This is a genomic window from Parabacteroides vesiculifaciens (genome assembly GCF_049860805.1).
Lineage (GTDB): Bacteria > Bacteroidota > Bacteroidia > Bacteroidales > Tannerellaceae > Parabacteroides.
In genome coordinates, this window is the sequence record NZ_CP187555.1 from 4,094,676 (window position 1) to 4,325,361 (window position 230,686).

Genomic DNA, 230,686 nt, shown 5'->3' on the forward strand with positions numbered 1-230,686 from the left:
CCAATGCCCCTGCATATAAACTTACTAATATGAACAGTATGCGTTTCATGTGGGACTACTTCACCAGGTCGGTCAGTTTGACAGCCTGGAAAGTCATATGAGCGACGCTCGATTCGTAGAAGATACCGACCGTTTCCTTGTCGATCATGGACAGGCAGGAATAGCCCCAGCCTTCGTCTTCATCCAATGTTACCTGGTTGGAGAGCGGCCAGGTCATGCCTCCGTCCGTACTTACCTTGATGGTGATATGGTTACGTCCCTTCGTCGTGTTCGGGTTGGAGAAGATCAGCAGGTCTTTTCCGGTGATGTTGTCTTTGGCATCCACGTGGATGAGGCTTGCCATACAGACCGGTTCTTGCAGGGCACTGCGGTTAGACGGATGTTCGTACCAGGTCTTGCCCAGGTCGCGGGTGGTGGCTACGGCACGGCTTCCGCCCCGGTTGTCACGCATGTTCAACATCAGGACGCCCGGTTCGACTTCGGCAACCTGCGCCTCGGTCGTGTTGGTGCGTGCCAGGTTATGCAGATGCCAGGTGGTTCCCCGGTCTTTGCTGTACATGATACCGGCGTTCGGTACGCGGGTGGAATCGATGAACTGGATCGGGAAAACCAGTGTCCCGTCTTTCATCGTGATCCCCCGGCCCGGTCCCTGCAACAGGAAGTACCAGGAAGGATCTTTCACTTGCGGAGTGATATTGATCGGCTGGCTCCAGGTCTTGCCGTCGTCTTCGCTTTTGACAAGCATCAACTGGGCGGTACTGTCGGCCGACATGCCCGGCATGGAATTCCACCAGGCACGCCCGTTCCCCATGCCGTGCGTCCAGGCGGCAACGATCCAGATCGTATTTGTCTTTTCGTCCACTAATATAGACGGGTCGCCCACGCCATTCTGTGAGTGAGGCAGGCCGCCCGTTTCGCCGAACGTCATCGCAACGCGCATCGGTTCCCAGGTCTGCCCTTTGTCAGTGCTGCGGCTTACCCCTATATCGACCATTTCCTGCAGGTCCACGCTGCTGTTATAGCGGATATCGTACACACCCAAGAGTGTTCCGTTATTGGTCGTTACCAGCCCCGGAATACGGAAAGCCGAAACCCCGTCGTCACCGGCATGGCGGACACCGATTCCCATACGGCGCACATCCGATTTGCCGTCCCACACGATTGTCGCCGGCATATTGTTGATCTCCGCCACCGGCATCTGAACGGTAAAGGTGGTCAACAGGGAAGCCTCCGGCTTCATCTCGATGCTGACCCAGTAATAGTTGACTCCTTCCACCATCGGCTGGTTACTGGTGAAGGTCACGACATTGGTGATATCCGTCACTTCGCTCTGTTTAACGGAGTAGGAGGGATTGGCTGCCTTTGTCTTGCCTTCCGCATGGCTGGAAATATAGGAAACCGGGCGGTAGTGCTTTCCCTGCCGGGAAGTCGCTTCCGTTCCGCTATAGAAAAAGCGTAAAGCCTTTATGTCGTTTAGGTTGATCCCCTCTTTGAATTGCAGGGACAGTTTGTTGAGTACATCCCCTTTGTGTGCCTGTATACGCATTTCCACTAAGATATTGTCCGTCCGGTCGATCAGTATCGGGATCTGTGGCTTTCTGACAAACAAGCTGTCGGCGGCAAAGGCAGTTTGCATGAAGAGAAGGAGGCTGAAGTAAAGAAAGATTTTTCTCATGATGTTTTTTGTTGATAGGTTGTTTATAAAATAGGATTTACTTATCGGTCATGTTGACCGTTTTCGGGCGTAAGAAGATGACTTCCACCACTAAGGCGACGAATACCAAGCCGGCCATCATCGCGAAATCATGTCCTAAGTTACCGGCATCCGTCGATTCGCCCAACAGTTTGGTGATGATCGCTCCGGCAAAGACCCCGGTCATATTCATGATGCCGTAGGCGGTTGCCCGGTAGCGTGGCGATACGAACTGGCAGAGGATCGGCATATTGTTGGCATCAAAGATACCGAAACCGATACCGAAACAAAGCCCGCCGCCGACAATCATGGCGAAACTGTTGCCGAACCCTAACAGCAGCAGTGCCGGAATGGTCAGGGCAAGCCCGATGGAACCGGTGTAAATGCGTCCCCGTACATTCCGCTGAATCCATTTGTCGGACAAGATACCGCCTGCAATCACCCCGATAAAGGAAGAGATCGCGATCGTGAAGGTAGACAAGGGTCCGGCCTCCGACATATCGATCGACAAATTCTCCGAGAACAAAGTCGGCAACCAGTTCTTAGTCGCCCAGCCCGGCAAGCTCGAAGTGGCGAAATAGAGCAGGATGATCCAGAATGAAATATTGACGAACAGCATTCCCATTCCCTTTATCGCCGCTTTCACCGGACTCTCTTTCGGTCCGGGTTCCGAATCCAGTTTGGCGACCGTATGGTCTTTTTTCTCTTTCAGGAAAAGGATCAGGACGAGACTGTAAGCAATCCCGATTATCCCGAACCAGTGGAAAGTCGTTTCCCAGCTGTATGCCCCCGCGATGGTGGCCCCGAAACCACCCAATGCCTGTCCGGTGTAGAGCCCGGTCATGTGGATTCCGACGGCTAATGACCGCGTTTTCTCCTGGTGGTAATCGGTGATCAGCGAAAGTCCGGCAGGGATGTACAAGGCCTCGCTGACTCCCATAATGGCACGGAGAGTATAGATCTGGTCGAAATCGGTCGAATATCCCATCATCAGCGTTACGAACGACCAGACGAAGAGACTGCCCACGATCAGCCATTTCCGGTTGATCCGGTCGGCGATCATGCCGGCAACCGGGCTCATCAGGCCGTATATCCATAAGAACACCGCCATCAGGCGCCCGAAGTTCGTGGCAGATTCCAGTTCGGTAATATCGATCATCATGGCAGACTTCATGGTCGAAAGCATCTGTCTGTCCATGTAGTTTAACAAAGCCACACCCCAAAGCAGGGCGACAACGATCCAAGGATAGTATTTCTTGTTGTTTATCATAGCCCTGAAAGAATTTCCTCACATAAAAGATTACATTTCAAAAGCATCCGGGGAATGTGGAACGGACCTTTGTACATATTCCCTTTTGCCGGTTGCGAGAGTGTCCCGTCGTAGTGGAAATAGCCGAACCATTCGCCGTACTCTTTATCCGGGAAACGGGCATACGTGTATTCGTTTATCAGTTTGTGCATTTCCAAGTATTTGGGATCGCTTGTGGCTTCGTAAGCATAGAGCGTGGCGATAATAGCCTCGCATTGCGGCCACCAGAACTTCATGTCGTGCCAGTATTCCTGCTGCGGACGGTTCTTGCAGTCCCTGAAATAGCTGATTCCGCCGTGTGTTTTGTCCCAGCCCCATTCCCAGGACCAGTCTAAGATTGTGAGTCCCATCTGCTTCAGCTGCGGGTCCCAGTTCCGGTGCTTGGCCTCTTCGAGGATGAACCAGGCCGTCTCGATGGAATGGCCCGGATTGATGGTGCGGCCCGGAATCGAATCGATAAATTCGCCGTCCGGTCCGACCGTTTCCAGCACGGCTTTAAACTCCGGCTTCATGAAGTCACGATGCAGTTCGGCTATCGACTCGTCGATTTGGCGTGTCAGCACAGGATCGTCTATCGCCTCCCGGATGCGGGCGGCGGTGTCGATCAGGATCATGCAAAAGGAATGTCCTTTTGCAACGAATCCTTCTCTGAATTTGGGCTCTAATGCCCCCGGTGTGTTTTTGTAATAGAGGATTTGGTTGAACAGCTTGACCGCCTTTTCCGCATAGCTCTTGTCGCCCGAAGCGATCGAATACTGAGCCATGGCGATTGCGGCAAACGTTTCAGAAAATACATATCGGCGTTTCCGTACGGGAGTTCCTGTTTTAGTTACCTCGTAAAACATACGGCCGTCCGTATCGAAACAATATGTCTCGATAAAGTCGATTCCGTTCTTGCAGGCTTCCAGCCATTCGGCCCGTTTTTCAAGGTTGTTATAAGCATAAGCGAGGATAAAGGCGAACCGTCCCTGGAACCAGACCGATTTGTTCGTGTCTAACAGCGAACCGTCCCGGTCCAGACAGGTAAAGTAGCCTCCGTTCTCATGATCGATACCGTATTTCAGCCAGAAAGGCAGAATGTCGGTCAGTAAATCGTTTTTGTATTTTTCGCCCCAATATCCGAGGTATTCGGACGGTTTTGTAATGTCGTTCATGGCGTTTATGTTTTTAGAACTTGTTGCATCTGTCGAAAAAATGAATGGCTTCCAGTTCCGCTTTCATGGCGGTCTCTTCCGCATCCGTCATATTCTGGAACGGCGTCCGGTTTTTACCCAGGTCGAGCCCGATCAGTTTCATGATCCGTTTTCCGCCCACGATATTACCGCGGTAATGGCAGATTACGTTGATGACTTCCTGTGAGAAGTTCTGGCGTTCGCGGGCCGTTTCGAGGTCTCCGGCAGCCCAGGCTTCGAGTATTCCGGTCAGCTCTTTACCGTTGTAATTGGTTGTCCCGCCGATGCCGCCTTGTGCGCCGCCCATTGCCAGGCACGGAAGGATCGTCTCGTCCTGGCCGTGAAGCATATCGAATTTGCCGTCTTTGTACAAGCGGCACTGGTTATATTCGTAAAGGCTTTCATACGTGTATTTGATGCCGGCGAAGTTCGGGATGCGCCCGTCCACCGCTTTCAGCAGTTCGACCATCGGCAGGAAAGCGCCGTTGAAAGCCGGGATATGATAGTAATAGAAAGGAAGTTCCGGCGCGCCGCTTGCGATTTCTTCGCAATATTTCACTAATTCTTCTATCCGGTTCACTTTCGGGAAAGGAGAGGCCATCGCCCCGATTCCCCAGGCTCCGATCTCTGCGGCATGTGCAGCCAGCTTATGGCTCGATTTTACACACGTGCTACCCACATGTACAATGACTTTGAATCCGGCAGGAGCCACTTCTACCCATCTTTCAGCCAGTTTCATGCGTTCCTCGTCGGTCAGCATATAGCCTTCTCCCGAAGATCCGTTGATAAACACTCCCTTTAAACCGTTTTTGACCAGAAGCCCGGCATACGCTTCTATCGGTTCGTAATTTACTTCCCCGTTTTCGTAGAACGGTGTGAAAGGTGCATCAATTAAGCCTTTAATCTTTTCCATTGTGTTTTTTATTAGTTTGATTCTATTATATTTTTTTTAATTCGTTTTCGATTTCTTCTATCGAAGGCAGAGAGCTTTCAAAATCTTTTGGAAAAAGGTTAATTCCTTTAAATTCAGATATACCAAGTGGTTGGTTATATCCTTCAAGAGAATATTGAGCAAATACGTTATCCTTATTTTTACATATTAACAGACCAATGGTAGGATTATCGGTGTCACTTTTGAGAATGTGGTTAGTAAAAGAGACATAAGCACTGAGCTGTCCCAGGTAGGATGGCTCAAATTCGGTTATCTTAACTTCTATTACCACGTAACAATGCAAACGGGTATTGTAAAAAAGCAAATCCATAAATTGCTCTTTTGTGTTAACCTGTAAACGATATTCACGTCCCATGTATGCAAATCCCGAACCTAATTCGATCAAAAATTTTGTAATATTGCCTATAAGGGCGTCTTTCAATTCTTTCTCCTTGAAGTTTGTCGTTAGCTGTAAAAAGTCGAAATTATATGGATCTTTAAGCAATTCTTTAGCTAATTCGCTTGTTTGCTGTGGTAGTGTACAATTGAAATTTGTTACAGCTTTCCCTTGTCTTTCATATAAATCTGAATTGATGAAGTTAAGTAGCATAGCTCTACTCCAACCCAGTTCGATTGTTTTATATACGAAAAATAACGCTTTTTGCGGGATTTCTCTAAACTTATCAATCAATAGTTTTTGATGTCCCCAGGGAATTTCAAATATACACGATAATTGCGCCTCAACTTGGGGCGTAATTCCAGTCAAAGGTTTGTAAAGGAGGTAAAAATTCTTCATGTATAGAAGATTTCTTGGAGACAAACCTTTGATTTCCGGTAATGCGTTTTGTAAATCTGCACTAAGATTTTGTAGAAGTTTGTTACCCCATTTACTTTCAGCATGCATTTCTACAATGTCACGACCGAGTGACCAATAGAACTGTAATAGTTCATTGTTCACTTTAACAGCAGCTTTTATCTGACTTTGCCTATATCGTTTGCTGAGTGTTTGTATCCATTCTGCGTAATTATCATTTTCTCTTATGAGTTTATTCATTGTAGCTCTGATGGTTTATTTTTTTGTAATGTATTTAATAATGTATCATGCCAAGCAGCTTGCTTCTCGACAGGAGGCATGCCCCGAACGCGCCTGCCCTTTCTCCTAATTTGGATATTTTGATTTCCGTGTCCTGGTTGACTAAATTGAGCGAATATTTGCGGATGGCGCTCTTGATCGGCAGACTGATATATTCGCCTGCCAATGAGAGGGTTCCGCCCAATATGACTAATTCGGGGTTGAAGATGTTCATCAGCCCGGCGATGCCTTTTCCCAAGTTCACACCCATCTTTTCGAGGATGTCGATACAAAGCACATCCTCTTTCCGTACCGCTTCGAGCAGGTCGCCGAGCGAGATTTCTTCTCCGCTGTCTAATTTCCCGGCGAGTATGGTGTTGCTGCCTTCCCGGTAACGTTCTATCAGGATGCGGTGGAAAGCCGATCCGGAAGCCTCTGTTTCGAGGCAACCTTTTTTGCCGCAGTGGCACAGCACTTCGTTTTCGAACATACAGAAGTGCCCGAACTCCCCGGAAAAGCCGGATTTCCCGTAATATAAATTGCCGTCGATGATAATTCCCAATCCCAATCCCCATGCCATATTGACGAACAGGATGTTCTTTTCCCCCTGCACGGCTCCTTTCATATACTCGCCGTAGGTCATGGCCCGGCTGTCGTTCTCAATAAAGACCTTTGCCTGCAACCGTTCTTCGAGAATCTGTGCAAGCGGCCTTTCTTCGAAGTAGAAAATGCTGTAACTATAGCCCGATGCCGGATTCACGCGGCCGGTGATATTGACTCCGACCGCTAATATCTTATCCCGTTCCACCGGCAATGAAACGATGAAATCGTCGATAATCTTGCAAAACTGCTCCAACGAGGCCGGCGAATTTTCAAGCCGGTACGGGATGTTTTCTTCGAGCTGTACTTTGTCGCCTTTGAAATCGATCGCTGCGATATTCAGTTTGTCTTTAAGTATATCGACTCCTACGAAGTAGCCGGATGCCGGATTGAGGCCATAAATATTCGGTTTGCGTCCTCCGCTGGTTTCCTGTTTCCCGAAGTCTAAGATATAACCGTCGTCCTGAAGTTCTGCAACCAGCTTGGTGACGGTCGGAATGCTTAGGTCCATTTCACGGCCCAAGTCGGCAATGGTCGCATCGCCATTGGCAATATAATAGTGGATGATCTTCTTTTTTAGAAGTTCACTGCGGTTGTTATTATCGGAAGACAGTAAAAATTTTGTATTCATGGCCGTTAGAATGTTATAATAATAATATAGCCCTACAAAAGTATATAAAATTTTTTCAAATATGGGACTATGAAAGTAAAATTTAGGGTGAATGTGCCAAAATATGCGATTCCACTCTCTACGTTCTCCATCGCATAGAAAGTGAAGCTCACAACTGCCAAAAGTGAATACTCCTAAACGGTTTCAAAGTACAATAACCCCTCCTAAAAGCGTTATATTGGAATTTCTGCTAATAACCAGAGCTTTGTCGAATATCGAGTTTCTTAAAAAATATTACCCGCAAGGGTAATTTGAAATATATGGGGTATAAAATCAATTTTCATGCGCTATTGTTTCGATTCGGACCAGCAAGTATTTTAGTGAATCGTACAATAAGTAATAGGTGACACTAAGCTTCGTTTTGAAGATGATGTGAACCTATTAAATCATCATCTAAAAGGTTCACATTTCTTCCATTGGCATATTGGCCAAAATCAGACCAGATAAAATGCGTGCCTGAATATGATCCCGATAATCAAATTGTCAAAATTATCAAAATGCCAGATTTGCTATCCTGAGATTGCCCTATTTACAACCTTTTGTCCAAATGATAGTAAATAGGGCAAGGAGACAGGGCTTTGCGATTGTCATTTTGTTTGCATGATCGTTGGAAAGTTGTTTTTTGTCGCCGGAAAACCGGAATGATGCGGAAGAGGAAATAGAAGTGTCGGGAAAAAAGGGAGATTCCTATTAAAACGTCAATCCCAAAAGGTCTTCCTGACAGAGGCTGTGAGGTGTTAAAATAGCTTTTAAAGACCTTTTGGTAGTCTTATACGCCCTCTTTTTTCTTTTGTTCTTCTTCGTCCGGCAAAATCATCTAAATGATTTCCAAGATTCATTTGGATAGTTTGTCTGAATTATCTAAATGATTTCCCCAAAGTATTCAGATCATTTAAAAAATCATTTAGATGATTTTGGAAAAGGACTCCAAAAACAAGTCTCCATTAAACTAACACACCTGAAAACAGAAATGTTGATGTCGGTAGAAATCTCAAAAACGAATTGAATTGACAGCTAAAAGCCTGTTTTTACGATAAACTGAGTAGTCGAAGGTGTTGTCCTGATTATAAAAATGCGTACCTTTCCCGCCTGAAAGCAATCGATCTAACAATATATCCGTATGAAAAACATATTCTTGCTTATCTTATTACCTGTCTGTCTCTTCTTCTCATGCGGAGGGAACCGGACTGCGTCGGAAATGATGGATCGGGCAGAAATACTTTTGGAAACAAATCCGGATAGTGCTTATACATTATTAAATAATATAGAAACCCCTGATAAATTGAACGAAAGGCAGTTTGCACGTTGGTGTATGCTGTATTGCCGGACGGCGGACAAATTGTTCGAAGATATGTTGTACACCGAACAACTCGACCGGGCTTTGTCTTGGTACAAAAATCATGGGACTGCGGAACAGCAGGCTTGGATGGGACTTTACTTAGGGCGTTCGTATGTGAAAGACAAACTCTTTATTCCGGCGACGAAAGCTTATTCGGATGCGTTGTCGTTGGCAAAAGAGAAACATTTATATAATGTAGCAGGGTATATTTGTAGCTATATGGCGGATCTTTACCAATATACGGGTCAGAGAAGTGAGGAGCGGAGGAAAGTCGAAGATGCAATCGGCTTTTTCAAACAGGCTGGTAATGAACGAAGTTATGCCTTTGCCTTGCGAGATGTGGCAAAGACATGGGCATTTGACGATTCCTTGTCGTTGGCGCTTCACTATATGCTAATGGCAGATTCAGTTATTACGAACCTCCGGGATTCGGCTGAAATTGGTGAAATAGCTAATGGTTTGGGGAATATTTATGATTTGATGGGGGATGTGGAGAAATCAAAAGCTTGTTTCTTCAAGTGTTTAAATTTGAATACGATGGATCAAGCTCCGACTTACCTGGCTTTGAGTGATCTCTATTATAATGAAAGCCACCTTGATTCTGCCCGTTATTATCTTGAGAAAGCTTCAACTCCGACATCGAATTCTTATACATTGATAGATTGTTTTTATTTAGGTTATCTTATAGAGAAAGAGGCTGGCGATACGGAAAGGGCACTTTGTCTTTTGGAGCAATACCAAGAAAAGAAGGATTCTTTGTACAATGAACAAATGCAGGTTGATATCGTTGATGCGGAGAAGCGGCATGATGTTGTCACTGTTGTTCAAGAGAATAGAGAATTGGTAGTTGAGAAACGATTTTTGTTAGCTTTTGCTATTATCATTTGTCTTTTGTTAGTTGTAGGCTATCAGATGAGAGATAAGAAAAGGCTTCTTGAGATAAATCAACGACAAAAGTTTTTAGAAGAAGAGAAAAGACGTCATAAGAAACTGAAAACTGAACTCGAAGACCGTCTTCAAGAGCTTACGGCAGAGATGGAAAGGAAAGCTGCAACACATGAGGATACAAGTGAATACAAGAAAGAGATCATTGCCTTGAGATTTGAAAAATTGAAACAGTCTTCTTTGTTTAAAGCAATAAAGGAGCAATGTCGGAAAGTAGAACCAAATATTGAACAAAAATTAAGCGAAGAAGATTGGAAAGACCTTATCCGGCTGATTAATTCTCTTTTTCCGAATACTTCTGCTTTTATGAAAGAAAATACGTTGGGACTGACAAAAACAGAAACCAAAGTCTGTTATCTCAGTTTTTTTAATCTGCGTTTAAGTGAAGAGGCCATTCTTTTAGGAGTCAGTTCAGACTCGGCTAATAAATTCCGGAGTCGTACCCGGCAGAAACTATGCCCAGACCAAAAGGGGGGTGATATAAACGAGTTCATCCTTCAAAAAGGATGGTAAAAGCCCGAATTTTGCATTAAAATATGGACAATTCTTATTGTATGGATTTGTAAGGTATTGATTAATAGTCTCTAAAAAGTGAATAAGTAGGTTTTTAGTTGTTCATATAAATTAATTGTGTAAGATATATATCGTTTATTATCAGATGATTCTAATTTCTATAGGATGGTTTTGTCCATATCGGAATAGATATTGTCCATATCCCGATTTGTCACATCTTATGGCTTCCTCTATGTTTGCACTCGATAATTTTAAAGTGAAAACAAAATTTAATGGGAAAAATAATTATTTCGCTACTTTTACTAATCTCTTCTTTGTCCATAAAAGGGATTGAATTACAGCCTTATTCCGGAATTATATATTCGCATAAATGGGGTTTGCAGACTGGTGCGGACATCAGTTTTCCTCTGAAAAATAATTTTTATTTTCAAACGGGTCTGATGCTTTATTCAAATCCGGAACCAACATATTCTTATGACGATTGGAGGATTGGCGTCAATTTGCCTATTTATATGCAATATCGGTTGCCAATAAATAACAAGTTGAGAATAAATATCAATGTCGGGCCTTATTTGGGAATTGCATCTGTCGGGCAAATAGGTGTTGCATGTAAAATGGGTATTGATATTTCAAGGGTTAATTTAGGTCTCAGCTATTATCAGAATTGTGTGACAGATAAATTTGCGGTATTAGGATTGTCTGTAGGATATAAATTTGTGCTCTGACATATATTGAAAAAGTATTCTCGCTGAATAGGGGTTTTTCTCATTTTTCCAGTCATATCAACGAAGTCAAACCAATAAAAAGAGAGTTGATATGAAAAAGAGAGTGATGTTTTTATTGTTGAGTTTAGTGTGTTTATCTGTTTCCGCACAAATTGGAAAAGTGAGAAGTGGGGTAATAGGTGGTGTTTCGATGGATTGGTATAAGGATGAGGCGATGTCTAAAGGCAACGTTGGGTTTAATATACCGGATATGAAACCTTCTTTTCATGTGGGATATCAGTTTCAATTCGAATTGAAACACCGTTTATCGGTGGACGCAGCCTTATTATATGGGCAGAAGCGGGGAGAAATTGCTTCGGTTGGCTATGAAGTAGCACCGGTTAAAGGCTACAAAAGTAAGTTCGCAAGAAACTACATTGCTTTGAACGGTGTTCTGAATTATAACCTGATAGGAGGACTGAAGGTCGGAACGGGTGTTGAGCCTACTCTCCATTTTAAGGATCATATTATGATTGGGAACACTATCAAATCAGCCTTTGACGTCCCGGTCGTTGTCAAAGCCGCTTATACTTTCAAATACTTCGATCTGGCCCTGACATACAAACATGGCACTTGCAATGTAATGAAAGGAGTCCCTTATATGAAATCGGGACGGACACGTGATCTGCAAGTTTCTATCTTTGTCCCGATATTCCGGTGATTCCTTCAATAAAAGATGGATTATATTCAATACACTGAAAGGCAGAAGAGATATGTGCAAAAGATATTGAATTGGAGCCCAGAATAGGGGTTTCGACATCGCCTTATAATGGTTGGGGGCTTAATTTGTCGGGAATGGTCTCTATCTTCATGTGATAGATTCTGGAAATGGGAATCGTCCAGTTTCTGGAACAAAGATTCAGTCATTTGCTAAAGGGGGTATCCTGGGAAAAGATAGTATGATTAATTTTGATGGTTTTCTCTCTAATAAGGATTTGACAAATTGGCCTATAAAATTTACTTATAACGAATCTTCAACCCAAGTCCTGGATCAATATTTGTTAGGAGAAGGTTATATGGGTGCAATGAAATTTGTAGGCGATAGCTCTTCCGTAAGTATGATTGTCCCATTTTCAGTGGGAAGTTCATATCAACAATCCGTTTTGATGCCAATTTACTTTGAGAGAGTTGATTTTACTTTTGGCTGAATTGTTTGAAAGAGACGCAAAAACAATAAGAAAGCACATCAACAATGTGTTTTCAGAGGAAGAATTGCTTAAAAAAAGGAACACGCATTTTTTGCGTGTTCCTTTTTCTGACAAACCGGTTCCATTCTATTCTCTTGATGTCATCATCTCAGTTGGCTATCGTGTGAAAAGCAAACGTGGCACTCAATTCCGTATTTGGGCAAACCGCATCTTAAAGGAATACCTTGTAAAAGGGTATGGCGTAAACAATCGTATAGCAACCCAAAAGTACGAGGAACTGTGCCAATTAGTACAGGTGCTATGCACTCGACACGCTCGACCGCTACGACTACCAACAGTTGCAAGTGGAGCAAACCACACAAGAAGAAAAGTTTCATGTCACTTACGACAATGCCATGAAAGCGATCAACCAACTGAAAGAGAAATTTGGTGAAAGCCGGTGGTTCGGTAACGAAAAGGACGATTCATTCAAAAGTTCCATCGGTCAGATTTATCAGACTTTTGGCGGAACAGACCTTTATCCTTCCGTAGAAGAAAAAGCGGCAATGCTGCTCTATCTCGTTACAAAGAACCATTCGTTCAGTGATGGTAACAAACGTATTGCCGCCACTCTGTTCCTTTGGTTCATGCAGAACAATGGTATCTTGTATAATGCCTCAGGTCGCAAACGTATCAGTGATGGTACACTCGTTGCTCTTACTCTTATGATAGCGGAAAGTAGGACGGAAGAGAAAGATGTGATGGTAAAAGTTGTTGTAAATCTTATTAATAAAAACAATAACGAATAGGGCAGTATAACAAAAACTAAATAAATATATGGCAAAGAAAAACATTCAATCAATAGAACCTAATATTGCTGATTTAGCTAATAATTGGCTGAAATCATACAAACAATGATTTGTTTGTAGAACACTCTTGGTACTTCCTCAATGCGTTGGTTCGTGCCAATTATCGCAATGTGCGAAAGAGTATTGAACCTGATATGAATTTTTTGATCCTGTTTTTCAGAAACTTAATGATGGGTGAACAGAATGAGTTAAAGAATTGATTTATGGTCGTTAATCCTCCGGTAGATTGGATTGAGGAACAAAACCCGACAAGTACCCGACAAACTCCTTTAGTTGTAATGCTCTACCCGAATAACCCCAAGCATCCAGGGCAAACGTATCGGCTGACAGTGAAAGGATTAGGCATTTACAATTTGCGATAAAAACAACCACAAGTTTAGAACCGGATAATTCTTATTATCTTTGCCTGTCAAAGTAATAAGAATATGGAAGATGAATTTGATATAAGGGATGCACGGGTTCCGGAGAGCGAGCGGGAGTATGAGAATGCGCTTCGTCCGCTTTCGTTTCATGACTTCAGCGGGCAGGCCAAGGTGGTCGAGAACCTGAAGATTTTCGTGATGGCGGCCCGGATGCGTAAGGAGGCGCTCGACCATGTGCTGCTGCACGGGCCTCCCGGATTGGGAAAGACTACATTATCCAATATTATAGCGAATGAATTGGGAGTCGGTTTTAAGGTGACTTCCGGACCGGTACTGGATAAGCCGGGCGATCTGGCGGGGGTATTGACTTCGCTGGAGAAGAATGATGTCCTTTTTATCGACGAGATCCATCGGTTGAGCCCGATTGTGGAGGAATACTTGTATTCGGCGATGGAAGATTACCGGATAGATATCATGATCGATAAAGGACCGAGTGCCCGTTCCATCCAGATCGATCTGGCTCCGTTTACGCTGGTGGGGGCGACGACTCGTAGCGGTTTGCTGACAAGTCCGCTCAGGGCGCGTTTCGGGATCAATATGCACCTCGAATATTACGAGATGGAGACGCTGACGAAGATCGTGCTTCGTAGTGCCGATATCCTGAATGTGAAGTGCGAGCTGAACGCGGCACGCGAGATCGCCTCCCGTAGCCGCGGTACGCCTCGTATTGCGAACGCATTGTTGCGCCGCGTGCGTGATTTTGCACAGGTGAAAGGTTCCGGCGAGATCGATAAGGCGATTGCTTGTTATGCGTTGGAGGCACTGAACATCGACCGTTATGGCCTGGATCAGATCGACAATAAGTTGCTGACGACTATCATCGACAAGTTTAACGGCGGACCGGTAGGATTGACGACTATCGCGACTGCGCTGGGAGAAGATCCCGGAACGCTGGAAGAAGTTTATGAGCCTTTCCTTATCAAAGAAGGCTTTATCAAACGTACGCCCCGCGGCCGTGAGGTGACGGAACTGGCTTATACCCATCTGGGGCGTAACAGGGGGAGCGAACAAGGTTTTTTATTTGACTAAAAAGTATGGCAGGAGGAATGAAGCGGCTCGCAGGAGAGACCGCAATTTATGGCGTCAGCAGCATTGTCGGGAAGTTCCTGAACTGGATGCTGGTGCCGATGTATACGCGTGTGCTGGCTACAGAGAGCGATTTCGGGATTGTGACGAATCTGTATGCCTGGACAGCCTTGTTGATGGTGATATTGACGTATGGGATGGAGACCGGCTTCTTCCGGTTTATGAACAAGAAGGAGATCAAGCTTCCGATGCGGGTATATGCGACGACATTGTTCAGCCTGGCGTTCACTTCCGTTCTGTTTATGGTGTTTGTGTTCAGTGCGTTGACGCCGGTCAGCAATTTCTTAGGATATGGTGCGCACCCAGAATATATCGGGATGATGGCGGGGATCGTGGCGGTGGATGCTTTTTGCTGCATTCCGTTTGCTTTTCTCAGGTATCAGGGGAAGGCGGTTCGCTTTGCGGTGATCAAGCTGCTGAATATATTCCTGAATATCATATTGGTGATATTCTTCCTGATCGCCTGCCCGTGGCTGTATGAGCATGCGCCGGGATTGATCAGCTGGTTTTATGTACCCGGCTATCAGGTGGAGTATATTTTTGTCAGCAATGTGGTTACTTCGGTGGTGACGTTCTTGCTTTTGGTGCCGGATATGGTACCCGGGTTGCGTGAGAAAGCCAGTTTTGTGTTGTTGAAACAGATGTTGAAATACTCGTTTCCGATCCTGATCTTAGGGATTGCCGGGATTTTCAACCAGACGGCGGATAAGATTCTGTTTCCTTTCCTGTTCGAAGATAAGGACTATGCGGCTACCCAGTTGGGTATTTATGGAGCCTGTTTCAAGGTGGCGGTGGTGATGGTGATGTTTATCCAGGCGTTCCGGTATGCTTACGAGCCTTTTATCTTTGCCAAGAATAAGGATGACGATAATACGAAGGCTTATTCGGAGGCAATGAAGTATTTCATTATCTTTTCGTTGATTATCTTCCTGGGCGTGATGTATTATCTGGATATTTTGAAATATTTTGTGGACGCCAAGTATTATCCCGGATTGCGTGTCGTGCCGATCGTGATGCTGGGGGAATTGTTCTTCGGAATCTATTTTAACCTGTCGTTCTGGTATAAGCTGATCGACCAGACGCAGTGGGGGGCCTACTTCTCGACGATCGGTTGCGTGGTGACAGTGCTGATGATCGTGTTGCTGGCTCCTGTTTATGGGTATATGGCTTGTGCGTGGGCCTCTTTTGCCAGCAACCTGTTGATGATGGTTCTCTCTTATGTGATCGGGCAGAAGAAGTTCCCGATCCGGTACGATATAAAGTCGGCGGTGCTTTACGGCATATTGGCGGTCGCTTTCTATTTGGCGGGTATGTTGCCCCGGATCGATTCGGAAATACTTCGCCTGGGTTACCGTACGGTTTTGCTCCTGGTCTTCCTGGCAATCGTCATAAAGCGGGATCTCCCGTTAAGCGAGCTGCCTTATATCGGGAAGCGGTTTGCATCTAAGAAGATTTGAGCGATCGATTTATATCGATACTCCCGTCGATATAAATCGATAGCTCAAATCCGGCAAGAACCGGAATAAAAATCTTTTTGTTATTTGTAGGGATTTACCGGCAACCGCAGCACGAACCGGGCTCCTCCGGTGTAGCCGGTGTCTAATTTGAGGGAACCGTTGAGACGCTGGGTGATGAGGCGGCAAAGGTAGAGGCCGAGACCCGAACCGGGGATGAAGTCGTCGTTTTTGGTGAAACGTTCGAAAATCCATTCGCTCTTATCAGCCGGGATTCCGCATCCCGTGTCGGTGATGCTGATACACATGGTCTTTCCGTCGTCTTCGGACTGGTAAGAAAGCGTGATGCTCCCCCGATCCGTGAACTTGTTCGCGTTGTTCAGCAGATGGGCGATGATAATGCTGAAATGATTCGAGTCCGAATAGATCAGGTCATTGTTCTTGTCGCCTTCGACCAGGTAATGGATATCCGGCTTCTGCTGTGACTTTTTCAACTGGTTCATCTCGTGGTTGCAAAGCAGGTCGATGTGGACCGGTTCCAACGGAAGGACTTCGTTGCTGCTATCCAACTGGGCGATAACCAATACATCGTTCATCATCGAAGTGATATTATTGCAGTTCGTATAGATGATCTTGCTGAATTCCTTTTTTTCCTCCGGGCTTATGCCGTCGCCGGTGATCAGTTCGGCAAAGCCGTTGATCGCATTTAGCGGCGTGCGTACTTCGTGGCACATATTCTTGATAAAGGCGTTCTTCATCCGTTCGCTTTCCTGCGCCTTTTCACTGGCGATGACTACCAGCCGGTTTGATTCCTGCAGCTCCTTGTACAGCGATTTGATCTTTCCTAAGCGGAAGAAGATGAAGATTCCGAAACAGATTGAAAGGATGAGCAACGCAAGGAATAGATATAACTGACTTCGGCTTTTTTGCAGGTCTACTTCCAACGCCTTTTTCTCAACCACCAGCTCGTCTACATGTTTTTTGATCTCCAGGTCTTCGACTTTGTTTTCCATGCTTCGCGTGCGTGCGGAATCCAAGAGCACGGTATATTCCTTGTAGGCTTCGTAGGCATCTTTGTATCTGTGCAGACTGTCGAGACAGTCGATTTTGTCTTTTAGCGTCAGGACGATGTTTTCGGTCAGGTCGAACTGGAAATCGCCGTGGCGGAAATAATAGATGACCGAATCGTTGTAATCTGCTGCTTTCTGGAAGTCCCGTATCGACTTATAATAGTTGAGCGAAGTGAAATAACGGTCATATTCGGCCGAGAATGCGGCATCTTCGGGATATTTCTTGTTCAAGCTGATGAAGTAGTTGAAATAGTAGGTTGACATGTCTCTTCCGACCGTTTCTGTTGCGGTTGCCAAAGTGGAGTAGGCGTTCAGCAGATGTCGTTTGCTTGTGTACGGGCGCTTCTTCATCTCTTTTGTGTCTGCATATTCTTTTTGCATGTTCAGGTAGCGGAGGGAGGCTTTCACCCGATCTTCGGGAGTCGCTTCCATAAGGCTCAGTATGTTGAGCGTATTCAGGCGGAACAGATACGAATAGCGGAGCGGAATATTGTCCGACAGCTTGATCAGGTTGTTCATGTAGTAACATACCTCTTTATAGATAGCATCCTGGTTTTTCGGATCGACCCGGTTGCTGTTTGCCATACCGAGAAGATAATAGTTCGATATTTTGTCGAGAACCGGCATATCTTTTTCCGTTTCGAGGCGGAGTTTGTATTTTTCAATCAGTTTCATCCGGTCTTCGCCTTTGGTGTAATAGACAACACGGACATCCATGATCGTTTTCATATATGTGACGAGGAAATCGCGTGCTTTCCCTTTCAGTTCCCTTTCGGCTTCGGCGATATATACCTTTGCGCTGTCCTTGGCATCGGTATTCACATAAAAGCGTAAGATTTCGGTCAGGGCCGCTTCCTTATAATAGTCTTCGTCTTCTTCAAGGGCGAGCCTATAGAGTTGTTTGGCATATTCCACCTGCTCTTCTTGTCGGGAAATATCCATCAGATTAGTTATGATTTCCAGTTTTTGTAAAGGAGATGAGGCAGATGACAAGGCCACCGACAGCGAATCCTTCACTGCTGTATTCGCCTCCATAGAGAGGGAAAAAGCGAGGAAGTATATCAAGAGAATGTAGTGTTTCATCTTGTTTACCGGGATTAATTGAGAGTGTTCGTTGTTGTTTCTGTATTGTACATTTGCAAAGTTAAGTGAAAATCAATAATTATCAAGATATATGCCTCGCTTATTTTATGTTCACAGCTCTTATTTTTTATTTCGAGATACTATTTCTATCTTTGTGCGGTTTAGGCGATGTGTTAAAACGGTAGTGAGAGAGTGTTGGCCATTGTAAAGATCGTTTAACGGGATGTCCGGATACAAACATTGATTTTAATAGGATGGAAAAAGGATTGTTGCACAAGCAGATTAGGGACTTCTTTGTCCGTAATTTCGATGTCCGCCAGGAAAAGGAAGATGAACTCGAAACGATCGAGTCTATCAAGAAAGGCATAGAGTTTAAGGGGACGAACCTCTGGGTTCTGATCTTTGCAACCTTCGTAGCTTCGCTGGGTTTGAATACGAACTCGACGGCGGTGATTATCGGTGCGATGTTGATCTCCCCGCTGATGGGTCCCATCATGGGGTTCGGCCTGGGATTGGGGATCTCCGATTTCGATCTGATCAAACGCTCCTTCCGCAATTTCGCAACGGCGACGGTATTCAGTGTCATCACTTCGACGCTTTTTTTCCTGATCTCTCCGATCAGCGAGGCGCAGAGCGAGTTGCTGGCCCGTACGCAGCCAACCGTCTATGACGTGCTGATCGCTTTCTTCGGCGGTCTGGCCGGGATTGTGGCCAGTTCGACCAAGAGCAAGGGGAATGTGATTCCCGGCGTGGCGATCGCTACGGCTTTGATGCCGCCGCTTTGTACGGCCGGATTCGGGCTGGCGAGCGGCAACCTGTATTATTTCTTCGGCGCTTTCTACCTCTATTTTATCAATACGGTGTTTATCAGCCTGGCTACCTATGTGGTGGTCCGCCTGCTCAAATATCCGAAGAAAGTCTTCCTGGACAAACAGCGCGAGAAGATCGTGACGCGTTATGTCGGGGTGATCGTCTTTTTTACCATCGTGCCGAGCCTTTTCCTGAGCTACAACCTGATCCGGGCCAGTTATTTCAACGACCGGGTACGGACGTTCGTTGCGGATGAGCTGAGTTTCCCGAACACGCAGATATTGAGTAAGACGGTGACCGACACCAGCGACAAGAAAGAGGTGAAAGTAGTCCTGATCGGCGAGACCGTGCCGGAAACGATGATTACGAACGCCCGTGCCAAGATGCCGAAATACGGTCTGAAGAACGTGGGGCTTATCGTGCAGCAGGGTTTCGGGAAGGAAGCCACCGATATCAACGAGTTGAAAAGCCTGCTGATGCAAGACCTATATAAGAATAGCGAAGAGGTCCTTCGGGCGCAGTCCGTCCAGATCGATTCGCTGAAACGCGACCTGAACAAATATCACAGTTATAATCATCTTACGTCCGAGTTGATGCCGGAAATGAAAGTTCTTTTCCCTTATATCAAGGAAGTCTCCTGTTCGCATACCTATCTGATGGATATGGATAGCATTAAACCCGATACCGTCCTGTTAGTCTACCTGAAAAGCAAAGAAAAGATACGCGAGCCGGAACAGGAAAAGATTAAGAAATGGCTGGCTGCGCGTGTAGAACAAAAGAAAATCAAATTAATTATTGAATAACGAACAAAGAATGAATTTTATGAAGAAGTTGTGGGCAGTGTTACTGCTTCTCGTTGCTTCAGGCCAAGTGTTTGCCGATGAGGGCATGTGGGTGCTGAAAGAGTTGAATAAACAAAACTTAGAGAGGATGAAGGAGTTGGGATTTACTCCGTCTTACGAACAGTTGTACAGTGAAACTGACCCGTGTGTAGCCAATGCCGTGGTGATCTTCGGAGGAGGATGTAGCGGTATCACCGTCTCTAATGAAGGGTTGGTCTTCACCAACCACCATTGTGGTTTCGGTTCGATCCAGCAGTTGAGCAGTGTGGAACACGATTACCTGAAAGACGGTTTCGTTTCGCAGAGTAAGGAAGAAGAGTTGCCGGTTCCGGGCCTGACAGTACGCTACTTGCGTGAGACGGTGGACGTGAGCGACCGTATCAATTCACAGATAGCTTCGATTAAGGAAGAGCACCTGCGTCTGGCCGCTGCCGACTCGATCGGGCAGGCAATGGCCGATTCCGTAGGGAATACGGAATTCCTGGCTGCCGACGTTGTGCCGTTCTACAATAATAACAAGTATTTTTTGATCGTTTACGATGTCTTCAACGATGTCCGCATGGTGTTCGCCCCGCCCAGCTCGGTCGGTAAGTTCGGCGGCGATACGGACAACTGGATGTGGCCGCGCCATACGGGCGACTTCTCCGTGTTCCGCGTATATGCCGGCGCTGACAACAAACCGGCTGCCTACAGCAAGGATAACAAGCCGTACCAGCCTAAATACGTGGCCGAAGTGTCGTTGCAAGGTTATGAGGACAAGGATTACGCGATGACGATCGGTTTCCCCGGCAGCACGGACCGTTACCTCTGCTCATGGGGTGTGCAGCAGCGTATCGAGGATAGCAACAAACCACGTATCGAAGTGCGTGGCATCAAGCAGGCGATCTGGAAAGACGCGATGTTGAAGAGCGACGAGGTGCGTATCAAATATGCCTCCAAATATGCCGGCAGCTCCAACTATTGGAAGAACTCGATCGGTATGAACAAGGGGCTTGCCAACCTGAAAGTGATCGAACGCAAACGCGAAGAGGAAGCCGCTTTTGCCGCCTGGGTGGCACAGGATGCGAAGCGTAAAGAGGTGTACGGCGACGTCCTGAACCTGTTGGAAAAAGGATATACTTCTTCCGGCGAATATAAAAAGATCTCCACTTACTTAGGCGAAGCGTTCCTGAGCGGCGCCGAGATCGTGAAGCTGGCCCGCATGATCCAGAGCGTGGACGTGAAGGGCTCTACCCCGGAAGAGATCGATATTTTCCTCGAAGACAATATCAAACCTTTCTTCAAGGATTATGACGCAAGCCTCGACCAGAAGGTGCTGGCTGCCATGATGAAGATCGTAAAGGAACGGGTTCCGGCAGAGAATCTCCCGGATATTTACAAGAAGGTGGACAAAAAGTATAAAGGCGATTATGCGAAGTATGCCGCCGATGTATTCAAGAAGACCTCTATCCTGTCTTACGACAATATCGCCTCCATGCTGAAGGACCAGAAGAAATATGCGAAACTGAAGAAGGACCCGGCAGCTGAACTGAGCCTGTCCGTCCTGATCTCCCTCTTCGAATTGCAGCAGCTTACGGGTGATTCTTATTACGATATCGCTAAGGGCGAACGCCTCTATTTCGCAGGCTTGAAAGAGATGTACCCGGAAAAGGCGCTTTCTTCGGACGCCAACTTTACGATGCGTGTGAGCTACGGCTCTATCGGCGGCTATCGTCCGTACGATGCTGCCTGGTATGATTATTATACGACCCAAAAGGGCATCTTTGAAAAGGAAAATCCGGAAAGCGACGAGTTCTGGGTTCAGCCTGAAATCCTCGACCTGATCCGCAGCAAGGACTTCGGCCAATATGCCAACAAGGACGGAGAGTTGCAGCTTTGTTTCCTTTCCAACAACGATATAACAGGCGGTAACTCCGGCAGCCCGGTATTCGACAAGAACGCCCGCCTGATCGGCCTCGCTTTCGATGGCAACTGGGAAGCGATGAGCGGCGACATCGCCTTCGAACCGGACTTGCAGCGCACGATCAGCGTCGACATACGCTATGTGCTGTATATGATCGACAAGTGGGGAAAATGCCCGCGGCTCATCGAAGAGTTGAAATTGGTGAAATAGGGAGGAAACGGATTCCTGTGACTGTAAATAGTAAATGCCGCCTCCGGCCTTCGACCGAAAAACTCGAAGGCCGGAGGTGGCATTTATCTTTTCAGTATCTCTTGTACTTTTTTATCTTTGCTGGCTTTGGTGTATTCATGATGTTTGTATTGTTCTTCTAATTCGTCTGTATACCTTTCCATTTCGTCCCAGCTCTTCATGAGGTCTTGTATAAGCTCTTCGTAGTTTTCATCTTTTATACTGTTTGCCGGATTGTTTTTATTCCCGTAAGGTAAAAGAAGATGTATTACGTCTAATTTCGTTACTTTTGCCTATAGAAAACAGAAAATATTGCATGCCATGAAAACATTCAACCAATTGATCATCGGTGCCGGCCTCCTGGCGGCAGCCTCTCCGGCGGCGGTAGCCGAAAAGCCGGTGGCGGACGGCGGACGCCCGAACATCCTCTTTATCCTTTCCGACGACCATACCTCGCAGGCGTGGGGGATATACGGCGGAATCCTGAGCGATTATGTGAAAAACGAGAATATCCGGCGCCTGGCAGCCGAAGGATGCGTGCTCGACAACTGCCTGTGCACGAACTCGATCTCCGCGCCCAGCCGTGCCGCGATCATGACAGGCGCCTACAGCCATCATAACGGAGTCTACACGCTCGAAGACGGGCTCGACCCGATGGCGGACAATATCGCCAAGCAGATGCAGCAAGGCGGCTACCAGACTGCGCTGATCGGCAAGTGGCATCTGAAGAAACAACCTTCCGGCTTCGATTACTTCTCTGTTTTCCACGACCAAGGGGAATACTGGGACCCGTTGTTCAAGACCGCCGAAGGGTGGGTGGACGACGACCAGGGAAAGAGCGGGAAGACGGAGAAAGGTTTCTCGACCGACCTGGTGACCGACAAGACGATCCAGTGGATCCGTTCGCGAGATAAGGACCAGCCCTTTATGATGTGTTGCCATTTCAAGGCGACACACGAACCCTGGGATTTCCCCGAACGGCTCGCGCATCTTTACGACGATGTCACCTTTCCCGAACCTGCCAGCATGATGGAGTTCGGACCCGGGAAGTCCGGGCGCACGTTCCCCGGGCAGCAACTCGAAAATATGGCGTGGCGCTGGGAGACGGCTTCCAAAGATCCGGATTCCTGGTGGTGCAAATACCCCGAACTGCCTTTCTCTATCCAGGGAATGGGGAAGGAGGAGGCCCGGCGTAAGACGTATCAGAAGATGATCAAGGATTACCTGCGTTGCGGGGCGGCCATCGACGACAATATCGGCCGCCTGCTGCATTTCCTCGATGAGGAAGGGCTGTCTGAGAATACGATCGTGGTGTATGTCTCCGACCAGGGTTATTTCCTCGGCGAGCACGGCTTCTTTGATAAGCGCATGATGTTCGAGGAACCGCTCCGGATGCCTTTTGTCATTCGCTACCCGAAGGAGATCCCTGCCGGGACGCGCAACGCCGACATCATCCTCAACACCGACTTTGCCGCCACGCTGGCCGACTATGCCGGGGTGGACGCCCCGTCGTGTAGCGAAGGCCGCAGCTTCCGCGACAACCTGAAAGGCGAGACTCCGCGCGACTGGCGGCAGTCCATGTACTACCGCTACTGGACGCATCACAAAATACGTCCGGCCCACATGGGAATCCGCAACCATCGCTATAAACTGATGTTCCTCTACGGCGACCCGCTGAATGCAACGGGATCGGATAAGGCCCCGGTCACTCCGTCCTGGGAGTTTTATGACCTGCTTGCCGACCCGCACGAAGATCATAACCTCTACAATTCCCCAGCTTATGCCGGAGAAATCGAGACGATGAAACGCGAACTTCTGAAGCTCCGCCGGGAGGTGGGAGACACCGATGCCGCTACGCCGCGGATGCAGGAAATACTGGACGAATATTACTGGTGATCCTTTGTCTTTTATCTTAATTTGTAATGATCATGAAAAAGAACATAATGAAACATCTCTGTAATTGCGCCGCTGTCGCGCTGCTCTCTCTTGCCGCCTGCATGGAAGTTCCCGGCGATCAGACCGGATCCGAATGGAAGGAAGCGGCTTCCGGGGTTTGGCAAATCTCTGTCGGTAAACCCGAAAAGTTGAATCTGCTGAGTGAACTCGACCTGCATCCGAAGTGGGATGCCATCAATGCGATGCCGAAAGCCGATCTGCCTGTCGACCTCGACGAGATCCGTTTCGAAGAGGTGGACGGCAAGACCTATATCCGTTTCCCGCTCGACAAGGGGGAGAAGATCTTCGGACTCGGCCTGAACTTTAAAACGGTCGAACAGCGCGGGCGGATTCTCGAACTGCATGTCGACCATTATGGCGGCAAAGATAACGGACGCACTCATGCGCCGGTTCCTTTCTTCGTCTCCAGCAAAGGCTACGGAGCTTTTATCAACTCAGCCCGTTATATCAAAGCGTATGTCGGAACAGGGGTACGCAAGGACACGAAGAATCCGCCGGAGGTGCAGGATCGTAATACCGATCCCGGTTGGAGCGCGCAGCCCTATTCCGATAACCTTGAATTTCTGGTTCCTGCCGAAGGCGTTGAGGTGGTGCTGTTCGCCGGACAGGATATGCAGGATGTCGTACGCCGTTTCAACCTCTTCAATGGAGGGGGAGTGTTGCCTCCGAAATGGGGGCTGGGTTTCTGGCATCGTGTTCCGACCCTTTTCACCGACCGGCAGGTGCAGGACGAGATAGCCGAGTTCCGGAAGCGGGGTTTCCCGCTTACCGTAATAGGTTTAGAGCCGGGTTGGATGAGCCGTGCCTATCCTTGTACCTACGAATGGGATGCCACCCGTTTTCCCGAACCCGGAAAGTTTGTGAACGACCTTTTGCAGAAACATATCCGCACGAACCTCTGGTTTAATCCGGGTGTCTCTCCGGAATGCGAAATAAGGGATGTTATCGAGCCTTACACGGCTTCCCATACGGAATGGAACGGCCTGGTTCCGGACTACCGGATGCCTGAGGCACGCCGGATCATGCTGGATCATTTCAAAAAGCACCAGTTGGATTTGGGTGTCAGCGGGTATAAGATGGATGAGAACGACGGCTACGACAACTGGCTGTGGCCCGATGTCGCAACTTTTCCTTCCGGTACGCCGGCGGAACAGATGCGGCAGATCTACGGCTCCCTGATGCAGCGCATGACGACGGATTTGTATCACGAGAAAAACCAGCGCACCTACGGGCTTGTGCGTGCCGGAAACGCCGGTACTTCTTCCTTCCCGTATGTGATCTATAACGATTACTATAATCACCGCGACTTTATCACGGCACTGATCAACAGTTCGTTTATCGGCGTGCTGTGGACGCCTGAAGTCCGTGCCTCCAAGACTTCCGAAGAATGGTTGCGCCGCATGCAGACCGTTTGTTTTTCTCCTGTCGCCATGCTGGATGCTTGGGCGGACGGGACGAAGCCGTGGTCTTTCCCTGATGTGGAGAAGCAGGTGAACGAAATCTCTCTGCTCCGTATGCGGCTGATACCGTATCTTTACACTGCATTTGCCGATTATGCTTTCGAGGGGACGCCTCCCATGCGTGCTATGAACCTCGAACCGGGCTACGCCGCTGATGAACAGATCGAGAAGGGCAAGCTCGACGGAACAGATAATCCGTATGCTATGGCGGTCAAACGCGAGGTAAAGGATCAGTTCATGGTCGGCGAAAATCTGCTGGTCGCTCCTCTCTTTGCCGGCGAAACCGAACGGAAAGTCATTCTCCCGCAAGGCAAATGGTATGATTTTTATACCGGGAAGTTGGCAGGTGAAGGCGAAGTCATTACCGTTTCTCCCGGCCTCGACCGCATTCCTGTTTATGTGAAGGACGGTGGGATTGTTCCGCTTTGTCCGCCTGTCACTGAACTGGACGGAACGAAACTTCCGCTCGAGATCCGCCATTACGGTTCCAAGCCCGGCACTTTCCGCCTGTACGACGATGACGGGGAAACTTATAATTACGAGAAAGGGGAATATACTTATCTTACTATTACAATCGATGTTTCTCCGGACGGCGGCAAACAAGGAAAGGTTTCTGTTCCGGACGGTCGTCAAGTCTGGTCGTATAACGGAGAATATACGTTCCGCTATATGACGGAGTAGTTATCCTTTCTTCATCTTCCTATACTCCCGCGGCGGCATCCCCATGATCTTGCTGAAGAGGCGGGAGAAATAGTAGGTGTCTTCGATACCGATCTTATAGCAGACCTGGTTCACCTTCATGTCCGTAAAGTCTAAGAGCTGGCAGGCCTGCTGTATCTTCAGCTGGTTGAAGTAGGTCAGCGGCGCATAGCCTGTCCGCTGGCTGAACAGGACGGAGAAGTGGGAGGAGGAATAGCCCGTGTGGGCGGCGATCTCCTGCAACGTCAGCTTCTTCTCGATGTTCTCTTTCATGAAATGGATGGCAGCCGTCACGATATCGTTCTTCTCCGTTTCGTGGCGGGCGGCATCCCGGTACTGTTGCAAGTAGCGCAAGGTGCCGAGGTAGTGGTAGAAGATGGAGCAGGCATAGAGCAAGTTCTCATGGCTGTAGCCCATTTCCAGTGTCCGGAGTATCTCTTCGAACATATCGATCCGGTTACTGATCCGGGAGTGTATCCCTGGTTTGATCTCTATCGGGCGTGTGCACTGTTTGGCGAAATGGGGAGCCAGCTTTCCTTTAAAATGGATCCAGTAGATCGTCCACGGGTTCTCGTCATTGGCTCCGTAGGCATGCGGTTTTCCGGCAGGGAGAATGAAATATTGGTTGGCGGTCACCTGGTATTCCTGTCCGTCTATGCGGAACCATCCCGACCCTTCCGTGCAATAGATAAAGACGAACTGGGCGATCGGCTCCTGACGTTCCCTGAAATGGTGCCACGCTTTCGGGTAATATCCGATGTCTGTGATGTGCAAAATGGAAGAAACAGGTTCTTCCTCCATCTCATGGATGATGGGTTGTGGCAGGACAAGCGCCCGTTCCCCGCTGAAACCGTCTTTTCTTTTAATCATGGATGACTGACTTAAGTGTGGTACAAACTTACTATTAAAATCGGAAGATTGTCCATCTCCTTCGACTTTTTATCTATTTATTTTCTACGGGAAAGGTGTTTACTTTGCATTGTATCTTAATTATTCAATATCAGCATTTATCGCAGAAAACTTAATTACTAATTATCATGAAGCAAACGACAGCCTATTTATTACTGATCTGCTTAGTTTCGGCAATGGGCGGATTGCTCTTCGGTTACGACTGGGTCGTGATCGGCGGAGCCAAGATATTTTATGAACCCTTTTTCAACCTGGAAAGTTCGGCGGCCCTTCGCGGTTGGGCGATGAGTAGCGCATTGATCGGCTGCCTGGCGGGAGCTTTGCTTTCGGGAGCCTGGAGCGACCGTTACGGGCGCAAGAAGATGCTGATTGCCGCCTCCTTCCTTTTTGTAGCTTCGGCTGTCGGGACCGGGGCGGTCGATAGTTTTTCCTGGTTTATTATCTATCGTATTATAGGCGGATTCGGAATCGGTATCGCTTCGAACGTCTCCCCGGTTTATATAGCGGAAGTTTCCCCGGCATCCGTCCGCGGGAAGTTTGTTTCGCTCAACCAGCTGACTATCGTGCTGGGTATCCTGATGGCGCAGTTGGCAAACTGGCAGATCGGCAATTACTTTTCTGCCGGGGGCGAGACGCTGAGTGCGGAGAGTATCGAATGGGCGTGGCGCTGGATGTTCTGGGCCGAGCTAATCCCGGCGGGGCTGTTCTTCATCCTCTCCTTTGTGATCCCCGAAAGTCCGCGCTGGTTAGCCACGGCCGGGCGTACAGCCGAGGCTGGTAAAATCCTGGTGCGCGTAGGCGGCGAGGAATACGCCGGACAGACGCTTTCCGAACTGGGGCAGTTGAACGGCGGTAAGAAAGAAAAAGCCAATTGGGGCGCGTTGCTGCAACCCGGCGTACGGAATGTGCTGGTGATCGGGATCGTGCTGGCCGTCTTCCAGCAGTGGTGCGGGATCAACGTGATCTTCAACTATGCGCAGGAAATCTTTTCGGCTGCCGGCTATGCCGTGTCCGATGTCCTGATGAATATCGTGGTGACGGGAATAACGAACGTGGTCTTTACATTTGTCGCTATCTATACGGTGGATAAATGGGGGCGGCGCACTCTGATGTTTGTCGGTTCGGCAGGGCTGGCGGTGATCTATACGATCCTCGGAACGTGCTATTTCTTAGGGATCAGTGGTTGGCCGATGTTATTGCTGGTCGTGTTGGCGATCGCCTGCTATGCCATGTCGTTGGCGCCGGTAGTCTGGGTCGTGCTTTCCGAAATATTCCCTGTTCGTATACGTGGTATGGCGATGGCGCTCTCCACCTTCTTCCTTTGGGTGGCCTGCTTCCTGCTGACCTATACCTTCCCGATCCTGAATGAGGCGGTCGGCGCTTCGGGTACGTTCTGGCTGTATGGCGGAATCTGCTTGGCGGGTTTCCTCTTTATACGGGTCAAGCTCCCCGAAACAAAAGGGAAGACACTGGAAGAGCTGGAAAAAGAATTAACGAAATAATATTAGAATATGGCAGAGAATGTAAAAGTATGGGAAGAAGATATCCTCCTTCCCACCTACGGTATCGGTAAACCGGAAAAGAACCCGATGTTCCTCGAAAAACGTGTGTACCAGGGAAGCAGCGGAGTGGTCTATCCCTATCCCGTGATCGAGAAGATAGAAGATACCTGTGAGGACAAGTCCTATCACGCCGTGTATCTGGAAAACGAATATATAAAGGTGATGATCCTGCCGGAATTGGGCGGACGGGTGCAGATGGCGTACGACAAGATCAAGCAGCGTCATTTCATCTACTACAACCATGTGATCAAGCCCGCCCTGGTCGGCCTGACCGGTCCCTGGATCTCCGGCGGTATCGAGTTTAACTGGCCGCAGCACCACCGTCCGAGCACGTTCCTCCCAGTAGACTATTCGATCGAGAAAAAGCCGGATGGCAGTGTGATTGTTTGGGTGAGCGAAAGGGAACGGATGTTCCACCAGAAAGGTATGGCCGGGTTCACGTTACGTCCGGGGCGTGCTGTTCTGGAAATACAGGGCAGGGTGTATAATCCGACTCCGGTCCCGCAGACCTTCCTCTGGTGGGCGAATCCGGCAGTTGCGGTGAACGGGCAGTACCAGTCGGTCTTCCCCGGTGATGTCAATGCCGTGTTCGATCATGGCAAACGGGATGTTTCGCGTTATCCGATCGCTACGGGAACATACTATAAGATGGATTATTCGGCGGGTGTCGATATCTCCCGGTATAAAAATATCCCGGTTCCCACTTCTTATATGGCGATCCGTTCGAAATACAATTTTGTCGGCGGTTACGAAAACGATACCCGTGCCGGTGTCCTGCACGTCGCCAACCACCATATCTCTCCGGGTAAGAAACAATGGACCTGGGGTAACGGCGATTTCGGGCAGGCTTGGGACCGTAACCTGACGGATGCGGACGGCCCCTATATCGAACTGATGACAGGCGTCTATACAGACAACCAACCCGATTTCACCTGGCTACAGCCGTATGAAGAAAAGACCTTCACCCAATACTTCATGCCCTATCGGGAACTGGGAGTCGTCAAGAACGCTTCTTCCGACCTGCTGATGAACATCGAACCGGAAGGCAATGCTGCCCGTCTGAAGATTTTCGCCACTTCGGCGCAGAAGGATTTGCATATCGTGGTGACGAAAGAAGGCGGGCAAGTCCTGGACATAACCCGCGATATCACGCCCGAAACGATCCTGGAAGAGCTGGTTCCGGTCGATACATTTACCGGCATCCGCGTCTCTATCCACAGCGCAAAGGGAAAACTTCTCTTATCCTGGGAACCCGAACCCAATGAGATAAAGGAAGTTCCCGAACCGGCAAAAGCAGCTCTCGACCCGAAGGACATCCGGACGACGGAACAGCTCTACCTGACCGGCCTGCATCTCGAACAGTACCGCCATGCGACCTATTCCGCCACCGATTATTATCAAGAGGCGCTGAGCCGTGATCCCGGCGATGTCCGCAACAACAATGCAATGGGGCTGTGGCTGATCCGTAAGGGGCAGTTTGCCAAAGCCGAACTCTATCTGCGACGGGCTGTCGGGACGCTGACGGAGAAGAACCCGAACCCCTATGACGGCGAACCTCTGTACAACCTCGGATTGGCTCTGAAATACCAGGGCAAGACGGACGAAGCCTACGACTTCTTCTATAAGGCTTGCTGGAACGCCGCCTGGCAGGATGCCGGATATTATTCGCTGGCCCAGTTGTCCGCTTCGAAAGGCAATTGGGAGGATGCCTTGTACGAGATCGACAAGTCCCTGCTCCGTAACTGGCATAACCTGCGCGGCCGCCATCTGAAAGCGGTCGTCCTGCGGCATCTCGGACGTACGGACGAGGCGCTTGCCCTGATCCGCGAATCCCTCGAGATCGACCGTTTCAACTTCGGCTGTAGCTTCGAAGAATATCTGTTGACAGGCGAGAAGTCCGTTTTGGATGACCTGGTTGTACGGATGCGCCGGGAAGGACATAATTACGAGGAGCTGGCGCTCGACTATGCCTCCGCCGGCTGTTGGGAAGAAGCCCTGAAGGTGGTCGAGGCCGCTTGCGACGTTGCCGTCTCGGAACGTACGCTGCTCTACTATTATAAGAGCTGGTTCCTGTTGTCCTTAGGCCGCTTGAAAGAAGCCGAAATGGCCATCTGTGTCGCCGAGCATCAGCCGGCCGACTGCTGTTTCCCGAATGCGCTGGAAGCGATCACGGCGTTGGAGGCGATCATCCGCTTTAAGGACGTCGCACCGAAAGCCCATTACTACCTGGGCAACCTCTGGTACGACAAACGCCAGTACACCGAGGCGATAGCCGAGTGGGAGAAGTCGGTCGAGCAGGACGATACCTTCCCGACAGTCCTCCGCAACCTGTCCCTGGCCTATTTCAATAAGTTAGGCAAGCAGGAGGAAGCGGTCGCATTACTTGAACGGGCGTTTAAGTTGGATATACGGGATGCCCGTATCCTGATGGAACTCGACCAGCTGTACAAGCGCCTGAACCGTCCGCATGCCGACCGCCTGGCCTCGCTGGATAAAATCAAAGAGACAGTCTTCTCCCGTGACGACCTCTATCTGGAGTATGTCACCCTGCTGAACCAACTGGGACGCTACGAAGAGGCGATCCGTATGATCGACGCCCGTCGTTTCCATCCCTGGGAAGGCGGAGAGGGGAAAGTCCCCGCTCAGTATCAGTTGGCACGTGTCGAGTTGGTGAAAGGTTACCTGAAATCCGGTGAGAATGAGAAGGCGTTGAGCCTGATCGAAGCATGTTTCACCTATCCCCATAATTTGGGCGAAGGGAAACTCTACGGAGCGCAGGAGAACGATTTCAATTATTACAAGGCTTGTGCCCTTCAGGCGTTGGGACGTGAGGCCGAAGCGCGCGAACTGTTCCTTGCCGCCAGCACCGGAAACAGCCAGCCGGCAGCAGCCATGTACTACAACGACCAGAAGCCGGACAAGATCTTCTACCAGGGCCTGGCACTCCGCAAGCTGGGACGCGAGGAAGAAGCCCGCGGGCGTTTCAACCGACTGATCGATTTCGGCGAGAAGCATTTGTTTGATACTTTCAAGATGGACTATTTCGCTGTCTCGCTTCCCGATCTTCAGATATGGGAGGACGACATGGACAAGAAGAACCGCATCCATTGCAACTACCTCATGGGGTTGGGGCATCTCGGACTCGGCAACCTCGACAAGGCGGAGCGCTATTTCGATATCGCCGCCGGTATGGACAATAACCACCAGGGAGTACAGATACACCGCCAAATGGTCGGCAACCTCGTATAACATGGCGGACAATCGGACAGATTTATTAATTACTTAAACAGGTAGGATTATGAAGCAGGTGAACATATTGTTATTTTGGGCCTCGATAAGCCTTGTATTATTTCTTTCCTGTAAAGGCGCTTCGTCAGAACTGTCCTTGGCAGGCGAGTGGCAATTCGCTCTGGACCCGGAGGATGCCGGGGTAGGGCAGCAGTGGCAGAACAAAGAGCTGGGCGACGTCGTCCGTCTGCCTGGTTCGTTGCAGGAACAGGGCAAAGGTGAAGATGTCAGCCTGGACACCCGCTGGACGGGGCAGGTTGTCGACAGTTCCTGGTATAGCGCACCCGAATATGCAGCATACCGGCAGCCGGGCAATATCAAAGTCCCCTTCTGGCTGAATCCGGACAAGCACTATGTCGGTGTTGCCTGGTATCAGAAGAAAGTGAACGTACCCGCCGGTTGGGAGGATCGTCCGGTTGTCCTCAGCCTCGAACGGACGCATTGGGCGACTACCCTCTACGTCGACGGTGAGAAAGCCGGCGAACAGAATTCGTTGCAGACGCCCCACCGCTATGTGCTGGAAGGGCTGACTGCCGGCGAACATACGATTACGCTGCGCGTGGACAATCGCCTCTATGTCGATGTCGGCATGAATGCGCACAGCGTCTCCGACCATACGCAGAGCAACTGGAACGGGATCATCGGCGATATCAAGCTCTCGGCAAAGCCGTCTCTCTATATTGGCTCCGTACAGATCTACCCGGATATCAAGACCCGGCAGGCCCGTGTGAAAGTCCGGTTCGAAGGAAGCGCCGGTCAAGCCTCCTCAACCGTCACGTTGCAAGCCGAAACGTTGGCTGGCAAGCCGGTCGGTGAACCTGTCCAGTCCACTTTCAACGGCACTTCCGGTCATGTGGAGGCCACCGTCGATCTCGGCGAAGATGCCGCCCTCTGGTCCGAACACACCCCGAACGTCTATAAGATGAAAGTCTCCCTGCAATCCCCCGGTGGCATCGACGAGGCAAGCTACAACTTCGGCCTCCGCGAGTTCAAGGCGAACGGCACGCGCTTCGAGGTCAACGGGCAGCCTGTCTTCCTCCGCGGTACGCTGGAATGCTGCATCTTTCCCCTGACCGGCTATCCCGCCATGCACAGCGACTATTGGGCGAAGATCTACCGCACCTGCAAGGCGTACGGCCTGAACCATGTCCGTTTCCATTCTTGGTGTCCCCCCGAAGCCGCTTTCCACGTGGCTGACAGTATGGGCGTTTACCTGCAGGTGGAATGCGGCGGCTGGGCGGAAGTAGGCAGCGGTAAGCCGCAAGACCAGTGGTTGAAGGAAGAGAGCGACCGCATCCTCGAAGAATACGGCAATCACCCATCTTTCTGCATGATGGTCTACGGCAATGAGCCGGGCGGAGCTGATCAGGTACGCTACCTCTCCGGCCTGGTCGACCATTGGAAGAGCAAAGACGGACGCCACGTCTATTCGAGTGCCGCCGGTTGGCCCTATGTCGAGAACGCCGACTACTGGAATACCCCCGACCCGCGCATTCAGGCTTGGGGCGCCGGCCTCAACAGCATCATCAACCGGGAGGCTCCCCGGACGGATTACGACTTTGCCGCGAAGCTCCGGCCGGATATGCCGACCGTCAGTCACGAGATCGGGCAGTGGTGCGTCTACCCTAACTTCGACGAGATAAAGAAATATACCGGCGTCCTGAAGGCGAAGAACCTCGAGATCTTCCGGGAGACACTGGCCGCCAAAGGCATGGCGGATATGGGCGCCAAATTTCTCTACGCCTCCGGCCGCCTGCAGACCCTCTGTTATAAGGCGGATATCGAAGCCGCTCTCCGTACCTCCGGCTTTGCCGGCTTCCAGTTGCTCGACCTCCATGACTTTCCCGGGCAGGGGACGGCGCTGGTTGGCGTGCTCGACCCCTTCTGGGACGATAAAGGATATGTGACGGGAGAGGAATACAGCACCTTTTGCAACAGCACCGTGCCGCTCGTCCGCTTCCCGAAGATGGTTTGGCTGAACGACGAAGTGCTGGAGGCTCCCCTCGAGATGGCCCATTTCGGCGAGAAGGCGATCACCCATGCTACGGTCAACTGGCGCATAACCGCCGCAGACAAGCAGGTGTTGGCCGAAGGCGCCTTCACCCGTGACCTGCCTCTCGGCAACTGCATCCCGGCCGGCAACATCCATTGCGACCTTTCCGGTATCAAAGAAGCCTCGCAGCTCACCGTCACCGCTTCGATCGAGGGTACGGATATACAGAACCGGTGGAATATCTGGGTCTATCCAGCTGTAAAGCAGGCGGTAAGCACTCTTCCGCATATCACGACACGCCTGGACCGGACGGCACAGGAGAAGTTGCAGAACGGCGAGTCCGTCCTCCTGCTCACCTACGGCACCGTCCCGCCCGATAAGGGAGGCGACATCGTCACCGGTTTCTCCAGTATCTTCTGGAACACGGCCTGGACCCGAGGGCAGGCACCGCATACCCTCGGCATCTGCTGTGATGCGGGACATCCGGCACTGGCGGCTTTCCCGAACGACGGGGTGAGCGACTACCAGTGGTGGGACCTGATGAGCCGTTGCGACGCAATGGTGATAGACGGCATGCCGGAAGACTTCCGCCCGATCGTCTATATCGTCGACGACTGGTTCACGAACCGCAAGCTCGGAATGCTCTACGAAGCCCGTGTCGGTAAAGGCAAACTGCTCGTGTGCGGTGCAGATCTGCAGAATGACCTCGCTACCCGCCCGGCAGCGGCACAGTTTCGCCAGAGCCTCCTCGAATATATGGCTTCGCTGGATTTCAACCCCTCGCAGGAACTGAAAGTGGAAGACATCGTACACGCTGATTTAAGATGATAATAGTACACACCAAATAAAGAAGATAAAGTACACATGAAAAGAATCTCTATGTTAATGATCGCCCTGTTCGCCTGCATGATCGTGCAGGCCGGACAGCCCGACCGCCTGGACCTCTCCGGCTTGTGGCGCTTCCAACTCGACCCGATGGGGTTCGGCAAGACACCCGGTTCGGAACTCTACCTCAGCAAGTTGACGGAAACCATCATGCTCCCCGGCTCGACCGACGAAGGGGGCAAGGGAGTGCAGAATGTCGTCGCCCATGTCGACCGCCTCAGCCGCAAGTTCGAATACTGCGGGCAGGCGTGGTACCAGCGCGAAGTCGTGATACCGGAAGCATGGCAAGGGAAAGAGGTTATCCTTTCGCTCGAACGTTGCCACTGGGAGACGGCTGTCTTTGTGGACGGCAAACCCGTCGCAACCGACGAACGCCTCTCCACCCCGAACCGTTTCAACCTCACCAAGCAGTTGACACCCGGTCTGCACACGCTGACGCTCTGTGTCGACAACCGCCTGAAATACCCGATGGACCAGTGGGCGCACGGCACGACCGAATACACGCAGACCAACTGGAACGGCGTTGTAGGCCGTATGGAGCTTATCGCCAAGCCGTCTTGCCACATCGCTAAGATGGACATCTATCCCGACACGGATGCGAAGAAGGTGAAAGTGCGCCTTGCCTTCCACACCGCCGGCAATCCGGCAAAGGGAGAGCTGGCGTTCAGCATCCGCAAGAAGGGTGGGAAAGAAGTATGCCGCGTTGCCGTCCCTGTCACCCTCACTGGTAAGGAGGACAAGATCGAACAGGAGCTTGTCTTAGGCAAGGAGATGAAACTCTGGGACGAGTTCTCGCCCGCCCTCTACGACCTGACCGCCACTCTCGCGACGGAAGCCGGCGAAGACACACGCTCGTCTGTCTTCGGTATGCGCCACGTGGAACAAGGCAAGCATCACATCCGTGTGAACGGCCGCAACGTCCACCTGCGCGGGGTCCTTGATTGCTGCGTCTTCCCGCTCACCGGCTATCCGGCTACGGATGTGGAAGAGTGGACACGCATCTTCAATACGGTTAAAGACTACGGGATGAACCACGTCCGCTTCCATTCCTGGTGTCCCCCGGAGGCCGCTTTCGATGCTGCCGACGAACTGGGGCTTTACCTCCAGGTCGAACTCCCGATGTGGATCAAGGATGTCGGGCAGTATCCCGCTCGCCGCGATTTCTTCGAGAAGGAGATGTATGCCATTTTAGATGAATACGGCAACCATCCCTCCTTCATCCTCTACTGCAACGGCAACGAGAACGAAGGCGACTTTGCTGTCCTCGAAGACCTCATCGGGAAGGGTCGGGCCTACGACCCGCGCCACCTCTATTCCGCTTCCACAGCCCGCACGCATGTGAAATCTGACCAGTTCTATGCCTCTCATGTCGCCGCCAACGCGGGTGATACGGACAGGAAGTGGATCACTGTCTACGAGGGCAAGCCCTCGACCGACTGGGATCGCAGCGAAGAGTCGGCTATCGACGTACCGGTCATTGCACACGAGACGGGACAGCGCTGCATGTACCCCGACTTCAAAGAGATAAAGAAATACACCGGCGTTCTCGAACCCCGTAACTTCAAAGTCTACCAGGACCGCCTCGCCCGCAACGGCATGCTGCACCAGGCGGAAGACTTCTTTCGGGCGACAGGCGCGCATACCGTCCTCCAGTATAAGGAGGTGAATGAAGCTCTCTTGCGCACCTCTACCTCCGGCGGTTTCCAGTTGCTCGGCCTTTCGGACTTCCCCGGACAGGGATGCGCATTTGTCGGTCTCCTCGATGCTTTCTGGGAAAGCAAAGGACTGGTGACGCCGGAGAAATACCGCGAGTCATGTGCCCCGGTCGTCCTCCTGGCACGCCTGCCGAAACGCACTTATACGAATGCGGAAATCTTTACCGCCAAGATGGGTATCTACCAGTATGGTCCCGAAGCGATCCGCAAAGGCCAGCTCGCCTGGCAGCTTGTTGGTGAGAACGGCGATGTGGTCGCAAGCGGCAAGATAAGTCACCGGGAGATCGCAATCAGCACGGTCGACTCGCTCGGCGCCGTCAGCATCCCGTTGAATAAGATCGCTGCCTCCGGCAAATACACGCTGAAGGCAAGCATCGCCGGAGGCATCCGCAACGAGTGGAACATCTGGGTCTACCCCGCCGCAGGGCAAGCTGCCTCAGCCGGATACAAATATGTCCGCCGTTGGACCGAGGCGAAAGAACTGTTACAGAAGGGAGAAAACGTCCTTTTAGTCCCCGACAGTTGTGCCGGCCGTAAGGCGCATTTCGCCAGCCACTTCTGGAACCCGATCATGTTCAACTGGAACCCGATGATTGTCGGAACGCGCATCGAGCATACGCACCCCGTCTTCCGCGACTTCCCGACTTCCTACTATGCCGACTGGCAGTGGTGGGACATCCTCAACTACGCGACAGCGGTGGACCTTACCGATATGCCCGCCCTGACCCCCGTCATCCAGAGCATCGACACCTACGAGGTGAACCGCAAGCTCGGCATCTCCTTCGAAGCGCGCGTCGGTGGCGGCAAGCTCTTCGTCCTTGCCGTCGACCCGTCGAAGAACATCGGGAACCGGCCGGCCATGCAACAACTGCTGACCTCGGTCCGTAACTACGTCGCCTCCGATCGCTTCGCCCCGGTCGCCACCTTGCAACCCTACGAACTGGACGCCCTGTTCGACTACGGCAAGATCGGCAATGCCACTACACAGTCCGGCGACGCAATCAAGCAACTATTAAATCAATAAACCCTATCTTTGCAGAAGATAGAATAACATTGATGATTTAATACGCATGAAAAAAGAATGTTTGATAACCTGCATAAGCGTATGCCTACTGGCTGCTTGTAGCGGAAACGAGAATGCGCACCTCGATGTCACACCCTCGGGCAGTGATTTGCAGTTTAAGAACTTGGCGAAGACGTGGGACGAAGGTGTCCCGCTCGGTAATGCCACTGTAGGGGCGCTTGTTTGGCAACGCGATTCGGCACTCCGCCTTTCGCTGGACCGGACAGACCTTTGGGACTTGCGCCCGTCGGACAGCATTGCTGGACCGGACAACCGTTTCGCCTGGGTGTGCGAACAGGTACGCAAAGGTGATTACCGGCCGGTGCAGGAGAAGTTCGATGATCCTTACAACGCCTTGCCCGCTCCCTCGAAGATACCGGGGGCGGCTCTGGAATTCCCTTTGAAGATGGGTAAGGTCGCGTCGGTGCATCTCTTCCTGAACAATGCCTTGTGTGAAGTTAACTGGGAGAACGGGGCGAAGATGAAGACCTTCGTGCACGCTACCGAGCCGGTTGGCTGGTTCGTGTTCGAGAACTTGCCCGACACCGTTTCGCCCGTCATCATAGCACCCCGCTACAACGATCCGGATGATCCTGCGGGTGATAACTCGCACGCCGGCCCCGCCCTGAAACGCCTCGGATATAAACAGGGGACGGTACAAAAGGAAGCCGGCACGACCACTTTCCACCAGGAAGGGTGGGGAGGCTTTTCATACGATGTGGTCGTCCGTTGGCAGCAGAAAGGCGGTATGCTCTGTGGCGTGTGGAGCCTGACCTCGTCCGCCTCGGAAGACCGCGCCGGACAGGAAACGGCGGATGCGATGAAGCGCGGCGTCGAGGCCGACTACCGTTCCCATCTGGACTTCTGGAAAGGCTATTGGGAACAATCGGCTGTCTGGCTGCCGGATAGCATCTTGCAGAAGCAGTATGACAATGAGATGTACAAGTTCGGTTCCGCTGCCCGCGAGGATTCGTACCCCATCTCCCTGCAAGCGGTCTGGACGGCCGATAACGGTATGTTGCCGCCCTGGAAAGGCGACTACCATCACGACCTCAACACGCAGTTGAGCTACTGGCCCGCCTACGCCGGCAACCACCTGAAGGAAGGGATGGGCTACCTGAACACCTTGTGGAGCCAGCGCGAGGTGTATAAGAAATACACCCGGCAGTATTTCGAGACGGACGGGATGAACGTGCCCGGAGTCTGTACGCTGACCGGCGAACCGATGGGTGGCTGGGTGCAGTATTCGATGTCGCCGACGGTCGGCGCGTGGCTGGCGCAGCACTTCTACCTGCACTGGAAATATTCGGCCGACCGTGTCTTCCTCGAAGAGCGTGCCTACCCGTTTGTGAAAGACGTGGCGACCTATCTGGAACAGATCTCCACCGTCGATGCCGACGGGGTGCGCAAGCTGCCGCTGAGTTCCAGCCCGGAGATCTTCGACAACTCGATCGACGCCTGGTTCAAGGATATGACGAACTATGACCTCTCCCTGATGCGCTTCGCTTTCAAAGCCGCCTCCGAGCTGGCTGCCGAACTGGGGCTGCCGGACGAGGCCGCCCGGTGGAAGGCCGATGGCGCGCAACTGCCTGCATTCAGCTTAGATGCGGACGGCGCCCTCGCATTTGCCAAAGGCTTCCCTTACAATCAGTCGCACCGTCATTTCTCCCATGCTATGTCTATCCACCCGCTCGGCCTCGTCGACTGGAGCCAGGGGAAGGAGTCGCAGGAGATCATCAAGGCGACGCTCAAGAAGTTGGAGGACTTCGGCCCCGATTACTGGTGCGGCTATTCCTACAGCTGGTTCGGGAATATGAAAGCCCGTGCCTTCGATGGCGAAGGGGCTGCCGATGCGCTCCGTACCTTCGCCGAATGCTTCTGCCTCTCCAATACGTTCCATGCCAACGGTGACCAGACGAAGAGCGGGAAGTCCCATTTCACCTACCGGCCGTTTACCTTAGAGGGCAATTTTGCCTTTGCCGCCGGCATCCAGGAGATGTTGCTCCAGAGCCATACGGGGGTGATACGGGTGTTCCCGGCTGTCCCGGCTACCTGGCAGGATGTCTCTTTCGACCACCTGCGTGCGATGGGCGCTTTTCTCGTCTCGGCTGAAAAGCAGGGCGGTGCGCTCCGGCTGGTCCGCATCTATCCCGAACAGGGCGGAACGCTCCGGCTGGCTATCCCCGACGGATGCAAGGTCGTTTCCGTATCGGGCCATAAAGGGGAGAAGCAGGAGAAGGACGGCGTCCTGACGCTCGAAACGACGAAAGGTGAGATGGTGACGGTGGAATTCTAAGTCCGGGTTTTAGCATACGGAAAAGGAGCAGTGTCGAAACAAAATTTAGCTTACTAATAGATATAATTTAGGCACGGATTACACGGAAAACACGGAAAGAAAATATATTTGTCCGTGTAAGTCCGTGAAATCCGTGCCTAAAAAGATCGTGATAAAGTTGTTTTGACACACCCCCTTTCTGTTTTGAGGGTATGCCGAAAGCATCTTTGTCATGGCGGACTTGATCTGCCAACTCATCCTATGCGGTTTATCAATGCTTAGTCTGCGGTTCCGGTCAAGTCCGGAATGACACAACGACTACTGCAGATTGTCTTTAGAACAAGTCTATCTCTGCAATGGCCGCTTCTTCCGTACCGGCTGCTATTTCCGCTGCCTCTATTTTTACGTAGCGGGCTTTCACCGCTTTCTTGAAGTGGTGAAAGCGCTTGGACGGGTCGTTGACGAGGTTGCCGAACTCGAAGCTCTCCGCTTCTTTCCAACTCTTGCCGTCGTCGCTGGTCCGGATGGTGCCTCCTACCGTTCCTTTGCCGCCCTCCTTTTTCGGAGTGTAGGCAAAGCCGCTGATCGTCTGTTCGCTGCCGAGGTCGATGGCAATGTAGTCCGAGGTCTTGCCCGCTGGTTTCCATCCTTTCTTGATCAGGCCGAACTGTTCCTGCAGGGTTGCTCCCTTTTCTCCGTTCAGGATGGCTACGGCTTTCAGTTCGCTGTTACCCATTTGGAAAGGTGCCTTATATTCGGTGGCTCCGGCCGATGGTTCCGTCCCGTCTGTCGTATAGTAGATCTTGAAGCCTGCGTTCAGGTTCTCGGCAATGTTCTCGCCGTGCGCTTTCCATCCGAATTCCTGTGCCATCGGCTCGATGGTAACCAGTCCGTCTATGCTTCTTTGTGCGCTCAACCGGGGCGGGCGTGCTTTGTAGTGATGGGCGGAGATGGTGCAGATCGCAGGTGTCAGGCGGGATTCGAGTATGCGGACCCGTATCTTGTCCGTCGTGACATCGGGGAAGCGCAGGATTCGTTTGTAGCCGATATTGGTGGCATGGGCGATCTCTTTCCAGCCTCCTTCGATCCAGGCGTCCACGGCGTGTTTTTCCACTCGTTCTCCGTTGGTGGCAATCGCTTCCTGGATGACGAGGCGGTTGAGGGTGACAGGTTGGGGAGTGGAGATGACGATTCCCGCCTCATCCTTATCGACCGTCACATAGGTGTCAGCATTTTGGTCGAGCAACTCTTTCGGGCCTTTTGCCTGACGGAACAGGTCGGTCCCGTAGGTCTCCCGGATTCGCTGGCCGGTTTCTTTCAATACGGCTACATCTGTTGGAGAGAATTTTCCGTCCCGGTTGGGTGGAATGTTTAACAGGAAGGTGGAGTTGCCTCCTACGGCGCGTTCATAGATGTCGAACACATCGTCGGTGCTTCGTACTTTCTGGTGCGTGTCGTCCCGGTAGAACCAGCCTTCACGGATGGAGGTATTGGTCTCGGCCTGCTGGTAATGCAGGTATTTGGCTTTATAGAGCTGTTCACGGCTTCCGAGGTCTTTGTCCGTCATATCGGCAAAGTTAGACATCGTGTCCGGATTCGCCTGGTAGGGAACTACGTTCCATTCGGTCGACCGTGTGCCGCCGGCTTCGTTGCCGCACCACCGGACATCTTCCCGTCCGAAGATGACGGCATCGGGAGCAAGTGCCTTGATCAGTTTCTTCCAGGCGGGGTAGTTATAGGTCTGTCCGCCTTTTCGCTTGGGGTGTGCCCCGTCGAACCATACTTCGTGGATCGGGCCGTATTCGGTCAGGATCTCGAAAAGTTGGTTGAGGAAGTATTCGTTGTAGTCGTCCACTACGAATTCGAAACGGATCTTGTTGGCAAAAGGCCGTCCGGGCACTTCTCGCGGGATGGTCCTCTTGGTGTACTTGCTGAGGTTGCCGTACAGCCCTTCCGGGTTTTCGATATGGTAGAGGTCTGCCGGCGACAGGTATACGCCTAACTTCAGCCCGTACTTGCGGCAGGAGGCCGACAGGTCTTTCAGGATGTCGCCTTTGCCGTTGCGGAAACCGGTGGACATGATGCCGTGTTTCGTGTAGCGGCTTTGCCATAGGACGAACCCGTCATGGTGCTTGACCGTCAGGATCACCATTTTCATGCCGGCCGCTTTCATGGCTTCGCACCACTGGTCCGTGTCGAGCTCTTTCAGGTCGAAGACTGTCGGGTCTTCCTTTCCGTTTCCCCATTCCAAGCGAGTGAAGCTGTTCGGCCCGAAGTGGATAAAGGCGATAAACTCGTTTTGCAAGGCTGCCAGCTGGTTCGGAGTCGGTACGACATGAGCGGCCTTTTCGATGATTGTCGCATGACTGTCGGTCGCCTCTACCGGGATCGTGTTCTGGAATTGCATTTGCTTGTTCTGGTTTTGGGCCTGTCCCTGTAAGGATAGCAAGGTCCCAAGCAGAAGGATAAAAGTGTGTTTCATGTTTATAAGCGATTAATTGGGAATATTGAAGTTGTTTGTTTCTACTATTTGCCCGTCCCGGAGGAAGGTTATCTGGTAATCGGCCTTATCCGTCCATTCTCCCTTTTTTGGGGTGATGGTAAGGTCTGCCTTTTCATACGGTTGCAGGGACTTGACGGTATGGCTGCCCATCAGCGCCCCGTTCTGTCTGATTTCGATTGTCATCTCTTCCGAGGCCGATAGCCCGAAGTTCCCGACTTCCACCCCGATTTCGTTCCGGCCTTCCCGGTAAACGGGACGCCGGCAGGACAATAGAGCGGGCTTGTAATCGGCATAAGGTAGGCTCGCATATCCGAACAACAGTCTTCCTTTCTTGTCCTTGCCGATCAGCTTCGGAGCAAATTCGTCCGGTGTGATACCGCTTCCCCGGCCGTCGAAGGTCAGGATAAGGTCTTTGCCGGATGTTTCGGTTTTGACCACTTTACATCCTCTGCCGAAGTTCACTTCGTTGTAGGAACCGAACCGTAAAGACGGCAGGTCGATGTCCTGAAGCGGTTCGAAGCCCTCTTCCGCCTCGACTTTGACCCGGATAGCCGGGGTGGATGCCGTCACCGGTTGCTCGTTCAGTACGGATAAAAGCAACCCCTTGTTCATCGGGATGCAGATGTTTTTCGAACTGTGGTTGTCGTTGCCGTGGTCGTCCCATTTGACGGTATCGATTACGGCGAAGTTCATCTGTACGACACGCCCTTGTTTGTCCTGAAAGACTTTGGGACGTTCGTACTTAAACCAGTGTTCGACATGCCCGTCCCGGTGGAAAGAGATTCCGGGCATATAGGCTTCCCCTTGTTCCGTCACCCAGTGGATGCCGTCTTTGGAACGTTGGTAGAAAGCGATCCGTCCCAACCAGTCGTTCACAATTAGGTGGTATTGCAGGGAATCCCGCCAGATGACCGGGTCCTCGAACTCTCCTTTGACAGGCGGGTAAACCCGTTTGTCCGTTATCTGTTCGTAAGGGGCGATGCCGTCCTTGCTGATCCAGATGCCTCCTCCGCGGCAGACCATCAGGTATGATCCGTCCTGTCTTTTGGCAAAGCTGAGGTTACTCAGCCCCTCGATGATCTTCCGGTCGCGGGGGTCGAACTTGAACTTACCGTATTGCCAGGGGCCGTCGACATGATCCGCTATGTAATACCCGTCGATAACATATACGACGATGCGTCCGTCGTTGAGGACGAAAGCCTCCGGGTTATGTCCTTTCCCTATCGTGTCCTGAATGGCGAAAGGTCCGTGCAGCCGGTCGCCGGTCGCGTGGTAAACGGTGGAATTAGGCCATTCCATGTGCCCTTTGGGAGCGCTTTCGGGCCATCCGCACACGAATAGGTGATATTTGCGGTCGGGTGTCTGTATGATATTACCTCCCCAGAATGAGATAGCGGGATGTTCGATGCCGTTGTCGATATAGCGGGGACGTACGCTGTCCGCTCCCCAGGTGTCTCCTGAGAGCATGCCTTCGGGCATTGCCTCGAAGCGGTCCATATAGCGTCCGCCTGTAATGAGATGTTCCCATTCAGCCGGACGTTCCCTTTCCGTGATCTGTGCGGTTAGTGACAGGGGAACCAGGCAGGCTGCTGCCAATAGTAATTTCAGTTTCTGTGTGTTCATATGTTTCTGTATATACTATATTTGCCTTGCAACGATTGTTGCAAGGCAAATATAGCAGTCTTTCTTTACATATTAATAAATGGATTCGGGTTTTTCCCGCGAACTCGATCGTCCGCCGGTCAAAAAACGGCCGATAGCATCAGGCGATGTATGCGGTGCAGGATTGAAAGCATCGGATTTCATATACTCCACGAGGCTGTGGAGCAACTGCCTCTTCTCCGGGTTTCCAGCTTGTTCGCGAAGCAGGTCCATGCTGCACACGACTAACTTTCCGTTCAGGCAGTTCGTCTCGAACAGGTTGGTCAGACGGCGGTTGTTGGCAAAGTTGTCCACACATTCGACGAGGGGAGTGACTTCGGCATGCAGGCTATCGATGCAGAGTGCCTTCGACTCTGTCGCGAGCCGCCACCACTGCCAGTCCGTATGTCCTTCTGTCGGGAAACGGGCGAATGCGGGGTGGGCCGGATCGAGCAGCAATCCCATTGTTCCGGCCTGTTTGGGAAAATGCACCGGGCTCCAGAAGACAGGAACGAACTTCCCTTCCAACCCTTTCAGCGACTCGTAAGGAGGGTTGAACAGAACCTTCTTCCCTTCTTGCAATGCTTTTTCGGCAACGGCGAAACGGTCGGTAACGATGATATCCCCTTTATCGACGGTGAGGTCTGCCGGATATACCCATATCTTCCACTCGTTAGTATAGTCCGTTCCTTTCAGCGTGGCCGACAAGGTCAATTCCTTAGCCTCCGTGATTCCGTCTAACGGGCAGCGGATGGAACCGGTCGTGCTGTTCTCCCCGACAGGCAGCGGGCGTGTCGCAAATTCTCCCTCTGCAACCGCTTTACCGTCCCGGTCGGCTAACTTCCAACCGACAACGGCATTGTCAATTTCTTTGTCACTATAGTTCACCACTTCGATACCGGCTTCGAACGTCTCGCCCGAAGTATATACCGCTTTGGAGAAACGGGCCAGCGGAGTTACCGGGGCGCAGGACTGGCGGAAGATAGCCGCCTCCGTCACCCCCTTGTTTTCCCAAAAGGCGTTCAGCAGGCCGACGAGAGCCGTTCCCTGTCCGGGGAAATCATGGAGGTCGAGCAGTTGGAAACCGCTGATCCCCGGCGTTTTCATCGCCCTTTCGATCTCTTCCTTATAGAGCAGGGCGGCCAGTTTGCCGGAGGCCATCAGGTAGTCGTCCGCCTTGTCAAGCAATCCTTTCTTCCGAAGGTCCTCTTTCACCCCTTTGAAGTTAAGCGGGTCCAGTACGCCCGTATATTTTCCGATCTCTTTCAGGTCGGGATAAACCGCATACTGGCCTATCTCGTGTGTGATCAGCGGGACTTCCATCCCTTCGACCGATGCGGAATAGTCTTTGTCGAAGCGGGGCGGCTCCGAGTTGAATACGCCTTGCCCGCGTACCCATCCTTTCCGGGTCCATTGGGTGATAAAGAAGTCGTCGTTCGTTTCCGGCCAGTCACCATGCCCTTTCTCGAAAGTGAAGGAGGTGGTGGTATAGAGATGGCGCGGGTCCTTTTCTTTGACATGGTTCAGGAGTGAGCCTAAGAACCCGAAGTCATATTGCAGTTCGTTCCCAAGGCTGAACAGGCAGAAAGAGGGGTGGTTGCCGTATTCTTCGAGGATGCGGTCTGCTTCGGCATATAAATAGGGAGCGCGTTTGTCATTACATAGGTTGGTTGACCAGAGCGGAAGTTCGACTTGCAGGTAAAAGCCCAGCGAGTCCGCCACCTCGAATGCAGCCTTCGGCGGACACCAGGAATGGAAGCGGAGATGGTTCAGCCCCCATTCGCGGGCGGTCGAGAATACCTTTTCCCATCCTTCGTGCTCCATAGGAGGATATCCGGTTAGCGGGAATATGCAGCATTCCAGCGTCCCCCTCAGAAATATCTTCCGGTCGTTCAACAGAAGCGCCGGTCCCTTCTTCTCCAGGTCCCGGAAACCGAATTTGACTTCCCGGGTATCTTTATAAGGATCTGTCTGGATAGATGCCCGGAGGGTGTAGAGTGTAGGGGTGAACTCGTTCCATACCTTGACCTCGTCTTTGATCGGGCAGACCAGTTCGATGCGGTTTTCTCCGGGCTGGAGCGTCACGTGTTGCTGTGCTTGTATAACAGGGTCGGTTGCCGTCCGGATGTCGGCTTTCAGGGAGCCGGATGTAGCCTTTCCCGTATTGTTTACGAGGCATTTTACCTTTACCTGCTTGTTTTTATAATCCGGATATGCCTGTAGGTCACGGATCGAGATGGCATCTTTAGCTGTCAGCGAGATTTCGCCGATGATCCCGTTCCACATAATCTGAGTTTCGTTGGTATAGGCATGTGCCATATCGCCCGCCGTAATATCGTATCGCTTCCGGTTGTCGACGCGGACCGTTATTTTGTGCTTGCCGGGAGTCATATATTCCGTCAGGTCGTACAGATGCGGGGCGATCAGGCTCTCCTGCATCCCGTCGACCGGCTTGCCGTCCACCCAGACGGAGGTTTGCCAGATCACCCGTTCCAGCTTGAGTTCGATCGTTTTTCCTTTCCAGCCGGAAGGGATGTCGACCTCTTTGCTGTACCAGGCCGGCCCGACATAGCTGTTCTTGCGGGTGAGGTGCAGGACCTGCGGTTTCTGTATGGAGGGTTCCAGTTGGTTCGGAATCCCTGCTCCGGCATCGTCGGTTGTACCGGGCAATTGAATGGAACCGAAGTCGGTACTGTCTAATGAAAAACTCCATTCTCCGGCCAGGGAAATCCGGGAAGGATTGTCTGTACATGATAATAAGCCTGCTAGGAGGCAAGTGAGCAGCATGTAAATGTTGATTCGTCGCATATATAATTGGTAGTTTGAATTTCCAATGCAAATAAAGGACTTTCTCTTGTAATAAAGAATAGACTAAATATGGATTATAATGGATAATATTTTGATAGCTACACGAACAACTATGTTTTGTCGGTGGAATTTTTATAAGCCCTTGCTATTTGCTTTATGGGTTACTTTTATGCCCAGCCCTGTATTTGCCGGGAGAGACTTTTTTTATTTTGGTAAAAACACGTGAAAAATAGAGGGGATCGGAGTAGCCGAGCAAAGATGCGATCTGGTTGATTTGCATATTAGTGGTAACCAGCAGGCTGCATGCTTTCTCTATTTTCATTAATGTAAAATAAGATAAAGGAGCGATACCGGTTTCTTTTATAAACTTACGGTAAAAGTAGGAAGTCGAGTAGTTTACATAGGACGATATGTCTTTTAATGTCAATGATTTATTTATGTTTTCATGCATATAATAGATAGCCCAGTTAATGATACATCCCTTATATTCGCTCTTGGAAGTGCCGGCTTGGCTTCTGTTGAATTGGTTCAGATAAAGAAGAGAGGATAAGAAGAAGTTCAGGCAGACATTGGCATAATTGATGTTGGCTGTTTCGAACCCATCCTTAAGAGTCGTGTACATCTCTTCAAAAAGATTCAGGCGTTCTTCAATTTTGGAATCCAGTGAAAGATTCAAACATGTCGGCTTATCAAATCCTGTTGCATAGAGGCTTGCCTTTTTTCCTTTAAAATGCAGCCAATAGATACTCCACGGGTCTGTATCGTCCGCCTCATACTGATGCTTGATATTTGGTGGGAGAATAATAAATTGATAAGGGCGCAATACATATTCTCTATCTTCGATCCGGATATGTCCGCAACCTTCCTTGCAATAGATAAACAAGTATTGGTCACATCCGTGAGGACGGTCGAAATAATGATGGGTTGCTCGTGTGAAATAACCCAAGGAATAGATATATAAGTCTCCCGTTAACGGATTTTGATCCATCGCCTCCAATAATGGTAACGGCAGATAAATAAACCTTTCTCCTTTGAAACCGAGTGCTAACTTCATGTACTTTCCAATATGTGAAATACAAATATAGTGAAAAGCAATGATAGTCCATGTTAATAACAAGTTTTATCCATTTCAGACCCCGGTTACATACTGTAAATTTGCAACAATGTCTGAGTAACAGACATTGTTGCAAATTTGAATAATATTATGAAGTACAATTATTTAATTATCTGGACAGTTCTCTTGTCATATTTTTTACCGGGGATTACGACACATGCACAAAAAATGTCTGCTTGCCGGGAGATACATGTAAGTTTCATGGGCTCTGATGTGAATAATGGAACACTCTCATCTCCATTGAAAACGATCCAGGCTGCTGCGGAGCTTGCTAAACCTGGTGATGTCATAACTGTACATGAAGGTGTTTATCGGGAACACGTGAATCCGCCACGTGGCGGAGAATCGCCGGAAAAAATGATCCGGTATCAGGCGGCTACCGGAGAAAGGGTTGAGATTAAAGGCTCGGAGATTATGAAAGGGTGGAGACATATTGACCGGAATACCTGGATGGTGAAGATACCGAATGTCTTTTTTGGCATCTTTAACCCATATGCTGATACGATTCATGGAGACTGGCTGGAACGTGGAAAATGGTGTCATACGGGAGAAGTCTATATTGAAAATGTCGCTCTTACAGAGTCTGAAACATTGGAAAATGTCGTTTTTACTGGTGCGGATCAGGCATTATGGTTTGCAAAGGCAGAAGAAGATACGACTTATATATGGGCCAATTTTATAGACTGTAATCCGAATGAACAAACGGTTGAGATCAATGTACGCCAGTCCGTCTTCTATCCGGAAAAACCGTATATGAATTATATCCATGTGAAAGGATTCATAATGAGTCATGCTGCGACCCCTTGGGCTCCTCCGACTGCCGAACAGATAGGCTTACTTGGCACGCATTGGAGCAAAGGCTGGATTATAGAAGATAATACGATCAGCCATTCCAAATGTGTAGGGGTCACCTTAGGCAAATATGGTGATGAGTGGGATAATAAATCAGAGTCGGCCGAAGCTTTCGTCAAAACAACGGAACGGGCTTTGGAAAATAACTGGAACCGGGAGTCGATAGGTAGCCATATCGTAAGGAATAATCGTATTTCCGATTGTGGTCAGGCTGGTATTGCCGGTAGCTTAGGTGCCATTTACAGTGTGATCGCTGATAATGTGATCTATGATATAGGCTTGAATCAACAATTCTGGGGGTATGAAATAGCCGGTCTGAAACTGCATGCTCCCATAGATGTGACCATCAACCATAATCATATTTATCGTACGGAGGGCGGTATATGGTTGGATTGGATGGCACAGGGTACGAGGATTACCAGAAACCTGTTGCACGATAATAAAGTGCAGGACTTTTCTTTGGAAGTCAATCATGGACCGGTCTTGGTGGATAATAATTTGTTTTTATCGGAAGAACTGGCTCAGGTAAAGCTTTCGCAGGGAATAGCATTTATTAATAATATAATAGCTTGGAAAATATGGCCGACAGGCAAGGAAGACAGTCGGGAAACCCCTTATTTGATCCCTCATGGAACGCAAATAGTCGGCCTTCATACTTGCCCGTGCGGAGATGCTACATATTATAACAATTTGTTTACACGTATAGACTTAACCCCATATGATGAATGTCTGCTACCGGTCAGGATGAAAGGAAACCTGTTTTTACAAGGAGCCGTTCCCGCCAAAATGGAAATCGATCCTCAAGTAGATTCGAACCATAATGTCGGTATCAGCATCGTCGAGGAAGCAGGTAGTTGGTATTTGCAGATGAATGTGTCGGAAGATTGGGCAAGGCAGAGAAGCAGAACACTTGTCTATCCCTCCGAACTTGGAAAAACAGCCATTTCCCATCAGTCTTTTGTTGGAGGATCGGAAACACCGAAAGTCTTGAATAGGGATTATCTGGGTAATAAAAGAAGCCGGAAAAACTCGTATCCGGGGGCTATCGAGTTTAAAAAAGGAGGTATGCAAAAGCTTAAAGTCTACTGATTGGCTGCCGTATCTGGGAGCAGTTCCGTTTTGTGTTAGTTTTCCTGTTTTTTGTTCCTGGCAGGTGTGTATTCAATTAGAATAGAGAGGAGAAAGATGTTGAGATTGTCCGTATTTTTGCATATCAGATAATGTAAATATAAAACGGAAACAAATATGCGTATGGTCAATCTATGTAAAAACAAGCTATTCAATACTGGACTTATGCTCTTTTTGTGCCTTGGCTTGCAGGCCCAGAACAAGGAGATGCAGCGGGTGGCGACAAACGACTGTGGAGTAACAAATACACAAGCTTTCCTGATCAAGGGAGACGACTATACGTTGCCGGATTTTTTCACAGGAAGCAAGGAGGCGAAAACCTGCAATTTCGGCGGGACGGTCATCTATGCGTTCGATCAGATGGATATACAGGCCGATTATAGGATGGAGGTCGTCTATCTCGCTGACAACCGGAGGGAACAGCGCATTGTGGCCGACGGCAACGAAGTGCAGGGCCCCGTCGTGCTTGAAAAAGGAAAGGAGCAACGCTATATGATCGACCTGCCGAAGAAGGCCTATGCTTACGGACAGTTGATCTTGGTCTTCGAAGCTCTGAAAGGAGATAATGCGATTGTCTCGGAACTGAACCTGTATTCATCCAATCCCACCCCGTTGAAACCTTTCGGGGAAGAACGCAGGAAGGAGTTGGTGCATACCCAGGCTTATACGGTGGACACCACTGTCTGTGCAGAAAAAGTCTTACCTATATATACGGTCAAGCCCCACCGGGTAGCAGGCGTATATAATCCGGTTCTCTCGTTAAACGGGACCTGGTTATTTAATGAAAAGCCCGCCGCCCGTTTTTACGAACAGAAACAGGACGGGCGGGACTGGAAACCGATCGTAGTCCCGGGGCAGTGGTCCATGCAAGGCTTTAAAGTCGATTCCGCCGGTTTCGGAGGCTATCAGACTACATTCACGCTGCCGGCGGATTGGCAGGGTAAACAAGTGAAGCTGCGTTTCGACGGTGTTTCCAGCGAGTCAGTCGTCTATTTGAATGGAAAGGAAGCCGGTTCACACATGGGAGGAATGACTGCCTTTGAACTCGATATTACGAAAGGGCTGAAAGCCGGTGAAAACCTGTTGGCCCTGCGGGTTCGTAGCGAGTCGTTGGCAGATATGTTGGGAAGCCTTACTCAATATGCCGCACATCAGTTGGGAGGGATCACCCGTAAAGTGACGCTCTTTGCCGTGCCGGATGTTCATCTGTCCGATCTCCGTATCGTGACGGATCTGGACGAATCCTATAAGGATGCGGATCTGAAAGTCTATGTGTCGGTCACAAATAACTCGGAAGACGTACGGAAAGATGTTTCGGTTCGCCTCTCCCTCTCTGGCTTGCCTGTTGTCCTGAGCCGGCATATTTCCGAAATAGCAGCCGGTTCGACCTGGAACGGTTGGCTGACCGGAAAAGTGGCTTCGCCCGATAAATGGGATAACGAACATCCGTCTTTATATACGATGAAAATCGAAGTCGGAACTTCGGATAAGGTGATCGAACAGGTGGAGAAACGATTCGGTTTCCGTGAGATCGAGATTGAGGGGAACCGTATGTTGGTGAACGGGAAGGCTGTCAAGCTGAGAGGCGTGTGTCGCCATGAAATGCACCCGTTGACCGGACGTGTGATGAATCCGGCCCTGGAACGGAAAGATGTCGAACTGTACCGGGATGCGAACTGCAATTTTATCCGTACCTCCCATTATCCCCCTTGCGAAGAGCTGTTGGAAGTCTGTGACGAACTGGGGATGTTCGTGGAAGTGGAGGCTCCGGTCTGCTGGATCGGCCATCATGCGAATGAAAACTGGAAGGTGCTGAACTACCGCAATCCTGAATATTACCCGTATGTATTGCAGGCGAATATGGAGATGATCCAGTTCTATCGGAATCATCCCTCCATTATCTTCTGGTCGATGGCGAACGAATCATATTGGAATAAGGAATTTGCACAGGTGGAAGTCTATATGGAAAAAGCCGATCCTACCCGTCCGTTCACGTTCCACGACCAGGCCTATGGCGGGTTCAACAACCAAGGCAGCACGGCTCCGATCGCGAACATCCATTATCCGGGTCCTGACGGATATAAGGTCGCTGCGAAGAGCGACCGCCCGATGACCTACGGCGAATATTGCCACCTGAATGTCTATAACCGGAGCGAACTGGTGACGGACCCCGGAATCCGGAGTGACTGGGCGTTGGCGCTGGCTCCTACATGGGATAATATGTATAAGACGCCGGGTGTGCTGGGTGGTTCCATCTGGTCAGGTATCGACGATATTTTCCAGATGCCCGATGGCGGTGCTGTGGGCTATGGCCCCTGGGGACCGATCGACGGTTGGCGCCGCCCGAAACCGGAGTATTGGGACATGAAAAAGATATACAGCCCGGTTTGTGTGGAGACAAAGAACTTGTCCCCGGCGCGTGAATTGGTCATCGACCTTGAAAACCGGTACACCTATACTAATCTGAACGAACTGCGGATCGATTGGTTATATGGAGAAGAAAAGGGAACTGCTTTCGTTGACCTCGAACCTGGTGAAAAGGGACGGTTGCACATTCGGCTTGCCCATCCCGAAAAGGCGAATGAGCTCTATCTGTCTTTTGTCGATCCCCGCGGCTTTACCGCCGATGAATACCTGATCCCTGTCGGCAGACAAATGCAGAACGAATTGCAGGCATTGCCGTCTGTTTCTACCCGCTTGAAAGAGAAGAAAGACCGCTATATCGTTACCGGAAAAGATTTCACCTGTGAAGTCAGCCGTTCTTCCGGGCAGATACTCTCGGTAAAGAAAGGGAAAAAGGAAATCCTGAACGGCGGTCCGTGGCTGATGGCCTTACCCTTGACCGGTGGCGGATGCTATCCGAATCACAATGCCAATACGCCAGTATTCAATGACCTCTGTTCCGGCTGGCAAGTCGAGAAAGTAGAGGCGGTCCAACAGGGTGATGACGTAGTGATAAAGGTGGCAGGCACTTATAAAGAGTTCTCCGGCTCTTATGACCTGAAAATAAATGCAGGTGGTGAATTGTCGGTAACGTATTCCTTCAATGCCCTGGAAGATGTGAACCCGAGGCAGTGGGGATTAGTGTTTGAAGCTCCTGCTTCTTTCGACAAGACCTTTTGGCGCCGGGATGGAATGTGGAGCGTCTATCCTTCCGACCATATCAGCCGTCCGGTAGGTGAAGCCAGCCTCTTTTATGAGGGACTCCCTGCGAATGTCGATCCGCGTACGGAGCCTGCATGGTCTTGGAGCATGGATTATAATGAATTGGGAAGTAATGATTTCCGCTCTACCCGTCGGAACATCTGGTATGCCGGCTTGAAGGACGGAAACAGCAATAAGATAACCGTTCCTTCCGATGGTAAACAGCATTGGCGCTCTTGGTTGGAAAAAGATAAGATCCGCTTTTTGGTTGCCGATTTTGTGACGGCGGGAAACGAGATGTTTCTAAGCAGCTATTATGCTCCCTACCGGAAGCCGCTGAAAAAAGGGGATCGGATCGGGGGAAGGATTGTGGTGAGAGTAGAGTAATTGTAAGATTGTCCATTCTTATCTTGTTGTTGTTTATTTTCAGGTTGACCGGTTCTTCCTTACTTTGCCTAATTTTAAGACACGAAATTAACTCTTTTACTGATGATGTTATGTGAGGTTGCTTTTGGGTAGTTAGAACTCTTTCGACTTATATATTGCTATAAAACGATAAATGCATTTATCCCTGTACCGAAGACTCAAGTCTTCGGTACGCATACCCTATTGCGTAATGATTGTTAGTAATTTAAATAAGAACATGTATGCTGAAAAGAACCCTGGCATCAATTGTGCAGGTTTTGAAATCAATCGGAGTAGTGAGACATTTTATGTATGCGGCGTAGTGCTGTATATCCTGTTAATTATTTAATTCCATTATTATGAACAAAACAAATGGTGTAAATTATTTTAAAATCCTGCTCGCCGGAGCGGGGCTATTATGTGTGGAAAGCACATCTGTTTCAGCTGAAACAGTTATTGAAAAGAATTCAGATATCATGAAAATATCCATGATAAACGATTCTAAGATATCAGGGGTGATAGTCGACCAGGAGGGGCTTCCTGTGATTGGCGCAAATGTTTCAGTGAAGGGGACGACAAACGGTACCATTACGGATATGGATGGAAAATTCGAATTGGATGTCCCGGCGGGAGCCAAATTGCTGATCTCTTATATCGGCTATATCAGCCAGGAGATTCCGGTCGGTAGTAAATCGGATTTCCGGATCGTATTGAAAGAAGATACCCAGAATCTGGAAGAAGTGGTAGTTGTCGGCTATGGCGTGCAGAAGAAGGTCAACATGACGGGATCTGTCGCAGCCATCAACTCCGAGTCGCTGGCAAACAGACCTGTGACGAATGCATCTACCGCTTTGCAGGGGATGCTTCCGGGTGTTACGGTCGTACAGAACAGCGGGCAGCCGGGTAAGGACAACTCTTCCATCCGCATCCGTGGCGTCGGCACGCTGAACAATGCGAATCCGATGTATGTTGTCGACGGCCTGATCGTTTCGACTATCAACGATATCGATCCCAACGACATCGAAAGCCTCTCCGTACTGAAAGATGCGGCATCGGCAGCCATCTACGGTTCACGTGCAGCCAACGGGGTTGTGCTGGTTACGACAAAGAAAGGTAGTAAAAAAGCCGCTACTTTGAAATATGACGGCTATGTGGGGTGGCAGTCTCCGACAGCGATGCCTGAGTATTTACCTTCTCATGAATATGCTGCATTATATAATAAGGCCTTGTATAACCAGGATCCGACAAAACCACCCGCTTATACCGCAGAAGAAATTGAAAAATTCAGAAACGGAAGTGATCCCGATAATTTCCCGAATACGGATTGGCAAAGTCTCTTCTATAAAGATAAAGGTTTCCAGCAAAGTCATAGAGCGGAAGTGAGTGGAGGTAGCGAAACTACTACTTATATGTTTTCTCTTGGCTATCTCGGTCAGGACGGTATAATCGACCAGACTGATTTTAAACGCTATAACTTAAGGGGAAACATTAATACCCAGATCAATAAATTTTCTGCCGGGGTTAATTTCTCTTATACTCATGGGATATCGAATGAGCCTACGACTCCTTATTATGATGATTTATATCAGATCATGAGACAGGTTAACCGTATAGCTCCGTTTGTCCCCTATAAATATTCAAATGGATATTACGGATATATAACGGATGGTAATCCTATTGCTTGGATGGATCTGGGAGGAAACAAAGCCGAGAAATACCACACGACCCGTGCCGTAGGGAATGTGGGGTATGAAATTATAAAAGGCTTGAAAATCCAGGAAGTAATGGGATATGAATATACGGGACGGTCGACAGAACGTTTTATCAAAGATATTCAGTATTATAACTGGAAAACAGGCGATCCTACCATGTATCAGGGACCAAATAGCCAGTACGATGACCGTGAGGATTATACAATGCTAAACTTGCAAACCTTGTTGACCTACAACAATACGTTTGGTAAACATACGGTGGGTGCATTAGCCGGTTTTTCTCAGGAATATAGCCGTCGTGACTGGACAATCGGTAAGCGCATTAATTTTCTGACAAATGACTTGTTGGAACTCAATGCCGGTTCACCGGACGGACAGACAGCTGAAGGTTCGGCCAACGAGTATGCTTTGCGCTCTTTCTTCGGACGTGTGACGTACGATTACGATAATAAATATCTGTTCGAAGCTAATATCCGTCGGGATGGAACTTCTCGTATCCGTAGCGAAAGCCGTTGGGGGACATTCCCTTCATTTTCTGCTGCCTGGCGTATTATCAACGAACCTTTTATGGAACCGGCCCGCGAGGTGTTATCCGACCTGAAAATCAGAGGTGGCTGGGGTAAACTTGGAAACCAGCAGCTGGGGACCGACAACAGAAAGTCGATTGAGTTTTACCCGTATCAATCTGTTCTTGCACAGAAGAACTATGCTTTCGGCGGTAAGGTAAGCCAAGGGATAGCCCCTGTCGACGGAGCAAACAGCGATTTGAAATGGGAGACATCCAAAACGACCAATATTGGTTTGGATGCGGGTTTCCTTGGAAATATGTTCACCCTTTCAGTTGATGCTTATTGGAAAAAGACTTATGATATCTTGATGAAGTTGCCGGTCAGTACCCTTTATGGGATGGAACCCCCTTATCAGAATGCGGGCGAGGTAACGAATAAGGGTATCGAATTCCAATTAGGTTATAAGTTGGCAAAGAAAGACTTTACTTTTAATGCAACAGCCAATATTGCTTACAATAAGAATGAAGTAACGAACTTGCGTAATAATGGAGCTAAAATATGGGATGGATTCAAGTTTAAACAAGAGGGACGGCCTATCAATTCTTATGGCGGCTATGAGGTGTTAGGAATATTTACTGATAAAGATGATTTGGAAAGCAGTGCTGTTATCAATAGAGACAAGGCCGGGTTGGGAGACTTGAAGTACAAGGATCAGAACGGCGATGGTAAGATAGATGGTGAAGACCGCGTATATTTAGGTAGTTGGGATCCGAGCTGGACATTCGGTTTGAATCTGAGCGCGACTTGGAAAGGTTTCGATGCTTCCATGTTCTTCCAGGGTGCTGCTGATGTTAAAGGCTTTTTGCAGAATGAGACGATCGGTAATCTGGAAGGGATGACCGGAAAGCCGACAACCTTGTTCCGGGATTCCTGGGATGCCGAGACGAATCCGAACGGAAAGTTTCCACGTCCTTTAACCGGAACTTCTGGTTTCACCCAGAACTCATCGAGTGCTAACCCGTCTGATTTCTGGATAATCAATTCTTCATATTTAAGAATGAAGAACTTCCAGATCGGTTATACATTGCCGAAGAGTGTATCCGACTTTATTCGTATTCCTCGTATCCGGGTATACTATAGTGGTCAGAACTTGTTGACATTCACAGGCTTTAATGATGGTTTCGATCCTGAAGCTCCTGCTGGTGCTCGTGCTTATTACCCGCAGGTAAAAGTAAATACGTTTGGTTTAAATGTAACCTTTTAAATAGATCAGTTATGAAGAAGTATAGTTTATATGCAATCCTGTTGCTTTTTATTACCTCTTGCAGCAGTGATTTTTTAGATAGGAATCCTCTGGACCAGCCTTCCAATGAAGCCTCTTGGAATACCGAAAAAGATGCTTTGGCTGCAACGACAGGATGTTATGAGGGATGGTTCAGTATGGATGAGGTAGTCTACTTTGATTGTGCATCCGATAATTCTTATAATCCATTCTCGTGGGAAAACTGGCAGGTACAGGCTACCGGTTATGCAACCCCGACTGACTATGGACAGAATTACATGAAGTATGATAAGATTGTCCGTTGTAACAATTTCCTTGCAAATATTGATCGTCCGACGATGGACGAGGAACTCCGTACCCGCTTGATTGCCGAGGTCCGTTTCTTAAGAGCTTGGCATTATTTCCTGAAAGTTACGCTGTATGGAGATGTTCCTTTGGTTAAGGAAGTGTTGGGTGTTAATGATTCGAACTTGCCCCGTACGCCTAAAGAAGAGGTGCAGAAATTCATCCTTGATGAGTTAACGGAGATTGCTCCGCTATTGCCGGAAAAGTATGCAAGCAGTGATGTCGGACGTGTAACAAAAGGCGCAGCCCTGACATTGAAAGCCCGCATGGAAATCTTTAAAAGCGATTATGCTGCCTGTGCTGCCACCTGCGAACAGATTATGAAACTCGGATATCAGCTATTCCCTGATTATAAGGGCTTGTTTAAAATTGCCAATGTCGGTAATTCGGAAGTAATCATGGATGTTCAGTATGTTGAAAATCTGGCAAAGAATGGAATACTCGGTGTGATGCCCCCGGCATCGGTAGGTGGATGGTCTTCTATCAACCCTACGCAGTCGTTGGCGGATGCTTATGAATGTATAGACGGGAAAACGATTGCAGAATCTTCTGTCTATGATAAGAAAGAGCCCTATCAGCACCGTGATCCCCGTCTGGCTGCAACCCTGATCTATCCGGGTTGCTTATATGAAGGGAACTACTTTAACCCGATCGACGTAAAAGACCCGACAGGCGATTATTATGCGCCTTACGGCCGTTCCAAAACGGGATATCATCCGCGTAAATACATCGACAACCTGGGGGATTATGACGATATGTGGAATACAGCCATGAATGCCATCGTGATGCGTTACGCCGAAGTATTGCTGATGTATGCTGAATCCAAAATAGAGCTGAACCAGATCGATGCTTCTGTCTATGAGGCATTGAACTCAATCCGTACACGTGCCGGAATGCCGGAAGTGGATAAGGCTGTTTATAACAATCAGGTGAAGATGCGCGAACTCGTTCGCCGCGAACGCCGTGTCGAAATGGCGCTTGAAGGACTTCGCTGGTTCGATATCTGCCGCTGGAAGATTGGTGAAGAGGTGATGCCGGGTAGAGTATACGGTGCCCTTCTGGGAACTGTAGACCCTGAAACCGGTGCTTTGAATCTGACGGATAATCGTATTGAAGTGGAAACGCGTCTCTTCGACCCGGCTAAACATTACCTGTGGCCGATCCCGCAAAGTGTGATCGATGCGACACCGGCTATTGAACAGAACCCTGGATACTAATTTTGTAAATAATAATAGTACCGGATCTTGACTCACCCTATAGCCTGTACTTTTGCAGGCTATAGGGTATAACCGGACAGGCTATGGGGTATAAGCAAATACCCTGTAGCCTGTCTGATTTGTAATTTTCGGCCCGTCGGGTTCATTTTATGCTCGGATCGTCCTGCTTGGTTTGATCGTTTTTAGTAGATTTGTTCTCTCAATAAGAACAATACGTTATGGGACAATCTGCAGAACAATCATTATGGGGAATGCTGGAGGGCATCACTGAGAATCTGAAGCACAAACGGCTGGCAGATGTGTTCCGTTTTGTCTCGTTTCTACCCTTCGAGACTTTCGGGCCGCACAAGCATCTGCGTATCGAGATCAATTACGTGAAGAAAGGAAACTGCATCCTGCATCTCGAGAACGAGAGCATCAGCTTCAAGGAGAACGAGATGATGGTGATCTGCTCCAACGTCGAACACACGTTTGAGGCCGGTTCCGAAGATACGACCCTGATGCAGTTAGAATTCCTGCCCGAAGTATTCTTCCGCTTTAATCCCCATGGACAGGAAGAAACGGATGACCTGACCCCTGTCACGATCTTTTCGGAAGAGAACCGGTTGATCAAGATTGTGAATAACGTCCGTATCATGCGTGCCGTGCAGCGCATTGTCAATGAGATGAACCAGAAGAGTAAATACTACCAGTATTTAGTCGTCATGTATTACGCCGAGCTGCTGATCTTGATCTACCGCTATCTCGATGAGGCCTACCTGCCGATTTGTGCCAACGATTCGCTGAAGAAGGCGATCTCCTATATCCGTTTGAATTACCAATCCGATATGACGATCAGCGATGTCGCCTCCCGGACAGGAGTAGGGGAGCGCTATCTGCGCAAGTTGTTCTCCCAATACCTGAACCTTTCCCCGTTGGACTACCTGAACCAGATCCGGATCAACAAAGCGATCGAGCTGCTCAGGAATACGGAGATGTCCGTTAAGGAGGTCTGCTTTGCCTGCGGTTTCCAGTCCCCCCAGTACTTCTCCCGGATATTCAAACAGCAAATGGGCATCTCCCCGCGCGAGGTAACGAAATAGGAGTGCCGTTTTCTCTACTTTTTCTCTTTATCTGTTCCTCGTAGCATAAGCAACCGGGTCCTTTCCAGCCGTGCCTTCCCCTCTCCGGGGTTTATCTTTGTAAGCAGAAAGATAAACGATAAAAAGGAATATACAATGAAAGAATGGAAAGATGATAAAGCCCTGTTTGCTTTGATAAAAGAAGAGCTTTACACCGCGGTGGTCGGTGATATTATGGACAAGATGGGATACACCCGGCAGTTTCTGCCCCCTCGTATCCGTCCGCTTCGCGACGATATGCTGGTGGCCGGGCGTGCGATGACGGTGCTCGAAGCCGATGTGCTCGATGCCGGCCGCGAGGCAGGGGTGAACCCCGTGTTGAAACGTTCCTTCGGCCTGATGCTCGAAGCGTTGGACGACCTGAAGGAAGACGAGGTGTATGTTTGTTCCGGATCTTCCCCTATCTATGCCTTATGGGGTGAGTTGATGAGCGCCCGTGCGATCCAGTGCAAGGCGGCCGGGACGGTTGTCAACGGATATTCCCGCGATACGAAGGGGATTCTGGCGCTCGACTTCCCCTGTTTCTCTTATGGGCCTTACGCCCAGGACCAGGCTCCTCGTGGAAAGGTTATCGACTACCGTGTGCCGATCGAGATGGAGGGCGTACGGATCAATGACGGGGATATCCTGGTCGGCGACATCGACGGCGTATGCGTCGTGCCCCGCGAGATCGAGGAAGAGGTCTTTACCCGTGCCTTAGAGAAAGCCCGTGGCGAGCGGATGGTCTTAAAGAAGATACAGGAAGGGATGAAGGCGCGCGACGCTTTCGATACATACGGAATCATGTAAGATAATATAATAAGGAAGGAAACAATACGATGAAGATTACAGATGTAAAAGTATGGCTTGTCCAGGGCATCAAATATAACTGGACATTATTGAAGATCTATACCGACGAAGGCTATACCGGCGTAGGCGAAGCCACCAACTGGCCTGGCAGCCCGATCGTTTTCGAAGCCGCCAAGCATGCCGGACAGCGCATCATCGGCCTCGACCCGATGAAGACCGATTTTATCTGGACGAAGCTCTACCGAGACCTGAACTGGATCGGCCCGTACGGAGCCAGCCTCTGTGCGATCAGTGGAATCGACATGGCGCTCCTCGACTTGAAAGCAAAGATGCTGGGCGTTCCCTGCTACGAACTGCTGGGCGGAGCCTATCGCAAGGATATCCTGCTCTATGCTAATTACTGGTTTACGGGCGGCGGACATAACGAGGCGGATTATGCCGCCCAGGCCCGCCGTGTCATGGACGCAGGATTCACCGGCCTGAAGTTCGACCCCTTCGCCCACACGAACTACTTTTATGGCGAAGACCTCGCCTCCAACCTGACCCTGACGGTCGAACAGCAGGACCTGGCGTTCAACGTCTCCAAAGCTGTGCGCGAAGCTGTCGGTCCCGAATGCGACATCATGATCGAGACACACGCCATGCTCAATTACCGCGTAGCCGTCAAGATGGCGGAACGCTTGGCGAAGCTCGATATCACCTGGTATGAGGAACCCGCCGGCCCGGAAAGTTCGCAGACGCTCCGTGCCATGCGCGAACGCATCCCGTCGGATGTCGCCATCTGCGTAGGCGAGCGCCATTACACCCGCTTCGGCATCCGCTCCCTGCTGGAAAAGCATGTGTGCGATGTGATCATGCCCGACATCACCCGTTGCGGCGGACCGTCCGAGATGAAGCGGATGGCTACGATGGCGGAAGCCTACAACGTCCTGATCGCCCCGCATAACCCGAACGGCCCTCTCTCGACACTCGCCTCTTCGCATGTTTGCGCCGCTATCCCGAACTTCTTCCGTCAGGAGTTCATGTTCAACGATGTCCCCTGGCGCGACACGGTGATTGACCACCCGATAGCCGAGATGGTCTACGACGGCCACCTGCACCTCTCCGGCCGTCCCGGCCTGGGCGTGGACTTAGTCGAGGAGGAGATGGAGAAATACCCCGGCATCACGACGGATGCTCCCGATAACTTTTATATCTGATCCCTATGAGCTTTGTACTCGATTATAAAGATAAGGTGGTCCTGGTCACTGGAGTTTCCTCCGGGATCGGGCTGGGCGTCGCTAAGGAGTTTGCCAAGGCTGGCGCCCATGTGGCAGGCTGTTCGCGTAAGTCTCCGGAAGATGCGAGCGTGCAGGCTTTCCGCGAGGCGGTAGAACAGGAGGGCGTACGCTCGTTCTACCGCCCCGCGGATGTGACGGATGCGGAGGAGCTGAAAGGCTTCGTCGAAGATACGGTTCGTACCTTCGGGCGTATAGACATGGTTGTCTCCAACGCCGGCATGAACGTGTTCGAGGGAGCCGAAGGCTGCACGGAGGAGCGTTGGCACTACAACCTCGATCTGAACTTGGCTTCCCACTGGCGTTTAGCCCGGCTCTGCAAGCCTTATTTAGAAAAGAGCGGCGAAGGTGTCCTGCTCCTGATGACCTCCAACCATGCTTTCAGCTCCATCCCCGGTTGCTTTCCCTATAACGTGACGAAGACGGCTATCACTGGCTTAGTGCGCAGCCTGGCGATCGAGTGGGGACCGGCTGTCCGTACGGTGGGGGTAGCTCCCGGATTTATCGATACGGCGGGCAACGACACTTGGTTCGACTCTTTTCCCGATCCCGAAGCGGAACGCCGGCGGACGATCGGTCTGCATCCGGTCAAACGGATCGGGACGGTTGAGGAAGTAGGGGCCTTATGTGTCTATCTCGCCTCCCCGTATGCCCGGTTTATCAGCGGGACGACGATCCTGATGGACGGGGGGCGTTCGGCGTTGATGCAGGATGAATAAAAAGCAGATACCATGAACACGATCGACTTAATAATCTTTATAGCCTACTGCCTCCTGATCCTCTGTGTCGGCCTCTTTGTCTCACGCGACAAGAAAGGCGGCGAGCGGGATGCCGGCGATTATTTCCTCGCCGGGCGCGGGCTTGCCTGGTGGGCGATAGGCGCTTCTATCATTGCCTCTAACATATCGGCCGAGCAGTTTGTCGGCATGTCCGGCTCCGGTTATGCTATCGGGCTGGCGATGGCGACCTACGAATGGATCGCCGCCCTCGGGCTGATTCTCGTGGCGAAGTTCTTTATCCCCATCTTTTTGGAGAAGAAGATCTTCACCATGCCCCAGTTCCTCGAAGAGCGTTTCGACAAACGCGTCAAGACGGTGATGGCGGTCTTCTGGCTGGCGGTCTTCATCTTTATCAACCTCACTTCCATCCTCTACCTCGGAGCGTTGACGATCGAGAAGGTGATGGGAATCCCGATGCTCTACGGCATAATCGGGCTGGCGGCCTTTGCCGGTATCTATTCGATCTACGGAGGATTGAAAGCGGTGGCGCTGACCGATGTGATCCAGGTCGTGTTCTTAGTGGGCGGCGGATTGGTCACAACCTATATCGCCCTCGACCTTCTGGGGGAAGGCAGCGGTGTGTACCAGGGTATGGTCAATCTCTATGGTGAGGCAACCGATAAGTTTCATCTGATCCTCGACAAGTCGCATCCGGGCTATAAGGACCTGCCGGGCATCTCGGTGATCCTCGGCGGCCTCTGGGTGGCAAACCTCTATTACTGGGGATGCAACCAGTATATCATCCAACGCGCGTTGGCCGCCAAATCGGTGCGGGAGGCACAGAACGGGATGCTCTTCGCCGGTTTCATCAAGCTGTTCATCCCGCTCTTGGTCGTGATTCCGGGGATTGCCGCCTTTGCGTTGGAGGCTCCGTTAGAGAAGTCGGACGAAGCCTACCCGTGGCTGCTCGGCAACCTGCTTCCGGTAGGGGTGAAGGGAGTGGCGTTTGCTGCCTTGACAGCCGCAATCGTCAGTTCGCTCGCTTCGATGATGAACAGCATCTCCACGATCTTTACGATGGATATCTACCGTTCCTATTTCCGGAAGGAGGCCGGGCAGAAGGAGCTGGTCCATATCGGGCGCTGGGCGAGCTTCGGATCGTTGCTGGTCGCCGTGCTGATCGCCCCGATGCTGTCGGGGCTGGACCAGGCTTTCCAGTATATCCAGGAGTTTACCGGCTTTATCAGCCCCGGCGCCTTGTCGGTGTTCCTGGCCGGCTTTTTCTATAAACGGGCGACGGCAAACGGAGCGCTGGCGGCGGCATTGGGTTCGTTCGTCTTCTCTTTCGGCTTGAAGTTCCTCTTGCCCGGCCTGCCCTGGATGGACCGGATGGGGATTGTGTTCCTGATGTGCTGCGCGCTCATTGCCGTGCTGGGAAAGAAGGACCAGCTCGTCAATGCCTATACGCGGCACGACCCGGCGTTGTTCCATACCGGACGGATGTTCAATGTAATGTCAGTAGTCATACTGGCGATATTAATAGGCTTTTACTACTTTTGGTGGTAAATTTATACACACGTAATAGTTATTAGATAATGGCGGTTTTGACACCCCCGAAATATAAGCACAACGAATGAAACAGATAAAGACAATCCTATTTGCTTTCGGTTGCAGCCTCCTGCTGTCAGGCACGAAAGCATTCGCACAGGTAGAAAGACTTCCCGATGAAGCATCCTATCCTGTCTTGCAGAAATTGGCCGGCGTCAAGTCGCCCGCCGTCCTGCTGAGTGGAACCTGGCAGTTCCGGTATTCCCCGAATAGCAAGTGGGACAAGATACAGGTCCCCGGCGAGCCTGCCATGCAGGGCTATGCCATCGAGCACGACAAGCCCTTCACCTACCGCAAGTCGTTCAACGTCCCTGCCGATTACGCCGGCAAACATACGATCCTGCGTTTCGACGGCGTCTACAGCCATGCCCGCCTGTTTGTGAACGGCACGTTCGTCCGCGAACATCATGGCGGTTTTACCCGCTGGGAGACGGATGTCACTCCCTTCGTTCGTCCCGGTAAGAAAAACGAGATACGCCTCGAAGTGACAGACCGCATAGACGACATCTCGTATGCCTCAGGCTATGCCCACCATCCGATCGGAGGAATCCTGCGCGATGTGACCTTGTTCGTCTTGCCCGAAACCTGCCTGTATGACTTCTACGCCGAGACACATTTAGATGCAGCCTACACGGATGCCGTCCTGAAGATCGGTTACAGCAGCCCGGTTGCCGGAGGTGCGGAAGTCGCCTTTACGCTGACCGATCCGTCCGGCAGACGCTATCCGTTGCCGCAATCCCGGTTCTCCCTGAAAGAAGGCGTGAACACGAATGAACTGCCCGTCCGGAACCCGTTGAAATGGGATGCCGAGCATCCGAACCTCTATACCCTGACCGTCAGTCTGAGCAAGGACGGGAAGGAGATCGGCCGTTTCGACCGCCGTATCGGTTTCCGTGATGTGAAGATCGAGAAAGACCGTATGTTAGTGAATGGCAAGCCGGTGAAGCTGCGCGGAGCCTGCCGCCATGATATCCACCCGACACTCGGCCGCACGACTACCGCCGAATTGGACAGCCTCGACGTGATCCTCTTCAAGCGTTCCAATATGAACTTCGTCCGCACTTCCCATTATCCTCCCACGGAACGTTTCTTAGCGTATTGCGACCGCTACGGGATCTATGTGGAGAGTGAGACGGCTGTCTGCTTCGTCGATACCTACCGCCAGAAGAATTACGCGCCGGGCAAGACTGAGGACAGTATCGAATTTACGCCTCGCTACCTGTCCCAATGCCGGGAGATGGTGAAGTCGTTCCGTTCCCATCCCTCCATCCTGTTCTGGTCGATCGGTAACGAAAGCGTCTATGGCACGAACTTCCAGCAGTCCTGGGATTGGGTGAAGGCTACCGACAAGACCCGCCCGGTTATATTCAGCTATCCCGGGTCGGTGGGCGAGAAGAAACCGATCTATGATATCTTGAGTATGCACTACCAGGATGTAAACGGCAACCTGAACCAATGGAACCGCTCTACCCGTGGTTTCCAAGGAGAGGGGATACCCGCCCTGTTCGACGAATGGGCGCACCCGGCCTGTTACACCTACGCTACTTTGCAGGAAGACCCGAATATCCGCGAGTTCTGGGGACACTCGATCGAGAAGATGTGGAGTGGCCTTTTCGATGCTCCCGGCGGTCTGGGCGGCGCGATCTGGGGTTATGTGGATGAAACCTTTATGTTACCCGAACCGAAGGTGGGGACTGCCTTCTGGAAAGAGTTCGCCCGTACCGCCAAGCCGGAGGATTACCAGGGCAAATGCGTCGGTTACGGAGAGTGGGGGATCGTCGATGTCTGGCGCCGGGAGAAACCGGAGTTCTGGGCTACCAAGAAAGCCTATTCGCCCGTCCGCCTGATGACGACCGAGGTAGCCTCTTTCTTGCCCGGACAACGTTTATTGCTCCCGGTGTACAATCGTTTCGACCATACCGACTTGAACGAGATCGAAGCGCGTTATATATATAAAGGAGAAGAGAAGAAGTTCTCCCTCCCTTCCCTCGCCCCTCACCAAAAGGGGCTCCTGACGATCCCCGCCGAAGCGTGGAAAGCAAACGAACCGCTGCTGATCAGCTTCTATACGGCTGCCGGCGAACTGATCGACCGGGAACAGGTGACGTTGGGCAACGAACCGGTGCGCCTCCTCGATGCCCGGTACGAGCAGTCTCTGGAAGTGGAAGAAACATCTGAGCTTATTTGCATAAAAGGCTCCGACTTCGAGATCCCCTTCTCCAAAGAAACTGGCCTGATCCGTAACGCTACCTCCAAAGGGCAGGTCGTTATCGAGAAAGGCCCGTTCCTCCATCTCGACATCAACTTGAACCATCTGACCGGAGCCGAGGTGCGTAAGAGTGCCCGGAAGTTCTCGACCTCCGATAGCGACTGGAAGAAGCAGAGCCTGACCTATACCCGTAAAGAAGGTGCGGTCGAAGTCGTACTCTCCGGCTTCTATCAGAATGTACAAACGGATATGTTGATCCAGATCTCCGCCGGTGGCGAAATGAATGTTAGCTACACGGTCGCAGGACAGCCGAACGGCTACCTCCGTGAGACGGGCTTGTCTTTCTACCTGCCCGAACGTTTAGATTATCTGCAATGGGAACGCAAAGGGATGTGGAGTTGTTACCCCGAAGGTGCTTTTGCCGGGAACACGGGCGAAACCTCCCTTTATAACCCGAAGCAAGTACAATATGGCGAGAACCCTGCTCAGCCTTGGTCGTCCGATACGCACAACTACTTCTATTGGGCGGATGCCGGTGCAAACTGTGACCGTCCGTTGACTCAAATGGCAAAGGGCATGAAAGAAAACATCTATTGCTATACTCTTTCCGCTACCGGAGAGAAAGAAGGGTTTACGGTCTTTTCACCGGATGCCTCGCTGGCTTGCCGTGCCTCCAAAAGAGGAGACGGACAGTTGATGCTCTACATCAACAACCGTTGGGATTATCCGGAGATCGCTTGGGGTAACTATTGTAAAACGTTGGAGGCAGTGCCTTGCTATGGTGAGATAAAGATACGGTTCTGATCGGTTCCGAAAGGAATATCATGGCACACAGATGACACAGATTGAACAGATGACCGCAGATCTCATATTGTTTTTAATAAAAGATCTGTGGTCATCCTTCTAATCTGCGTCATCTGTGTGCCATGACTTACTCCAATAGATTATTTGATCCCCAACTTAGCCTTGATTGCTTTCGGTATCGCATCCTTATGAACCATCACATAAATAGTTTTGGCGCGGACGAAGCTCTCGGACATGTTGAGGTAACCGCCGAATTTGTTGCGGTCGGTTCCCCATGAGTTCTTGGTGATGTAGTATTTCGTGCCGTCCTGATCCTTAGTGATGCCGGTCAGGTGCATCAGATGGTCGTCGGTAGTCACGAACGATTCGAAGCCAGCCTGGCGCACTTCCGGGGTTACGTTGATCTCCGGGTACGGGCGTTCGAACTTGAACACCTCTTCCAAGCGTTCCTTTTCACCTAATTTCTCGAAGCGGGCGCGGTCAGTATTCGACAGGTCTTCCACCTTCTTCACTTCCGGGTTGATGGCGACACCGTTTGTAAAGGAGAATCCCTTCTCGCTCACGTCACCGTCCCAACATACCGTATAGCCGTTTTTCAGGGCATAATCCACCGTCTCCATCATTTCGTCGAGCGGCAGGTTGTACATCAGGGAATGCTCCCAGTTGTCGGGCACTTCCACGTCAAACTTTACATAATACGGATGATGCGTGAAACTGGTCAGCTCGATATAATCGTCCATATCCAGCCCTAAGGATTCGGCGAACGTCTTTGGTGTATATTCTTTCCCCTTATACGTGAACTTCTCCGGCAACTTCCCTAAATAGGTGTCGAACAGGTTGTCGACCAACTTGTAATATTCCGGGCTGCGTGCTTTCGTCTTCACCGCCACATCCGCAAGAGCATGCAGATAGCGTACCATCTCGCTGTGGTTATGCCGTTCGGAGTCGTAATTGATACCCGTGTAAACCTCTTCGGGGACGATCCCCACCTGTCGGTACGCGTTCATAAAGGTATGCGAAAGGCTACCCTGTCCGATATTGCCGTCCCCGCGGCGCAGATAGTTGTCCTGCAACTGGTTCATGTATTTCTGGCGTACGATGAACATCTCTGAAAGGTCATATGTGCCCTTCCCCATACGGAGCAGTTCGGATTCCATAAACGAAGTCGTGGCAAAGCACCAGCAAGTCCCTGTTGCCGCCTGGTTCTTAACCGGGGTAGCGGGAACCGTTACCACCTCTGTAAACTGATACCCCTGGCCGAACGCTGAAGCAGAGAAGGCCAGCATGCAAGATAGAATAAGTGATTTCATAATGTCTATTATCTTTTAATTTTCAATTCTCAATACTCAAAATCCCCTCGCAAACATCTTCCAGAACTCGTCCGCCATCTCCTGCCAGCGCAGGATTGTCGCCCCCGTGAAGTCAGCCGTGTAGCCGGTCAGGAAAGCCCGTGCGGCCTCTTCCCCTTTGCTGCCCTGCAACTCTTTGTAACGGCTTTCGACGAAAGGCATTTCCGATAAGCCCTTCTCTTCGAAGTGGGCGACAGCACCGTTGATCTTGTCTTTGGTCAGTCCCCAGCGAACCGTAGCCAACTTGTTTGCCGTCCGGTATTTCCAGACGATGGCATCCTCGCGATGGCGGTGTTGCCCGCAGATACCGAAAGCAACCGGCAGGTCGGTCGTCCCTGAGAAGATCGGGATGCGCGGGCTCTGTCCCGGATTGTCGAACGACAGCCAGGCGACACCGCCCACGGCATCCGGCAGCCAGCTGCGAAGCTGTATCACGTGCGAGTAAGAACATTGTGGAACCGCCACCAAGCGATTACGTATAACCGTTCCTTCCTTCACGCCGTTCAGCATATTGACCATATCCGTCACCATCCACGGGTTAGCCGCCGGACTGGTGATCGTATCCGTTTCCTTCGTCTCCCGGTTCTTGACGGCCACTTTCAGGTTTTTCGTCATGTCCCATTCCGTTCCCTCGTAGGTCTGGCGCAACAATGCCATCACATCCGCTACGGCAACTGCTTTGTCCGGCTTCACGCTGATTGGCAGCTCTTCCGCATCGTACGACAGTTTGAGCGACGGAGCCAGTGCGTTCAAGATAAAATACTCACGGATGCTGAACGACTTCGGTTCGCCGAAATAGTTGCCCCCGCTATAGGCTTTCCAGAACCTGAACGGTTCCTTGCCGTTCCAGAAGCCCATCTTTTTGGCAACGGAGAATACATTTTCCGAAGCCATATAACGATCCTTGTCTTTCAGGTCGAGCGTAGAGATACGCGAGATATTGGCCGATACGCCCACATGATCGTCCGGGATGCGGACAGCCGCCCATACACCCCCGATCTTGTCCGGCCCTTCGCCGAACACCTCGAAATGCCATACCTCGTTGGGGTCGGCAATCGTCAGGCATTCGCCTGAATCCCCGTATCCGTATTCGGCAACCAACTGCCCGATCAGACGAATCGCCTCGCGTGCTGTCGTGCAACGCTGCAAGGCGATCTTTTCCAGTTCTTCGATCATGAACATACCTTTTTGGTTTTGTAATTCTTTGCGCCCGGAGATGGTCGTCTCGCCGATCCCCAACTGTTTCTCGTTGAGGCAGGGGTAGGAGGTGTTCAGGAACTGGTAGGTCGAGCGGGCTTCCGGTATCGTCCCCTTCAATTCCATATTTGTGCGGTCGGCAGGATATTCGGTGTGCATCCGTCCGTTATAGATGGCGACCGTCGTGTCGCGCTCGTAGCGGGCAGCCGGGACGATCTCCATCCATGTGCGGTAGTTCCCGTCACAGGTATGGCTGGTCATGACCGAGCCGTCGGCGGATGCTTTTTTACCGACCATGATGCTTGTACAACTTTCAGGAGTGTTGACCGGCCGGGAGTATTCGATTTCCTGCGCCAGGAGGTTACAACAGTAACAAGTGAAAGCGATCGTAAGGATAAAAAGTCTATTCATGAGTTTTGTTATTTTGTTCAGCGGTTAAAGATATAAATTTTATATATATTTGCCCAATAATATCATAATATCATGAGGAAACTAATTTATTTAAGCACATTACTACTTCTATTCGTGTTGCCATTGATGGCACAACAACCTTTGTTCCCGACGCCGGCAAAGGTACAGAACGCGAAAGGTTCGTTTATCGTTGGAAAGAATTTGCAAGTACAGGGCAATGGCGGGTATGCCGACAAACTGGCCGCCGGACTCCAAGCCGAGTTGAAAGAAGCCGGTATGCAATCGTCGCTTGCCAGCGGAACCATCCGCCTGGAACTGACGGACGACTGCAAGATGGTCGATGAAGCCTATACGCTTGTTGTCGAACCGAACAGCATCCTGCTGCAAGCCTCTTCTGAAGCCGGTCTGTTCTATGCGAAGGAAGCCCTTTTGCAACTCTCCCGTTTCGGTAAAGGCAACGTGCGGGCCTGCAAGATACAGGACCAGCCCCGCTACGGCTGGCGTGGTTTCATGCTCGACGAGAGCCGCCACTTCTTCGGAAAAGAAAAGGTTAAACAATACTTAGACATCATGGCGTCCCTTCGCTTGAACGTCTTCCATTGGCACCTGACCGACGAACCGGGCTGGCGTATCGAGATCAAGCGTTATCCGAAGCTGACCATCGAGGGGGCTGTCGGCAATTGGCACGATCCGAAAGCGCCTGCCACGTTCTACACCCAGGAGGAGATCAAGGAGATTGTCGCCTATGCAGCCGACCGCCAAATCATGGTCGTTCCTGAATTCGACATGCCGGGCCATGCTACCGCCGTCTGCCGTTCTTATCCCGAAATCTCCGGTGGAGGCGAGGGCAAATGGCAGCATTTCACGTTCCACCCCTGCAAGGAAGAGACGTTCGAGTTTATCAGCAACGTGCTCGATGAGATCGTCGCCCTGTTCCCGTCTCCCTATATCCATATCGGGGGCGACGAAGTGCACTATGGTAATCAAAGCTGGTTCACCGATCCCGAAATCCAACAGTTTATTAAAGATAAGAACTTAGGCAACGAAACGGGTCTGGAACAGTATTTTATCCGCCGTGCCGCCGATATCGTCGCTTCTAAAGGCAAGACGATGATCGGTTGGGACGAGATGATCGATGCCGGTGTCTCTCCCGACAAGGCCGTTATCATGTGGTGGCGCCACGACCGGAAACACCAGTTGGTGAAAGCGCTCGAAAACGGTTACCGGGTGATTATGACTCCGCGCCGTCCGTTGTATGCCGATTTCATCCAGTACGGCGGTCACAAGGTGGGCCGTGTATGGGGCGGTTATAATACGATCGAAGACATCTGCCGTTTCCCGGAACCTATCATCCATCTGACCCGCGATTATGAAGATCAGGTGATGGGCATGCAGTTCTCCCTCTGGACGGAACGTGTAGCCGATGCCAAGCGTCTGGACTATATGACTTTCCCTCGCTTAGTTGCTGTAGCCGAATCTGCCTGGACACCTGCCAAGTCAAAGGAATGCAGCCTCTTTATGCAGAAGCTCCCCTACTTCCTGCAATTCCTCGGTGAAAAAGGCATCTACTACTTCAACCCCTTCAACCCCGAATCGACACCCGAACCCGGTGCACCGGACAAGGATGATGTGTTGAAGAATGGATAAGATATATATAAACAGTGTATATTTGCATTCGACCTAACAGAAAGATAAGAAAGGAAAACTGATATGGATTCGGATGTCAAAAATAAAGTGGAATATATCATTGCTGTGACAAGTGAGTTTGCTGCGGCAAACTCACTTAATACATTGCAGCGATAGACCTTTCGGTGTCAAAGGTTGGTAAAGATTTCTTGCATAACTATGATATCGTTTTGGCTCTATTGCTAATGATTCGAAATGAAAAGAGACTGTAATTTAAACGATATCAGATTTTACATGACTTTTTTTAGCAAAGGTAGCCCAAAAGATAGAACCTCAAAGATGGGATTTGCCGAATGCTTATGACTTAATCAGTTTTATCATATATAAGTTCACTAATAGCACTATTATTTTGTTCAAAAATTAATCTGCCATGATAGTAATATTGACTTTTTATCCTTGAGCATTTTTCTTTAATTTGAGTTTTACTTAATAGAGAAATAAAGCAGCTAAATACTTTGGTGTATTTATCATATTCACCAAATTCTTCATTGATAGGTTCTGGATAGTAAATATTACTATTAACAGTATAAGATATACCAGTACTATGTACTTGAATATTGTAATAATAAGTATCTCCAGGAATGTTAGAAATATTCTTAAAAAGTGAATGAGAACTTATTTTTACCTCACTATTATTTATATTTATTTGCATTTGGCTCGCAGATAATAATCTTCCGTTAAAATAATTGTACTTTTCCCAAGTCCCTTCAAAATCCTTTAGCATATTATTTTTTGTGTCATTATTATATTTTTCTAACCGAGCTTCCATAATAATCAGCTCTTTTTTTATGGCGGCACTTTCTTCCGGTTTAAATTTTAAATAATAATTAAAATACTCCTTAGCTTTATTTATAGCGAATTCTCCTTTTGAGGATACTATTTTACTGTAAACGAGTCCTAAATTGTAATATATATCCGGGCAGGAAGCATTAGAAATCAATATTTGCTCGAATTCCTTTGCTGCAAGAAGATAGTCTTCATTAGAAGTAGCCTCTTCGACAAAAGTAACCGCTTTTAACCAATGTTTTTCTTCTGATACAGACAAGTTGCAATTTTGCGAAAAAACAAAATTGTACATACTTACGAATAATATCAAAAATACATATTTCATATAATTATAGTATTAAAATATCGATATAAAATTTCATCAATTATATGTTATACACTATTGATTATGTGTCAATTTAATATTTACACTATATAAATGTAATCTAATATATTCTTTCGAGAATATCATTTGTATGGACTTCCAAATAATCTTCATAAAACATTTTTCCATGACGGTAGTATTGGATTGTCACTGTAAGATTATGCAATTTTAACTGATTTGGATTCAATAGAGAAATATAATAATGTGTTATATATACTTGAAAATCATATTGGCCAATGTCTTCATCGTAATCTATCCCGTCATACTGTGTTGATTTATCAAATGATATACCATTATTTTGTATTTGAATATTGAAGGTGTTTTTTTCGTTATATATAATATTTAAATCACCATTTATATTACTTATTTGCAAATTAATATGACCCATATCTTTTCCGTTATAGGAAAATTTTTTCTCCCATACTCCCTCGATGTGTTTTAATGAATTTATCTTCAAATCATTGTGATATTTTTCTAATAGAGCTTCTATTGCAGTTAGTTCTTCTTCTATTGTGTCGGTTTCTTCGGATTTTAATTCTGTATATAAACCGAAATAGTCTTTGGCCTTATTAGCGAATTCTTCACCTTTTAATGGAATTAATTTAGTGCAAATAAGCCCTAAATTGTAATATACATCAGGACAAGAAGTATTTGAAACTAATATTTGTTCAAATTCTCGAACAGCAAGAAGGTAGTCTTCGTTAGAAGTCGCATTTTCAACAAAGGTGACTGCTTTTGTCCAATGTTTCTTTTCCGATACGGATAAATTACAATTTTGCGAAAAAGCCCAATTGCATGCACATGCAAATAATGCTATTAGAAAATGTTTCATTGCATAGTAGTTTTATAATGAAGACTATCAGAAATTATACAGTATGTAAATATTGGTTCGATTATGCCGGAACTATTATCTGAAAAGATAATATATAGGGAATTACCAAAGATTTGCAAATCTTTTGCACCTATTGAAGCTACTTTGAGTTGAGTATGCTTATAATCAAAATATCCAATAATTTTATTAGTTGCATAAAAGATAGAGCCTCTGATTCCTATTGCAAAAGATTGAATCGTATCAGGAGAGATAAATAGAGATTCTACTTTGTCTTTTGTTACTAAAATGATTTCTTTACCAGTAGCAATGTATATATCGTCATCTTCCACTTTGACATCTTTAATTGGATATTCTGAGATAAAAACAGGCAGGGCTTTTTTTTGTGTATAATCATATGTATACAAAACAGTGTCCTCTGCATGATAAAAATAAATAGTAGACATTAGATCCCCCTGAAGTTTAACATTCTTATTTTGTGTTTCAGTTAGGGGTAAGCAAATACCTGTCTCATCAATTCTGTAAATAGAATCTTTGTTTGAAAGAAGACACCCTCCCCTTTTTAGCCAATGAATATCTGATGGCTTATTAGAGATGGGTAAAGTGTATAGTTGTTGGCTACTATCACCAACAATCATACAGTATTCGCCGCAGATTATGGCTATTTTATTAATCGGCTTTAATTCTCTATAGTAATACGGATCAGTTATTTCATTGGAATTGACCAAAGTGACAAAAGAGGTTCCTTGAGGAAGAAAACAAGTAATATGCTTGTCTTTTACCCCGTGAGTACAGCCAACTGAAATGAAGACAGATAGTATGTATAAAATTTTTTTATCCATTTTATCTCTATTCTTTTGTTGGCATCCACTTCGTCATAGCCCTAAGGATTTAAAAAAGAGATTGGAGGTTTTCCTACTGGCATCTTCCCTGGTATATGTCATTTTAACATAGCCTGGAACATTCCTATCTACTAAATTGTCAACATCGTTTACTACTTGATACGTGATGATTTTTAGGGGTTTACTGTTCCCTTTATATATATCATTCACCGCATTATGCGCAATATAGTCTGTGATACTTGTAATGCTTTGTCCTAATGTGTTTTCAATATCAATAGCACTTTTAATTTTGTCTTTCAGATTTATTATTGTTTGTCCCATATGGAAATTTGAAATATACAATCTTATCTCTTTGGTAAGTTGATTAACTGGAAGTCTTTTTATATGATTAAAACTATTACTTTCAACTTCATCCCAAAAAGAGCCGTCTTCGTTTTTTATTTTCCACATTTGTTGGATATAATTACCTTTGTTTTTTGCATACTTGATTATTGTCGGAGGGGCTATATTTGATGATCTTACTACATCTAAGTAGTTTTCTTCTGATTTTATAATCCTGTCTTTTTTCTTCTCTATGTGATTTGGTGTTGGTTCTTGATTTGTTTTATAAGTTATTTTTCTGTCTGATTGAGCGAGCCCGATATTCAGCCCTTTCAGCTTTATTCCATTCTTCTTTTCTTCTTTGCTTATTCCCTTCAATGTCGTTGTTCTTTTGTTTATACCTTTCATTTCGAACTGAAGTTCTTTATTTTCTTTTGAAAATGTTTCTGCTTTATACTTTACATCACTATAACTTTCTACCCTTCTTCTTGAAGGAGACTTTGAAGGCGGATTACTATAAGGTATTACATTATAACTGTTGTAATCGTCTCTTTCTCTTTTCCTATCTCTTTTCTTTTCAGATTTTTCTTTTTCTTTTTTGTAAAACTCTTGAAGTTCCTTTGTGACGGATTCACACATTTCTTCAGCAGTTCCTTTCCTGAAAGTACCTGTTTTGTTATCGAAAATATCGTATTGTCGCGATTTGGGCATCCCTTTTCCCTCCATAATATATTTGTATGGTCCATCATTCATCAACCATTTCTTTGATTCCGTATGAGCATTTTGGGCATATGAAATCGTGGATGAAAACAAGAAAGCATATACAAACAGTAATATTATTTTCATGGCAAAATGGGATTAACATGAGTTCGACATAAATTGTTTTTTAGTGAGTATCTGAATATTGGTAGTACAAAGATTGTATGTTTAAAGTTATAATGCAATGAATTGGCGTGGAATATATAAACGTTATTTGTCAAAAAAATCAACAAGATATGAAGGAAAACTTTTTAGTGGGGACAGACCCTTTTAAATTATGATTTATCAACGTTGCAACCATTAGGTTCTGCATATATCAAATTGTCAAAATGCCAGATCTTCTCTCCTCAGATTTGTCTGTATGCGTCCATTTATCCAGATGATTGCATATAGGCCAAGGAAATAGGGTTTGCGATTATCAATTTGTTTGCAAGATTACCGAAAATATATTTTCTCTCTCTGGAAAATCAAAATAGTGCGAAAAAATAAATCGAAGTGTCGGAATATAAGGGCAATTTATGCCAAAACGTCAATCGTAAAAGATTACTCCTATGAGGCTTGCGAAGTGTTAAAATAGTTTTCAAAGACTTTTTGGAAGCTTTTTTACGGCTACCTTTTTCTTTGTTTCAGCTCGTTCGGCAAAATCATCTAAATGATTTTCTAAATTCATCCGTATGGTTTACCCAAAACAACCTGATGGTTTTCCAAAATCATTAAGATCATTAAAAAAATCATTTAGATGATTTCTGCAAACAGCTGCAAAAACAAGTGCCTTTAGGCTGAAAAGCCTAAAAATAGGAATGTGTGTGTCGTTAAAAACCTTCAAAATAAACCAAATTGACAGTAGATGGCATATATCTGTAACAAATCGGATTGTGAGATGTTTTCTTCTGATGGGAAAATAATGATTCAAATATTTCCCAAAACCTGAGGGAAGGAAACACAATTGTCCCTATAAATATCGGGTGAGTGAAACTTATTTTAATTACAAAGTTTCACTCTTGTAAGAGTATAGCATTATCAGGTAGGTCTATTTTCTTGAGTTCTTCTTTTTTGATTGGTACTGCAATATAAACAATCTGGTTTTCTGCATCTGTTGTTTTTTTAGTAAGAAGAGATTGGTATTCTGGAAATTCTCTTTCTAAATATACTTTTACTAAAAAGTTATATCCAAGTACTTTGGATATTCTGATGAGTCGTTCTATATCTATACTGCTTCGTTTGAACAAATCATACACCGTTGTTCTGTCACAGTAGATTTTTTCAGCAAATTCGGCTATACTCATTTTGCTTTCTTCTACTTTCTTTTTGATAATTGACCCTATGTGAATGTCGTTTTCCATGTCTCTTAGTTTTATTAGATAAAAGTAGAGAATACATATTGTTACAGTTTGGTGATATATTGGGATGTTTATACCTAAATTTCACCACCTATGTGCCTGTCCGATTGATGAAATCATGAAGTTTTACACATGTTTCATCTTTTTTACAAATATCATGGATTTTAAAATATGTAGCCGTGAATATCTGTTGGAAAAACAAACGAAATGTAGAGAATGATAAACAAGAAGGCTTTGGCTATGGTTGGATTCTGTCTCCGGTAATGATTTTCTTTTTTAGAGCGAAAACGACGATTTCGATCATGTTGTTAAAACCTAATTTGTTTTTGATCCGTTCTTTGTGGGATTCTACGGTATTCCGGTCAATGTGGAGTATTTGGCCGATCTCTTTGCTTGAATATCCTTTGGCCAGTAGTTCGATGACCTGGATTTCGCGTTCTGTCAGTTCATACGGCTTTCCGGCTACGAGGTTTCTCTCATTTCCGAAAGCTTGTAAAAGGGATTGGTATGCTATACTATCACCGAAGAAAACGCCGCAACCGGTATAGACTGAACGGATCGCCTGGAGCAACTCATCGGCTTTCGTATCTTTTGCCAGGTAAGCACGTACATGCGCGCGTAATGCTGTCATGATATATTCGATTTTCTTATAATGAGACAAAATGATGACGCGTATTTGCGGGTAGCGGTTGCCGACAAAGCGGGCAATGTCGAAACCATCCGTTTCAGTTTCCAGGCTTATGTCCAGCAACAGAATATCGGGTTGGACAGCCTTTAAGGCTTCCAGCGCCTCTTCTTTAGAGTGAGCTTCGCCTACAACCTGCATATCCGGATATGCGGAAAGGATTGATTTCAATCCGATCAGGTGTATTTCGGAATCGTCTACTAAAAGCAATTGGATCGTGTTCATGTTCCCGAATATTTTTGTAAAGTGAATGTGAATATGCTTCCTCTCCCGGGGCTGCTATTGACTTGTATTGTTTCACCCATTTTGGAGAGAAGTTCCTGTACGATAATAAGGCCAAGGCCGTTCCCTTGTTCCTGGCTGGTACCTTTTGTCTGCAATTTGTTTTCCGGACGGAAGAGATTGCTTTGATTTTCTTCGGAGATACCGATGCCGTGGTCTGTTACCATAACTACGATTTTGTTGTAATTCTGGAAAACTTCTGTTAGTGCCTTATACAAAAGACTTTAGGAGAATTACCCGATTTTGAGGTAATGAATTAGCAACTGTGCCATATGCTATGTTCTGCCTTGAATTGCATTCAAGTAACTCTTTATTATTGCAAAGGTATAAAAATTATTTGGCAAGCAATAAAAATAGGATATATTTTGTCTCTTGTCAAATAATTCTATTGATGTATTTTTATAACTTTCCATTTACCCTGTCCAGCATATATAACATCGGCAGTAACATAGTAGTCTTTCGTGATATTATACTCACAAAGAACAGAATGATGAACGTAGTAATCACCAATAAATGCAAAATCAGGAGAATCATCCCAAGAACCATTTTTATATTTTAATTCTAAGTGACCTTGAATTGTCTTTATTGCACTTGTGTTTATTTCTGCAGTTTCTTCTACATTAAGTACAATAGGCCTTTTTTCACCTTTCCTGTCTTTTGTTACACAATAGAATATTTTCAAGCATTGTCCTACTTCGGGACGAAGATCCGTATCATTAAAGAATACGATACCTCCAATTTTTCCTTGACCGAAAGTGTAATGGAATAATTTTTTTTGTATGTTTATATCGTCAACGACCACAATACCAGAATTAAAATTCGGTAAAGCAGTTTCTTTATTTACTTTTTCTACATTAGCAATAACTACTTTGTTTTCATTCTTTTTTATAATAGTATATTCTCTGAAACTGACAAAATCCCCTTTTGAAATAGTGCCCCATTTTTCTTTAAAAGCTTGAAATATTTGCTGGGAATCTTGCGTTACAATATGTAGAATTTTCTTCTCTTCATTCAAATATTCTACATATCCAAACTTTTGGGGAAGTCCCATCCATAGCCTTGTTTCACTCTTATGCATGCAAAGAGGTATATATTTAGCTTCTGTCACTTTTGTTTTATTCCAAGAGAAGCAACTTGTCTGAATTTGCTTTTCCTCTTTATCTACATGACACTTTACTCTAAAAACAGAACCAAATATCGCATTCGTCAAAAAAGGAAACCGCTTTACATTCACTTGAAATATAACGTCTACCCCATTTGTGAGAGTGCAATAAGTTTTTCCGTCTTTTTCCCATCTATCCACCAGCGTAACCTCTTTTGCTTCAATTTCTGAAAAAGCGTACTCTTCAGCAATGGTGGCATATCTATTATACAATAGCTTATTATTATTGGGCGGAATAACTGATATGTCGACTCGTTCAATATATTCTTGGTATTTCCGGGAAGTGTTTTCATGAAATTTCTTATATATATTCAATTCGCATAAGGCTTCAGATGTTAGCTCTTCCTTTATAAGCAGGTCGGCTAAAGTCAAATGAATAGAGCCGAGAAAATCTTCATTTCGTTCAACAAGTAAAGCCTTAGAAAGCAATGCTATCTTTAATTCATTACTATCTTGTATACAATCTGCCAATTCACTCCATACATAGTATTTTTCACTCATTTCAAGTAATAAAGATTTGTACACATTGATAGCAAGGTCATATTGCTGTTGCCATGTATATATTATTGCTCGTTGTCTTAATATCCATTCATCTTTTTTAGCACGTTCAATAAGAACATTATACAATGAATCTAACCAAGATACTAGTTCTGCATCTCTTGGGTGTGATTCTTTGAGATATTCATAACACTTCTTTGCTGCTTTAACAGCCAAAGGTTTATAAGTGTTACCATTATTATCTGTTTCTTCTTTCCAATCAGCATCCATGAGGTTTTCATACCTCCAATCTCTAAAAAAGTAAATAAATCTCCATGTTTCTTGACCATTCATGTGACGCTCTGCAATTTTCAACACTTCAGAATGCCAATGAGAAGCACCATAAACGGCGTTTCTTTTATTATAGACAGTAAAAGCTTCAAACATCTCACGCATTTTACCTTCTTTATGAAGATTCATAATTTCCCAAAACTGCGGTTCACGTAACAGGTCAAGTGTTTCTGTTTTTGGGAGATTTATCTTTTCACACAGCATCTCGACATCAATATCCTCGCCGCTATTTACAATTTGACGACATATACGAGAAATAAGCGAGGGAATTTCACTACCATTGTAATAGCCCTTGTTCAAATCTTCATAACGTAAATTTTCTGGTTCCCAGAGCATAAAGAAACGGTAAAAACTAAAATCAGAATGTTCTTTTGAGAAACTCAAAGCAAAGTTCAATATTTGAGAATGAAGCATTGAAGGACGTTCATTCCTAAGATACATATAGTCTTTTAGCAACGTTCTTATTTCCAACGATGTCAAATTTGAAATTTTAGCCTTGATATAACGATAAATTATCCAGCCTAACTCTTCATGCAAAGCTGAATCTACATCATTTGCAGAGTCAATATAATTCTTTACCTGAACATAAGCATTTGAAGGATCATTTTTTGATAGCTCGGATGCTTTTGAAATAGCATCAGCGTTAGGTTGCAATCGTTTATACAAATTAGTATAAGCTCTTTCTCCTGCGCCACTATCATCCACCATTGTAGGAAGTAATGAAGACATCTCTTTCAAGCAAATTTTAGCTTTATCTATGGCGTTTCTATTGCATAGTTGCTGACATATATCACGCAGAACCCAAAAGAGAGACATTTGTGCCCATGGGTTATTCCTATCTTCTTTCAGATCATCTATGGCCATCTTATATGCTTCTTTTAGATTACCACTTTTACGCAATAATGTTACTTCTTTTACAGACATTAGTATTCTTCTATTATGTTAATTTTTCTATGAGTTGTGACAGTTTAATATCAGCTTCTCCGATATCAGAAAGTGGAGCAGCATAGTTAATAAACCCTTTCCCATTAAAGAAAAAAGTTATAGCAGCATAATTACCAGAAGCTTTCATATAATATACGAGTTGGTAATGTTCTTCCACCACATTTGTTAATATGATACCACATTCATCACACAAAGAAATCATGCGACTATGTAGCATCTTTAATGACTCCAAAGATGGATGATAGTCTATTTTATATTTGATATTTTCATCATTCTGGAAGAAAAACAACAACTCAGTGTCATTGGCATCTGTTTCATATTTTGTAAACAGACCTGCTCCATTATATATTGCATCAATTCTTACTATACCGGTTGGTGTATTTACTTCATAAATATCTCTCCAAGGTTTACAGATAACGTTCTTTACTGAATATAGAGTTCCATTCATATTCTTTACAACAGACCAATATTTACATTTTACTGAAGGTAATATTGATGAAGGATGAAAAGGTGTATCCTCTATATTATCAAAAGATAAAGCATTAACAGCTGTTTTTGCAGTTTTATTGATAGGGGTTATTTTAAGAGATGTAATAGGTGTTACATCAGGAAGATTAATACACCATAACATCTTAGAAGCTCGAGTTATCGCTGTATATTTCCAACGAAGGCTATCCACATCAAGCCCTGTGCGTCTTGAAAAATCTACATAAACTGTATTCCATTCACCACCCTGTGATTTATGGCATGTAAAAGCATAACCGTACTTTACATGAAGAGCATTGTAGAAAGGGTCTCCCCACATTGCCTTAGTAAATTCTTCAGATTTAGGATTAGTCAATCCTTTCTCCGTACGCATACGCATTACCATATTGATATAAAGAGCCTTCATTTCGTCAATTGTCAGTGAAGGTCGCTTGTTTTGGAGTAATGTATCAATAATATAGCGTTTATAAATATTACCATCTTCTACTTGAAAACTTATTTCTCTGAAATCAAGCGTAATGATTTCTTTTACTTTTCTCCCATTTTTTTCAGTCCAAATAGGTGCAGACTGAGAGATAATATCATTTGATGTTTCTACTACAGTTATGATATCACCATTCAATAATTCACATTTATCATAATAGTAGCTATTGCATACTACCATCAATTTATCTCCTACCGCCACATGATTCGTTTCAGGAAATATTATATTACGAATAGCCGTATTATAATCAGCTGCTTGTTGATTTGAGAAACAAACTATAGCAGACGATTGTTCTGGATCTTCACAATATTTCTTAGCAACTTCCATTGCTCCAATATCCATTACTTCATGTTCCTTTTTCTTGAACACAAGGCGATTTCGTTCTTTTTTCCGAATCAACTCACGAAGTATTGTAGCATTAGCCAAAATACAACTATTCTTATCTTGACGAACAATGTCTGTGAGCTCATAAGAATATACATTCATTTCTAGTATATCAAAATAAGTTTCATCTAATGCAACAGAACAATCATCACCTACGGGAGGCAACTGCATAGGGTCACCAACAAAAATTACCTTTCCACCGAAGTTTAATCTTGCATAACTAAGTAAATCTTTTATTAATACTCCTGTACCAAATTGGAAAAGTTCATTCTTTGATTCACGAGAACTAATCATGGAGGCTTCGTCAATAATATAAATACACCTCTCGTGGTTATCTTTAAGTGGAAATATATATTTAAGTGTTCCTTCAGATTCTTCCACTATTAGATGAGAAAAATTATAGATTCCCCTATGAATAGTAGAAGCACCATAATTTGGTAATTTAGAACGTAATATTTTTGCAGCACGTCCGGTCGGAGCCATTAACTGAATATGTAAAGATTGAGTAGATAAATAATCTGCAATACTACGAATCAATGTCGTTTTACCTGTACCTGCATATCCTTTCAAAATAAATACTTGGCTATCTTTATCTGCAATGAACTTTTCAATCATTATCATTGCTTGCTTCTGTTGTGCAGTTAATATCATTTATATTCCATTTTATGTTATTCATATTTGTCACCATAAGGCTAAACTAAAAAGCGTGGAACTGTATGCCACACTCTTTACTTGAAGGTCGTAGGAAACCATAGATGCAGATGTAACAATAGCAGCCCACGCTATATGCGTGAGAACCACTATGCTATCCTTGCATCTAATTGAAAATTTCCTACGTTTTCAAGTACAAGATGAGCATAACGCTTCTTCTATTTTCATATGTCTTTGGACAGAGTTGTCTCAATCCATTTGCAAAAGTATAAAAAAGCCGTGATAATCCGCTCAATACAGGCAGATTATTACGGCCGTTCCTTTGATTTATAGTTTTATACCTCTATCTTGTTTCTGCTTAGGTATTCCCATGGCTTCCCTAAACTCATTCATCTTCTTTCTGAACCAGTTCACATGTGAAACCCCGTCTATCTTGAAATCGAATTTACCGCTTTCATCCTGTTTGATGGAGCAGACAGAATGTCGGGTATCAAAACTTCGGTTAAACTCGGAAGAATAGAGTTTACCTTTTATTCCGACCTCCTTGAACTCGCACAGTCTTCTGATTATTCCGTCATTGAAACCCAAACGTTCACGTAGGAAGTTTACCACAGGTATAAGCTTCTCCACATACGGAAAGTAGCGTCTGACAAAATCTGTAAACTCCGACAGCTTACGGTGCTGTTGCTCGTAAGCGTTTCTTATCTCCTGTATCTGTTCGGCTTGTTGCCGTTCCCGTTGTCGGGCTTCGTCTTCAAGTTCAAGGATGCGGTCTTGCAAGTCCTCGTTCCTACGTTCCAATGATTTCATTTTTCCACTTCCGAAAAGAGAACCCACACTGCTTGCAAGGGCGGTTGCCGTATCGGTGGCTGCGCTTTTGAACTTGTCGGTGCGGATTTCCGCTTTTACCTGTCTCAACTCCTCCTGCGCTTTGGTCTTCTTCTCCTGCAATAGTCTGGTTTCGGTTTCAAGGGTTTCATTCTTCTTTTTCAAGTCCCGATAATACTGCATGGTGGTAGTGTGCCGTGCTTCCGAGCCCCGTACCCCACGTTGCAATCCGTATTTCGTCATCACCCTTGCGTAATTGTCGTGGTAGGCAATCAAGGTCTGGCGGTTGAACAGGTCATCGGCACACAAACGGACGGAATTTGTTTTCTTGCGGTACTTGCGCTTGCCGTCCGTCTGTTCTTTCTTGGCTTTGCGCCTTTCACCTATTACGATGGGAACAACGGCTGCGTGGATGTGTGGAGTCTTCTCGTCCATGTGCAGATGGGCAGCAACCACATTGTCTTTGCCAAATGTGGCTTGAAGCCATTGGATGCTGTCGTTGCACCATTCATCAAGCTTTCCTTTTTCCTGTATGTTCATCATGTCCTCGTGCGTACCCGATAAAACCACCCGGACAACACGGACTTGGTCGTGTGTGATTTTCCGTCTGATGCCTGCCGTGTTCAGCCTGTGGGCAATCGCTTCATCCCTGCCGTGAACGCCATCGGGGTATTCGACAAGCACCCTGTTCAGATGTGTTCTTGTCGGGTCTGCGTTTTTAGGTATTATCTTTCTCTCTATATGGTCGGACTGCGTGGTGTCCGATGTCCCCTTTGCTTTCTTTATGTCCAATGAAAAATATCCCATATTATTTCTATTTTTGCGGTTATCGTTATGTTTCTTCTCTCTGCCTGTGGCATCGGTTCACAGGGTTTATTATGCAAATGAGTCCTTGCTGCACTCGGCATAATCCAAACGAGTTTGGCTTCTGCCCTCGTTTGCACAGGGTTTCCAAAGGGATTTCCCTTTGGCTCGATAGGGTGTTTTTAGCGTTACGGAGTAATGCGTGAAGAAAACGCCCTATTGAGCTATGGTATTTCTGTCTAAATACCTTGGGAGAGCGGACGTGCATATTACAGATGAAATCCCCCTTTCTTTTTCTGTGGCTGTATCATCCGCCTTGCGGATTGGACTTGCTTTTTCTCCTTTATCGGCTCTGCCGATTGGGACAAGGGCTTACCGCACAGGTAGTCGTTTAAGTCCTTATAATCACGATAGTACAGCGACTTATCAAGCAGCCGTTCCCCGAACTTCTCTTTCAGCTTCTTGCAGGTGTTCTGCCCTGCTGTGTCGTTGTCAAGGAAACAGCCGATTCGGGTGTAGGTCTCCAATATGCTTTCCGCTTTCGCAAGATTGGAAACGGAGTTCAGTATGACATAGTCCTGCGTGTCCAATCGCGGGTGTTGCGGATTGTTTTTTACTCGGATGGTAAGGAATGAAAGGTAATCCATGAACCCCTCGAACAGGTAACACATACATCGTTGTCCGCCCTGCTGTCGGATATGGGTGATGTCTTTCGGGGCGACACATCCCTTGAAGTATCTGTTGCGCACTTCATATCCTCCTGCCATGTTCGGAAAGCCGATGGCAAAATATGGTTTGTCGGCATTCATAAACCGAAGTTCCCTGCATTCTCTTTTGGCAAGTCCGATGTTTATTCCCCTTTCTTGCAGATAGGCTGTAAGAGCAGGAGAGGACAACTCACCAACCCTTAATCCCTGATAAGGCTGATTGTCGGAATGCTGTCTGCCAAAAGAAAACGATGCAGGGCGGATGTATGCTGTCCGCTCCTCTATGCGTTTCAGCAGATAGGCTACATCTTCCGAATGGTAGAGTTCCGCTGCCAATGCGAGGATGTTTCCGCCTTTGCCGATGCCGAAGTCATACCATTTTTCAAGCTCGGTGTTTACCTTGAACGATGCGTCCGTTTCTTCCCGTAGCGGTGATTTATACCACAGGTTCTTGCCTTGTTGCTTTACAGGCGTATAGCCCAGACTTTGCAGATAGTCTGCCAGCTTGATTTGCTTTACATCTTGGATTGTCATATTACATACGGTTTTGAAGTTGATGAAAATTTGTTGATTTGATGAATTGTCAATGTAATATGTTTATATACAGCCTCGTAACCTCTCAACATCTTCTCAACAAACCGCTCACCAAAAGAGAAATTAACAAACGGGTGTCGGTGGTCTCTCAACTTCTCTTTTGGCTTGTTGAGATTTTGTTGAGAATGTATATCGTTTATTGTCAGTGTATTTATACCCATATTCAACAATTCAACAGAAAAATGATAATATTACAAGGATTCAAGTTGCTCCCTTGTGACGGTGTAGAAGCGTCCCACTCTCCTTATCGGTTCATACCGACACTCCCGATTGCAGTTGAATTGGTAGGTAGTATAAGTCAGTCCGTTTGGCGCAGGGGTAAGTTTCCAACATTCCTGCAACACTTTTCGGACTTGGTGTTTCTCCACCTTTACCTGTGAGTGTACCAGCAAAAGAAGAATGTCGCTGTAACAGAAAGAGAATGTATCCGTGCCGACACTGTCCATGATGTCAAGGACAAGTTCGTGCATCTCTATCTCCAACCGGTTGCGGTTGCTGCGGATAATCTTCTGCAAGGCTTCTGTATGCAGCAATGTGGGGTTGAACCACATCCGGCTTTCCTTTTCGGTGGACAGTTTTCTGTGTTGCAGGAAATGGAGAAAGGCGGGTATCTCCGCTTTCAGCTTTTGCAGGAAGTCGGTGTCATCCGACTGCAAGCGGTCTATCTTGCGCACCCAATAGCGTGTTTCCCCCGCGTCTATGATTACAGGCAGATACTCGTTGTTGGAGCACAGCACGAATTTGGCGAAGAACGCAATCTCGTCACGGTCTTTGCCTTTGGCTTCCACCTTATAGGAAAGTGTGGTGCTGAGGTTCTTCAACCGCTCGCTGTCCTCCCTGCGGTTGAGCAGCACCTCATCCACCACGATAAGCAACTTGCCAGCCCAGTCGGAATTGAACTGGCTGCGGAAATCCTCGTTGGTGTTGAAAGTCGCATTGTTCTGAAAAAGGGCTTTCAGAAAGTTCAGGAAGGTGCTTTTGCCCGTGTTGCGTTCTTCCGACACCAACAGCAGGATAGGCAACTTCTGAATCGGTTGCAGGTAGAGCAGTTGCAGATAGTCCATCCCCAACTCGTACTGTTCCCCGAAGATGTGCCGTACCAAAGATTGGATATGCGATAAATCGCCCTCCTGCGGTCGGTGGTCTATCGGTTCGTAGAGGTTAAGGAACTTGCCGACCACGGAACGGTAGCCGATGTGTTCGGGTACTGTGCAGAAGCCGTCATACTTGGGAACGCAGCCGATGTAATCCTTGCCGTAATCCTGTCGCAGGGTCTCGTTGTTCCATGCGATGCGTTTCTTCACATACCCTCCGTTCAGTCTCGGTTGCTCCACAATCTTGTAGAGCGTTGTCCCGACACGGATAAATTCTTCCTTTGCCATGCCGCCATCCGATGGCGGTCTGTGGCTGTCCTGTTGTTCGATAGCTGACATAATCAAATGGTTTTAAGTTTGAAAATTACCAGCTGCAAAAATATAATCAATTATCGGATAGGCTGTTATGCAAAACACAGCAGAATGGTGACAAATAGCCCCCGAAACAAAAACTTTTAATGGCTTGGGGCAGGAAACGGATTGAACAAACGGAAAAACTCCCGAAAAGCGAATGTCGGATTACGCTTTTCGGGAGAAAAAACCAGAGCGTCTGTCGTGCTGTCGTACTGACTTAATGAATTACTGACTTACCGAGTGAATAATGTCAGGCATTCAGCTACGAGAAGTATTCGGATTTGGATATACTGTTGGTATTCAGCGAGAAGAAGATGCTTGTTTTCTCTTTTCGCAGGTACAGTCTTTCAAGAACGGCATTGCGTACCCTTTCGGCTCCGAATGTGCCGATATGGAAAGCGAGGGCAACTATCGCTTCAAGGTTGTAAACCTCCATACAGCAATTATCGGATACCCGTATGTTTCGCCTTGTCCCGTATTCCCTTAAAACTCCGTTCTTACAAAGAGCCTTTATCCCTGCACGGAATGTCGGGACGGTTACTCCGAGCAGGTCACAAAGTTCCCATTCGCTCATGGCGGTTGCGCTAATGTCGGTCGGCATGGTGATGTTGCCGTTACCGTCCGTTGTGATGATGCTTCGTTTCATGGCTATGCTTGGTTATGGGGTTACATTTCCGAACGATGCGTTCAGTTTGTTGCCGAACATCGTCAGGTCATTGTCAAGTTTCTGTGTGGTTATCTGTAGGCTCGGCAAACAACGCCTTTCCGCTTTACAGCGGTAGGTTTTCGTTTACCTGCCCCCGAACCGTACTTACACGTCTCCATGTATACGGCTCTCCATCTGTAACATCATTTTTACTTATCACAGCTCTGGATTTTTGCGTTACACTCCGCGCATACGACCAAAGTCTTTCTGTGCATATGGAGCATTTTGCGTTCCCAGTCATTTTTACCTTTTAACTCTTTGAGAGTGCGGACATGATGCATTACCACTTCTCCGTGCTTGCCACATAGTTCGCACGTTTTTGTTGTAAGCCTTTCTATCAAACTCAACGATGGCGTTTTGAACATATACGGCAGATTGTCACTTGGGGCTGTTTCACAATCCGTTTTACGGGCGTAACCCTCATTGTAGAATACCCTGTACTTGGTTTCTCCTCCCTTGTTTACAAAAGGCACGACAAAGAGATTGTCCTTGCGGTATGTTTCAATGACTTTTCTCACTGACATATTCAGCTTTTGAGCAAGAGTTTTGTACATGGAGAACTTCATAATACAGCCGAAAGAGCGTCCCAAAGCCGATGCATTGTTTGCTATTGAGTAATAGTTATAGAACCCTCGTATTTCGGTATTAAACTGAGATACAATCTCGTGCGCTTCATTGTCAATCATATAAGTCCTGCCTTTTGACACCCATGTTTCCTTGCCGTGTTTGGTGACAACTTTCATGGCTTCGAGGCTGAGCAGTTTATTCTTGATTACTTCTCTTGAAACGTGCAATATCACATTCCCGTTGAAGTATCTGCGCACTGTTCCGTTACTGTTTCTCTTTGTGGCATAGTCTTTACGGACATATATTTCGTAACCCAAAAATTTTGCGCTGTCTTGTGCATTTGTAATCAAAGTTTTTTCCTGTGACATCTCCAGCCTTAACTTTTCCTGCATAAACCTAGTGATGTCAGCTTTGATTGTCTCACATTCATTTTTCGTTCCGATAACCCCGATTAGAAAATCATCGGCGTAGCGCACATATCTCAGTCTGCGAAAATTTCTATCCATATCGTTGCCACTTGGCATTGTTAGTATCCGCTTCTGCTTTTCGTGCAGTTCTTCTACCATTTTTGTTCTTTCGTTTGCATCCTTCACTTCGTTTATCCTACGCTTTAGGTAGTGTACTCTGTTGTTGAGTTTGCAAATGTCCTTGTTACGACTTCTGATTGTCCCTTTATTGAATTTGTTGGCATATTCTTCCATGTATTTATCGAACTTGTCAAGGTATATATTTGCCAAAATAGGACTTATAATACCACCTTGCGGTGTCCCTGAATAAGTCTTGTTGAATTGCCACTCTTCCATGTACCCTGCATTGAGGAATTTCCGTATCAGACGAAGAAATCTGTCATCTGCTATTCTACCTTTCATTATTTCTATCAGCACATCATGGTCTATGTTGTCAAAGAAGCCTTTTATATCTCCCTCAATGAACCATTTTGCACCGTTGAAATTGTTTTGTAGACTTTTCAGTGCTGTGTGACAGCTTCGGTTTGGTCTGAAACCGTGCGATGTCCACTCAAAGTGTCCCTCATATATGGCTTCAAGCACCATTCTTACTACCTCTTGAACCAATTTGTCTTCAAAAGACAGTATTCCTAACGGACGCATTTTCCCATTCTTTTTCGGAATGTAAATTCTCTTTGCAGGATTGGGGCTATAAGTCTCATCCTTTATACTCTTTATGAGTTTGTTTATCCTATCGATGCTCATTTCATCCTCTGTTTTGCCATCTGTGCCGGGTGTCATGTTTCCCGGCTTTGCATACATACGTTGGTAGGCGACAAAGAACATCTGTTCATTGAATAGAATACGGTAGAGCCTTTCGTATTTATACTCAGGCTCGTTGCTGTGTCCAGCTAAAATGTTTAATACTTGCTCTGGATTTCTCATACGTCTCTCACGTTTTCCGTTGTTTGTATTAAAATTACAGACTACTTCCCTTCGCCATGTACAAGGCTTTCCCTTGCTCGGACTACTACGGAAGTTCCGTTACCATATCGGATATTCAAAAGCTTTCTTTATAGCTGTTTATTCCAGCGTTCCGACTTAGGTAATCCCCAGTTAGTTCTCTTAATAACTATTAGCACGTCATACTGTCGGATGCGACTTTCGTTCTTGTCCGCTTATTGCGGCTGTGTCATAGTCGGTTCTTTATGCTCTGCACTAACGCACAAAATAGGCAGAGTACTATGAAACAACGTATGTATAATAGTCTTCCGTTGTTGCAAGATTTGGTACCACAGAACTATCGTTCAACCAATCAAGGCTTCATCCTTATGTATGTCTTTTCGTCTTGCCCCTCAGTCGCTACTTGACTATTAGTAGACTTAGGGCTTTAATCAGTATGCTACACTCCCCACCAGGTTTCCCCTTTGGATAAACTGATTGACGATAGGATTATATCGAACCCAATCCTAACTTCTTGCTAAAGAAGTATTTATTAAGCGACCATTCTGGGCGCACTTGCATAGATTTGAGTCGTGACAATGTTCGTGTGTCCCAGAACACGGCTCACGCTTTCAATGGGCATCCCCTTGCTAAGAGCCAGTGTTCCAAACGTATGACGTGCGCAATGGTAGGAGATTTGCTTCTCTATTCCGCATTCCGCCATTACCTTTTTCAGTTGTTTGCACATCGTCCAATAGTTGATTTTCCCGAAAACCAGCTTGTCTTCCGACAGATACTTGTACCGTTCGATTATCTGCAAGGGAATATCAAGCAGCTTCACTTGGAACGGGACATTTGTCTTGTGCCGTTTCGACAATATCCATTTCTCACCGTTTACCTCCACTATTTCGTCCGTTGTGAGTTCTTTCATATCCACGAAAGACAAGGCGGTGAAGCAGGCGAAAATGAATAGGTCTCGCACCAATGCGAGGGTGGGGTTGTTAAACTCGTGCGCCATGATTCTTTTGATTTCGTCCTCTGTCAGATACTCCCGTTCCTTAACATTCGGGCTGATATGGAACTGCGCAAACGGATTTCTCGGTATCAGTCCGTTATAGTGCGCACGCATGACCACGCCTTTCAGCCACATGCAGTTCAGCCAGATGGTGGCGTTTTTCAGTCCCCGTTCAGCCGTAAGATAAGCCGCAAACTCCTTGATGAAGTCGGGTGTAAGTTCCAGCATGGACATATCCGTCCGCCTGTAGAACGACTTGATAAAGGCTGCGACATAATTTCTTGCCCTTACCATGACCTTGTATGTGCCGATGCTGCGGTCTTTGCCGACACGTTTCAGGAAGCTGGCGCAATCCTTGTCAAAAGCCTTTATCAGTGTCTCATACTCGCTTCCTACCCCTTGGTAGGCATTGCGCACCATTTCAGCCGTTACGTATGCCTCTCGGTCGGATATGCGCTGATAGTGCTTGATGATTTGCGCCTTGATGTTATCCAAAGCCTGATTGATGTTCCGTGCTTCGGCACTCTTGCCTTTGGCTCGGTTGCCTTTCGCATCCCAGAGGATTTTCGGGATGGTCTGCTTGCAACTGAACTGCGCCACAGTACCGTTGATTGTCACTCGTCCCATGATGGGGACAATACCGTCTTTCTCCTTGCTGCCGTTCACGTAGAACAGCACTTTGAATGTACTTCTTGCCATACTCGTTTTTTGTTTGCAAAGTTAAATATCAACGAGTTAGACCTTGATACGCAAATCGGTGACAAACGGTGCAATAGCATCTCTCATATGTTAAATCTTACTCTTTCACGGGTAATGATTTGCAAACCATTCTTCTTCTTAAATCCGCTTTTCTTTGCGTTTTCCGATTTTTCGGCTTGTCATCATTTGACACCGTAACGACTCTGATATTAAGTCATTTAACGTCATTTCTCCTGTTTTTCGAGGTTATTCCAGAGATTTGTTGTTATCTTGTTGGCTGTTTATCTCTATTTGGCTATCCGGATAAGAGTATTTGATGGCATTGCCGGTTAAATTGCGAAGGATCGTTTCGAGCATATTGGAATCCGTCAATACCCATATTCCGGGAGGAATCCGATTGATAAGCCGTATATTTTTCTTATTTGCAGTTAAAAGACAGGTCTGCATGACGGTATCTGTTACCTTCGATAATTCTGTTTTTTTATAGTTGGGAAGAAGAATTTCCTGTTGGGAAAGTTCCCACAACAACAGATTATCCAAAAGCATTTTTGTTTGTCCGGATGTTTCGTCTATAATACGGAGTATAGTACGCTTTTCCACATCCTGCATCTGGTCGAAACGCTGGTATAAGTTATGTGCAACAAGCTGTAAGGATTGTATCGGATTTTTCAGATCATGTGAAATGATACTGAAAAACTTGTTTTTACTGTCTATCGCTTCCGATAAGGCTTGTGTCCGTTTGGCTATAAGCTTTTCAAGACGTATTCCGTTTAAACGTAATTTCCTTTCCCGATACCGGATAAGCATATAAATGCTTGTTCCCAAAAAGGCAATCAGCAGACAGATGAACCAGAATTGTCGATACCAAGGTGTTGAGATATGGATAAAGCAAAAGGTTTGTCTGTTTTTCCATTCTCCAAACCGGTTGCAGACTTCTACTTCAAACGTATAGTCACCGGGAGGAATATTCGTGTACTTTGCGTTTAAAAAAGGAGGAATAGTCTGGATTGCATTTTTATCGAAACCGGAGAGCCGATAACGGTATTTCAGATGTGGTCCATCCACAAAATCAAGAGCACAGAAGTCAATGGAGAAAGAGTTCTCTTTATAACGGAGGTCGATTTTTCCTGCAGGAGCAATGTCGGTTTGGCATACTTTATCTTTTACTTTGAAGTTAGAGAACAGGATGGGCGATGGCATCACCTGCTCTGTGAAGTCAGACGGGTCGAACAAATTGAAACCATGCATTCCTCCGAACAGAAGGGAGCCGTTGCGTAACCGGCAACTTGCAGAAGTAAATTCGTCGTCCTGGAATCCGTGCTGTTTGCCGAACCTGCGGAATATCTCTCCGTCGGCGGTCAGGCAGAATAAGCCGTTGCCGGTTGCAACCCATAAGTACTGCCGGCTGTCTTCCTGTATACTTTTGATTATATAGTCGGAAAGTCCTTTAATCCTTGTGAAATTATCTTCCGGAGAGTTATACTGGCATAGCCCTTTTTCGGTTCCAACCCAGATATGTCCCCGACTATCTTCGAACAAACAATTGATCGTGTTGTTGGGAATACCTGTTGTATCCCAAGGGTGGAAAGGATAGTGTTTTATTTTATCGGTTCGGATATTCAGGACATTGATCCCTTTTTCTGTTGTGCCTAACCAAATGTTTCCTCTTTTATCTTCTATAATACAGCTCGCCAGACGCGAGGAAAGGCTACTGCTGTCAGGAACGCTCATGTCTGTAAATGCTTGGTTATTCATGTTGCAGATCGCCATCCCTGCACTTGTTGAAACCCAAAGATTCCCGTCGGGGCCGAAAAATGTATAGACTACAAGGCTGCTGGGTATGCTGTTCGGGTTCATTTCGTCGTGTGTGAAAACTGTCTTTTCTTTCGTCCCCAAATGGAGGCGGGCCAACCCTTCATTTGTACTGATCCATAGAAATCCGGGTTGTTCGCAATTGATATGATAAATATGATGGCCGGGCAAGCTGTTTTCCTGTGTGGAATTAAGCGGATAAAAGCCCGTTTGTTTCTTATTCCTCAGGCAAATTACGCCTGAAGAAGTCCCGATATACAGATTACCCGATGAATCACCGGATAATGCTGTGATTTTGGGAAAAGAATCGACTCTTGAAGAGAATGGAAGGATTTTATCGAATAATGGATTATAAATGAATAAACCGCTGTCCGTTCCCATCCATAACTCGTTTTTTCGATCCAAATGCATGACTTTGATATCGTGGGGAATTTTCCCTTTAAGGATGGCATATTTACCGTTTAATAAGTAGAGTTCATTGTTTTTACCCAAATAAATCGACTCCGTATTCTGGGATGGTGACATTGTGAACCGCACTTCTTTATCGAACTGAAGCAATATTTCTACCTGTTGGGTTTCAAGTGTGTGACGGGCGACGAAATTATGTCCGGTCAACCAAATATGCCTTTTTTTGTCATAAAGCATATTGATTTCACGGAAATGGGGAGGCAGATTGATCAGTTCGCCTTTGCAGTATTGAAAATAATGTTCATATATATCCCGGTTCGGATAGTTTGGAGGAAGTGTACCACCGATTTGGACAAAGTCCTGTTTCTTCAAGTCGTAATATCCGTAATACCGTGTTCCGGCTAAATAGAGGCGTTCTGCTTTGGAATCAAAACCGGAATTATAAATCCAGCAGTTTGCTCGTGGAAAGCTGTTCCTTGCATAATGTTTAGGTAGGAATTTTCCTTGCTGCCGGTCGAACAAATTTAAACCGAAACATTCCCATGTTACGCACCAGAAACGGGAATGGCTGTCTTCAAGAAAACCGGTATACCAATTGGCGCCGAAAGGATTTCCGATTAAAGGAGGATATAAATAATCCGGTTTTCTGCTCCAGAGCGCATATCTGTTAAAAGTCCGGTTGGCCTTGTCGTATATATTGAAGCCGATATGTGACCAGAGGCCGATGTAAATCTTACCGGTTTTGTCTTCGTATAAGGCTGAAATATTGTTTTCATTCAGATTGGCAAACTGAAGCGGTGTATTTTTGAAACTCCGGTAATTATCAAAAACGGATTCGTTATCAGAGGAGGGAGCCTGAATGACTCCATGCCGGAAATATTGTTTTAGCGTTTGTTTTTCCCGCTCAAATGTAGCAGGAGATAAATCCTTTGTCAACAAATTGTAGGTGAGGTTACCGAATTGTCCCTTTTCCAGGCTGAATGTGTCTACACCTTCACTTTCGGTTCCAACCCAGATCAAGCCATTATGATCTTGTAGTAAAGCGGTTATATGATCGGATACAGGGCTATTTGCATCCGGTATTTTCCGGTAATGGCGAATAGAGTTGTATTTATGGGCGTACATACTTACTCCTTTATCCGTACCGATCCAAATATTGCCATCTCTATCTTTATAAAGGCAGGAGACATTGTTGGACAATAGCGTATTATTGTCTTGAGGGTTATTTTGGAAATTATGATAAATCTGATTTTCAAAATCTATCCGTATCAATCCTCTTAAATCTCCTCCGATCCATATTTTGCCATCATCGTCACGCACAGCCGAGGTTGCCCCGACCGGAATTTGCAGAATAGTGTGAAAGAAACCACTGTCCGGATTATAACAACCTAATGCCCCTTCGTAATTTGAACAAAGCAGCTCTTTGCCGGCTGTTTCTACAAAGCATCCCGGATCAAAATAAACTTCATCCTTATTTTGTATCGGATGGCGAATAGCCTTCATCTCTTTTCCCGGTATCAGGGCGATGTGGGTGAGCCGTCCGCCTACCCAGATGTTGTGGTTGGAATCTTCGAAGATATGATGGTAGAAATAGTTGCCCTCGGTGGGTAAGGAGGTGTGCGAAACGTGGTTCCATTCTTGTGTTTTCAAATTCAGCCGGGAGAGAAACCCACCTGCGCTTTCAATCCATAGAAAACCTTCTTTATCGGCATATAATGCTTTGATGTGGTTGCTGCGCAGGCTGTTTTTTTGCTGTTTATCCGTGTAATACCGGGTGAAAGTCCGGGTTGTATAATCAAATTTGTTTAACCCGTCTTGTGTGCCGGCCCAGAGATTTCCGTCACTATCTATAGTCAGTGCGGTAATGGTATTGTCGGATATACTGTTGGATTGTTCAATGTTATTCCGGTAAATATTATAATGAAAACCGTCAAAGCAGGTGAGACCATTTTGAGTGGCAAACCATATTTTGCCGAACTTGTCTTGGGCAATGTCTAATATCTGGTTGCTGCATAATCCGTCCTGTGTGGTAAAATGTATAAAACGTGCAAAATGATCGTTTTGTGTTTGTAGATTACTATAGATAATACCATGGGCGATAGGGGAAATCATACACAATGAACTGAGACATACGAATATTATTGTTCGTAGGAAAAAGTAGCATTGGAATGATGCCTGTTTCTTCATGTATGATTAACTAAGTATTGAATAATAATCCAAATGTAATGAAATGTTATTCAATTGCAAATTATTTAATGTCCATTTTGTAGAAGTTAAAGTTTACGGAATAAAAAAAAGAGGCTACCACTTGGGTAACCTCTTTCTTGATATTGCTTGTTGATATTAGTCTTGTAACTTCGCAGCGATGAATTCGCGGTTCAGACGGGCGATGTTGCTGACGGAGATGTTTTTCGGGCATTCCATTTCGCAAGCGCGGGTGTTGGTACAGTTACCGAAGCCCAGTTCATCCATTTTGGCTACCATAGCTTTTGCACGGCGAGCAGCTTCAATTTTGCCTTGAGGCAACAGAGCCAGTTGGCTGACCTTTGCAGAGACGAACAGCATAGCTGAACCGTTCTTGCAAGCAGCAGCACAAGCACCGCAACCGATACAAGCAGCTGCATCCATAGCCAGGTCGGCATCCGCTTTAGGGATAGCGATTGCGTTGGCATCAGGAACACCGCCAGTGTTTACAGAAACGAAACCTCCTGCCTGGATAATCTTATCGTAAGCATAACGGTCCACCATCAAGTCGCGGATAACCGGGAAACCGGCAGAACGCCACGGTTCGATCGTGATCGTTTCACCGTCGTGGAAACGACGCATATAAAGCTGGCAGGTTGTTGCACCTGTAGCCGGTCCGTGCGGATGTCCGTTTACATAAAGTGAACACATACCGCAGATACCTTCGCGGCAGTCGTGGTCGAATACAACAGGATCTTTACCTTCGTTGATCAACTGTTCGTTCAGAATATCCAACATTTCCAGGAAAGAAGTACCTTGATTGATATTCTTCAACTGGTAAGTTTCGAACTGTCCTTTTTCTTTCGGACCTTTCTGACGCCAAACTTTAAGTGTGATATTTATATCTTTATCCATGATTCTAATTTTTGTAATTGATGATTATTACTTCTTGTAGTTACGAGTCTGAGGTACTACGAATTCATAATTCAGATTTTCCTTCAGCATAACAGGGTCCTTGTCTTCACCCTGATATTCCCAGCAAGATACGTACATGAATTTGTCATCGTGACGAAGGGCTTCCCCTTCTTCTGTCTGATGTTCCGTACGGAAGTGACCACCACAAGATTCAGCACGGTCTAATGCGTCGTGAGCCATCAATGTACCGATTTCGATGAAGTCGGCCAGGCGGAGAGCTTTTTCAAGTTCCACGTTCAGGTCGTCTGCATTACCCGGGATACGTACATTTGTCCAGAATTCTTTCTTCAGGTCTTTCAGCATGGCGATTGCTTCTTTCAGGCCTTCGGCGTCACGAGCCATACCGATGTGTTCCCACATGATGTGCCCTAATTTCTTATGGATAGAGTCGACTGATTCCTTACCCTTGATATTCATCAATTTCTGGATACGAGCCTTGATATCTTTTTCACATTCTGCAAATTCAGGCAGGTCGGTGCTGAAACGCGGAACCTGGATCTGATCGGACAGGTAGTTCTGGATTGTGTACGGCAATACGAAATAACCGTCAGCCAATCCCTGCATCAGAGCAGATGCACCCAAGCGGTTTGCACCGTGGTCGGAGAAGTTGGCTTCACCAATGGCGAACAGACCTGGGATAGAAGTCATCAATTCATAGTCTACCCAAAGACCACCCATCGAGTAGTGAAGAGCCGGATAGATCATCATTGGAGTTTCGTATGGATCGTCGTTTGTAATTTCTTCGTACATGTCGAACAAGTTACCATATTTCTGTTTTACCACTTCTTTACCCAGGCGGTTGATAGCGTCGGAGAAGTCCAGGAATACAGCCAAACCTGTGTTGTTAACACCGAAACCGGCATCGCAACGTTCTTTTGCAGCACGTGAAGCCACGTCACGCGGAACCAGGTTACCGAATGCCGGATAACGGCGTTCCAGATAGTAGTCGCGGTCTTCTTCAGGAATATCTTTACCTTTCTTAGTTCCAGCCTGCAATGCTTTTGCATCTTCCAGCTTTTTCGGTACCCAGATACGGCCGTCGTTACGCAGTGATTCCGACATCAAAGTCAGTTTAGACTGGTAATCGCCGTGTACAGGAACACAAGTCGGGTGGATCTGTACCATACAAGGGTTAGCAAAATAAGCACCTTTCTTGTAGCACTGCCATGCAGCAGAACCGTTGGAAGCCATAGCGTTTGTAGACAGGAAGAACGTATTTACATAGCCACCTGTAGCCACTACGACAGCGTGAGCCGAGAAACGTTCGATTTTACCTGTTACCAGGTTACGAGCGATAATACCACGTGCACGGCCGTCGATTTTAACCAGATCCAACATCTCGTGGCGGGTGTACATCTTAACCTTGTTCAAACCGATCATGCGGCTCAAAGCAGAGTAAGCACCCAGCAACAACTGCTGTCCGGTCTGGCCGCGGGCATAGAACGTACGGGATACCTGAGCGCCACCGAATGAACGGTTGTCCAGCAGACCGCCGTATTCGCGAGCGAACGGTACACCTTGTGCTACGCACTGGTCGATGATATTGTTGGAAACTTCTGCCAGACGATAAACGTTAGCTTCGCGGGCACGATAGTCACCACCTTTGATCGTATCGTAGAACAGACGGTAAACAGAGTCGCCATCATTCTGATAATTCTTTGCAGCATTGATACCACCCTGTGCAGCGATAGAGTGTGCACGACGGGGAGAGTCCTGAATACAGAAGTTCAGCACGTTGAATCCCATTTCAGCCAGAGAAGCCGCAGCAGAAGCTCCAGCCAGACCCGTACCAACTACAATTACGTCCAGACGACGTTTGTTCGCGGGGTTCACCAATTTCTGATGATCTTTATAATTTTTCCACTTCTCAGCCAACGGGCCCTGAGGGATTTTAGAATCTATTTGAGTCATAATGATTTATTTTCAATAATGTTACACCTTAAATTAATGGCCTGCACAAACAGCAGCACAATCGCCTCCTACACCGTTTACGTAGAAAACAATGGTAATGATAGCAAACAGTACACAGATGACAGTTGCTACAATCTTAGAGATGCAAATCCAACGGTTCATCCAGATCGTGTTATTCCATCCGATCGTCTGGATAGCGCTCCAGAAACCGTGAGTCAGGTGGAACCACAGGGCTGCATACCAAATCAGGTAAAGGACAGTAATCAAAATGTTACCCTGGAAATAGTAGTTGATAAATGCTGCGCCATCCTGTGGAGATACCGTAGCAGCACCCAATGCAACTTCGTGATGGCCCAACAATTCGGCGAACATCATCTTATACCAGAACTGGCTGAAGTGCAGTACCATGAACAGGAGAATGATAATCCCCAGTACCAGCATGTTCTGAGATGCCCATTCCACTCCTTTCGGGCGAGCGTTAATTGCATAACGGTCGTTTCCGCGAGCCTTACGGTTCTGAAGTGTCAGAATAAGAGCGTACACAAAGTGAATCACAATGCCTGCAGCCAGAACCAGAGTGGCAGCCACGGCATACCAGTTTGCTCCCAATAATGAACAAATCATGTTATAGGCTTCTCCAGAGAAAGCAGCCGCCACATTCATTGACAAGTGGAACAATAAGAACAAAACAAGAAAGATACCTGATATACTCATTATCAGCTTCTTCCCGATAGAAGAATTAAGTAACCACATAAGATAATAATTTAAGTTATTTAATTGTATTTAGAAATTTCTTCCAATCTATGGTTGTTATCGTGCAAAGGTATGCTAAATCCACATTACACGCAAACGATTAAAGAAATATTTCGCCAATGAGAATGCGGCTTTCCGGCAGGTTTTTTATTTGCGTTAAAAATAAAGGCTTATCGCGTAATTTAGTTGTTTTCCCAATTCTTTCGTTATATTTGTAAATTGATTAAGATAGGCAACTATTTGATTAGAATATGCAACTTGCACATAGGGTAAAATTGCGGTTGAAAATTACTTTAAGGAGTGATGAGTGTTATTGCTAAATATTTAATCTCCTTGTTGTTATTGTTCTATACGACAGCTATGGCTTGGGGGCAGGTAGACAGTGTGATGAAGAGCATCCATTCTTTGCCTTGCGATACCGTGCGCCTGGTCGAGTTATGGAAATGGAGTAAAAAGGCAATGGATAGCCCGGACGAACTTATCTATCTCGATACTTTGCTGAATGAAGCTACCCGCCAGGGTAATATCGATTATCAATCTTTTGTTTACCGGAATAAAGTCAGACATTATTTTAATCTGAACGAATTCGAAGGAGCCCGTCAGGCAACTGAAGCGGCTGTCCGTTTTTTGCGGGAGCATAAAAAATATTCATTGCTTTTCGATGTGAGAAGCATGCTTATTAATATGTATACAGACCGTGAAGAATATGAAATATCCCTCTGGAAAGGCCATGAAATGTATAAGGAAGCAGAAGCGTTGGATGATGACCGCGGAAAAGTTTCCGCCTGTTATGTTTTAGCGTATGCCTGCTATTTCTCCCAACGAAACAGGGAAGCGATCGATTGGTGCAGGCGGGGATTAGACCTTGCGCTTAAATATCCCGATGAATCAACGGAAGGAATAGAGTTTCTTTTTATGACGGCAGAGTCTTATTATAATCTGAAAATGATGGATTCCGTAAAACTGTATGTCGACTCGGCCTACCGGAAGTTATCCGTCTACGCCGAATCCCGTTCGAGATCCATCCCGGAGTATTACTCTTTTTACCAACTGTGGAAGTTTTGCCGTTATGCAACCGGCTATTTATGCCATCACGATCTTGAAAACGCTCGTGCCAGCCTGGAAGAGGCTGCCGCTTTGATGAAGGGGTATAAATATGATGTTTACAGGGATCTTTATTATTATACCTGGTCGGATTATTATCTGGCTGCCGGAAAATATGAAGAGGCGATGGATGCCCTTGAAAAAGGAAGGGAATATGAGTTCGAATGGTCGCCGGCCGAGAGCTCGGAGTATCCCAAAAAACGGGCTATGATTTATTATGCAAGGGGCGATTACCGGACTGCAACCGATGAGATACTGCGCAGCGCTTTTCTGGCTGATTCGATGAATAACGTGCGCTTTATCCAACAATCTAAACAACTCCGGTCGGTCTATGACATGAATCGCTTAGAAGCGGAAAGCGAGAGACGGATATTTATTATACATATCCAGATCGTTTTGGTATTGGCCTTGTGTGCAGTAGTCTTCTTGTTGTTCTATTACTTGTTCCGCTTTTACCGGATGAAGCAAGAACTGGCTGTCGCCGTAAAAAAAGCCTGCGAGGCCGATCGAAAAACGTCCGGTTTTCTGCATAACATGGGCCATGAAGTACAGGTGTTCCTGCAGGATATATCCGGTTTGTCGGATGCACTGATCGAGGAATCGGAAAACAGCAAGAAACAGGAATACGCAACTGAAATCTGTTCGCGCAACGAGCGGGCCCAGCGTGTCATATTCGATATTCTGGATGTTTCTAAAATCGAGTCCGACAGGATGCAGTTCCAGTATGAAAGGATCAGCCTGAACGGGTTGGTGGAAGAGGTTTGCAGCAGTCTCCTGCCCAATGTCCCTGATAAAGTGAAAATCCGTTTACTTCCTTGTGAAGACAGGCTGTTTACGACAGATCCGGTACGATTGAACCGGGTTTTGTATAATCTGCTTCATTATGCCGGGACACACGCTTGCGGAGGTTGCATCCGCATCAAATATGAAAGCCGTGAGAATGAAGTCTGTTTTACTATATCCGGTGATAACTGGATAATGGAGCAGGAGGAATATCAGTACTTGTTTGACCGTCTCGTGCAGACTTCCGGCAGGTTGGAAGATATGCAGCTTGAGATGCTGATCAGCCAGGGCCTGATTGTCAGGATGGGCGGGACTTTGACCGTCTTCCCGGATCGATCCGGAGGAACCCGCTTTGAATTCGTGTTGCCGGATCAACCTTTAAATTAACAAATAAGCAAAGTCAGGAATGAAGCGGTTACTATCATACATGTTAATATCCATACTGGTGTCGGTCTCTCCCGGTTTCGGCTTGCCGGCCTGCGGGGCGGAGGATGTCCTTATGGAGGATTTTGTGGATAGCCGGCTGGAGCCTCTTCGCAAAAGTGCGGATGAATTGAGGGATAAGCAGGATTATAAAGGTGCGTTCGATTTGTATCTCCGGTCGCTTGATTTGCAGGATTCTATTCAGCAGAACTCTTATTTTCAACAAATCAGCAAGTTCAAAGCTGAGAACGAAGCCCTTCAAATCAAGATGGAGAATGAGCAGCTTACCTTGAGGTCACATGAATTGTATCTGATGATTTTGGGACTTGCCTTGTTTTGCATCCTCTTGTTTGTCCTGTTACAAATAAACCGCCGGCTGAAGAAGCGACTTACTAAAGAGAAGGATAAAGCCGAACGTTCCGACCATTTGAAGTCTGCTTTCTTAGCCAATATGAATCATGAGATCCGTACGCCCCTTAATGCGATAGCCGGTTTCTCGCAACTGCTGGTGGAGGAGGAAGATCCGGAAGTCAGTAAGCAATATATTCATATTATCAAAGAAAACAACGAGTTGCTTCTCAGTTTGTTGAATGATGTGCTGGATATTTCCCGGATCGAATCGGAGACGATTACGTTTACCTACTCGAAGGTCAGTCTTCCCGATGTCATTAACGGATTATATGAAACAGCGAAGTTGCAAATCGGGCCTTCAGTGACTTTGCAGAAAGATTCGGCTCCTGATATTTCTATTTATACGGATCGTCATCGTCTGGTCCAGATTTTATCGAATTTGCTTTCTAATGCTATCAAACATACGACGGAGGGTGAAATACGGATCGGTTATGATTGGGAAGGAACGGAAAAAATTCGTTTTTTTGTGGCCGATACAGGCAAAGGCATTCCGAAAGAAATGCAGCAGAAGATATTTGCCCGTTTCGTGCAGGCTGTGGAAAGCCATTCCAAAGGAGTGGGACTCGGGCTCGCTTTATGCAAAGGTTTCGTAGACCGTCTGGGCGGCGAAATCGGATTGGAGTCGGTCGAAGGTGAAGGCTCCACGTTCTGGTTCACGTTGCCTTGCCGCATGCCGGATAACTGATTATTATTTAATTGTCATATTATGAAAACTGCTGTTTTTTCGATTGGTATTTTTTTGTTTTCTCTTTTCTTTGGCTCTTGCCAGCCTTCCAAAACTCCCGTCTCGGTTGTCGATACGGGGAAAGCTTTGGATTATAAGATGGGAGATAAGCTGTTGTTCTCTTACAATTATGCTACGGTTTATCCGGCTCCGGGCGTCGATTCGGTTTATAAACGCAGCGGTTTTATTCACCCCTTGAACACATTGGGAGGCGAAGTGATGACTAATTGTTCGCCTGCCGATCATTACCATCATTTCGGTTTGTGGTACGCCTGGACGAAAACCACGTTCGAAGGAAATGAGATCGACTTCTGGAATCTCAACAAAAAACAGGGGACGGTCCGTTTCCGTAATTTCGAGCGTGTCTCCGATAATGGTTTTGTTGCCACGTTGGACCATGTCGTTTACCCCGATTCTCCCGCAGAAAAGGTGGCGATGAACGAACGCCTGGAAATCAATATCGGGACGACATCCTTGCCCGGCTATTATATCGACTATCATACCACTCTCCGTCTTGCCAGTTCCAGTCCGGTTACAATGGAGGCCTATCGTTATGGCGGTATATGTATCCGTACGCGTGAGGACTGGAACGACCAGACCGCCGAGATGCTTACTTCGGAAGGCCTTTCACGCGATGATGCGGATGGTTCGAGAGCCCGTTGGTGCTACTATCAGGGTAAAGCGGGAAGCGGCAAAGCCTGTATTTTGATTGTCGCCGATCCTTCCAACCTGAACTATCCCGAACCTTTGCGCGTATGGGATAAAACTGTCAATAAGCCAGCCGGCGATGTCATGTGGAATTTCTCTCCGACCAAACAGCAGGCATTCACGTTAGAGCCTGGCAAAGAGCTGAGCCTGTCTTACCGGATTTACGTGCTGGACAAGAAAATAAATGCTACCACTGCCGAAGTTCTGTCCGACTTTGAACGTGATTGATGTTACTCTCAATGATATTATAAATAAATGTCTTGCAAACAAAATGATGAGCCGGAATAATTCATAACTTAAGACTCCCAACTGTTTTACCGTTTCCATAGCAGGAAACTGTCGTTCCCCCGGCAGGAAACTGCAATGGGTTGGATATCAATGATAATCCGAATGGGATATCGGGCATGATGATAGGGCATATATGTTTAGGATGGCATTGACTATTTTTTTGCTAAATAAATAATCCGAATCCTTGCACAACTCCCGGAATCTGACGAATATTGCACTCCTTTTTGCAACATCTGGAGCAGATGTGCGATTATATAATAAAACGATAAGTTATTGTAGTATGAAAAAGAGCATTATATACACAGGAACCGGTGACAAGGGGACGACTTCCTTAGTTGGTGGCGAGCGGGTGTCAAAAGCGCACCAGCGTATCGAGAGTTATGGCACGGTCGACGAACTGAACTCGTTTATCGGCTTGTTGATCACTTCGCTGGAAGAGAAAGCGGATCAGGATTTCCTGCTGTTCGTCCAGCATAAGCTGTTCACGATCGGTTCCTATCTGGCTACCGACCAGGAGAACACGGAACTGAAAATAGAGAGTAAGGTGATGCCGGAAACAATCACCCGTATCGAGCGGGAAATAGACCGCTTGGATAACGAATTGCCCAAGATGCGCAACTTCGTTTTGCCCGGAGGAAGCCGCTCGGCCTCTTTGGCGCATGTGTGCCGTACCGTTTGCAGGCGCGCCGAACGCCAGATCTACCGATTGGCCGAGACAATTCCTGTCGAAGAACCTGTTCTGGTTTTCATGAACAGATTGTCTGATTATCTGTTTGTTCTGGCTCGTAAGGAATGTATACGGAATAATGGCAAAGAAATTATCTGGGATTATACTTGCATCTAAAGAATATTGTTTTATTTTTGCGGAAAATTTGAGAACCTGACCGCCCTGAGGTGGTTATTAATACTTGACAGCTATGTATTGGACATTAGAGTTAGCTTCAAAATTAGAAGACGCACCCTGGCCTGCAACCAAGGATGAATTGATTGACTATGCACAACGTTCTGGCGCGCCACTCGAAGTGATTGAAAATTTGCAGGAAATGGAAGACGAAGGTGAGATTTATGAATGCATGGAAGATATCTGGCCCGACTATCCAAGTAAAGAAGACTTTTTCTTCAATGAAGAAGAATATTAATGTGCGATAAAAACGTACAGGCATGAAATAATAACGAGGTGGTAGGGCTATGTCCCGCCGCCTCGTTTGCTTTTTATACAATTTATTCGGATTTATTCCGTTTCTTGATATATGAACAAATATCTCCTGCTTATTATCCTTTTGCTAACCGGTCTCACGCGGGCGCGGGCGCAATACGACTCGCAGTTAAGCCAGTATTTTATGGCGTTGGGTTACTATAACCCGGCGTATGCGGGTGTTGCGGGAGACTTGAATATGTTGGCGTTATCCCGTTTGCAATATGTCGGGATCGACGGGGCGCCGACTTCCTTCTTCATTAATGCGGATATGCCGCTAAAGCTGGGAAAGACCAATCATGGTGTCGGGTTGGTAGTCTTTACCGAAGGAATCGGGCTTTTTGTTAATACACATGTCAATTTGCAATATGCTTATAAACAAAAACTGTTTGGTGGCACACTCAGTATCGGAATGCAGTTCGGAGTGGTAAACCAGTCGTTTGACGGAGAAAAGGTCTTTTACCCGACCAGCCAGTTCCATCAACAGGAAGACCAGGCGATTCCACAGACGCAGGCAAGCGGAATGGGCTTCGACATGAATGCCGGACTTTACTATCATCGCAAGAATCTTTATGCCGGTTTAGGCGTCACTCACTTAAACAAGACGGAGATCTCATTGGACGATTATTCTTCCATGTATCTTACCAGCACATATAATTTGATAGCCGGATACAATATTCAGTTTCGAAACCCGTTGTATGAATTACAGCCGTCTGTATTCCTGAAAACAGATATGCAGAGCTTTCAGGCGGACATAACCGCGCGGCTGTTTTATAATAAGATGTTTAACGGAGGTTTTTCCTGGCGTGTGAATGAGTCGCTGATCCTGTTGTTAGGAGCCAAGATCGGGAGTTTCCAGGTAGGATATGCGTATGATTTCCCTATCTCTACCATACCCATCTTGAAAGCCACGAGTGGAAGCCACGAGCTGATAGTGAGCTACAAGTTGAAGTTGAAGAAATCGAAGTCAGGAAAGAATAGACATAAAAGTGTACGTATATTATAGTATATGAAAAAAGTATTGTTAGTACTTGCGGCAGTAGCCCTGTTTACCTCATGTGGCAGAACCCTTTCCGGTGGCGGGGGCGAAGTGACGGGGGTACGATCGGTTGCGTTTAACGAACCCGCCCCGTACGGGATGGTTCTGATCAAAAGAGGCTCATTCGAGATGGGACCCGCTGATAAGGATTCCCTGTGGGGAATCAATCCGGAAACGAAAGGCGTCTCTTTCGATGCTTTCTGGATGGACGAGACAGAGGTGACAAATGCCAAATACCGTCAGTTCGTGTATTGGGTGCGCGACTCCATCATCCGTGAACGCCTGGCCGATCCGGCTTATGGCGGCAACGACCTGTTCAAGATCACCGAAGATAAATACGGCGAACCCGTCACTCCGCATTTGGACTGGAGCCGTCCGATCCCTTGGAAACGTGCCAATGAAGACGAGATCCGGGCGATCGAAAGCGTTTATACCGTTAATCCTGTGACCGGCGAGAAAACGCTCGACCCGAAGCAGATGGTCTATAAGTACGAATGGTACGACTATACGTCGGCCGCCCTTCGCAAGCACAACCTCGATCCGGCCGCCCGCGTGCGTAACACCGATATCCAGGTCGATCCGAACGAAGTGATTATGATCTCAAAAGATACGGCCTATGTCACCGAAGAAGGCGAGATCGTCAACGAAACCATCACACGCCAGCTCAGCGGGCCGTGGGATTTCCTGCATACCCGTATCGTGAATGTTTATCCGGACGAAAGTTGCTGGGTGAACGACTTCAACAATGCTTATAACGAACCGTATATGCGTATGTACTTCTCGCATCCGGGCTATGACGACTATCCTGTGGTGGGTGTCTCCTGGGAGCAGGCGACCGCTTTTTGCGTATGGCGCACCAACCTGTTCAAGGAATCCCTGAACTTCCCCAGCGGACAGGCCATCGAACCGTTCCGTCTGCCTACCGAGGGCGAATGGGAATATGCGGCCCGTACAGGCAAGAACGAAAACAAATATCCGTGGGCCGGCGATGAGCTGGTGAGCGGCAAAGGTTGCTTCTTAGGTAACTTCAAGCCGGGTAAAGGCAACTATACGGAAGACGGACACCTGATCACCTCACGCGTCGGCTCTTTCGCCCCCAACGAATTCGGCCTCTACGACATGGCGGGTAACGTGGCGGAATGGACCTCCACCTCTTATTCCGAATCCGGTCCGAGCCAGATGAGCGATATGAACCCCGACCTGCGCTACAATGCAGCTAAGGAAGATCCGTATGCCATGAAGAAGAAAGTCGTCCGCGGCGGTTCCTGGAAAGACGTGTCGCAGTTTATCCGTTCGGATATGCGTACTTTCGAATACCAGAACGAAACACGTTCATACATCGGTTTCCGTTGCGCCCGCACACAAGTCGGTTTCTCGAGAGCGAAAGGTAAAAAATAATATAATGTAGGGGCGTGGTTCGCCCGCCCCCTCTAAATAACGAATATACATCACATCATGGGAAAATATAGAAGATATAAAAACAGAGTCGAAATGTATCTCGCCAGCGAAAGGGGCAAGCGGGTGCTGAATTTCTGTTATAGCTGGGGTGCCTCCATCGTTATTCTCGGCGCCTTGTTTAAGTTGTTGCACGTGCCTTATGCTAACTGGGTCCTGGGTATAGCCATGACCGTAGAAGCATTGGTGTTCTTTATCTCTGCATTCGAAAAACCGTTTAACGAATATCACTGGGAAGAAGTGTTTCCGGTACTGAAATCGAAGAATCCGCTCGACCGTCCGGATTTCGTCAATACGCCGATGTCCAACTTAGTGAACTCGCCGGAGAATACGGCCGATGATGAGGCGGGGGCTACTCTGGGAGCAGGAGTGAACTTCAATCTGGGTGGCAAGCCGTCCTCCGGATTGGGCAACCTCGGTCTCGACGTGAGCGAGGAAGATACGAAGAACCTATCCGATAGCATCAAGAAGTTGAGCGGCGCAGCCGAACAGATATCCAAGATGGCGGAATTGACCGAAGCCACCCAGAAGTACCTGGAACAGCTTTCGGGCATGTCCGAAAACATGGAACGTTTCAGCCAGGTGACCAACTCTCTGACGAATGTCTCCGACACGTTGCTCACTTCCTATAAGAGCATCACGGATAACTCCGACGGCATCAACCAGAACTCCCGCGGCTATGTCCAGCAGATGGAAATGCTGAACCGCAACATCTCCGGACTGAACACCATCTACGAAATACAGTTGAAGAGCATCAGCTCGCAGATCGAATCGATCGAACATATCAACGGTGGTCTGAACCGCATCCGCGAAATGTATGATGGTTCTGTTGTCGACAGCTCCGTCTTCCGCAACGAAACGGAGAAGATGACACGTCAGCTGGCCGAACTGAACCAGGTCTACAGCCGTCTGTTGCAGGCCATGACGGTCAATATGGGCTATCAGCAACCCGCACAGCCGCAGCAGCCTGTTTACCAGCAACCGCAGCCGCAACAACAGCCGCAGAATTACCAGCAGCCGTATCAGCAACCCTACGGATACCAGCAGCAGGCTCCGTATACAAACAACCCAATGAAGTAATCGAATATGTCAGGAATAGCAAATAATCCCAATTCGCCCCGTCAGAAGATGATCAACCTGATGTATCTGGTGTTCATCGCCATGATGGCACTCAACGTGTCGTCGGAGGTACTTGACGGTTTCGAACTGGTGGAGAGCAGCTTGCGGACGTCTATCGATAATAGCTCCACCCGTAATGAGATCGTTACGGAAGAACTGGAGGCCTATTACCAGACGAATCCCGAGAAAGTACGCGAGTGGTACGAAAAGGGAAACAAGGTGAAGCATGCTTCCGACAGCCTGTATAACTATGTCCAGGACCTGAAGGTCCGTATTGTGCAGATTGCCGACGGCAAGAATGCCGATGTCAACAATATCGAACATAAGGACGACCTCGAATCTGCCTCTCGCGTGATGCTGTCTCCCGTTTCGGGCGAGGGCAAGAAGTTACGCCAGAGCATCGAAAAGTACCGGACGCTGATGGGCGAGATGGTGGAAGATGCCGCCAAGACGCGCGTCATTGAAGCCAGCCTTTCGACAACACCGCCCCATAAGGCCGGAATCAATACCCGCACCTGGGAGGAGGCTTTGTTCGAGAATATGCCGGTAGCGGCAGCCGTCACCCTGCTGACGAAGTTGCAAAGCGACATCCGTTATGCCGAAGGTGAAGTATTGTCGAACCTGCTGAGCAGCGTCGATATGCGCGACTACCGTGTGAACCAGATCACGGCGCAGGTGATCCCGGAGAGCCAGATCGTTATGCGCGGCAGCCAGTATAAGGCTAACATCGTTTTATCGGCTGTTGACTCGACGAAGCGCCCGACCGTTTATGTGAACGGCAAGGAATTGCCTTACGATGCAAACGGGATGTTTACGGCTGTAGCCGGTGCGCCGGGCACTTATCCGGTCAAAGGATATATCGAGATGCCGGGTAGCGACGGCAGCGTGATGCGCCGCGAGTTCGAAAGCGAATATTTCGTGACCGAACCGAGCGCCACGGTAGCGCCGGTGCTGATGAACGTGCTCTATGCCGGAATCGCGAACCCGATTCGTATTGCCGTGCCGGGTGTGCCGAGTGGCAACGTGACGGCGACTATGACAAACGGGACATTGGTCCGCAAAGGCGACCAGTGGGAAGCCCGTCCGGCTACGGTCGGAACGGATGCCATCGTTTCCGTCCATGCTAAAATGGCTGATGGCCGCAGTGTGGAGATGGCGAAAACGACTTTCCGCGTACGTGCCCTGCCCGATCCGATGCCCTTTATCGAGTATAAGGACCAGAACGGCAATCTGCGCAAGTTCCGCGGCGGCCAGTTCTCCAAGCGGAACCTGGTGGAAGCCGACGGCATCCAGGCGGCTATCGACGACGACCTGCTGAACGTGCCGTTCAAGGTGTTGAGTTTCGAGCTGACCTTCTACGATTCGATGGGTAATATCATCCCGGAAGTCACGCAAGGCAACCAGTTCTCACAGCGGCAGAAAGATTATATCCGTCGCCTGGCAAGAGGCAAACGCTTCTACATCACCCATGTGAAGGTGTTAGGCCCGGACAACAAGGAACGTATCATTCCGACCGTCGAAGTAATCGTCAATTAACGTAACGTAGGGGCGAGGTTTGCTCGCCCCGTAATGTATAAAGATATATGAAACGTTTATATTACATAGCAACCCTCGCCATCGCCCTGTTCGCCTCCGTCTCCATGCAGGCGCAGGAAGAGGCCGGTAACGCCCAGCAACAACAACAGAGACGCCGCGGCCCCGTATCGAGCCGTGGAGCCCGTGAAGAAGATAAGAAAGAGAGCGGCATGGCCGAACTGACCGTCCGTGCCCAGGATATGAACGAACGGATGACGCAGAATATCGGCAACGCCCGTTGGATGCGTGTCATCTACCGCCAGATCGACCTGACGAAGGAGCAGAACGCGCCTTTGTATTATCCTACCCAGCCGATGAACGGCCAGATGAATCTCTTCTCCATCATCTTCCAACTGGTGTGCGAAGGGAAACTGTCTGCTTATGAATATCTCGATGGCTATGAGGATTTCAGTAACGACCGCATTCTCGACCTGAAAGTGATGCTCGACCGCTGCCGCATTTTCTACGAGGAGACGCCGGGCAATGACAACGAGGCCGCCAGCTTTGTCGTGAACGAGAGCGATATACCTTCCGGCGATGTCCGTTCCTATTACGTGAAGGAAGCCTGGTACTTCGACCAGAACAACTCCGTGTTCGATGTCAAGACGCTGGCTATCTGCCCGATCCTTACGATCGTGGACGATATGGGACAGAACACCATGCCGATGTTCTGGATTCCTTACGAAAACTTGCGTCCCTATATCAATACCGCCTATATCATGACGTCCAACATCAACAACGCCATGACTTTCACGCTCGACGACTATTTCCGTCGCCGTATGTTCCAAGGCGATATCTTCAAGACGCAGAACCTGATGAACCAGCCTCTGCAAGCCTATTGCCCGACGCCCGACTCGATGAAACGAGAGCAGGAACGCATCGAAAACCAGTTGGTAACCTTCGAGAAGTCCCTCTACCTGCAACCCGACACCGCCCAGTTAGCCGCCGATACGAAAGGCAAGAAGTCTAAAAGCGCCACCGTCGCCTCCCGTGGCAAGAAGACGGAAGCTGTAAAAGAAGAAAAGCAGAAAGAAGTCAAGATCAAAGCCCCGAAAGCCCAGAAGAGCGCCCCGGTTCGCAGCGTTCGCCGTCGCCGGTAAGCGATATCCCCGGCCACCGGTACCGATTCAGGCGGTGGCTTTCGCAAGATCAGGTTGACCATCACCTCCAAAGGTAAAAGTAAAAGTGCTCTAAAATAGATCGCCCGTTGGCACCTCCTGCAAGAGAGGAAATTGCCAACGGGCGATCTGTTTTAGCAGTTATCCGTTACAACTTATGTATCACCTTCATCAATTGGTCCCCCAACCCGATCGTGTAGCCTTGCGAGACGAAGACTACGCGGTTGAAAGTATCGGCGATGATGAAGATCGGCAGGGTGTTGGCGTTCTGCAACTTCATGGCGGCGGCGATCTCTTTCTGGATTGTCTTGTCGGGGTCTATGCCGTAGGTAATGCTGGCCGGCAGTTCTCCGAACTCTTTCGGGTCGAAGTTCTGGTAGCTCTTCTCGTCCGGGAACAACAGGACCATGCCGCGGCCCCATTCTTCGAGGTCTTTCTTAACGGCGGCGATGTCACGCATGGCGTGGTTGGTCGGCTCCTGACGCGCTCCGAGGATGGCGACGATGTAGTAGCCGCGGCCTGTGGTGGCCAGCAGACTCGTCTCTTCGCCATTATCGGCCCGTTTGAACTTGTTTTCGGAGTTGAAGTTGCCGATTACCTGCACGTCGTCCTGGCTTTCACGCATCTCCAGTTTGATATTGCTTGTCTTACCCGGCTCGACGTTGAAGAACGAGATCTCGGCCAGTACGCTGCCGTTCGCCATGCGCGTCCCGGTTACCAACATATAATTGCCTTCGTCCATCGAAAGCGGCTTCTTCAGTAGGGCGCTCCAGGTGTCGCCGCCACCCATATCCACGTCGCCCGACTCGAAGTTGAGCGTCTGTAACTTACCATCCGGCAGAACTTTGGCGATTGTGAAGTGGCTGTAGTATTTCGGGTCCTGCAACGCCTTGATCGGCTGGTAGGAGGCGATGACCTTGCCTTGACGGGCAGTCGTCTGCTCGGCAGCCTCGAAGTCCACATCCACCCAGTTCAGGCCTTTTGCGTACTGTACCTTTCCGGCTACCGGCTCGATGCGCGCCGGGATACCCAGGCTGCGGCATACGGCAACGAAGAAGATGTTACGGGAGCCTCTGTCGGCTACACGCGATTTCCATACGCCCATTGGCATGACGGGGATGCGTTGCGGGTTCAGGCTGTCGGCAATGCTGATGTTCTGCTTCACCCAGTCGACAATCAGTTGCGGGTCGGCTTTAGCCTTCTTTGCCAGTGCGGGATCGACGTTGGCGGCGAAGAACTCCCTGTACGGCGTCAGGAACTCGTTGGCCACCCGCGGATTGAGGATATATTCGGTGAAGAGGGAACTTTGTACCGGTTGGGTATTGCCGAGGTGGTCTGTCAGTACGGAGGCCGGTGTGTCGCGCAAGTCCTTTGCGGAGATGACGTTCAGCAGATCCATTGCCATCGGGCGTTTGTCGGCGGGGGTGTCGCGGAGGAACTTTTCGATCTCGCGCCAGTTGCCCCGGCTGCCGATCATGAAATCGGCTGTTTTCAGCGGGTCGATGCCGAGCTCTTTGGCGAGTGCTTCCGCTTTCTCTTCGGTATAGAAGGTGGCGACGTATTTCCCGCGGATTACATCCTCTTCGTGCAGGCGTTTGGCGTTGGCTTCTTTCTGCTTGTCGGTCACTTCGGCGGCTATGGAGCCGTCGACCGGTGGGATGATATCGAGCGTGACCGTTTCGATGTCGCCCGGCTTCTTGTCGAGGATGATCGTCACGTCGTTATCCTTGCCGAACGAGACTTTGCTGTAGCCGAAACAGCCGTCTTTGGTTGCCCATACCAGCATATCGCCTTTACCGGCGGAGAGGAAGGTCTTGCCTTCGGCATCCGCTTTCTTATTGGCTACGGAGTAGAACTCGGCGTAGTTGTATATCTTAAACTCGACGTCGGCTCCGGCGGCCGGCCGGCCGTTCTCGTCCACGACGGTGATCGTCGCTTTGGCGGTCGGGGCGTAGTTGTCGATCACGTTGATCTCGGTGTAGCCGTCGGTTACGTCCATCACCTCTTCCGGTCCGTTGTATTTGCCGAACACTTTCGTATGCATCAGCATACCACGGTAAGCCGGTCCGTTGAACCATCCCAAGTTGAGGACCGGTTCCGGCTCGCAGGCACCGAGGAAGTACCACTTGCCGTTTACCCAGGCTTCCACCCAAGCGTGGTTATCGTCGGTATGTGCCCAGCGCGGCGTATAGACCTGGCGCGCCGGTATGCCGACCGAACGGAGGGCGGCTACCGTGAATGTCGACTCTTCGCCGCAACGGCCGTAGGCTGTCTTCACGGATGCGAGCGGCGAACTTGTCCGGGCGTCTGAAGGCGTGTAGATTACTTTCTCGTGGCACCAGTGGTTCACTTCCAGCACCGCGTCATAGAGGGACAGGCCTTTCACCCTGTCTTTCAGTTCTTCGTAAAAGACCATGCGGCTCTCGTCCAGGTTTTCGTTGTTGACACGTACGGGCAACACGAAGTGGCGGAAGATGTCTTCCGGTATGCTGTCGCCCCAAGGCATTTCGACCCGTGCACGGAACGAACTGCGGATGTTGTCGAGGTAGAGCTCTCCGTCATAGTCCGTGATATCCCCGATCGGCATATAGGCGTACAGGAATGTGAGCGCCTCTTTTTCATCGGGCGTCATCTGCTGGTTAAAGACGGAAAACAGGTCTCCGTTGGGCAGGGCGGCTTGCTTTGCCTGGAAATCCTTTTCGACTTCGGCACGGAACGCGTCGTCCGAAATGAAATGTTGTTGTCTGTTGCATGAAGTTCCCGCGAGGAGAACGAACAATAGCAGGAATAGATTTGTTTTAATCATAGCGTTAATTTTATCAGCACAAATATACGGAATATATTTATTAGTCAGTAGGTAACCCTGTCTTTTAAGTGTTAAGCTGTTGTGCTTATCGTTATTTTTTCTTTACTTTGAAGTGACAAATTAATAGTATAAACCGTTATAAGCCTATGTTCCACGAATTCGAACTCTTCCATAGTGCAGAAGGTATCCTGCTGATTGCTTCAGTGATCCTTTTCTTCAGTATTTTCGCCGGTAAGGCCGGTTATCGTTTCGGGCTGCCTGCCTTGTTGTTATTTTTAGGTGTCGGGATGCTGTTTGGTAGCGACGGGTTGGGAATACAGTTCAGCAATCCGGATATGGCTCAGTTCATCGGTATGCTGGCGTTGAGCATCATCCTGTTTTCGGGTGGTATGGACACGAAAGTGTCGGAAGTCAGGCCGATTGCAGCCCAGGGGGTGATCCTTGCGACTGTCGGCGTACTTGCCACAACCGCCATAACCGGTGGATTTATCTATTATCTTTCATTGATTGCGACGGGCTATGAGACACTGACTTTGCCGGAATCTATGTTGCTTGCCGCCGTCATGTCGTCTACGGATTCGGCTTCCGTCTTCTCGATCCTCAGGAGCAAAGGGGTTTACCTGAAGGAACGGCTGCGTCCGACATTGGAGTTGGAGAGCGGTAGCAACGACCCGATGGCTTATATGTTGACATTGTTGATTATCGCCTATATACAGGTCGGGGGCATGAACTTGCAGGAGGCCGTCTTTCAGTTAGTCATTCAGTTGGTTGTGGGGGCGGTAGCGGGTTATCTGCTGGGTAAGTTGGCGGTATATATAATTAATCATATCGATATTGCTAATGAATCGCTTTACCCGATCTTGCTGTTGACAACTGCATTCTTCACTTTTTCGGTGACTACCTTGTGTAAGGGGAACGGCTATCTGGCTGTCTATATTGCCGGGCTGGTGGTCGGGAATGCCAAGATCGTGCATAAGAAGAGCATGGGGACGTTTTTCGACGGTTTCGCCTGGTTGTGGCAGATTGTGATGTTCCTTACGCTGGGGCTGTTGGTCAATCCGCACGAGTTGCTTCCGGTGGCACCGATCGGCTTGACGGTAGGTATCTTTATGATCATAGTAGCCCGTCCGGTCAGCGTGTTCTTTTGCTTACTTCCCTTTAAGAACTTCTCTCTGAAAGGGAAGTTGTATATTTCTTGGGTAGGGTTGCGTGGGGCTGTCCCGATTATCTTTGCTACTTATCCGCTGATTGCAGGGATCGAGCATGCGACGATGATCTTCAATGTCGTGTTTTTTATCACGATCCTTTCTCTACTGATTCAGGGAACGACCGTGACGCAGGCGGCCAAATGGTTGGGCCTCGTGGATGAGCCGGAGCGGAGGGACGAGTTCGGAATAGAATTGCCGGAAGATATCAAGAGCGCCATGAGTGAAATAGATATTACTCCTGCCGTCCTTTTGCACGGCAACAAACTGATGGAACTGACTCTCCCGGATCACACTCTCGCCGTAATGGTAAAACGCGAAGGCCGTTATTTCATCCCGAAAGGCAACACGGAACTGAAAGAGAACGACAAACTCCTGATGATCTCCGATAACGACGAAGCCCTGTTGCAGGCATACGATTCGTTAGGGGTGAAGGATTATACGATGAAAAAGAACTGATGGAGCCTCGATCAGGGCTGTTCCGGTGCCACAATGGAATCACGCAACACCAACAGCCCTTCCGGTCCCATGTTGAATAGTAAATCCACAATACTCATATTCGGAAGGAAGCCGTGCTTGTCGCGGAAGACCTGGTAATAGGGTTTCGGGGAGAAGCACGGGTCTTCTCCTTCGTGCTTCGGGCGGATGGTTTCGCGGAAGTCGTTCGGGACTTCGGGCTGGTATTCTTCCGTATAGATAACATTCGGGTGCAGGTCGAGCAGGCGGCAGATCAATTGGCGCAGTTCCTCGTTGTAGTCGAATAGAAACTCATACTTCTTTTCGTAAAAGGGAGCGAAGTCTTCTTCGTAATACTCGAAGAACGGGCTCATATTGTAAGCCGAAACCAATGCGTTCCAGTGCAGGTGGCGCCAGTTCCCGTGATCGGAGATACGGATGTCTTTGGTCGGGCACTTCAATGTGTCCGGCTTTACGATCGGGACGGAGAGGGCTAACGGGCCGTTGGCGGCGGCGATGGTGCAACGGTTCCGGTAGGTTTGTTTCAGGTAGTTCTCGGCTGTTTCGAGTCTTACCTCCGGGTATTGGAATAGTTTGCAATACTGCTGGACCGGGCCCAGATATGTTGTAGAGAGATAAACAGGTTGCATCAGTTTACAGGTTTAAAGATTCGTTGTTTGTCACGGCTGAACCAGCAGAGCCAGGCATTCCCGATGATATGGTCGTGCGGGATAAAGCCCAGGTGGCGGGAGTCGACCGATTCGTTTACGTTGTCGGAGAGCATCCAGTAATAATCTTGTTCGAAGAAGAAAAACGTAGTTTCCCTTCCGTCTAAATATAGTTTTCCGTCACGGAAAACTGCCTTTTCTCCGGCCTCGGCTTGTATCGCTTCCTTGCAAGCGGTGAGGGCAGCATCATCCAGGCGGTATGCCCGGTCTTTGCGGGGAACGACCAGCTTGTACGGGGCGGCTTGATTCCGGATAAAATGAATGTTCATCTCTTCCGTCAGTTCTTCACGTAATTGGTATTCTTCGAAAGTCGTCAGGGAAAAGGAGAAACCGAATGTTTCGCTCTTCCAGTTCCGCACCGGTATATTCAGCTTTTGCAAGACTTTCAGGAAACCGGTGGCGCTTTTCTGGGTGATGAAACAGGTGTTGAGTGCGCGGGGAGAGTGGGGCAGCAGTTTCCCGTTCACCTCGTATCCGTCGCTGCTCACGAGGATCGTGTCTCCGGGCATACCGATGCAACGGCTCAGGAACAACGGGTTGTTCACCGTGTCTTTCAGTAACGGACTGGTAAACAGCACGACCTTGTTCCGTCCCGGATTTCCTTCAAGCGGTAATTTATTCACTAAGATATAATCACCTTGATGCAACGCTTCTTCCATCGCATTCGTCGATATCCGGTAAGATTCGATACAGAAACGGCGGACAGGTATAACAATGAGAAAGGCGATAACAATCGTTACCACCCAGCCCACGTAGGGGCGACCTATATGGTCGCCCGCCCCATTTATGTTATCATTAATCTTTTTCCCCATAGAGATTTGTTTAGTCAGGATGTACCCAGCGGAACATACGGTTCCAGCGGATACCGCCGTCGAACAGGCTGCGGTCCTTATCTAAGGACAACCAGATCATGATCGGCTTGCCTACGATATGGTCTTCCGGCACGAAGCCCCATGAACGGCTGTCGGCGCTATTGTGGCGATTGTCACCCATCATCCAGTAATAATCGTATTTGAACGTATAGGTCGTTTCCGGCTTGCCATTGATGTAGACTTTACCATCCTTTACTTCCAGCTTATTATGTTCATAGTTGACGATGCAACGTTTATAAAGGGCAATATTTCGTTCTGTCAACGGGATCGTGGCTCCTTTCTTCGGAATCCACAACGGTCCGTAATTGTCGCGACTCCATCCGGTCTGGTAATCTACCGGATAATAAGAATCGGCTCCTACGGGGTCCGGTTCGAGAATCACACGCTTCACGACCGGAAGCTTTTTAGCAATCTCCAATGTCTTTTGAGTCAGCGGAAAATGGTAAACTGGATTGTACTGGCCGTTGCCATTCGGCTGGATACCCAACATGGACATATATTTGGAATTATAGTTTCCGTCGATCAATACACGGTCGGCTTTGCTGACATCCAGCAAACGGAACTGCTCCTCGCTCAACATGGAACCGTCCGTCTCGACGAAGTAGTTAAGCTGCATTTTTTCCGGATTCTTGGCGGCAACACCATCGATGTAGACCTGGTTGTCACGAATCTCGATCGTGTCGCCCGGCATACCGATACACCGTTTGACATAATTCTCGCGTTTGTCGACAGGCCGATAGATCACATCACCGAAATCCGCTTTATTCAACAGGATAGCTTCCCGCCCGTATTGTTCTATCAAGTGATAATAATCCGGGTTCTGAACCTTCAGTGCGACCGTATCGCCTGCAGGAAAGTTGAACACGACAATATCATTCCGTTTCACATGGCCGAAACCTTTCACCCGTTTGTAGTCCCACTCCGGCCAGTCCAGGTAAGACTTACTGTTGAAGAACGGCAATGTGTTTTGTACCAGCGGGAAGGCGACGGGTGTATTCGGCACGCGCGGTCCGTAGCTGAGCTTGCTGACAAACAGATAGTCGCCCACCAACAACGATTTCTCTAAGGATGAACTGGGGATCTGGTAGTTCTGGAAAATAAAGATATTGATGAAATAGACGGCAACCAGTGCAAACAAGATATCATCCACCCATTCCAATATGTTGCGTACCTGCGGGTTCTTGGTGCGTTTCCAGGCTCCCCAGGGGATGTACCCGGTAAGGAAAATATCGATAAGCACGATCAACCCCAACAGTAACCAGGCATTCTGCATCCAGAGCGTGAAAAGCAGGTAGAGAACGGCTGCTATGCTGAATTTAATCCATTGTTTCTTGGAAAACTTCTTCATTTGTTTGTGTTATTAATTAGAATTTAAGCATATCGTCCATTCCGAGGAAACCTTTCTTTCCGGCGGTAAATTCGGCTGCAACAACGGCGCCCAAGGCAAATCCGGCACGGCTTTTCGCATCGTGCTTGATACTGATGGTGTCGACATCCGACTCGTATGTGATCTCGTGGATGCCCGGAACTTCTCCTTCGCGAATGGCATGGATAGGAATATCGGTCGTTTTCTCAGCCGTTTCCAAAGTCCAACGGTCTTTGCGGTCCACGTTTTCAAGGATCCCTTCCGCCAGTGTGATAGCGGTTCCGCTGGGAGCGTCCAGTTTATGGATATGATGGGTTTCCATCATTTTGACATCGTAGGCGGGGAAGTTATTCATAATCTTTGCCAGGTACTTGTTGAGGGCGAAGAATATGTTTACTCCGATGCTGAAGTTGGAGGCATAGAAGAAAGTTTTTCCCTCTTTTTCGCACATCTCTTTGATCCGGCCGATCTTGTCGAGCCAGCCTGTCGTACCGGAAACAACCGGAACGCCTGCCGCAAAACATTGCATATAATTGTTGAATGCTGTAGCCGGAGTCGTGAACTCGATCGCGACGTCAGCGCTTTTGAAATTGTCGGAGTGTATTTCTTCGGGGTTATTGATATCTACGATAGACACGATCTGGTGTCCTCTGCCAAGTGCTATCTGCTCGATAGTTTTTCCCATCTTTCCGTAACCGATAAGTGCAATCTTCATACTTATATATTTAACTTTCAATTTTCAACTGATAACGTGCTGCAAATATAAAGAATAATGCTTAGATTTGGGACATAAATCTTAACTCTGAAAAAAAGATGGAACGTTTATTACATTATGTTTGGAAATACAAACTTTACCCGGCCACTTCATTGGCAACCACAGACGGACGTCCTGTCCAGGTAATCGACCCCGGAATGCAGAATACGGATGCAGGTCCCGATTTCTTCAATGCGAAAATAAAAATAGACGGAACGCTATGGGCGGGAAGTGTAGAAATTCATGATAAAGCCTCCGACTGGCTGCTTCATCATCATGAGACGGATAAGGCGTATGACGGTGTGATCCTTCATATTACAGGCGTTAATGACTTCCAGCCGGTCCGGACGAACGGGGAACCGATCCCGCAAATGGTTCTGGTTGTTCCGGAGAATATTATTCGAAGCATAGACTGGTTGCTTTACCGCGAAGCGGCTCTTCCGTGCCTCGGACATATCGCCGGGATCGAACCGTTGCATATAGCCTGTTGGATGGAGGCTTTGTTGAGCGAACGGCTGGAACGGAAAACGCATGATATCTTCCTCCTTTTGGATGCGTATCAGGCAGACTGGAACGAAGTCTTTTATATTACTTTAACCCGCAATTTCGGCTTTGGCGTGAATAATGATGCTTTTGAAAGGCTGGCCAAGAGCCTGCCGCTCCGTTGTATCCAAAAGCAACGGAGCAGCCATTCGCAGATAGAGGCGATGCTTTTCGGCCAGGCGGGTATGCTGGCTGAGGTGAACGACGATCATTATTATCGCCTGTTGCAACGGGAGTACGACTTTCTCCGCCATAAGTTCGGCCTTTCGCCGATGGAAGATTTCGTATTTAAAAGCCTCCGTACGCGACCTGTCAATTTCCCATACCTGAAAGTAGCGCAGTTAGCCGCCCTTTGGGTACAACACGATACCCTCTTTTCTGCCATCCTCGAAGCCGGGAGCACCGGAGAGATTAAGAAGTATTTCCGGATCTCTCCTTCCGATTATTGGGAGACGCATTATCATTTCCGGTACGCATCTCCCCGGAAGGAAAAGACCATAGGCGAAAACGCCCTGAATATTCTGCTGATAAATACGGTTGTCCCGATGCTCTTCGCCTACGGTCTCCATAACAAGCAACCTGAATATTGTGAACGTGCCACCCGTCTTTTAGAAAGCATTCCTCCGGAAAAGAACACCATCGTCTCCACCTTCTGCAACGCCGGTATCGCCGTCCATCATGCTGGTGATAGCCAGGCATTGATCCAGCTAAAACGCGAATATTGCGAAAAGAAGAAATGTTTATATTGCAGGATCGGGTTCAGGATGTTGAAAACGACAATCGGACAAAAGACTGTTTAAATGCAAAGATTGATTAATGGCGGTATATCCTACTAATTTTCACCGGATTTTTCCCTATTTTTGCGCGTGTTTGTCAAATGTATTTGAAATAGATATAAATGGATACTAAATATATACGAAATTCATTCCGCTTGTTGTATGGGGTGCTGTTGTTGGTTGTCATTTATTCATGCGCCAATATCGGTAGTCCGAACGGAGGGCCTTACGATGAGATGCCTCCCAAGTTCGTAAGCAGTACGCCGGTTCCGAACCAGATTAATTATACAGGTAAAAAGATCGAGATCCTGTTCGACGAGCTGATCCAGATCGAGAAGCCTTCGGAGAATGTGATTATCACTCCGCCCCAGATGGAGCTGCCGATTATTCGTTCTGCCGGCAAGAAGGCGGTGATCGAGTTGAAAGATTCTTTGAAACCCAATACAACCTATACGATCGACTTCACCAATTCCATAGCGGACAATAACGAGAAGAACGTGTTCGAGAACTTCTCTTTCGCTTTCTCTACCGGAGACGTGATCGATACGCTCGAGGTGTCGGGAGTCTTGCTGAATGCAGAGAACCTCGAACCGATGCCCGGCATTACGATCGGTCTGCATAGCAACCTCGAAGATTCCGCATTTGTGAAGTTGCCGTTCGACCGCACTTCGCGTACGAACGACAAAGGACAGTTCACAATCCGTAATATCGCCCCCGGAACCTATCATATCTTTGCCCTGAACGATGTGAACCGCGACTATAAGTTCGACCAGCCGGGCGAAGAGATCGCTTTCTTAGATTCCCTTATCGTTCCCTCTTTTGAGCTGACTACCCGGCAAGATACAACCTGGAAAGACAGTCTGACGATCGATACGATCCGGACGGTCGGTTATACCCGTTTCTTCCCGGACAATATCGAACTCCGCTTGTTCAAGGAAAAGTTCGAACGCCAATATATGGTGAAACCCGAACGCCCGGACGAGAAATACTTTACACTGCGTTTCAACACGAAGCTGGACACCGTCCCGGTGCCTGTCCCCATCAACTTTACCCCGGAAGACAGCGCCTGGTATTTCGTGCAACAGACGGAAGGCGGTGCAGCCGTTAACTACTGGCTTGCCGATTCGACCGTCTGGAAGCAGGACACCCTGCAGGTTCAGGTCTCTTATCCGAAGAGCGACTCCCTGAATATCCTGCGTCCGCAGACCGACACGGTCCAGTTGGTATTGCGCCGCCGTCCGGCAGAAAAGAAAAAGAAGAAAAAGAAGGACGAACCCGATCCGATCGTATTCTTAGGAATGCAGGTAGACGCTCCCGGCTCGATGGATCTTTTCGATACGGTGTCCGTAACCTTCAACGAACCGGTATTGGATATCAATAAAGATATGTTTTTCCTCGACCAGAAGGTCGATACCGTTTGGCATACGGTCGATTTCGACTTCTTCCCCGATTCGACCAACAGCTTGAACTACTTTATCAGGCGTCCGTGGAAGTACGGGGAGGAATACCGCATCGAGGTGGATTCCGCCGCGATCCATAGCCTTTACGGGAAATGGAACGACTTCTTTACCGGCGAGTTCAAGATCAAGAAGGAAGACGAATACGGCCACCTCTATCTCAATATCGACGGCGTGGATACGACTGCTTTCGTCGAATTGTTGAGCACCGGAGATGTCCCTGTCCGCAAAGCGAAAGTGAAAGACGGCGGAGTGCTCTTCATGGACCTGAAGCCCGATAAGTATTATGCCCGCATCGTGATCGACACGAACGGCAACGGAGTGTGGGATACCGGTAATTATGCCGAAAAGCGGCAGCCCGAAGAAGTTTATTATTCTCCCAAGATGTATGAGATCATGCAGAACTGGCAGGTCGAAGAGACATGGAATGTCAACTCCACCCCGCTGGCTAAGCAGAAGCCTCTTGAGATAACGAAGAATAAGCCGAAGGAAGCAACCAAGAAGAAAAGAAACTACAAAGATGAAAGTCAACAATCATCGTCAAGGAATAATAGCAGCGGCAACATGGGAATGCCGTTCTAACACCGCCCGCCTGTGGCTGGCATTTTTGCTGTTGCTGTCGGCCGTATGTGCAAAGGCGCAGGAGATCCCGGTCCGGCACAGGTTCAGCCCCGGCGAGGAAGTGCAATATGAGTTGTACTTTAAATGGGGCCTTTTGATGCCCCGTGCGGGCCACGCCACCCTCTCTATCCGCGACGCGGAATACGAGGGCGGGCCATCCTGTCACTATCGGCTTATCTTCCGTACCTCCGGTATTATCGAGAAGGTCTATAAGATGCGCGATACGATCGATTGCCATTTCACCCCCGACATGTTGCTTCTCCGGAGCGAGAAGCGGGTGAACGAGAACGACTATTATCTGATAGACGACATCTGTTTCTCTTACGACCGTAAGAAGATACTCGCCCATTCCCACCGTTATACGCCCACCCGCACGAAGATCGACACGATGCTCGTGACGGAAGACCCTTATATGTTCGATATGCTGGGTGCGACGATGTACCTGCGTTCCCTGGATTGGAACAAGATGAAGAGCGGCGAGAGCTTCCCCTTCCAGGTGGCGATCGGGCGCGAACGCATCAACATCAGTTTCCGTTATACCGGACAGCAGATTGTGGAACGGAGCGAGACGTTGAAGTACAGGACCCGCCATTTCTATATCGACATCTACGACGACGCCTTTACCCAAAGCAAGGAAGCCGCCGAGATCTGGATCGGCGACGACGAGAACCATATCCCCATCAAGATACGCGCCAAGCTGAAAATCGGTGCGGCCGAAGTCTATTATAAGTCCTCCAAAGGCTTGCGCTATCCGCTTACCTCGCGGGTGGAGATCAGAAGACGGTAGTCTTTAATGCTTTACAGGTAAGGAAATAGTGAAGCAGGTTTCCCGGTAAGGCTGCGAAGCGACCGACAATTCGCCGTCATGCATCCGTATGATCTGCCGGGAAAGGCTCAACCCGATGCCGCTTCCCGTAGCCTTGGTGGTGAAGAAGGGAACGAAGATATCTTCCGTCAGATCGGAAGGAACGCCAGGGCCGTTGTCCGTTACCCGGATAAGCAATTGATTCTTCTCCGCATCGACTTCCATGCGAATCTGTCCGTTCGCCTGTCCTTCAAGTGCTTGCATGGCGTTCTTCAGCAGGTTGATCAAGACTTGTGACAATAGTTTTTCGTCTGCATAGACCACTATCTCGGGTTGGAAGAGGACGAGGGAGAAGCCGATGTGCTGCCGCTGCAAGTCCGGCTGGTGCAGGGTTTGCAGGTTTTGCAGCAGATGCGTGAGGGAGAACGTCATAGGCTCCGGCTGCTTCAGGTAAGCAAACTGCCGGTATGATTCGGTGAAATGTATCAGGGCCTGTCCTTGGCTTTTGATGGTGTCCAGTCCCCGTATCGTCTTGCGGATAGTGGCGTCGGTGATCTCCCCGCTGCTTCTCGGTGTGTCTTTCGTCCGGAAATAAGAAAGAAGCGTACCGGAGAGGGAGACGACCGGAGCGATGGAGTTCATGATCTCGTGTGTCAGGACATGCATCAACTTATCCCATGACTCATATTCCTTGCGATGCAGTTCGCGGTCGAACGCCTTGCGTTTGTTTTCGGTCATCAACGTGTGTATGCGGTTGAAGGCGGTATGCAGGCGGCGCTGTTCCCGGCTGCCGATGTTTTCGGGGAAGTAAAGCATCGACTCGTCGTCCTCGATGGCATCCAGGAAAAGCTGTATCCTCCGGTTCGATGCGTTGAGGAAATAGACGAGGAGGCTGATCAGCCACGCAGCTATCAAAAGAGCTACGATGCCCAGTATGACCGCCCGTCCCGTAACGATACCCGCCACACCCAACCCCGCCACCAGTACGATGGCGACCACTTGCAAGAGAATGCGTATGTATAGACGGACACTGAACATACCGGCGGGGGATCAGAGGTTGAAACGTTTCATCTTATTATATAAAGTCTGCCGGCTCACTCCCAACTGTTCCGCCGCAGCCGTCAGGTTCCCTTCGTTCTGGGTGATAGCCGCCAGGATCGCCTGCCGTTCCACCTCTTCCAGATTGGGCACTTCGCTAAAAGAGAGCGCCTTTCCCGGGCGGATAAAGAGGTCGGAGGCACGGATCACATTCTTCTCCGCCAGGATTACCGCCTTCTCGATCGTATGTTGCAATTCCCGGATGTTGCCGGGCCAGTCGTAGTTCGCGAGTTTTTCCACTGCCTGCGGGTGTAGGGTAAGCCCCGTCCGCCTGTAGAGGTCTGTATATTTTTTCAGGAAATAGTCAGCAAACAGTGCGATATCCTCCCGCCGGCTTCGCAGGGGCGGGATCTCGATCTGTATCGTGTTGATGCGGTAGAACAGGTCTTCACGGAAAAGCGACTGCGCCACCATCTCCGGCAGGTTGCGGTTCGTGGCGGCAATCAGACGTATGTCGACCGGGATCTTCCGGTTGCTCCCGAGGCGGGTGATCTCGCGGTTTTGCAGGGCTGCCAGCAGTTTGGCCTGCAATCCCAACGGCAGGTTCCCGATCTCGTCGAGAAACAGCGTGCTCCCGTGTGCCGCCTCGAACTTCCCCGGGCGGCTCTCGCGTGCATCCGTAAAAGCACCCCGTTCATGCCCGAACAACTCGCTTTCGAACAACGACTCGCTGACGGCTCCCATATCCACGCTGACCATCCCGTGCCGGCTGCGGAGCGAAAGGCGGTGTATCTCGCGGGCCAGCATCTCCTTGCCCGTACCGTTCTCTCCGGAGATCAGGACGTTGGCATCCGTCTTGGCAACCTTTGTCACCACTTTGATCAGTTTCATCATCACAGGAGAGTGCCCGATAATCATTGCCGGTTCGCTTGACCTCGGCACCGGGCGGGCAGGCTGCCGGGATTTCCGTTCGTGCAGGGCGGCGCGTATCTTCCCGACCAGGAGATCATTGTCCCAGGGTTTCAGCACGAAATCGGCGGCCCCGCTCTTCAACGCCTTTACAGCCAGTTCGACATCCCCGTAGGCCGTCAGCATGATAACAGGCAGTCCCGGTGCGATCTCCTGTATGCGGCGGAGCCAGAAAAGCCCTTCGTTGCCGGTATTGACGCCGGCGGAGAAATTCATATCCAGCAGCACGAGGTCGACCGGCCGGCTGTCCAGGACCGACAGGATGCTGTTCGGGTTCGAGGCAGTCTCCACTTCGTCGAACTCATCTTCCAAGAGTAGCTCGAGAGAGGTCAGTACGCTTTTGTTATCATCTACGATCAGGATAGTTCCGGCTTGCATAGGATCTTTTTCCGGTAAAGTTATCCGCTTCCCTAATACCTTGCAAGCGAGCGTCAAAATATTTGACACTTTTGGATTATTATTCTGCATGGATCTCTTCCTCCCTGCCGGACGGTCTTTGGTTGCATGCCGTCTTGTTTCCGTTTGTATGGGAATATTATCAGGTTTTGTCCTGATCTGGAATAAATTTTATACCTGACTTTTTCTTAATCGACAGCTGTCGATCAGCTGTTTGACAATTGTCGGATAGCTGTCCGACAACTGTCGAATAACTGGCTGACAGTTGTCGGTTAAGAAATTGAACGGAATCTATATGGTAATAGATACCTTCCTTTGTGTTTCTCTTCCTGCATATATTTGAGAATGGGACGGCAGGCGCGAAGAAACGGATCGGAAGGAAACAGGAGATAGACAGTGTCAAAAAGTTGGACGACCGGGCGTCAAAAAATTGGACGGTTAGCGGAAAGGCTTTTCCGGATGGTATTGGATGTTTGGCTGTTACGTTTCTGGCACGCCGTTTGCTCCCTTTCTGTCATGATGAATGCGCAAATAACGATTAAACGGAACTTATCTCTTTTCCTGTTCGCTTTCCTGATCCTACCGGGAAGCCTGCGGGCACAGTCCGGCTGGACGGTGGACGATTGTATGCGCTATGCCGTCGAGCAGAATTACCGGGTACGGAACAGCCGCCTGGATACGCGGATCGCCGGTGAAGACCTTACCGCCGCCTATGGCGATTTCCTGCCTTCGGTGAGTGCTACCGGTGCACTGGGTAAACGTCTGGGGCGTTCGGTGGACCCGAAGACGAATCTCTATACATCCTCTTCCTTTCTGGAAAGCACGATGGGGCTGAATGTATCGCTTCCGGTGTTCGACGGCTTTACACGCGTCAACCGTTTGCAGTTCCGCAAGCTGAACAGGCAGGTCAGCGGCCTAACGGAGAAGATCGAGGAGAACCGGGTCGCTTTCGAGGTGATGGATGCTTTCTTCCGTCTTTGCTTCGACGAGAAGATGTACCGACTTGCCGTCGAGCAGCGGAAGTTGAGCGAACGCTATCAGGAGCAGATGCTCGAATATGTGGATTTGGGTATGCGTTCCCCTTCCGATTTGCAGGAAGTGAAAGCGCGCCTGCAATCCGATATTTACCAGGAGACGGTGAGGGCGAACGGTTGCCGCCTCTCGTTGCTTGCCTTGAAGGAACTGTTGAATATGCGGGATGCCGATACGCTGACGATTCTTCAAGGTGAGGAGAGCGAGCTTCCTGCATGGACCGCCCTCGAATCCAACGATATCTATGCCGCCTCCGAAACTTCGCTGCCGGAATTCCGGGCTATGGAGTTGAGGGAAAAGGCTTCGCGCAAGTCGTTGGCGATGGCGTCCGGTGCTTTTTCGCCTTCCATCAGGGCGGAGTTCAGCCTCTATTCCGGCTATTACGACACGGAGAGGAATGAGTCGGGCGGGATTGTTCCGATCAAGGACCAGTTGAAGAATAATATGAATAAATATATCGGTGTGAGTGTCTCGCTGCCTTTGTTCAGCGGACTTTCCCGCCTGACCGGCGTCAGGAAGGAGCGTTTCCGCCTGCACCGCATACAGAACGAGAACGAGCAGCAACGCCTCAGTCTCTATAAGGAGATAGACGATGCCTGCCTATCCCTCCGGGCCGCCTTCGAGGAACATCGGCAGGCGCTCGAACAGCTTCGCACTTCCACCATTACGCTGAAAGAGAGTGAAGAGAAATGGGAAGAGGGGATGATCTCTGTCTTTGAACTGATGGAGAAGCGGAACCTCTACATCATGGCAAAGGCGGAGTTGAGCCGTACGCAGTTGCAGTACGAGTTGAAGAGGCGGCTGGTGGAGTTTTACCGGAGTGGGGAGTTTGTTACTTTTGGATCAAGCCAAAAGTAACAGATAGAAGTATAAATATAATAATGAATAATGATGAATAACAACATGGACATCCGCATCGAACGGAAGTCCCGATTTCAGAAGAAACACCTTTATGCCGTGGCAGGAGCCGCCGCCGTGCTGCTTTGCCTGCTCTGGCTTATCTTTCGTGACACCTCTTCTTCTATGAAAGTGGAGAAAGAGCGTATCACGATCGCCACCGTGCAGAAAGGAGAGTTCAACGACTATATCCGTGTCATCGGACAGGTATTGCCGGATCGTATCATCTACCTCGACGCCATCGAAGGCGGGCGTGTCGAAGAACGCCTGATTGAGGAAGGGGCACAGGTAAAGGCGGGCGACGTGATCCTCCGTCTCAGCAACCCGCTTCTGAATATCGGCATCCTGCAAAGCGAAGCCGACCTGGCCTATCAGGAGAACGAACTGCGCAACACCCGCCTCAGCATGGAGCAGGAGCATCTCAGGTTGAAGCAGGATCGCATCGTACTGAGCAAGGAACTGACGCAGAAGGAACGCCGTTTCCGGCAATACGACCGCCTGTATAAGAAGAACCTGCTGGCCCGCGAAGACTATTTGCAGGCAGAGGAAGACTATGAGGCCGCCCGCGGACAATTGGACGTCGTGGACGAGCGTATCAAGCAAGACGACCTGTTCCGCAGTAGCCAGCTACAGAGTTTGGATGAAAATATCCGGAACATGAAGAAGAGTCTTGCTTTGGTTCGGGAGCGACTGGAAAACTTAAAAGTAAAAGCCCCGGTCGACGGGCAGTTGGGAAACATAGAGGCACAGATCGGCCAGTCCATCGCCCAAGGCGAACGCATCGGCCAGGTGATCACGCCCGAACTGAAGGTGGAAGCCAAGATCGATGAGCATTATGTGGAGCGTGTCATGCCCGGTCTCCCTGCGAGCTTCGAACGGGAAGGAAAGAAATACGATATGGAGGTAACGAAGGTCTATCCCGAAGTACGGGAAGGACAGTTCCGCACCGACCTGCATTTTGTCTCCGGACGGCCGGAGAATATCCGTGCCGGACAAACCTACCACCTGAACCTGCAACTGGGTGATCCCGTGCAGGCGGTGATCATCCCACGTGGTAGCTTCTATCAGGCAAGCGGCGGCGAGTATATGTATGTGGTGGATGAAGAAGAGAAGACGGCTCGTCGCCGCTCTGTCCGTATCGGCCGTCAGAACCCACAGCATTACGAGGTTGTGGAAGGACTGCAACCGGGGGAGAAGGTGATTATTTCCGGATATGACTTGTTTGGTGAACATGAACGATTAATTTTACGCTGATGGAATATTGGTCTCAAGTAATTAAAAGTCAACGGGCACGAAAGTCTCTTTCCGCCCTGAATGTGTTCGGGCTATCCGTTTGTGTCGGTGCGGCGTTGCTGATTATGCTCTACGTACGGTTCGAATTGAGTTTCGATTCGTTCCACAACGGTGACCGTATCTACCGTGTGGAGAGCCGTCTTTATGAAGGGGCAACCTTGACGGACAATTGGGCGACGACTTCTTTCGGGCATGCTCCCGCCATGTATCGTGAGATTCCGGGGATAGAGCAGTATGTACGTGTGACGGCACAAGATCGCGGACAAGAGGTGACGTTCGGTGACCGGCAGTTTATCGAAGAACGGTATTGCTATACTGAACCGGCTTTTTTCGACCTTTTCGATTTTCCGATCCTCAAGGGGGAGAAAAGCGGACAGTTGGTTCGTCCGAATACGATGGTGATTACCGAAAGTGCTGCACGCCGTTATTTTGCCGGTGGTGATCCTATCGGCAAAGTGCTGACTTTCCGTACCTCTTCGTCCGAACAGCATTTCGAGGTGACGGGCGTGATTGCCGATATGCCTTATAATTCGCATTTGCATTATGACTTTCTGTTGTCCTATTCGACTATTCCGGAGGCAAGGCGCGATATTTGGTATATTCATGGTGTCTATACGTATGTCCGGCTCGAGCCGGGAAAGAAACCGGGCGATATTGAAGCGGCTTTCCATTCCATTTCCGGAAAATATAAGACGGTGGCATTGAAACATAAGGACTGGAGGGTCGAACTGGTTCGCCTGCGGGATATTCATCTGACTCCCCGTAAGTCTTATGAGAAAGAGGCGAAAGGGAGCCGTATGGCTGTACGTATCCTTTCGGTGATGGTGGTCGCTCTTTTGCTGATCGGCTGGGTGAACGCGCTGAATCTGACGGTTGCCCGTTATCTGGAACGTGGCAGGGAATTCGGTATTCGCAAGGCGTTCGGGGCTTCCCGCCGGCAGGTGATCCTGCAAGGATTGCTGGAAGCTGGGTTGTTGAACGTGTCGGCTTTGATCTTGGCTCTCGGATGGGTCGAGGTTCTGTTGCCTTTTGCCAGTCGTTGGGCGGGACTGGATTTTGCTGCCGGCATATTCCGTTCACCGGAATTCTGGGGTATGGCGGCAAGCGTGTTTGTAGGGGGAACTTTATTTACCGGATTGTATCCTTCATTCCTGTTGGTGCGCATCCGTCCAGCGGATATCATGCGAGGAAAATTACTGCATGGCCGTAAGGGGAACCGGATGCGGAAGGTGCTGATCGTAGCTCAGTTTCTTGCTTCTTTCGTTCTGGTTTCCGGCACGTTGGTGGTGATCGGACAGGTCCGTTATATGCAGCAGGAGACTGCTTCCGCTTCTTCGAATCGGGTACTGGTGGTGAAATATCCGGCTTTTACCGATGATATGTCCGTCAAGATGGAGAGTTTCAAGAAGGGGTTGGGACAGATACCTTATGTTGCCCGTGTCTCTATTTCCGGAGCTGTACCGGGTGTTGAGGTGGCGAACTACTTTACCAATCGTCCTTACGGCAGCGATCCTTCTGAAGTGAAGCTGATACAGATGTTTGCTGTCGATTATGATTATCTGGCGCTTTATTCGCCGGAGATGCTTTGTGGACGTGGTTTCTCGGAGGCGTACGGCAATGAACGGAACAAGGTTGTCTTGAACGAAGAGGCGGTGCGCCTGCTTGGTTATCCTTCTCCGGAAGAGGCTTTAGGAAAGCAGTTGGCGATGGAGGTACTGGAAGAGCCGCTCGAAGTTATCGGAGTGGTGAAAAATTATCATCAGCAGTCGCTTGCAGAACCATACAAGCCGATCCTTTTTTTTCTGAAAGAGCGGGTTCCGCTTATTGCTACTCCTTATATATCCGTCAAGATGGATGGCCCGGTCAATTCTGATCGGTTGGCAGAAGTGGAGCAAGTGTACCGGACTTATTTCCCGTCTGCCCTTTTTTCTTATTTCTATCTCGATGACTATCAGGATAGCTTGTATAAGTCGGATCGCAATTTCGGCTGGATTTTTGCCAGTGCGTCATTATTGGCAGTCTTTGTGGCCTGTTTGGGGTTATGGATCGTGACGCTTTTTTCTACACTGGCACGGGTGAAAGAGGTGGGGATACGGAAGGTTCTGGGAGCCGGTAAAATAAGTCTTTTTCTTGTTTTGACGCGTGAACTGCTGCTCCTTACGGCGCTGGCCACTGTATTGGGACTTCCTGTTTCCGTGGTTTTGATGAACGGATGGCTGGATAGTTATGCTTTTCATATCGTGTTGCCTTGGTGGGTGTACGGGGTGGCATTTGTGTTGTTGATGTGTATCGCTTTCCTGACAGTAGTCCGGCAGGTGTGGCGGGTGGTCCGCTTGAAGCCGATGCGTATTCTCAGGAACGAATGATTTAAATGAATATAATATGATTAAAACAGAGAATCTGTCTATGGTCTTCACCACCGAGGAGGTGCAGACGAAAGCATTGAACGAGGTAAACCTTGAGATCAAACAAGGAGAGTTTGTCGCCATCATGGGGCCTTCGGGTTGTGGCAAGTCGACCTTGCTGAATATCCTGGGAACGCTTGATTCGCCGACTTCCGGCAAATACTTCTTTAAAGGTAAGGAAGTGGACAAGATGGGAGAGAGCCAGTTGACGGCTTTTCGCAAAGGGAATATCGGTTTCGTATTCCAGAGTTTCAACCTGATAGACGAGCTGACGGTCTTCGAGAACGTGGAACTGCCGCTGGTCTATCTGGGCGGGCGGAAGTCCGAACGCAGGCGAAAGGTGATGGAGGTCCTCGACCGGATGAATATCGCTCATCGTGCCGGACATTTCCCGCAGCAGCTATCCGGCGGACAGCAGCAACGTGTCGCGATCGCCCGTGCCGTGGTGACGGATTGCCCGCTGATCCTTGCCGACGAACCGACGGGAAACCTGGATTCGAAGAACGGGGCGGAGGTGATGGAATTGCTCCGCGAATTGAACAGCCAGGGGACGACGATCGTCATGGTTACCCACTCGGAGCGGGACGCGAGCTTTGCGCACCGGATTATCCACCTTCTGGACGGGCGTATCGTTTCCTGAATATTTATCTTTGAAAATCTGTATCACCATGATATTATCAAACTATTGGAACAGTGCCTGGCGTAGCCTAACCAAGAAGAAAGGGTTCAGCGCCATCAATATAGCCGGTCTGGCGATCGGCATGGCGGCTGCCTTGCTGATCCTGACGTATGTGGCTTTCGAATACAGCTATGACGATATGCACAGCCGGCAGGACCGCATCTTCCGTGTCGAAGCCCGTTTCTACGAGAACGGGGAGCTGACGGACGATTGGGCAAGCTCGTCGGCCGGCTATGCTACGGCTATGAAGCGGAATATGAGTGCCGTCGAGGATTATACCCGCGTCGGAAGCCAGTATTTCCCGGAACAGGTCGTGAAGTACAACGAATTGCTATACCGTGAAACCGGCATTGGCTATGCGGAGGCCAACTTCTTCGATTTCTTTGACTTCAAACTGTTGAGAGGGAACAGGGAGAGCTGCCTGGACGGGCCGAACAAGGTGGTGATCACCGAACGTATCGCCCGCAAGTATTTCAAGGGGGAGAACCCGATCGGGAAAATCCTGATCTTCCGCAGCAATATCGGGGAGGAAGCCTGCGAAGTGACGGGTATCATGGAGGATATGCCGGTCAATACGCATATCCGCTATAACCTCCTGATCTCTTACAAGACACTTCCGAAGTGGATGGATGAGTATTGGTACCGCCACGAAGTCTATTCGTACGTCCTGCTGAAGTCGGCAAACCTGAAAACGCAGGTGGAAAACGATTTTCCGGCGATGGCCGAGAAGTATAAGACGGAAGAGGCGTTGAAGAATAAAACATGGGCGATCCAGTTGACGAATCTTCGCGATATCCACCTCAATCCGCAGAAAGCGTATGAACCGGAGGTGAAGGGAAACCGTTCTTCCATCTGGGTACTGATCTGTACGGCGCTTGCCATTCTTTGCATTGCCTGGATCAACTATATCAATATGACGGTAGCCCGTTCGATGGAGCGTGCCAAAGAGATCGGCATACGCCGTGCTTCGGGGGCGAGCCGCAGGCAGGTAATCATTCAGTTCCTTTTCGAGTCGCTGGTGACGAACAGCATTGCTTTTATCTTGGCTGCGGGGCTGATGGAGGCGTTGATGCCGTCTTTCAATAACCTGACGGGGCGGGACCTGAGTTTCTCCGTCTGGTTTACGACTTCGCTGGGGGGATATCTCTTGCTGATCTTTGCGATCGGTGTGTTTCTGTCCGGCTTCTATCCGGCAACGGTCTTGTCCGGTATCAAGCCGATCCGGATGTTGAAAGGGAAGTTTACCCACACGCGCGGGGCGACGGTCACCCGTAAGGTTCTGGTAGTGTTGCAATACACGGCTTCATTGGTGCTGCTTTGCGGGACGTTGATCGTGTATGCGCAGCTTCGATATATGCGGAATGCTTCTTTGGGGGTGCGGGTGGACCAAACGTTGGTGCTTAAGTTTCCGGCGCAATGCGAGGAGCTGGCGATGAAGTTGGAGGCGTTGAAGAAAGAGGTGGCGTTGCTGCCTTCTGTCAGGGCGGTGACGGTTTCCGGTGCAGTCCCCGGAACGGAAGTGGCGGATTTCCTCTCCATCGTCCGCGAAAGCGATGTGACGAAGCAGACGCGTTTGTTGGAGATGCTCAACTGCGACGAGTATTTCCTGGATGCTTACGATCTGAAGTTCGTTGCCGGCCGCGGTTTCTCCGAGGATTACGGGGGAGATGTTTATAAGATAGTTCTGAATGAATCGGCTGTGCGTACATTGGGATTCGAATCGGCTGATGCCGCTTTGGGGCAACGCCTGTCTGTCGAAACCGTCGACCGGCCGATGCAGATTATCGGAGTGGTGAAAGATTACCACCAGCAGTCGCTTAGCAAAGATTATACGCCGATCCTGTTTGCCCTGCATGAGAAGCTGAGTTGGATGAAGCAACGCTATATCTCCGTCGTAATGGAGAACGGTAACCCGCGTGATCTCGTGAAGCAGGTCGGAGGGGTATGGGAACGTTATTTCCCGGATTCCAGCTATGATTATTTCTTCCTCGACCAGTTCTTCGACCAGCAATACCGGCAGGATGAAGTGTTCGGATTGATTGTTGCGCTCTTTGCGATACTGGCGATCTTCATCTCTTGTATGGGATTGGGTGTCCTGGTCATGTTTTCTTGCTCGACGCGTATCCGGGAGATGGGAATCCGAAAGGTTCTGGGAGCCTCCAAGATGCAGCTTTTCTATGAGTTGGGTCGCGAGTTCTTCCTCCTGATCGCCATTGCTGTTGTTATTGCTCTTCCGCTTTCGGGGTGGATCATGGGAGACTGGCTGAACCATTATTCGTTCCGCACAGACTGGGAAGCTTGGTTTTTCCTCGTTCCGGTACTTTTATTGTGTGTGATCTCCTTGCTGACCATCGGCTGGCAAACCGCCAAAACCATCTTCAGCAAACCGGCCCGGTCGTTGCGTTACGAATAACTAAAAGTGTACGCTATTTGTTAATCTGACAGTAATAGCGTACATTTGCCATTGCATCAACATCAAAGAAAGGGCATTCATCCATTCGTTTAGTAGACCGATTTAGATAAGAATATCATTCTATCGGGGCAAAAGGCAATTCCGTGTCTTTTCTATAGCCTGTACCGTTGAAGGTGGCGATCAGGTCTCCGGTTTCGTTGGTGATGCGTACTTCACAGTTGGCGAGCCGTTTGTGGCTGAACGCTTCGCGTGCTTCGGCATACAGGAAGCCTTTGCTTTCGGCTTTGAAGAAGTTGATGCTGGAAGTTATGGAAAGTGTCAGGCGCGCGTGGCTGTTTGTGGCTGCGGCAAAGGCCAGGTCTGCTAACGTGAAGATGGCGCCACCCTGGCATACGCCACCGCCGTTGAGGTGTTCGGGTTTTATTTCCATACGTGCCTTTGCATACCCGTTACCGGTCTCCAACAATTCGACACCGGCCAATAAGGCGAACTTGTCGCCTTGAAGAAATTCGTTTATCGTCATAATTTAATGAATAATGAGCTAATTGGATAATGTACCAATGAAAAAAATGATGATTTATCAGTGTGTTGATAAATCATCATTTATGGCTCGAAACTGTCAAATATCGAAGCCTGTCCTATTTATTTACTTAATTTCCATTCGGCTCCGTCTTTCGTATCTTTGATTTCGAAGCCGATAGCTGTCAGTTCGTTACGGATCTTGTCCGATGTAGCCCAGTCTTTGTTGGCTTTTGCCTGCTGGCGGATGGTCAGTAACAGATCCATGGCCTTGCCGAACGCTTCATTGCTGTTGCCGTCGGCCGAAGCTGCTTCATCTTTTATTCCAAGGATATCGAAGATGAACGTATGGAATACATCCTGCAATTCTTTCAGGTCTTCGATGGAAATCGTAGCCTTGCCGTCCTTTACGGAGTTGATGGCACGGCTTGCATCAAACAAGTGGGCGATCACGATCGGCGAGTTCAGGTCGTCGTTCATCGCATCGTAGCATTTGCGGCGCAAATCTTTTACGTCTACCGTTGAGGCTTCGGATGCTTTCAATTTCATCAGGTGGTTATAAGCGTCCATCAGACGTTCCAACCCCTTTTCGGCAGCCTGCAAGGCTTCGTTGCTGAAATCCACCGTGCTGCGATAGTGTGCTTGGAGGATGAAGAAACGGATGGTCATAGGCGAATAGGCCTGGCTCAGCATTTTGTTGTCGCCGGTGAAGAACTCGTTCAGTGTGATGAAGTTGCCCAAAGACTTGCCCATCTTCTGTCCGTTGATGGTGATCATATTGTTGTGCATCCAGTAATGAACCATGTCTTCTCCCTGCGAAGCGACAGCTTGTGCAATCTCGCATTCGTGATGCGGAAAGATCAGGTCCATGCCACCGCCGTGGATATCGAAATGTTCGCCCAGATACTTTTTACCCATCGCCGTACATTCGCAATGCCAGCCGGGGAAACCGTCGCTCCATGGGGAGGGCCAACGCATGATATGTTCGGGTTGCGCACATTTCCAAAGGGCAAAGTCGATCGGATTATGCTTCTCGTCCTGCCCGTCCAACGCGCGGGTCGTGTTCAGCATATCGTCGATGTTACGTCCGGAAAGGACGCCGTAGTTATGATCCTTGTTGTATTTTTCCACGTCGAAATAAACGGAACCTTCGCTTTCGTATGCATAGCCGTTGTCCATGATCTTCTTGACCAACTCGATCTGCTCGATGATATGGCCGGAGGCGTGCGGTTCGATGCTGGGAGGCAAGACGTTGAGGGCTTCCATCTCGTGATGGTAGTGGTTCAGGTAATGTTGTACCACCTCCATCGGTTCCAACTGTTCGAGGCGGGCTCGTTTAGCGATTTTGTCTTCGCCGTCGTCAGCGTCGTGCTCCAAATGGCCGACATCCGTTATGTTACGTACATAACGGACTTTATATCCTAAGTGAGTCAGATATCGGAACAGCAGGTCGAAAGTGATCGCCGGGCGTGCATGCCCTAAATGGGCGTCGCTATAAACGGTCGGACCACAAACATACATACCCACATGCGGTTCGTGCAGCGGGATGAACTGTTCTTTTTTTCTTGTGAGTGTGTTGTAAATGCTTAATGGATGTTCCATATCTATTTGTATTTAAGAGGGGCAAATATAGGAATAATCTCTGCCTTCGCCAACCTGTTTAAAATGAATTTCATGTTTTTCCCTTCCGATCGCATTTCTCTTCTACGATGTCCCATACGAGCCGGCGATGTTTTTCCTGGTCTTCCGGTACGAGTTGTTTGGTCACGTCCTGCAATCTCATTCCCGGTTGGGGAACCGGGCTTTCAGCCATTCTTTAATCTCTCTTTGGTGCTTATTGTTTTACAAATAAATGGTATATTTGCCTGCATAATTGAAAATATAATCAACGAAAGATGTAAGCCATGAAATTAAACTCTGTTTTGACATTCTTATTTATCGTCCTGTTGACTGCCTGTAAAGGCGGTGCGTACGACTTGTCTGCGTATGGATTGAAACCCGATACCGGCGAAAACGCTTCTCCATTGATTGCGAAAGCCCTTCAGGAGATAGCTGCCGAATCGAGCTCCGACACGATCCGGATCCTGTTGCCTACAGGTCGCTATGATTTTTATCCGTCGGGCTCTACGGAACGCGAATATTTCATTTCCAATCACGACCAGGATAATCCGAAGCAGGTGGGACTGGCTTTCGAGAATATGAAGAACGTCGTGTTTGACGGGCAAGGCTCCGAGCTGGTTTTCCACGGGCGGATGCTTCCGGTTTCTTTGGTCAATTCTGAAAACTGTACGTTGAAGAACTTCAGCATCGACTTTGAGAACCCGCATATCAGCCAGGTGAAAGTGTTGGAGAACGACACGGTCGGCGGGATGATCACCTACGAAGTCGCTCCCTGGGTGGAATATGAGATACGCGACAGCAACTTTGTCGCCAAAGGGGAAGGTTGGGAGCATGTCCCTGCCTGGGGCATCGCTTTTGAAGGAGATACGAAACGATTAGTCTATACGACCAGTGATATCGGCGTGGGTAGCAAGCACGTTGCCGAGATTGCACCCCGTAAGATCCTCGCTCCCTGGAAGAATAAGAAACTGATACCGGGTACGGTGGTCGTTTTCCGTGGATACGGCCGTCCGACTCCGGGTATTTTCGTATATCATGATACGAATACGACGCTTGAAAACATACAGGTGCATTATGCCGAAGGAATGGGCCTGCTGGCACAGATGAGCGAGAATATCACGTTGGATAAATTCTCGGTCTGCCTGCGTGGCAAGGAGGATCCGCGTTATTTTACGACTCAGGCGGATGCGACTCATTTCTCCGGCTGCAAAGGGCTGATCCGTTCGGTCGGCGGTCTGTACGAAGGCATGATGGATGACGCCATCAATGTGCATGGGACCTACCTGAAAGTGCAAAAGCGGATAGACGACAAGACATTGGTAGGCGAATATATGCACGGCCAGTCATATGGTTTCGAGTGGGGCCGTCCGGGCGACGCGGTCCAGTTTATCGACTCCAAGACGATGGAGATTCTGGGAGAACAGAACACGGTGACGGCTATCGAAGCTGTCGACAAGCCTGACGATCACGGCGCAAAGCAGTTCCGCATTACCTTCGGGAATCCGATCGATCCCGCCATCAGTGAAGCCGGCACTTACGGTATAGAGAATTTAGAATGGACGCCGGAAGTTTATTTTGCCGGCAATATGATCCGCAATAACCGCGCCCGTGGCTCCCTGTTCAGCACCCCGAAGAAGACGGTGGTCGAGAAAAACGTTTTCGATCATACTTCCGGTACGGCAATCCTGCTGTGCGGCGACTGCAACGGATGGTTCGAGACGGGTGCCTGTCACGATGTCTTGATCCGGAACAACCGGTTTATTAACTCGCTGACGAATATGTTCCAGTTTACGAACGCCATTATTTCCATCTATCCGGAGATACCCGATTTGAAGGATCAGAAGAAATATTTCCATAGCGGGATCGTGATCGAGAACAATGAGTTCGAAACCTTCGACATGCCGATCCTGTATGCCAAATCGGTGGACGGCCTTGTTTTCCGTAATAATGTGATTAAGCAGAATCATGACTATCCTGCTTTCCACTGGAACAACCATCGTTTCTTCTTCCAGCGTGTTATCAATGAGGAGATCGAGGATAACCGTTTCGACGGAGGCTTTGACGAAGCGAAAGATATCCTGATGGACGACTAAGTATTTTTTTATTTTGTATTCACATCGGTTATAAGTTGTTGATAACCTTTTGTTTGATGTGAATCCGGTGAAAGCACGCGAAAATAAACAGATGCATTTCTGGGGGAATGAACTGCCTTCACAGCAAAGCACTGCTTTTTAGCAGGTTGCAAACGATGTGAAGGGTGAATGCTGTTTGAAAATACACTTGGCGGGTAAGCGTCTCCGCGATCCCCTCTTTTCCCCTTATAAAAGAGTCTCTACCTTTGTCTTAAAAAAATGGAAAGAAGAAGTATTCAAGAGTATGCAGAAGAGTATAAAAATCGTCTAAAAGCAGGCGAAGATTTAGACTTTGTAGCTTATTGTCGTAGCTATGGCTTGCGTGTGGATAGCGTTCGTCAATGGATGCGCCGCCATGGCATGGATCCCAAGGCCATTCAACTGGGAATAGTATTGGAACGCTACCATTGTAAGCAGTTGGAAGATCAGGCCGTCTGCCAGAGTGTAGCAGGAGAAATGATCCCGCTTCAATTCACAGGGCGTGAAAAAGTAAAAGAGACCCGCTTAGTGGATGCAGAGAAACTGCTTAAAGGGATTCATATCACATTCCCCGACGGGGGAATCATCCAGATAAAAGAATGCGTTGCCGAAACATTGTGCCATTTTATCCACCTCTATTACGGAAGAAAGGAGGACACATGTTCGCGCTGACCGAGTCGTTAAATTACTATTTATGTCCCCGCTATGTAAACATGTGTTCAGGGATCAATGCCTTGTCCGTGATTGTCCGGAACGATCTCAAGCGTAACCCCGTATCGGGTGAAGTATTCTTGTTCGTTAACAAATCCCGTACAATAATCAAGCTCCTGCACTGGGAAAAAGGCGGTTTTGTCCTTTATCAGAAACGTCTGGAAGAGGGGACGTTTGAAATACCTTGTTTTGACCCCGGCAGTGGCCGTTATCAGATGAGGTGGGAAAGTTTCTTTTTGATGATGGAGGGGGTGAGCCTGAAAAGCGCACGGTTCCGCAAACGCTTCAAGGGACCTGTCTAATGGCGTCCTTTATATCACATATATCTATGCCACAGTTATTTACAAGTAAAATAATTGTGGCATAATTATTTAATTCCATTCCCTTTTCATATCTTTGCGGCATGACAGGGAAACAGAGGACAAACATACTGCAGGATACCATTACTTTCCTCAGGGATCAACTTTTGGCTGCCGGCAGGCGGGAAGAAGAGTTACTTCGGCAAGTGGAGTCCCTGACATCCCGTGTGAGCGAACTTCAGGCAACCCTCCAGTCCTTAACCTCCTCTTTTCAGGAAAGCAAAGCAGACGCCAACAGGCTGAAAAACCAGAAACGCGCATTAGGCAAACTGCTGGAAAACAAGTCCGAAAAGATAAACCGCAAGCAAGAGGAAAAAGAGGAGGCAAAGAATATCCCGGAGGAACCGAAGTTCGATCCCAAAAGCCGCGGCAATAATGGGGTGAAACGTAAAGAGTATTTCAATGTGGAAACCCGTTTGCACGAGATCTATCCTTGCGATCCGGACTTCGACCCTCTTAAAGCCAGAATAATCAGTCACACTGATTCCATCCGTTACTCTTACCACCCGGGTTGGTTTGAGAAACATATCTATCGGCAGTACAACTGTGTGCAAGGCGATAACATATACAACGGCAAATCCCCCAAAGCTCCCCTGCAAAACTCTTCCTATGATGGCAGTTTCCTTAGCGGCATATTGCAATTGCGCTATATCTATTCCCTGCCGGTGGAAAGGATCGTCAAGTTGTTCAACGAGCAGGGCATAGCCCTTTGCAAACAAACGGCCCATGGGTTGATTGCGAAATCAGCCGGTTTGTTGGAGCGTATGTACGAAGTGCTGAAAAAGTCCATACTGGAAGATTCCTATCTGTCAATGGATGAGACTTATTACAAAGTGCTTGTCAATGAAAAGAATGAATCGGGCAAGAAAGTCCGTAAAGGATATCTCTGGGGCATGTATGCCAACCATACGGAATTAATCGCTTTTATTTATGAAAACGGCTCCCGCTCTAAAAGCATAGCCGAAAAGCTGCTTACTGATTATAAAGGGGCTTTACAGACAGACGGATATGCCGCTTACGCCGACTTTAGGAAAGAAGAATATCCTGACATCATCCCCCTGGCATGTTTCCAGCATTGTAAAAGGAAGTTCCTGGATATGAAGGAGGATAGGCAAGCGCAGGAAGTAGTCGATATTGTCAATGAATTATATCAGAATGAACATCTTATCCCGCCCGATTGGGAACCAAAACAGATACTGGCCTGGCGCAAAAAATACGCACCTCCTATCCTCGGACGCTTAAAGGCCAAATTGGAAAGTATACAATCCGATCCGCAAACTTTGCCCAAGTCGCTTATGGGGGAAGCGGTTCGCTATACCCTCAACCTGTATGATGTTTTATGCAATTATATAAAATCAGCGGACTACCAATTAGACAACAACCGCATTGAACGGATAAACCGTTACATCAGCCTGAGCCGCCGCAACTCACTTTTCGCCGGTAGCCATGCCGGGGCACAGAGAATGGCTCTTTTTTATTCTCTGGCTTGTTCGGCCAGACTTCACAATCTTAATACTTTTGATTATTTCACGGACTTGTTCAACAGGTTGGCCGATATACAGCCAACAGCACAGGATTCGGTCTTTAGAAATTTACTACCGGATAAATGGATCCCTTGTCATTGAATAACTAATATACAGGAGGGGATCGCGGAGACGCTTACCTTGGCGGCTGCATATTATATGGCTCCTGTCCCATAAATTATAGGCTAAAGGGGAAAATTTACAGCCTATAGGCTAACCGAAGAAAGGCTATAGGCTGTCTCCCAATAAGTGCTTATCTTTATTTCAAAAGATGCCTACCTTTTGGGGAGGGGATAGGCATCCCTTTTTCAATGCATGAGGTCTGTTAATCCACCCAATCCCCATTTTCTTTTATCAGCTGGACCAATCGTTCTACAGCTTCTTCTTCGGGGATGTTTTTCAGGACGCATTCTTTGCCTTTGTACAGGCTGATCCGGTTCTTTCCGGCGCCGACATAGCCGTAATCGGCATCCGCCATTTCGCCGGGTCCGTTCACGATACATCCCATAATGCCGATCTTCAGGCCTTTCAGATGCGAAGTGGCCTCCTTGATGCGGGCGATTGTCGTTTGCAGGTCATACAAGGTACGTCCGCAGCTCGGGCAGGAGATATACTCCGTCTTGCTGATGCGGGCACGGGTAGCCTGCAGGATGCCGAACATGCAACTGTCCGTCACCATCGCTTCGCAGCCTTCGTTGTGCAACATGATCCCGTCGCCGAAACCATCTAACAGCAAAGTCCCGAAATCGGTGGCCGATTTTAGTTGCAGTGCTTCGACATCCGTCTCCTGATAGTCACGATGCAGGACGACCGGCACATCGCAACCGGCAGCAAGCAACCGGTGTATGGCGGCACGTTCGGCAGCGATACCGTTTCGGTGGTGCGTGCTCAGGATTACGATCACAGACGGATCCTGTTTCAGAATCTCGATAGCGCGACCGGTCAGATCCCGGTAGGTGAGACGGATAAATTTCAAAGGGACGGAATAGTTTTTCAGTTCCTCTATTTCCGATGCGATAAAGAAAGGATAGGCATTCGGACGTTCTTTCCAGAAATGGGCGTCTACCAAAAGGCGGAAACTGTCCGGAAGGTTGTCCGGATCTTCTTTACCGATATATATATAGTCCGGCAGGGACGCATAATCAAACTCGAAGTCTCCGTTGCTGCGGTCGGAAATGACGACCGGCGGGAAGTTCCCCCCGATTCCTTCCGTCACCCGGCTCCGGCGGCGTTCGACAGCAACCGGATCATATCCCGGAGCGGGCGCGGCCTCTACCGGCTCGTGCCCTTCACGTTCGAGGATGTAATCGACCAGTTTGCGGGCAACGGGGATTTCGGCCTCCGGATCTTCGCTCAGGGAGACGCGGATCGTGTCGCCGATGCCATCGGACAGCAGGGCGCCGATGCCGACGGCACTCTTGATGCGGCCGTCTTCGCCGTCGCCGGCTTCCGTCACGCCGAGGTGCAAGGGGTAATGCATATCTTCGGCTTCCATCGTTCTGACCAGCAGGCGGACGGTTTTCACCATGACGACCGTGTTCGAGGCTTTGATGGAAATCACGACGTCGGGGAAGTTCTCTTCCCGGCAGATGCGCAGGAATTCCATGCAGGAGGCAACCATGCCTTCGGGAGTATCGCCGTACCGGCTCATGATACGGTCGGACAGCGAACCGTGGTTTACGCCAATGCGGATGGCGGTTCCGTGTGCTTTACAGATGTTAAGGAATGGTACGAAGCGGTCGCGTATTTTCTGCAACTCTGCGGCATATTCCTCGTCGGTATATTCCAGCAGGTCGAATGTCTTGACCTTATCCACATAGTTTCCGGGATTGATGCGTACCTTCTCCACCTCCTCGGCTGCGGCATCGGCCGCACGCGGGTTGAAATGGATGTCGGCGACTAACGGAGTCGTATATCCGGCTTCGTCGAGTTGCTTACGGATCACGCCCAAATTACGGGCTTCACGTTCTCCCTGGGCGGTAAAACGTACATATTCAGCGCCTGCCTCGATCATGCGGATCGCCTGGCGGACGGCAGCATCGGTGTCCATTGTGGAGACGTTTGCCATCGACTGAATGCGAATCGGGTTATCACCACCCAGCGGGGTATTCCCAATGTTGACAACAGACGATTTACGGCGACGGTAGTTAAAAATATCTTCCATCTTTTTCAGTTGAAAGTTGAAAGTTGAAAGTTGAAAGTTGAAAATCAACAAGGGCGGCATACTTTGCGTTTTTGTTAACTCTCAACTTTCAACTGTCAACTTTCAACTAATTCGTTTTGTATTTAAAAGAAACCTTAGCCAGCTCTTCGTTTGCTTTTACGATCTTCTTTTTAAGGTCTTCCTTATAGGCGGCGAGTTTGTCCTGGAGTTGTTCGTCTCCGACGGCAAGCATCTGGACGGCCAGGATACCGGCGTTCAGGGCGCCATTGATTCCGACCGTGGCAACCGGAATTCCCGGAGGCATCTGCACGATGGCCAGCAATGCGTCCATACCGTCGAGCGTCGAATTGATGGGCACACCGATCACGGGGACTGTCGTCATCGAGGCGATCACACCACACAGGTGGGCTGCCATACCGGCAGCCGCAATGATCACTTTGATGCCGCGTCCTTTGGCTCCCTTGGCGAAAGCCTCCACCTCGGCAGGCGTACGGTGGGCGGATAAGGCGTGCATTTCGAACGGGATCTCCATCTCGTCGAGCAGTTTGGCCGCTTTTTCCATTACGGGCAGATCCGAAGTACTGCCCATGATAATACTTACTACTGGTGTCATTTTGCAATCATTTGTTCGTATTCGGCAGCAGACATCAAATCATCCAGTTCGGAAGGATCTGACAGGGAGATTTTGATCAACCATCCGTTGCCATACACATCTTCGTTCACCAATTCAGGTTTGTCGTCCAGCTCGGCGTTAGCTTCGATCACTTCACCACTTACCGGCATGAACAGGTCTGAAACAGTCTTTACTGCTTCGATTGTACCGAAAACTTCTTCTTTGGCAACTACTTCACCTTCAGTCGTGATGTCTACGAAAACGATTTCACCCAGTTCGCCCTGAGCATAATCGGTAATACCAACGTAAGCTACATTGCCATCTACACGGATCCATTCATGATCTTTTGTGTACTTTAAATCTGCAGGAAAATTCATAATTTTAGTGTTTTTATTAGATGAATAAATAGATATAACTCAAGAATGAGGCTACAAAGGTACATATAAATCCGAGACAAAACCCGGCATATACCTGCATGGGAGTATGCCTTTTCAGAAAAATTCGCGAAGTGCCGACCAGCCCCGCGATTATGATCACGATGATAAAGGCCCAATAAGGGTTTATCAGGTGAATCCGTGCCACGCCCATAATGCCGCCCAACAGTCCGCCTATCCCGATCGCATGGGCGCTGATCTTCCAGAAGAAGTTGATCAACAACGCCAGGATCAACGCCACACAGGCTCCCAACAGCAAGGAGATGAACCAGAACGGCAACATCATCTTATACATATAGAAAGCGCAGACCATGATCGACGTGATGAAGATCAGGTACGGAACCACGCGCTCGTGACGGTCCGACAGTTCCATATCGACCGCCGCCCCGTTTTTCACCATCATAAAGATGAATGCTCCGGGGATAACCGCCGTAGACAGGAATGCTCCACCGGCGAGCAACAACTTCATCGTCGGCGGATAGATCGCCAGGTACGTGAAGGTGAGAGCCAGCACGACTCCATACGTCACCATCAACAACGGATGGAACATACCGGATATGATATTTGAAAATAATCTCATAACGCTTCAAATTTATATTTCTTTTCTGAGCCGTGCAACCGGAATGCCCAATTGTTCGCGGTATTTTGCTACCGTACGGCGGGCGATGATGTAGCCTTTCTCTTTCAGGATGGAGGCCAGTTCTTCGTCGGTAAGCGGTTTGCGCTTGTCTTCACCGTCGATATGCTCTTTCATTATCTTTTTTACCTCGCGGGTGGAAATTTCTTCGCCACTGTCGGTCTGCATCGATTCGGAGAAGAAATACTTGAGCGGATAGATGCCGAAGTTCGTCTGCACGTACTTGCTGTTGCTCACACGCGAGATCGTCGAGATGTCATATCCGGCCCGTTCCGCCACATCTTTGAGGATCATAGGCCGCAAGGTCGCTTCGTCGCCGGTGAGGAAGAAATTGCGTTGCAGGAGGATGATTGTCTCCATCGTGCGTTGCAAAGTCTCCTGACGCTGCTTGATGGCATCGATAAACCACTGGGCGGAGTCGAGTTTCTGCTTTACAAACTGGACGGCTTCTTTCATTTGGGCTGTCTGGTTTGCCTTATTGCCGGCATAATCCTGAAACATTTCCGCATACTCGCGGTTGATGCGCATATCAGGGATACCCCGGTTGTTCATGCTCAGGATCAGTTCGCCACCCACCGCTTCCACTACGAAATCGGGAATGATCTGGCTCAAAGCTGTCTCCATGGAACCGCCCCAGCTGCCGCAAGGTTTAGGATCGAGGGTCATTATTTCACGGATGGCTCTTTTCAGGGCGGATTCTTCGATATCCAACCCTCTCATGATCTTATCGTAATGCTTGCGGGTGAACTCTTCAAAAAAATCGGTCAGTATCCGGATTGCCAACTCCGTTTCGGGCGTCTTTTCCCGGCGGTCCAACTGGAGTAGCAGGCATTCCTGCAGGTTGCGGGCGCCGACTCCTGCCGGGTCAAAATCCTGTATGATCGTGAGAACTTCTTCTATTTCTTTTTCCGTCACATCCTGTCCCGCCTGGAACACCAGGTCGTCGGCTATGGCGGACAGGTCACGGCGCAAATAGCCGTCATCATCTATATTCCCGATGATATATTCGGCGATCTTCACCTGTTTTTCCGGCAGATCCCGCAACCCGAGCTGTTGGAGCAGGTATTCGTTCAGGGATTCGCTGACCGAGAAAGGCACATCTTCTTTCTTCTCCGTCCGCTCGCTCAGCTCACGAAGTTTATAATCGGGTATATCATCCTCACTCATATAGTCGCCGAGGGAAAGGTCGGCGTCTGTTTCGCTTCCTCCCTCCATATCGTTGGAGGCCAACTCATCGCCACCTTCGTCAGTACGGTCAAAGTCATCCGCAATTTCCTTTCCTTCTTCCAATGCGGGATTGTCTTCCAGCTCATGCTTCACACGTTCTTCCAGCTCTAAAGCCGGGAGTTCCAGAAGACGGATCAACTGAATCTGCTGCGGAGAGAGTTTTTGCTGTAACTTTTGTTGTAACTGTTGCTTCAACATAATCAAATTCAATAATGTCAGGGCAATCACCGGATTGTCCAATGTTAGAACATGCAAATATAACTTTTTACACGGAATGACCTCGACATTCAAAAGATAATAGTTCTAAAGGAGGATGAATTACTTCTATCAAAACGGCTTTACCGGAACGGTTGTGGCGTAAATGATTATTCTTCCTGAAAACTATTCAGAATCAAAACTATTTTTTATTTTTGCGATCGGATAAAGATTCTGATATGACTCTTAAAGCATCGCCATACGATCAGTTGACCCGGGAAGAATTGATACGATTACTGGAAGCCAGAGATAGCAGCCCTGCCAATTGCGAGGTTTGTACAACCTCCGAAACGCCGGCCATAAAGCGTATTATTTCCGAAGTTCTGGTGATCCTTTTCAACGAAGAAAACAAGCCGATCGAAAAAGCAATGAACGTATTGCTGGACTATTTCGATGCGGATTGGGGCTACGTTGCCATCTTCGAAGAAGACGGGTTGACGGCTAATTTTACATGCGAAGTGATGAACTCGTGGGTAAAAGTTCCGAAAGACGACAAGAGCAAACTGACATACGACACAATTCCGTGGATTATAGACACTGTCAAATCCGGACGCGACATCGTGCTGAGGGATCTTGCGGATCTGCCCGCCGAGGCGTCTACCGACAAGGCCCTGCTGACCCTTCAACAATTGAAATCCACGCTGATCATCCCACTTACTTTTCATAACAAAGTACAGGGATTCATCGGTTTCGACTCGATCCTGAAACATCGTTCCTGGACGGCGTCAGAAGTTGAAGATATGCATCTTATCGCCGGCATCTTTTCTATCATTATCGAACGTTGGCAAACCGATTATAATCTGGAAGAGTCGAGGAAACGCATCTCCAAGCTGAGCACCAAGTTCCAGCAGTTCTTCAACAACCTGCCGATCGGAGTGGAGCTATACGATGCGGAAGGTTGCCTGATCGATATAAACGATGCCGACACTAAGATCTTCGGCTCTTCCCGTGAACAACTGTTGGGTGTCAATCTGTTCCGGAATCCGGCTGTTCCCGAGAAAGTCCTTAATCAGATTAAGAAGAAGAAAGCATTCAGTTTCCCTCTCATATACGATTTCAATAGCATACGGGATTCCCGGTATTATCACTCCAACTTTTTGGATCAGACCAAATATTTGATGGTGAAAGGGATCGGATTGAACGACCGGGAGTTCGGGCATATCGGCTATCTGCTGATCATCTCCGACGAGACGGAAAAGCAGGTTAAAGAGGAGCAGACACAAAACAACCTGGCGATCCTTAAAGCCGTCCTCCTATCCGGCCATTCCCTTATCGCCGAATACGATATCGAAAAGAAAGAATTGTTTGTCAATCCGCTCTTGAACGAGACGCCGGAAGACAACAAGTTGTTCAACTACTTGAGGGATAATAAATACATGACAGTCGAAGGCGTACAGCAGATTATCCGTTCGGCCGACAACGTCAACCAGCTCTTCCAGGTGATAGAAGGAGAGTTGGATCATTGTAGCTTCGAGTGCCGTACCGCTATTGAAAACGAAACGATCTGGATCCGCGTCAATGCGCAGGCTTATAAGACGAAAGGTCGCAAGCGGCAGAATAAAATGATCTGTCACATTACCAATATCACCGAAGAAAAACGGTTGGAAGAGAAGCTGCATCATGCGGAATACGAAACCCGGCAGTCGGAACTGGAAATACAGAAGGTTCGCGAGGCTGACAAGCTGAAATCAGCCTTCCTCGCCAATATGAGCCACGAGATCCGGACACCGCTCAACGCCATAATCGGTTTCTCGAATATCCTTGCCGAGACAGACGATAAGGAAGAAAAAGAAGAGTTTGTCAAAATAATCAACAAGAACAGTGATCTGCTCCTCCGCCTGATAACCGACATCCTGGACTTTTCCAAAATAGAATCGGGCATCCTGGATTATTCGCTTGCCGACACCAGCCTGAAAGAAATATTCTACGAGCAGTATCAGGTGCATACACTGAAAATGTCCGAAAACGTATCCCTGATCTGTGATTTCGATACTTTGCCCGACATTATTATCCATACGGACCCGAAACGTGTCACGCAGGTAATCTCGAATTTGATCTCAAACGCAGCCAAGTTCACGGAGGAAGGAAGCATCAGGCTTTCCTACCGCATCGTTGAAGGATATGTCCTCATAGAAGTAATAGATACGGGTATCGGAATCTCGTTACAGCATCAATTGTCTATTTTCGAACGTTTCATGAAAGTCAATTCATTCAAGCAGGGCACCGGCTTAGGCTTGACAATCTGCAAAACCATCATCGAAGCCCTCGACGGGAAGATCGGCGTCGATTCCAGGTTGGGAGAAGGCGCACGGTTCTGGTTTACGCTCCCTTACAACGGATAGCCTCGCGCGTTTGCAACAGGACGGAGAGCAGGATCAATCCCAATCCGGCATAGAAAGCGAGGTTCAACTCTTTCGCCTCGCCGAAAAAGAGCATGGCAAGGATAATGCTGTAAACCGGTTCCAGGTTATAACTCAGATTCACGGTAAATGCAGATACCTGTTTCAATACTTGTATTTGTAACAGATACAAGCCGATCGTGCAAAACAGTGAAAGTAACAACAGGTATAGGAAATTGGTCATTCCCGGCAAGATTGTCTCCACCGGGAAGAAATGCAGGTAAAACGGCAGCAAGCAAGTCAACCCCAGAAAACCGCCGATCATCTCATAAAGCAACATCATGCTGGAAGCGTGCCGTACTCCTACCTTCTTGTTCGTGATGGTAAAAAGCGCCGCCAGTGCCGAAGAGATCACGCCAATGATTATCCCCGTCCGGTAACGTGTGTCAAACTGGAAGATCAAGACAATGCCACACACAGTCACCAAACTGAATAAAAGCTCTTTAGTCGATACCCGCCTCCTGATGATCAGCGGTTCCAACAAAGCCGTAAAGAAGCCGACCAGCGAAAAGCAAACCACTCCGATCGATACGTTCGCCGCCTTGATACTTCCGTAGAAAAACACCCAGTGAAGCCCTAACAACAGCCCGGTCCCTGCGATCTTCATCACTTCGCGAAAAGAAGTCCGCTTCAACCTTCCGCTCCCCCAAAGGATAAGGAAGAGCATTACGGCTGCAAAAAACATACGGTACCAAACGAGCAGGCCCTCATTCAACGTAATCAACTTCCCGAACAAGCCTGTGAAGCCTGCCAGAATAATAGAAATATGTAGTTTTATAAATGCCTCTTTCATCTCTTCGCCAATCTTGTTCGGTTTTGCAAAGGTACGTTTCTTTTTTATTCAATTCTCCCCCTTATCAACTCTATAGGGCGACCGCACCAAATTCATTTTTAAGCGATACGATCTTATGGGCTACATAATATAAGTAATAATCTATCCCTGCTACAAGAAAACTTATCTACATAGGCATAAAAAACATCGGAGTGCCTATCAATTCTGTAATCAGTGCCAGTGATTATAAAATCAGTGCCAGCAATTATATAATCACAACCACTGATTATAAAATCACTGACACCGATTACAGAATTAGCAGGCACTTAAGAAAGAATTATTCGGGACAAAAACGGTTTTTTCTCTCCATGGAAATAAAGAATTGTTACTGCTGGATTTGGTGCGGTCGCCCTGTCAACTCTATGTTCGGAAAAAGAAATAACAAATAATTTATAAGAAATTCATCAAATCACCCAACATCCGGCACTTTTTATGATTTTCATTCCGGCTAAATGTTCCCTTTCCCCTTTATCTTGTAGCGATGCGATGAAAATATTTTATAAAAAATCATTTTTCTTGTGAGTACTTTTTCTTTCCTGTTCGTTGTGCATATGTAAGAGCCAAGTTTACCATGTGTCGACTTTGTATCTACATCTAATAATTAAGAAAAATGGAAAACGGACATTCGGAATTAATCATCGGGTATTTGCAAGGACGGCTGCAAGGGCGGTCTTTGGACGATTTTTATGCTTGGGTGAATGAAAGTACAGACAATAAAAAACTGTTTTTCGAGACGAAAGCGCTTTATGAAGCCTGTACTCCTTCCCGTGATGTTTCTGAAATACACGATAGCTGGCTTCGCCTTCTCGATAAGAGAAAGTCCCGCCGGCGCAAAAGATATTCCTTAATAACTCGCATAAGTTCTTGGAGAACTGCGTCACTTTGATGCGTCAAATATAGGGTTAATATTTTGTATTAGATATACTTTTTTGAGAAAATTAATAAGGGTGGGGTGATTTTAACATATTGAAGAGAACTATCGGGTGATAGGTTGAAGGCCGTTTTGCAAACTTTTCCCGTATTCATAAAATAAGGGGTGCCTCCTTTAAAGGGGGCACCCCTTGTTTTTTCTCTCCATAAACTTTTACAGAAATACGCTTTCACCTATCACCTATCACCGTAATCATCTAATAATCAAACATGGCAATTTTAGGCATCCGTTTACGGCTTGCAACCCTATGGGTAACACTTCCTTACCCTATTGGTTACAGCCTGTAACCAATAGGGTTTCATCCTCCACATCGTTTAGCAAAAGATTCACAAACGGACCTACCCGCAAAACCTTCCATTTTCTACCATAGTTCTCCAAGAACTATGGTGAAAGGCATTTGTAATGATAGTGAAAAACACAATAATTATAATATATTAAAAATAATCATTATGTTAAAAATTGCAAGACCAGTCAGTCTAATGTTGATGTCTGCAGCATTACTTGCAACAGGAACAGCTTTAGCCTCCGATGCGGAGTCGGCTACTCCTAAAGTAGGTATTTCTCAGCAGCAAACAAGTTTGAAAGGGGTCGTAAACGATTCATTCGGCCCGGTTGTCGGTGCTTCGGTTGTCGTAAAAGGTACGACCAATGGTATGGTTACGGATATGGATGGTAACTTCCTCTTGGAAAATGTAAAGAACGGAGATATCATTCAGATCTCTTACATCGGGTATATCACCCAAGAAATCAAGTACACCGGACAAGCAACTATCACGGTGAACCTGAAGGAAGATACTCAGGCATTGGATGAAGTTGTGGTTATCGGATATGGTACGGTTAAGAAAAGTGATTTAACGGGTGCCGTTTCTCAAGTGAAGATGGACGATGAACCGATTGCTACAGTTGGGTCTGTCAGCCAAGTGTTAGCAGGTAAGGCTGCCGGTTTGCAAGCAAATACAGTCAGTGCGCAACCGGGTGGTGGAACTTCTTTTCGCATTCGTGGTGCCGCTTCTCCTTCTGCAGGTAATGACCCGTTGATTATTGTGGATGGATTCCCTGTAAGTGATCCGGGAAATATGGATGTCGGTAAGTATAATGATGGAACAAAAGACAACGTGTTGGCTTCCATCAACCCCAATGACATCGAATCTATCGAAGTGCTGAAGGATGCTTCTTCTACGGCGATCTATGGTGCCCGTGCCGGTAATGGTGTGATTATCGTAACGACCAAGAAGGGTAAATCCGGTAAACCGAATGTGAAGTATTCAGGTTCTGTATCTACACAAAAACTTGCATCCAACTATGAAGTGCTTGATGCTTCCGACTGGATGTCCGTGCGCAACAGCTATTATAAGGAAAAATGGATGCGTGAGAATAAAATCGGAGTTTACGGAGGGGTAGATCCTTCTACCGTCAGCCCGTTTGTCCCGAAATATTCAGATGCTGATATTGCCAATCCGGTGAACAATACCGACTGGATGGACGGTGTGACACGGAATGGATTTCAGACTCAACACAATGTTTCGATTTCCGGTGGTTCAGAATATACCAAATATTTGGTCTCAGGAAACTATTTCAAACAGAATGGTGTGTTGGAAAACAACGGATTGACTCGTTTTACCGGACGTGTCAACTTAGAGCAGAAGTTGAGCAAATATGTTAAGACGGGTATCAATTTGACGTTGTCAACCAATAACTACGACAACGTACCTTTGGGAAATGGACATGCTGAAAATGCCAGTATGTTGGTAGCTGCTTCCCAGTTTAACCCCCTGATTGCGGTTAAAGATGCAAACGGCGATTATTGCCTGAACCCTGAAGCGGCCTTTATGCCTAACCCCATATCCATGTTGGAGATTACCGACAAGACACGTAAAAAACGTATTTTAGGAACGGCTTTCTTGGAAATCGAACCGATTAAAGATTTGATATTGAAAGCAAATGTCGGTATCGACAACAATATGCAGAAAAGACGTACTTACCTGCCGACCACAACCCTGTATGGAGCCAAAGAAGGAGGAAAGGCGGATATTGGTGAGTTCGACAAGAACGACTATTTGCTTGAATTGACGGCTGCCTACCGGAAGGATATAGGCAAGCACTCCATCAACGGCGTTGTCGGTTATTCTTTCCAATCGTTCAATTACGAAAGTTTGTATGCCGGTAATAGCCAGTTTATCACTGATGGTTTCTTGTATAACAACTTAGGGGCTGGTGCTTATCCCAAACCCAGTGTCGGATCTTCTGCCTCTAAGACAGAGATGGCTTCATTCTTTGGCCGTATCGGCTATACATATGCCGGCAAGTATTTGCTGACGGCTACATTGCGTGCGGATGGTGCTTCAAACTTTGCCGACAATAACCGTTGGGGTTATTTCCCTTCTGTTGCTTTGGGATGGCGCTTTAGTGAAGAAGCCTTTATGCAGAATCTGCAAGATGTTATTTCGAACGGTAAGTTGCGTGTCAGTGTCGGACAAACCGGTAACTCGAACATCGGTAATAAGGCTATCAGCTATTATCAGGTGGGTAACAACAATATCTTTGGTGGAACCGAGCACAAAGGGGTTTATTTGAAACAAATGGGTAACCCTGATTTGAGTTGGGAAACAACCAGTGAAGTGAACGTCGGTTTGGACTTGGGATTCATCAATAACCGGATCAATGTAACAGCTGAGTATTTCTATAAAGTCGTTTCCGATTTGTTGGACTATCGTTCTTTGCTGTCTTATCAGGAAGTGGATAAAATTGCAGCGAATATTGGTGAGACACAGAGTACAGGTTTTGAGTTGACAATCAATACCCGCAACTTCCAGCAGAAAGACTTCACATGGAACACTGACTTCACCTTCTCATTGTATCGCGACAAATGGAAAGACCGTGGTCCTTATTGGAAACCTTCGGCTTATAGCTTCTACGATGCTCCTCTTCGTGGTTGGTATGGTTACTTGTCTGACGGTTTGGTACAGCCGGGTGAAGAAATCGCCCACATGAAAGGGGCTATTCCTGGACAAGTCAAGTTGAAAGATATCGATGGATATGCTTACAATGAAGATGGAACAATGAAGGTGGACAAGTACGGCATCCCGGTGAAATCGGGTAAGCCTGACGGTATTTTGAATGATGCCGATAAAGTGTTCTACGGATGTACGGATCCAGGTTTTATGCTTGGTTTGAACAATACGTTTACTTATAAGGACTTCGATCTTAGCTTCTACTTCTACGGACAGTTCAATATGTTGAATGCCGGTTCTTATAAGGATACTTGGTTGACTGGTGACGGCCAGATGAACATTGACCGTTTGGGAACGGGATACAATATGCCGGTGAGCGTAAAAGAAGTTTGGTCTAACGACAATCCGAACGGCACACGTCCGGGTTACTTCCAACCTCAAAGCTCTTGGGGTATCGGTGACTACTATGTAGATAAGACTTGGTTTATCCGTTGCCGTAATATCACGTTGGGATATACGTTGCCTAAGACTTTGGGCAAAGGCTTGTTCTCTAACTTGCGCGTTTATGCCGATATCAATAATCCGTTCGTGATCACTCCTTATGACGGTTTGGACCCGGAAACAGACAACTCAAATTATGCTTATCCCAATGTGAGAAGCTTTAGCTTCGGCGTTGATATTTCATTTTAACAGATAAAAATATGAAGACGAAAAATATATTGATGAGCGGTCTGCTTGCTTCCGCCATGTTTATGTCTTGTACTCAGTTGGAGTCAGAGATGTACGATACCATAAACCCGGGTATATTTCCGAAAAATCAAGCGGATGCAGAAGCATTGGTGACTGCGGCTGCCTATTCACCGTTTAAATCCAATTGGTATAGTGGCTTGTTTACTGTAGCATCCGGTGGTGTTCAAATCATGGGTGACATGGTGACTGATGTGGCTTATTGCCAATGGAATGACCCGTGTTGGCCTGATATGCTGAATGTGAATTTTACTGTAGCATCGCCCAATATCAGTGGCCCTTATGGTTATATGCGTGATATCAGTAAAATGACATTGACCGTAGACCGCATCAAAGATGTTCCTATGCCTGACGATGTGAAAGAAAGGCTTATCGGTGAAATCCATTGTGGTAAAGGCTGGTTGGGCTATCTTCTGTACGACTGGTTCGGCCCGATACAGATTGCTTCGCTTGAACAGTTGAACAATCCTTTGGTAGATGAAATTTTACCTCGCCTGAGCAAAGAGGATATGGTGAAGTTCATTGAAACGGAACTATTGGAAGCTATCAAGGTTTTGCCGAAAAACTACCCGGCAAGCGATCCTAATTACGGCCGTTTTACAGCAGGTTTGGCCTATACGGTTTTGATGAAGCTTTATATGCACGAAGGTGATTGGGTGAAAGCCGAACAATGTGCGCGTGAAATCATGAAATCGGATTATGGATATGCTTTGGTTCCGGAATACGCTGACATATTCACGTTGGAGAACGAACGGAATAGCGAGATTATTTTTGCTTGCCAGTCAGATCGTTCTGCCGGATCTATGGCTTTGTGGCAAGCACACGTGTTGCCCTCTGTCTATCCGACAAATAACCCGAATATTCAGAAGTGGAGCGGTTACCGTGTCCCGTGGTCTTTCTATAAGACTTTTGAAAAAGAAGATAAGCGTCTTGAAGTACTTGTCGGTGAGTTTACAGGAACAGACGGTGTAATTTATAATGAAGAGAATCCGGGTAGCGTTTTGTGGGGTGGTGCACTTCCTATCAAATACGGAGAGGATCCGGAGGCAACAGGAGAAGCCAGTTCGGTTGACTGGATTGTCTATCGTTATGCAGACGTTTTGACCTCTTTGGCTGAAATTATTGTCCGTAAAGACAACGCAGTGTCTCAAGAAGCATTATCTTTGCTGAACACAATCCGTGAACGTGCAGGCATCAAACCTTATGGAATGGGTGACATCAACGGTGTACAGGATTTTCTGGACAAGGTGTTGCTTAACCGTGGGCAAGAATTTTGGTTTGAAGGTTTGCGCCGTACTGACCTTATCCGTCATGGCAAGTTTGTCGAATTTGCCAAGAAGTATAAAGGCTCAGTTGCTGCAGATAAACATATGGAATTAATGCCACTGCCTCAGAGCGTGATTGACCAAGGTAAGGGGCAGGTTATTCAGAATCCTGGGTATTAATGCCAATTTAATATAGAATGAATAGTTTTAGTAAAATAATCATGTTAATAGGGGGGAGCTTATGCAGCTTCCCCCTGTTTGCTCAACAGATAGAGCATAAGATAAGCCCTTCGACAGGGGCAGTGGCGAAAATAAGTATTGCAGGTGATAAACAGGACATGAACTGGCTGTTGGAAACCAACGGCCGGCAATATCCGTGGATTGTCGATTCCCATAGTTGGGGATTGGGCTATTTTTCGGAAACGGTGAATGGCATCACCCATGCACGGACTTGGAAAACTCCGGTGGGTATTGCGGAAGATGGCACGGTCACTTATATGTCCGGCAATATCCGCATCGACGTGAAGCGAAAGTTGGAGAATGGTGAATTGAAAGAAGAATATATCTTTACCAACCGGGGAACACAGAACGCTTACCTTTCAGGTATAGGGATTTATACGCCTTTCAATGATAATTATCCGGATGCCATGACTTGTGTAAACTCGCGAACCGATGCCCATATTTGGGTAGGTGGCAACGGTGCATATGTAAATGCTATGCGTATGGGCGGAAAAGCTCCTCATTTGGGCTTGGTGCTGCAGGAAGGGACTATTGATGGGTATGAGGTGAATGAACGTAATTATGCGGCATTCTCCAACTTTCGCGGATTGTTTTCCTTGAATCCAAAGGATATGAGGCTGAAACCGGGCGAACAACAGAAAATTGCATGGGTAGTGTTTTCCCACGAGGGAGAAGAAGACTTCCGTAACAAGGTGCTTGCTCATGGTAATGTTTGGGTTGAAGCAGAGAAATATGTGATTGAGAAAGGGGAAACGGCAAAGGTGGTCCTTCACAGTAATAAGCCGTTGGCCAAGTTGTATGCACAAAAGAACGGGGTGACTGTCCCTGTCAAACAAGAAAATGGCCAGTGGATTATTGAAAGCAAGATGGAGCAACCGGGGGATGTCCGTTTTGACTTTTATTATGATGGAGGGAAAAACACGCACGCCCAATGTTTGGTTATCAGTGGGGAGAAAGAACTGGTAGATAGACGTGTGAATTTTATTATCGACCATCAGCAAATGAATGATAAGTCTGATCCTCGCTATGGGGCTTATATGGTTTATGACAACGAAACAGACGAACTTTTCCTTAATGACCGCCCTACGGTCAGTTTCCATGACCGGGATGAAGGGGCTGAGCGTTTGGGCATGGGAGTTTTGCTTTTGAAACAATATAGGTTGACCCGTGACAAAAAAATAAAGGAATCGATTCTGAGGTATTATAAATTCATCCGGGAAGTTCTTCAAGATAAAGACTACACGACATGGTCAACAGTAGATCATAAAGGCCGGAACAGGGGATATAATTATCCGTGGGTCGCTAATCTTTACTTTGAAATGTATAAAGCATTCGGAGACAAGCAATATTTGACAGACGGATATGAAACCATGCAAGCCATGTTCCGCCATTTCGGATATGGCTTCTACGCCATTGACATACCCATTTCCATTGGACTTCAGACGTTGAAAGGAGCAGGTATGAAGAAAGAGTATGAAGATTTGAAAGAAGACTATTTGAAAATTGGAGATACTTATATCAAGAATAGTCTGAACTATCCAAAACATGAGGTGAATTTTGAACAAAGTATTGTTGCCCCCTCTATCATGGTTCTTACCCAACTATATTTGGAAACCGGAATGCAGAAATATTTGGATGAGGCAAAGAAGCAGATGCCGGTTTTGGAGGCATTCGGTGGCAGACAACCCAGTTTTCATCTGAATGAGGTGGGAATACGCCATTGGGATGGCTATTGGTTTGGCAAATATGAGACTTGGGGTGATACGTTCCCGCATTACTGGAGTACGTTGACTGCTGCTGCATATCACTACTATTCATTGTGTACAGGCGACAAATCTTATCAAAAAAGAGCCGAGAATATTGTAAGAAACAATCTTTGTTTATTCTTTGAGGATGGTAAAGCTTCTTGTGCTTATATGTATCCCAATAAAGTGAATGGAGTCAGAACCGGTTTTTACGATCCTTTCGCGAATGACCAAGATTGGGCTTTGGTTTATTATCTGCTTGTAAATGGGAAAAAATAATATGAGATTCTTCCATATCTTCGGCATGCTGCTCATTGCGTTTGCCGTAAATGCGGCTTCCCCTATCGAAGGGTTGCTGGAACGTATCGACAAAGGTGCGTCGCGTAAATTTGTGATTGAACAGGTGAAATCTCCTGTCGATTTCTTTGAGCTCGACCAGAAAGGTGACAAGGTCATGATTCGAGGCAATAATTATGTGAGTATCGCGACCGGGCTGAACTGGTATCTGAAATATCATGCCGGAATTCATCTTTCCTGGAACGGCATGCAAGCCGAATTGCCGGAAGTCTTGCCGGCAGTGAAGCTGAAGGAACGCCATGAGACGGATATGAAATACCGCTATGACTTCAACTATTGTACCTTCTCTTATACGATGGCTTTTTGGGATTGGGCGCGTTGGGAAAAGGAGATTGACTGGATGGCATTGCATGGCATCAATCTACCATTGGCAATGGTCGGGACAGACGGTGTCTGGTATAATGTGTTGAGCAAGTTAGGCTACACAAAGACGGAAATCAACGAGTTCATCGCTGGTCCCGGCTTTCAGGCTTGGTGGTTGATGAATAACTTGGAAGGTTGGGGCGGCCCGAATCCGGATAGCTGGTATAAACAGCAAATTGCTTTGCAGAAAAAGATCGTGAAGCGAATGCGTGAATACGGTATCGAACCGGTATTCCCCGGTTACTCCGGCATGGTTCCCCATAACGCAAAAGAAAAGTTGGGCTTGAATGTCTCTGATCCGGGGTTATGGAACGGATACCGCCGTCCGGCTTTTTTACAGCCGACAGATCCGCGTTTCGAAGAGATCGCTTCTCTCTATTATAAGGAGATGAACAAATTGTATGGCAAAGCGAACTATTATAGCATGGACCCGTTCCACGAAGGCGGAAGTATTGCCGGAGTGGATCTGGATGCTGCCGGAAAGGCCATCATGCAGGCGATGAAGAAGAATAACCCGAAAGCCGTTTGGGTGGCTCAGGCATGGCAGGCGAACCCACGCCCGAAGATGATCGGGAATTTGGAGGCAGGAGACTTGATCGCGTTGGATCTGTTTGCGGAAAGCCGTCCGCAGTGGGGAGATCCTGCATCTACTTGGTATCGGAAGAACGGATTTGGACAGCATGACTGGATTTACTGTATGTTGCTGAACTATGGTGGAAACATCGGGCTGCATGGGAAGATGAAGCATGTGATTGATGAGTTCTATAAGGCGAAGGAAAGTCCTTTCAGCAAAACATTGAAAGGAGTCGGCATGACAATGGAGGGAAGTGAAAATAATCCGGTTATGTTCGAACTATTGACAGAGCTGCCTTGGCGTTCGCAACGTTTCGACAAGGATCAGTGGTTGAAGGCATATACGGTAGCCCGTTACGGAAAGAGCAACCCCGTTGTGCAGGATGCCTGGATACTGTTGAGCAACTCCATCTATAACTGCCCGGACGCAAATACGCAACAGGGAACCCATGAGTCAGTATTCTGTGCCCGTCCTACCGAACATCCGTATCAGGTTTCGAGTTGGTCGGAGATGAAAGACTATTATGATCCGAACGATGTGATCCGTGCTGCCACCATGATGGTATCTGTCTCCGATCAGTTTAGGGGAAACAATAATTTCGAGTATGACCTGGTCGATATCGTCCGCCAGGCAATCGCCGAGAAAGGGCGTCTTACGGAGAAGGTGGTTGAGGCCGCTTTTGTTGCCGGCGATAAAAAGCTGTATAAAGACGCTTCAGATCGTTTTCTGCGTTTGATCGTGTTGCAGGATGAACTGCTGGCAACACGTCCTGAGTTTAAGGTCGGAACCTGGATCGCCTGCGCTCGCAGTCTCGGAAATACCCCTGAAGAAAGGGATCTGTACGAATGGAACGCCCGTGTGCAGATTACGACTTGGGGCAACCGGTTGGCGGCCGACGAAGGAGGCTTGCGCGATTATGCCCATCGTGAATGGAACGGCATTCTGAAAGATTTCTATTATATGCGCTGGAAAACCTGGTTCGATTATCAGATTCGGCTTTTGGATGGTGAAAAAACAGCGGCGATCGACTTTTATGCAATCGAGGAGCCTTGGACCAAGCAGACAAATCCTTATTCAAATGAACCGGAAGGTGATTGTATTCCGACAGTACAACGTATATTTGCGGAAATATTCGGGAAATAACATAACAACATAGAATATATCATGACACATAAAACAATCTGTCTTCTTTTACTGGCTCTTCTGGCATTGCCTGGTTTTGCCGGGAGTAAGTACGAATCGAAAATAGCCTCTCTCGAAGGAGAAAAATGGTGGGGCGGAGCGGTCGGTTTGGGATCGAAGATGCCTTTTGAAGGGGATCTGCGTCTGTTCGACCTTTCGGCCGAGAACCTGAACAACCAGAATGTGCCGCTTCTGCTTTCTTCGGAAGGACGGTATATCTGGAGCAACAAGCCGTTCGCTTTTAAGGTAGAGAATGGTGAGTTGCGCCTTTATTCCGATTATGAGAAGATGGAGCCTATCCTGGCGGGCCGTACGCTGAAAGACGCTTATCTGGCCGCTTCCGCCAAGCATTTCCCGCCGTCGGGGCAGTTGCCCGACCCGCTGTTCTTCTCCATGCCGCAGTATAACACCTGGATTGAGTTGATGTACAACCAGAACCAGGCGGATATATTGAAGTATGCCGATAACGTGTTGGAGAACAACTTTCCGGTCGGTGTCTTCATGGTGGATGACAACTGGCAGAAATACTATGGGAACTTTGACTTTAAACCCGAACGTTTTCCCGATCCGAAAGGGATGATCGACCGCCTGCACCGGCAAGGGTTCAAGATCATGTTCTGGATCTGCCCGTTTGTCAGCCCCGACAGTCCGGAGTTTCGCGAATTGCAACAGAAAGGTTACCTGATCAAGAAGAAGGGGACGGATGCTGCGGCTATCATCCCCTGGTGGAACGGCTACAGTGCCTGTTATGACCTGAGCAATCCCGCCGCTGCCGAACATCTGAAACAACAGTTGCGCGGCATGCAGGAGAAATACGGGGCGGACGGATTTAAGTTCGATGCCGGTGATATCGGCCATTATGATGATCCCGGCTTGGAGTTTTACGATAAGTCGGCTACCTCGGTCGATATGTGTGAATATTGGGCAAAGATCGGGTTGGATTTCCCGTTCAACGAATACCGTGCCGGTTGGAAGATGGGGGGCGAGGCCCTGGTTCAACGCCTGGGCGATAAGGATTATTCGTGGAATGCGGTCGGTTTGCTTATCCCCGACATGATTGCTGCCGGGTTACTGGGCTATGCCTATGCCTGTCCCGATATGATCGGTGGCGGACAATTCGGTTCTTTTCTGGGTGTAGACCAGACGAAGCTCGACCAGGAGTTGATTGTCCGTTCCTGCCAGGTGCATGCCTTGATGCCGATGATGCAGTTTTCCGTAGCTCCCTGGCGTATCCTCGATGAAAAGCATCTGGCGATCTGTCGCGATTATGCCCGTCTGCATGAAAAGATGGGCGCTTATATCCTGGAACAGGCGCATCATGCTGCCGAAACCGGTGAACCGATCATCCGGCATATGGAATACGCTTTTCCGCACCAGGGATTCGTCGATTGCAAGGATCAGTTCATGTTGGGCGACAAATATCTGGTTGCCCCGGTACTGACAAAAGAGCATACCCGCAAAGTGATGCTGCCCAAAGGCGTATGGCTGGACGATACGGGCAAAAAGTTCAAGGGACCGAAAACGATCGAAGTGACGGCTCCTCTGGAGCGCCTGCCTTGGTTCGAAAAAATAAAGTAATCTATGTTCCCAACCAAATAAACGGAAAGATTTTAAAACAAATTAAGAATATTGCAAAAATCTAAGCCGTTTGGTCGAAAGTTTGGTTCCTGACCAATGCACAGATTCGATGTATCAGTTTGTTTCTAATATTGTTTATAACTAAATTATGATGCTTCCCCTCTTCTCTTTTGCGCCTGTAATATTCTCTTAATATTGGATCATGTATGGCAGCGGTTCGTGCCGCTTGGGTGAGTAGCGTGTTTAGTTTTTTATTGGCAAATCCACTTGTCTTGGCATTGCTTTTGACACTGGAGCCGGAGGTTCGTTGGAACGGTACCACTCCCGCATAGCAGGCCAGCTTGCGCGGATCGTCAAAACAGGTGAAGTTTTCGGTATAAACGATCAAAGCAAGGGCGTTGACAAAAGCCACGCCTTTGATGGATGTAATACGCTCATAATTGTTTTTGATCTCCTCTTCACTGTTGATCAGATCCATTATTTCCTTTTCCACATCTTTTATTTCACGGTTCAAGTTATCCACTTGTGTCAGGCTATGTTGATATATGTAATCTGTTGCGTGATTCCCTTTTAGGACCGAATGGAGTTCTTTGGCATGTACCAATGCTTCATTTTTCATTTTCACCAATAAATCACGGAATGTGAAAAATGAGTGCAGCGCCCGGATGGTTTCCGTATTGGGGGTATAGACCTTGGCCATATCCTCGAAACGGCAAGCGTATTGTGCGATCAGCAATGAATCCAATTTATCGTTTTTCCCGCGTTGCATGCCGCTGCTGTGTTTGATCCTGTAAGGATGTTCCAGCCACAGTGTATAACCCTCGTGCGCGAGAGTGTTACTCAAACAAACGCTGTAAAGTCCCGTGTTCTCACCGCAAAAGAGCATCTGATCTTTGCCTGTCTGCGGATAGCTATCACAAAGCCATGCCAACAGACTCTCATGTCCGGCAACATCATTACTGAACTCACGGTGGACACCTGAAGATATGTTTTCTTTCTCTATCACACTTACATCTACTTTTTTCTTGGAGAAATCAATCCCGATAAATAATTTATTCATACCTTTATATTGTTTTTGGATTAACCGAAAGCAGGAATGGGCTACTACTCTAAATGATATCCTATTATATATCAATAATCTATTTAGTCTTTGCCTGCTTGACTAACGGAAGTCTGTTACAATAACTAGTCTTTAAAGACTATCGTTTTCCATTAGTGTACTTCCGTTAGTCGGTTAATTTAGTTTCTTCATACAACAAAGATATAAATTAACCTCAGCTTCTTGCTTTACGCAAACTTAGAATAGTCTATAGCCTGTTCCCATACGGACTATAGGACAGGAAGAAAAAGGTTATAGGGAAATACTGAATATCCTATAACCTTTTTTGTTGAAAATTTGTACTATCTTTATCGGCGAAAAGAGACATTATGGAAACAGCCTCGGAGATAAAAGCTTTTAACAAGTTGTTTGCCGATTATCACGGTTTGTTCGTGCGTTTCGCCAATACGTACATACAAGATGAGACGGCAGCGGAAGATATTGCTGTCGAGGGAATTATGTATTATTGGGAGAACCGCCGCTCACTGACTTCCGACTCGAATATCCCGGCCTATATCCTGGAAGCGATCAAACATAAATGCCTGAATTACCTCCGGCATCTTCGCGTTCGCGAAGATGTGGAGCAACGCATCCGGGAACACCAGGAGCGGGTGAACGACCTGCGTATCTCTACCCTTGAAGCCTGCGACCCGCAGGAAATTTTTAGTTCGGAGGCCCAGCAGTTGGTCGACGAGGCGTTGGCGATGATGTCTGGGAAGACCCGGCAGATATTTATCATGAGTCGCTATGAGAATAAGACGTATCCGGAAATTGCCGCCCATCTTTCGTTATCCGTTAAGAGCGTAGAGTTTCATATTTCCAAGGCTTTGAAGATATTGAGGGTGAAGTTGCAGGATTATATGGCGATGATCTTGTTCCTGTAAGCAGGAAGAGGATAGAAAAAACGTCAATAGCCTTTAGGGGGTATCCTGCCTTCAGGTGCTTATTATATAAGTAGAACTTGAAAACACATAATATTCTAAGATATGGATAGAAATAAATCTAATACGTTGTTTGCACGTCTTATGTTTGCAACCGTTCTATTGCTTGCCTGCTTGCAGGCGAAAGCTCAGTATAAATTTAACGAGATATTGTATGGAGCCGCTTATTACAGCGAATATACGCCGGAGGACCGCTTAGACGAAGATATCCGCCTGATGAAAGAGTGCGGCTTGAATGTCGTCCGTGTCGGCGAGTCGTCGTGGGGATTGTTCGAGCCTCGAGAAGGTGTTTTCGACTTCGGGTGGATGGACCGCATCATCGGCAAGTTTCAGGCTGCCGGTATTAAGGTGATATTGGGCACGCCCACCTATTCCATTCCCGCCTGGATGGCTGAACGTCATCCGGAAGTGCTCGCCGAAACCGTTAACGGTGGCAAACGGTATTACGGCATCCGCCAGAACATGGATATCTACAATCCGACCTACCGTTTCTATTGCGAGCGGATCATCCGTAAGATGATGGAGCGTTATGCAAACAATCCGGCGGTTATCGGCTATCAGGTGGACAACGAATGCGAAGCGCGGGGTATCAATAATCATGACTACTTTGTCGGTTTCCGCAACTACATGAAAGATAAGTTCCACAACAATCTCGACAGCCTGAACCGCCTGTGGGGACTGAACTATTGGGGCATGAATATCCGTACCTGGGAGGAACTTTACACACGCGACGGGGTGACCAGCCCGGCCTATAAGAACGAATGGGAGCGTTGGGGGCGCAAGGTGGTAGCCGATTTCCTGAACTGGCAGGTTGCCATCGTGAACGAATACCGCAGGCAGGACCAGTTTGTGACGCATTGTTTCATGCCGGCTTTCCAGAACATAGACCAGGTGGAGAGTTTTAAGAATATGCAATACCCCGCCGTCAATATCTATCACGGCGTGCAGGACGGGCAGAACGGTAGGAATATTGCCTGGGGAGGCGATTTCATGCGTACGGTCGCCAAAGGAAATTATCTCATCACGGAGACGAATGCACAGGGGACGGGATGGGACAGCCGTTCGCAATATCCTCCCTACGACGGACAGCTCCGCCAGAATGTGTACGGGCATCTCGCTTCCGGTTCCAATATGGTGGAATACTGGCATTGGAGTACTTTGCATTATGGTCAGGAGACATACTGGCGGGGTGTTCTGGGGCATGACCAGCAGCCTAACCGCGTCTACAACGAATTTAAGCAAACGGCCTCCGAACTGAAGCGTATCGGTTCCAAGCTGGTGAATTTGAAAAAAGAAAACAAAGTTGCGATCCTGTATAGTCACGATTCTTACTTTGGCCTGCATTTCATGCCTTACCAGCGCGGCGGCAAGGAAGAATACCCGATCGACCTTATTTATAAAAGCCTCTATGAGCAGAATATTGAAACGGATATTATCCCGTGTGACAAAGAGTGGGATTTCAGTTCCTATAAGATGTTGGTAATTCCCCCTTTGTATATCGCCTCTGACGAATTGCTTCGTAAGATCGACGCTTTTGTGAAGAATGGGGGAGAGGTCGTGATGCTGTATAAAAGCGGATATTGCGACGAGAACTCGACCGTGCGGCCGATGTTGACTCCCGGTCCGCTTTGTGAAGCTGCCGGCCTGCATTACCAGGAATACTCTGTGATCGACCGGTTGCCTCTTCGAGACGATCCTTTCGGGTTGGGGAAAGGGAATGAGATTTCTTCCTGGTTGGAGTTTTTAGTCACCGACAAAGCTACGCCGCTGGCTTATGCCGAGCATCCGTTCTTCGGAAAGTGGCCGTGCATCACCGAGAATAGTTATGGAAAGGGCCATTTGATCTACGTAGGGACCTGTCCGTCCGTGGAGCTGATGAAAAAGTTGGTGGCACGCGCCGCCGGACGGTTGGAGCTTGCAGGAGGCGCATTGAAATACGAGTTTCCCGTGGTTGTCCGCTCCGGTATCAACGATCGTGGGGCAAAGGTGCATTATCTTTTTAACTATAGTGCGGAGGCTCGGGATATCACAAACCGCCTGGGCGAAGCGACCGATCTGCTGACCGGCCGCCCCGTACCTGGGAACGGGACGATCGCTTTGGCTCCCTGGGGCGTTGCGATCCTCGAACAGAAATAATTCTTTAAACCGATATATGAATAAATAACATGAGAAAACAGATTTATTGCTTTTTATCCCTTTTATGGATCAGCTGCCTTTCCGTTTCGGCAGCCGATCGCTGGGTTATTAATCCTGCCGGTGGCATTACTTGGCAGATAGACGAGCGTGTCCCGCATGAGGACCATATCGAAATGAGCGGGTTGAAAGTCTCGACCGTCTTGCGTTACGGAGTGGATGCAAACGGTGCCTTTATGCTGAACAGAAGTATGATATGGCCGATGCTCCGCACGATCCCGAACAATACGCATGCCAGTCTGATGCGCCGTTTTGCATGGGACGTGACCGATATGGTCGAGGTGAACGGGCAGTCTTTGCAGAACGAAAAAGTGAAAGACGTTACGTTGAACGGAACGATGGTCGTACAGAGCGAATATGCGCTTCCCCGCAAAGGGAAACTCTGCCTGACGCGTGTTCTGTTCCCTTCCGTTTCGAATCCGGCTTTTTGTGAAAAGTATGTTTTGCGGAATGCCGGTGAATCCGTGGTGTCGGTGGAAATTCCTTCTTCCCGTTCGGTCGTAGAGACCGATGCGGCAAAAGGGGTGGACGGCAGCTATAAGTTGGTTTCGACCATCAACGGACAGACGGCCCGCCAGTTGCAACCGGGCGAGGAGTTGACGTTCAGCGCAACCTTTGCCGGATATAAAAAGAATGAAAGCGAGCTTTCGTTCGATATCGACCGGGAGTTACAGGCCCGGCAGGATTTGATTGCCGGATTCTGGGATAACCTGATCTTGGACACACCCGATCCTGTCATCAACACCATGTTCGCTTTTGCAAAAATCCGTGGAGCGGAAAGTATTTACGATACGAAAGGCGGGTTGATGCATGGCCCCGGCGGTGAATCCTATTACGCCGCTATCTGGGCGAACGACCAGGCGGAATATATCAATCCTTTCTTCCCTTACTTGGGATATGAAGTCGGAAACCGTTCCGCATTGTGCTCGTATGAACATTTTGCCCGTTTCATGAATCCCGAATATAAGCCGATCCCCAGCTCGATCATAGCGGAGGGTATCGATATCTGGGCGGGGGCCGGTGACCGTGGCGATGCGGCGATGGTTGCTTATGGTGCTTCCCGTTATGCTTTGTCCAAGGGTGATAAGGCGGAAGCCGAAAAGTTGTGGCCATTGATCGAATGGTGCTTGGAGTATTGTCGGCGCAATCTGAACGAGAGTGGTGTTGTGGCCTCCGATGCGGATGAGTTGGAAGGCCGTTTCCCCGCCGGAAAAGCAAACCTTTGTACTTCTTCCTTATATTATGATGCCTTGATCTCAGCCGGTTATTTAGGGAAAGATTTAGGTAAGCCGGTAGCTGCCTATGCTCGCCAGGCTACAGCCCTGAAGAAAAACATCGACCGTTATTTCGGCGGGACCGTCGAAGGATTTGATACCTATAAATATTATGAAGGAAACGATGTCCTGCGTTCCTGGATCTGTATTCCGCTCACGGTCGGGATACAGGACCGGAAAGATGCTACCATCCAGGCGTTGTTCTCTCCGCGCTTGTGGACGGAAAACGGTCTGCTGACACAGGCCGGAAGCGAAACGTTTTGGGACCGTTCCACCTTGTATGCATTGCGTGGCGTGTATGCTTGCGGTGAAACGGAGAAGGCTACCGATTATCTAAAATTCTACTCTTCCCAGCGCCTGTTAGGAGAACATGTTCCCTATGCGATCGAGGCATGGCCGGAAGGCAACCAGCGCCATCTGTCTGCCGAAAGCGGATTGTATTGCCGTATCATCACGGAAGGTATGTTCGGTATTCGTCCGACCGGCTTGAACTCGTTTGTCTTTACTCCCCGCCTGCCGCAGGAGTGGGATCACATAAACCTGCGTAAGATTTGCGCATTCGATACCGTTTTCGATATCGAGGTGAAGCGTCTCGGCGATAAATTACAAGTCGCCGTTATCGCCGGCGGAAAAACAATCAGTAACCGGAAAATAAAAGAAGGCGAAAATATTCGGATAAAATTTTAGGGGGTTGCTTTCGAGAGGTGCTTATATAATATATGGACAGAAAAGTATTACATCGATTTTTTGCTGGAACAGCCTCTTTTGAAGAGGAAGAGGCTGTTTGCGATTGGGTGGATGCTTCTGATAAGAACCGGGAAGAGCTGATAAGGGAGCGGAAATATTTTGATGTGCTGTTGTTGCATAAGGCGAAGAATAGCAGCACGACACGTTCCGGCCGTCGTTTCAGCCTGCCTTTTATTATCGGGGAATCCTTGAAGATTGCTGCTGCAATTTCCGTATTGATAGTGTCTGCCCTGTACATATATAATAACGTGGCAAAACCGGTTCCTGTGTTGGCGATGAATAAGATTGTCGTTCCTCCGGGCCAGCGGGCGAACCTCACCCTGTCCGACGGGACGAATGTCTGGTTGAACGCTTGTAGTGAAATGACTTATCCGGCCTCTTTTAGCGAGGAAACCCGCCGTGTGTCGTTGAAAGGCGAAGCTTATTTCGATGTTTCCAAAGATGCGAAACATCCTTTTGTCGTGCAAACGAAGAAATGCGATATAAAAGTTTTGGGGACGGAATTTAATGTCCGGGTGAATGAGTCGGAGTCGGATTGTGAATTTTCAGCCGCCCTGTTGGAAGGTTCCATCGAACTGACAAATAAGATGAAGCCTGGTCCTTCCATCCGGCTCTCCCCGATGCAGAAAGCGGAATGGACAGGTGGCAGAATGGTGGTCGATTCGATCCGTAACCTCGATAATTACCGCTGGAAAGAGGGGCTGATCTGCTTTGAAGACATCCGCTTTGCCGATTTGATGAAACGCTTTGAGAAGACGTATGATATCCGTATCGTTATCCAAAACAAAAGGCTTCATGACTATAAATGTAGTGGCAAGTGCCGTGTTTCGGATGGTGTGGATTTCATTTTGCAAGTGTTGCAACGCAGTACTCGCTTTACCTTTTCCCGTAGCGACGATAATACGATTATTTATATAAAGTAAATGTGTAACCTTAAATTAAAAACGAGAAATGCCTATGGGATGAAATAGAATACAGAACACAATATAAAAAGGCGATGGATGTGCGAGATCCACCGCCTTATAACTAACACATGTCTAACACAAGTATTAATCTTTAAATATCACAAAGTTATGAATAAAATACCTTTGTCGGGGTTTTGTCTCTTATTAAAATCACGGCATAAACATTTATTTAGGATTATGAGAATAACCTATATGTTATTATTTGCTGCCGTTCTCTGCTTACATGCAGAGAATGCGATATCGCAAAAGATCACCCTGCAGGGTGATAATCTTTCAGTGAAAGATTATTTGAATACTATTGAAAAGCAGACGGATTATCTTTTTATCTATGATGCCGGCGTCAATGTGAATAAAAAGATATCTGTTAATATGGTCGGTAAATCCATCCGAGAAGTACTGGATAATCTTTCTACCCAGTTGGGCTTGAATTATTCCCAGAAAGGTTCCTATATTGTCTTGTCGAGCCATAAAGTAAAAGAAACATCCATTCCGGTTGTAGCCCAACAGAAGAAAACAATTACGGGTGTTGTCACGGATGATCTGGGTGAACCGATTATCGGTGCCAATGTGATTGAAAAAGGGACTACAAACGGTATTATCACCGATATAAATGGCAAGTTCACGCTGGATATCGCTCTGGGAGCTGTCATCCAGTTTTCTTATATCGGTTATAATACACAAGAAGTAAAGGTAGGTAATCAGTCGACACTGGCAATCCAGTTGGTTGAAGACACTCAGGCGTTGAGCGAAGTTGTTGTTGTCGGTTACGGTATTCAGCGTAAAGTGACGACTACAGGTGCCGTTACAAAGCTGGAAGGCGATGAAATCAATAAAATGACGGTGGTAAATGCCACAAAAGCATTACAGGGGTTGAGCCCCGGTATCACGGTAGTCGACCGTGGCGGTGCTCCGGGTAGTGACGATCCTGAAATCTACTTGCGTGGTGTCGGTACGACCGGCAATGCCAAACCGCTGGTATTGGTGGACGGTATCGAAATGTCTTTGAGCCAGATCCCTTCTTCCGAGATCGAGAATATCTCCGTTTTAAAAGATGCCGCATCTGCTTCTATCTACGGTTCACGTGCTGCCCACGGTGTAATTCTGGTGACAACCAAACGGGGTAAGGAAGGTAAAGTGAAATTATCGTACGACGGTACTATCGGTTTCCAGGACCGGGCGGTTAAGGCCGAGCAGGTTTCCGCACGCGAATATATGACGATGGTTAATGAAGCGTTGGTCAACTCCGGTGGTTCGAACAAGTATTCGGAAGATGATATCCTGGCAACTGAAAGAGGCGATGATCCGTATAACCATTCTTATCTGAACTGGGGAGATGAGGTATATAAACCTACTTATATCACACAACATACATTAAACCTGACAGGTGGTAGCGAAGTCGGACGCTATTTGGTTTCGTTTGACTATCTGGACCAACCGGGTCTGGTCAAAAACACGGAATACCAGCGTTATAGCTATCGTGTAAATACGGATTTGAACATTGGCAAGATGCTGAAAGTCAGCAGTGATGTGACATATCGCCACATTGACCGCTTGTGGCCGGAAGCATTAGGCAGTGTGCAGTATGATGTATGGAGCATGCAACCTACGTCTCCGGTCAGATATGAGAACGGTGATTACCGATTGGACAAGCAGAACAGAAATGCCATCTCTCTTATGGATATGGATGTCGTAGGAGAAGACCGCTATAATAAGGATGTGGTTTACGGACAGGTGAAAGCCGATTTCGAACCGATCAAGGATTTGGTATTTACCGGTATGGCCTCTTTGAACGGTTCCTGGGACAGAAGAAAGATCCATTATAAGAACCATAAATACTACAACGAGGTCGGTGAACTGATTACACAACGCAATAATCCGAACAGTGTAAAAGATTCACGTAACGATAGCTACCAGATGACACTTCGTTTCCTGGCTAATTATAAGAAACGTTTCGGAGACGATCATGATCTGGCGCTGCTCTACGGTATGGAACAAATCTCTTACCGCAATTACTATTCGATGGCCCAGCGTAAGGATCTGATTTCGGATGCTCTGCCAGACATCTCTTTAGGTTCGGCCGGTAGCCAGTTTGCAGAAGGCTATCCGACAAAGTGGGGTATCAATTCATTCTTCGGGCGCGTAAACTACGGTTTTAAGGATAAGTATCTGTTTGAAGCGAATATCCGTACCGACGGTTCTTCCCGTTTTGCCAAAGGCCATAAGTGGGGTGTCTTCCCGTCTTTCTCTGCCGCATGGCGTATTTCGGAAGAAGGATTTATGAAGAACCTGGGATTTGTGGATAATCTGAAACTGAGAGCATCCTGGGGACAGACCGGTAATGAACGTATCGATGCCTTCATGTATCTGCCTCAATATAACACCTCGAATGTAGTCATGAACGGAAGCTTGGTTTCTGCGGTTTACCAAAAGAAGATGGCGAATCCGGATGTGACATGGGAAACGGTGGAACAGACCAATATCGGCTTGGATTTTGGTTTCCTGAATAACTCGATTTATGGTGAATTGGACTGGTACTCAAAAGATACGAAAGATATCTTGTTGGCTTTGGGCATTCCTCATTTTATTGGTTTGGATGCTCCCGAACAAAATGCCGGAGTGGTTCGTAACTCAGGTATTGAAGCGATGGTCGGTTTCCGTAAAACATTCGGAGAGTTTACATTCAACACCTCTTTCAACCTGGCATATAACAAGAACGAATGGATCGACCGCGGTGGTGACGACAAGAATATCAGCGGTTATAATATCCAGACGATCGGTTCGCCTTTGAACGCTTTCTACATCTACCAGGCAGACGGTTTGATCGCAAACGAACAGGAATTGGAAGAATACCGTGCCAAATATAAATCGGACCCGCGTGGTATGTCTGATCTTCATGCCGGCGATGTGAAATTGGTCGATACGAATAACGATGGAACAATCGACCCGGACGACCGTCAGATTTTTGCCTCCAATATTCCTAAGTTCACATATGGATGGAATATCAGCGGCGAATATAAAGGTTTTGATCTGAGCTTGTTGTTCCAGGGATCAAGCGGAGCGAACCGAATGATGTACGGGGAATGGATCGAAGGACCGAGCTATGAAGCCTTCACCGGTGTACATTTCCGCGACAGATGGACGGAAGAGAACCAGAATGGAAATGCCGAAATGCCCCGTTTGGAGGCGGCTAACAACCGTAATGCATCTACCTATAACTCGTTCTTCCTGAAAAAGACAAACTATCTTCGTCTGAAGAACGCCCAGTTGGGTTATACCTTCTCGAAGGGTATCACGGACAAGCTGAGAATCACGAAGCTGAGATTGTATGTTTCTGGCTCGAACCTGCTTACATTCAGTAGCTTGTATCAAGGTCTGGACCCGGAAGGAAAGAGCGATAGAATTAATGACTTCCCTCCGTTGAAAATCGTGAACTTCGGTGTAAACATTATCTTTTAATCTAAACTAATAAATAGAGCATTATGAAAATATATAAGAAATCGTTGCTGTATGGGGCATTCGCTCTGACTCTTTGTATGGCAGGCGGTTGTAACAGTAATATTGATCTGGAGCCGGAAGGTATTATTACGGCGGACGGTTATTTCAAATCGGCAGAAGATTATGAGAAGGCGTTGACCGCCTTGTATGAGAGATTGAATGTCGAAAGTTATGATTTATGGATGGATGGCGTGACGGATAATGGTTTGGTTACGCATAGTTGGAATAGGGGATATGACTTGGGACGAGGCATCGGAAGTACGGCCTCTTCTTTCCCGGCCGACAAATGGGATAAAGGATATATTTCCGTCCAGCGTGCGAATAACGTAATCAACAATATCGATAAATACCAGTGGCCGGGCGGGGAAAGTGATGCTAACCGGAACCAGGTTTTGGGTGAAGCTCGTACATTGCGTGCCTATTTTTATCTGGATTTGGTTTCTATCTTCGGACATATCATGTTTTATACCGAGAATCCGGCTACAGTAGCGGAAAGTGAAAACGTCAAGCAAGTACAGGACCCGAAAGAAGTGTTCGATTTTATCCTGGATGACCTGGACAAGGCAATTGCCGGGTTACCGGACAAGCCAAGCAATAAATCGAAGATCGGAAAACCGGCTGCCCGCTTGCTTCGTGCCCGTGCTGCTGCCTATGCGGCCGGTTATCTGAATGATAAATCTTATTTCCAGATTACGTTGGATGAAACGGCCCAACTGGTTGCTTCCGCTCCGCAACTGGCCGATTTTGACAAGTTGTTTGTAACCGGTTGTGAAGATCTCGATGAAGTGATTCTGGTAAGACGCTATTCATTGGATGCGACGAATAGTTGGGGAAACTGGTATAACCAATCTATCGGCGGTTATTGCGTAACGACTCCGGTCAAGGCTTTAGCCGATGCTTTTGAATATGTGGGCGAGAGAAATGAAAACATGCCGTATCTGAATAAAGATCCCCGTTTTTACCAGACTATCTACGCTCCGGGTATGGAAATGCGCGGCAAGTATTTTAATACGATTCCGAACAATGTGATTGAAAAGGATGGCAAAACTTATTTTGATCCCAACAAGGATTACGGGGCTTTGCAAGACATGGAAGTCAGCGTAGGTGATGTTTTGGCAGAAGGTGGCGGTGGAGAATGGAACAAGACGCCTACCGGCCTGTCTTGGAAAAAATATTGCCAGGAAGGAGAAACATGGACAACTTACAACTCGTTTATAATTTTCCGCTATGCGGAAGCCTATCTGTTGAGGGCGGAAGCGTTGGTGGAAACCGGAGGAAGTACGGACGAAGCCAAGTCTCTGATTAAAGTGATTCGTGACCGTGCCGGCAATACGAACGATATCGACAAAATGGTTGCCGAACAGTATAACGGCAGCCTCCGGGATCTGATCCGCAACGAAAGACGTGTGGAACTAGCACAGGAAGGGCTTCGTTTTGCTGATATCCGTCGCTGGAACATTTTGTTGGATGTGATGAACAAGCCGATCGAAGGTATCGAATATCGCGACTTTTCGAGCGGGACACCTAAACATACCGTTTTGATTCCAGCGGAGAGAGATGCCTATACGGCAAGAGATTTCTGGTGGCCGATTCCGCAAGCAGAGATCGACTTGAACCCAGGTCGTATCACCCAGAACGAAGGTTGGAAATAATAACCGGTTCTGAATTATAGGGAGAAAGCGCGTCAGGACTATCCGAGGATATTCTGATGCGCTTTTTTTTGTAATAACATAATGATCGTATAGAAATGAAATTATCATATTTATCTCTTATCCTTGTTTTAAGTTGTGCTTGCGGCCAGCCCGGGCAGGAGAAGTATCCTGATATAGCGGATGCAGCACGTACCTCATTTTGTGTGGCATCCGATGATACGACCCTGGTGAAGATCTTCGATTGGGCCGTAAGTAATTCGAATCGGTATGTCGGGGAGGATTCCGATCCGGTCGGACCTTGGTATGAAGCGGCTTTGCCGAATCGCCAGGCTTTCTGCATGCGGGATGTCTCTCATCAATGTATAGGCGAGGAGCTGAACGGGCATGGCAGGCAAAATGCGAATATGATGGGTAAGTTTGTCGAGAATATTTCCGAGTCGAAGGACTATTGCACCTATTGGGAGATAGACAGGAATAACCTGCCGGCTCCGGCTGATTATGTCTCGGATCAGGATTTCTGGTATAACCTGAATGCGAACTTCGATGTGATGAACGCTTGTTACCGTTTGTACCTCTGGACAGGCAATGAAGTCTACATCAATGATCCCCGTTTTGAAGAGTTCTTCCGTTTATCAGCCAATGAATATATCGACAGATGGCAGTTGCAGGCGGATAAGATCATGGAACGTCCGGGAGTGATGCACGAAGACGATACACGTGTCGATCCGAAGTTCAAATCCTTCCGTGGGCTCCCTTCTTATGAGGAATCGGTTCGGGGATTGACGGTAACCGGCGATTTGATCGCTACGATCTACCGGGGATTGAAATCGTATGCACAGATTCAACGGCTGGGAGGAAATGAAGAGGCCGCCCGCCACTATGAGTCGAAGGCGGAAGAGTATGCACGCCTATATAATGCCGGTTGGTGGAATGAAGAGACTCAAAACTATTATGCCTATAAGTTGGAGAATGAAAACCTGAAAGAAGGCGGATGCAATGTTTTTCCTCTTTGGTTCGGTATCGTAGACAAGCCGGAACGTATCAATCGTTTATTGACGATCCTGGCGGAGAAGGAGACAAACGTGGAAAGCATGTCTTACTATCCGAAGATCTTTTATAAATACGGCAGGCAGGATATGGGCTATCCTTATCTAAAGGAGCTTTATGCGAATGAACGCCGGGATTATCCCGAAGTAGCCAGCGGTGTGATTGAGGGAATTGTGTGTGGACTTGCCGGTGTAGATGCCGATGTCACGGCAAACCGTATTACCACCCTTCCGCGCTTTACGGATGCTACCCGTTGGGTTTCGATAGAAAATATTCCTGTATTCTCAGGAAAAATATCTATCTTGCATCAATCTGCCGGAAGTAGCACCTTCGTGAACAAGTCCGGAAAAGAATTGATTTGGAGAGCTATGTTTCCGGGTAATATCGCCATGATTAGCGGGATGGATGCCAAGCATACGAACGATGAACTGGGTAATCCGTTCAGTTATCTCGATATTGTTTGTAAACCGGGTGAAATGAAAACAGCTGAAGCATATAAATAGAAACTTGAAAAAGATGAAAAATTCGATTAAACTTGTTGCCTTGTTGTTAACCGCCGGATTGTATTCCGCTTGTACCCAACAACTGCCTCCCGATACCCGGAGCCGCATTTCCCTCAAGGGCAATTGGGGATTGCAACTGGATACTGCCGGTACGGGGATTGCTCCTGATTGGCCCGCAAAGTCCTGTACGGATTCTCTTTTCCTGCCCGGCACTACCGACAGGGGGAAAAAGGGAACTTACAATACGGATATGACACTGACGACAGGCCTTTCCAGGGAATATGTGTTTGAAGGAAAAGCGCTGTACACGAAGCAGGTCCGTATACCGGAAGAATGGGACGGAACATCCGTCCGCTTAGTGATGGAACGCACGAAGCCCACGACGATCTGGATCGACGGAAAAGAGGTCGGGGCAAATAACGATATCTCTACGGCCCAACAATATGACCTGTCTTCCTCTCTGTCTCCCGGCCTCCATTCCCTTGCTATTTTGGTCGATAACGGAAAAGATGCCGTGCCGGAAAAGGTCTACGGCTCTTCACATGCCTATTCCGCTTCCACGCAAACGAACTGGAACGGGATCATCGGCGATTTCTATCTGGAAAGCGCACCTCTTTGCGGGATCGATGACATCCAGCTTTATCCGGATGTCGCGAAAAAAGCCGTGACAGCCAGAGTAACCCTTCGTAACCCGGGGGGTGGGGCGGGAAAGGGTATATTGTCCTTTTATGCCGAAGCCTGGAATACGGATAAACAGCATAAAACACCGGTACAGACAATTGAAGTGGACTGGACGAAACCGGAACAGGAGTTCGAACTTGCGCTGGGGGATAAGGCTTTGCTTTGGAGCGAATTTACACCGGCTCTATACCGGCTCTCTGTCTCACTAAAAACAGATCGATTCGTCGATACGGAGCAGGCAACTTTCGGTTTGCGTGATTTCAAGACAAAAGGACGTCAGTTCACCATGAATGGCAAGACTACGTTCCTGCGCGGAAAACATGACGCCTGTGTCTTCCCTCTGATTGCCCATACCGCAATGGATGTGGAGACTTGGCGGCACTATTTCCAGGTAGCGAAACAGTACGGTATCAACCATTATCGTTTCCACTCCTGGTGTCCTCCCGAAGCCTGTTTTGAGGCTGCCGACATCGAAGGCATTTACCTGCAACCGGAACTTCCTGTTTGGGGGAATATCGATATCGACGATACCGAATTATGCGATTATTTGTTGAAAGAAGGGCGGAACCTGCATCAGGCGTATAGCAATCATGCCTCTTTCGTCATGTTCGGATTAGGAAACGAGATGTCCGGCGAAGAAGGACTTGCCATGCTGATCCAGACCTTCAAAAAGGAGGATAACCGCCATATCTATGCTTCCGGTTCGAATAATTATTTAGGCTTTAAAGGAAAGCAGGCGGATGAAGATTATTTCACGACTTGCCGTGTCGGGCGTGAGGACGACAAGCAGTTCAACACCCATGCCCGTGCCTCTTTCTCATTTGCCGACGCTTATGACGGCGGGTATCTGAACCATACGTATCCGAATTCGGAGATGGATTTCTCCTCTGCCAATGCTTTGTGCGATGTTCCGATTATCAGCCACGAGACGGGGCAGTTCCAGATATATCCGAATTATGAAGAGATAAAGAAATATGCGGGCGTACTGAAGCCCCGCAATTTCGAAATCTTCAAGAAACGCTTGGAAGAGGCCGGTATGATCGACCAGGCGCATGACTTTATGATGGCTTCCGGCAAATGGTCGGCCCTGTTGTACCGGGCGGATATCGAGATGAACCTGCGTACACCGGAATGGGGCGGTTTCCAACTGCTCGATTTGCAGGATTATCCAGGACAAGGCTCGGCTTATGTCGGAATCTTGGATGCTTTTATGGAGAGTAAAGGGTTGATCACGCCGGAAGAATGGCGGCGTTTCTGTTCGGAAGTGGTTCCTTTGTTCTGCACGGAGAAGTTTTGTTGGACGAATGATGAGGCGCTCACCGGAGAGGTAGAGATAGCCAATTATTCCGAAAGCGATTTGAATGGCAAACAACTGTCCTGGACATTGACCGACAGCAAACAACAGGTCTTAGATAAGGGTGTTTTACCTTTGCAGGTCAAACAAGGAGAGCTCGCAAAGGCAGGCACTTTGAAACCGGCAATCGCTTCTGTCCGGAAGGCTGAAAAAGTCACGCTCGCCTTGTCGATAGACGGCACTCCTTACCGGAATGATTATTCCCTTTGGATTTATCCGGCTGATAAAGAGGTTAAACCATCTGAAGAGATTTGTGTGACGGATGATCTGGATGCCCATCTGAAATACCTGACAGAGGGCGGCAAAGTCCTTTGGTTCCCTTCGAAAGACAAATACAAGGAGCAGACGGTAGGCGGACTTTTCCAGACGGATTATTGGAATTACCGTATGTTCCGGACTATCTGCGAGAACCTGGACCGCCCGGTTTCTCCCGGTACATTGGGGATCCTGACTGATCCCGGCCACCCCGCATTGGCCGATTTCCCGACCGAATTCCATACCAACTGGCAATGGTTCCCGATCATCAAGCAGAGCTACCCTATGATCTTAGACCGTCTGCCCGACGATTACCGGCCGATCGTGCAGGTAATCGACAATGTCGAACGCAACCATAAGTTGGGCTTGTTGTTCGAATTCAAGGTAGGGAACGGCAAACTCTTGGTTTGCATGTCCGACCTGAAAGCCGTACAGGACAAACCGGAAGCCCGGCAGTTCTACCGTAGCCTTTTGGAATATATGGAATCCCCTGCTTTCGCACCGTCTTACTCTTTATCCGCTAAGGATTTGCAAGACCTGTTTACGGCAAAGGTGAAAGCGGGCGAGATGAAGAAGTTATTCAATATTTCGTCTTATAAGTAGTCGCGTTTTTAAATTGAGAATTAAAAGGAGCTGTGTCGAAACAAAATTTATCCGTGTAAATCGGTGAAATCCGTACCTAAAAGATCGTGATAAAGGTGTTTTGACACACCTCCATGGAAATTGATATTGTCATATTGTAATATTGTCACGTCACGCGCATGATGGCGCTAAAAACTGATTCCGATCGACATCCCCGTTGTGTATGCCATCCCCGATCCGTTTCGCAGAGGGGATGCCAGTGTGCCCGTCCCCAGCTTGAGTGAACGGGCTTTGTTCTTGTTCTTGATCGAAAAGGCGAAGAGGGGGACGCTTGCGGCGGTTACGGCGACGCCTGTAAATCCCAATATTTTAAAGCGATTCCGTGGAACCGGTTGTTCCCAGTTGTCTATGACATTGCCCATAAAACCAACGATCATCATAGCACTCCCAACGCCAAATGTCGTCCATCCCCATGCTTGGCATTTTTTATGAGTCTTCCATTCCGGCGTCAGCTTGTAAGAAAATGGAATCGGGCACACTATATTGCCGGAAGACGTTGTAGCCCTACTTTCAAGGGTGTGAAGCGAAGCTATAGTATATACGGGCTTTTCTTGCCCGTATATACAGATTGAAAATATCAAGAATCCGAGGATTATGTTTATTCTCTGTTTCATATCACATTGTCACGTTACGCATTTATGGCGCTAAAAACTGATTCCGACCGACATCCCCGGCGTGTATGCCATCCCTGCCCTCCCCAAGGGGGCTGCCAGCGTTTTGCATCCCAAACTGATAGAGCGTGCCTTTTTCTTGTTCTTGGCCGAAAGGACAAAAAAGGGAATGCTGGAGCTTGTTATGGCAGCACCGGTGATTCCTAATGGTAGAAAACGGTATTGGATGGCAGGGCCGTCCATGTTGTCAATTGCATATCCTAAAAAACCACTGATTAGCATAAGACTTCCAACACCCAACGTCGTCCATCCATACGCTCGGTATTTTTTGTGAGTCTTCCATTCCGGCGTCAGCTTGTAAGAAAATGGAACCGGGCGATCCATATTGCCGGAAGACGTTATCGCCTCACTCTCAAGGGCGTGAAGCGATATAGTATATACGGGCTTTTCTTGCCCGTATATACAGATTGAAAATAGCAAGAATCCGAGGATTATGTTTATTTTCTGTTTCATGTCACATAACAATGTTAGCCATGATTTAAGTTTTTAGGCAATACAAATATATGTTTTATTTGTGTATGCCGGTTAGTAAAATAGTTATTTATAGAGCCTGTTACTTAGTATGAGGTGGCGGACCAAGTCTGCCATGACAGAATTATCTAATTTATCGCCAATATGAGTATTTCTTGTCAATTGGGATTATTTCAGGCGTTTTTTACTGACACGCATATTCCTGTTTTTATCCCTTTCAGCCTAAAGTCCGCTTGTATTTGCACTCTTCCCGGAAAATCATCTAAATGATTTTTAAAATGATCTCAATGATTTTCCAAAATCATTTGGATATTTTCCGCAAATTATCGAGATGAATTTGAGAAATGATCTCAATGATTTAGTCGGGCGGACTGAAACAAAGGGGAAAAAGACTGTAAAAAGGCTTTCAAAAGGCCTTTAAAAGCTATTTTAACACCTCGCAGCCTTTGCTATGAAGATCTTTTGCGATTGACTTTTTAGCAGGAATCCGCCCTTTTTACCGACACGCCTATTTATTCTTCCGCACCATTCCGGTTTTCCGGCGACAAAAAACAACTTTCCGTCAGCCTTGTTAACAAAATGACAATCGCAAACTTCCTTTCCTTGCCCTATTTATAACCATTTGCCCCAATGGAGGTATACGGACGATTCTTTGGATAGCAAGTCTGGCATTTTGACAATTTTGACATTTTGATTATTGGGATCATATTCAGGCACGTTTTGGTGCGGTCGTCCTTTGTGGCAAGCTTGCTCCAGAGTTGCGTCCCCCAAAAAAAAGCCACTGTCTCTTTTAGGGATTCTGTAAAATCAAACTCAACGCTTTCAGGTCGTCGGCCCCGATCAAGTCCACTTGTTCTTTGATAAAGAACTTCTTGAACAGCGGTGTGTCCGGTGCGCCCCACCAGCGGAACAGTTTGCCTTCCGCATGGGTTTGCCGGATATATCCGCGCATCTTTTCAAGCTTTTCGGCGGGTATCTCTCCCTGGCCTTTCCAGCCGATGTATTTGGAATAATTATCGCTGATGACAGGCATTTGGGCGGCCGGAATGCCTTCCCCTAAATCTTCTATCGTGCCGTCTAAGAAGATAAAACGGTTGGTCTCGGCAGCAATAGTCTTGCGGGGGCTTCTTCCCGACAGATAGAACAACACGGCGCTTTCTTGCAGCTTCCCGTCTTTCTCATGGCAGAAAAGAGATTCGTAGGGTTCCAGTTTCTTTTTCAGGACGGGGTACATCGCTTCGCCGTCTGTCTTGCAATCGACCATCAGGTAAAACGGCCGGTCGCTGCCCGGATATACTTTGCCTCCGTTCTTTTTGATCCGTTCGACTAACGGCAATAGGTATAGTTTCTCGAATGTGATATCCGGGTTGGGGGCGACTGAATCGTGGGACACGTACAGTTCGCCGTCGATTAGCCATAAATCCGCCTCTACGCAATTGAATTGGAATGAAAGGGCGTCGAATAGCGGGCGGGGACGTTCATAATCGTTGTGTGAGAAAGCATTGTAATGAATTGTCTGGGCTTCGAGCGAGCCGGATAACAGGCTGATCAGCAGGATAAATAATTTTAGTTTCATATAGCAGATTCGTATTTGATAAGGCAAAGGTAAACAGTTTTTATCTAATTCTCCGAGAATATTGTTTACATTTGCCATACTCAATCTGATAAACCATGAATAGACGATTATTTTTTAAGAGATCATGTGCCGGGGCATTGCTTTTATCCTGTCCGGGTTTGTTGGCGCGGGAAAATGGAAAGAGACTGCGTTTCGGTCTGGTAACGGATATACATTTTGCTCATCGGAATGTACACGGGACTCGCTATTATGAACAATCCATCACAAAGTTATCGGAAGCAATAGACGTTTTTAATAGGCGGAAATTAGATTTCATGATTGAACTTGGAGATTTGAAGGATATGGGTGATACTCCTGAAAGAGGGCAGACTTTGTCGTTTTTAGATGAGATAGAAGCAAAGTTCCAGACATTCGACGGCCCTGTCTATCATGTGTTGGGCAATCATGATATGGATAGCATTTCAAAACCTGAATTCCTCGCGCATACGGCCAATTACGGGAGTGCGAAAGGAAAGCCTTATTATTCTTTCGTACGGAACCAGATTAAGTTTATCGTACTCGACGGTAACTGCAACGAGGATGGTTCCGATTATGATTCCGGTAATTTCGATTGGACCAAGGCGTTTATCCCCACCGGCCAGAAGGAATGGCTTTAGCAGGAACTGAAGAAAGACGATTTGCCTGTCGTGATCTTTATCCATGAACTGTTGGATACTTTTTCGGGTATTAGTAAGGAACTTTGTATCGGCAATGCGGAGGAGATCGTTTCGATACTTGAGCAAAGCGGCAAGGTCATAGCTGTTATCCAGGGACACCATCATGCCGGTAACTATAGTTTCCGGCATGGAATCCACTATTTTACGATGAAAGGAATGATAGAAGGAAGCCTTCCTGAAAATAACAGCTTTGCCGTTATCGAGATAGACAAAGACTTGAATATCTATATAGAAGGGTTCTTTAATTGCAAGGATAAGGAGATGAAACATCATTCATAGAATAAGCAAGATAATAATTATGAATAATTTCACAAACGAGAAAATTCTCCTTCAGGAGATAAAGAGCGGAAACGACGAAGCATTCGAATTTCTGTTCAATAACTATTATCCCCGGTTGCGGGGATATGCTGCTCGTTTTGTGACAGATGAGGAGGCAGTCAGGGATATCATACAGGAGAGCTTTTTGAGGTTTTGGGAAAAACGTGATTTGATAGAAGCTGTTTCCATCTCATCCCTTCTTTTCGCAATGGTGCGGAATGCTTGTCTGAATTATTTGAAGCATTTGCAATTGGTCGAGCAGTATAGCCTTGAACATTTGGACAGGGTAGACGGGCAGGAGGAACTTTATTATTGGGATTTTAATCTGAGTCCGGAATATACTCTCCTGTATAAGGAATTGCAACAACAGATCAACCTTGTCATGAATGATTTGCCTTCCCGTTGCCGTGAAGTATTTGAAATGAGCCGTTTTAAGAAAATGAAAAACCGGGAGATTGCAGATGCTCTCCAAATATCGACTACTGCGGTAGAGAAACATATAGCCAAAGCCTTAGCACGATTTTCCGCACATTTTAAAGATAAATATCCGTTGGATGTCTATATCGCGATACTGGCTTGGCTGCTTTCCGAATGAACGAAGTCCTGTTTCTTTTGTTTTGGAAAATTTTTTTCAGGGAGGGGGTTGGGTAAAATTCATTTGGGTTGTTACATCATATAGAAAGCAAAAGTTATGAAAGAGCAGGAGATCGATAATCACCAGTTGGCAATACGTTATTTTGAAGGACGCATTACTCCATCCGAAGAAGAAATTCTTTTCCGGTTTGTGAATGATGCACCTTCCAATAAGAGAATGTTTCGCCAATGGGAGGAAGAATGGATGCTTTCCTATAAACTGGTTCCTGAAGTTTCCGATGAATGGAAACAATTACAACGCCGGATGCAGGTACGTCAGTCGCTGAATGGCGTGTTTAGTACTAAACACAGGCAATTGCAACGGTTTATCGCTGTTGCTGCAATTGCCTGCCTGCTGTTGTTAGGTGGTACATATGGCCTCTATCTTTACCGGAATGCAGAGTTTGCCGAGAACCTGTTTGCTTTAGAAACGGCCTATGGAGAAAAAAGTAAACTGATACTGGCAGATGGAACGATCGTTTGGTTGAATGCCGGTTCTTCCCTGAAGTATGCCGGTAATTTCAATTCTAAAAGCAGGGAAGTCTTTTTAACCGGTGAAGCGTATTTCGAAGTGACCAAACAGTCGGATGGAACTCCTTTTGTGGTTAAAACGGACCAGTATAGTGTATGGGTCAAAGGAACAAAGTTCAATGTATCTTCTTACCCCGAAGATATTTCTGCCAAAACGACATTATTGGAAGGATCTATCGATATTTTATATAAGGGAAGACATATTCCGGTTGCACCGGGAGAATTGCTTAGTCTTGACAAACAAAACGGAAGCTTTTCCCGTCAGAGGGTTCAGGCATCTCAATATAAGTCCTGGACAGAAGGAAGGGTTGAATATGATAAAATCACGCTCAATGAGCTGGCAGTCCGCCTATCCCGTAAATATGACGTTCAGATCCATTTGGGAGACGACCTGGAAAAAGATATAGCTTTCCGCGTATCACTTCGCAATGAAGAAACGGTCGGAGATGTCTTTCAAGCTTTATCCGAGATTATTCCGATCCGTTATGAGCGGCGGGGTCGGGATATTTATATTCGAAAACAATAGCGCAATTGTTAATATATTATTAAATCTAATTCTTTAATTTATTGGTTTATGTATAGAAAACATGTAGGAAGGGCGTTAATCCTTGCCTTGATGCTTTCTGGGGCTACCTCCATGAATGCACAGCGGATCACCCGGCAATTTAAAAATGTTCCTTTAAAAACCGTCTTGGCGGAAGTAGAGAAAGAACTGCAGTATTCCATCATTTATAAGAAAGACGAGGTAAATGAACGGAAGCAGATCACGCATAATTTTAATGATGCATCTTTGGAAGAGGTGTTATCTGCCATATTGGACAACGGATTGTCTTATTCCGTCCAGGGCAAGATGATTGTAATTTCCAAGAAAGAAGTAGCGGCTCCATCTGTCACCCAGCAAAAGCAAATCATCGTAAAAGGCATCGTAAAAGATGAAAATGGCGAACCTGTTGCCGGTGCGAATGTTGTTGAAAAGGGAACATCCAATGGTACGATTACGGATATGGATGGATGTTTTTCCTTATCGGTTTCGGAGAATGCAAAATTGAATGTGACGTATATAGGCTATTTGGATCAAGTTGTCGTAGTAGGGAAAAATCAAACATCTTTGAATATCCAGTTGAAAGAAGATACGCAAGCGTTGGATGAAGTCCTCGTGGTTGGTTATGGAACACAGAAGAAAGTGACATTGACTGGTTCCGTTGTGGCTTTAAAAGGAGAAGAAATTACAAAAAGTCCCTCTATCAATATCGCTAATTCTTTAGCTGGTCGTTTGCCAGGAGTTATTATAAACAATCGTTCTGGAGAGCCTGGTAGAGATGATCCTTCTATCTTTATACGTGGAAAAAGTACGACAGGAAATGCATCTCCGTTAATTTTGATAGATGGTGTGGAAAGAGGAGGCTTAGGTGAATTGAACCCGAACGATATAGAGAATATTTCAGTATTGAAAGACGCTTCAGCTGCTATCTATGGTGCTCGGGCAGCTAATGGGGTTATCTTGGTAACAACTAAACGTGGAGCAGAAGTGAAACCATCGATCAACCTTTCTTTTAATCAGGGCTTTTCTCAATCGACTCGGACTCCTAAAATGGCTGATTCTTATACATATGCGAAAGTATATAATGAAATTGAAGAAGGGGAGGGCCGTTTACCTCGCTATTCGAATGAGGAGTTGGAGAAATACAGAAATGGTACGGATCCCGATTTCCCTAATACGGACTGGTTTGATTTAATGATAAAGAACGTTACACCTCAACATCGGGTTAATTTATCTGTTGCGGGTGGTAATGAACGGGTGAAATATTATTTGTCATTGGGAGAGTCTCACCAAAGTGGTCAGTTTAAAGAGGGAACGACAGGTGTCCGTATATATAATCTTCGTTCGAATATAGACGTGCAAGTGACAAAATATCTGAAAGTGGGAGTTGATCTGGCCGGCAAAATAAATGACAGTCACTATCCGGTAGGGGGAACAAGCGATATATACAGCCATATTTTTTTGTATTTGCCTACTTGGCAGACGTATTGGCCGGGAACAGATAAACTGATGCCGAACAGAGATAGTGAAAACTTGATGAATCGTGTTGGTGATGCTTCTGGTTATCAGGATTTAAAAACGACTGCTATACAATCTACACTTTCTTTTAAATTGGATATTCCTTGGTTGAAGGGCTTATGGCTGGATGGAATAGCCAGCTATGATGCATCTTTTGTTAGGACGAAAACATTAAATACTCCAGCTTATGTCTATTATAAAGATGATCAGACAGGGGAGTTGTATAAGGGAGTTTCTGGTAAGACTCCGAATCAGGCCAATCTTGAGCAGAAGTATGAGAATCCGACAAATATGTATTTGGTGGGTAAGATCAATTATGATCAGACCTTCGGGGCTCATCATGTAGGAGCGATGTTTGGGTATGAGCAAACTCAGACAAAAGGAAATTTCTTAAAAGCCTATCGGAGTGACTTTATCTCGACTTCGATACCCGAGATATTTGCAGGTAGTAGTGATAAAAATAAACAATCGAATGACGGTAGTTCCTCGCAAGGTGCTCGCCAAAATATTTTCGGTCGTTTTTCTTATGATTATGCTGGTAAATATATGGCTCAGTTTACGTTTAGACGTGACGGCTCTCCTAACTTCCCGGAAAATAAACGATATGGATTTTTCCCTAGCTTCTCTTTAGGTTGGAGGATCTCCGAAGAATCTTTTATGAAAGAACTGACTTTTCTGGATAATTTAAAGCTCAGAGGATCTTATGGTAAGATGGGTAATGATTTGGTCGATCCGTTTCAATATTTGACGACTTATAAATTCGATAGTAACTATGTAGTTGGTGGTAATGACGTGACTGGCCTTGTTCAGAACGGAGTTCCAAATCCGAACATCACATGGGAAGTGGCTAAAACGTATAATATTGGATTTGATTCCAGATTCTGGAATGGTTTGTTAGGAGTTGAGTTTGATTATTTTAAAACCAGACGTTCTAACATTTTGACAAAGAGGAGTGCGGTTATTCCCGATTATACAGGTTTGAAGCTGCCGGATGAAAATATAGGGATCGTAGATAACCAAGGCTTTGAAATGGTTGTATCGCATGAAAATTATGCAAATCCGTTGAAATACCGTATTGCAGCCAATGTCTCTTTTGCAAGGAATAAAGTTATTTTCAGTGATGAACAACCGGCGGCTGAACCGTATCAATATGCAACCGGTCGGCCGATAGGCTCTGAATTATATTATCATGCAATTGGAGTTTTTGAATCGGAAGATCAGATTACTTCTTATCCGCATTTATTAAATACACAACCAGGAGATCTTATCTATGAGGATGTCAATAAAGACGGAGAGATTGACTCGCGACATCGTATTCGCGTGAACCAAACAAATACACCGGAGATCGTATATTCATTAAATACTTATTTCGAATATAAAGGGTTTGACTTGTCTTTACTGTTTCAGGGACAGGAGAATGCGAAGCAGTACTTTGGAGGCTATTCAGCTGTGATGAGCTACTCTTTAGGCAATTTCCTTGAATGGCGTGCAAATGATCGTTGGACAACGGAAAATATTAAAGCGACAATGCCGCGGGGAAGTTCCAGTATGTGGAATAATAATACGGAAAATTCAACTCAATGGTTGTTAAATGCTGGATTTTTAAGACTTAAAAATTTGGAGTTCGGATATAATCTCCCTAAAAATATTTGTGAGAGATTATGGGTTCAGAACCTAAGGGTTTCTTTCAGTGCTAATAATTTATTTATTATTTATGATCACATGAAGGATCTGGGCTTTGATCCCGAAACTTCAGGTTACTGGTATTATCCGCAGCAGAGAACTTATAATTTTGGTATAAATCTAACATTCTAAATATTGACAGAAAATGAAAAAGATATTATATGTATTATGGGCTGTTTTAATTTGTACATCTTGTGACGTATTGGATTTAAAGCCTTTGGATAAAGTCTCAGATGCGGATGTCTGGGAAGATAGTGCATTGATAGAACTTTATGTAAATGCCTCTTATCATTCTATTTATCATGAATTTGCTCAAGATATGATTTGTGCGGCAAGTGATGAGGTTTTCTGTATTCATAATTGGTATAATCAATGGATTATACAAAAAGGGGAATTGACCTCGGATAATGTGGTTAACCTTAGTGGTAAAATGAACTTTTGGGGGGCAGCTTATACTTCTATCCGTTCGATAAACATTTTTTTTGATCATATAGAAGAGGCTCCTGTTGAGGTATCAATGAAAAATCGTATGATAGGCGAAATGAAGTTTATTCGTTCTTATGTATATGCTAATCTGATTTGGAGATATGGAGGAGTGCCTTTGATTACGAATGTATTTGATTTAAATCAGGATTATGCTGTATCTCGTGCTTCATATGCTGATTGTGTTGATTTTATTGTGAAAGAATTGGATGAAGCGATGGTATTGCTTCCTGCTAAAATGGGAAGTGAAAATCAGGGAAGAGCCTCTGGTGATGCATGTAAGGCATTAAAGGCAAGAGTTTTACTTTACGCCGCGAGTGAGCAGAATAATCCAGATCATTCTAAAGAAAAATGGGAAAAGGCAAAAGAAGCGACGGAAGCAGTTTTGAATACAGATTATTCGTTATGTGCGGATTATCAGTCTATATTCTTGCAGGATAATAGTGAGATTATATTTGCCCGTTATTTTACACAAGCTAATTCTACGGATTTTATGTTGTTTAATGGACGGAATGGATCAAACGGCTGGACCGGTGAGAATCCAACGCAAAATTTAGTGAATGCATACGAAATGAAAAATGGTGAATTGCCTTATTTAAATGAAGAATTACCGCTACAAGTGAATCCTGCATCCGGTTATGATGAAGAAAATCCTTATGTGGGGCGCGATCCTCGTTTTGAAGCTTCAATTTTGCATGATGGTTCTATGTGGGCTGGGAGAGAAACAGAAATGTGGCACGGAGGTCTGGATTCTCCGGAAAGTAGTATTGGTTCATGGAATGCCTCTAAAAGTGGTTATGCGTTTAAAAAATTTATGGTTGAATCAATTCCTCCTACAGGCTCTTCCGTCAAGCCGGAAAATCCTTGGATATATTTCCGTTTGACAGAGTTTTATCTGAATTATGCCGAAATTATGTACGAATTAGGAGATGAAGAGACTGCCCGAGAATATATAAATAAGGTGAGAGGACGGCAGAGTGTACAGATGCCTCCTGTTACTGCCTCCGGTCTGGATTTGCGTGATAAGATCCGGAATGAACGGCGTGTGGAACTAGCCTTTGAAGGACATCGTTTCTTTGATGTACGAAGGTGGAAAATTGCAGACCAAACAGAAAATAAAGCGTTATTAGCCATTAATATACAGAAATCAGAAGATGGCAATAAAACATATGAAACTACATTATTATTAAAAAGAATCTTCCTGGATCAGCATTATTTACTGCCAATTCCTCGTGCGGAGGTGGATAAGAGTAAAGGATGTTTGGTTCAAAATCCGGGATATTAATGTTCAATTGTTATAAGATGAAGCATTTGATTTATATTTTGTTTCCTGTATTGCTGGTTTCCTTATCAGTGAAAGCCCAATCTCGTATTGATCGGAAAGCATTGGTTGACAGGCACATGATCGTTACGACAAAAACGAATCCCCAAAGTCCGGCTCAAGTGGGAAATGGCGAGTTCGCTTTTGGAGTGGATATTACCGGACTGCAAACCTTTGTTCCGTTTAACACGATGGCACAATGGAGCTGGCATAGCTTTCCATTGCCCGAAGGTATGTCTGATAAGGATTACAGGCAAGTCCCGATAAACACGTATGGAAGGCAAGTCGGTTATGACTTGCCTAACCCTGACCAACCGGAGCTTTCCGCCTGGCTTGCCGCAAATCCGCATCGTTTCAATTTGGGCCGTATCGGTTTGAAATTGTTATTGTTTGACGGGACGGAGGCAGGTCCTGATGATATACGGAATGCCGTTCAGAAAACAGACCTATGGAAGGGTATTATTACGAGTCGCTTTGAGTTGGAGGGTGTACCTGTAGTCGTGAGAACGGCCTGTCACCCAGATTTGGATATGATCGGGGTGGAAGTGAAAAGTGATTTGATACGGAAAGGAAGACTTACCGTATTTATTAACTTCCCGTATGCGGACAGGAATCAGGGTGCAGCCTATGTCGGAGTATATGATCAACTGGAAAAACATCATTCCTCGATAAAGAAGCAAACAGGGCAGTCTGTCCAGATCTCTAGGGAAATGGATGATACTCATTATTCGACTATCCTGCGATGGAAGTCTCCGGCACAGTTCTCTCCAACCACTCAGGAGAATCCCCATTATTTCGAACTTAGGCCTTTTGATACGGATAAACTCGATTTTACCTGCTTGTTCACGCAGGAAGAAGAAAGAACCTATTTGGATGAGAATGTGTTTGAGGCAAGCATCAGGGCTTGGGAGAAGTTCTGGAATTCAGGAGCTGCTATCGATTTGTCGGAGAGTTCGGATCCTCGTTGGAAAGAACTGGAGAGAAGGATTGTCCTGTCTCAATATGTTATGCGTGTAAACGAAGCTGGCTCACTGCCTCCTCAGGAAAGCGGGTTGCTCAATAATGGATGGTATGGTCGTTTTCATTTTGAGATGATCTGGTGGCATGGGGTGCATTATGCTCTATGGGATCGTTGGGATTTACTGAATAAAAGCCTGCATGTATACAAGGATTTTTTACCGACTTCCCGTGAAAGAGCTCGGAAGCAGGGGTATAAAGGTGCTCGCTGGCCTAAGTGCACGGCTGGTTTTGACCGGGATTGGCCTCATATTATCCATGCCACGTTACTTTGGCAGCAACCCCATCCTATTTATTTTGCAGAATTGGATTACCGATTGCATCCAACAGCTGAGACTTTGGAGAAATGGCGCGATGTCGTATTTGAAACGGCCGATTTCATGGCAGACTTTGTCCATTACGACAAGCAGAAGAATCGTTATGTATTAGGACCTCCGGTATTTATCGTTTCGGAGAATACAGATCCAATGCAAACGGTTAATCCGGCTTTTGAATTAGGATATTGGCGTTTCGGTCTACGTGTTGCCCAGACATGGCGCAAGCGTATGTCATTACCGATAGAAAAGAAGTGGAAAGATGTGGAGGATAAGTTATCTCCCTTACCGGTAAAAGACGGCGTTTACACGACTTATGAGGATATTCCCGATATGTGGACTAAATATACATTTGAACATCCTGCATTAATAGGAACTTTGGGTATGTTGCCAGGAGATGGGGTTGACAGGGATATCTTTGTGCGTACATTGGATAAGGTTTCTGAGGTATGGAATTTTAATCATGTATGGGGATGGGATTTCCCTATGTTGGCAATGGCGGCAGCCCGGAGTGGTAAGAGGGCCTTGGCTCTTGATTATTTGTTACATTCTTCTCCTAATTTCCAATTTGACGAACATGGATTGGCTACAGGAGGGCCATTCCCTTATTTCCCTTCTAATGGAGCGTTGCTGACTGCAATAGCAATGATGGCAGGAGGATGGGATGGCTCTACAGGCGATTCTCCGGGGTTCTTGAAAGATGGGACTTGGATTGTAAAAGCTGAGGGTTTTGTTTCAATGCCTTAAAATTTTTAACGATCGCGTATAAGAGAAAGTTCGTGTATTCTCTTATATGCGATGACTGTTTTTGTTTGCATAAAAATAAGAGCTAAATCAATATAATATTGTTTTTGCATAATAAATCTTTTATATTAGCGTCTTTTATTTAGACTGTGTAAAGATGAAAACATTATTATTGTTTATTTGGTTTGCCTTTTTGCCAATAAAGTCTTGGGGACAACTTCCCCTCATGCTATACGGTGATACCTCCCGTGTCGGGGTTCCCTATTCGAAAGATCCGCATGTGGTTAAATTTAAGGGGCGTTATTTGATGTATCATTCTATTCCGCCGATGAAGGGGGAGCCCGCTTCCGGATGGAATATTGGGATTGCGGAGAGTAAGGATTTGGTTCATTGGACGAAGGTGGGGGAGATCACGCCTGCTCCCGGAGCTGATTATGAGAAGAAAGGGCTTTGTGCGCCCGGTGCGCTGGTGAAGGATGGGAAGGTGCATTTGTTTTATCAGACATACGGGAATGGGGAGAAAGATGCTATCTGCCATGCCGTATCGGATGACGGTATTCATTTCAGAAGGAATCCGACGAATCCGATTTTCCACCCGGCCGGAGATTGGACTTGCGGTCGTGCCATAGATGCGGAAGTATGCGAGTTCAAAGGGCGTTATTTCCTCTATTTTGCAACCCGCGATAAAAACTACGACATCCAGATGCAGGGAGTTGCCGTTGCTCCGGGCAATACTGATTTCAACCGGGAAGACTGGGTGCAGGCAACGGATTCTTCTATCCTGTATCCCGTGTATCCGTGGGAAGGAAAATGTATCGAAGGGGCTTCGATTGCAAAAAGAGGTGACAAGCTTTATATGTTTTATGCCGGAGCTTACAATAATGCCCCCCAACAAATCGGAGTGGCGGAAAGTGAAGACGGCATTGTCTGGAAACGCCTTTCGGAAGAACCTTTCCTTAGGAACGGCAAACCCGGCGAATGGAATTCCAGCGAATCCGGTCATCCGCATATTTTTACCGATTCGGACGGTCGTACCTACTTGTTCTATCAGGGAAATAACGATAATGGAAAAACCTGGTATATCACACAAGAAGAGGTGATCTGGAAAAATGGAAAACCTTTTCTGAAAGGAAAGTAGAGGCGCACGGCTGTGCGTCTCTACAATAGGTACGGTTTTACCACGTCTTCCTGTTCAATATGCGGACCGCGTTGAAGACCGCCAGCAGAGCGACACCGACATCTGCGAAGACCGCTCCCCATAGCGTGACGTATCCCAATGCACCGGCCAACAATACAATCCCTTTTACACCCAGTGCCCCTATGATATTCTGACGGACAATCGTACGTGTCTTGCGACCGATGGCGATAGCCGTTGCGACTTTGGACGGCTGGTCGTTCTGGATAACGATGTCGGCGCTTTCGATCGCCGCATCCGACCCAAGTCCGCCCATCGCAATCCCTACATGGCTTAGTGCCAATACCGGAGCATCGTTCATTCCGTCTCCGACAAAAGCTACGGATTTGCCCGGTTCTTCAACCATCTCCCGGATATGCGCCGCCTTATCCTCCGGCAACAGGTTCCCGTATGCATGGTCGATTCCTAAACGTTTGGCAAAAGACTCGACAATCTCTTTTTTGTCACCCGAAAGTAAACGGATATCCGTCACCCCTAACTTTCTCAGTTTGGCAATCGCCTCCACGGCATCGTCTTTCAACGTATCGGACAATAGCAGATGGCCGGCATATTGTTTGCCGATGGCGCAGATAACGACGGTCGCCACCTTGTCGGATAGCTCTTCAGGAATGGAAATCCCGCGCTCTTTCATCAGGCGGATATTCCCGACAAGCACTTCCTGTCCATCGATGACAGCCTCCACGCCATGTCCGGCCAGTTCATGCATCTCCGAGATGTTTGCCGCATAGATATTTCGTTTCTTTGCGTAGCGGACGATCGCCTGCGCAATCGGGTGGGTACTTTTCTGTTCGACGGATAAAAGCAGGGCCAATAGTTTCGGACCGGGAATCCCGTGCGCCTGCATATCCGTCACATCAAAGCGTCCGGTGGTTAATGTCCCTGTTTTATCGAATGCAACGGTATTTATCCGTGTGATGGCATCCAGATAATTTCCACCCTTGAATAAGATGCCGGCACGTGAGGCCGCCCCGATACCTCCGAAATATCCCAGCGGTACGCTGATTACCAAGGCGCATGGGCAGGATATAACCAAAAAGACCAATCCCCGGTACAACCAGTCATGGAAGACATATTGGAAAGACGGCACTATCAGACCGACAAGTGCCGGAACCGTTACGATCAGCAAAGCCAACACGATCACAGCCGGCGTATAGAACCGTGCGAACCGGCGGATGAACAGCTCGGCGGGAGCTTTACGTTCGGCAGCATCTTTCACCAACGCTAAAATGCGGGCTAATGCGCTCTGTTCATACGGGCGGTTCACTTCTATGCGGACGGCTTGTCCCAGTACGATCATTCCCGCCAGGACTTCATCCCCTTTCCGGAGGGTACGGGGCATGCTTTCGCCTGTCAGGGCGGAAGTGTCGAACGACGCTTCGTTTTCCTGCAAAATCCCGTCGAGCGGTATGCGTCCGCCGGGCTTCACCTCGATCCGTTCACCTGTCTTCACCTCTTTCGGGGGGACGTTGACATATTTCCCTTCACGGAGTACATCCGTACGTTCGGGACGGACATCGAGCAAACGGCTGATATTTTGTGAAGCACGTTCGACGGCTCTGTTTTGCAACATTTCCCCAACCGTATAGAAAAGCATGACTGCCACTGCCTCCGGATATTCACCAATGCTGAAAGCACCGATCGAAGCAATCGACATCAATGAAAACTCGGTGAAGAAATCTTTTCGCAAAGCCTCGTGATAAGCCTCCCGCATGACAGGCAGCCCTACCGGGAGGAACCCTGCCAGATACCAGACGAGCTTGACCGCCGGGGAGAACCAGCTTTGTCCGGTATGGTCCAAGATCAGTCCCGCAATTAACAGAATGAAAGACAGGATTGGTAATGCTATCTCCCGACGTTTTTCTCCTTTATTGTGTCCGTGTCCACATCCGCATCCGGAATGGCAAGTTGTTTTTGCTTCCATAAATCAATCTGTTTTTATTATTCCGATGCAAAGGTCCGAAGATACTTTTGCAACTCGATTGCATTTTACGGATCCGTTGGCTTGCATGCCGGACAAATCCCTTTGACCGTATAGTTGATCGTATCTATAATAAAGCCTTCGGGCAACTGTACGACCGGGATTTTGATATTGTCCATACAATAGGTTTTATGGCAAACTTCGCAGAAAAAATGAATATGCCTGTTTTCTATAAAGCAGGTTTCAGTGTCGCTCCGGCAGATTTCATATTTCATCGACCCGCTTCCGTCCTCGAAGGCATGGACGGCGTGATGCTTCAACAGGATCGCCAGAGAGCGGGAAATAGTCGATTTGTCCAATGTCTCCAGTTGCGCCTCCAGTTCGAGCAAGGAAATAGGATGCGTCTGTTCCGACAATTTCTGCAATATAAGAATCCGGGCGGCTGTAGGGCGTATACCTTTATCTTTGAGCTTCTCTTCGCATTGTTTTGTTGACATGATTCCAATCTTTTTTCTCGACACGGTAAAAATACAACAAAATTAATGCAACTGAGTTGCAAACTTTTATTTTGATTATTCTGATATTTTTCGCTACTTCGCATTTGTTATGGAATTACCAGAGGAGCAAAATAGATTAAAGGAGATCGCATCTGGAAATGTGGCAGCTTTCGAGCGCTTGTTTTTCCTGTACCAACCTCGGTTGGTAAATTTCCTTATCGGTCTGACGCACGATAAGGAGGTCAGCCGTGATATGGCCCAGGATCTGTTTCTCTCGTTGTGGAAAGACCGCGAAAAACTTAAAAATGTCCGTTCTTTTTCCTCTTATCTTTTCCAGATGGCGCGTTTTACCGTGTACGATTATTTCGACCGTCTCATTGTTTCGGAAAAATATACGAACGAATACCTACAGGAAACTTCCCCGGCCGAATCAGAGGAAGAAGCCTTGTTCGTTCGCGAACTGCAATCGATCATCAACCGTACGGTCGATCAAATGTCTCCTCAGCGGAGCAAAATCTACCGGATGAGCCGCGAAGAAGGTTTGTCAAATGATGAAATCGCCACGCGCCTCGATATCAGTAAACGGACGGTGGAAAACCATCTGACCGCCGCCCTTGCCATTCTTCGCAAAGTCATTTATCTTTTCTTTGTTATGAATCTGTAATTTTGATATGTTAAATTGTACAAGAACTCCCCTAAAAATGGGGATGTCTATATCTTGTTATTATTCAGATGTTTGTGATATTTCGAGTTTCTTAAAAAATATTACCCGCAAGGGTATTTTGAAATATATAGGGTATAAAACCCGATTTTATGCGCTACTATTTCGATTTAGACCAACGGGTATTCCTGAAAACTGTACTCTAAGTTTGCGTAAAGCAAGAAGCTGAGGTTAATTTATATCTTTGTTGTATGAAGAAACTAAATTAACCGACTAACGGAAGTACACTAATGGAAAACGATAGTCTTTAAAGACTAGTTATTGTAACAGACTTCCGTTAGTCAAGCAGGCAAAGACTAAATAGATTATTGATATATAATAGGATATCATTTAGAGTAGTAGCCCATTCCTGCTTTCGGTTAATCCAAAAACAATATAAAGGTATGAATAAATTATTTATCGGGATTGATTTCTCCAAGAAAAAAGTAGATGTAAGTGTGATAGAGAAAGAAAACATATCTTCAGGTGTCCACCGTGAGTTCAGTAATGATGTTGCCGGACATGAGAGTCTGTTGGCATGGCTTTGTGATAGCTATCCGCAGACAGGCAAAGATCAGATGCTCTTTTGCGGTGAGAACACGGGACTTTACAGCGTTTGTTTGAGTAACACTCTCGCGCACGAGGGTTATACACTGTGGCTGGAACATCCTTACAGGATCAAACACAGCAGCGGCATGCAACGCGGGAAAAACGATAAATTGGATTCATTGCTGATCGCACAATACGCTTGCCGTTTCGAGGATATGGCCAAGGTCTATACCCCCAATACGGAAACCATCCGGGCGCTGCACTCATTTTTCACATTCCGTGATTTATTGGTGAAAATGAAAAATGAAGCATTGGTACATGCCAAAGAACTCCATTCGGTCCTAAAAGGGAATCACGCAACAGATTACATATATCAACATAGCCTGACACAAGTGGATAACTTGAACCGTGAAATAAAAGATGTGGAAAAGGAAATAATGGATCTGATCAACAGTGAAGAGGAGATCAAAAACAATTATGAGCGTATTACATCCATCAAAGGCGTGGCTTTTGTCAACGCCCTTGCTTTGATCGTTTATACCGAAAACTTCACCTGTTTTGACGATCCGCGCAAGCTGGCCTGCTATGCGGGAGTGGTACCGTTCCAACGAACCTCCGGCTCCAGTGTCAAAAGCAATGCCAAGACAAGTGGATTTGCCAATAAAAAACTAAACACGCTACTCACCCAAGCGGCACGAACCGCTGCCATACATGATCCAATATTAAGAGAATATTACAGGCGCAAAAGAGAAGAGGGGAAGCATCATAATTTAGTTATAAACAATATTAGAAACAAACTGATACATCGAATCTGTGCATTGGTCAGGAACCAAACTTTCGACCAAACGGCTTAGATTTTTGCAATATTCTTAATTTGTTTTAAAATCTTTCCGTTTATTTGGTTGGGAACATAGATTACAATAAGCCGGGGATGACACTAAGCTTCGTTTTAAGGAAGATGTGAACCTTCCAAATGATGATTTATTGGTATATTTAAGGTGTCGCCGTAGGGGCGGGTTCTAAACCCGCCCGATTGCAACATGTATATTTGTCGATATCGGGCAGGTTTAGAACCTACCCCTACAGAACGACAATCATTTCGGACAACGATCTCATTCCATCACATCGATAAATCATCATTTATGGTTCAAATATGTCAAAAGATGACTTTCTTTTATCCTCACATTCAATAATTAGCAGATATAACCGGAACAATATTGCTTTTTGATTATTATTTGCTATTTTTGTCATTGGGAAAAAGAGAATGCCAAGCGGGCAACTCTTGATTGTAGGAAAATGATTTATATATTCGAAGAGATAAACTGCAACACTTATTTTCATATTGAATGTATAAAGAAGGTTCTGCAAACCCTTTACATATAAAATGGTTATATCTGTATATTTAAAATATGCAGATTTGTATCTATATAAGTAAAGGGGGCGCGGGGCTGACTTTATAATGTGAAGGGCTGTTGCAGGCCTATCTTTTCGTAAAGTTCAGTTCCTGCGCCCTTCCTGTATATATACATCAAGTGTGCAAGCGATACTTTTCTTATAAAACCACTCCTAAACGGCTTCCCTTTTCTAAATCTCTCATCAATTTATTTTCATAGTATGAAAGTGACTAAAATGACATTACAGCAATATCGGGAAGTCTTGGATGTGTATGGGACCTATTTTCTGGACGATATGAAACAACTGAAAGTCGATTATGCAAAAGATCGGTTGCTTGTAAATGGAAGCATAATGCGCTATACAGATATTACCGGAATGGCGGTCATTAATAATAAATATCTGGTCGTCGAGGTTAATCATGCCGATTTGTTTCTTTTGCCGCTTCGCCGTGATGTCCGTTATCGTGTGTTTCGCTCCCCGAAATCTGCAATACTAAATAAGATTGCCTATCTGTTTATTTTATGTCAAAAAATAATGATCTGTAAATCAAGTGTATGCTGATGATTCTACAAAATACTGAAAAAAAGTGCATATAAGGTTGTGTGTATTTCCATAGTAAGCCGACTCCATTATAAAGCACGGGATTTTATGGAAAACGACAACAATATAAAACGAATCATACAACTTTATTTCGGAAAGCATTTCTCCCGTTCGGGGCGTGTCCTGTTTGGACGCTGGCTGCGGGCGGAGGACGGGACTTCCGAAAAGACGGATATATTGCAAACCTTTTGGGAACATTCGCCGGCAGAGGCGACTGCCGAAACCCGCGAAGACTGGGATGCTTTACAGAAGCATTTACAGGTTGAACCGGTTCGCCGGAATTCCGTCCCGATGTATCGCGGGTGGATCAAATATGCGGCGGTAATCGCATTGATGCTATTGACAGGGGCGGCGACTTTTTTCGTTACGGACCGCCTGAAACCCGCCCGACATGTAGAGATGGCGGAGTTGTTCGTCCCTTATGGCGAGAGCCGGCAGGTTCTTTTGCCGGACGGTTCGCAGGTATGGGTAGATGCCGGTTCGTTGCTCGTTTATCCGAAAGATTTTACGGATACGGAAACGCGTACGGTTTACCTGACAGGCGAGGCCTCTTTCACGGTCCGGAAAAACAAGGAAAAGCCTTTTATCGTGAAGACGACCTATCTGGATGTACAGGCTTTGGGTACGGTATTTACGGTTACTTCTTATCCAAGCGATTTCTGTACGAGCACGATCCTGGAAGAGGGGAGCGTCAAAGTGGATGTGAAAGCGGATGAACACCAACCTGCTATCCTGAAGCCGAACGAACGTCTGGTTTATTCGCATACGGCGCATACGGTAATGGTCCGGCCGGTCGATGCTTTACTCTATAAGATGGAGCGTAGTGGTTACCTGATTTACGAGAATGTCTCTTTCAGTCATCTGATGGCTTCGTTGGAACGGAAGTTTAACGTGACGATCCATTATAATTCCCAAAAATATGCGGACGAGTATTACAATGTCAAGTTCGCCCCGCATGAAACTCTGGAGGATGTGCTGACTGTTTTGCAGCAGTTGATCGGCATTCATTTTAAGATAAAGGAAAATGTTGTATTTATAAATTAAAGATAGAGGAGAGAAACAGGATGAACAAAAGAAAACCGGAAAGAACGAAAGTGCGAAAATCCCTCTTTCCGGCGTTTGAAACCGAATTGTGACTTTTTAGGGCTCAACGTAAAACGTTGAAAATAATTAATATTCAATTTTCAAACATACAAATATATGAAATTAACTAATCTAATACCTATAAATGCGGGAAAAACGCTTTCCCGTCTATGTATAATTGGAGCTCTGTCTCTTGGTAGCTCGTTCGTATTTGCTCAAAATCAACAGGTTCGTTTGTCTGGAAATAATTTAACCTTAAAAGCAGCTTTCAAACAAATCGAGCAACAAACGAAACTATTCGTAGACTACAACACGCAAGACGTCAACGACTCACGCGTGATCAAAAAAGTGCCTGCCGGCAACAACGTCAAGAACGTCCTGGAACAATTACTGGAAGGCACGAACTGTTCCGTCACATTCAGCAACGGTCATGTAATCATTTCCAGAAAAACCCCGGCATCTTCCGAAACAAAAAAAGTCACAGGCGTTGTCAAAGATGAAAAAGGCGAACCGATCATCGGTGCGAATGTTGTGGAGAAGGGGACGACGAATGGGACTGTTACCGATTTGAATGGTCAATATAGTTTGGATATTTCTCCTTCGGCTGTTTTACTGGTTTCCTACATTGGTTATGATACCAAAGAGATAAAGGTGGACGGGAAAAATGTATTGAATATTTCTTTGGCAGAGAATACGGAGAATTTGGATGAAATTGTTGTGATCGGTTACGGTACATCCAGGAAAAGGGATATTGTAAGTGCTATGTCTACTGTCAAAGGATCGACGATTAGTGCTGCTTCAACAAGTAATGTTCAGGATGCCTTGCAGGGAAAAGTTGCTGGTCTGGATATCCAGTCTGCACGATATGCAGGGGATGATCAAAAGATTTATATCCGTGGTGCAAGATCTTTGAATGCAGGAAACAATCCGCTGATTATAGTAGATGGTATTCCTGGAAGCTTAGGAAGTGTAAATACTTACGATATTGAATCAATTGAGGTATTAAAAGATGCTGCAAGCTCTGCTATCTATGGCTCTATGGGTGCAAATGGTGTTATTTTGGTAACGACTAAAAGAGGAAAAAAAGGGGTGAACCGTGAGATTAATTTTAATTCTTATGTTGGGATGAATGTTCCTCATATGATGAAGTTACAGTCGGGAGAGGAATATGTTCAGTTCCGTCGTGACGGATATCGATATGCGCATGGATGGGACAATCCTTTTACAGATGAGGATGTTTTCACCCAATCTGAATTAGATATCATCAAAAGTGGTAATTATACTGACTGGCAGGATTTACTATATCGTAATGCTTTGACACAAAGTTATCATTTGAGTATTAGTAATAGCGGAGAAAAGACTCGCTTATTATTGTCCTTTAAATATGACAACGAACAAGGTTATTATAAAACTAATGATTCAGAAAATTATAACTTGACTTTGGCTGCTGACTATGATTTAGCAAACTTTTGGACATTGGGAACAACGGTCCGTTTGAAAAGAAATAATGTTTCAGGTTTCCAGAAACTTAATACGGAAATCCTTTATATGACTCCGTTGTCTAATCCCTATTTAGAAAATGGTGATTTGAATTATTTCCCGAATCCATTGAATACATCTGGTTATAATCCGTTGGCGGATGATATACCTGGTCAATTTGTGGATGATACTCAAAACAATCTATTGAATCTGAATTTGACTTCTCATATTAAAATCAATAAATGGTTGAGTATGCACACGAACTTTGGTTATATATTTTCGGACTATAAACGCGGATATTTTTATGGTAAGAATGCATATCGAAATAAAGGGGTGAAAACAAATTCAGGGAAAGACTATAACAATTATGATCAATGGACATTGAACCATATTATTACGTATGAAAATAGTTTCGGAGACCATAACTTGGTTGTCGACTTGGTTGGTGAAATGCAAAGTCGTCGATATGATAGCGGAACGTTATCCGGAGACAATCAGTCGGTTGAATATACTTCTTATCATAACTTAGGTTCCAATATAGAAAATATTAAGATTGGAAGTAGTTTCCAAAATTGGGCTTTGGCTTCTGTATTAGGGCGTTTGCGTTATAATTACAAAAATAGATATTATTTCAATATTGCTTTTCGTACAGACGGTTCTTCCCGTCTAGCAAAAGGTAATCAATGGGCGATTTTCCCTTCCGGAGGTGTTAGCTGGAGTATGAAAGATGAATATTTTATGCAAGGTGTAAATTGGATTAATAGCTTAAAATTTCGTGTATCCTATGGTACGGTAGGCAATACGGCTATCTCCCCATATCAGACTTTGGCAACTTTGTCGCAGTCAGCTTATTTGTTTGGAGAAGAATCTTCTAATAAGTTTTACGTATATAGTCCTACTTCGATCGTGAATCTTGATCTTGGATGGGAAATATCTAAAACTATAAATGCTGGGGTTGATTTCGGGCTGTTCAATAATAAATTGAATGGTTATGTCGAGTATTATAATACAAAGACGAGTGATTTGTTAATGAAGAGAACGATTCCGTCGTTTACCGGTTTCAATGATATTTGGCAAAATATAGGGGAGACGGAAACTTCAGGAGTTGAGTTTAACTTGAATTATAATCCGGTAAGGACAAAAGACTTGAATGTTGATATTTCACTGAATGCATCCAGAAACTGGGAAAAGATTACGGCTTTGATCAGTGGGGAAGATTTACCTAATAATAAATGGTTTATCGGAGAACCGTTGGGTGTGTTCTATGATTATGAAAAAATAGGTGTTTGGCAGTTAGGAGAAGAAGAGGCTGCTGCCCAATATAATGCTAAAGTCGGTGACATCAAGATTAAAGATCAAAATGGTGATGGCTCAATCAGTGCCGCAGATGACCGAGTCATATTGGGACAGGTTCGCCCGAAATGGATGGCTTCTCTTGGTGCAAATATCCAATATAAAAACTTTGATTTCTCATTCAACTTGAACTCAAGATGGGGATATTTGGTGAAACCATCTCCTTATGATGACATTACTATGGATGGACAGCGTTGGTTGCCTTCCATAGATTATTGGACTCCAGATAATCCGTCAAATAGTTTTCCGCGTGCGGATCAGGTAAGTACTTACGATACTTATCGTTCTTGTAATGGCTATCAGAAAGGAGATCATATTAAAATTCAGGATGTGACATTGGGATATAGTTTTGAAAGCCTGTTATCGGAAAAAGTTCCTTTCAAAAAATTACGTTTTTATGTACAAATGAGAAATATCGGTTATTTGTATAGGGCTGCAGAGTTTGATATTATACCAGAGCAACCTAATATTAATTTTACAGTTCCTAGTAGTTATAATTTCGGAGTTAATGTAACATTTTAATAAGTCGTATATTATGAAAAAGATAGCAATTTTTTTATTATTTGCCTTGTCTGCAAGTTCTTTTTCTTGTGATTTTTTAGAAGAAGAACCGAAAGGACTAATTAGCGATACGTATGCGAAAACAGAAGAGGGGGTTGAGTCGCTTATTTTAAGTATCTATCATCGAAATCGTTATTTAACGGAGCGTTTATATAAGGTTGGAGATTGTGGTACAGATTTGACTACTTATGCAACGAATGGTCTTGGAACAAATTATGGAGAGATTATGTTTTATAACGATCCCCTTATGATTTCAAATGTTTATAATTCGCAATATTGGAAATATTTGTATAAAGGGTTAAATGTAGCAAATCAAGGAATAGAATATATTGAGCAAGCTTCTGTTTCATCGGAAGAAAAGAAAAATAAACTAACTTCGGAGGTCCATGCTTTGCGTGCATTTTATTTGTTTCTGATAGTTGAAACATATGGTCCTGCCTCCCATTATGTAGATACTCCATCTTATTCTGTTGTGACAGATGGCTATCAGCCGGGTATTGCTGTTTTCTACAAACGGATATTGGATGATTTGGATATAGCCTTCCAATATTTGGATCTGCCGCAAAATACACAATGGGGACGTATGAATATTGGTATATGTAAATCTATTAAAATGAGGGTGTTGATGGCATTGTCAGCTTATGATGATACGATACTCTCCAACACTGGTTATACGAAACAAAAGTGTTATGAAGAAACTATTTCGTTGTGTAATTCAATCATTAATGATTATAATTATAAATTGTTGGATGATTATGCTTCTATTTTTGATGTAAATAATCAAATTAATGATGAGGTAATTTGGTCTATTCAATACACAAGTGATTTGATTTATAACGGAATGAATGTGAGTCGTGCAGAAATGGATGCTAATGTTATGCATCGGAATTTTGTGGGTTGGTATAATAAATCTGCTAAAAATCCTAATGTTAATATTGATGGATTGTGGAGTCATTCTCGTGTATATGGGCGTGAATACCGTGCAACGATGCCTACCTTATATTATATCCGCCTTTTCAGTAAGTTTGACAAACGTCGGGATCAGACTTTCCAATCGGTTTGGTGTCGAATTCCAGATAACTGGAACAATGATCCTGATTATTCTGACACTTTACTGATTCGTACATTGGATGTGGTTTCAGATGAGTATATAAAGAGCTATGAAGATCGAGGTATTGTCGTTGATAATATTTCGGATATTTATGATATTAACACTGGAATTCCGACTATCAATGGTCGATCTTGTTTTCATACTATGACTAAATATTTAGATCCGAGCCGTGATGCTGCTAAACGGGAAGAAGGTTTTAAAGACTTGATTCTGATGCGCCTTGGTGAAGTCTATATAACTTTGGCTGAAGCGTATGTAAGAACTAACCAACCGGAAAAAGCGGCAGAAGTGATTACCCAACTGAGAAAAAGAGCTTTAGTTGATGGACATGAAAGCGAACTGAAGGTAACTGCTGCTGATATGGATATGGATTTTATCCTAGAAGAAGGTGCACGTGAACTGGGATGCGAATTGAACCGTTGGTATATGTTGAAACGTTCTGGCAAAATGGTGGAATGGGTGAAAGAACATAATCCGGATATTACATTGATCAAGGATTATCATATCTATCGTCCTCTTCCTCAAGATGCGTTGTATGAAGTGACGAACTTGGATGTGTTCGTTCAAAATAAAGGCTATAAATAATTCTATTAATATGATGATTATGAATAAAATATCACGACGACATTTTTTAGCTGCGACAGGTGCTATAACTGGGGCAGCCTTATTGAATCCATTATCGGGAGTAGCGGCAGAAACAGCTGAAGCTTCGAAAGTTGTAGGGAAAAAACTTCGCCTTGCTATTGTTGGTACTGGCGGAAGAGGAACTTCCATGTGGGGATATGATTTAATGAAAAGTTATCCTGACTACATCGAGTTTGTAGGCCTTTGCGATAAGAATGAAGGTCGTGTGGAAACCGGTAAGAAGATTATCGGGGCTTCCTGTCCTACTTATACGGATTTTGAAAAGATGATGAAGGAAACTAAGCCTGATGTGCTGATTGTAACGACAATGGATAGCACTCATCATCAATTTATTATCCGTGGAATGGAGCTTGGCGCGGATATTATTACAGAAAAGCCGATGACAACGGATGAAAAGAAGGTTCAGGCAATTTTGGATGCAGAAAAACGGACAGGAAAGAATTGTCGTGTGACATTTAATTATCGTTATTCTCCACATCGTGCGAAAATATGGGAGTTACTCCGTGCCGGTGAGATTGGCGATATTACTTCTGTTGATTTTCATTGGTACTTGGATACCTCTCATGGTGCCGATTATTTTCGCCGTTGGCATCGTCTGGTGGAATGCAGCGGTTCTTTGTGGGTGCATAAAGCCAGCCATCACTTTGATCTTCTGAATTGGTGGATTGACAGTGATCCGGAAAGTGTATATGCATTAGGTAGCTTGGATCATTATGGTAAAAATGGAACATTTCGGGCAGAGAATTGCCGTACCTGTCCTTATACTTCCAAATGTAAATTCTTCTTTGACATTACGAAAAAGAAGAATTTGATGAATTTATATGTAGCCAACGAAAAATATGATGGTTATCTTCGTGATGGATGTGTATTTAAGAACGATGTTAATATCTTTGATAAGATGGCGGCAACGATTCGTTATAAAAATGGTGTGCAGGTCGCTTATTCCTTAACAACCTACAGTCCATACGAAGGTTATCGTATAGCCTTTAATGGAACGAAAGGGCGTTTGGAAGCTTGGATACAGGAATCCCGTCCGACTTCTGATGCAAACTTTGATGAACTCGTTTTATTTAAGAATTTTGGAAAACGTGAGTATATCCAAATTCCATTCGGAACATCTGGTCATGGAGGAGGGGATGCATTGCTGAAAGATCAGATTTTCTTACCTGGAGTAGAAGACCCGTATAAGCAGTGTGCAAGTGTTCGCGATGGTGCTTTGGCTTGTTTGGTCGGCATTGCGGCGCGTAATAGTATAGCGGCTGGTCAGCCGGTGAAAATAGTGGATCTTACTTCTATACAGCCTCAGGAAAAGAAATTGTATCAGAGGATATTGTAGAGTCTACTAAAATTTAAAATAAATGCTGTATCAGGGTCAATTTTCAGTCTTGATACGGCATTTGTTTTAAAGTATGGTTGGTGTTCATTTTTGAAAAAGTTCATGTTTCCGGTTTCAATCCAAAATTTATTGTATATTTGGGCACTAAGGAGATAAACCGAATAAGAGTATGTCTAATACCACAGATGAAAAATTGATAGAGGCGATCAGGAAAGATGATTACATCAGTTATAATAAACTGTTTGAGCGTTATTATGGTCGCCTTTGCCAATATGTTTACAGCTTGCTTATGAATAAAAGTGATACGGAAGATGTTGTACAGGAGCTATTTCTAACTATATGGAAAAACCGGGGAAAAATTGAAATTAAAGAGCATGTTAGCGGATATCTTTATCGTATGGCTAAACATTTGGCATTGAATCATCTCCGTTCAAAAGTCTATTTTAATAACCTGTCGGAAACTCAGGATCAACTATCGTATGAAGACAACCGGGTCGAGTCTGAAGAATTTAGGATTGCCCTTTATGGTTGTATCGACCATCTTCCCGATCGCTGTAAAGAAGTGCTGTTGCTACACCGAATAAAAGGATTGAAGCAAAAAGAGATCTCGGAAAAACTCGATATCTCGGTAAAAACGATTAAAAATCAGATTTGGACATCTCTCCAGAAGCTGAAGAAATGTTTGGAATTAAAAGGAATATAATTTTTTTCGGGTCCGGAATAGGACCTTTTTTTATTTGTAGTGTCATATGATAAAAGCAAGATTCATGGGAGAACATAAACATATAAAAGACTATATCGTCGACTATTTACTGGAAGATGAAGATGAGAAACGTCTTGATCCGGTATTGGCTGAGTGGTTAGCCGAAGATGAATCTCATAGAAAAGAATTTGATTTGTATAAGAAGATTTGGGAAGAATCCTACCGTTATACAGAGTCTGAGATTTTTGATCCTGATCTTGCATGGGAAGAGGTTAACAAGATAAACCGACAGAAAGTATATCTTCGAAAATCTTGGAAAAACATATTATATGCTGCTTCCGGGGTTGCCGCATCTTTATTGGTAGTGCTGGCCTTATCTTTTATGGGAGCTTTTCAGAAAGGATCGGAGGTGCTGGTCAGTATGAGTGCTGATTATGGAAATCGTTCGGAGATCATTTTGCCGGACGGATCTTTGGTTAAACTGAACTCTGGCTCTGAGGTCGTTTATTCTTATGACCCGGCAAGGAAAATGCGGGAAGTTAATTTCCAGGGTGAAGGATTTTTTGATGTGTCCAAAAGTAAGGAACCTTTTGTTATAAAAATGGCCGGAGGTTTAAGTGTAAAAGTCTGGGGCACTTCTTTCAACTTGCAGGCGTATGCAGATGATCCGGTTATCCAAGCTTCTTTGGTTGAGGGATGTATCGAACTGGAGAAAGGGAACGAGAAATTGAGAATGAAGCCGGGCGAAATAGCTGTTTTCGATAGAGGAACAAATAAGATTAAACAGGTAGAAGGTATTTTGTCCCATTCTTATGGCTGGTTGGACAATAAATTATATATGGAAGATATGTCTCTCTCGGTTGTTTGCAAATATCTGGAGAGATGGTATGATGTGGAAATTGTGCTTGAACCGGGATTGGGAGAAAAGATCCGTTATAACGGAGTTATACAGGAAGAGACCGTAACAGACGTTATGGATGCTTTGTCCCGCCTAAGTAATATAAGCTATCATGTAAAAGGAAAACATATAAGTATAACCTCTAAATAGAATTGCCTATGAAGTAGAATGCCATGAATACACAAAAACGGGAAATGGTGCAACATCTCCCGTTATGAGTTTGATCGCGAAATTAGTGTTGGAAGCACTAATAATTAACTAACAATCAATATACAAATATATGAATTTTTTTAATACGTTAGAGTTGGACCAGTCTTCAACTCTTAAAAAGATATTATCTATTATGAAATTGACAGTCGTTTTTTTGATTGCATTTTCTTTGCAGATTTCTGCATCTGTATATTCGCAGACCACAAAGTTATCATTGAATGTACAGAATCAGTCAATAAAGGAAGTCCTTTATTTGATCGAAAATCAATCCGATTTTCGATTTATTTATGAGAGTGGAAAGATTAATCTGGATAAAAAGGTTTCTGTTAAAGTGAAGGAACAGTCAGTAGAGGCTGTGTTGAGGCAACTGTTTAATAGTGAAGGTATTGATTATGAAATCACGGAGAACAACCTTATTCTGATAAATCCTTCGCCAGAACAATTGAAATTTGTCGGTCAAGATAAATCCCAAGCTAAGAAAAAAGTTACTGGTATTGTTAGAGACCAGAATGGCGAACCGATTATCGGGGCAAATGTTGTGGAGAAGGGAACGACGAATGGGACAATTACGGATGTTGATGGTAGGTTCTCTTTGGATGTATATTCTAAAGGAACACTTTTGGTCAGCTATATTGGATTTACTTCGCGTGAACTGGTTATTGGCAACCAGAGTAGCATAGAGGTTCAGCTAAAAGAAGATACGGAAGCGTTGGATGAAGTCGTTGTAATAGGTTATGGAACAGCGAAGAAGAAAGATTTAACAGGGGCAATCACGCAAATACGCGCTGAAGAAATAACGCAGGCGAATAGTCCTAATATCGGTGCAGCCTTGCAAGGAAAAATTCCAGTTGACATTGGAGGTGTGTGGAAACCGGGAAAAAATCCTACCATTGAAATCCGTGGCATTAGTTCCATAACGGGTTCGAATGATCCATTGTGGGTGGTGGATGGAATTCCGATGCAAAGTTCGAGTGTGAATCTGAACCCCAATGATGTTCAATCTATTGATGTTTTGAAGGATGCTTCAGCATCGGCTATTTATGGGGCAAGAGGATCCAATGGGGTAATCATTGTAACGACTAAACGGGCAGAAGCAGGAGAAAGTTCAATAAAGGCTAGTTATAATGGTTGGGTTGGATTTGACAAGGCTGCGGGAAAACCGAATTTGATGTCTGCTGATGAATTTGTGGATTTTAAGCGTATAGCATTAGCTAATGCCGGCCAGGATAATTCCGATGAGGCAATGTTCGATGATATCGAATTGAACTCATGGAAAAATAGAACTTTTACTGATTGGTTCGATGAAGTATGGGGCGGTACAGCTTTCTCCACAAATCATAATGTGACGATCAGTGCATCAAGCAAGAAAACAGCGACTATGCTTTCATTAGGCTATTTGGATCAGGGTTCATTGGTTGATAATGCCGGATATAAACGGTTTAATGTGAATTTTAATAATACATTTAAGTTCTCGGATCGTTTAAAATTTACGACGGCGGTTTTGGGGTCTTATTCTAAAAACGATGCTCTTCCGGATCGTATTTATCATATTTATCAGTTATCTCCATTAGCTCCTGCTAGAGACGAAAACGGGGAGTTAAAATTATATCCAACTCCAAATGAATCTTTGGTTACGAATCCATTGTGTGAAATTCAGAATAATCAAAATTCAGCAGATGAATATGGGGTGATCGGTTCAGCTGCTTTAGATTGGAATATATGGGATGGATTATCCTATAAATTCTCAGTCGGGTTGGATTATAGCAACACTAATAAAGGTGTTTACCAGGGAAGCGATACTCGTGATAGAAGCGGTGGAGCACATGCGGCAAGTTTTGATAGTCGTACTCGTTTGTCTTCAATCATAGATAATATTTTATCTTATAATAAAGAGATCAATACTATACATAAAATAGGAGCAATGGCTGCATTTAATGTGGAACAGTTCCAGGAAAAGTCCGTTTATCTGAAAGGCACAGATATGTATTATGATGGGTTGTATTATAATTTGGAGGCAGCCTCTACGATTTTGGATAAGAAAACAACTTTGTCGGAATGGGGGATTATGTCTTTGATGGGGCGTTTCAATTATACATTGTTAGATCGTTACCTGCTGACTCTTACTTATCGCTATGACGGTTCTTCAAGACTTTCCGATAAAAATAAATGGGCTGGGTTCCCTTCTATGTCTGTCGCTTGGAGACTTTCAGAAGAATCTTTTTTACAGGGAGCAAGATCGAAATTTTTGGATAATTTGAAACTGCGTTTTTCATGGGGTAATACCGGTAATACGAATGTAGATCCTTATGAGACATTAGGAAAATTGTCTAAAACCTATTATTCTTGGAACGAAGCTGCGGCTATTGGAACAATACCTACTGGTATCCCGAATCCGGATTTGAAGTGGGAGAAGACAGAGGAGTATAATGTCGGTTTAGATTTTAGTATGTTCAATTCTCGTTTAAACGGAACGATTGATTGGTATCAAAGAACGACAAAAGATTTGATATTAAAAAGACAATTGCCTGTCACATCTGGTTTTTCAGAGATTTATCAGAATATAGGTAGTACGCGGAATAGAGGTGTCGAACTGACTTTAAACGGTGATATTATCAGGAATACTGAATGGAGATGGAATGTTGGAATTACATTTGCAAAAAATAAGAATGAGATTTTGGACCTCTATGGAGATAAAAAGGATGATGTTGGTTCTAATTACTTTATTGGACATTCTATTCGTTCTTATTATTTATTGGACTTTGTCGGTGTTTGGCAAGAAAATGAGGCAGAAGAAGCGGCAGCTTATGGGGCTAAACCCGGATATCCGAAATACAAGGATATTTATAACAAAGAAGGAGAAGCTCCAAATATCAATTTGAATGATGATCGATATATCATTAGTCGTGATCCGAAGTGGATTGGAAGTTTAAATACTTCTGTTTCTTATAAAGGTTTTGACTTTTATATGAGTATGTATACTCGCCAAGGTGTTAGAGCTTTATCAGATGCGCATAAACAGAGTAGTGACGATCCTGTGAGATATAGAGGGTTTCGTGTGAATTATTGGACACCGGACAACCAGTCGAATGATTATCCTGCTCCTGCAATAAAAGGAACTTATACTGATTTTTCTAATAGTGATTATTTTGTTAAAGATGTCTCTTTTGTCCGTATTTCAAATATTTCATTAGGCTATACTTTACCTAAAGATTTTATCCAGAAATTTAGAATGGAAAATGCAAAAGTCTATATCAATATCAATAATCCTTTTGTCTTTACACCGTTTGATGGTCAGGATCCGCAAGTAGGAACAGATAAAAAATCTTATCCCTCTGTAACATCTTATCAATTAGGTGTTAATCTTAATTTTTAAAATCTAAAAACAAATAGAAATGAAAAAGATATTCTTAACATCGATTATGTTTTTGTCTTTATTCTTCAGTTGCGATATTTTGGAAGAAGCACCGAAGACAGTATTGCCACCAGATGGATATTATAATACTAAAACAGGTATTGAGACGCTTGTAAATGCTTGCTATGCAAGATTGCGATCGTTTTCGGCATCTACAACTAATTTATTGCAGCTGACTGAACAAGGAACAGATCTTTTTGAAGCGGGAGTGGATGGAGATGTGAACTTTGATACTTATAATATTTCTCTTACGGCAGGCCAGATCACAAAAGTGTGGGAAGAATGCTATATCGGTATTAATGCTTGTAATAATGTGACCTATTTTATTAACTCTGTCTCTGATATGTCCGATTCAGATAAAAAGTTACGTGAAGCAGAAGCTCGCTTTTTGAGGGCTTATATGTATTATCACTTGATTATGCAGTTTGGGGATGTGCACTTGTCTCTTGAGCCGACGGTTGGCGTACAGACGGAGGCGAATAGAACTGCAGTCGCACAAATACTGGATGAGGCCATTTATCCGGATCTGCGTTATGCTGTGGAGAACTTGCCTGCACAACAAACTGATTATGGACGTATTGATGTGTATGGTGCTAAATTCTTTCTTTCTTATGTTTTGTTATCTGATGAAAGGAGCGGAAAAGTCGAGTTTGAAGAAGCTGCTCAATTAGCGTCAAGCGTTATTAATGAGTCACAATATACATTGCAAGAAACAAGAGATATGGTCTTTAATCAGGATAATGATATGAATAAAGAAATTATCTGGAGTTTACAGTTTTCGGAAGATGAATCGTTAAGGGAAAATGGGAACCAGACACATTTATATTTTGTTCCGAAATATGATGCTAATATTCCGGGAATGACTCGTACTGTGGAATATGGACGTCCTTATGCCCGTTTTAAACCGACCCAGTTCATGTCGGACTTGTACGACTCTTCCATTGATTCTCGCTATCAGGCTTACTGGCGTGACACGTGGTATGCAACAACTGCGACAGATAAACTATCTGTAGGAGATACTGCTTTTTATCTTCCGAAAGATGCTTGGAGCAAGGCTCAAATCGATTCGAAAAACTATAAAGTTTTTAATCCTGAATTTAGTGAGAGTTTAGGAAGTGATTATAGTACGGTAAGTAATCGTGTATTTTTACATTTGAAGAAATTTGACGATGTAAAGCGAGCTACCATGAATGAAGAAAAAGGAACCAGAGATTGGGTTTGTTTCAGGGTTGCCGAAGCTTATCTTTTGGCTGGTGAAGCTTATTATAGAGCTGGTGATACGGATAATGCTTTGAAATATATCAATACATTACGTAGAAATTGTGCAATCGAAGGAAAAGAAAAAGAAATGGAGATTTCAGCATCCGACTTATCTGTTGACTTTCTTTTGGATGAACGTGCCCGTGAGCTTTGCGGAGAGGGGAAACGCTGGTATGATTTGAAACGATTAGGCAAACTGATCGAAAGGACTGATTTGCATAATCGGAAAGCACACGGTAATATGAAGCCATTCCATGAATTACGCCCTATCCCTCAAAGTCAGATTGATAGATGTACGAATGTATATCCACAAAATCCCCAATGGTGAGGAATAAAATGAAATGTCTTATTAGACTCGTATTGGTGTTTTTCTTTACTATTTCTATCAACTGTAAAGGAGAAGATGTGCCTATAAAAGGATGGATCATATTATCCAATAATATGGATAATGCGATCACAACGATAAAAGCGGCGAAGGATTATAAAATCAACCATCTTCAACTTTCTCATCAGATTATTCATAATCTGATGGAAGTAAAGAATGAATCAGTACGAAATCAGGTAAGAGATCTTACCCGGTTGGCTCATCAGGAGGGAATTGGGGAGGTACTTGTTTGGGATCATAGTTTTTATGCGCTGGATTATTATCCAGCGCAATTTAAAACTGGTCCTCGTGGAACTCTTAATATGGATAATCCGGCTTTCTGGGAGTGGTTTAAGCAGGATTATAGAGGAATGCTTGAACTTATTCCGGAAATAGATGGGCTGGTTCTGACCTTCATTGAAACTGGTGCATATGCGGAAAAGCAATATTCGAATCGGTTAAAAACAAATGAGGAGAAATTGGCTGCTGTAGTAGATGCCGTTGCTGATGTTGTCATTAATGAACGCGGAAAGAAGTTATATATAAGGACTTTTGCCTATTCGAAAGAAGAATATGCAAATACTGTTGGGTGTATCAATCATATTAAGAATGATAAGGTTATTTTAATGATGAAAGAAACCCCTCATGATTTCTTTTTGACTCACCCGAACGATCCTTTTATCGGTAAAATAAATAAACCTACGATAGTCGAATTTGATACGGGAAATGAATATAATGGTCAGGGAGTTATAGCTAATACCTGGCCAGAATATGTGACAAAACGGTGGACTGATTTTATTAAGCGACCGAATGTAATTGGATATGTAGCCCGGACGGATCGGTATGGAACGACAAAATTGGTGGATTCTGCCAATGAGATATTGCTATATGCTTTAAAACGCTCAACTGAGAATCCGGAAATTTTGCCTGATCAGATATATGATGAATATATTTCAACCCGATATGGAGAAAAGGCATTAGAACCGATAAAGAAAGCTTTTGAAAAAGCATACGATATCGTTTTGTCTTCCATGTATATTTTAGGGACAAATGCGGCGAAACATTCATCTATGGATTATGATCCTTATAGTAGCAGCTATGATAGGCATGTTTCGGGGCGGTGGCTGGAACCGCCAGTTGTATTTGTGGAGCATGGGATCAATAAGGAATTTCATTATTGGAAAGATATTGTCAATCATATTGCTCCGGCACGGTTTAAAACAAAAGATTCCCGCTTGGGATTAGAGGCAAGATATGTGATTGATCGGAATTGGGTTACGCCTGTAGAGTTAATGGATAGTCTTTACCTCAGCTATATTATTACAGAAAAACGGTATGGTGTAAGTTTGGCTAACGAGGCATTAGCTGATATAGAACGGGCTGAAGAACTTTTAGACCCTTCAGATTATAAGGATTTATATCGGCTTTTTAGAAGGACCGCTTTGACCGCACAACTTTACGAGGCTGTATCCACTGCCTATTTCGGATTTCGGATATATGCCAAAGGGGAATCTTATCGATATGAAAATCTTGAAGAGCAGATCAGGTCTGCTTTGAATCGAATAGATATCGTTACGGATGAAATGAAAAGTATGGAAGGAGAATATCCTTTAGGGCAATGGGATTGGCTGAAAGATGCAGAAACTGCATTGTCTTATAAAAAGAAGATTCTTACGGGATGGAAAGAGTATAATAATGTTAAATTTGAGCAATAAAATTTGAACGATGAAGTATATTGTGAATTTCCTTGTGACTGTTTGTCTGTTTATGTCTATGACACAGTCAGCAAATGCACAAAAAGACTATTTTAAAGATCTACCGGAAAATTGTTCGCCTGAAAAAGTTGGAGCTATCCTTAGCCGGCATTTTATTCCTTCCAAACACATGTGGTATGGGAAAGGAAAATGGATCCATTATGCAGAAGTTTGTACATGGTATGGAGCGTTAAGATATGCAGAAATAACTGGAGATAAACAATTGGCTGAACAATTAAAGGATCGTTTTGATCTGCTTGTTACAACGGAAAAATCTCATTTGCCTATAATGAACCATGTAGACCTGAATGTGTTTGGTTGTATCCCGTTAGAATTATATAAAATAACGAAGGACAAGAAATATTTGGAAATGGGTTTATCCTATGCTGATACACAATGGACTTTGCCGGCTAATGTAACTTCAGAGGAAAAGGCTTGGGCGGACAAAGGGCTCTCTTGGCAAACTCGTCTTTGGATTGATGATATGTTTATGATAACTATTCTTCAGGCTCAGGCGTATCATACGACAGGAAAACGTGAATATATGGATCGTGCGGTAAAAGAGATGGTTGTCTATTTGGATGAATTACAGCGTTCCAACGGGTTGTTTTATCATGCTCCTGATGTCCCGTATTTCTGGGCAAGAGGGAATGGGTGGATGGCTGTAGGCATGGCAGAATTATTATTGTCTACTCCGGAAGATAATCCGAATCATGCTCGTATTTTAGAGAGGTATCGTCTGATGATGAAAAGTTTAAAAGATTATCAGAATAAAAGCGGTATATGGAACCAGTTGATTGATAAGGCTGATTGTTGGCCTGAAACATCCGGTTCTGCCATGTTTACTTATGCGATGATTATGGGGGTGAAGAAGGGATGGTTAGATGCTGAAGAGTATGGACCTGTAGCAAGAAAAGCATGGATTGCTTTAGTCCCTTGTATTAATAAGGACGGAGATGTGGAAGAAGTTTGTATCGGTACTGGAAAGAAGAATGATCTTCAGTATTATTATGACCGCCCCAGGATTGCCGGTGACTATCATGGGCAAGCTCCGATGTTGTGGTGTACTTATGCATTGTTGTGTAAATAATGATTGTCGGAGAATTATTAAAATAGCTATATCAGGACAATATTAGTCATATCTTCCCAATAAAATCCGTACTTTTGTACTCCATTTTAATGCAGAGATATGAGCTACGTAGTAAAGAGTCCTGTTTCACTGAAAGCTTCCATCAAGCTTCCCGCGTCCAAGAGTATTTGTAATCGTGCGTTGATACTTAATGCGTTGAGCTATAGTCCGTATGAGATTCGGAATTTGTCGGATTGTGATGATACGGAGGTGATGGTGAAGGCGTTGAATTCGAATGATCGTGACTTTGATATTAAAGCCGCGGGGACTGCGATGCGGTTCCTGACGGCTTTTTTGTCTAAGGTAGTGGGCGAGTGGACGATTACCGGGACCCAGCGGATGAAGAACCGGCCGATTAAGATACTGGTGGATGCGCTGAACTCGCTCGGAGCACGGGTGGAATATATGGAAAAAGAAGGCTATCCTCCCCTCCGGATTTTTGGAAGTGCGTTGCAGGGAGGCGAGATTTCGCTTGCCGGCGGGGTCAGTTCGCAGTACATTTCGGCGTTGTTGATGATCGCGCCGCTGATGGAGAAGGGGCTGACGTTGCATCTGGAAGGAACTATTATTTCAAAACCCTATATCAACCTGACATTGCAGTTGATGGAGCAATATGGAGTAAAGGCGGAATGGAACGGGCAGACCATCCGGGTGAAGCCGCAGGATTATAAACCGATACCCTTTACCGTCGAATCCGACTGGAGCGCCGCTTCCTACTGGTATTCCATGATGGCGTTGTCTAAGAATGCTGAAATCGAGTTGTTGGGACTATTTAAGAACAGTTTGCAAGGAGATGCCGCCGGAGCCAAATTGTTTGCACAGCTTGGTGTAGGCACGACCTACACAGACCGGGGCGTTATCCTGAAACACAACGGGAACAGTACGAAAAAGCTGAATTATAACTTCGTAAACGAGCCGGATTTGGCCCAAACCTTTGTCGTTACCTGTGTGTTATTAAATACCCCTTTCCGCTTTACCGGTTTGCAAAGTCTGAAGATAAAGGAAACCGACCGTATCGAAGCGCTTAAAACGGAGCTTCGCAAATTGGGGTATCTCCTGACAGACAGCAACGACAGCATCCTGGAATGGAACGGCGAACGCTGTGAGCCGGAAGCCCATCCTGTGATCGCAACCTATGAAGATCATCGGATGGCAATGGCTTTTGCACCTGCTGCCTTGGTCCTGCCGGAAGGAATTGAGATTGCCGATCCGCAGGTGGTCAGCAAGAGTTATCCGCATTATTGGGAGGATCTGAAAAGCGCAGGTTTTGTTGTTAGCTTGACAGACGGGCATCTGTTCGATTGACAGGAGCTCATCTGTTCGATTGACAGGGAACTTAGACGCGACAGGATGAAAAGTTAAAAAGGAAAAAGAACAAAGATATGTGGTACATCATTACAGGAATAATTGCTTTGGGTGTCGTTGCTGCCATTGCCGGCTATTTTCGGAACCGGAAGTTGCGGAAGATGCTGGAACGTGGGGAGATCACAGAAATCCCGGAAGCACAGGAACTCGTCACAGACGAATGTTGCGGGCAGCATGAAACCTGCGAGCGCGACAGCTTGCTGGCCGCAGTCAGCAAAAAAGTCGAATATTACGACGATGAGGAGTTGGACCGCTTTCAGGGAGTAGAAGCCGATGCATATGACGAAGATGCTGTGAACGAGTTTCGCGATGTGCTCTACACGTTGCAAGAGATAGAAGTAGCCGGTTGGCTGCGCAGCCTCCAATTGCGTGCCATTAATTTGCCGGATGCGCTGAAAGACGAAGCGTTCCTGATTGTCGGCGAACGGCGTATACATTAAGTTCCATCCCCATGGAACAGAAAAAGAATATAAGGAGATAGAAGATGGATTTACTTCAATATGGTTTTTTCCAACATGCCCTTTGGGGTAGCCTGCTCACTGCGGTCGCTTGTGGAATCGTCGGGACGTATATCGTGTCGCGACGGCTTGTTTTTATCAGCGGCGGAATTACACATGCTTCTTTCGGTGGGCTTGGGCTGGGTTTCTATCTCGGGATGAATCCGATCTTGATGGCGATGTTGTTCTCCGTGCTCTCCGCTTTCGGGGTGGAGTGGGTGAGCAAGACGCAGAATGTGCGTGAAGACTCAGCCATTGCCGGTGTCTGGTCGCTGGGGATGGCATTGGGTGTTATCTTCATTTTCCTTACGCCCGGGTATGCGCCTAACCTGTCCGCTTACCTTTTCGGGAATATCCTGACGATTTCGACGGGCGATATTATCTGGATTGCCGCTTTGGCGTTGTTGCTGGTTGTCCTTTTCTCCCTTTTCCTGCGGGAGATCGTTTATGTGGCGTTCGACAGGGATTTTGCCGTGACGCAAGGACTGCCCGTTAAGTGGATAGAATATGTGATGATGTTCTTTATAGCCGTGACGATCGTCCTCTCGATCCGTTTAGTCGGGATCATGCTTCTGATGAGCCTGCTGACGTTGCCCCAGATCACTGTAAACCTTTTTACGTCAGACTTTAAGAAGATTATTTTCGGAAGTATAGCTATCGGCTTTTTAGGATGCGTGGCGGGGCTCGTCCTTTCCTATTTCCTGAATGTGCCTTCCGGAGCGTTTATTATTCTTGTCCTTGTCCTTTTCTTTTTAGTAGTCAAGGCAATAAAAGCCCTCGGCAAGCGTTAAAGGGGAAATGAAGAAAGGTTTCTACTATATAATTGCATTATTAATTGTCTCTTTGTTTTGGTCTTGCAGTACGAAAAAGAACACCAAGGCAAGCCGCTTCTATCATGCGTTCAATTCCCGCTATAATATCTATTTCAACGGAAAGACATCTTTTGACGAAGCGTTGCTTTCGATGCAGAATGGTTATAAAGAAAGCTATTCCGACATGATCCTGATGTATCCGGTCAGCGCGCAACCCAAAGACAAGGCCGAAACCGGAGGCCCCTTCGACCGGGCGATCGAGAAAAGCAATAAAGCGATCAAGCTCCACTCCATCAAGGCAAAGCCGGCCAAGAAACCGGGATGGCGTAACGATCCCAAGCAGCGTGCCTGGCAGGAACAGGAAGAATATAATCCGTTCCTGAAAAAGTGCTGGCTGATGATGGGACAGGCGCAGTTCTATAACGCCGACTTCCTGCAGGCATCTGCCACCTTCTCCTACATTGCCCGCCACTATGCCCATGACGAAGAAGTTGTGGCCGAAGCCCGTCTCTGGCAAGCCCGTTGCTATTCCGAGATGGAATGGTTCTATGAGGCGGAAGATATCTTAGGGAAACTGAATACGAATGGCATCCCCCGCAAGAACCTGAACCAGTACGCGACGGTCTATGCCGACTACTTAGTGAAGAACAAACAATATGAAGAAGCCGTCCCCTACTTCAAGACGGCGATCAAGGCAGAGAAGAACCGCCGCCAGCGTACCCGCATGAAGTACCTGTTGGGGCAGATCTATGCCGAACAGGATCAGAACGGACTTGCCTACCAGATGTTCGGGCAAGTGATCAAAGCCAATCCTCCGTATGAGTTGGAATTTGCCGCCCGCATTCGCCAGACGGAAGTTTTTACCGGCGGGAATTTCCAGAAAGTGGTGAAGATGTTGCAACGGATGGCGAAAAGCGAGAAGAACAAGGACCTGCTCGACCAGGTCTATTATGCGTTGGGCAATGTCTATATGAGCCGTGAAGATACGGTCAATGCCATCCGGAATTATGAGTTGGGCGTGGAGAAAAGCACTCAGAACGGCTTGGATAAGGCGATCTGCCAGATCAAGTTGGGCGACCTTTATTTCCAGAAACGCGACTATGTCAAGGCACAGCCCAACTTTAGCGGTGCTTTGTCCGGCATCCGGAAAGAATATAAAGATTATGAACGGGTCTCCAAACTGTCCGCTATCTTGGACGAGTTGGTCGTACATGTGGAGGCGGTTCATTTGCAGGATAGCTTGCAAACGCTTGCCAAAATGCCGGAGGCGGAACGTCTTGCCGTGATCGATAAGATCATCGAACAGGTGAAGAAGGAGGAAGAAGAAGCCAAAGCGCTTGCCGAGAAAGAAGCCTATCTGGCGGAACAGGAGGCAAAAGGCACCGGCATCGACCGGCCGGGAACGGAAACGGGCGGCATCACCTTGCCGACGACATCCGGCGGCTCCGGTTTCTACTTCTACAACCCGCAGGCCGTATCGCAGGGAAAGACCGCTTTCCAGCGTAAGTGGGGACGGCGTGCGCTCGAAGACAACTGGCGCCGCCGCAAGAAAGAGATGTCTACTTTCAACGAGAATATGGAGGGTGAAGAAGATATGGCATCGGCAGATTCCATAGCAGTGGGAGCCGACGGACAACCTCTACCTGCCGATTCGCTCGAAGCCGGCCTGGAAGCGGTCGCATCCGATGACCCGAAAACGCGCGAATACTACATCCAGCAACTTCCGTTGACGCCCGAAGATATAGAAGCATCCAACATCATCATAGAAGACGGCCTCTATAACATGGCCATGATCTATAAAGACAAGCTTGAAGACATCCCGCTGGCCACCGAAGCCTTTGAAGAACTGGAACGCCGTTTCCCGAAGCATAACCACTTGTTGGAAAGCTACTACCAGGTCTACCTGATGGCGCTTCGTTCCGGCAACACAACGCTGGCTACCGCCTATAAGAATAAGTTGGTCACGACTTTCCCGGAATCGGATTATGCGGTTGCGATTGCCGATCCGAACTATGAATATAATATCCGGATGATGGACAAGGTGCAGGATTCGATCTACCAGGCGACCTATGCGAGCTATCTGGCGGAAGACACCGTCACCGTCCGTCGCAACTACCGCAATGTCAGCGCCAAATACCCGTTGGCAGACCTGATGCCTAAGTTCATGTTCCTCGAAGCGTTGACTTATGTGCAGGCCGGGGATGCCGAAGGTTTCAAGAACGCCTTGAAAGCACTGGTTGAGAAATATCCGACCGCCGATGTGACGGAACTGGCGGGCGAGATGCTGAAAGGTGTCCTCCGTGGCCGCATGATGGTCCAGGGCGGTATCAAGGGAATGAGCTGGAACCTGCGCTTCGGCCTGGGGGAAGACGGTATGCTTTCGGCTGCCGATTCGGCCCGTACGTTCACGGCAGAGCCGAACACATCCTACCGGATGATGCTGATGTACCCGACCGGAACACTCGACCGGAACCAGTTGCTTTTCGCCGTTGCCGCCTATAACTTCGCCAACTTTATGGTGAAGGAGTTCGACCTGAGCTTTGAAGAGGCTGGGCCGATGAGTATGCTGACGATCCACGGCTTCTTCAACTTGGATGAAATCCTCCATTATTATAAGATGATCTACGGGGCAGACGGCTATGCAACCGCGCTGGACAAGAATGTCGCCATCCTTCCGATCTCCGACGACAACTACGAAACGCTGATGCGTGGAAAGACGCTTGAGGAATATGTCGACTTCTTCCAGGAGAACTTCGGCGAGGCCGCTCCCGAACTGGCCGCCCGTTGGAAAGCTCGCATGACTGCCGAACAGATCAAAGAAGAAGAAGCAAAAGCCGAGGCGGAAGAAACAAAAGCACAGGATTCTGACAACATTCCGGAGGAAACACCTGGCACAGAAGTCCGGGAAGAAAAGCCCGAACCGGTCAAGAAGACCGTCCGTCCGAAAGAACAACAGAAGCAGCAGGCCGCAGAACAGTCAGTCGTAAAAGACACGATCCCGGTTGAACTCCCGGCGGCCGACACGACAACTGTCCGCAAGGCCGAGACGATCCTTCCTGCCGTTGCTGATACCGCCTTCGTGCAACCGGCTGCAAAAGATACGGTCGTTCCGGCATCATCCGACACCGTCCCCGCCGTTGTCGTTCCTGTCGAACAACCGAAGGAACTCACGCTGAAAGAGATCGAAGCGCTCCGCAAGCGCGAAGCTGCTGAAGCCGAAGCCCGCAAGGAAGAAGCCCGCAAAGCATTCGAAGCCCAGCAGAAAGCCGAGAAGGAATTGCAGGAAAAGAAAGCAAAAGAAAACGAAGAACTTCTGAAGAAGCAGAAAGCCGAAGAAGAAGCTTTGCTGAAAGCTAAAGCCGAACGGGAAAAACAACTCGAACGTGACCGCAAAGCTAAACTGCAACAGGTCGAAGCCGAACGCAAGGCGAAGCTCAAAGCCCGCGAAGAACTGCGCAAGCAGAAAGAGCGCGAGTATAAGGAGCGCCTGAAACAAAAGGAAAAAGAGCGTAAGCAGAAGGAACGCGAATACAAAGAAAAGCTGAAAGCCAAAGAAAAAGCCCGCCGCGAAGCCCAAAAGGCCAAAGAGGCGGCGGCTAAGGCGAAAAGAAGATAAAATACATTTGTCACACATAGAATAACGAAGCATGAAAACATCCATCAACTACCTTCCCGAACAGAAACGGGAGGACCTCAGAAGAATTGTCAAGTGCGTGCTGGAAGTACTTCCTGATTGCGAGATGATAATCCTTTATGGAAGTTATGCCCGAAATACATACGTTGATTACGACCAACGTATCGAATATGGCGTGCGCACCTGTTTTATGAGTGATTATGATATTTTGGTTGTGACCGCTACCCGCTTCCAAAATTTTGCCATCAATAATATACTGAACAAGGCTATAGACAATTATTATAAAGGAAAGAACCCGTACGAATCGACCACCATCCAGTTTATTAATGAAAGCATCGACGACCTGAATAAAGCCATCCTTAAAAACCGTTATTTCTATACGGACATCAAACGCGAGGGCATTATGCTTTATGACAGCGGGCGTCATAAACTGGCTCGTCGCCGTAAACTGAACTTTCAGGAGATAAAGGAGCTGGCAGAGGAGTATTACACAGAAAAGTTTGAACATGCAAATAGTTTCTTGCGCAGTGCCTGCCATTCATACAGTGATCAGGATTATAAAATAGCATCATTCCATCTTCATCAGGCTTGTGAGAATTACTATAAAAGTCTCATTTTAACTTTTACGTTGTATAGCCCCAAAGAGCACAGCCTGATAGAGTTGTCAGCCAAAGCTAAAACACATTCCCTGGACTTATCCAAAGCTTTTCCCCGCGATACGGAAGAGGAAAAGCGGCTTTTTGATCTGTTGCAGAATGCGTACATTCAGGCTCGCTACAACAAACTCTTCCGCGTCACCAAAGAAGATATTGAAGCGCTTATTCCCAAAGTGGAACAGCTTCGGGATATCACCAGGCAAAGCTGTGAGGAGAGAATCAGGACCTATGCCGCAAAGTCAAAGAAAAAATAATATTGCATCCTCTTATCATGATTTTATAAATAAATTATGCAATTATCACCGACACCCGACACCTTTCCGCGCAATTTGCTGATCCATATCTACTTAACAGGTGTCGGTTCCCTTCTCTAACCGACACCCACCGACACCCGCTTTTCCCTTTTTGCAGGACAATAACCCACCCTTCATCCCCTTTCAAAAAGAACCCGATATTACAAACTACCCCAAAGCATGCAGTAAACTAATCCAAACCATGCAGTGAACAAAATCATGGCATGCATGAAACTATCCATACCTGCTTACTACCAATCCGCAATACATTGTACAACCTATAGAGCATACATTGTACTATGTATCGCCAATAAGTAGTACTACCTATTCATACTTCCCTGCATCTTCCGATTTAGTTTACTGCATATCCTGACTTAGTTCCCCGTATCTTTTGACTTAGTTGAAAGAAAGACACCGCGAAGGGGAGGAAGATGGCGGTAAATGATGATTTACCGGTGTCCCCATGTCTCTTTTCTTTTGCCGTCTGCTTCAGCAGACGGTAGATAATATTCTCCGGCAAAGCCGGTTCCTTTGTGGGATTCATCCCCTTTAAAAACAAAATATATCTTGCTTCCTTTCATATCGTCTGCTGAAGCAGACGGCAAAAGAAAAGAAACAGGGCGGATGCCGATAAATCATCATTAATGATTCTATCTGGCAATTTATATGGAAGACATTATCCTGAGCCTTGTCCTTGACAAATATCTGGTAAACCATACTCTTCTTTGCAGCATGAATATAAGAACAAAAATATGCCGGACGAAAATGATAAACAAATCGCCCGGCATATCTTTGAATCCCTTTCGAATAAATGGTTAAGTAAATATAATAGTGGTGACAATAGCATGGAAATCTTCACTACATTTGTAGTGAACTGAAAAATTTACACCATGACAAAGTTTTTTATTATTCCAAACACAATATTGTTATATGTCGTTCTGATCTCTTTGCTCCCTTTCCAGGCGAAAGGTTTTGAGCCGGTAAAAGGAAATGAGATTACGGTAAATTACTTATCATTTTCCTGCATGAACACTCATCAGAACGATGGTAATGATTTCCTGAAATATACTCGAAAAGCGAAGCAACTTAAGGTCGCAGGAGGCATCAGCCTTGGATTGGGATTGGGTACGTTGCTTTTTTGGGGTGCACTTCGCGCTGCTGCAAATTCAACTTTTTCAGATCCCATAGATGCAGGTTTGCTGGCTACTTCCATAGGTTTGTGTGGAGCCAGTGTTCCGCTGTTCGTATGTTCGTCTAAAAGCAAAAAGAAAGCTCTTTCTATCGGTGCTGGCAGCCAATTCATGCCTGTTCCGACTATGAGGAGAACAATCCGGCGGCAACAACCGGCGATTGCTGTACGCATTGACTTCTGAACAATATTCTTCTTTGCAGCATGAATATAAGAACAAAAATATGCCGGACGAAATGATAAACAAATCGTCCGGCATATCTTTGAATTGTTGTATTCAGATTGTTTAGAATCCGAAATACCCTTTTGCGTTATTATAACTGATATCTTCGACCATCTTACCGATGAACGGCAGTTCGGATGCCGGCAGCAAACCGTCTTCCACTTCGCGGCCCAGGATGTTACACAGGATGCGGCGGAAGTATTCGTGACGCGGGTAAGAAAGGAAACTGCGTGAGTCCGTCAGCATACCGACGAAGCGGCTCAGTAATCCCAGGTCTGACAATGCGTTCATCTGTTTTTCCATGCCGTGGATCTGATCTAAGAACCACCAACCGGAGCCATACTGCATCTTGCCCGGAACCGTGCCGTCGTTGAAACTGTAGATTGTCGTCATCAGCAGTTCGTTATCGCGCGGGTTCAGGTTGTAGAAGATGGACTTTGCCAGCATGCCTTCTTCGTCCAAACGGCTCAGGAAGCGGGCCAGCGGAGTAGCGACCTCTGCATCGCCGATCGCATCGTAGCCGGTATCGGGCCCTAACTTCTTGAACATACGGGCGTTGTTGTTGCGGGTTGCACCATAGTGGAACTGTTGTACCCAGTCGCTCTTGGCATCCATAACGGCAAACTCGTACAACATGGCGGAGCGGAATTTGTCGATCTCTTCGGCCGTCAACTCTTTCTTCATGCGCGCCTTCAAGAAGATAGCCTCGATCTCAGCATCCGTGTAAGGCTCTGCATAGAAGGTGGTCAGACCGTGGTCGGACAGGCTGCAACCTTGTGATGCAAAGAAGTCGTGACGTTTCTGCAAAGCGTCGATCAGGTTCTTGAAGTTGAGGATCGACATATCGGCAGCGGCTTCCAGCTTGGTCAGATATTCGTTATACGCATCGACATTCTCGATCGCCATAGCCTTGTCCGGGCGCCAGGCAGGAAGAACTTTGGTCTTCAGGCCGCTTTGGCGGATTTGGGCGTGGTATCTCAAATCATCGATCGGGTCGTCGGTCGTGCAAACGACTTCCACGTTCATGCGTTCCATGATTGCCTGGGCGCGGAATTCGGGTGTCTGCAGCTTGGCTGTACATTCGTCGTAGATCTCGCGGGCGGTAGACGGGTTCAGCACCTTGTCTACGCCGAAGATACGGCTCAGTTCGAGGTGGGCCCAGTGATACAGCGGGTTGCGCATGGCATGCTGCATGGTTTCGGCCCATTTTTCAAACTTTTCGTAAGACGGCTTGTCTCCCGTGATGTATGCTTCGGGCACGCCGTTGGCACGCATCGCACGCCATTTATAATGGTCGCCACCCAGCCATATTTCCGTCAGGTCGGCAAACTGGTAGTTGTCGGCTATCTGCTGGGGAATCAGGTGGCAATGATAATCGATGATTGGCATTTTCGCTGCATGTTCGTGATACAGTTTCTGAGCCGTATCGGACTGGAGCAGGAAATTTGAATCGAGAAAGGATTTCATGATTTATGATTTATGATTTATGATTTCTGAATTATGAATTATGATTTCTGAATTATGATTTATGCGCTGATGATAAATTATAAATCATAATTCAGAAATCATTTACCGGTATTTTTTGATGGTAGCCAGTGCGTCGCGGCAAAGTGAGGAGATAGCTTCCCAGTTGCCGGTTGCGATCATTTCGTTCGGGAACAGTTTGGAGCCCATACCTACGCAGGTCACGCCAGCCTTGAACCAGGCCGACAGGTTTTCTTCTGTCGGTTCAACGGCCCCTGTGGCCATGATCATGGACCAGGGCATCGGAGCCTTGATGTTCTTCACAAATGACGGTCCGCCTACGTTGCCGGCAGGGAAGATCTTGCACAGGTCGCAACCTACTTCCTGGGCGAAACCGATTTCCGAAACGGAACCGCAACCCGGTGTATACGGAACCAGGCGGCGGTTACAAACCTTCGCGATCTCAGGGTTGAACAGCGGGCCGACGATGAAGTTCGCACCCAATTGCAAATACAGGGAAGCTGTTCCGGCATCCACGATAGAGCCGACACCCAGTACCAGATCGGGACATTCTTTTGCGGCGAACTTGTTGAGTTCTGCAAATACTTCGTGGGCGAAGTCACCGCGATTGGTGAATTCGAATGCACGGACACCACCTTCATAGCAGGCTTTGACAACCTGCTTTGCAACTTCTACATCTTTATTGTAGTAAACAGGTACCATTCCTGTGCTGACGATCGCGTCGAGTACCTGCATTTTATTGAATCTTGCCATAGTTTATTTTTTAATTTCTCTTCTTAATATTGCTGTCCCCCAGGAATAAATGAAAAGCTCCCAGTCTTCTTTCGCCCATTTATTCAACTCTTTTTCTAAAGAAAAGAGAGGGCTGATTACTTTATATTCGTACTTAGCCATTTTAAATTGTTAATTATCTGGACACTCGTCCTGAAGCGTCGCCGCCCATCAGTTTTTCAACTTCATCGACAGTAACCTGGTTGAAGTCGCCGTAGATCGTGTGTTTCAGACAAGAAGCCGCAACCGCGAAATCGAGCGCTTTCTGGTCGTCTGTCGTATAGGTCAGCAGACCGTAGATCAGGCCACCCATGAAAGAGTCGCCACCGCCTACACGGTCGACGATATGCGTAATGTCGTAGCGACGGGACTGGTACAGTTTGCCGTCGGCATAGAGAACGCCGCCCCATGTATTGTGGTTGGCATTGATGGCGCCGCGCAATGTGATGATCACTTTCTTTGCACGCGGGAACTTAGCCATCAGCTGTGTGCATACGGATTCGAATTCGGCCGCATTCACTTCGCCGTTTGTGGCTGTCACATCGAAACCTTCCGGTTTGATGCCGAATACCTTTTCCGCATCCTCTTCGTTGCCTAAGATTACGTCGCAACCGGCAACCAGTTCCGGCATCACTTCAGAAGCAGTTTTGCCATATTTCCACAGGTTCTTGCGGTAGTTTATGTCGCATGATACGGGGATGCCCATACGGTTTGCCACCTGGATAGCTTCGAGACAAGCATCTGCCGCACCCTGTGAGATAGCCGGCGTAATACCTGTCCAGTGGAACCAGGATGCATCCTTGAATACTTCTTCCCAGTTTACCATTCCCGGCTGGATTTCGGAAATAGCCGAATGAGCGCGGTCGTAAACAACCTTGCTGGCACGGGCTACCGCACCTGTTTCCAGAAAATAGATGCCTAAACGGTCGCCACCGTAAACGATGTGGGAAGTCCCTACACCATATTTACGCAGGTCCATTACGCAAGCACGAGCAATGTCGTTCTTGGGCAAACGGGTTACAAACTCCGTGGCAATACCATAGTTAGCCAACGATACAGCTACGTTTGCTTCACCGCCACCAAAGGTAGCATTCAATTTATCACTCTGACAAAAACGGAGATAGTCTGGTGTGGCCAGCCTAAGCATGATTTCTCCAAAGGTTATTACTTTTTTATCCATATCAATGGTTTATAATGTGTTCAGACCACAAAAATAGGTGATTATTTTTAAATAAGCATAGTGAAACAGTAATATGTTTCCGCGCACACACATTTTTTATCAGGGAATGACAAGATAGTGGGTTTTGACCACACCCTCTGGCTTTCCGGTGTGCCGGGTTTATCGCACGATGCTGTAGTTTCCGTCTTTTTGTGTATCGAATGTTGCCTGGAAATACTCTTTTCCGTTAGACCGGATCGCAGAGGCGGTGGCTATCGTCTTGCCGTTCTGCTTCACGGTGAAAGGCTGCCCGGCACGAAGCGTACAGTTTTTCCCCGATAGCGAGCGGATATCGGCTTTAACCAGTTTCCCTTCTTTCCAGTTCATGTCGACCTCAAAGTTACCCCGTGCTTTCAAGCCGGAGATGGAGCCTTCCGCCCATACGTCGGGTAAAGCGGGCAATAGCTGGATGTACCCGGCATGGCTTTGCAGCAATATTTCGGTGACACCCGCCGTATAGCCGGAGTTTCCGTCGATCTGGAAAGGAGGGTGTGCACAAAGCATGTTACGAAACAATCCGCCTCCTTTGTGCTCGCTGTTGCCGAACCCGATCGGGTTGAACAGGTTGGCGATGATTTTGTAGGCGTGGTTGCCGTCGAGCAAACGTGCCCAGCAGTTTATTTTCCAGCCCATCGACCAGCCGGAAGCCAGATCGCCGCGCAGCTCGAGTGTTTTGCGGACTGCGTTGAACAGTTCCGGTGTTTTGTCCGGCGTTATCTGGTCGCTCGGATGGAAGCCGTACAGATGGGAGAAGTGGCGGTGTTGAGGCTCCCATTCCTTGAAGTCATACATCCATTCCTGGAGTTGTCCTCGTTCTCCAATCTGATAGGGCAATAGGCGTGCCAGTTTGTCTTTCAGTTCGTTGCGGAGCGGTTCGTCCAGATTAAACATTTCCGAGGCTTCGATCGTGCGGGTGAAGGTTTCCCGGATGATCGCCATGTCCATTGTCGGTCCCATGCTCATTGCCGCTTTCTGCCCGTCTTCCGTGATGAACGTGTTTTCCGGGGAGACGCCGACAGGGGTAACCAAACGGCCGTTGCCATCGTCGACCAGCCAGTCGGCAAAGAATTCGGCAGCGCCTTTCATTAATGGGTAGGCTTCATTTTTCAGGAATGCTTCGTCTTGCGTGAACTGATAGTGTTCCCAGAGGTGGCTGCACAGCCAACCTTGCACCATCGGCCAGAAAGAGGCTGTCGGCACATTGTCGTTCGGCAGGGATTCGCGCCAGATGGACGTGTTATGATGGGCTACCCAGCCCCGGCGGTTGTACATGTTTTTGGCTGTTTCGGCTCCCGACACCGCCAGCTCACGGATCATCCGGAACAGGGGTTGCTGGCATTCCGACAGGTTTGCCGGCCCGGCGGGCCAGTAGTTCATCTCCGTGTTGATATTGATCGTATAGCCGCAGTTCCAGGCAGGGATCGTGTCTTTGTTCCACATCCCTTGCAGGTTCAGAGGTTGACCGCCCGGGCGTGATCCGCTGATCATCAGGTAACGGCCGAACTGGAAGAGGAGGGCTGCCAGATCAGGATCGGCTGTCTGGGCGAATTGTTCGATCCGTTTGTCGGTCGGCATTGTCTTTTGTTCGGGAGAGGAAACCAGTTCGAAACCTACGCGGTCGAACAGGGAACGGTAGTCTTCCGTATGGCGTTGTTTCAATGTCTGATAGTCGTAAGAAAGGGCCTTGTCCAGGATACCAGCGGCTTTGGCCGAGGGGTCGATACCTTCCCGGCTCGGACTTTTGTCGAAACCGTTGAAACTGGTTGCCATGCTGAGCACGAAGTAAACTTCGTCCGTGTCGTAGACGTGGATGCCGGAGTCGGTGATCTCACATTTTCCGTCTTTCGGGAAGACCGGTTTCAGCTGGGCTTCGAAGAACATCCCTTTCCTGTCGATCTCATCGCCGTAGAGCATGCGTTTGTTGAACTTGCGCTTGCCGTTTGCATCATAGAGCTCAGGGTGTTTATACTGGTCGCCCCATTCTTCGAGCTGTTTGAATGTACGCCGTTCCACATAGCCGGGGGCCTGTCCGTGCAGGATCAGGCGGTCGTCAGCTCCTTTCTGCAGGGCTGTCGGGTGGGGAGAAGTGAAGTCGAGCGAGATGTCGATACCGTCCGGCCTGCTGCTTTTCAAGCGCATGACGATCACATCGTCGGGGTAGGAGGCGAACACTTCCCGTTCGTAATGCGTGCCGTTCTGTTCGTAGACGGTTGTGGCGATAGCATCCGAGATATTCAGCGCCCGTTTATACCCGCCGGCATCTCCCTGTTTGTTGTTTTGGATATGCAGGTCGCCGAATGGTTGATAATATTGGTGCAGGCGTCCCAGCCAGTTTTTGCAGACGAGGTCGGATGCCGTGTTATATTTACCGGCTTTCATCAGCCCGACGATTTTGTCGAACATTTCAGGTGTTATCTTTACGTCTTTGTAGACAACAGACGGTTCGCCGCTATACAGCGTGTTCTCATTTAATTGAAGTTGCTCTTTTTCAACTCCACCGAAAACCATCGCTCCTGCCCGTCCGTTTCCGATCGGGAGGGCATCATTCCAACCGGCAGCCGGTTCGTCATACCATAAGGAGAGCGGTGCTTTTTGCGGCGTTTTCGCACACGCGGAGAGCAATAAAAGTGAGATCAGATAAGAAATAATGCGCATATACATGGTATTTTAAAGATTATACAAAAAGTGTCCGGATGCTTACGTTAATCCGTGTAATTCGTGTCAAAAAGAT

151 protein-coding genes and 2 pseudogenes (1 of these 153 running past the window's edge) are annotated in these 230,686 nt (G+C 47.0%); 91 read left to right on the forward strand and 62 right to left on the reverse strand.

What is annotated here, in order from left to right; genetic code table 11:
* The 7 genes in view from ACPYIV_RS16350 to ACPYIV_RS16380 are tightly spaced (at most 37 nt apart) and all read right to left on the reverse strand, a layout consistent with a single transcriptional unit that may run on beyond the window.
* Positions 1-49: the beginning of a hypothetical protein gene (locus tag ACPYIV_RS16350; protein WP_293732401.1), read on the reverse strand. Its footprint begins 110 nt before the window's first position; the window shows 49 of its 159 coding nt (coding positions 1-49); its start codon is at positions 47-49; the stop codon falls past the left edge of the window.
* Between the two features lie 6 nt (positions 50-55).
* Positions 56-1,675, reverse strand: coding sequence for a sialidase family protein (locus ACPYIV_RS16355; RefSeq protein WP_293732400.1), 1,620 nt, complete (start codon positions 1,673-1,675; stop codon positions 56-58).
* A 37-nt stretch (positions 1,676-1,712) separates the two neighbouring features.
* On the reverse strand, positions 1,713-2,960 hold the full coding sequence (locus tag ACPYIV_RS16360; RefSeq protein WP_293738878.1) for an MFS transporter: 1,248 nt from the start codon (positions 2,958-2,960) through the stop codon (positions 1,713-1,715).
* Positions 2,960-4,156, reverse strand: coding sequence for an AGE family epimerase/isomerase (locus ACPYIV_RS16365; RefSeq protein ID WP_425884063.1), 1,197 nt, complete (start codon positions 4,154-4,156; stop codon positions 2,960-2,962). Before ACPYIV_RS16365 ends, ACPYIV_RS16360 begins: the two co-directional genes overlap by 1 nt.
* A gap of 13 nt (positions 4,157-4,169) precedes the next feature.
* Positions 4,170-5,087, reverse strand: coding sequence for a dihydrodipicolinate synthase family protein (locus tag ACPYIV_RS16370; RefSeq protein WP_293732398.1), 918 nt, complete (start codon positions 5,085-5,087; stop codon positions 4,170-4,172).
* 25 nt (positions 5,088-5,112) lie between these two features.
* Positions 5,113-6,159, reverse strand: a complete 1,047-nt coding sequence (locus ACPYIV_RS16375) for a PDDEXK nuclease domain-containing protein (protein ID WP_293732397.1) — start codon at positions 6,157-6,159, stop codon at positions 5,113-5,115.
* A gap of 34 nt (positions 6,160-6,193) precedes the next feature.
* Complete coding sequence (locus ACPYIV_RS16380) at positions 6,194-7,408, reverse strand: ROK family transcriptional regulator (protein WP_301703561.1); 1,215 nt, start codon at positions 7,406-7,408, stop codon at positions 6,194-6,196.
* Between the two features lie 1,159 nt (positions 7,409-8,567).
* Between ACPYIV_RS16380 and ACPYIV_RS16385 the strand changes: the two genes are divergently transcribed.
* The 7 genes and pseudogenes from ACPYIV_RS16385 (at position 8,568) to ACPYIV_RS16415 (ending at position 15,969) form a co-directional block, all read left to right on the forward strand.
* Positions 8,568-10,244 carry a tetratricopeptide repeat protein gene (locus tag ACPYIV_RS16385; RefSeq protein ID WP_293732395.1) on the forward strand — a complete coding sequence of 559 codons (1,677 nt, stop codon included), beginning with the start codon at positions 8,568-8,570 and terminating at the stop codon, positions 10,242-10,244.
* Between the two features lie 272 nt (positions 10,245-10,516).
* Positions 10,517-10,969, forward strand: coding sequence for a hypothetical protein (locus ACPYIV_RS16390; RefSeq protein WP_293732394.1), 453 nt, complete (start codon positions 10,517-10,519; stop codon positions 10,967-10,969).
* A gap of 91 nt (positions 10,970-11,060) precedes the next feature.
* Positions 11,061-11,669 (forward strand): hypothetical protein, encoded by a 609-nt coding sequence (locus tag ACPYIV_RS16395; RefSeq protein ID WP_425884067.1) that lies wholly within the window; start codon positions 11,061-11,063, stop codon positions 11,667-11,669.
* A gap of 151 nt (positions 11,670-11,820) precedes the next feature.
* Positions 11,821-12,156 (forward strand): hypothetical protein, encoded by a 336-nt coding sequence (locus ACPYIV_RS16400; protein WP_425884069.1) that lies wholly within the window; start codon positions 11,821-11,823, stop codon positions 12,154-12,156.
* A pseudogene (gene rhuM / locus ACPYIV_RS16405) lies at positions 12,149-12,944 on the forward strand (RhuM family protein); the annotation flags it as partial. The gene ACPYIV_RS16400 and the pseudogene rhuM, both read left to right, overlap by 8 nt.
* A gap of 485 nt (positions 12,945-13,429) precedes the next feature.
* Positions 13,430-14,455, forward strand: coding sequence for a Holliday junction branch migration DNA helicase RuvB (gene ruvB / locus ACPYIV_RS16410; protein ID WP_293732392.1), 1,026 nt, complete (start codon positions 13,430-13,432; stop codon positions 14,453-14,455).
* 5 nt (positions 14,456-14,460) lie between these two features.
* Positions 14,461-15,969, forward strand: a complete 1,509-nt coding sequence (locus tag ACPYIV_RS16415; protein WP_293732391.1) for a lipopolysaccharide biosynthesis protein — start codon at positions 14,461-14,463, stop codon at positions 15,967-15,969.
* Positions 15,970-16,049: 80 nt separating this feature from the next.
* Here the strand turns inward: ACPYIV_RS16415 and ACPYIV_RS16420 are convergent, their stop codons facing one another.
* A complete protein-coding gene (locus ACPYIV_RS16420) occupies positions 16,050-18,119 on the reverse strand; it encodes a sensor histidine kinase (RefSeq protein WP_293732390.1) in 2,070 nt (689 codons plus the stop codon).
* Between the two features lie 254 nt (positions 18,120-18,373).
* Between ACPYIV_RS16420 and ACPYIV_RS16425 the strand changes: the two genes are divergently transcribed.
* The 4 genes from ACPYIV_RS16425 to ACPYIV_RS16440 all read left to right on the forward strand — a co-directional run bounded on the left by ACPYIV_RS16425 (position 18,374) and on the right by ACPYIV_RS16440 (position 25,999).
* A complete protein-coding gene (locus tag ACPYIV_RS16425; RefSeq protein WP_293732389.1) occupies positions 18,374-19,732 on the forward strand; it encodes a TIGR00341 family protein in 1,359 nt (452 codons plus the stop codon).
* 19 nt (positions 19,733-19,751) lie between these two features.
* The gene (locus ACPYIV_RS16430; protein ID WP_425884072.1) at positions 19,752-21,884 is read left to right on the forward strand and encodes a S46 family peptidase; all 2,133 of its coding nucleotides are present in this window, start codon (positions 19,752-19,754) and stop codon (positions 21,882-21,884) included.
* 339 nt (positions 21,885-22,223) lie between these two features.
* The gene (locus tag ACPYIV_RS16435; protein WP_425884074.1) at positions 22,224-23,798 is read left to right on the forward strand and encodes a sulfatase family protein; all 1,575 of its coding nucleotides are present in this window, start codon (positions 22,224-22,226) and stop codon (positions 23,796-23,798) included.
* 32 nt (positions 23,799-23,830) lie between these two features.
* The gene (locus ACPYIV_RS16440) at positions 23,831-25,999 is read left to right on the forward strand and encodes a TIM-barrel domain-containing protein (protein WP_425884076.1); all 2,169 of its coding nucleotides are present in this window, start codon (positions 23,831-23,833) and stop codon (positions 25,997-25,999) included.
* On the opposite strand, the gene ACPYIV_RS16445 is transcribed toward ACPYIV_RS16440, so the two are convergent.
* The gene (locus tag ACPYIV_RS16445) at positions 26,000-26,887 is read right to left on the reverse strand and encodes a helix-turn-helix domain-containing protein (protein WP_425884078.1); all 888 of its coding nucleotides are present in this window, start codon (positions 26,885-26,887) and stop codon (positions 26,000-26,002) included. It lies immediately after the preceding gene.
* A 167-nt stretch (positions 26,888-27,054) separates the two neighbouring features.
* Between ACPYIV_RS16445 and ACPYIV_RS16450 the strand changes: the two genes are divergently transcribed.
* The 5 genes from ACPYIV_RS16450 to ACPYIV_RS16470 are packed head-to-tail and all read left to right on the forward strand — an operon-like array spanning position 27,055 to position 39,728.
* Complete coding sequence (locus tag ACPYIV_RS16450) at positions 27,055-28,428, forward strand: sugar porter family MFS transporter (protein ID WP_293738696.1); 1,374 nt, start codon at positions 27,055-27,057, stop codon at positions 28,426-28,428.
* Positions 28,429-28,437: 9 nt separating this feature from the next.
* Complete coding sequence (locus ACPYIV_RS16455; protein ID WP_425884080.1) at positions 28,438-31,737, forward strand: DUF5107 domain-containing protein; 3,300 nt, start codon at positions 28,438-28,440, stop codon at positions 31,735-31,737.
* A 49-nt stretch (positions 31,738-31,786) separates the two neighbouring features.
* Positions 31,787-34,597, forward strand: coding sequence for a sugar-binding domain-containing protein (locus ACPYIV_RS16460; RefSeq protein WP_425884082.1), 2,811 nt, complete (start codon positions 31,787-31,789; stop codon positions 34,595-34,597).
* 36 nt (positions 34,598-34,633) lie between these two features.
* The gene (locus tag ACPYIV_RS16465; RefSeq protein WP_425884084.1) at positions 34,634-37,393 is read left to right on the forward strand and encodes a sugar-binding domain-containing protein; all 2,760 of its coding nucleotides are present in this window, start codon (positions 34,634-34,636) and stop codon (positions 37,391-37,393) included.
* 46 nt (positions 37,394-37,439) lie between these two features.
* Positions 37,440-39,728, forward strand: a complete 2,289-nt coding sequence (locus ACPYIV_RS16470) for a glycosyl hydrolase family 95 catalytic domain-containing protein (RefSeq protein ID WP_425884086.1) — start codon at positions 37,440-37,442, stop codon at positions 39,726-39,728.
* A 313-nt stretch (positions 39,729-40,041) separates the two neighbouring features.
* Here the strand turns inward: ACPYIV_RS16470 and ACPYIV_RS16475 are convergent, their stop codons facing one another.
* The 4 genes from ACPYIV_RS16475 to ACPYIV_RS16490 all read right to left on the reverse strand — a co-directional run bounded on the left by ACPYIV_RS16475 (position 40,042) and on the right by ACPYIV_RS16490 (position 47,713).
* Positions 40,042-42,189 (reverse strand): alpha-L-fucosidase, encoded by a 2,148-nt coding sequence (locus ACPYIV_RS16475; RefSeq protein WP_425884088.1) that lies wholly within the window; start codon positions 42,187-42,189, stop codon positions 40,042-40,044.
* Positions 42,190-42,201: 12 nt separating this feature from the next.
* Positions 42,202-43,833, reverse strand: coding sequence for a glycoside hydrolase family protein (locus ACPYIV_RS16480; protein ID WP_425884090.1), 1,632 nt, complete (start codon positions 43,831-43,833; stop codon positions 42,202-42,204).
* Positions 43,834-43,905: 72 nt separating this feature from the next.
* Positions 43,906-46,659, reverse strand: a complete 2,754-nt coding sequence (locus ACPYIV_RS16485) for a sugar-binding domain-containing protein (RefSeq protein WP_299364289.1) — start codon at positions 46,657-46,659, stop codon at positions 43,906-43,908.
* A 154-nt stretch (positions 46,660-46,813) separates the two neighbouring features.
* Positions 46,814-47,713: an AraC family transcriptional regulator gene (locus ACPYIV_RS16490; protein WP_299364287.1), complete on the reverse strand. Its 900-nt coding sequence runs from the start codon at positions 47,711-47,713 to the stop codon at positions 46,814-46,816.
* Positions 47,714-47,863: 150 nt separating this feature from the next.
* On the opposite strand from ACPYIV_RS16490, the gene ACPYIV_RS16495 reads away from it, so the two are divergent.
* From ACPYIV_RS16495 to ACPYIV_RS16540, 10 genes are all read left to right on the forward strand, one after another.
* Entirely contained in the window at positions 47,864-49,714 is a 1,851-nt protein-coding gene (locus ACPYIV_RS16495; RefSeq protein ID WP_299364285.1) for a right-handed parallel beta-helix repeat-containing protein, read from the forward strand.
* A gap of 156 nt (positions 49,715-49,870) precedes the next feature.
* Positions 49,871-53,284 (forward strand): glycoside hydrolase family 2 protein, encoded by a 3,414-nt coding sequence (locus ACPYIV_RS16500; RefSeq protein ID WP_363317904.1) that lies wholly within the window; start codon positions 49,871-49,873, stop codon positions 53,282-53,284.
* Positions 53,285-53,661: 377 nt separating this feature from the next.
* Positions 53,662-56,787 (forward strand): SusC/RagA family TonB-linked outer membrane protein, encoded by a 3,126-nt coding sequence (locus tag ACPYIV_RS16505; RefSeq protein ID WP_299364281.1) that lies wholly within the window; start codon positions 53,662-53,664, stop codon positions 56,785-56,787.
* A gap of 11 nt (positions 56,788-56,798) precedes the next feature.
* Positions 56,799-58,367, forward strand: coding sequence for a RagB/SusD family nutrient uptake outer membrane protein (locus ACPYIV_RS16510; protein ID WP_299364280.1), 1,569 nt, complete (start codon positions 56,799-56,801; stop codon positions 58,365-58,367).
* A 218-nt stretch (positions 58,368-58,585) separates the two neighbouring features.
* Complete coding sequence (locus ACPYIV_RS16515) at positions 58,586-59,449, forward strand: helix-turn-helix domain-containing protein (protein ID WP_293733485.1); 864 nt, start codon at positions 58,586-58,588, stop codon at positions 59,447-59,449.
* A gap of 135 nt (positions 59,450-59,584) precedes the next feature.
* Positions 59,585-60,277: an RraA family protein gene (locus ACPYIV_RS16520; RefSeq protein WP_425884095.1), complete on the forward strand. Its 693-nt coding sequence runs from the start codon at positions 59,585-59,587 to the stop codon at positions 60,275-60,277.
* Positions 60,278-60,306: 29 nt separating this feature from the next.
* Positions 60,307-61,476, forward strand: a complete 1,170-nt coding sequence (locus ACPYIV_RS16525) for a mandelate racemase/muconate lactonizing enzyme family protein (RefSeq protein ID WP_299364275.1) — start codon at positions 60,307-60,309, stop codon at positions 61,474-61,476.
* A gap of 5 nt (positions 61,477-61,481) precedes the next feature.
* Positions 61,482-62,273 carry an SDR family NAD(P)-dependent oxidoreductase gene (locus tag ACPYIV_RS16530; protein ID WP_293733488.1) on the forward strand — a complete coding sequence of 264 codons (792 nt, stop codon included), beginning with the start codon at positions 61,482-61,484 and terminating at the stop codon, positions 62,271-62,273.
* A 12-nt stretch (positions 62,274-62,285) separates the two neighbouring features.
* Positions 62,286-63,839, forward strand: coding sequence for a sodium/sugar symporter (locus ACPYIV_RS16535; RefSeq protein WP_299364274.1), 1,554 nt, complete (start codon positions 62,286-62,288; stop codon positions 63,837-63,839).
* A gap of 67 nt (positions 63,840-63,906) precedes the next feature.
* Positions 63,907-66,894 carry a glycoside hydrolase family 2 protein gene (locus tag ACPYIV_RS16540; protein WP_299364272.1) on the forward strand — a complete coding sequence of 996 codons (2,988 nt, stop codon included), beginning with the start codon at positions 63,907-63,909 and terminating at the stop codon, positions 66,892-66,894.
* A 140-nt stretch (positions 66,895-67,034) separates the two neighbouring features.
* On the opposite strand, the gene ACPYIV_RS16545 is transcribed toward ACPYIV_RS16540, so the two are convergent.
* Positions 67,035-68,204 (reverse strand): aminopeptidase C, encoded by a 1,170-nt coding sequence (locus tag ACPYIV_RS16545; RefSeq protein WP_293733491.1) that lies wholly within the window; start codon positions 68,202-68,204, stop codon positions 67,035-67,037.
* Positions 68,205-68,240: 36 nt separating this feature from the next.
* Entirely contained in the window at positions 68,241-69,851 is a 1,611-nt protein-coding gene (locus tag ACPYIV_RS16550) for a dipeptidase (RefSeq protein ID WP_299364269.1), read from the reverse strand.
* Between the two features lie 72 nt (positions 69,852-69,923).
* Here ACPYIV_RS16550 and ACPYIV_RS16555 point away from each other — a divergent pair, with 72 nt between their 5' ends.
* On the forward strand, positions 69,924-71,498 hold the full coding sequence (locus ACPYIV_RS16555; protein ID WP_299364267.1) for a beta-N-acetylhexosaminidase: 1,575 nt from the start codon (positions 69,924-69,926) through the stop codon (positions 71,496-71,498).
* Positions 71,499-71,841: 343 nt separating this feature from the next.
* Here ACPYIV_RS16555 and ACPYIV_RS16560 read toward each other — a convergent pair whose 3' ends face one another.
* The 20 genes and pseudogenes from ACPYIV_RS16560 to ACPYIV_RS16655 form a co-directional block, all read right to left on the reverse strand.
* Entirely contained in the window at positions 71,842-72,648 is an 807-nt protein-coding gene (locus ACPYIV_RS16560; protein ID WP_299364265.1) for a tetratricopeptide repeat protein, read from the reverse strand.
* Positions 72,649-72,748: 100 nt separating this feature from the next.
* Complete coding sequence (locus tag ACPYIV_RS16565) at positions 72,749-73,519, reverse strand: hypothetical protein (RefSeq protein ID WP_299364263.1); 771 nt, start codon at positions 73,517-73,519, stop codon at positions 72,749-72,751.
* Positions 73,516-74,358 carry a hypothetical protein gene (locus ACPYIV_RS16570; protein WP_299364262.1) on the reverse strand — a complete coding sequence of 281 codons (843 nt, stop codon included), beginning with the start codon at positions 74,356-74,358 and terminating at the stop codon, positions 73,516-73,518. The genes ACPYIV_RS16565 and ACPYIV_RS16570 overlap by 4 nt, the downstream gene beginning before the upstream one ends.
* A gap of 33 nt (positions 74,359-74,391) precedes the next feature.
* Positions 74,392-75,525 carry a hypothetical protein gene (locus ACPYIV_RS16575; protein ID WP_299364260.1) on the reverse strand — a complete coding sequence of 378 codons (1,134 nt, stop codon included), beginning with the start codon at positions 75,523-75,525 and terminating at the stop codon, positions 74,392-74,394.
* A gap of 908 nt (positions 75,526-76,433) precedes the next feature.
* Entirely contained in the window at positions 76,434-76,781 is a 348-nt protein-coding gene (locus tag ACPYIV_RS16580) for a helix-turn-helix domain-containing protein (protein ID WP_293733498.1), read from the reverse strand.
* A 235-nt stretch (positions 76,782-77,016) separates the two neighbouring features.
* Positions 77,017-77,688, reverse strand: coding sequence for a response regulator transcription factor (locus ACPYIV_RS16585; protein WP_301704665.1), 672 nt, complete (start codon positions 77,686-77,688; stop codon positions 77,017-77,019).
* Positions 77,685-77,912, reverse strand: coding sequence for a sensor histidine kinase (locus ACPYIV_RS16590; RefSeq protein WP_425884101.1), 228 nt, complete (start codon positions 77,910-77,912; stop codon positions 77,685-77,687). The genes ACPYIV_RS16585 and ACPYIV_RS16590 overlap by 4 nt, the downstream gene beginning before the upstream one ends.
* 218 nt (positions 77,913-78,130) lie before the next feature.
* Positions 78,131-80,659, reverse strand: a complete 2,529-nt coding sequence (locus ACPYIV_RS16595) for a tetratricopeptide repeat protein (protein ID WP_425884103.1) — start codon at positions 80,657-80,659, stop codon at positions 78,131-78,133.
* Positions 80,660-80,672: 13 nt separating this feature from the next.
* Positions 80,673-82,685: an ATP-dependent DNA helicase gene (locus ACPYIV_RS16600; protein WP_009018055.1), complete on the reverse strand. Its 2,013-nt coding sequence runs from the start codon at positions 82,683-82,685 to the stop codon at positions 80,673-80,675.
* Between the two features lie 327 nt (positions 82,686-83,012).
* Complete coding sequence (mobV, locus tag ACPYIV_RS16605; protein WP_008142057.1) at positions 83,013-84,320, reverse strand: MobV family relaxase; 1,308 nt, start codon at positions 84,318-84,320, stop codon at positions 83,013-83,015.
* A 266-nt stretch (positions 84,321-84,586) separates the two neighbouring features.
* Positions 84,587-85,558 (reverse strand): toprim domain-containing protein, encoded by a 972-nt coding sequence (locus tag ACPYIV_RS16610; protein WP_122141227.1) that lies wholly within the window; start codon positions 85,556-85,558, stop codon positions 84,587-84,589.
* 251 nt (positions 85,559-85,809) lie between these two features.
* Entirely contained in the window at positions 85,810-87,051 is a 1,242-nt protein-coding gene (locus tag ACPYIV_RS16615) for a primase-helicase family protein (protein ID WP_258984076.1), read from the reverse strand.
* A 277-nt stretch (positions 87,052-87,328) separates the two neighbouring features.
* Positions 87,329-87,712 carry a hypothetical protein gene (locus tag ACPYIV_RS16620; protein ID WP_258984079.1) on the reverse strand — a complete coding sequence of 128 codons (384 nt, stop codon included), beginning with the start codon at positions 87,710-87,712 and terminating at the stop codon, positions 87,329-87,331.
* A 12-nt stretch (positions 87,713-87,724) separates the two neighbouring features.
* A pseudogene (locus ACPYIV_RS16625) lies at positions 87,725-87,808 on the reverse strand (tyrosine recombinase); the annotation flags it as partial.
* A 113-nt stretch (positions 87,809-87,921) separates the two neighbouring features.
* Positions 87,922-89,730: a reverse transcriptase domain-containing protein gene (locus tag ACPYIV_RS16630; RefSeq protein ID WP_425883772.1), complete on the reverse strand. Its 1,809-nt coding sequence runs from the start codon at positions 89,728-89,730 to the stop codon at positions 87,922-87,924.
* A gap of 550 nt (positions 89,731-90,280) precedes the next feature.
* Positions 90,281-91,441: a site-specific integrase gene (locus ACPYIV_RS16635; RefSeq protein WP_425884107.1), complete on the reverse strand. Its 1,161-nt coding sequence runs from the start codon at positions 91,439-91,441 to the stop codon at positions 90,281-90,283.
* Positions 91,442-91,687: 246 nt separating this feature from the next.
* Entirely contained in the window at positions 91,688-95,773 is a 4,086-nt protein-coding gene (locus ACPYIV_RS16640) for a sensor histidine kinase (RefSeq protein ID WP_425884109.1), read from the reverse strand.
* A 231-nt stretch (positions 95,774-96,004) separates the two neighbouring features.
* Positions 96,005-96,760: a succinate dehydrogenase/fumarate reductase iron-sulfur subunit gene (locus tag ACPYIV_RS16645; RefSeq protein WP_293733501.1), complete on the reverse strand. Its 756-nt coding sequence runs from the start codon at positions 96,758-96,760 to the stop codon at positions 96,005-96,007.
* Positions 96,761-96,787: 27 nt separating this feature from the next.
* A complete protein-coding gene (locus tag ACPYIV_RS16650; RefSeq protein WP_293733502.1) occupies positions 96,788-98,731 on the reverse strand; it encodes a fumarate reductase/succinate dehydrogenase flavoprotein subunit in 1,944 nt (647 codons plus the stop codon).
* Between the two features lie 33 nt (positions 98,732-98,764).
* Positions 98,765-99,484, reverse strand: a complete 720-nt coding sequence (locus ACPYIV_RS16655) for a succinate dehydrogenase/fumarate reductase cytochrome b subunit (RefSeq protein WP_293733503.1) — start codon at positions 99,482-99,484, stop codon at positions 98,765-98,767.
* Between the two features lie 303 nt (positions 99,485-99,787).
* Between ACPYIV_RS16655 and ACPYIV_RS16660 the strand changes: the two genes are divergently transcribed.
* The 10 genes from ACPYIV_RS16660 to gldN all read left to right on the forward strand — a co-directional run bounded on the left by ACPYIV_RS16660 (position 99,788) and on the right by gldN (position 111,408).
* Positions 99,788-101,758, forward strand: a complete 1,971-nt coding sequence (locus tag ACPYIV_RS16660; RefSeq protein WP_299364249.1) for a tetratricopeptide repeat-containing sensor histidine kinase — start codon at positions 99,788-99,790, stop codon at positions 101,756-101,758.
* 19 nt (positions 101,759-101,777) lie between these two features.
* Positions 101,778-102,890 (forward strand): sensor histidine kinase, encoded by a 1,113-nt coding sequence (locus ACPYIV_RS16665; RefSeq protein ID WP_299364246.1) that lies wholly within the window; start codon positions 101,778-101,780, stop codon positions 102,888-102,890.
* A gap of 21 nt (positions 102,891-102,911) precedes the next feature.
* Positions 102,912-103,865, forward strand: coding sequence for a PmoA family protein (locus ACPYIV_RS16670; protein WP_293734923.1), 954 nt, complete (start codon positions 102,912-102,914; stop codon positions 103,863-103,865).
* Positions 103,866-104,205: 340 nt separating this feature from the next.
* Positions 104,206-104,769: a cob(I)yrinic acid a,c-diamide adenosyltransferase gene (locus tag ACPYIV_RS16675; RefSeq protein ID WP_293733043.1), complete on the forward strand. Its 564-nt coding sequence runs from the start codon at positions 104,206-104,208 to the stop codon at positions 104,767-104,769.
* 73 nt (positions 104,770-104,842) lie between these two features.
* Positions 104,843-105,064 (forward strand): DUF2795 domain-containing protein, encoded by a 222-nt coding sequence (locus ACPYIV_RS16680; RefSeq protein ID WP_005633363.1) that lies wholly within the window; start codon positions 104,843-104,845, stop codon positions 105,062-105,064.
* 111 nt (positions 105,065-105,175) lie between these two features.
* Positions 105,176-106,126, forward strand: a complete 951-nt coding sequence (locus tag ACPYIV_RS16685) for a PorP/SprF family type IX secretion system membrane protein (protein ID WP_293733044.1) — start codon at positions 105,176-105,178, stop codon at positions 106,124-106,126.
* A 3-nt stretch (positions 106,127-106,129) separates the two neighbouring features.
* On the forward strand, positions 106,130-107,557 hold the full coding sequence (locus ACPYIV_RS16690) for an SUMF1/EgtB/PvdO family nonheme iron enzyme (RefSeq protein WP_293733045.1): 1,428 nt from the start codon (positions 106,130-106,132) through the stop codon (positions 107,555-107,557).
* Between the two features lie 57 nt (positions 107,558-107,614).
* Positions 107,615-108,694: a gliding motility protein GldL gene (gene gldL, locus ACPYIV_RS16695; protein ID WP_293733046.1), complete on the forward strand. Its 1,080-nt coding sequence runs from the start codon at positions 107,615-107,617 to the stop codon at positions 108,692-108,694.
* A gap of 6 nt (positions 108,695-108,700) precedes the next feature.
* Positions 108,701-110,269: a gliding motility protein GldM gene (gene gldM, locus ACPYIV_RS16700; protein WP_425884118.1), complete on the forward strand. Its 1,569-nt coding sequence runs from the start codon at positions 108,701-108,703 to the stop codon at positions 110,267-110,269.
* Positions 110,270-110,316: 47 nt separating this feature from the next.
* On the forward strand, positions 110,317-111,408 hold the full coding sequence (gene gldN / locus ACPYIV_RS16705) for a gliding motility protein GldN (protein ID WP_293733048.1): 1,092 nt from the start codon (positions 110,317-110,319) through the stop codon (positions 111,406-111,408).
* A gap of 166 nt (positions 111,409-111,574) precedes the next feature.
* On the opposite strand, the gene ACPYIV_RS16710 is transcribed toward gldN, so the two are convergent.
* On the reverse strand, positions 111,575-114,232 hold the full coding sequence (locus ACPYIV_RS16710) for a transglutaminase domain-containing protein (protein ID WP_425884120.1): 2,658 nt from the start codon (positions 114,230-114,232) through the stop codon (positions 111,575-111,577).
* A 146-nt stretch (positions 114,233-114,378) separates the two neighbouring features.
* Between ACPYIV_RS16710 and ACPYIV_RS16715 the strand changes: the two genes are divergently transcribed.
* A complete protein-coding gene (locus tag ACPYIV_RS16715) occupies positions 114,379-115,896 on the forward strand; it encodes a potassium/proton antiporter (protein ID WP_293733050.1) in 1,518 nt (505 codons plus the stop codon).
* Between the two features lie 11 nt (positions 115,897-115,907).
* Here ACPYIV_RS16715 and ACPYIV_RS16720 read toward each other — a convergent pair whose 3' ends face one another.
* Genes ACPYIV_RS16720 through dapB form a run of 4 tightly spaced genes read right to left on the reverse strand, consistent with a single transcriptional unit; the run spans position 115,908 to position 119,574 of the window.
* Positions 115,908-116,543: a WbqC family protein gene (locus ACPYIV_RS16720; protein ID WP_301704428.1), complete on the reverse strand. Its 636-nt coding sequence runs from the start codon at positions 116,541-116,543 to the stop codon at positions 115,908-115,910.
* The gene (lepB, locus tag ACPYIV_RS16725; protein ID WP_293733052.1) at positions 116,543-117,433 is read right to left on the reverse strand and encodes a signal peptidase I; all 891 of its coding nucleotides are present in this window, start codon (positions 117,431-117,433) and stop codon (positions 116,543-116,545) included. Before lepB (ACPYIV_RS16725) ends, ACPYIV_RS16720 begins: the two co-directional genes overlap by 1 nt.
* 10 nt (positions 117,434-117,443) lie before the next feature.
* Positions 117,444-118,841: a signal peptidase I gene (gene lepB / locus ACPYIV_RS16730; RefSeq protein WP_293733053.1), complete on the reverse strand. Its 1,398-nt coding sequence runs from the start codon at positions 118,839-118,841 to the stop codon at positions 117,444-117,446.
* Positions 118,842-118,857: 16 nt separating this feature from the next.
* The gene (dapB, locus tag ACPYIV_RS16735) at positions 118,858-119,574 is read right to left on the reverse strand and encodes a 4-hydroxy-tetrahydrodipicolinate reductase (RefSeq protein WP_301704427.1); all 717 of its coding nucleotides are present in this window, start codon (positions 119,572-119,574) and stop codon (positions 118,858-118,860) included.
* 98 nt (positions 119,575-119,672) lie between these two features.
* Here dapB and ACPYIV_RS16740 point away from each other — a divergent pair, with 98 nt between their 5' ends.
* The 3 genes from ACPYIV_RS16740 to ACPYIV_RS16750 all read left to right on the forward strand — a co-directional run bounded on the left by ACPYIV_RS16740 (position 119,673) and on the right by ACPYIV_RS16750 (position 123,797).
* The gene (locus ACPYIV_RS16740; protein ID WP_425884124.1) at positions 119,673-120,956 is read left to right on the forward strand and encodes a DUF2851 family protein; all 1,284 of its coding nucleotides are present in this window, start codon (positions 119,673-119,675) and stop codon (positions 120,954-120,956) included.
* Between the two features lie 98 nt (positions 120,957-121,054).
* Complete coding sequence (locus ACPYIV_RS16745) at positions 121,055-122,971, forward strand: Ig-like domain-containing protein (protein WP_293733056.1); 1,917 nt, start codon at positions 121,055-121,057, stop codon at positions 122,969-122,971.
* On the forward strand, positions 122,910-123,797 hold the full coding sequence (locus tag ACPYIV_RS16750) for a DUF3108 domain-containing protein (RefSeq protein ID WP_425884126.1): 888 nt from the start codon (positions 122,910-122,912) through the stop codon (positions 123,795-123,797). Before ACPYIV_RS16745 ends, ACPYIV_RS16750 begins: the two co-directional genes overlap by 62 nt.
* A 3-nt stretch (positions 123,798-123,800) precedes the next feature.
* On the opposite strand, the gene ACPYIV_RS16755 is transcribed toward ACPYIV_RS16750, so the two are convergent.
* Both ACPYIV_RS16755 and ACPYIV_RS16760 read right to left on the reverse strand, forming a co-directional pair.
* Positions 123,801-124,853 (reverse strand): sensor histidine kinase, encoded by a 1,053-nt coding sequence (locus ACPYIV_RS16755; RefSeq protein ID WP_293733058.1) that lies wholly within the window; start codon positions 124,851-124,853, stop codon positions 123,801-123,803.
* 12 nt (positions 124,854-124,865) lie between these two features.
* A complete protein-coding gene (locus ACPYIV_RS16760; RefSeq protein WP_293733072.1) occupies positions 124,866-126,200 on the reverse strand; it encodes a sigma-54-dependent transcriptional regulator in 1,335 nt (444 codons plus the stop codon).
* 414 nt (positions 126,201-126,614) lie between these two features.
* Here ACPYIV_RS16760 and ACPYIV_RS16765 point away from each other — a divergent pair, with 414 nt between their 5' ends.
* From ACPYIV_RS16765 to ACPYIV_RS16785, 5 genes are read left to right on the forward strand one after another with little or no spacing between them, the layout of a single operon-like run.
* The gene (locus ACPYIV_RS16765) at positions 126,615-128,108 is read left to right on the forward strand and encodes a TolC family protein (protein ID WP_293739859.1); all 1,494 of its coding nucleotides are present in this window, start codon (positions 126,615-126,617) and stop codon (positions 128,106-128,108) included.
* A gap of 45 nt (positions 128,109-128,153) precedes the next feature.
* Complete coding sequence (locus tag ACPYIV_RS16770) at positions 128,154-129,401, forward strand: efflux RND transporter periplasmic adaptor subunit (RefSeq protein ID WP_300762332.1); 1,248 nt, start codon at positions 128,154-128,156, stop codon at positions 129,399-129,401.
* Positions 129,401-131,806: an ABC transporter permease gene (locus ACPYIV_RS16775; protein ID WP_425884129.1), complete on the forward strand. Its 2,406-nt coding sequence runs from the start codon at positions 129,401-129,403 to the stop codon at positions 131,804-131,806. Before ACPYIV_RS16770 ends, ACPYIV_RS16775 begins: the two co-directional genes overlap by 1 nt.
* Before the next feature lie 16 nt (positions 131,807-131,822).
* Positions 131,823-132,485, forward strand: a complete 663-nt coding sequence (locus ACPYIV_RS16780) for an ABC transporter ATP-binding protein (RefSeq protein ID WP_425884131.1) — start codon at positions 131,823-131,825, stop codon at positions 132,483-132,485.
* Between the two features lie 28 nt (positions 132,486-132,513).
* A complete protein-coding gene (locus ACPYIV_RS16785; protein ID WP_425884133.1) occupies positions 132,514-134,937 on the forward strand; it encodes an ABC transporter permease in 2,424 nt (807 codons plus the stop codon).
* A 115-nt stretch (positions 134,938-135,052) separates the two neighbouring features.
* On the opposite strand, the gene ACPYIV_RS16790 is transcribed toward ACPYIV_RS16785, so the two are convergent.
* From ACPYIV_RS16790 to ACPYIV_RS16800, 3 genes are all read right to left on the reverse strand, one after another.
* Positions 135,053-135,460: a PaaI family thioesterase gene (locus ACPYIV_RS16790; protein ID WP_005633563.1), complete on the reverse strand. Its 408-nt coding sequence runs from the start codon at positions 135,458-135,460 to the stop codon at positions 135,053-135,055.
* A gap of 119 nt (positions 135,461-135,579) precedes the next feature.
* Entirely contained in the window at positions 135,580-137,058 is a 1,479-nt protein-coding gene (gene cysS / locus ACPYIV_RS16795; protein ID WP_293733062.1) for a cysteine--tRNA ligase, read from the reverse strand.
* Between the two features lie 70 nt (positions 137,059-137,128).
* Positions 137,129-137,269 carry a hypothetical protein gene (locus tag ACPYIV_RS16800; protein WP_293733063.1) on the reverse strand — a complete coding sequence of 47 codons (141 nt, stop codon included), beginning with the start codon at positions 137,267-137,269 and terminating at the stop codon, positions 137,129-137,131.
* 91 nt (positions 137,270-137,360) lie between these two features.
* Here ACPYIV_RS16800 and ACPYIV_RS16805 point away from each other — a divergent pair, with 91 nt between their 5' ends.
* The 4 genes from ACPYIV_RS16805 to tnpC all read left to right on the forward strand — a co-directional run bounded on the left by ACPYIV_RS16805 (position 137,361) and on the right by tnpC (position 141,882).
* Positions 137,361-139,169, forward strand: coding sequence for an alpha-1,3-galactosidase-related protein (locus ACPYIV_RS16805; protein WP_293739855.1), 1,809 nt, complete (start codon positions 137,361-137,363; stop codon positions 139,167-139,169).
* 258 nt (positions 139,170-139,427) lie between these two features.
* Positions 139,428-139,859, forward strand: coding sequence for a hypothetical protein (locus tag ACPYIV_RS16810; protein WP_425884137.1), 432 nt, complete (start codon positions 139,428-139,430; stop codon positions 139,857-139,859).
* The gene (gene tnpB / locus ACPYIV_RS16815) at positions 139,847-140,200 is read left to right on the forward strand and encodes an IS66 family insertion sequence element accessory protein TnpB (protein WP_301425755.1); all 354 of its coding nucleotides are present in this window, start codon (positions 139,847-139,849) and stop codon (positions 140,198-140,200) included. The genes ACPYIV_RS16810 and tnpB overlap by 13 nt, the downstream gene beginning before the upstream one ends.
* Before the next feature lie 101 nt (positions 140,201-140,301).
* On the forward strand, positions 140,302-141,882 hold the full coding sequence (gene tnpC, locus ACPYIV_RS16820) for an IS66 family transposase (RefSeq protein WP_425884139.1): 1,581 nt from the start codon (positions 140,302-140,304) through the stop codon (positions 141,880-141,882).
* A gap of 223 nt (positions 141,883-142,105) precedes the next feature.
* On the opposite strand, the gene ACPYIV_RS16825 is transcribed toward tnpC, so the two are convergent.
* From ACPYIV_RS16825 to rpoN, 5 genes are all read right to left on the reverse strand, one after another.
* A complete protein-coding gene (locus ACPYIV_RS16825) occupies positions 142,106-143,944 on the reverse strand; it encodes a 4-hydroxy-3-methylbut-2-en-1-yl diphosphate synthase (RefSeq protein ID WP_425884141.1) in 1,839 nt (612 codons plus the stop codon).
* 106 nt (positions 143,945-144,050) lie between these two features.
* Positions 144,051-144,557, reverse strand: coding sequence for a 5-(carboxyamino)imidazole ribonucleotide mutase (gene purE, locus ACPYIV_RS16830; RefSeq protein WP_293733066.1), 507 nt, complete (start codon positions 144,555-144,557; stop codon positions 144,051-144,053).
* Positions 144,554-144,934 (reverse strand): glycine cleavage system protein GcvH, encoded by a 381-nt coding sequence (gene gcvH, locus ACPYIV_RS16835; RefSeq protein ID WP_293733067.1) that lies wholly within the window; start codon positions 144,932-144,934, stop codon positions 144,554-144,556. The genes purE and gcvH overlap by 4 nt, the downstream gene beginning before the upstream one ends.
* Before the next feature lie 16 nt (positions 144,935-144,950).
* Positions 144,951-145,571 carry a phosphatase PAP2 family protein gene (locus ACPYIV_RS16840; RefSeq protein WP_293733068.1) on the reverse strand — a complete coding sequence of 207 codons (621 nt, stop codon included), beginning with the start codon at positions 145,569-145,571 and terminating at the stop codon, positions 144,951-144,953.
* 12 nt (positions 145,572-145,583) lie between these two features.
* Positions 145,584-147,053, reverse strand: coding sequence for an RNA polymerase factor sigma-54 (rpoN, locus tag ACPYIV_RS16845; RefSeq protein WP_293739853.1), 1,470 nt, complete (start codon positions 147,051-147,053; stop codon positions 145,584-145,586).
* Between the two features lie 236 nt (positions 147,054-147,289).
* On the opposite strand from rpoN, the gene ACPYIV_RS16850 reads away from it, so the two are divergent.
* Positions 147,290-149,452, forward strand: coding sequence for an ATP-binding protein (locus ACPYIV_RS16850; RefSeq protein ID WP_293739852.1), 2,163 nt, complete (start codon positions 147,290-147,292; stop codon positions 149,450-149,452).
* Here ACPYIV_RS16850 and ACPYIV_RS16855 read toward each other — a convergent pair.
* Positions 149,430-150,302, reverse strand: coding sequence for a DMT family transporter (locus tag ACPYIV_RS16855; protein ID WP_425884145.1), 873 nt, complete (start codon positions 150,300-150,302; stop codon positions 149,430-149,432). The two genes, ACPYIV_RS16850 and ACPYIV_RS16855, sit on opposite strands and share 23 nt — an antisense overlap.
* A 1,419-nt stretch (positions 150,303-151,721) precedes the next feature.
* Between ACPYIV_RS16855 and ACPYIV_RS16860 the strand changes: the two genes are divergently transcribed.
* The 5 genes from ACPYIV_RS16860 to ACPYIV_RS16880 are packed head-to-tail and all read left to right on the forward strand — an operon-like array spanning position 151,722 to position 162,274.
* Positions 151,722-154,913, forward strand: coding sequence for a SusC/RagA family TonB-linked outer membrane protein (locus ACPYIV_RS16860; protein ID WP_301842588.1), 3,192 nt, complete (start codon positions 151,722-151,724; stop codon positions 154,911-154,913).
* A gap of 11 nt (positions 154,914-154,924) precedes the next feature.
* Positions 154,925-156,415, forward strand: a complete 1,491-nt coding sequence (locus ACPYIV_RS16865) for a RagB/SusD family nutrient uptake outer membrane protein (RefSeq protein ID WP_425884147.1) — start codon at positions 154,925-154,927, stop codon at positions 156,413-156,415.
* 17 nt (positions 156,416-156,432) lie between these two features.
* Positions 156,433-158,499, forward strand: a complete 2,067-nt coding sequence (locus ACPYIV_RS16870) for a DUF5695 domain-containing protein (RefSeq protein ID WP_425884149.1) — start codon at positions 156,433-156,435, stop codon at positions 158,497-158,499.
* A gap of 1 nt (position 158,500) precedes the next feature.
* Complete coding sequence (locus tag ACPYIV_RS16875) at positions 158,501-160,657, forward strand: alpha-N-acetylglucosaminidase (protein ID WP_425886531.1); 2,157 nt, start codon at positions 158,501-158,503, stop codon at positions 160,655-160,657.
* Between the two features lie 21 nt (positions 160,658-160,678).
* Positions 160,679-162,274, forward strand: a complete 1,596-nt coding sequence (locus tag ACPYIV_RS16880; RefSeq protein WP_299360490.1) for a glycoside hydrolase family 31 protein — start codon at positions 160,679-160,681, stop codon at positions 162,272-162,274.
* Positions 162,275-162,335: 61 nt separating this feature from the next.
* Here ACPYIV_RS16880 and ACPYIV_RS16885 read toward each other — a convergent pair whose 3' ends face one another.
* Positions 162,336-163,334 (reverse strand): IS110 family transposase, encoded by a 999-nt coding sequence (locus tag ACPYIV_RS16885; RefSeq protein WP_290092606.1) that lies wholly within the window; start codon positions 163,332-163,334, stop codon positions 162,336-162,338.
* Positions 163,335-163,702: 368 nt separating this feature from the next.
* On the opposite strand from ACPYIV_RS16885, the gene ACPYIV_RS16890 reads away from it, so the two are divergent.
* From ACPYIV_RS16890 to ACPYIV_RS16925, 8 genes are all read left to right on the forward strand, one after another.
* Positions 163,703-164,257 carry an RNA polymerase sigma-70 factor gene (locus tag ACPYIV_RS16890; protein WP_293740548.1) on the forward strand — a complete coding sequence of 185 codons (555 nt, stop codon included), beginning with the start codon at positions 163,703-163,705 and terminating at the stop codon, positions 164,255-164,257.
* Between the two features lie 102 nt (positions 164,258-164,359).
* Positions 164,360-166,450 carry a beta-galactosidase gene (locus ACPYIV_RS16895; protein WP_425884152.1) on the forward strand — a complete coding sequence of 697 codons (2,091 nt, stop codon included), beginning with the start codon at positions 164,360-164,362 and terminating at the stop codon, positions 166,448-166,450.
* A 29-nt stretch (positions 166,451-166,479) separates the two neighbouring features.
* A complete protein-coding gene (locus ACPYIV_RS16900; RefSeq protein WP_425884154.1) occupies positions 166,480-168,468 on the forward strand; it encodes a hypothetical protein in 1,989 nt (662 codons plus the stop codon).
* Positions 168,469-168,500: 32 nt separating this feature from the next.
* Entirely contained in the window at positions 168,501-169,451 is a 951-nt protein-coding gene (locus ACPYIV_RS16905; protein ID WP_293740545.1) for a FecR family protein, read from the forward strand.
* Positions 169,452-169,670: 219 nt separating this feature from the next.
* Positions 169,671-172,949: a TonB-dependent receptor gene (locus ACPYIV_RS16910; RefSeq protein WP_425884156.1), complete on the forward strand. Its 3,279-nt coding sequence runs from the start codon at positions 169,671-169,673 to the stop codon at positions 172,947-172,949.
* Between the two features lie 23 nt (positions 172,950-172,972).
* Complete coding sequence (locus ACPYIV_RS16915; protein ID WP_299360485.1) at positions 172,973-174,640, forward strand: RagB/SusD family nutrient uptake outer membrane protein; 1,668 nt, start codon at positions 172,973-172,975, stop codon at positions 174,638-174,640.
* A 95-nt stretch (positions 174,641-174,735) separates the two neighbouring features.
* Positions 174,736-176,190 carry a trehalase family glycosidase gene (locus ACPYIV_RS16920; protein WP_425884158.1) on the forward strand — a complete coding sequence of 485 codons (1,455 nt, stop codon included), beginning with the start codon at positions 174,736-174,738 and terminating at the stop codon, positions 176,188-176,190.
* Positions 176,191-176,203: 13 nt separating this feature from the next.
* Positions 176,204-179,083, forward strand: coding sequence for a sugar-binding domain-containing protein (locus tag ACPYIV_RS16925; protein ID WP_425884160.1), 2,880 nt, complete (start codon positions 176,204-176,206; stop codon positions 179,081-179,083).
* 167 nt (positions 179,084-179,250) lie between these two features.
* Here ACPYIV_RS16925 and ACPYIV_RS16930 read toward each other — a convergent pair whose 3' ends face one another.
* From ACPYIV_RS16930 to ACPYIV_RS16940, 3 genes are all read right to left on the reverse strand, one after another.
* Positions 179,251-179,736, reverse strand: coding sequence for a hypothetical protein (locus ACPYIV_RS16930; RefSeq protein ID WP_425884162.1), 486 nt, complete (start codon positions 179,734-179,736; stop codon positions 179,251-179,253).
* Between the two features lie 30 nt (positions 179,737-179,766).
* Entirely contained in the window at positions 179,767-180,246 is a 480-nt protein-coding gene (locus ACPYIV_RS16935; RefSeq protein ID WP_293740539.1) for a hypothetical protein, read from the reverse strand.
* Positions 180,247-181,054: 808 nt separating this feature from the next.
* Positions 181,055-181,840, reverse strand: coding sequence for a phosphatidylinositol-specific phospholipase C/glycerophosphodiester phosphodiesterase family protein (locus ACPYIV_RS16940; RefSeq protein ID WP_425884164.1), 786 nt, complete (start codon positions 181,838-181,840; stop codon positions 181,055-181,057).
* A gap of 95 nt (positions 181,841-181,935) precedes the next feature.
* On the opposite strand from ACPYIV_RS16940, the gene ACPYIV_RS16945 reads away from it, so the two are divergent.
* The 8 genes from ACPYIV_RS16945 to ACPYIV_RS16980 all read left to right on the forward strand — a co-directional run bounded on the left by ACPYIV_RS16945 (position 181,936) and on the right by ACPYIV_RS16980 (position 192,797).
* The gene (locus ACPYIV_RS16945; protein WP_425884166.1) at positions 181,936-182,496 is read left to right on the forward strand and encodes a metallophosphoesterase; all 561 of its coding nucleotides are present in this window, start codon (positions 181,936-181,938) and stop codon (positions 182,494-182,496) included.
* Between the two features lie 21 nt (positions 182,497-182,517).
* The gene (locus tag ACPYIV_RS16950; protein ID WP_425884168.1) at positions 182,518-182,835 is read left to right on the forward strand and encodes a hypothetical protein; all 318 of its coding nucleotides are present in this window, start codon (positions 182,518-182,520) and stop codon (positions 182,833-182,835) included.
* A gap of 19 nt (positions 182,836-182,854) precedes the next feature.
* Positions 182,855-183,469, forward strand: coding sequence for an RNA polymerase sigma-70 factor (locus ACPYIV_RS16955; protein WP_425884170.1), 615 nt, complete (start codon positions 182,855-182,857; stop codon positions 183,467-183,469).
* Between the two features lie 96 nt (positions 183,470-183,565).
* The gene (locus ACPYIV_RS16960; protein ID WP_425884172.1) at positions 183,566-184,564 is read left to right on the forward strand and encodes a FecR family protein; all 999 of its coding nucleotides are present in this window, start codon (positions 183,566-183,568) and stop codon (positions 184,562-184,564) included.
* 48 nt (positions 184,565-184,612) lie between these two features.
* Positions 184,613-187,912: a TonB-dependent receptor gene (locus tag ACPYIV_RS16965; RefSeq protein ID WP_425884174.1), complete on the forward strand. Its 3,300-nt coding sequence runs from the start codon at positions 184,613-184,615 to the stop codon at positions 187,910-187,912.
* A 13-nt stretch (positions 187,913-187,925) separates the two neighbouring features.
* Positions 187,926-189,548 carry a RagB/SusD family nutrient uptake outer membrane protein gene (locus ACPYIV_RS16970; protein ID WP_425884176.1) on the forward strand — a complete coding sequence of 541 codons (1,623 nt, stop codon included), beginning with the start codon at positions 187,926-187,928 and terminating at the stop codon, positions 189,546-189,548.
* Between the two features lie 17 nt (positions 189,549-189,565).
* Entirely contained in the window at positions 189,566-191,662 is a 2,097-nt protein-coding gene (locus tag ACPYIV_RS16975) for a hypothetical protein (protein WP_425884178.1), read from the forward strand.
* 154 nt (positions 191,663-191,816) lie between these two features.
* Complete coding sequence (locus tag ACPYIV_RS16980) at positions 191,817-192,797, forward strand: family 43 glycosylhydrolase (RefSeq protein ID WP_425884180.1); 981 nt, start codon at positions 191,817-191,819, stop codon at positions 192,795-192,797.
* A gap of 37 nt (positions 192,798-192,834) precedes the next feature.
* Here ACPYIV_RS16980 and ACPYIV_RS16985 read toward each other — a convergent pair whose 3' ends face one another.
* Both ACPYIV_RS16985 and ACPYIV_RS16990 read right to left on the reverse strand, forming a co-directional pair.
* Complete coding sequence (locus ACPYIV_RS16985) at positions 192,835-194,775, reverse strand: heavy metal translocating P-type ATPase (protein WP_425884182.1); 1,941 nt, start codon at positions 194,773-194,775, stop codon at positions 192,835-192,837.
* Between the two features lie 65 nt (positions 194,776-194,840).
* Positions 194,841-195,269: a Fur family transcriptional regulator gene (locus ACPYIV_RS16990; protein ID WP_425884184.1), complete on the reverse strand. Its 429-nt coding sequence runs from the start codon at positions 195,267-195,269 to the stop codon at positions 194,841-194,843.
* Between the two features lie 109 nt (positions 195,270-195,378).
* On the opposite strand from ACPYIV_RS16990, the gene ACPYIV_RS16995 reads away from it, so the two are divergent.
* From ACPYIV_RS16995 to ACPYIV_RS17085, 19 genes are all read left to right on the forward strand, one after another.
* The gene (locus ACPYIV_RS16995; RefSeq protein ID WP_293734500.1) at positions 195,379-195,933 is read left to right on the forward strand and encodes an RNA polymerase sigma-70 factor; all 555 of its coding nucleotides are present in this window, start codon (positions 195,379-195,381) and stop codon (positions 195,931-195,933) included.
* Positions 195,934-196,373: 440 nt separating this feature from the next.
* Entirely contained in the window at positions 196,374-197,372 is a 999-nt protein-coding gene (locus ACPYIV_RS17000) for an IS110 family transposase (protein WP_290092606.1), read from the forward strand.
* A 760-nt stretch (positions 197,373-198,132) separates the two neighbouring features.
* On the forward strand, positions 198,133-198,474 hold the full coding sequence (locus tag ACPYIV_RS17005) for a hypothetical protein (protein WP_301705357.1): 342 nt from the start codon (positions 198,133-198,135) through the stop codon (positions 198,472-198,474).
* A gap of 87 nt (positions 198,475-198,561) precedes the next feature.
* On the forward strand, positions 198,562-199,557 hold the full coding sequence (locus ACPYIV_RS17010; protein ID WP_425884187.1) for a FecR family protein: 996 nt from the start codon (positions 198,562-198,564) through the stop codon (positions 199,555-199,557).
* Between the two features lie 156 nt (positions 199,558-199,713).
* Positions 199,714-202,950: a SusC/RagA family TonB-linked outer membrane protein gene (locus ACPYIV_RS17015; RefSeq protein ID WP_425884189.1), complete on the forward strand. Its 3,237-nt coding sequence runs from the start codon at positions 199,714-199,716 to the stop codon at positions 202,948-202,950.
* Positions 202,951-202,963: 13 nt separating this feature from the next.
* On the forward strand, positions 202,964-204,685 hold the full coding sequence (locus ACPYIV_RS17020) for a RagB/SusD family nutrient uptake outer membrane protein (RefSeq protein WP_300762651.1): 1,722 nt from the start codon (positions 202,964-202,966) through the stop codon (positions 204,683-204,685).
* Positions 204,686-204,695: 10 nt separating this feature from the next.
* A complete protein-coding gene (locus ACPYIV_RS17025) occupies positions 204,696-206,081 on the forward strand; it encodes a Gfo/Idh/MocA family protein (protein ID WP_425884191.1) in 1,386 nt (461 codons plus the stop codon).
* A 169-nt stretch (positions 206,082-206,250) separates the two neighbouring features.
* Entirely contained in the window at positions 206,251-206,784 is a 534-nt protein-coding gene (locus ACPYIV_RS17030; RefSeq protein ID WP_293740698.1) for an RNA polymerase sigma factor, read from the forward strand.
* 64 nt (positions 206,785-206,848) lie between these two features.
* Complete coding sequence (locus tag ACPYIV_RS17035; RefSeq protein WP_301705625.1) at positions 206,849-207,832, forward strand: FecR family protein; 984 nt, start codon at positions 206,849-206,851, stop codon at positions 207,830-207,832.
* Between the two features lie 193 nt (positions 207,833-208,025).
* The gene (locus ACPYIV_RS17040; RefSeq protein WP_425884194.1) at positions 208,026-211,265 is read left to right on the forward strand and encodes a TonB-dependent receptor; all 3,240 of its coding nucleotides are present in this window, start codon (positions 208,026-208,028) and stop codon (positions 211,263-211,265) included.
* A 19-nt stretch (positions 211,266-211,284) separates the two neighbouring features.
* Positions 211,285-212,892, forward strand: a complete 1,608-nt coding sequence (locus ACPYIV_RS17045) for a RagB/SusD family nutrient uptake outer membrane protein (RefSeq protein ID WP_300762658.1) — start codon at positions 211,285-211,287, stop codon at positions 212,890-212,892.
* Positions 212,893-213,005: 113 nt separating this feature from the next.
* Positions 213,006-214,643, forward strand: a complete 1,638-nt coding sequence (locus tag ACPYIV_RS17050) for a hypothetical protein (protein WP_301705629.1) — start codon at positions 213,006-213,008, stop codon at positions 214,641-214,643.
* A 10-nt stretch (positions 214,644-214,653) separates the two neighbouring features.
* Entirely contained in the window at positions 214,654-215,772 is a 1,119-nt protein-coding gene (locus ACPYIV_RS17055; RefSeq protein ID WP_293734689.1) for a glycoside hydrolase family 88/105 protein, read from the forward strand.
* Between the two features lie 99 nt (positions 215,773-215,871).
* Positions 215,872-217,116 carry a 3-phosphoshikimate 1-carboxyvinyltransferase gene (locus ACPYIV_RS17060; protein WP_301705959.1) on the forward strand — a complete coding sequence of 415 codons (1,245 nt, stop codon included), beginning with the start codon at positions 215,872-215,874 and terminating at the stop codon, positions 217,114-217,116.
* 77 nt (positions 217,117-217,193) lie between these two features.
* On the forward strand, positions 217,194-217,616 hold the full coding sequence (locus ACPYIV_RS17065; protein WP_293734691.1) for a phospholipase: 423 nt from the start codon (positions 217,194-217,196) through the stop codon (positions 217,614-217,616).
* 44 nt (positions 217,617-217,660) lie between these two features.
* On the forward strand, positions 217,661-218,464 hold the full coding sequence (locus tag ACPYIV_RS17070) for a metal ABC transporter permease (RefSeq protein ID WP_301705635.1): 804 nt from the start codon (positions 217,661-217,663) through the stop codon (positions 218,462-218,464).
* A gap of 7 nt (positions 218,465-218,471) precedes the next feature.
* On the forward strand, positions 218,472-222,101 hold the full coding sequence (locus ACPYIV_RS17075; RefSeq protein WP_425884198.1) for a tetratricopeptide repeat protein: 3,630 nt from the start codon (positions 218,472-218,474) through the stop codon (positions 222,099-222,101).
* A gap of 31 nt (positions 222,102-222,132) precedes the next feature.
* Positions 222,133-223,029, forward strand: coding sequence for a HEPN domain-containing protein (locus tag ACPYIV_RS17080; RefSeq protein ID WP_425884200.1), 897 nt, complete (start codon positions 222,133-222,135; stop codon positions 223,027-223,029).
* A gap of 929 nt (positions 223,030-223,958) precedes the next feature.
* Positions 223,959-224,441, forward strand: coding sequence for a hypothetical protein (locus ACPYIV_RS17085; RefSeq protein WP_425884202.1), 483 nt, complete (start codon positions 223,959-223,961; stop codon positions 224,439-224,441).
* A 102-nt stretch (positions 224,442-224,543) separates the two neighbouring features.
* Here ACPYIV_RS17085 and uxaC read toward each other — a convergent pair whose 3' ends face one another.
* From uxaC to ACPYIV_RS17110, 5 genes are all read right to left on the reverse strand, one after another.
* Complete coding sequence (uxaC, locus tag ACPYIV_RS17090) at positions 224,544-225,947, reverse strand: glucuronate isomerase (RefSeq protein ID WP_425884204.1); 1,404 nt, start codon at positions 225,945-225,947, stop codon at positions 224,544-224,546.
* A 102-nt stretch (positions 225,948-226,049) separates the two neighbouring features.
* Positions 226,050-226,718, reverse strand: a complete 669-nt coding sequence (locus ACPYIV_RS17095) for a bifunctional 4-hydroxy-2-oxoglutarate aldolase/2-dehydro-3-deoxy-phosphogluconate aldolase (RefSeq protein WP_300762553.1) — start codon at positions 226,716-226,718, stop codon at positions 226,050-226,052.
* Between the two features lie 3 nt (positions 226,719-226,721).
* Complete coding sequence (locus ACPYIV_RS17100) at positions 226,722-226,859, reverse strand: hypothetical protein (protein ID WP_293734699.1); 138 nt, start codon at positions 226,857-226,859, stop codon at positions 226,722-226,724.
* 13 nt (positions 226,860-226,872) lie between these two features.
* Positions 226,873-227,916, reverse strand: a complete 1,044-nt coding sequence (locus ACPYIV_RS17105; RefSeq protein WP_186928405.1) for a sugar kinase — start codon at positions 227,914-227,916, stop codon at positions 226,873-226,875.
* A 159-nt stretch (positions 227,917-228,075) separates the two neighbouring features.
* Positions 228,076-230,610: a glycoside hydrolase family 95 protein gene (locus ACPYIV_RS17110; RefSeq protein ID WP_425884207.1), complete on the reverse strand. Its 2,535-nt coding sequence runs from the start codon at positions 230,608-230,610 to the stop codon at positions 228,076-228,078.
* Between the last annotated feature and the right edge of the window lie 76 nt (positions 230,611-230,686).

Excerpts from the sequence above, each read along its gene's own strand:
- ACPYIV_RS16355 (WP_293732400.1), bottom strand. The coding sequence starts at position 1,675 with ATGAGAAAAATCTTTCTTTACTTCAGCCTCCTTCTCTTCATGCAAACT.
- ACPYIV_RS16365 (WP_425884063.1), bottom strand. The coding sequence starts at position 4,156 with ATGAACGACATTACAAAACCGTCCGAATACCTCGGATATTGGGGCGAA.
- ACPYIV_RS16370 (WP_293732398.1), bottom strand. The coding sequence starts at position 5,087 with ATGGAAAAGATTAAAGGCTTAATTGATGCACCTTTCACACCGTTCTAC.
- ACPYIV_RS16375 (WP_293732397.1), bottom strand. The coding sequence starts at position 6,159 with ATGAATAAACTCATAAGAGAAAATGATAATTACGCAGAATGGATACAA.
- ACPYIV_RS16380 (WP_301703561.1), bottom strand. The coding sequence starts at position 7,408 with ATGAATACAAAATTTTTACTGTCTTCCGATAATAACAACCGCAGTGAA.
- ACPYIV_RS16385 (WP_293732395.1), top strand. The coding sequence starts at position 8,568 with ATGAAAAACATATTCTTGCTTATCTTATTACCTGTCTGTCTCTTCTTC.
- ACPYIV_RS16390 (WP_293732394.1), top strand. The coding sequence starts at position 10,517 with ATGGGAAAAATAATTATTTCGCTACTTTTACTAATCTCTTCTTTGTCC.
- ACPYIV_RS16395 (WP_425884067.1), top strand. The coding sequence starts at position 11,061 with ATGAAAAAGAGAGTGATGTTTTTATTGTTGAGTTTAGTGTGTTTATCT.
- ruvB (WP_293732392.1), top strand. The coding sequence starts at position 13,430 with ATGGAAGATGAATTTGATATAAGGGATGCACGGGTTCCGGAGAGCGAG.
- ACPYIV_RS16415 (WP_293732391.1), top strand. The coding sequence starts at position 14,461 with ATGGCAGGAGGAATGAAGCGGCTCGCAGGAGAGACCGCAATTTATGGC.
- ACPYIV_RS16420 (WP_293732390.1), bottom strand. The coding sequence starts at position 18,119 with ATGAAACACTACATTCTCTTGATATACTTCCTCGCTTTTTCCCTCTCT.
- ACPYIV_RS16425 (WP_293732389.1), top strand. The coding sequence starts at position 18,374 with ATGGAAAAAGGATTGTTGCACAAGCAGATTAGGGACTTCTTTGTCCGT.
- ACPYIV_RS16430 (WP_425884072.1), top strand. The coding sequence starts at position 19,752 with ATGAAGAAGTTGTGGGCAGTGTTACTGCTTCTCGTTGCTTCAGGCCAA.
- ACPYIV_RS16435 (WP_425884074.1), top strand. The coding sequence starts at position 22,224 with ATGAAAACATTCAACCAATTGATCATCGGTGCCGGCCTCCTGGCGGCA.
- ACPYIV_RS16440 (WP_425884076.1), top strand. The coding sequence starts at position 23,831 with ATGAAAAAGAACATAATGAAACATCTCTGTAATTGCGCCGCTGTCGCG.
- ACPYIV_RS16445 (WP_425884078.1), bottom strand. The coding sequence starts at position 26,887 with ATGATTAAAAGAAAAGACGGTTTCAGCGGGGAACGGGCGCTTGTCCTG.
- ACPYIV_RS16450 (WP_293738696.1), top strand. The coding sequence starts at position 27,055 with ATGAAGCAAACGACAGCCTATTTATTACTGATCTGCTTAGTTTCGGCA.
- ACPYIV_RS16455 (WP_425884080.1), top strand. The coding sequence starts at position 28,438 with ATGGCAGAGAATGTAAAAGTATGGGAAGAAGATATCCTCCTTCCCACC.
- ACPYIV_RS16460 (WP_425884082.1), top strand. The coding sequence starts at position 31,787 with ATGAAGCAGGTGAACATATTGTTATTTTGGGCCTCGATAAGCCTTGTA.
- ACPYIV_RS16465 (WP_425884084.1), top strand. The coding sequence starts at position 34,634 with ATGAAAAGAATCTCTATGTTAATGATCGCCCTGTTCGCCTGCATGATC.
- ACPYIV_RS16470 (WP_425884086.1), top strand. The coding sequence starts at position 37,440 with ATGAAAAAAGAATGTTTGATAACCTGCATAAGCGTATGCCTACTGGCT.
- ACPYIV_RS16475 (WP_425884088.1), bottom strand. The coding sequence starts at position 42,189 with ATGAAACACACTTTTATCCTTCTGCTTGGGACCTTGCTATCCTTACAG.
- ACPYIV_RS16480 (WP_425884090.1), bottom strand. The coding sequence starts at position 43,833 with ATGAACACACAGAAACTGAAATTACTATTGGCAGCAGCCTGCCTGGTT.
- ACPYIV_RS16485 (WP_299364289.1), bottom strand. The coding sequence starts at position 46,659 with ATGCGACGAATCAACATTTACATGCTGCTCACTTGCCTCCTAGCAGGC.
- ACPYIV_RS16490 (WP_299364287.1), bottom strand. The coding sequence starts at position 47,713 with ATGAAGTTAGCACTCGGTTTCAAAGGAGAAAGGTTTATTTATCTGCCG.
- ACPYIV_RS16495 (WP_299364285.1), top strand. The coding sequence starts at position 47,864 with ATGAAGTACAATTATTTAATTATCTGGACAGTTCTCTTGTCATATTTT.
- ACPYIV_RS16500 (WP_363317904.1), top strand. The coding sequence starts at position 49,871 with ATGCGTATGGTCAATCTATGTAAAAACAAGCTATTCAATACTGGACTT.
- ACPYIV_RS16505 (WP_299364281.1), top strand. The coding sequence starts at position 53,662 with ATGAACAAAACAAATGGTGTAAATTATTTTAAAATCCTGCTCGCCGGA.
- ACPYIV_RS16510 (WP_299364280.1), top strand. The coding sequence starts at position 56,799 with ATGAAGAAGTATAGTTTATATGCAATCCTGTTGCTTTTTATTACCTCT.
- ACPYIV_RS16515 (WP_293733485.1), top strand. The coding sequence starts at position 58,586 with ATGGGACAATCTGCAGAACAATCATTATGGGGAATGCTGGAGGGCATC.
- ACPYIV_RS16520 (WP_425884095.1), top strand. The coding sequence starts at position 59,585 with ATGAAAGAATGGAAAGATGATAAAGCCCTGTTTGCTTTGATAAAAGAA.
- ACPYIV_RS16525 (WP_299364275.1), top strand. The coding sequence starts at position 60,307 with ATGAAGATTACAGATGTAAAAGTATGGCTTGTCCAGGGCATCAAATAT.
- ACPYIV_RS16530 (WP_293733488.1), top strand. The coding sequence starts at position 61,482 with ATGAGCTTTGTACTCGATTATAAAGATAAGGTGGTCCTGGTCACTGGA.
- ACPYIV_RS16535 (WP_299364274.1), top strand. The coding sequence starts at position 62,286 with ATGAACACGATCGACTTAATAATCTTTATAGCCTACTGCCTCCTGATC.
- ACPYIV_RS16540 (WP_299364272.1), top strand. The coding sequence starts at position 63,907 with ATGAAACAGATAAAGACAATCCTATTTGCTTTCGGTTGCAGCCTCCTG.
- ACPYIV_RS16545 (WP_293733491.1), bottom strand. The coding sequence starts at position 68,204 with ATGAAATCACTTATTCTATCTTGCATGCTGGCCTTCTCTGCTTCAGCG.
- ACPYIV_RS16550 (WP_299364269.1), bottom strand. The coding sequence starts at position 69,851 with ATGAATAGACTTTTTATCCTTACGATCGCTTTCACTTGTTACTGTTGT.
- ACPYIV_RS16555 (WP_299364267.1), top strand. The coding sequence starts at position 69,924 with ATGAGGAAACTAATTTATTTAAGCACATTACTACTTCTATTCGTGTTG.
- ACPYIV_RS16560 (WP_299364265.1), bottom strand. The coding sequence starts at position 72,648 with ATGAAATATGTATTTTTGATATTATTCGTAAGTATGTACAATTTTGTT.
- ACPYIV_RS16565 (WP_299364263.1), bottom strand. The coding sequence starts at position 73,519 with ATGAAACATTTTCTAATAGCATTATTTGCATGTGCATGCAATTGGGCT.
- ACPYIV_RS16570 (WP_299364262.1), bottom strand. The coding sequence starts at position 74,358 with ATGGATAAAAAAATTTTATACATACTATCTGTCTTCATTTCAGTTGGC.
- ACPYIV_RS16575 (WP_299364260.1), bottom strand. The coding sequence starts at position 75,525 with ATGAAAATAATATTACTGTTTGTATATGCTTTCTTGTTTTCATCCACG.
- ACPYIV_RS16580 (WP_293733498.1), bottom strand. The coding sequence starts at position 76,781 with ATGGAAAACGACATTCACATAGGGTCAATTATCAAAAAGAAAGTAGAA.
- ACPYIV_RS16585 (WP_301704665.1), bottom strand. The coding sequence starts at position 77,688 with ATGAACACGATCCAATTGCTTTTAGTAGACGATTCCGAAATACACCTG.
- ACPYIV_RS16590 (WP_425884101.1), bottom strand. The coding sequence starts at position 77,912 with ATGGTAACAGACCACGGCATCGGTATCTCCGAAGAAAATCAAAGCAAT.
- ACPYIV_RS16595 (WP_425884103.1), bottom strand. The coding sequence starts at position 80,659 with ATGTCTGTAAAAGAAGTAACATTATTGCGTAAAAGTGGTAATCTAAAA.
- ACPYIV_RS16600 (WP_009018055.1), bottom strand. The coding sequence starts at position 82,685 with ATGATATTAACTGCACAACAGAAGCAAGCAATGATAATGATTGAAAAG.
- mobV (WP_008142057.1), bottom strand. The coding sequence starts at position 84,320 with ATGGGATATTTTTCATTGGACATAAAGAAAGCAAAGGGGACATCGGAC.
- ACPYIV_RS16610 (WP_122141227.1), bottom strand. The coding sequence starts at position 85,558 with ATGACAATCCAAGATGTAAAGCAAATCAAGCTGGCAGACTATCTGCAA.
- ACPYIV_RS16615 (WP_258984076.1), bottom strand. The coding sequence starts at position 87,051 with ATGTCAGCTATCGAACAACAGGACAGCCACAGACCGCCATCGGATGGC.
- ACPYIV_RS16620 (WP_258984079.1), bottom strand. The coding sequence starts at position 87,712 with ATGAAACGAAGCATCATCACAACGGACGGTAACGGCAACATCACCATG.
- ACPYIV_RS16630 (WP_425883772.1), bottom strand. The coding sequence starts at position 89,730 with ATGAGAAATCCAGAGCAAGTATTAAACATTTTAGCTGGACACAGCAAC.
- ACPYIV_RS16635 (WP_425884107.1), bottom strand. The coding sequence starts at position 91,441 with ATGGCAAGAAGTACATTCAAAGTGCTGTTCTACGTGAACGGCAGCAAG.
- ACPYIV_RS16640 (WP_425884109.1), bottom strand. The coding sequence starts at position 95,773 with ATGATTTCCCCTATCGCCCATGGTATTATCTATAGTAATCTACAAACA.
- ACPYIV_RS16645 (WP_293733501.1), bottom strand. The coding sequence starts at position 96,760 with ATGGATAAAGATATAAATATCACACTTAAAGTTTGGCGTCAGAAAGGT.
- ACPYIV_RS16650 (WP_293733502.1), bottom strand. The coding sequence starts at position 98,731 with ATGACTCAAATAGATTCTAAAATCCCTCAGGGCCCGTTGGCTGAGAAG.
- ACPYIV_RS16655 (WP_293733503.1), bottom strand. The coding sequence starts at position 99,484 with ATGTGGTTACTTAATTCTTCTATCGGGAAGAAGCTGATAATGAGTATA.
- ACPYIV_RS16660 (WP_299364249.1), top strand. The coding sequence starts at position 99,788 with ATGAGTGTTATTGCTAAATATTTAATCTCCTTGTTGTTATTGTTCTAT.
- ACPYIV_RS16665 (WP_299364246.1), top strand. The coding sequence starts at position 101,778 with ATGAAGCGGTTACTATCATACATGTTAATATCCATACTGGTGTCGGTC.
- ACPYIV_RS16670 (WP_293734923.1), top strand. The coding sequence starts at position 102,912 with ATGAAAACTGCTGTTTTTTCGATTGGTATTTTTTTGTTTTCTCTTTTC.
- ACPYIV_RS16675 (WP_293733043.1), top strand. The coding sequence starts at position 104,206 with ATGAAAAAGAGCATTATATACACAGGAACCGGTGACAAGGGGACGACT.
- ACPYIV_RS16680 (WP_005633363.1), top strand. The coding sequence starts at position 104,843 with ATGTATTGGACATTAGAGTTAGCTTCAAAATTAGAAGACGCACCCTGG.
- ACPYIV_RS16685 (WP_293733044.1), top strand. The coding sequence starts at position 105,176 with ATGAACAAATATCTCCTGCTTATTATCCTTTTGCTAACCGGTCTCACG.
- ACPYIV_RS16690 (WP_293733045.1), top strand. The coding sequence starts at position 106,130 with ATGAAAAAAGTATTGTTAGTACTTGCGGCAGTAGCCCTGTTTACCTCA.
- gldL (WP_293733046.1), top strand. The coding sequence starts at position 107,615 with ATGGGAAAATATAGAAGATATAAAAACAGAGTCGAAATGTATCTCGCC.
- gldM (WP_425884118.1), top strand. The coding sequence starts at position 108,701 with ATGTCAGGAATAGCAAATAATCCCAATTCGCCCCGTCAGAAGATGATC.
- gldN (WP_293733048.1), top strand. The coding sequence starts at position 110,317 with ATGAAACGTTTATATTACATAGCAACCCTCGCCATCGCCCTGTTCGCC.
- ACPYIV_RS16710 (WP_425884120.1), bottom strand. The coding sequence starts at position 114,232 with ATGATTAAAACAAATCTATTCCTGCTATTGTTCGTTCTCCTCGCGGGA.
- ACPYIV_RS16715 (WP_293733050.1), top strand. The coding sequence starts at position 114,379 with ATGTTCCACGAATTCGAACTCTTCCATAGTGCAGAAGGTATCCTGCTG.
- ACPYIV_RS16720 (WP_301704428.1), bottom strand. The coding sequence starts at position 116,543 with ATGCAACCTGTTTATCTCTCTACAACATATCTGGGCCCGGTCCAGCAG.
- lepB (WP_293733052.1), bottom strand. The coding sequence starts at position 117,433 with ATGGGGAAAAAGATTAATGATAACATAAATGGGGCGGGCGACCATATA.
- lepB (WP_293733053.1), bottom strand. The coding sequence starts at position 118,841 with ATGAAGAAGTTTTCCAAGAAACAATGGATTAAATTCAGCATAGCAGCC.
- dapB (WP_301704427.1), bottom strand. The coding sequence starts at position 119,574 with ATGAAGATTGCACTTATCGGTTACGGAAAGATGGGAAAAACTATCGAG.
- ACPYIV_RS16740 (WP_425884124.1), top strand. The coding sequence starts at position 119,673 with ATGGAACGTTTATTACATTATGTTTGGAAATACAAACTTTACCCGGCC.
- ACPYIV_RS16745 (WP_293733056.1), top strand. The coding sequence starts at position 121,055 with ATGGATACTAAATATATACGAAATTCATTCCGCTTGTTGTATGGGGTG.
- ACPYIV_RS16750 (WP_425884126.1), top strand. The coding sequence starts at position 122,910 with ATGAAAGTCAACAATCATCGTCAAGGAATAATAGCAGCGGCAACATGG.
- ACPYIV_RS16755 (WP_293733058.1), bottom strand. The coding sequence starts at position 124,853 with ATGTTCAGTGTCCGTCTATACATACGCATTCTCTTGCAAGTGGTCGCC.
- ACPYIV_RS16760 (WP_293733072.1), bottom strand. The coding sequence starts at position 126,200 with ATGCAAGCCGGAACTATCCTGATCGTAGATGATAACAAAAGCGTACTG.
- ACPYIV_RS16770 (WP_300762332.1), top strand. The coding sequence starts at position 128,154 with ATGGACATCCGCATCGAACGGAAGTCCCGATTTCAGAAGAAACACCTT.
- ACPYIV_RS16775 (WP_425884129.1), top strand. The coding sequence starts at position 129,401 with ATGGAATATTGGTCTCAAGTAATTAAAAGTCAACGGGCACGAAAGTCT.
- ACPYIV_RS16780 (WP_425884131.1), top strand. The coding sequence starts at position 131,823 with ATGATTAAAACAGAGAATCTGTCTATGGTCTTCACCACCGAGGAGGTG.
- ACPYIV_RS16785 (WP_425884133.1), top strand. The coding sequence starts at position 132,514 with ATGATATTATCAAACTATTGGAACAGTGCCTGGCGTAGCCTAACCAAG.
- ACPYIV_RS16790 (WP_005633563.1), bottom strand. The coding sequence starts at position 135,460 with ATGACGATAAACGAATTTCTTCAAGGCGACAAGTTCGCCTTATTGGCC.
- cysS (WP_293733062.1), bottom strand. The coding sequence starts at position 137,058 with ATGGAACATCCATTAAGCATTTACAACACACTCACAAGAAAAAAAGAA.
- ACPYIV_RS16800 (WP_293733063.1), bottom strand. The coding sequence starts at position 137,269 with ATGGCTGAAAGCCCGGTTCCCCAACCGGGAATGAGATTGCAGGACGTG.
- ACPYIV_RS16805 (WP_293739855.1), top strand. The coding sequence starts at position 137,361 with ATGAAATTAAACTCTGTTTTGACATTCTTATTTATCGTCCTGTTGACT.
- ACPYIV_RS16810 (WP_425884137.1), top strand. The coding sequence starts at position 139,428 with ATGGAAAGAAGAAGTATTCAAGAGTATGCAGAAGAGTATAAAAATCGT.
- tnpB (WP_301425755.1), top strand. The coding sequence starts at position 139,847 with ATGTTCGCGCTGACCGAGTCGTTAAATTACTATTTATGTCCCCGCTAT.
- tnpC (WP_425884139.1), top strand. The coding sequence starts at position 140,302 with ATGACAGGGAAACAGAGGACAAACATACTGCAGGATACCATTACTTTC.
- ACPYIV_RS16825 (WP_425884141.1), bottom strand. The coding sequence starts at position 143,944 with ATGGAAGATATTTTTAACTACCGTCGCCGTAAATCGTCTGTTGTCAAC.
- purE (WP_293733066.1), bottom strand. The coding sequence starts at position 144,557 with ATGACACCAGTAGTAAGTATTATCATGGGCAGTACTTCGGATCTGCCC.
- gcvH (WP_293733067.1), bottom strand. The coding sequence starts at position 144,934 with ATGAATTTTCCTGCAGATTTAAAGTACACAAAAGATCATGAATGGATC.
- ACPYIV_RS16840 (WP_293733068.1), bottom strand. The coding sequence starts at position 145,571 with ATGAGATTATTTTCAAATATCATATCCGGTATGTTCCATCCGTTGTTG.
- rpoN (WP_293739853.1), bottom strand. The coding sequence starts at position 147,053 with ATGTTGAAGCAACAGTTACAACAAAAGTTACAGCAAAAACTCTCTCCG.
- ACPYIV_RS16850 (WP_293739852.1), top strand. The coding sequence starts at position 147,290 with ATGACTCTTAAAGCATCGCCATACGATCAGTTGACCCGGGAAGAATTG.
- ACPYIV_RS16855 (WP_425884145.1), bottom strand. The coding sequence starts at position 150,302 with ATGAAAGAGGCATTTATAAAACTACATATTTCTATTATTCTGGCAGGC.
- ACPYIV_RS16860 (WP_301842588.1), top strand. The coding sequence starts at position 151,722 with ATGTTAAAAATTGCAAGACCAGTCAGTCTAATGTTGATGTCTGCAGCA.
- ACPYIV_RS16865 (WP_425884147.1), top strand. The coding sequence starts at position 154,925 with ATGAAGACGAAAAATATATTGATGAGCGGTCTGCTTGCTTCCGCCATG.
- ACPYIV_RS16870 (WP_425884149.1), top strand. The coding sequence starts at position 156,433 with ATGAATAGTTTTAGTAAAATAATCATGTTAATAGGGGGGAGCTTATGC.
- ACPYIV_RS16875 (WP_425886531.1), top strand. The coding sequence starts at position 158,501 with ATGAGATTCTTCCATATCTTCGGCATGCTGCTCATTGCGTTTGCCGTA.
- ACPYIV_RS16880 (WP_299360490.1), top strand. The coding sequence starts at position 160,679 with ATGACACATAAAACAATCTGTCTTCTTTTACTGGCTCTTCTGGCATTG.
- ACPYIV_RS16885 (WP_290092606.1), bottom strand. The coding sequence starts at position 163,334 with ATGAATAAATTATTTATCGGGATTGATTTCTCCAAGAAAAAAGTAGAT.
- ACPYIV_RS16890 (WP_293740548.1), top strand. The coding sequence starts at position 163,703 with ATGGAAACAGCCTCGGAGATAAAAGCTTTTAACAAGTTGTTTGCCGAT.
- ACPYIV_RS16895 (WP_425884152.1), top strand. The coding sequence starts at position 164,360 with ATGGATAGAAATAAATCTAATACGTTGTTTGCACGTCTTATGTTTGCA.
- ACPYIV_RS16900 (WP_425884154.1), top strand. The coding sequence starts at position 166,480 with ATGAGAAAACAGATTTATTGCTTTTTATCCCTTTTATGGATCAGCTGC.
- ACPYIV_RS16905 (WP_293740545.1), top strand. The coding sequence starts at position 168,501 with ATGGACAGAAAAGTATTACATCGATTTTTTGCTGGAACAGCCTCTTTT.
- ACPYIV_RS16910 (WP_425884156.1), top strand. The coding sequence starts at position 169,671 with ATGAGAATAACCTATATGTTATTATTTGCTGCCGTTCTCTGCTTACAT.
- ACPYIV_RS16915 (WP_299360485.1), top strand. The coding sequence starts at position 172,973 with ATGAAAATATATAAGAAATCGTTGCTGTATGGGGCATTCGCTCTGACT.
- ACPYIV_RS16920 (WP_425884158.1), top strand. The coding sequence starts at position 174,736 with ATGAAATTATCATATTTATCTCTTATCCTTGTTTTAAGTTGTGCTTGC.
- ACPYIV_RS16925 (WP_425884160.1), top strand. The coding sequence starts at position 176,204 with ATGAAAAATTCGATTAAACTTGTTGCCTTGTTGTTAACCGCCGGATTG.
- ACPYIV_RS16930 (WP_425884162.1), bottom strand. The coding sequence starts at position 179,736 with ATGAAACAGAGAATAAACATAATCCTCGGATTCTTGATATTTTCAATC.
- ACPYIV_RS16935 (WP_293740539.1), bottom strand. The coding sequence starts at position 180,246 with ATGAAACAGAAAATAAACATAATCCTCGGATTCTTGCTATTTTCAATC.
- ACPYIV_RS16940 (WP_425884164.1), bottom strand. The coding sequence starts at position 181,840 with ATGAAACTAAAATTATTTATCCTGCTGATCAGCCTGTTATCCGGCTCG.
- ACPYIV_RS16945 (WP_425884166.1), top strand. The coding sequence starts at position 181,936 with ATGAATAGACGATTATTTTTTAAGAGATCATGTGCCGGGGCATTGCTT.
- ACPYIV_RS16955 (WP_425884170.1), top strand. The coding sequence starts at position 182,855 with ATGAATAATTTCACAAACGAGAAAATTCTCCTTCAGGAGATAAAGAGC.
- ACPYIV_RS16960 (WP_425884172.1), top strand. The coding sequence starts at position 183,566 with ATGAAAGAGCAGGAGATCGATAATCACCAGTTGGCAATACGTTATTTT.
- ACPYIV_RS16965 (WP_425884174.1), top strand. The coding sequence starts at position 184,613 with ATGTATAGAAAACATGTAGGAAGGGCGTTAATCCTTGCCTTGATGCTT.
- ACPYIV_RS16970 (WP_425884176.1), top strand. The coding sequence starts at position 187,926 with ATGAAAAAGATATTATATGTATTATGGGCTGTTTTAATTTGTACATCT.
- ACPYIV_RS16975 (WP_425884178.1), top strand. The coding sequence starts at position 189,566 with ATGAAGCATTTGATTTATATTTTGTTTCCTGTATTGCTGGTTTCCTTA.
- ACPYIV_RS16980 (WP_425884180.1), top strand. The coding sequence starts at position 191,817 with ATGAAAACATTATTATTGTTTATTTGGTTTGCCTTTTTGCCAATAAAG.
- ACPYIV_RS16985 (WP_425884182.1), bottom strand. The coding sequence starts at position 194,775 with ATGGAAGCAAAAACAACTTGCCATTCCGGATGCGGATGTGGACACGGA.
- ACPYIV_RS16990 (WP_425884184.1), bottom strand. The coding sequence starts at position 195,269 with ATGTCAACAAAACAATGCGAAGAGAAGCTCAAAGATAAAGGTATACGC.
- ACPYIV_RS16995 (WP_293734500.1), top strand. The coding sequence starts at position 195,379 with ATGGAATTACCAGAGGAGCAAAATAGATTAAAGGAGATCGCATCTGGA.
- ACPYIV_RS17000 (WP_290092606.1), top strand. The coding sequence starts at position 196,374 with ATGAATAAATTATTTATCGGGATTGATTTCTCCAAGAAAAAAGTAGAT.
- ACPYIV_RS17005 (WP_301705357.1), top strand. The coding sequence starts at position 198,133 with ATGAAAGTGACTAAAATGACATTACAGCAATATCGGGAAGTCTTGGAT.
- ACPYIV_RS17010 (WP_425884187.1), top strand. The coding sequence starts at position 198,562 with ATGGAAAACGACAACAATATAAAACGAATCATACAACTTTATTTCGGA.
- ACPYIV_RS17015 (WP_425884189.1), top strand. The coding sequence starts at position 199,714 with ATGAAATTAACTAATCTAATACCTATAAATGCGGGAAAAACGCTTTCC.
- ACPYIV_RS17020 (WP_300762651.1), top strand. The coding sequence starts at position 202,964 with ATGAAAAAGATAGCAATTTTTTTATTATTTGCCTTGTCTGCAAGTTCT.
- ACPYIV_RS17025 (WP_425884191.1), top strand. The coding sequence starts at position 204,696 with ATGATGATTATGAATAAAATATCACGACGACATTTTTTAGCTGCGACA.
- ACPYIV_RS17030 (WP_293740698.1), top strand. The coding sequence starts at position 206,251 with ATGTCTAATACCACAGATGAAAAATTGATAGAGGCGATCAGGAAAGAT.
- ACPYIV_RS17035 (WP_301705625.1), top strand. The coding sequence starts at position 206,849 with ATGGGAGAACATAAACATATAAAAGACTATATCGTCGACTATTTACTG.
- ACPYIV_RS17040 (WP_425884194.1), top strand. The coding sequence starts at position 208,026 with ATGAAATTGACAGTCGTTTTTTTGATTGCATTTTCTTTGCAGATTTCT.
- ACPYIV_RS17045 (WP_300762658.1), top strand. The coding sequence starts at position 211,285 with ATGAAAAAGATATTCTTAACATCGATTATGTTTTTGTCTTTATTCTTC.
- ACPYIV_RS17050 (WP_301705629.1), top strand. The coding sequence starts at position 213,006 with ATGGATAATGCGATCACAACGATAAAAGCGGCGAAGGATTATAAAATC.
- ACPYIV_RS17055 (WP_293734689.1), top strand. The coding sequence starts at position 214,654 with ATGAAGTATATTGTGAATTTCCTTGTGACTGTTTGTCTGTTTATGTCT.
- ACPYIV_RS17060 (WP_301705959.1), top strand. The coding sequence starts at position 215,872 with ATGAGCTACGTAGTAAAGAGTCCTGTTTCACTGAAAGCTTCCATCAAG.
- ACPYIV_RS17065 (WP_293734691.1), top strand. The coding sequence starts at position 217,194 with ATGTGGTACATCATTACAGGAATAATTGCTTTGGGTGTCGTTGCTGCC.
- ACPYIV_RS17070 (WP_301705635.1), top strand. The coding sequence starts at position 217,661 with ATGGATTTACTTCAATATGGTTTTTTCCAACATGCCCTTTGGGGTAGC.
- ACPYIV_RS17075 (WP_425884198.1), top strand. The coding sequence starts at position 218,472 with ATGAAGAAAGGTTTCTACTATATAATTGCATTATTAATTGTCTCTTTG.
- ACPYIV_RS17080 (WP_425884200.1), top strand. The coding sequence starts at position 222,133 with ATGAAAACATCCATCAACTACCTTCCCGAACAGAAACGGGAGGACCTC.
- ACPYIV_RS17085 (WP_425884202.1), top strand. The coding sequence starts at position 223,959 with ATGACAAAGTTTTTTATTATTCCAAACACAATATTGTTATATGTCGTT.
- uxaC (WP_425884204.1), bottom strand. The coding sequence starts at position 225,947 with ATGAAATCCTTTCTCGATTCAAATTTCCTGCTCCAGTCCGATACGGCT.
- ACPYIV_RS17095 (WP_300762553.1), bottom strand. The coding sequence starts at position 226,718 with ATGGCAAGATTCAATAAAATGCAGGTACTCGACGCGATCGTCAGCACA.
- ACPYIV_RS17100 (WP_293734699.1), bottom strand. The coding sequence starts at position 226,859 with ATGGCTAAGTACGAATATAAAGTAATCAGCCCTCTCTTTTCTTTAGAA.
- ACPYIV_RS17105 (WP_186928405.1), bottom strand. The coding sequence starts at position 227,916 with ATGGATAAAAAAGTAATAACCTTTGGAGAAATCATGCTTAGGCTGGCC.
- ACPYIV_RS17110 (WP_425884207.1), bottom strand. The coding sequence starts at position 230,610 with ATGCGCATTATTTCTTATCTGATCTCACTTTTATTGCTCTCCGCGTGT.